The following is a 230,686-nucleotide window of genomic DNA, read 5'->3' on the forward strand; positions in this document are numbered from 1 at the left end:
GTTAGTGAGAGTAATCATTTCTCTCACTATGCACATCAGAAAAATATTCAATAAATTCAAACTGCATGCCGTGATCTTCCATATAGTAGACGTTCTTTCTGAACGGGTGCTCATCACCTCTATGATCCAGTTCGTACCCTGCGAGCCTCAAGCGTTCGATGAGCGCCTCTACATCTGGAACCACAATCCCAACATGTTTGACGCCAGTAAATTGCGATGTCCAATGGTTCGCTTCTCCTTTCCCTCCTGAAGAGATCGCAATATAAGAATGGTCGTCGCCAACGTGAAACCATTCAATCGTTCGACCAAACCAGTTATCAATTTTTCCGCCGCCACGTACTGTCCACTCAGGAACCGCTGCAATTAAAAATTGAATGGTCTTCTGCGCATCGACTACGGAGATATTGGCGTGTTCAACGTAACTTTTCATTGGTGTTTTCCTTTTTTCTTCTCGCTTTCATGTCCTTACTACTCACTCTAGAACCTCAAGTTAAGTTGAGGTAAAGGGCGATTTTGAATGTGGATACAAAAATGAGATGGCGATCAAATACGGAATTAGTTGAAGCTCGCGCATAAAAGCCTCAGAATGTCGCACTTTTCGCGGCGAAACTAATTTCGACGTGTTGTTATCTAACTCGACAATTGAGAATCATACATATGGGTTTTACCTCGTTAGGTCTATCTGCTCCAATCCTTAAAGCTATTCAGGAAAAAGGCTACGATACCCCTTCTCCAATTCAAGCTCAGGCAATTCCGGCAATATTGGAAGGGAAAGACGTCATGGCAGCAGCACAGACTGGTACAGGTAAAACAGCAGGCTTTACGCTGCCAATCCTGGAGCGTTTGTCCAATGGACCTCGCGTTCGTAGTAACCATATTCGTGCTTTAATCCTGACCCCTACCCGTGAGCTTGCGGCTCAGGTACAGGAAAACGTCTTCATGTACAGCCGTCACTTGCCGCTTACGAGCGCCGTGGTATTTGGTGGTGTAAAAATCAATCCGCAAATGCTGCGCCTGCGTAAAGGTGCGGATGTACTGGTCGCGACTCCAGGTCGTCTAATGGACCTTTACAGCCAGAACGCAATTAAGTTCGACCAACTGGAAGTACTGGTGCTGGACGAAGCGGACCGTATGTTAGATATGGGCTTCATTCGCGATATTCGTAAGATTCTCGATTTACTACCTAAGCAGCGTCAGAACCTACTGTTCTCTGCGACGTTCTCAAATGAGATACGCGACCTTGCGAAAGGTTTGGTGAACAACCCTGTCGAGATCTCAGTTAACCCAGCAAACTCTACAGCACGAACTGTTGAACAAAGTATTTACCCATCAGACGTGAAGAAAAAAGCGCCGATGCTGGTGAAGCTGATTAATGATGGTGACTGGCGACAGGTACTGGTATTCATGCGTACAAAACATGGCGCAAACCGCTTGGCTAAGTTCCTGGTAGAGCAAAATCTACCAGCGGCAGCGATTCACGGTAATAAAAGCCAAGGTGCACGTACCAAAGCACTGGCTGATTTTAAATCGGGTGAAATTCGTGTGCTGGTTGCGACTGACATCGCCGCTCGCGGTATTGATATTCCTCAATTGCCACAAGTTGTGAACTTTGAATTGCCAAAAGTTGCAGAAGATTACGTTCACCGCATTGGTCGTACTGGTCGTGCGGGCGAAGTGGGCAAAGCGATCTCTCTGGTTTGTGCGATTGAAGCGCCAGAATTATTTGCGATCGAGCGTTTGATCCAAGAAGTGTTGCCACGTAAAGAGCTTGATGGCTTCGCACCAACGAATGTCGTGCCAGAGTCAAAACTGGATACGCGTCCGATTAAGCCGAAAAAACCAAAGAAACCTAAAAAACCAAAAGCACCTCAAGCGGAAGGCAGCAACACGCAACCTGCCGATAAAAAAGCCTCTAACGGTGCAGGTAAACCTAAACGCCGTTTCAATGGTAACGGCAAGGGTAATAACAGCGGCAACAAAAATGGCACTAACCAAGCCGGAGCGGGTAAACCAAAAGGTAACCGTGAAGGCCAAGGGCGCTCAAACACCCAACCAAATGGCAACAAGCCAAATGGAAATAAAAGTGGTAATGGCGGGAAGCCAGCAGGTAATCGCAAGCCACAAGGCGCTAAACCAGTCAGCAATAAGCCATCGGGTCAGCGTCGCAAGGCTCGTCCACAACCAGCAAACTAACTCTGCCTCTGGCACGTTAACCTGATTGAAAACCACAAAGCCGCTCATCACATGAGCGGCTTTGTTTTTATGCCAAACGAGTCAATTATTTCAAAGGAGTAATACGAATATCCGCAATTTGAGCTTCATTCAGCTCACCTTCAATACCGCCCGCGTAAATGTACGTTTCGTTCGACTTGAGATAGCTCATATTGAAATGATCCTTCAGGGCAATCTGATAAGTCATACCTTGTTCAAGCGCGATTTCAACGGGTGTTGAGTAACGCATGCCCTGGTTTTCACCAATATGCCCCATCTGCAAGTAACCTTGGCCAACGACGGTGCCTGACTCATTGGTCACTTCTAGCAGCTTAATGGCGTTAGTGATCCCCGTATTAAGCTGGCCCAAATTATTGTTGTACCAAGCATCAAACTGGTAAGTACCACTTGATGGTACTGAGAACGACTCCAGCCCATTCACTGTGCCACTATCTTTGTTTACGGTGACAACGGAGACATCCTCTTTCAGAGGCTGATAATCCCCTTCCAGTTTGATACGAATCTCCTCGCCGATACAAACAGGCTGACTTGGGTTTGAGCGGAAACCCTGATCATTGATGCTTTCCGCTATGTAGCAGGCAAAACCTTCTGGCACATCTGTGTATGTCTGTGCAGCCACGTTAGACTGAATTAAATCGCCATTGCGGTATAAGTTCACGTTGTATTTGCTCTCTACAGCAATGCTGACTGAATTGTCTTCTGATGTCGCGACCAAGCTAGGTTCTTTCGGCGAGTAAACACGGCTATCTTCGCTGGCGTATGGTGCAACGCCCGAGACCAGTTTTACTTCACTCTCAACATTGACCAATCCACCTAATGTCACGCGGTAGCTTCCATCTGCATCCAGAGTGACATTTTCTACCTGATAGTAGCCGGTTTCATCTTCGCTGACTTCAGGCAACTCAATCGTCACCGAGTAAGTTTTCCCTTTGAATGCAAAATTTTCCAGCGTGATTTCATCAGACTGAGCGAGTAAGTGATTGCGTACCCAACTGGTAATAAACGGTTTTATCTCAAGCTGACCCGTTTCGGTATGGATGCCAAAAATAGTTTCCACCACCATATTCAGGTAACCACCCACAGACCACAGCTGACGCTGAGAGTTAATGACTGGACCATCAAGACTTGGGTCTTCACCATGATCACTGTGAATAATGAAAGATTTACCCGATAACCACTCTAGGTTTTCCATGTTCGACAAGTTGGTTGCCGTTCCACGAACCAGAGATTGAATTGCATTGTTCGCCGCAGCAACATTTTGTGTTTGGTGTGCAGCGCGCAAGCTATACGCTGTCACAAATGGCCAGATTGCCCGGTTGTGATAGACAGGAACATCCGGTTGTTGAGGGAAATAAACAGGTACACCAAACTCACTGTGTGGGTAATTCGACATGATTTGCTTAGCTTGTGTGTCTGTCGCGATGCCACTGATGATCGCAAGCGCCTCACCCAGCATGTCGTATTTATCGACGGCGATGTCTTTGCCGTTGTCGAACAGGTAACTCACATACATGCCGCGCTCTGCATTCCAGAACTGGGCATTAATGTCAGACTTCAATTGCTCTGCCCATTCACTGTATTTCACGGCATTAGTCGAGTCGTATTGCTCGGCCAATTTCGCGGCAAGTTTTAACGCGCGGTAGTGGACCACGTTAGTCGACAGCGCTTTGCTACTGCCTATGGCATTCACGTCATCAGGCGTCCATGTGGAATAAGTTTGTTCACGCCAGTCAAGGAAGGACTGTTCACCGGTATAAAGTCCTGATTTAACGTCAAAAGCAGCAAGTCGATCGGCCTCTAACGTGTTGCTGATCGCTTTATAAGCGCGTTCAGCAAACTGGCTGTATTCTTCTCCATCCAGCGCCGAAAGTAATCGTTCAGCACCGAGTGCCCAAGTGGTTCTGTCCGTACTGATCGGCCAACTTCCGCCTGTACCAGTATCCTGTACAATTTGCTCACCATCGTACTGTTGCTCTGTCGTTTCGCGGAAAGCAGACAATTTAAAGTTCAAGCCATTTTGAACGCGAGTTGGGTTCATAAGAGCAAGAGAAAGATCCGCAGCATAGGCGAGATCTCGCGTCCAGACATAGTGCCATTTTGCGCCCGTCTCAAAAACTTCGGCTTCAATTGGGTTGTTGTAGTTGTAATTACCATCTTGGATTTGTGAAACCGCAAGTTGATCCAGCTCTTTCATCGTCAATGCAAACAGCGCATCGAACGCCACGTCACCCGACAAAACTCGTGGCCCCGCTTGCTCATTAACAACCACGCCCTGATCCAGAGCATCTCTTAGCTCGGTCGTGGTTGAAATACCAAACTCACGCATCTCTGCACCAGGGTCTTTCACTGAGAAAGTAACGGTGTCGCTGGAGTCATCATAATTGGCAAACAGTTTTACCTCTGTGCTCTGATGCCCCTCGTGAACCATTGCGGGATCTAAAATCGCATCAGAGTAGTATTTTTCTGCTTCTTCTTGGGTTGCTTTTGTCACTGTCATGGTCGCGCGACTTTCATCAGCAAAGCTTACAGAAAACTTGTAGTAGCCTTTATCTGCAAACGTGATCTCCGAGTTACAATCATCGTTCATACACGCTTCATTGCTATCGGGTTTTGGCAAGTAATCCTGAGCTTCATCAAACGCCGCGGGCTCCTCAAAATAGGTGTATTGAATCTGCCACCCCGGATCAGCAATCTTAAACTGATTACTACCTCGAGCGACGCGAAGTACGGTTTCGTACTCATTGTTACCCAAATAGTTTAGCTTGGCATGGTCAGCCGTGCCCCAATCCCCGTTTAATCCTCGCAAATATAAATCTGCTGAAATAATAGGTTTGTCGACAGGTTCAATCACCTCTGACGAATCAGAGCCACATCCAGCCAGACCAATACAAGACGCGACAGCAAGCGCAATAAAGCTCGGTTTCATGTTCATTCCTTAGATTGTTATTTTGGGCGTTAGTCTAAGGAACGCATTCTTACGAGAAAAATAGGTAAAAAACGCTTAGCTATAGATGACATCTATACCTCTACCCTCCAACGGTGATTTAGATCTATGAATCTCAGATTTTTCCTACAAATTTGAATGCCAAGTTTGTGATTCGTCCATGAAAGTGTGCAAAATACCCCGCGCTTAAAAAGGGGTAAGTAGAAATGGATAAATCTCTGCAGCAATTTTTACTAGTTGCTCGCTGTCAAAGCATCAGTGCCGCAGCAAAGTTGGCGGGGCTTAGTCAACCGACCGTGACCAGTAATTTGAAGAAACTTGAAGAGAATCTTGGCGTAACACTGTTCGAACGTCGTCCCAATGGCATGGTTTTAACTGAATATGGCCGAATCCTTTATCGACACAGCAATGCGATGCAACACGAATATAACCAAATGATGCAGAGCATTGAAGAAAGAAGGCAATATCAAGTCGGCAAGATAAAGATGGGAACGGGCGATGCGTGGTGGCCGTTGTTTGTAAAACAAGCGCTTAATGATCACCTTTCTAAATTGCCATCCGCATCTACGCATGTTGAGTTTGGTAATCACCTCGGGCTCATGGATTCTTTGATCAACGAACAAATTGAGTTTTTTATCGGTCATGAAATCGTCGGGTTGTCTTCTAAGTGTGATGTCACTTTTATTCCTTTATTTCAAACCGTGGATGCGTATTTCGTTTCTCCCGATCATCCTCTGTTAGGAAAAGTCGTCACAGACGAGATGCTGCATGAGTACCCTGCTCTCTCTGTCACTTATGATGCGAAAAAATTTAATCACGTTATCGATAATCCCATTCCAAAGCAGAATGAGCGCGAAAGACAACAATTGGACGACAGGCCAACCTACGAAGTGGATTCGTTACTTGCCAGTATTGATATGTTGAAAGAGAGTGTAGCGGTCATGTCATATACCCGTCATTTGCAACCCTATCTCGAATCCTTTGGATTGCAATGTCTAAGAATGGCAAACGAACCAAAACCGGGAACGGTAGGAATTTATCGTCATCGGCGCGAAACCTCCGAGCCACACCTTGATTTAATCTCAGGTATTACTCAGCGAGCTAAATTACTCAGTTAAAAAAGCCCCAACACAAGTGTATGTTGGGGCGTGAGTAAGGTAAAAACCCTTATGCAATCAACTTAAATTAAACGACTTGTAACTCGCCATTTCGCCAAGGTTCGATGACAACTTTAATGTGGTCGTTTGGTGTCATAAGTTGCTTAAATGCACCTTCAACGCCATCCATACCCACTTTAGCCGTCAGCATTTTCTGCCATGGCACTTTACCTTCCGCGATGGCTTGAAGACATTGCTCAAACTCATGTGGCTGATAGTAGTAAGAGAATCGTAGATCAAGCTCTTTTACTGTCGCGTAAGCATAGTTGATACTCGTAGGTGTGGTATGAATACCAGTCACCACAATGCGAGCGCCAGCTGGAGCACGGCGAATAAAGTCATCAATCAAGGTGTGTTTGCCCACACACTCAAAGATAACCAGACGCGAACCTGCTGCAACTTCGGCACCGACGACAACTTCGTCTTCTTTGGTCGGATTTACCGTGCGCGTTGCACCAAACTCTTTCGCCAGTTCCAGCTTCTCATCTTGAATATCGACCGCCAGAATATTGGTAACACCACGCAGTTTAAGCGCCGTGATAGCCGCAAGACCAATAGGACCACAACCCACAACCAATGCCACTTCATCGTTCTGGATGTCACTGCGGTTCACCGCATGCAAACCAACCGCCAGAGGTTCTGTTAGCGCGGCAGCTTCTGAAGGTACATTCTCAGGAACAGGCAGAAGCAGTGCTTCATCAAGCAAGAAATATTCAGAGTAAGCACCATGAATACCCGGAGTCACACCAACACCAGCGCCATTTTGGCTCATGAGGATCGGCACAGAAGTCACGCGACTACCAACCGGCAGAGCTTGTTGTGTATCATCACCGTATTCGACGATTTCCGCACAAAACTCGTGACCTAGCATGACTTGAGTATGGTCATCCATGCTTTCTGACATCACACCAAGCTTGCGGTAAACATCAAATACTTCGTCCGTATGACGTGCGATGTGTAAATCTGAACCACAAATACCACACGCTAAGCTACGAACAAGTACTTGGCCCGGTGCTGGTTTAGGCACATCCACCTGTTGCAGGTGAACGCCGCCATCCTGCATTACGATACTGTTCATTGTTGTCATGGAATTACTCTCCAAGCTCGTCGCTTAAAGCTGCAATCGCACCTGGCTTGATGTAACGCGGTGTGATGCCCTGAGCTTTAGCCGTTGCGATAACCACTTGCTCGATCCAACCCGCGTCCATGATGTTCATGAAGTTACCGTCTTGGTCAAAGTTGATGTTCGCACCTTGAATGACCATAAAGCCATCAGCACCGCCTGACTCTTCTGGACAGTGGAATGTATGGATAGAACCGCCTGGCTCGTACAGGTAGCTGCCAGCCGTTTGTTTTTGATCTGGGTATTCGGTGTAGTGCCACATACCGCTTAGCGTGTAGAAATGCACCACGCCTGTGTGGAAGTGCTTAGGTAGTGTAATTCCTGGCTTAAACTTCGCTCGAATTACCCAAGTGCCGTTTTCTGGGTCAAGAAACAGCGGGTAAACATCGACACCCGGTAGTGCATCTTTGATGATTGACTCTTCATTGGTGTTTAGAGTTAACAGAAAATCCTGATGCTGAATAACTTCTGGTAATGACATAATTTGCTTCCTCGCTTTTGTTGTAATTAGACTTCCACGTCTTAGCCCAGTAGTGGGTATTTAAAATTCTCGAAACCGTCTGATGCACTGACTGTGCAACCGTTAATGCAATTCGCTTTTTCGCTGACCAAAAATGCAACCACGTTTGCGATTTCTTCTGTCTGAGTAAAGGTATCGCGCATCTGCTCTTTGCGGATGTGGTCCCAAAGGCCAATCGCTTCATATTGGCGCAACATTGGTGTATCCACGCGACCCGGTGCGATGGCGCAAACACGAACACCCAACGGTGCCAGCTCCAAAGCTGCACATTTTGTCATCATGTCGACCGCGGCTTTGCTCACGTTGTAAGTGAACGTCATTTCCGCCGCCATTTGCGCGTAAACAGAAGAGGTATTAAGGATGACTCCAGGTGTGCCTTGTGCCTGGAACTGACGTCCTGCCGCCAAAATGCCGTAGTAAACCCCGTTTTGGTTGACCTTAGAAACGGGTTCAAAATCAGCAACCGGATCATGCTCTAGCAGCGGTTTCGCTAAACCAATGCCAGCGTTATTAATCATGATATCCAGCTTGCCAAACTCCGCGACAGCGTAGTTGACCATGGCTTCTACTTGCTGAAAATCCGTCACATCCGCCGAAAAGGTTTTTAATGATTTCGGGTCAGCGTCTTTATAAACGTCAAGCGACTGCTCTGAAATATCGACAGCCAGCACGTTCGCTCCCTGCTCACGTAGCTTGCCTACGATGGCCTGACCAATTCCACCAGCGGCACCAGTGACGATCGCAGTTTTGTTCATCAATTCCATTTAGCTTCCCTTCTACGATATGTTATGAAAATGTAACTTAGATCAACTCATTGACACTCACTTGACCTTTTGCGAATAAAATTTGATATATTGCGATTTACAAACCATTAACATTTCAAAATCGAGATATGTATATCGTTAGAAGCGGTGCAGCAGACAAATTTGATAGTTTAGTTTCTGAACACGGACAGAATCCGATAGAAATAATGAAACAGGCAGGGCTTTCTGCTGCCCAGTTCCGCGATCCCGATACTTACATCGCCAATTCGAGGCTGGCCGAACTGCTGGAAGTCGCAGCGTTACGTTGTCAGGAACCGATGTTTGGAGTCTTATTGGCTCAACGGCAAAGCTTTAATGCTTTAGGTGACTTACCTATGCTGGTCGCTCGCGCTGAAACGGTCAGAGAGGCATTATTACGTGCTAATGATTACCTCTATTTGCAATCTTCCGGTGTTAAATTCTCGATGACACCACAAGATGATTGGATGAAACTTGCTTTAACTATCGATACCTACAGTGAACAGGTGACAACGCAACTGATGCAAATGAGTGTCATGCAGATGGCTAGGTTTATGGCGAACTTACTCAATATTGATATGAATAGTTTCACCCTGTACCTGACTCAATTTGGCAGCTTGGAAAACCGAAATGGCAACTCAGCCCCGTTACCCAAGATCCGATTTGGTGAGAAATTTAACGGCATTATGCTCAAGGCGAGCCTGCTTGATACTCGAAACCATCAAGATGAAGACGCGTTAGATCGACACTTTCAGGAGCATCTTAAATACCTGCAAAATCGCTATCCGGATAATCTGAGCGATCAAGCCAGAGATATGATTGGGCGATTATTGCCTACAGGTGAATGCAGTGTCGAACAAGTTGCCAGAGCATTAGACATGCACCCGAGAATGTTACAAATAAGATTAAAAGAGCGCGGGAAAAATTATAGCCTGCTCTTGAGACAAGTGAGGCAGAGTCTGGCCGAACGTCGCCTTAATGAAAATATCCAAAGTATTACCGATATCGCCCTACAACTTGGCTATGCCGAAACGGCGGTCTTTAGCCGTCACTTTCGTCAATGGACGGGTAAGTCACCGAGTCAGTGGCGAAAAGATCATAAATTAGAAAAAGTAAAAGAGCGCTAATAGCAGCACTCTTTTACTTTCAGTTGGTTGATTTACTTATACGACTTAAGTAAACGTTAAAGCTCTGTACCATTTGAAGCGATAACTTTCTTGTACCAATCGAAAGAGGCTTTCTTTTTACGATCTAAGGTACCTTCACCCTTGTTGTCTTTATCGACATAAATAAAGCCGTAGCGTTTTTCCATCTCACCAGTGGATGCGCTCACCAAGTCGATACAACCCCAAGGTGTGTAACCCCACAATTCAACACCGTCTTTTACTGCCTCACCCATTTGCTCAATATGCGCTTTCAGGTAATCAATACGGTAGCTATCGTTGATTGAGCCATCTTCTTCGACTTTATCGAACGCACCCAAACCGTTTTCAACCACCATCAAAGGAATCTCATAACGAGCGTAGATTTCATTCAGTGTGTAACGCAGACCAATTGGGTCAATTTGCCATCCCCAGTCTGATGCTTGCAAGTAAGGGTTCTTCACGCCGCCCATTAGGTTACCTGACGTCGTGTCCTTACTTGAATCCGCGGAAACACAGTTCGACATGTAGTAGCTTAGTGTGTAGTAGTCGACGGTTCCTTCAGAAAGAATCTCTGCATCGCCCGCTTCCATTTTCACTTCGATGTTATTTTCTTCAAAGTAGCGTTTTGCGTAGTACGGATATTGACCGCGCACCTGAATATCACCGCAGAAGTAGTTGTGCATTTTCATGTGTTCTTGAGCAAGTACAATATCTTCAGGATTACACGTGAACGGGTAAGTGGTCAGGAAGCAGATCATACAACCAACCTTATTCTCAGGATTGATCTCATGAGCCAGTTTTACCGCTTTTGCACTGGCGACAAACTGGTGATGCAGAGCCTGAAAACGTAGCTGCGGGTAGTCAACCTGATTAATAAAGTCTTCGGTACCTTCGTTAAGGATTCCCAAGCCTAAGTAGTTACCGATAGGCATAGTACCGATGTTGATTTCGTTGAAAGTTAACCAGTATTTCACTTTGCCATTGAAGCGCTTAAACAGTGTTTCCGCGTAACGCGTATAGCAATCGACAACTTCTCTTCCGGCCCAGCCGTTATATTCTTGAGTTAGGCCAAATGGCAGTTCGTAATGTGAAATCGTAACTAATGGCTCAATATCGTATTTTTTAAGCTCGTCAATAACGTCTTCATAGAACTTCAAACCCGCTTCATTGGGTTCCAGCTCCATACCGGTAGGGAAAATTCGGGTCCAGTTAATTGAAAAACGGAAAGTTTTAAAGCCCATTTCAGCGAACAAGGCAATGTCTTCTCTGAAGCGATGATAAAAGTCGATGGCTTCATGTGAAGGATAGTGAACACCTTCTTCAATAGTGCGAGTGATCCGGCGAGCAACGGTATGAGTCCCACCACTAAACATATCACTTGTACTTGGTCCTTTACCGTCTACGTTCCATGCCCCTTCAAATTGGTTTGCTGCGGTTGCACCACCCCACATAAAATCTTCTGGAAAAACGTTATTTCTCATTTATTTCACCATTATTCAATAAGTTAAATTATTTAACGCTCAACTCAAACCTAAGTTCACTTCAGTTCCGAGATGTATTTCTATACAATACAACACAAAATGAAACCGGTTACAACGATACTTAAAAATATTTTTTAAGGCTGATTGATGACGAAAATAAACCCAACTCCAACGTTTGGCATCATCATTTTTGGTTATTTCTTACCCTAAATGCCGCGCTTGAATGTGTTCTTAACGCCAGAAAAAGAGATCCGTATAGCGTTTTTAAATCGTCTGGCGACTGTTTCTGTGATCCAATTCTTTATTGCTTTTTATCCCTATTGATGTAAAAAGCGCTTTAGAACTATTCTGAAACCGGTTCCAAAAGCTTAGCTGTAAGTGAATATAATAAAGGGAAAGGTGAATATTATGGCTGCGGTAAGAGATTATGCTCAGCTTGCGAAAGACATTCTTGCGCAAGTTGGCGGACAAGAAAATATCACGAGATTTTCACGCTGTGCGACCCGTCTGCGCTTGGTGTTAAAGGAAACGCCTGATGGTGCTGCTGACAAAATTAAAGAAATGCCAGGCGTTATTACGGTTGTCATGAGTGGCGGACAGTTTCAGGTTGTTATCGGTACTCACGTACAAGATGTTTATGCCGCAATGTCATCGTTAGTTGATACTTCATTGATGTCTGAAAGTACTGAAAAAGTGCGACTCATGGACGCTATTATTGCGTCGATGTCATCCATCTTCGCACCTTTTGTTTATATTCTTGCTGCTGCTGGCATCTTGCAGGGCGCTTTAATTTTCGTCCACTATCTGGCTCCAAGCGTTGCCGGAACTGGCGCATTTGAAGTTCTGAACTTCATGTCCTGGACACCGTTTGTCTTTCTTCCTGTTTTTATCGCCATCACCGCATCCAAACATTTTAACTGTAATCCTCTTATTGCGATTCTTTGCTCATGTGCACTCATCAATCCATCTTGGGCAGACATGGCGTCGCGAATCGCTGATGGTGAATTAATAACCTTTTTAGGTTTACCGCTGGCGAAAACCGTTTATACCGCATCGGTGCTGCCACCTATTTTCATGGTTTGGGCATTGAGCTATGTAGAAAGATACATTAAACGCGTCCTACCTGATGTCGTTCGTGAACTGTTCACGCCGCTACTTTGCATGTTAATCATGGTTCCTGCGACACTGGTATTAATTGGCCCTGCAACCAGCTTCGTGGCAAGCCTGATTGCAACTGGCTACAACACACTGTACGACGTTGCTCCCGTCGTCGCCGCAGCTGTTATTGGTGGTATTTGGCAAGTATTGGTTATCTTTGGCGTGCATTGGGGCACCACTCCAATCGTCTTGGCAAACTATGAAAACTTTGGTTATGACTCAATTCAAGCCTTCTGTGGTATCGCCGTTGTGGCTCAAATGGCCGCCGCTTTCGCTGTCGCATTAAAGTCTCGTAATACTCGCATGAAAACGACCGCCTATTCAGCAGGCATCACAGGCTTCTTCGGCATTACCGAACCTGCAATTTACGGTGTGACATTAAGACTGAAAAAACCATTTATCTGCGGCTGTATCGGCGGCGCAATTGGTGCAGCGGTCGCGAGCCTGTTCAACACGTACTACTATGCTTATGCAGGGCTGACAGGCATTCTGACCGTAGTTAACGCGATTAACCCAGATAACCCAAGTTCATTTACTGGTGCACTGCTGGGCACAGGCATCACCATCGTTGTTACCATCGCTCTGGTTTATTTTGTTGGCTTTGAAGATCCAGTAGAAGCAGAAGACAAGCAAAAAAATGATTTAAACGTAACGCCAGAATTATCGCCTGTAATGAAAAAGACAGCGACGTTAGTTAGCCCATTAAAAGGCGAGATTATTCCTCTTGAAAGCGTTAACGATGAAAGCTTTTCACAAAAGTTATTGGGTGATGGTGTCGCTATCCGACCAGCAGAAGGAATTGTGAGAGCCCCATGTGACGCTGTGATTTCATCGGTTATTGGGACTAAGCATGCCGTCGGAATGACATCCACCAATGGTGCTGAAGTACTGATTCATGTCGGACTCGATACCGTAGAACTAAAAGGTCAATTCTTTGAATGTTTGGTCGAACTTGACCAACAAGTTAAAGCGGGTGACCCACTGATCAAATTTGATCTGCAAAGCATTGCTAACGCGGGTTATGACACCACCACACCGTTTATCGTAATGAACAGTGATGAGTACGAACTTGAACTGATCGAGCAAGATCAAGAAGACAAACAAATTGAAATTGGACAGCCTGTTATTCAAATGGCTTAAGGGTAAGTAAAGATGAGTAGTATTTTTCCTGAAAACTTTTTATGGGGCGGCGCAGTTGCAGCTCACCAGGTTGAAGGCGGATGGGACCGAGATGGTAAAGGTCCGAGTATCGTAGATGTGTTGTCCGGTGGTGATGTAAGCACTCAACGTAAAATTACCGATGGTGTGTTAGAGGGTTACCACTACCCTAACCACGAGGCTACGGCATTTTACGATCACTACAAAGGTGACGTCGCACTGCTGGCCGAAATGGGCTTTAAATGTTTCCGTACGTCGATCTACTGGCCACGTATTTTCCCTAAAGGTGACGAGTTAGTACCAAACGAAGCGGGCTTACAGTACTACGATGATCTGTTTGATGAGCTATTAAAACACGGTATTGAACCAGTCATTACCCTATCCCACTTTGAAATGCCGCTGCATTTATCGAAGGAGTACGGGGGCTTTAAAGATCGTCGCGTGGTCGATTTCTTTGTTCGCTACGCAGAAACGGTTATGCGTCGTTTCAAGAACAAAGTGAAATACTGGATGACGTTCAACGAAATCAATAACCAACGCGATTTGCATTTACCTCTGTGGGGCTACTCGAACTCAGGCGTGGATTACACAGTTGAGGAAAACCCTGAAGAGTGCATGTACCAGGTGGTTCACCATGAAATGGTAGCCAGTGCAAAAGTGGTCAAGTTGGGTCATGAGATCAACCCAGACTTCCAAATTGGCTGTATGGTTGCATGGGTACCTATTTATCCATATTCGTGTAATCCGGATGACGTCATGCTAGCTCAAGAAGCGATGCGTAACCGCTTCTTCTTCAGTGATGTCCATATGCGCGGCGAATATCCGGCATACACGCTGAAAGATTGGGAACGCAAAGGCTACAACATCAAGATGGAACCCGGCGATCTGGAGATCTTAAAAGAAGGCGTTTGTGACTATATTGGCTTCAGTTACTACATGTCGGTCGCGGTAAAAGCCGACGCTGAAGAAACAACAGAAGGCTCAATGAGCGGCTTTACCGGCAGCGTTAAGAACCCTTACGTTCAAGCCTCTGAATGGGGTTGGCAGATTGACCCTGTCGGTTTGCGCTACTCGCTCTGCGAACTGTATGAGCGCTACAACAAGCCACTGTTCATTGTAGAAAATGGTTTTGGCGCAATAGATAAAGTTGAAGAAAACGGTGAAATCAACGACGACTACCGCATTGACTACCTGAAAGCGCATATTGAAGAAATGCAGAAAGCGGTTAACTACGACGGTGTTGATTTAATGGGCTACACCCCTTGGGGCTGCATCGACTGCGTGTCTTACGGTACGGGTGAATACCGTAAACGATATGGCTTTATTTATGTCGATCGTCACGACGATGGCACTGGAACCATGGGCCGTAGCCGTAAGAAGAGCTTCTACTGGTACAAAGACGTCATCAGCAGCAACGGTGAAAAACTGTAAAGCGCCAGCGAGAAACTATAGATAGAACAATGCACCCTAAGCCCCGGCGAAGGGTGCATTTTTTTGTCCTGAAGATCGCTCATAAACCACGACCGCAGATAACGGATTTAAGTCAAAGCAGATATTTTAGGAACAAAAAAAGGGCTTCTCCAGATCCTAGGGGAAGCCCTTTTATTTAACCTAAATTGCAGCGAATGCCGTCAGCCAATCTCTATTCCGTGCAAGATCAGGCTATTGATTTACCGAGAAGTTTCACCACCTCTTTGGACGTAGAAAAGTCTTCAAGAGAGGTCAGCTTGATATCTGCAATGCCAAAGCGTGGATTCATTTCCTGCCCCGGTTCAGGTACACAAATGGCGGTCATACCTGCGGCTTTCGCGGCAATCAAACCGTTAACTGAGTCTTCAATAGCCAAGCAGTTATGAGGCTCTGTGTTCAACTTCACTGCCGCATCCATGTACACCTGAGGGTGAGGTTTTCCATACGGCAGATGCTCTGCCGAAACATAGACCGAGAAATACTTACCGATTTCAAATGTTTCCAGAACCGCTTCGATTAGGCGTAAAGGTGAAGATGAAGCCAACCCAATTTTCAAACCCGTTTTGGCCAGTAAATCTAGAGATTCTTTCACGCCCGGAAGAAGTTGACCGTGCGTCTTAATTTGTCCGATCACTTCCGTCAAAATAGCATCTGCAAGATCAGGGGCACATTTCGGATCTAAATTACAGTAGCGTATCCAATAATTGGCGATTTCATCGATGCGAAGACCGGTACTCTGATAAGCAAGTTGCTCGGTGATTTGCCCACCAAAACGTGCAACCGCGTTGACTTTCGCCTTGCGCCAGAACGGCTCAGAATCAACCAGCACGCCGTCCATATCAAAAATAATTGTTTCTATCAAAATGGTTTCCTGTTCCTTAATTATGAAAAGTGTTATCAAAATGACTTTAAGATGCAGGATTCGAACTAGGTTGTTTTGACAGGGAAATCCTGTAGGAGTCATTACCGTCAGATCACGAATAGCAAAGCATAAATGTACTTATACTTATCAAGAGACTTCTGTTGCTCATAACTAGCATACACCAACAATTGAAACCGGTTACAGTTAGAGTAAGATAATTCTCAGAAAACTGTGAGGACAAGCAAAGCCAGACAATTTTTTGCTCTCAATCCTCGTGATAAATCTGTGCGTATTGGACTTACGTCTAAAATAAGACAACGGTTTACCTTCGCTCAGACAAATAGTGTAAACTGTCAAACCAAAGTATTTGGGAATAAAAAAATGGCGACAATCAAAGACGTATGTAAAGCTGCAGGTGTTTCAAAGGCAACCGTATCCAGAGTTATAAATGGAAGCGAATATGTGAAAGATCAGACTCGTGAGTCTGTGTTAGCGGCTATGAAATCTTTAGGCTATCAACCTAATGCTTTTGCGCGTGCTTTGGCAACAAACAGCTACAATACGTTCGGTTTAGTTCTCCCTCATTTTGAAAGTCACTATTTTGGTTCCATGCTGACAGAAGCTGCGATGGATATGCAAAAAGCTGACAAGAAATTGTTTGTGATGAACAGCAGCGACAATGTAGAGGGCGAAGAGGAAGCAGTGCGCTCCCTTAACGCTCATAACTGCGATGCTATTCTGATTTACAGCCGTCATTTGTCTGAGCAGCAACTTTCTACTCTGCAGCAGGAAATGAAAACCCAACTTATCGTCATCAATCGCGCTCTGGACGATGAAAAGTTATTCAGCTTTTATTTCGATCAAGAGCAAGTGGCGCGTGTCGCAACTCAATACCTTTTAGATCTTGGCCATAAACAGATTGCTTGTATCACAACTCCAATGTCTAGCAGTACAGGACAAAAGCGTCTTTCGGCTTATAAAGAAACCTTGATCAAACATGACATTGAAGTAAATGACGGACTGGTTTATGAAGGCCAGAGCAATCCTGAAAGTGGATACGATGCAACAATCAAACTGATTGATAGCGGCATACCTTTTAGCGCTATTTTTTCGTGTACTGACTCCATGGCCATCGGTGCAATTCGTGCACTGCATGACAAAGGACTAAAAGTTCCTGAAGATGTTTCAGTCATTGGTATCGATGGTGACCCAACAGCGAGTTTTATGGTACCGCGAATTTCAACCGTGGAACTACCTATTTTAGAACTCACGCGCGATGCTATCACTACCGCACTGACGCTGAATAAAGAACAGCAGACCGTTCAAAAACACTTCCAATATCAGGGCTCGCTGCAAGTAAGAGAATCTACTCAAAAATTGAATTGATCGCTCTCTGACACCTAAAAATTGACTAACCCGCGCGTTGCTTTCCTTTATCGGCGCGGGCTAGATAAGGCAAAAATACGTCCTACTTGTCCCTAATCCTATCTCCAACTCGCTCAATATCTCCCGTTTACTCAGAGGTGATTAGTTCACAGTCTTCCCTCGAAAATTGCCGATAATACAGAATCTTATTAGTTCCAATTCTGATAACACTCCTTTGTCTCAAAACCTTTGACAGCGTTTTTTACATTAAAAAATGCAGCACTGAGTACAAATCTCAACCACAATTGTCTTTATTGATAAGTATTAAGAATAACGAGGAGTTTATAAATGCACCGATATTTTTAACCATCGATTCCAAGCCATGGTTAAAGATTGCGACAGATCCAAGCGATCTGAATAGGAGAACAGAGACCTCATTTCCGAGGGCCAAGAGCATCGGATTTTCAACAAGGAGAGTGTATGAGAGGCATTACTATGCATTTTACGTTGGAGGAATTCCAAGAACGTTTATCCAAAGTTCGACAATCGATGCTCGAACGAGAATTGGATGTACTCATTATCCATGACCCATCCAATATGTCTTGGCTAACTGGCTATGATGGTTGGTCTTTCTATGTACCACAATGTGTGATTGTTGGACCTGAAGGTGAACCAATATGGTTCGGGCGTTGCCAAGACGCGAATGGTGCTTACAGAACCGCGTATATGTCGGCAGAAAACATTGCCTCCTACCCCGACCATTACGTCATGAATCCACCTCTGCACCCGATGGATTATCTGGTTGAAGCTGTATTGACGCCACGTTGCTGGGATCGCGGTCGTATCGGCGTAGAAAAAGACAACTATTACTTTAGTGCAACCGCCTATGAGTCATTGATTGATCACTTGCCGAACGCACAGTTGCTCGATGCAACGGGTCTGGTTAACTGGTGCCGTGCCGTAAAGTCGGACCAAGAGTTATCCTACATGTACCGCGCTGCGCGTATTGTCGAAAACATGCATCGTGTCGCGTTTGATATGATCGAACCAGGCTTGCCTAAACATCATCTGGTTGCAGAGATTAACCGTCAGGCGGTCCTTGGTCATGAGGATCATTTTGGTGATTACACCGCGATTGTTCCGCTATTGCCCTCGGGTGCTGATGCTTCCGCGCCTCACTTAACCTGGGACGACAGGCCGTTCAAAAAAGGGGAAGGGACCTTCTTTGAAATCGCTGGTGCACATCGGCGTTACCACTGCCCTCTATCCCGCACTATTTTCTTAGGCGAACCTGATGACAAGTTTAAACGTGCCGACGAAGCGCTCACAAGAGGTCTTGAAGCAGGTTTAGAAGTCGCTAAACCCGGAAACACGTGTGCTGATATCGCCAACGCTTTGAATAAAGTCCTCGATAAAGCGGGCTTTTCCCGTGAAGGCGCTCGTTGCGGTTATCCCATTGGCCTGAGTTATCCACCCGATTGGGGCGAACGGACCATGAGCCTTCGCGACACCGACAAAACCGTTTTGAAAGAGGGCATGACGTTCCATTTTATGCCCGGCCTATGGTTTAAAGACTGGGGCCTAGAGACCACGGAAAGTATTGTTATTACCCGACTTGGCGCAAAAACATTGTGTGATTTCCCCCGCCACTTGTTTGTTAAACACTGATTAAAAAGGGTTGAAACGAAGAACTTAGCAAAGAAAAAGGAGTTTGCATGCAAAACAGCTCGATCACAGCCACCGTAGACTTTGACCGAGAAGGTATCCAACATGGTTTTCTGACCCTGCCTTACTCCCATGACGATTCCGCATGGGGAAGCATAATGATCCCGATAACCTTGATAAAAAATGGCCCGGGTCCAACATCACTTTTAACCGGGGGAAATCATGGCGACGAATATGAAGGGATCACCAGCCTGTTAAAGCTGGCGAGTTCATTACAGCCTGAGCAGATACAAGGGCGCGTGATTATTGTCCCAATGATGAATTTGCCCGCGGTCCAGAATGCTTCCCGCACTTCCCCTATCGATAAAGGTAACTTAAACCGCAGCTTTCCCGGCACCCCGTCCGGAACAGTCACAGAGAAAATCGCCGACTACTTCACCCGCTATCTGGTGCCATTGTGCGATTTCGCTCTGGATATTCACTCAGGGGGAAAAACGTTAGACATCGTCCCTTTTGCCGCCGCACATCGCTTAGATAATCCAGAACAGGAAGAAGCCTGCATATTGGGAGCGAAAATGTTTGGTGCACCTTACACCATGATTATGCTCGAAATGGACGCCACCAGCTTGTATGACACCGCGGTTGAATCTCAGGGCAAAGTATTCGTGACAACAGAGCTTCGAGGAGGCGGCACCAGCACGCCACAAACCATTCAATATACCGATCGTGGTATCCGTAATTTCCTGCGTTTTGCTGGCAACCTTTCTGGTGATTATGAAAAGCCAAATCAACCCACCCAGTTACTCGATATGCCAGATGCAGACTGTTACGTCCAAAGCCAGCACAGAGGCATAGCGGAATACAGGTTTGAACTTGGTGATGCCATCAAACAAGGTGATGTCATTGTAAGAATCTATTCAACAGAACGAACTGGCGAAGTGCCAGTAGAATATCGTGCCGAGAGAGATGGCATTTTCGCTGCACGCCGTTTTCCTGCTATGGTGAATATTGGTGACACGCTCGCCGTCATCGCGAAGGATTGCGGAGTATTAACTTAAACGGCTAGCTAAAGAGCATCAGCATTTCGTCCCAACCAAGAGGAGACCAACCATGCGCCTCGATCGCTACGACGTCAAAATTCTACAGATTCTGCATGACAATGGCCGCATCACCAAATCTCATCTTGCAGAAGAAATTAACCTGTCCGTCAGCCCGTGCTGGGAACGTGTGAAAAAACTTGAAGAAGCCGGCATCATCGAAGGTTATGGTGCCAGAGTGAATACCGATGTGCTGTTTAAACGAACGTCCGTCATGGTGGAAGTCTCACTCAAAGAGCACAACGCACAGGCGTTCAGACGTTTTGAGCAATTGGTAAAGCATACTCCTGAAGTGACCGATTGCTACGCCACAGGCGGCGGCGTTGATTATATCCTCAAGGTTCAATCCGAAGATATCGACCAATACCAGAGGCTGATCGACAACTGGCTGGATTCAGAAGTCGGCATTGAACGCTACTTCACCTACATCGTCACTAAAACCATCAAACGCGATTCTGGTAACTTAGAGATCAAGCAAAACGTTCTGTTCTGAAAGGAAAAGTGAAATCTGATCTCAGCAGAAAAAAACGCTACTTTCTGTATTTATAAAGAAAAACCTCGCGGTTCTGCCTTTCGCATCAGAAATAATTTATCCCCCTCCTCGATTACAGTTTAGCTATGGATAACGATGTTCGAGAGGGACTTATGACAGCACTTCATAACTTTCATGGCGACGAAGTCAAAGCGTCGCATGACATGATGGCAATCATGGAAGACGTACGCTTGGTGAGAGGACTCGCCTACATTAATGGCAAGTGGACAAGTGGCGATAATTTCCATCCCGTTCATAATCCTGCCGACGGCAGCATCATCGGATATACCACCCGACTTTCCCAGCAGCAACTCTACCAAACGATTGATGATGCTGATCGTGCCTTTCGTCAGTGGCGAAAAATGCAGGCAGAGCAACGTGCTGAAGTCTTGATGCGTTGGCACGATCTGATACTGCAATCCAAACAAGATCTCGCCCGTTTAATGGTGATGGAGCAAGGCAAAACCATAGGCGACGCACTTGGTGAAATTGACTACGGCGCGTCTTTTATTCGCTGGTTTGCAGAAGAAGCACGCCGAAGCTACGGTGAAACCATTCCCAGCCATATACCTAATGCCCAGCTTTCGACAATTCGCGAGCCTATTGGGGTTGCAGCATTAATCACGCCATGGAATTTCCCTAATGCGATGGTGACGAGAAAAGCCGCGGCCGCATTAGCTATTGGTTGCCCTGTGATAATCAAGCCTGCGAGCGAAACGCCATTCTCATCCTTAGCACTGGCAGAGCTCGCCGATCGAGCCGGGTTTCCGGCGGGTGTTTTTAATGTGGTCACCGGTGACGCTGCCATGGTCTCTAAGACGCTGTGTCACTCCGATAAAGTAAAAGCCCTGTCGTTCACCGGCTCAACCCGAGTAGGAAAATTGCTCCTGCGTGACGCGGCACAAACGGTAAAGAAATGCAGTATGGAATTAGGTGGTAACGCGCCTTTTATTGTCCTGCCCGATATGGGAGTCGAAGCCGCAGCCAAAGCAGCCGTAGAGGCAAAATTCCAAACTGCCGGACAAGACTGTTTGGCCGCAAACCGAATTTTCGTTCCGCAGGATAAATACGAGCCGTTCTTAGAAGCCTTTGCCAAACACATGAGCAAGATTGTGTTGGGTAACGGCTTAGACGACAAGACCACTATGGGACCTCTGATCAATCGTGCCGCGGTGGACAAAGCTCACGATTTAGTTCGTGACGCACTTGAAAAAGGGGCGAGATTGGTTGCGGGTTACCACGACTCCGTTCCGGGTGAAAACTTCTTTGCGCCAACCCTGCTTGCCGGTGTGACACCCGAAATGGCCGTCTACCGGGAAGAAAACTTTTGTCCCGTCGCTGGCGTGCTGCCCTATCAAGATTTAGATACCGTGATAGACATGAGTAACGACACAGAATACGGCCTCGCCGCCTACGTTTATGGACATGACATCCACCAGATATGGCGATGTATGCGTGGTTTGGAATTTGGCATGGTGAGCGTCAATTCCGTCAAGATGACTGGCCACCCTATCCCATTTGGCGGCGTAAAACAGTCAGGATTGGGACGCGAGGGGAGTCATCATGGCTTTGAAGAATTCAGCGAAATTAAATATTGCTGCTTAGGCAATCTGCCTAGCGTGAGTGGCTGTTGAAACAAGAAAGTTGGAGATAAACAGGAGAAGGACTATGAACAATAAAACGCAACAACTACTGGAGATCGATCGTCAACGTGTTTTTCATGCCTCAACCCACCTCAAGCAGTACGCGGCTGGTGAGCTTCCGGGCAGGATCATATCAAGCGGACAAGGCATTCGAATCACCGACTCAGAAGGGACTGAGCTTATCGACGGATTTGCCGGCTTGTATTGCGTAAACATTGGTTATGGCAGACCAGAGATGGCGGAAGCGATATACGAGCAAGCGAAAGAGTTGGCTTATTACCACACCTATGTAGGACACACCAATGAAGCCTTGGTTAAACTCTCAGACCGCATTATCAAAATGGCACCGGACGGAATGAGCAAAGTTTACTATGGCATGTCCGGTAGTGATGCGAATGAAACCCAGCTCAAATTAGTCTGGTACTACAATAATGTCCGTGGCCTCCCTGAGAAGAAAAAAATCATCTCCCGAGATCGCGCTTACCATGGTTCAAGTATCGCTTCAGGCTCGATGACTGGTTTACCACTGTTCCACGCCCACTTTGATCTGCCACTGGAACGCATCAAGCACACCATGGCCCCCTACTATTACCGCCGTGAAGATGATTCACTATCAGAGTTAGAATTTTCGCAATACTGTGCGGATCAGCTTGAGTCGATGATCCTCGCCGAAGGGCCAGAAACGGTAGCAGCAATGATAGCAGAACCCGTACTCGGGACAGGTGGTATTGTTCCGCCGCCACAAGGCTATTGGCAGGCGGTCCGTAAAGTTCTCGATAAATACGATGTTCTGTTGATCGCCGATGAAGTAGTGTGTGGCTTTGGTCGTTTGGGCTCTGATTTTGGCTCACTCCACTATGACATGAAGCCAGACCTTATCACGGTCGCAAAAGGTTTAACATCGGCATATCAGCCTCTTTCAGGCGTGATTGTCGGCGAACGAGTTTGGAATGTTCTGGAAAACGGTACCGACCTATGGGGCGCAATCGGCCATGGATATACCTATTCAGGGCATCCAATGGGGGCAGCGGCGGCGAACTGCAACTTAGATATCATTGAGCGAGAAGGCTTAGTTCAAAACGCAGCAGATGTGGGCGCTTATTTGCAACAACGTATGACGGAAACCTTCCAAGATCATCCTCTCGTCGGCGATTCTCGAGGTATCGGTTTACTGCATGCACTGGAGTTCTCGCCAGACAAACTGCGTCGCGCGCACTTTGATCCCAATTTAAAAGTGGGTCCGCAAGTCTCGGCCGCCTGCCTGGAAGTCGGCCTGATCGCAAGGGCTATGCCTCATGGTGATATTCTGGGCTTTGCCCCAGCGCTTATCACCAGTCGTAACGATGTCGACACTATCGTGGCTAAAGCGCACCGAGCGGTTAACAAAGTGATGGATAACCTCGTCACCTCTAAGCAGTGGAACGCGAAGTAAACACCTTAAACGTGACACATACTGAGCATGACACGCCGGCTTTTACCTCAAAAGCCGGCATTTTATTAGGATATTCGCCCCACTTCCCTTCCTCACTCTTTTATTGCTGATCAGGACTGGTTAAAATAGCCAAAATTGCGTATTAACTGGATTAAACATGGCAAAACTAACCCTTCAAGAACAAATGCTAAAAGCTGGCTTGGTTAACGAGAAAAAACTCAAGAAAGCGAAAAAAGGCTCTAAAAAATCCCGCGTTCAGGCACGCGAAGTCAAAGCGGCCGTTGAAGAGAGCAAACGCCAGCAGTTAGAACGAGATAAAGCGTTGAGCGAACAACAGAATGCTGAACGTTTGAGTAAAGAGATCAAAGCGCAAATCAATCAACTGATCGAAATGAACAAAGTTGATTTGAAAGATGGCGACATCAAATACAACTTTACCGACGGCACTTTGGTTAAATCACTCTACGTTGATTCTCTGATTCGTGAACAGTTGATCAAAGGTATTCTGGCTATTGCGATTGTAGGCGAGAGCTATGTGGTCATCCCTCGTGGCGTGGCAAACAAAATTGCGCAGCGTGACGAGTCTGTGATTATCGATCAAAAAGAACCTGAAGCCGACATTCCTGCAGAAGATGACCCATATGCAGAGTTCGTCGTTCCTGATGATTTGATGTGGTAATTCACCAACACCTAAAAACGAAAGGCAGCGAAATTCGCTGCCTTTTTTGTTTCTTTCTATTGTTATCTTGCTTTCAAGTTACTTAGAAAGACAAGTTTTCGATAATGTCGTCATCAACTTGGTTCGCTAACGTCACCTTAAGCTTCGGTGTTCTTTCCATTTCACGTTGAATCGCAAAATTAGCTTCTTTGTTACGTGCCCAGCTACGACGTGCGATACCGTTGTTAACATCGAACAAAAGCATAGACTTCAATCGGCGCTCAGCGCTGTCACTGCCGTCAAGCAACATTCCAAAGCCGCCGTTGATCACTTCACCCCAGCCTACACCGCCGCCGTTGTGGATAGAAACCCAAGTCGCGCCACGGAAACCATCCCCGATTACGTTGTGAATCGCCATGTCAGCAGTAAAGCGGCTGCCATCGTAGATGTTCGACGTTTCACGGAACGGTGAGTCAGTACCACTTACATCGTGGTGGTCACGACCAAGAACCACAGGACCGATTTCGCCGCGATTGATGGCATCGTTAAACGCTTTCGCGATTTCCATACGACCTTGCGCATCCGCGTAAAGAATACGGGCTTGTGAGCCTACAACCAGTTTGTTCTGTTTCGCATCTTTGATCCAAGTAATGTTGTCTTGCATCTGTTGCTGAATTTCTTCTGGTGACTCTTGCATGATCTTGCTTAGCACTTCCGCAGCAATTTCATCGGTTCTGTCCAGATCTTCTGGTTTACCTGAAGTACAAACCCAACGGAATGGACCAAAACCGTAGTCAAAACACATAGGACCAAGAATGTCCTGCACGTATGATGGGTATTTAAAGTCGATGCCGTTTTCAGCCATCACATCGCCACCAGCGCGAGAAGCTTCAAGCAAGAAGGCATTACCGTAGTCAAAGAAGTAAGTACCACGAGCTGTGTGTTTGTTTACCGCATCAGCATGACGCTTGAGAGTCTCTTGTACTTTTACCTTGAACACTTCAGGCTCTTCACGGATTAGACGGTTAGACTCTTCGTAGCTGATATCAACCGGGTAGTAACCGCCTGACCAAGGGTTGTGTAGTGACGTCTGGTCTGAACCCAGGTGTACGAAGATTTCCTTCTCGTAGAAAGCTTCCCATACATCAACCACGTTACCGATAAAGGCAATCGACACCACTTCTTCATTAGCCTGAGCTTTGCGAACACGATCAACCAGTGCGTCCATGTTATCAACTAGCTCATCGACCCAACCTTGTTCGTGACGCTTAATCGCCGCTTTCGGGTTCACTTCTGCACACACAGTAATACAGTTTGCGATGTTACCTGCTTTAGGCTGCGCACCGCTCATACCGCCAAGACCTGCAGTCAGGAAGATCTTACCTTGTGGGCTTTGACCTTTTTCCAAAACCTTACGGAACGCGTTCATTACCGTGATTGTGGTGCCATGTACGATACCTTGTGGACCGATGTACATGAACGAGCCAGCCGTCATCTGACCGTATTGAGTCACGCCTAATGCGTTGAATTTTTCCCAGTCATCTGGCTTGGAGTAGTTCGGGATCATCATGCCGTTAGTCACAACAACACGTGGGGCCTCTTCAGACGACGGGAATAACCCCATAGGGTGACCAGAGTACAAATGTAGCGTCTGGTCGTTTTCCATCTCACTTAGGTATTTCATGGTCAGCAGGTATTGCGCCCAGTTCTGGAATACTGCACCGTTACCACCGTAAGTAATGAGTTCTTCTGGGTGCTGCGCGACAGCAGGATCTAAGTTGTTGTCGATCATCAGCATGATGGCCGCTGCCTGCTCACACTTGGCTGGATAATCTGAAATAGAGCGCGCTTTCATGTTGTAGCTTGGCTTGAATCGGTACATGTAAATACGACCGAAATCTTTCAGCTCTTGAGCAAACTCCGCTGCTAATTCCTGATGCCACTCTTTCGGGAAGTAACGCAATGCATTACGAATAGCGAGCTGCTTTTCTTCTGGGCTCAGAATGTCTTTACGCTTTGGCGCGCGGTTTACGCCTTCCGGATAAGGCTTTGCTTCCGGCAGTGTACTAGGGATACCTTGCTTAATCTGGTCTTGAAAATTTAATACTGTTTCCATTTTGTGAGTCTCCCTTAGTTCACGTTAAATGCTTGTGTTTTAACCAGTGTGATCATCGCATCGATATCAGGCTTAAGCAGGCGGTCTTCTTCTAGCTTGGCAACTTTCTCACGAATAATCTGGAAGTTTTCTTCAATCAGATCTGAACATTTGTGCGGACGTCTGAACTCTATCGCCTGTGCAGCGTACATCAGCTCAATGCCAAAAATCTTTTCCAAATTACCTAAGATTTGGTTCAGTTTTCGACCTGAAATACTACCCATAGAAACGTGATCTTCCTGACCCATTGAGGTCGGCACACTGTCAGCAGACGGTGGGAAACAGAGTGATTTGTTTTCAGTAACCAGTGCAGCTGTCGCGTATTGCGGAATCATCATGCCCGAGTTAAGGCCACCAGATGAGGTCAACAGACGCGGCAGACCGTGCAAGCCCTCAAGAAGCAGGTAACAACGACGGTCTGCAATGTTGCCCAGCTCCGCTGCTGCGATTGAAGCGTAATCCAATACCATCGCCAGAGGTTGGCCATGGAAGCTACCACCTGAAATTGCTTCTTCAGAACTGATAACGATCGGGTTATCAGTCACAGAGTTCATTTCGATTTCAGCCAGCTCTTTTAAGTGGTTAAAGGCGTTGCGAGAAGCACCGTGTACCTGTGGAATACAGCGCAATGAATATGGGTCTTGCACACGAACACAATCAGCATGAGAAGCCATGTTCTCAGAACCTTCGAAGAAACGGCGCATACGCGCTGCAACTTCAATGTTACCTGCGAACGCACGCGTCAGGTGAAGCTCTTCTCTGAATGGTGAGCCACTGCCTTGCATGCCCTCGATACTCATCGCGCCAGCCAAATCAGCCAGATCCAGAAGGTAACGCATTTTTGTAAGCGCGGTAATCGCATGTGACAAGATGAACTGTGTGCCGTTGATCAGTGCCAAACCTTCTTTAGCATGCAGCTCAAGAGGCTCTAGGTCGTTTTCACGAAGTGCTTCCGCTGCAGGAACAATGCGGTCTCCCTGCCAGAATTCGCCTTCACCAATCAATGGTAAAAACAGGTGAGAAAGAGGCGCTAAGTCGCCTGATGCGCCAACTGAGCCTTGCTCCGGTACAACTGGGATTAGGTCTAGTTCGATAAACGCCAACATACGCTGAACCACTTCTAAGCGAATGCCCGAGTAGCCCTGACTTAACGCATGCACCTTAGTAATCAGCATCAGTTTTGAGATTGGTTTAGCAATTGGCTCACCAACACCAACCGCATGAGTAATCAGGAGGTTTTTTTGTAGTAGATGCGTTTCTTCAGGTGAGATTTGCGTATCACATAGAGGACCGAAACCAGTATTGATGCCGTACACCGCCTTATCAGATGCAGCGATGATGTCTACATTACGACGACTTGCATTGATCTTATCCAGCGCTTCTTCACACAGTTCCGCTTTGATGCTGCCGTCAGCAATTCCATTTATGATATCTAAGTTTAGTCGGTCTACACCATATCTAAACGTCATTTTGTTCTCCTAACATACGATATTTTGCTATCACGTTACTTATGGACCTATGCTAGCTTGCTCTGGATGTTTTATAAAAGCATAATGTTCGTAGTTCATTCCGATTTTATCGAACTAACAAGCCAACATAGAAAGAGGTCACTCCATGCAGGTTCAAGATGTCGATTTACGTATGCTGAGGATATTCGTCGCTATCGTCGAATGCGGTGGTTTATCAGCTGCAGAATCCCGCCTAAACATTGGGCGTTCAACCATTAGCTCACATTTGTCTGATTTGGAGTTACGTCTTGGACTTAAGCTGTGTAAACGTGGCCGAAGCGGTTTTGAGGTGACAGAGGCGGGGCATGTGACTTACCAGGCATCGCTGGAGTTACTTCAGCAGTGTGAAGCTTTTGCTGCGACCGTCGCAAGTTCGAAAAACGAACTCTCGGGTCGAGCAACGATTGCCATGATTGACACCTTAGTCAACGATCCGCGCTGCCGCGTGTCAGAGGTAGTGTCGTCATTAAAAAGCCGAAGCAACAACTTACAGTTCGACATTAACGTCTGTGAAGCTCGCGAAGTTGAAACGTCCGTAGCCAATGGTCGCTCGCTGGTCGGGATCGGCGTCAGTCGCCACCAATTAAGGGGGCTGGATTACTATCCGCTGCACAATGAAACCAACTATTTGTATTGCGGTAAAGGCCACCCGCTGTTCGACTGTAAGCCTTCTGAAATCAAGACACTTTTACAACAAGCAGAAGTGATCACCAGTAACTATATGCGAGATAAGGAAACTCGCAACGATGCACTGAATTACCAAAATAGCGCTACCGCCTATCACGATGAGGGAATTGCTCATCTCATTTTATCCGGCGCGTTTATCGGTTACCTGCCCGAGCACTATGCCAGCAATTGGGTCGACAAGGGGTTGTTCAAGCCTATCCTGCCGGAAAAGTACACCTATCAAATTCCGGTCATGCTGATCACGTTAAAAAACAACTCGGCTTCACCTTTGGCTAAAGCGCTGATTTCAGAAATAAAGCGCTGTCACGGCGCTAACTGATAATCAGGCATAGATAGGCTAAAAAGCGATTAGGGGTTACGAATATGTCCATCCCCGCGAACCATATGCTCTAAATCACATATTTATTACTATAATTGAAGCAATTTGGTTAGCGAGCTCTTAGTTATCATGTCAGATAAAATTACGGTTTGGATTGGCGTATGCTCGTCAATCATCACCATTATTCTTAGCGTCATGAATTTCAATCTAAATGCTGAAATGCAAGAAATTGACGCCTATGTAAAAAAGGTGGAAGCGGACTTAAAACAAAAGACCTTTGAGTTAGAGAAATCCAAAGAGAATACATCGCGGTATGAGTTTATTAATAAACTCATGCCTGATTTACTGGTTGATGATGAAAAGCATGTTGTTCTTACCACTAATCTGATTGCTTTAGTTCTCGATGAATCCGAAACCGAGCAGCTGTTTAACGGCCTCGCGAGTTCAACAGAAGAGAATGTAAGTAGTGTAGGTAAAATTGGCATCGCAACCATCACAAGCGTCCAGGAAAACAAATCGAAATATCAATCTGCAATTGAATACGAGGCAAAAGCTTTCGACGCTTTAGTGAGTGAAGACTTTGCAAATGCAATAAACTACCTCGATTTGGCCGAAGAGGTGTATCCCTCTTTTCATCAAGTCTATGAAATCAAAAAGCTCCTACAGGAAAACATAGCAAATTTACATGACGAAAATACAAAAGCAGCGGTTTTGAAAAAAATCGTGTTCGAACTCAGCTGGAAAGCCCCTCAGCCACAGCTCAGTCAACTAAAAGAAATGGTAGAGTGAATAGTGGAATAAATCAGTATATTCGACTCACAAGCGACTCTGTCTCACGCCCCTTTAAAACCAATTCAACCAAGAACGCCTAAGCGTTTTCAAAATCTTCTATTGATGAAAACCCACCTTAGTCATCAAGCTTTCGGTATCAAAGTCGGTTTAAAACTGAAGGCTCTACAAATCCAAAAATGACAGGTGCAGTCATTCAATGAGAGAAAGCAACCCAAGAGCTATCATGGTTTGATGATGACGATCTTATTTACTTGTAAACAAAACGTTAAAAAGTAATTGTGACTTCAAGGTGTTTTTCTTATATAAACGGTTAACACAAACTAAGTGTCATTACGCTGAATCAAAAAATTCTTTCGTTTTGGGCAAGGAGACCACGAATGCTTTGGATTGTCATAAAGTACCTTACCACCGCGGCTGTCGTTGTTTTGATTTCTGAAGTCGCAAAACGAAGCGATAAATTAGGTGCTTTAGTTGCGGCTTTACCGACAGTCACAATCTTAGCTTTGATCTGGATGTACATTGAGGGACAGGGAAGCCACAAACTCTCTAATCATGCGTTTTATACTTTCTGGTATGTACTACCAACGTTACCCATGTTTCTGCTCTTTCCTTACTTGTTGGCTAAATACTCTTTTTGGGTCACATTGCTAATAAGCTGCTTAGTATCCATTGTTTGCTTTGGCCTTACTCATATGTTGGTAAAGCAGTTTGGAATCAACTTGTTGTGAATATTGAGTAAAACAGCGTGACTCATACCATCCGAAACACTAGCCTGTAAAAAGCCCACCGAAGTGGGCTAAATATCTAATGTCAAACTGTTTACTAAGATAAAAGATCCTCAATCAGCTGACATGTATATTGCAAGTTTCCTTGCTCAACGACATTAGCGAGCCCTTTTCGCGGCTCATCGAGAGTGCCTGGACCATGACCATCACCCGAAGGATCCGCTGAGTGACCTCCCTGATCAAAGTCTTTCTCTTTGATCATTTCCATGGTCAAGGTTCCCCAGTTGCACTCTATGGTCATAGATTGGATCGGTGGGCCCGCATAAGCAAACGATGCAAATAGGGTTGCGAGCCCAGCAAAAAGCACAGGTATACATACTTTAGATATTTTCATAATCTCCTCCGTTATTTTTACCTGTCTAGATGGCACGTGTACCGCCTTTCACCATCGCTTTATACTGTAGCCCACAATCTCTGATACGTTCCTGAATAGCCCTTTGTTGAACCAAAGACTGACAAATAAAAGATGCTCACCATGCGTTTGAACTACACTTTTCATGGAACAAAACTAGTCGATAGATTGCGACAAAAGCACATGGTTTAACGTTGGGCATAAGGTTCGAAGAAGGAGATAAATAACATGGCACAATACAAAGTTGGCTACTTCGTCGGTAGTTTGTCTTCAAACTCAATTAACAGGATGTTAGCCAAAGCACTGGCGCGTTTGGCACCGCCGGAACTTGAATTAGTAGAGATCCCAATCAAAGATTTGCCCCTTTATAGTCCCGATTATGATGCCGACTTTCCTCAAGTAGCACGAGACTTCAAACAAGCTATCGCCGATGTAGATGGTGTTTTGTTTGTCACGCCAGAGTATAACCGTTCAATACCAGGGGCGTTGAAAAACGCTATAGACTGGGCGAGTCGTCCATGGGGACACAACTCATTTACTGCCAAGCCTTCAGGGGTAATCGGTACGTCTCCCGGTTCGATCGGGACTGCATTAGCGCAACAAAGTCTGCGCAGCGTATTGTGTTTTTGTAACTCCCCGCTGATGAATACCGTCGAAGCTTACGTGCAATTTAAGCCGGGACTCATTACTGAAGATGGCGTGGTGACCGATGAGAGTACAGCCGAATTCCTGAGTAACTACATGGTTGAGTTGCATGCCTTCATCGTCCGTGTACTCACGGTACTTCCAAGAAAATCGTAGAACTCAGAGCAGAATAAAAATGGCAGCGCTGATACTATTTATGAAATAACTCAGTACGCTGCCATTTTTACGCGAATGCGACCACGACTACCCTGTCACTCTGAGGCCTCTTAAAACCATATCAACGACAAACTCCTGCGCTTTTTCAAATTCTTCTGTCGACAGGGGGCCACCTTTAATCAGCCTGATTTCGGTATCAAAGTCGGCGTAAAATTGGGTCGCTCCCCAGATCAAAAACAACAAGTGCAAAGGCTCGACCGGACGAATCAATCCCTGATCAATCCAGGATTGAATAATCGTTGCTTTGCCTGCTGCCCAGTTCACCATTGGGAATTGAATGGAATCCGCAATAATAGGCGCACCTTGAATGATCTCTTGCGCGAAGATTTTCGATTCTTTTGGGTGTGTGCGGCTGTATTGCATCTTACCGACGATGTAATTTCTTAGCACTACCTCTGGCGGTAGCATGGCGGCTTGTTCCGAAAAACCGTCATTCCATAGCGTGAGAATGTCTTTCAATAACGCCTTATAGATGCCAGTTTTTGACTTGAAGTAGTACAGCAGGTTCGCTTTTGGTAGGTTCACTCTGTCTGCAATTGCCTGAACAGAGGTGCCTTTATAGCCATGCTTAACGAACTCATCTGCCGCAGCTTGTAAGATTAGCTCTTCATTACGCCGTCTGATCTCACCGACATTCGCTCGTTTCGTTTGCCCTGCTTCTACCGTCAAGTTGACTCCTTATCTTTCGACTTTTTGCCTTCACCAATCGAAGTAAATCGCTGTTCAGCATCGCTGGCTAAAATACTCATTGGCCTCTTTACACTCATAAACCTATCTACAAAGTACTTTACAAAATACGCGCCAACCCAGAGAGCGCTCAGCGAACCGCTGATATCGGGGTTCCGAATTACTCAGCAAACAAGACCTGCATCAAATGAGTGCAATGTATACAAGAGTTAGCACCAAAATTGTACACAATCCAGTCGTCTCATCAGTTCCCCCCAAATTATTGGGGTTTTCTGGCACGCATATTATGCTTGATATATAAGCCTTCAAGCTAAAAGTGGAAAGTTATTTTTAAAAATACGACCAATTGGTCAGGTTTTTGCTTTAGTACTCATACCAACTGGCTAATACCAACAAGTCGGCCAGTTATGCAAAGACGAAACAAATAGCAGATTCATCCTTAGCTTGTGCTTTCGCCAAGACTGCGCGAGCTATTTGGGGCTCTTGAGTTGACCATATGGACAGGTTTTTAACAATAATGAATAGAGGAAGTTATGTTAGAGCTCATGATTAATAATGATGTCGTCAAAGTGGCATCAGCAAAAGCAGACACCATGCTTTTGAACTACTTGCGTGAACAAAAACACATGACAGGCTCTAAAGAAGGGTGTGCCAGTGGTGATTGTGGCGCTTGTACGGTAGTCGTCGTTGATACTGATGACGCAGATAAACTGAGTTATCGACAAATCAACGCCTGCATCACCCCAATTCATGCTCTGCACGGTAAACAGATCATTACCGTCGAGCACCTAAAACAAAACAACCAGCTTCATCCTGTGCAGCAAGCGGTTGTCGATCATCACGGTTCTCAATGTGGCTTTTGTACGCCGGGAATTGTGATGTCTCTCTATGCGCTGTCAAAGCAAGAAGTCGCGCCTCACAACCCAACCCATTATCTCTCTGGCAACCTGTGCCGATGCACGGGCTACGGCCCATTGATTGAAGCCGCAAACTCGATTGCGGCATGCCATATAGATGATCCGCTTAGCGTTCATGAAGCTAACGTAAAAACATGGATGGCCTCAGTTGCAGACACAAATGAGCCGAACTATGCGCGCCCAAAGAACCGTCAGCAACTCGCTCAGGCAATCAAAGAGATGCCAGAGGCAAAAATGATCGCAGGAGGGACGGATTTATCATTAGAGGTGACTCAGCAACACAAACCTCTGGCGCAACTGATCGACTTATCCCACGTCGATGACTTACTTACAATCACAGAAACTTCGGCAGGTTGGCGCATTGGTGCGGCAGTTCCGATGACGCAGGTTCATGAATTCATTAAACAACATTTCCCAACCGCTGATGAAGTGATTGAACGCTTGGGTAGTTTGACTATTCGCCACAGAGCAACGCTTGGAGGCAGTCTTGGCCACGCTTCACCAATTGGCGACATTGCCCCACTACTTATCAGCCTGCATGGTCTGATTGAATTAGATGATGGCGAAGACAAAGTGTTACTGGCGCCGGAAGAGTACATTACTGGTTACCGCCAGACCGCCCTCCAGCCCAATCAGTGGATCAGCGCGATTCACTTACCACAGCTGGCTAAAAACGAACGCCACGCTATCTACAAAGTGAGTAAACGCTACGAAGATGACATCGCGACAGTCACATTGGGACTGAACATGGCGTTTGCCACTAACCAATGCGTCACCAACTGTATCATCTCGGCTGGCGGAGTAGCCGCAAAATCGGTACGCCTTAGCCAGTTAGAAGCGCTATTTATTGGTAAGCCATTGTCGATTTCTGTCGTTCAGCAAGCTCAGGAAATGGTACCTCAGGTGATTCAGCCACTGAGTGATGTGCGAGGCAGTAATACTTATCGAGTCAAGTTGGTTCAGAACCTGCTTAAACGTTTTTATTTGGAGTCTCAGAGCATTGAGACAAGGTTGGTGCAAGATGCGTAAGTTAACTCAGGTTGAATCGGGGCAAACCATACTCCCTGAATCCCAACAAGTCGTAGGGAAATCTTACAAGCACGAAAGTGCCGATAAGCAGGTCAGCGGTGAAGCGCTCTATGTTGATGATTACGCTGCTCCCGCTGGATGCGTACATGCGGCTGTTGTCACCAGCACCATCGCCAAAGGTCATATTGCACAGCTCGACTTATCGGAGGTTGAGTGCGCTGAAGGTGTCGTTAAAGTACTGACAGAGACCTCGATTCCCGGAGAAAAGGACATTGGTACCATTTTCAAAGGCGATCCCTTACTGGCGATAAATAACGAGATTAAGTACTTCGGACAGCCTATTGCCCTCATTCTGGCGACCACACATGAGCTAGCATGGAAAGCCGCAAGCCTGGCGAAAGTGGAGTACACCGAAACGGGCGATCTGGCGCTGACGTATCCAAAAGCCGCATCACAAGATCCCCTCTTGCCTACTCACCAGATGGGTAAAAAAGTCGAACAACAAGTTTTTGACCAAGCGCCGGTTTATATTCACGGCGATATCCATGTCGGTGGTCAGGAACACTTCTATTTGGAAGGTCAGGTAAGTCTTGCAGAATTAACCGAAGATGGTGGCATATTCTTGCGTTCTTCAACCCAAAACCCGTCTGAAGTTCAGAAGTTGGTCGCTGAAGTATTAGACATTGATTTTAACCGAGTCACGGTTGATATGCGACGTATGGGCGGTGGCTTTGGTGGTAAAGAAAGTCAGGCGGCTCAATGGGCGTGTCTGGCAGCGCTTGGGGCACACCATACAAAACGAGCAGTAAAAATGCGTCTTCCTCGCTCACTCGATATGACGGTCACTGGTAAGCGTCATCCTTTCTACAACCGTTACCAGCTTGCGGCAGACGCTCAAGGCCAAATCATCGCCGCAAACATCGAAGTAAACGGTTTATGTGGTCACTCGCCTGACCTATCCGACGCAATTGTCGATCGCGCCATGTTCCATGCCGATAACGCTTACTCACTCGGCCAGGCATGTGTGGTTGGCAACAGGCTCAAAACCGATATGGTTTCCCATACTGCATTCCGTGGATTCGGTGGCCCCCAAGGGATGATCGCGATTGAAAAAGCGATGCAGGACTTAGCGCTTCAGGTTGGACAAGACGCTCTCGATGTTCGTTACAAAAACCTGTATCGCGATGAAGCAAAAACCACACCTTATGGTATGGAAGTCGAACAGCATGACGCAATGCTGGATATCATGCGACAGCTTGAGCAGCAAAGTCACTACCGCGCTCGCCGCGAAGAAATCAATCAGTGGAACCAGAGTAATCCAGTGCTTAAAAAAGGCCTGGCATTAACACCGCTCAAATTCGGGATTGCCTTTACCGCAACTCACCTGAACCAGGCGGGTGCGCTTATCCATGTATACACCGATGGGACACTTCAGGTATCCCACGGCGGGACAGAAATGGGCCAAGGTCTGCATACAAAAATTCAGCAGATCGTCGCTCAGTCTTTCGGTATCGATATTAACAAGGTGCTTGTCACCTCAACCCGCACGGATAAAGTACCAAACACCTCGCCAACAGCAGCGTCTTCAGGTGCTGATCTGAACGGTATGGCGGCGCACAATGCGGCAATGGAAATTAAACAACGCTTGCTTGATTTCGCTTGCGAGCATTATCAAATCGAAGAGGCAGACATCCTCAACGGTGAGCTGGTCGGTATCGAATCCTCACCGAAATACCAACAACCCGTCAGTTGGGCAGAGTTAGTTCAGTTAGCATATATGAACCGTATTTCGCTCTCTGCAAGCGGATTCTATCAAACACCAAAAATTGGTTATGACCGAAGCACGGCCACTGGTCGTCCGTTCTTCTATTTCGCTCTGGGTGCCTCTTGTTCAGAAGTCACGATCGACACCCTAACTGGCGAAATGCGCGTTGAAAAAGTCGACATTCTTCATGATGTGGGTAATAGCCTGAATCCGGCAATCGATAAAGGCCAAATTGAAGGAGCGTTCATTCAGGGCATGGGCTGGTTAACCACCGAGGAGTTAGTCTGGGGTGAAAATGGTCATTTGCTAAGTAACAGTCCGATGAACTACAAAATCCCGACCATCGGTGACTACCCGAAACAAATGCATGTTGATCTGTACGATCAGGCCAATCCGGAATACAGCATTTACCGTTCCAAAGCCGTTGGTGAGCCGCCATTCATGCACGCGAACAGTGTCTGGTGCGCAATTTACGATGCAGTAGCCTCAATCAGTCAACATCAATGCACTCCAGCACTACACGCGCCAGCAACAGGTGAAGAAATCCTTAACGCTTGCGAGCATCAGCAACAGTGGCTTGAAGAGCAATCAATGCAGGAGGAATCCTATGTCGTCGAACAATGATGCCTACCTGTCGAACCCGGGCATGAACTGGTTAGCCGCCTGCCAGCAACTTGAGCAACAAGGTCAGGCTTACTGTATTGCAACGGTTCTGGCTTATGTTGGATCAGTGCCGCGATCCAGTGGCGCGAAGATGGTTATCTCTGCTCAAGGCCAGTTCGACACGCTCGGCGGCGGCAACCTCGAATACCAGGTGATCGCCAAAGCGCGTGACAACCTGGCGCTTCAACACGCTGAACCAATTATAGAACGCTTTGCCCTGTCTGCGGATCTTGGACAATGCTGTGGCGGAGCGGTGCAAGTGATGTTCGAATTTTTCCAGACACAAACGCCACAGGTTGCAATATTTGGTGCCGGACATGTTTGTCAGGCACTCACTAGTATCCTCAGTGGATTGCCTTGCCATGTAAAAGTCATCGACAGTCGTCCTGAATGGCTGTCTCCTTTGTCACAAAAAGGAATAGAGACATCGCTACATGCCAATCCGGTCGATGCAATCGAAACACTAAAAGACAACACATTTGTGTTGATCATGACGCAAGACCACGCGCTTGATTTTGAGCTGACTCAGAAAGCGCTAGAAAGCAAGCGCTTTGCTTATGTGGGCTTAATTGGCTCACAAGGTAAAAGCCAACGTTTCAGGTTCCGCCTTAAAGAACAGCTGAGCAACGTCAACTTGCTCGATCAGCTCACCTGCCCGATTGGGAATCCAGACATCACGGGCAAATTACCAATGGAAGTGGCGGTCTCAGTATCAGCCCAATTGATGGAACGGTTTAAGCAACATCAAGCTAACAAACAACATAATGAAATGCAGCCCGATGTAAAACAACAGAACGAAGAACAATGGCAACAAGCCAATCTCGCACGCAAAAATATCAGGGAAAATCATCAATGAGTACAGTAAACCTTGCCTTGAGCCTAAGTGATGAACAGCTGGAAAGAATTTGCACCAGCCAACGTTGGCAGCAAGAAATGAAAATCCGCATGCCGTTTGACTCAATAGATTCTTTACTTCGTAGCGCAGAGATTGCCTTTACCAAGTTAAAAGAAAACGACTGGCTGGAAGCATTTGCAGGTCACCCGATGATTGGTGATCTCAATAGCCTGAAAAAGAAGTACTCACAAGGCAAAGACCTCAGCGAAAAAGAGCAAAAGAACGTTAAACAGGCTTCTACCGATGTGTTGCAAGAACTGCTTACGCTCAACCGAAAATACCACGACAAATTTGGATTCATTTTTATCGTGTGTGCCACCAACAAGACTGCAGAAGAAATGCTCAACCTGCTCAAAGGCCGGATCAATCGTTCGAGGGATGAAGAGCTACATCAAGCAGCACTAGAACAACAGAAAATCAGCAAAATCAGAATGGAAGCCTTGTTATGAAACAACTCAGTTGCCACGTGTTAGATACCGCAAACGGAAAGCCCGCAGCTGGTATTCAAGTTCAGTTATTTAGCCTCAACGACCAAATGTGTCTCGCGGAGGCCACCACCGATCAAGATGGTCGCGCCAAGTTCCCAGAACTAATCCTGGAAAAACAGGGTTATACGCTGCGCTTTCTTGTCGCACCTTATTGTGATGCGCAGTTTGGTAGCGCTTTCTTTCCTCTTATAGACGTAAATTTCAACGTCTATGACGAGGGTAACTACCACATTCCTCTTCTTCTATCCCCATTCTCTTATTCGAGCTACCGAGGAAGTTAGAGGGCAACGCCCCAAAGAGAAGAGATGATTGTTCTTCAGTGAGGCAGTTGGGCAAATCCCCCTCTCAAAGAACAATCTTTAACGAACGCATGTTCAAGGAATCAAAATTTAAAAAGGAATATTACGATGTGGCCGCAACTGTATGAATGGCTGGCGCTGTTTATCAAATGGTTTCATGTGATCTGTGGCGTCGCATGGATTGGAGCAAGCTTTTACTTCACATGGCTGGATAATAACTTAGAGACACCGCCAAAATGGAAAAAAGATAAAGGCATCAAAGGCGACCTATGGGCAGTACATGGTGGTGGATTTTACGAAGTCGCCAAGTATCAGGTAGGTCCGGAAAAAATCCCGGAAAAGCTGCACTGGTTTAAATGGGAAGCCTACGCCACATGGTTAACTGGCTCTGCGTTGATGATTTGGATGTACTACTTCAACGCCCAAGCATATCTGATTGACCCTCGTGTCATGGAGCTAACGTCTCTGCAAGCAGTCGGAGTTGGCGTTGGTGGCATTCTACTGGGCGTGGTGGTTTATGAAGCATTAATGCGTTCACCTTTGAGCCGTAATACAGCCCTGTTCAGTGCAGCACTACTCGCGTTTGGTGCGCTGTTTTTCTACGGCTTTACCCAACTGTTCAGCGGAAGAGGTGCGTTTATTCATATGGGTGCGCTCATTGGCTCGATTATGGTCAATAACGTCTTCCACAAAATCATTCCTGGCCAACGTAAAATGGTGGCGCAAGTTACCGCAGGGGAAACCGTGGACCCCGCTCCAGGCTTAGAAGGAAAGCGCCGCTCTATTCATAACAACTACTTCACTCTGCCAGTAATCTTCTTGATGATCAGCAATCACTATCCAATGATCTATCAACATCCACTGAACTGGCTGATTGGATTTTTCGTTATGATCATCAGCGCGTATATTCGCCATTACTTTAACCTCAAACACATTGGGCAAAATAGACCAAGCGTTCTGTTAAGCGGAGCATGTGCAATGATGGTTCTGGCAGTGTTAGTGAGCTGGCAGTCGACTTCTCGCAACGCGACACAACCTACCGTCGCCAATGCAGACAGCCCGCATGCAGCAATAGCGACTGAAGTTTCATTGACTGAAGAACAGAAGATCGCAAAACAGATCATCAGTGAGCGCTGTAGCCAGTGTCATAGCTCTACACCAACGGATGATGTATTCAAGGTCGCGCCAAGCGGTGCCGTTTTTGATAGCTGGCAAGATATCGAACGCTGGAAAGCAAGAATTCTGGTTCGCTCGGTTGAAAGTGCTGATATGCCATTTTTGAATAAAACCAAGATGACTGATGAAGAGCGACAACGCCTGAAAGAAGTTTTGAATTAACCTCTCTGCTCACTCGCTATTTGAAGCCACCTGAAATCTAGGTGGCTTTTTTTATGGTAAATTTTTTATGGTAATTTCAATCGATTAAGTGTGTGTAAAACAAAAAAGTGACGGGTTGTACATGCACTAAATTGAGCATTATTGCACCAATACGAAACAATATTTTCCGTCAACTCAACACGGTTTTCTCCTAACCCACTGGAATAACTTGACTAACCAGTCAGGAAGTTTGTGGCACAAAGATTGCTCAGATGTATTCATAAAATAGTACACAATAATGAATACAAGGAAGTCAGTATGTCTCAACAGGAAACCCACGACCTCATATATGGGTTAGAAGACAAGCCCAAAGCCGGCGCAGCACTTTACGCAGGGCTACAACATGTACTTGCGAGTTTTGTCGGAATCATTACTCCAACCCTCATCATCGGCGGCGTGCTTGGACTCGGCGAGCACGTTCCTTATCTCATCAGTATGGCGTTAATCGTGTCAGGGATTGGCACCTTTATACAGGCGCGCCGTATCGGCCCAATAGGCGCGGGGTTAGTCTGCGTTCAGGGCACCAGTTTTGCGTTTCTGAGTTCTGTCTTGGCGGCAGGCTTCATCGTTAAATCACAAGGTGGTGGTCCAGAAGATATTCTGGCAATGATCTTCGGGGTGTGTTTTGTCGGTGCCTTCGTCGAAATCATCCTTTCTCAGTTTATCAGCAAACTTAAACGTATTATCACACCTGTCGTGGCGGGTATCGTGGTAACAACGATAGGTATATCTTTGATTAAAGTCGGAATGACCGACCTTGCGGGCGGGTTCAACGCGCCAGACTTCGGCTCATGGAACAACCTTGTTTTGGGGACGGTTGTTTTAACCACCATCATCGTTTTAAATCGCTCTAAAAACCTAATGGTAAGATTGTCGTCAATCTTGATCGGTATGGTTATTGGCTATGTTCTGGCAGCCTTTATGGGCATGGTCAACTTAGAAGGGGCGTTTAATCAGCCTTTAGTCAGCGTCCCTGTTCCATTCAAATTCGGGTTTGATTTTGATTGGTTTGCATTTGTCCCAATCGCTGTTATTTACGCCATCACTGCCATCGAGTCAGCAGGCGATATTACGGCGAACTGCATTATCACCAAACAACCCGTGTCGGGCCCACAATATCTCAAACGAATTAAAGCTGGGATACTTGGCGATGGCGTGAACTCGCTGATTGCTGCGGTATTTAATACTTTTCCGAACACCACATTCAGCCAGAACAACAGCGTCATTCATCTGACTGGCATTGCAAGCCGCTATGTGGGCTACTTTGTCGCACTTATTTTGGTGGCTCTCGGATTGTTTCCTCTCATCGGTGCCATTCTGACTACCATCCCTAAACCGGTTATCGGCGGCGCAACCTTAGTCATGTTTGGTACCGTTGCAGCAGCAGGTATTAAGATCATTGCGAATGAAGAGTTAGATCGCCGAAACCTAATGATACTCGCCGTTTCATTTGGTATTGGTTTTGGCGTAATGCTCGTTCCTGAAATTCTGGAAGGTATGCCAAAAATCATGCAGAGCGTTTTCGGCTCTCCGGTAACTACCAGCGGTATTGCAGCGATTGTAATGACGTTAGTGTTACCAGAAACATCAAGCGAAAGTGCGCAGCAAGCAAACCAAAAAGAAACGCAAAAGACGCTTTCTAAACCAGCATTAGAAAAGTAACTAGGTTGAAGCTAACCAAAGACTAAACCACAACGGCCACTCCGATGATAACTCACGGGGTGGCTTTTTATGATCTTACTGAGCTGTTTGGCTGTTTGGCTGTTTGACTGTTTGACTGTTTCAAACATAAACCATTACAACATTTCCGCATCAAAACGCGCCGTGCGAGCTTGAGCGATTGTACAATTGGTTTCTGCCATTAATTCAGCCAGGGTGACGTTAGGGTTCTCCACCACTAAACGAATCAACTTGGCTTCCAGCGGCTCTAATTTATCCTGATGAGCCACGAGTCCGATTTCCATCTTGTTGATCACAAAACATAGCGCCTCTGACTCTTCTGCTTTGAGATGATCAAGAAAGGTTTTCAAATCCAATGCCTCACCAGAAACCTGCCAGTTTCTGGAACGTCGGACACGCTTCAACTCACACCCCTTCTCCATCGCAATCATTTTGGCCAGCTTAGCGTGCTCGCCACCAATACGGTGAATCAGCGAAGGCAATGGAATGGTGAGCTTGTTTGAATGCATAGAAGGCGTCATATCATCAGAAATAGACACACATTTTAAACTTAGCTTGCTGATTTTTCATCTTTTCGCCACACAGAGAATGAAATGTCGTTAACGTATTGAGTTAATAAAAAGGCCTACCTTGCTAAACAAAGTAGGCCTTGGTGATTTGATGGAACGAATCTATCGGTAATTAAAGCTCTTCGCCGTAGATGTCGAAGGAGAAGTATTTCGCAGCAATCTTGTCGTAAGTACCATTTGCACGAATGGTTTTGATCGCTTGGTTAAACTTCTCAGCCAATTCTTTATCATTCTTACGCAGTGCTAGTGCCGTACCTTCACCAATGTAGGCTTTATCCGTTACAGCTTCGCCAACAAACTCATGACCTTTACCAATGTCTTTGTCTAAAAACGCCAGCGCAAGTTGGTCTGAGTTACCAAAAGTCGCATCCAAACGGCCATTTGCCATATCCAGATACACTTCGTCCTGACCTGAATAACGTTTGATGGTCGCAACCGAGCCAAATTTATCCGTCACGTACATATCGTGAATCGTACCGCTTTGAACGCCAATTACTTTATCTTTTAAACCAGCTTCACTGATCTCAATGTTGTTGTCTGCTTTAGCAACAAAGCGAGCTGGCGTTTGGTAATACTTGTCGGTAAACAGTACGCGTTTTTTACGATCGTCAGTAATACGCATTGAAGCCATGATCACGTCTGATTTTCGCGCAAGCAGGCTCGGGATCAGAGAATCCCATCCTTGTGACACCCAGGTACACTCAAGCTTCGCTTCTGCACACAAGGCGTCTGCGATTTCGATATCAAAACCAACCGGCGTACCACTAGCATCCTTGTAATTGAATGGTGGGTACGTAAAGTCAGAAGCCAGACGAACTTCCTTTGCCATCAAAGGAGTCGATAGTAGTGCGGCGGTGCAAGCTAACGCGCTCAGCATTTTTTTCATGTGTAATGTCCTTATTATATTTCGATTGATGGTGTCACTAGATTGGTGTAGTTACAAATAGTTTCCGCTACTTCCTGCATGCTCTTTTCCGAACCGATCGTGATTCGAACACAGTTTTGCAGACTAGGCTCATGAGTCTGGTTACGCGTTACGATGCCTTGCTCTCGTAAGTATTCAAAAAGATTCACATCCGGCTTAGTGCGAATCAATACAAAGTTAGTCGCCGACGGGTAAATTGTTTCAATCCAGTCAAGACCTTCAATACGTGCAATAAAACGTTGACGAGATTCAATCAGGGTATGGGTATGAGCCGCTACTTTCTCTAGCCCTTCAGCACTTAACGCTTGGAGAACGATTTCTGCTGAGCTGTCTGGCATCGGGTACGGGGGAATCAGCTTGTAGACAAAATCCATAACCGACTGCTGAGCGATAATAAACCCGCATCTTACCGCGGCCAAACCGAAAGCTTTAGACAAAGTGCGAATCACAACCAGGTTTGGATAACGGTCAATTAGCTCAACGACACTTTGGTCAAGTTCAAATTCGATATAAGCCTCATCAACAACCACAATGGCGCTTTGCTGTGTCTGCTCTAACACGTCAACAATCTTTTGTGAGCTCAACAACTGACCCGTAGGGTTGTTTGGGGAGCATAAGAATACCAGATTCGCCTTCTCTGCAGCTTGAACCACACTCTCAACGTCGAGATCAAAGTTCGGCAAAAGCAGTGGAGAGTCGATAACATCAATCGCCAATGATTCAGCACAAAACTCGTACATCGCATAAGTCGGACTGCATATCGCGATGCTGTCTTTACCTGGCTGACAGAAGGTACGAATGAGCAAATCAATTGCTTCGTCCGCACCACGCACTGCCAGTGTTGGCTGTGACGTTGAGCAGTAAGCCTGGTATGCAGATGCAATATCATGAGGCAAAAAATCCGGATAGCGATGCAGTGGAGACTGGTGCTCTTTGTACAGCAGCGGCTCTTCCAACTCGTTCGCATTAAGCCACAATCTCCCAGCGCCGCCAATGCGTCTTGCAGACTGATATGGTATTAACTTTTTTATGCTCTCAGGAGCTAACTTCTCAGCTAATGACATTATATTTATCACCCCAATGTGAATACTTAATCAATATTTGGTATTCATTCTGTATTTAATTTCTTTATTGATAATAAATTAGTCAAGAATCGCTTTCGGTTAAATCGAATTAAAGGCATACTAGCCATGCAAAAAAATCATGGATAGATGACATGCAAACTAGACTCCCTTCGACAAAAAACCTGCAAGCGTTTTTAGCCACAGCGCAACATCTGAATTTCACTCACGCTGCAGAAGCGCTTAACATGACTCAAGGCGCGATCAGCCGCCAAATCCAGTCAATCGAGAGTCTGATGGGTGTTGCATTGTTTTATCGTCAGGCACGAGGACTGGCTCTGACTCCAGAAGGCGCGAAGTTTATCCCTCTCGCAGAAGAAATCATTCATCGCTTACAAATGTCGATTCGTGAAGTGGTGGATAGTGCAAACCGAATCAAGTTGAACGCACCAAGCTGTATTACCACATGGCTGTTAGGTCACATCGCCAATTTTCAGCAAGCTTATCCTGATGTGAATGTCGAACTGACCTCAACCACCAAGCATCAGGCGATACCCAACTTCGATAGTTTTGACTTAGTCATCTCGTACGGAAAACCCATCCGCAATAAAACCATTGAACAAGTACTATTGTTCGACGAGCTTCTGGCTCCAGTATGTGCGCCACAGTTGTGGGAAAAGATGGCCTTGTCTGTTTCAGAAGAAACAATAGATGAGCTAAACCTGCTCAAACGTTGTACTTGGCTTCATGCGAATACGGAGCAATCAGACTGGTCGATGTGGCTGGCGTCGCGAGGATATCGCAATGTTCAGGGCAAAGGGAACCAGACTTTTGCCACGCTTGATCAGGCGGTAAATGCGGCCCAACAAGGCTTTGGCATGGCGATTGGTGACATTACTCTGGCAGAGCAAGACTTAAAATCAAAGCGCTTAATACAGCCGTTCGACAGCTATGTCGCTTCTGGAAATGGTTATCACCTGCTCAATCCAAAACACGAACGCAATTCGATGGTAGGCAAACTGGTCAGTTGGTTGGCGGAGCAAAGCGAAAGTAATAGTGCCCAAAACTGGCTAGTGGCAAATTAAGACAGCCATTTTTTAGGGGAGTTTGGTTGGTAATAAACATGAATATATAAGGGATGTGATAATGATGCGGAAGCCGGTGATACTTACGCACCACAATCACCATAAGAACTCGATTTAGTTCTTTATAATATTACTGATTCTGTTTAAAGAAACGTTCAGCACTGGCAAAAAGAGATTCGCAGAGGTTTTTCTGCTTGTTGTATTCATCAGAACCTGCGTCCATTGATTCTAGGACTTCCTTGGCACTATGGTATTCTTTAACCATTTGCTCAAACTTCGCTTCATAGCCGCTTTTCTTATATTTTCTTGGCGATTTATCTTGTCTTTTTCGCATTCTTTTTCCTGTTTGAACATATTTATCAAAAGTATATTAAACATGCAGTCTATATTTTATATATCCGCTTGTATTGGCTTAAATAAGCCTGGTTCAACATACTACTTTAGTACTCATTAACGATGATAAATAAGCATTTCAAGCAATGAAAAGTTATCTAAACGATCATAACATTTGGGGCTGAAAGACCTTTCAGGTCATGTTCAGTTCTGAATGCTAGTTTGTGATCTTCTGATAGATACTTAAACATGCTGACGCTATTTTTTAACCCTCGTTAATAGTTGAAAGCAAAACTGAGACTATTTAATGGAAGATAAAGAATAAGTTGCTATGGGAGTTGTATAACGATATGACTCGAAAGAAAACTGAGAAGAGACTCGAACTATATGTTTCATTAATAGCTCACGTTTCGGAGCTGTACTCACTATACACTCATTACAATAAATAGATAGATATTTTCCATTTTCCTCAGTAGAACAGGGGCTGTCTCTATGCCTCTTGTGGTTTTACAAGAAGAACGCAACACTTAAATATCATTACAAATCACAAGATTAGAACAACCATTGCACACCTAATTTAAAATCACAGCCTATGACTACTTTACTGTTGCTCCTGCAATGAAGCCTGCACAAACTATAGCTTGACCACTGTATTGCATTTTCTATTGCAAAAAACGAATGCTTGAAGAACAAGGAAAAATTAAAAAATTAAAAAGCTAGCCTTTATCAATTTTATCGGTATACTGCACGTCAGCTCTTAAGAAAAGAGCTATTTAATTATTTTAAGATCAAATTTCTCTCAGTTCCTCATCGATTTCCTCGTTTACGTTCCTGCGACAAAGTATTTATCTCTAAATCATCTAATAGCACTTATTAGCTAATAAACTTAATATTAAAACTATACAAATATAGAGGTATCTATGTCTAATAAATCAACTGGTTCAGTAAAGTGGTTCAACGAAACTAAAGGCTTTGGTTTTATTTCTCCTGAAAATGGTGGTGAAGACTTGTTTGTTCATTTTCAATCAATTGTCTCAACTGGTTTCAAAACACTATCTGAAGGCCAAAAAGTCTCGTATGTTGTCGAGCAAGGCAAAAAAGGCCTACAAGCTGGCGAAGTTACTGTAATGTAATTCGTTATATGGCATCGATATTCATCGGTGCCTCTTCTCTCCTCTTTATATCATCGCAAGTCTTTCACCCAAGTCTATATACCCAAATAACTTGAACTTAAACGTTAAAATTCAGTTTGCAACGCAAACCAACCTTTCTAATAAGTCATTTCAGTATATATCTTTGGCAAAAGGCCAAAAACAATCCCCTATAATAACTAATGTGATTCATATCTGAATCATTTCGCCTAGTGCTTTACTCATATAAATAGGTTTATATAAAAAGCGATTGGCGAATAAAAGAGAATTAAATGAAAATAAATATATCCGCTCAATCAATAAACCACACTAAATATGACGACATTATTCCTAGCCGAGATTTTATTCTTAGCTTGTTCGACAAAGTCAAAAGCTATTTAAGCCATGAACAGATCTCTCACTCTGCGGGCTTGGATGAAAAACCACAAAAAGACGCCTTGAAAAAGCGCTTACGTGCAATGGAGCGAGACGGGCAGTTGATTTTTACTCATCGTAGAGGTTACAAAAAAGTCGATCAGGCTTTTTTAGTTACAGGGAAAATAAGTACTCACGCTGACGGCTTTGGCTTTGTTACATACGACAGCAATGAAAAAGACCTTTTCTTACCTAAACATCAACTGACTCATGTTTTCGATGGCGATATCGTGCTGGTTCTGAAAGGCAATGCTCAACAGCAAGGTCGTTCAAACCACCGCTTGATCAAGATCGTTGAACGTAAAACGACTCATATTGTTGGCTTGTTAAAGAAAAAAGGCTCTAACTTCTATTTAGTGCCAGAAAGCACAAAACTGACTCAAACCATCCATGTCACCCCAAATGAACTCATCGCCAAAAATGTCGGTAAACTCGTTCATTGTAAAGTCACAGCATACCCGGATCACAGACAATCAACCACGGTTGAAGTCGCAGAAGTCTTGGGTCGTGCGGGAGAGGCTGGAATCGAAGTAAAATTGGCATTGCGTCGCCATGGCATCAATGACAAATGGGATAAGGAAGTACTCCATGCAGCTTCCGTATTTGGCTCTCAAGTCGACGAAAAAGACAAAACATCTCGCGTGGATTACCGAGATTTACCTTTCGTCACTATCGACGGTGATGATGCCAAAGACTTTGATGATGCGGTTTATGGGTATCAAATGGACAATGGTCAATGGAAGCTGTTCGTCGCAATCGCTGACGTATCTCATTATGTCCAGCCAAACGACCACTTAGACCTTGAAGCACAGTCGCGTGCAACATCCGTTTACTTCCCTGGGTGTGTCGTGCCAATGTTACCAGAGTCATTATCTAACGGTTTGTGTTCACTAAATCCTAATGAAGATAGATTAGTGATGGTATGTGAGATGACCTTTGATAACGAAGGGAACATGCTAGATTCGGAGTTTTCTGAAGGGATTATTCACTCACATGCCAGGCTGACGTACAACGAAGCTAACCGGATTGTTATGCAGTCTCCTGCGAGAACAAAATACCAAAGCAACAATCCTAAAAATAATATCTCTCAGCATTTGGTGAATCTTCATCGCTTGTATCTGAACTTATCTGGTCAGCGTAAAATCCGTGGAGCCATTGATTTTGACACTCAAGAGCTCGCTTTTACGTTAAATAACAAAAAGAAGATTGCTTCTATCGTTCCAGTTGTTCGAAATGACGCCCACCGAATGATCGAAGAGTTTATGCTCTGCGCTAACGTTGCTACAGCACAGTTTTTAGAGCGACATAAAATATCGAGCCTATATCGCGTGCACTCCGGCCCTCAAATGAAAAAGCTATCTTCATTGAGAATGTTACTTGCAGACAGAGGGCTAACGTTAGCAGGCGGTGATAAGCCAACCTCTCACGATTACAACTCGTTATTGGAACAAGTTCGAGAATTGGATGAGTGCGACATAATACGCACCTTACTCTTGCGCTCTCAAAGCCAAGCTGAGTATTCGCCTAAAAACATGGGCCACTTTGGTTTAGCTTATGACGCTTACGCGCACTTTACCTCGCCAATTCGTCGTTACCCTGACTTACTCGTTCACCGCGCTATTCGAGCCAAACTAAGAGAACAAAGTAATGGCAAGCTACGTAGTCTGTTATTGAAGTTCAACCCTATACGCAAACTAGCCGGCATAGAGAATAACTACCCTTACGATACAAAAACGATTGAGCAGCTCAGCGTGCATTGTTCACATCAATCTCGCCAAGCTGATGAAGTAAGTCGTGAGGTTGAGTCGGCGCTAAAATGTCATTATATGAAACCATTCATTGGACAAAGCTTCATGGGGACCGTTTCTGGTGTTACACACTTCGGTGTTTTTGTGGAGTTAGAGGAAAACCGAATTGAAGGCCTCATACCATTATCAAGTTTCCAGAACGGGGAGTTTGAATTTGATGCGATCAAACAAAAAATTGCCAGCCCAACCACTACCTTCACGTTAGGTACTCAAGTCAAAGTGACCGTGAAAGAAATCGATTCTAAACAAAGAAAAATTATATTTAACTTCGCGGACTCTAGTGAATCGTCACTAAAACAGTAGACTCTTTGCCGCACAATAACCACCGTTTTCATAACTGACGACATCGCGCAAATGCGACGTTATGACCGAGAATAATGATACCAATCATCTATTTTTAGCCATAAAAAATGCCCCGATCTCGCAGGGCATTTTTGGTTACTAGTGATTATTTCATTTCCACCCAGTACTCTTTATTCGCTTCAAGTAAATCTTCTAAGATATCTTTCGCGACTTTTGCACTTGGAATAGTCGCGGACAGTGTCAACGCTTGCCACAATTTTTGTTTAGAGCCTTCTACGTGTGCTTGTACCACCAATTTTTCTACCGACACTTGTTGGTTCATCATGCCTTTTTGGAACTCTGGGATTTCACCAATTTGTAAAGGCTTCGCCCCTGTATTATCGACAATACAAGGGATCTCAACCATCGCAGTTGGATCAAAGTTACTAATCGCGCCATTGTTCGGCACAATAAGCAACATACGCTCTTTGGTGTTAAACGCGATGGCTGTCGCTAGGTCAACAATGTATGAAGCGTGCTCTTCCACTTCGATGGTCGTATCTGTCGCTGTGCCATTAGCGATAATGCGGTGACACTCGGTAAACACTTCCTTCTCACGACCTTCCATAACTTCGTTCGCACGGGTGTGCTCTTTGTTCGAGTGTTCTACGACGTAATCAGGGTACATATAGTATTTCAGGTACGTGTTTGGAATGGTTTCTGGATCAAGCGCATACACATCGCGAACTTTAATAAAAGTCTCCTTCCAGGATTCATCGGTATGCTGAGTGCCATTCATCGCACTTGGTGGCAAATAACCATACTCTGTGATGTATTCTTTGATACGCGGCATAAGATCTTCACCTGTTGCTGCGTCTTTGAATTCTTTCCACCAACCAAAATGGTTAAGACCATAGTACATAATGTCGAACTGTTTACGATCGTCATAACCAAGGATCTCTGCAATACGAGTCTCGATACCGATAGGCATATCACAGATATTCAGTACTTTTGAGTTAGGACGCATTACACGGCACGCTTCGGCAACAATTGCAGCTGGGTTTGAGTAGTTCAACATCCAAGCATTTGGCGAGTATTTCTCCATGTAATCAATCAATTCGATGACAGCAGGAATAGATCGTAGACCATAAGCCATACCACCTGCGCCACATGTTTCTTGCCCTACACAACCGTGACGCAGTGGGATTTTCTCATCTTGCTCACGCATTGCGTATAGACCCGCTCTAATGTGAGCCATACAGAAATCAATATCGGTAAACGCTTCTTCTGGATCCGTTGTGTAAGAAAATTCAATATGCGGTGCACGCTCTTTCAGCAAAATTTTACACGCTTCCGCCACGGTTTCCTGACGCGATGCAAAGTTATCGTAGAACTTCAGTTGACGGATAGGAAAACGCTCCTGATTTTCTAGCAGCATCATGACGATGCCAGGAGTAAATGTTGAACCGCCGCCTGCAATAACAACTGAGAATTCTTTTTTCATAATATGCCTCTCTTTTTTCGGGCGACGCCTCAGCCGCCCATACAATACTGGTTTAAAATTCTTTGATTAATCGTCTGGTCTTAGCGAGCCGGGCTAAGAGTTAGTTCCGATGCTTGTAGTTCTGGCTCATATTCATTAACAATCTTTTCGCACTCCTCACGTAACTGGGGCACATTCAAACCGATGATTACTTGCACGGCATTGCCACTTTTTACTAAGTTCACCGCGCCAGTACTCATGAAATATTCAGCGGATTCGACTTGATCTGCATCTTTCACCGTCACGCGTAAGCGAGTCGCACAGTTACTTAAGTCGGCTATATTTTTAACACCGCCTAAGCCATGAATGGTCTCAAATGCTTGGATTTGCAGTGGGCTGGCACCTTGATTGTCTTTGCCCGTATTTCCGTATTTTTTATTAAAGTCCTCTTTGGAATGCAGTTTCATCTCGGCTTCACCTCGACCTGCAATTAGCACATCGAACTTAACGATCAGGTACTTAAATACGAAGTAGTAAAGAACTGTAAAACACAAGCCAATCGCGATTTGCGTCACCACCATACTGGTATGGTTACCTAGCAGTGGAATCCAGGTACCCGTTGCAAATTCAATTAAGCCGCCACCCATATTGCCGACCACACCAAAGCTGTACATCACCATTGCCATAGTGCCTGCAAGCAACGCGTGAATGGCAAATAGCCAAGGAGCAATAAAGAGGAAAGTGAATTCAAGTGGCTCTGTAATTCCAACCATCACGGCGGTTAATGTGGCAGGGATTAGCAAGGCAGCAACCTTTTTGCGGTTTTCTGGTTTAGCCGTGTGGTACATCGCGAGTGCGATACCTGTGCAACCAAAAATCTTGGAGTTACCGTGTAATGCAAATCCACCAGCAGGGAAAAGGTCTTGCATAGATTGGCTAGATTGAGTGAACACTTCTAGATTGGTAAACCAGTCCACAGCAATTCCATTTGGCGTTGCCACATTACCGAACACGAATGGGGCATACACGAAGTGATGTAAACCTGTTGGGATTAAGATTCGCTCCAGAAAGGTATATAACCAAACACCAAAGGAACCCGAATCAACCATAAAGTTCTGTAAATTTAAAATCCCATGTTGAATTGAAGGCCACACATACAACGTTAACCAAGCAGAAGGAAGCATAGCGAAGAACGAAAGCATCGCTACAAAAGAGGCACCTTGGAAAATGCCTAAATATGCGGGTAGCTGTTTTTCAAAGGTACGGTTATGAATCCAGGTAACCAAAGCGGAGATTATAATGGCGCCAAAAATACCAGTATCGATGGTTTTAATGCCCGCAATTTCGGTCAATCCTGAAGTTCCACCGATAGGTTGAGAAAAGTCGACACCAAAAAACTCTCCCCAGAAACCTCCCATCGCGCCAATAAAGTAGTTGAAGGATAAGTACGAAACCATCACAACCATGGCAGCTCTGGCATGAGCGGTTTTAGCTAAACCAATTGGTAATCCAACGGCAAACAATAGCGCCATATTTCGGAAGATGGTCCAGCCACCTTCTTCAATAACTTGTAACACTTGATAATAAAGACCGCTTTTATCAGCTAAATCACCAACAAAAACCGGGTTTTTAAGAACAATGGTTAGCCCTACTAATATCCCGACAAAAGGAAATAGTAAAACTGGCGTAAACATCGCTCCGCCTAAACGTTGTATCGCACTCAACATGGCAGGATCCTTAATTTGTTATTTATTCATCTTCACAGTGTTCCGTCTTTCGACACATTCAAATTACTCCCAGACACAAAAAGAGACAAATTAAATACAAGTGAAACGTGATCGAATACAAATAAAAGATATGCTTTGAGAAAAAGCTCACAAAACATGACCTATAGATAATCTTTATACGTATATTGTGTGCTTTAAAACCGAATAATTGCGATACAACTCAATAAAGGTTATTGATTTGTATTATTTGCGATGTGATAATTTCATCAGAAATTAGAGAGGTAACTTATGCTGTATAAACAAGTCATGCAGGAGCTAAAAAACCGAATTGATTCCGATGAATTCGCGATTGGTGACACGCTTCCAACTGAAAAGGCATTGGTTGATCAATACTCTGTCAGTCGCATTACCATCCGAAAAGCAATTCAAGAGTTAGTACAGCTTGGTTTAGTGGAAAAGCGTCAAGGGGCCGGAACGACCATAATTGGAAAAACCATGGTCGGCTCTATGCTGGAATTGAAAAGTACAAGTGAATACTTTACGGATGCCAGCAGCAGTCTTGAGTACAAAATTGTTGAGTTTGCTTTTATTGATGCCGACGAAGATCTGGCAAAGATCTTACACATTGAAAGTGGTGAAAAGGTCTACTTTATCCGTCGTTTCAAGCTAATTAACGGCGTGCCTTCTGTTTACGAAGACTCATACATGCCAATGGCGATGTATCCCAAAATGAAGGTGATGTCGCTAGAAGGCTCTAAATACGCCTACCTAGAAAACGAACTCGGTTTTGAAATTGATGGCGCATTTCAAGACTTTGAGGCCATAATGCCCACTCAACACATGTGTGAGATATTAGGCGTAAATGAGAACAAGCCCCTATTGTGTATCTCATCCGTTGGTATTCTTAAAGATGGACGTGTATTTGAATATACACGCATTGTTTCCAAGCCAGAAACGATGTCTTACAAACATTACCTCAAACGCGGTAAATAACCGACCAGCCTCTTCAGTGAAATGCAACGATCCCAACATTTTCGTTAAAAACGGCTCTAATATTGGGGTTACCCTCCCTATTTCAGACAACATCAAAGACTAAAGACGCCATACAAGAGAGGCGTCTTTGGTCAAGATGAAGTAGAAGAATGAAACCAATTAAAACAAAGCATAGATTGCTGTTACATCCCGTAGCGAAATGCCTTTCCCAGAGCGACCATATCACGATGAACTGGAGCCAATGCCCGCGCATAACTAGCGAGTAACGTCATTGTATACTGATTACGCTGATGCATAGCTTGGTCGGTACATTGGTGGTCAGTCGTGATCAATTCCTCTACATTGCGAAAGATTAAATGATCCGGTAAAAAGCACGCGTGGTTGTTCTTGTTTCCCGTCATGCGCAGCTCACTGATCGGATACACGCCATTTACACTAGCTGACACGCTGACTAAAAGTACTGGCTTGTGTGCCAATTCTTCATCGGTAGACAACTGCAAAAAGTTCTTGAGCGCTGGCGTCGCCATTCCATGCCACTCTGGGGTAATAAGAATCACGGCATCCGAGTGTTTAAGTGTCTCGGAAATGGGTATCCATTGCTGCCACTCTTCAGTTTGTTGCCAAACACCTTCGTTCCAAAATGGAAGGTTAAGTTGATGCAAATCCAAAATGTCCGCGGTATCGAAATGCTCTAAAGAAAGTGACTTTAAATAGCCTGCAACTTGCAGACTTTGCGAGTTTGCACGTTGGCTACCAGATACGATGGTAATCTTCATATTAATTCCTTTTTAAAGCTTGGAGAAAGTAAGTCATTAGATTTATTAGATGACGCAGCCACGCGAGGAGCCGCCAGAACGATAGCAATTAGGACAAACATCGCCCCTAAAAGCTGAAGCCAAGTAAGGGTTTGATCGAGCACGAGATAGCCCAATACACATGCAGATACGCTGCTGAGAAAACCGAGAAAAGAAACCGTAATCGGTGGCAGCTTCTCGATTCCTCGAAACCATAATGCGTAGCCTAAAATCGCGCCAATCACACTCAGATACAGATACCCAATGTAGTTTGGCAAGCTTAAGGATTCAGGTAGCCCTTCAACCCATAAAGCCACTGGCAGCAACATGAATCCACCAAAAAGCAGTTGCCAGCCCGTAAAGCCCAATAAGGTCATGCCTTGGGGTCTTTGCCACTTTTTCGTTAATACAACACCTGTCGCCATACTTAATGTGCCGACAGAAGCCACCGCCACCCCCGTCAAATTGATCTTTACAGCACTGTTGATGACTAATAAGACAATGCCCAATATTCCGACCGCACTCGCCAACATTTGACGCGATGATAGCTCTGATTCAAGCCACTTCCAGCTAAGTAGGATCACAACCATAGGCTGGATAGACATCACTATCGCCGCCATCCCCCCTGGTAAATAAGTAGCTGCGAAGAATAGACAGTAGAAAAACAAACCGATATTTAAAAAACCAAGTACCGCAAGACGCAGCAGCCATTTGCTATCAGGTAACGTCTTGCTAATTAAGACTAAAAACAGACCTGCCGGCAAAGCTCGAATCGTCGATGCAAGCAATGGGCTTTCCGGTGGCAATAACTCCGTTGTCACAATATAAGTACTTCCCCACACGATCGGTGCTATTGCAGTCAAACCGATTGTCTTAATCTGATGTAATCCTTGCATACTGACGCCTCCAACATTCTTTATAAAAAGTATCTTTTGTAAAAGATACTTTTTATAAAGTAATAGATGTTTACTTTACGATCAAGTATCTTTTTGAAAAGATATTTACACAGGAGATAAAAATGTCATTGGATAGTGTCGATTCCATTCTGGCTCAATGGAAAAGCGTCAGACCAGATCTGGACTGCTCTTCTATGGGGGTTATTGGACGTTTGCGCCGAACCAGTAATGCTTGGAAAACTAAAATGGATAAGGTGTTCAAAGAACATGGCTTAAGCAGCATCGAGTTCGACATCTTAGCAACGATGCGTCGCAGCGATCCTTCTGGTATCACACCCACAGAGTTATATAAGACACTCATGCTTTCTTCAGGTGCTGTCAGTACACGATTGGAGCAGTTGGTAAAAGAAGGGTTGGTAGAGCGTATTTCTAGCGAACAAGACCGACGAAGCTGCAAAGTCACCTTGACCTCAAAAGGTGTTGAGCTGGTTGATACTGCATTAAACGCGCATGTTGAAAACATGGATAACATGCTGAATGCATTAACAAAAAAAGAACAAGATCAGCTAGCCGGCTTACTACGTAAAGTATTGATTTGTGAAGAAAACGAAAAATGATCGCGAAGTAAAAAACGCTTCGATTGAGAATTAACAAATCATTTTATAGTGACAATTTGGGCTGAATAAAGTCTATAAATGCCGAGATTCGCTTAGAAACAGAAGACGACTTGTAATAAACAGCATTAACTTGCTCTCGTCCAATATCAGGAAATCGTTCAGACTCTAAAAGTGACACGAGTCGTCCTTCTTCAATATCTTTTTTCACCATAAAACCCGATAAACACGCGATACCATTACCCGCTAAGACCAGTTGCCGAACCGTTTCACCATTGCTTGAGGTAAAAGTTGGTTTTAACAGGTCAAACCCTTTTAGTGGCCAGTTGTTTAGCGTCTTTGGGATGGAAAAGCCAATAGTATCGTGTTGGGCTAAGTCAGCAGTGAGCTTTGGGATCCCGCGACGAGAAATATAGTCTGGAGAAGCAACAATATAGAGCGAACTCTTTCCCAACGGACGGGCATGTAATGTCGAATCAGTTAGTTTGCCGATACGAATAGCAAGATCAGTTCTTTTCTCGATCAGATCAACAAAACCTTCGTTTGATGTGAGCTCCAGATGGATATCGGGATAGGATTCCTTAAATGCCTGTGCAAGCGGGACCAGCTGGTGAAACACGAATGGGCTAGCTGCATCGACGCGTAAATTACCACTAGGCAATTCTCCACGTGATATGATCTCTTCCTCAGCCTTTTGGAGTTGAGCCAATCCGCCTCGAACTAAATCCACAAACTGCCGACCTTCATCGGTGAGTTCTACACGACGAGTGGTACGATTTAATATCGATACTCCGAGTTGCCTTTCTACCTTGCTTACTGCACGAGATACTCTGGCTAATTGAATATCTAAAACTTCTGCCGCTGCCGAAAAGCCACCACTATCAACAACCGCTAATAAAATTTCCAAGTCATCAGAACGTGTCAGCATCACCTTCCCCACACTAGTAAAACACCAAGTAAATTATTGCATATATAACAAATATAATTTGCCTTAAACAATGTTTTTAACAACAAACCATTTACGCATAATCCTGCTCTCTAAACAACAAGATATGACTCAACGAGTAGGGAGATAAATATGCCTTTAGCACTTCTTGCATTGACGCTCAGCGCCTTTGCTATTGGAACGACCGAATTTGTCATTGTTGGGCTTATCCCAACGATGGCCTCAGACTTACAAGTGTCACTGCCCTCTGCAGGACTCTTAGTGAGTTTATATGCCCTTGGTGTTGCCGTTGGCGCACCAGTGTTAACCGCTTTAACAGGTAAGTGGAATAGAAAACATGTTTTGCTCGCCGTCATGTCATTATTTGTCGCAGGCAATGTAATGGCATGGCAAGCGCCGGGTTATAACACTCTGATTTTAGCTCGCATCCTTACAGGGCTCGCTCATGGCGTATTCTTCTCAATCGGTTCTACGATTGCTACAGGACTGGTTTCAAAAGAAAAAGCAGCGAGTGCTATCGCGATCATGTTTACAGGCTTAACAGTCGCGCTGGTAACAGGGGTGCCGCTAGGTACTTACATCGGACAATCTTTTGGTTGGCAGGCGACCTTCTTGATCGTCGCTGTACTAGGTTTGGTTGCTTTAATTGGAAGCGCTCTTTTAGTACCAAGTAACCTCAAACAACCACCTGTAACTAAGCTAACTTCACAACTAAAAGTATTGACTCAGCCTCGCTTGCTACTGGTCTATGCAATTACTGCTTTAGGCTATGGTGGCACATTTACCGCCTTTACGTTTTTAGCCCCGATTCTTGAACAAGTATCCGGCTTTGGTTCTAGTGCGATTGGCTTGATTATGCTGGTGTACGGTGTTTCTGTCGCGGTGGGTAACATCTGGGGTGGAAAAATGGCGGATAAAATGGGGCCAATTAAAGCACTCAAAGTCATTTTTTTCGGGCTTGCAACTGTTCTAATCGTGTTTAATTTCAGTGCGGTCAACCCTATTGCGGCCGTTGCCACAATTTTAGTTTGGGGAGCATTTGCGTTCGGTAATGTCCCTGGATTGCAGGTCTATGTGGTGCAGCTGGCAGAAAAATACACACCTGACGCTGTCGATGTCGCTTCAGGTCTGAACATTGCGGCGTTTAACGTCGGTATCGCACTAGGCTCTTGGGGTGGCGGTTTGATCGTTTCGAACGCTGGCCTAATGCACACGCCATGGATAGGTGCAGTTATCGTGGCCATCGCTTTGGCTCTCACTTGCCTGAGCGGGAGAATCGACAATCAGGAAAAAGAGAAGCCTGATTTCGCGAGTTTAACGTCGAATGTGTAGTGACAACGCAGATACTCTGAAATAGTTTTACGTTACACGAGCAACTGAGCCACACCGACTTTTAGGATTTATTTTCTTAGAGTACTTAGCCTCATGGTCATACCATGAGGCTAAAAATGCATGCGATAAAAATAACGACATCACATCGCCAGTCATTTTTTATTTGCACGTAAGTCGAGAGGATCAACCACTCCCGCCACAATCGCCATACCGACTAATTCGGGTAAGTTGTTGGCTTCAAGACGTTTCATAATTCGAGAACGGTATAAATCGACCGTTTTGATGCTAATTTCCAGCTGTTCGGCTATCTCTCGGCTTGTATAACCTTGAATTAAAGGCAAAAAAACATCCTGCTCACGAGGGGTGAGCGAATTAAGTTTTTCCTCTATCAATTGCTGAGCATTACTTCTGATCACACTCGGCTCGCTTTGAAGTGAGTCCTGAACGCTGTCTAGTAATAACTGATCGTTGTAAGGTTTTTCGATGAAATCGACCGCACCGGATTTAAATGCACGCACAACAATGGGTACATCAGCGTGACCACTAACAAAAATGACGGGCAGTTTAATGCCTCGACGACGCATTTCTTCCTGTATGTGAAGCCCCCCCATCCCGGGCATGCGGATATCCAGTAAAACGCACGCATTGGCCTCGGGATCACATGATGACAAGAAATCTTGTCCGGAAGAAAACGGCACCGCTTTTAGCCCTACCGATTCAAACAACCAAACCGTTGAATCGAGCATTCCCTGATCATCATCAACCACATATACAATCTGTTCACTCTGCATGTCATACTCCTAACAAGCGTTGCTGCGGGGACCACTGTTCTCCCCTGATCTATCTTTATTGCTACGCAGTGGCAATGAGCAACAAAACGTTAATCCTCTGCGATCAGAAGGCTCAACATCAAGACTGCCGCCAAAACCTTCCACGATTGTTCGACTCATCGATAACCCAAGCCCAAGTCCATCCGGTTTGCTGGTATAAAACGGTGTAAAAAGCTTGTCACTTTCGTCCGGCTTTAGCCCTGGTCCCTGATCCTTAACACGAATAAGCAACCATTGCGCATTAGTGCTCACGTTAATATCTACCATTGAGTCTTGATTAGGATGCACACTCCAGTTGGCATCAATGGCATTTCGCAGCAGATTAATCAGTACCTGCTCCAACAAAACAGCATCGCCATATACAAGCGGTCGTTTCTCATGTTCTGCATTGCAATAATTGATGGTGACTTTATATCGACTAGCTTCACTCGCACAAAGCCCCACTGCTTCCCACACCACCATATCGATGTCTAACGGTTGAATATTTCGCGGGCTCTTGCGCAAAAAATTTCGTAGACGATTAATGACGGCTGATGCATGGCTAGCCTGACCACAAATCAATTGCAGCCCTTCTGCAACGCGCGCCGCATTTTGAGGAGTTTGAGGAAGGGTTTCTAAATAACGCTGGCTGGCGCTCGCATAGTTGATCACGGCAGCCAGAGGCTGATTCAGCTCATGAGCAATACCGGATGCCAATTCACCCATCGTAACCAAGCGAGCAGTATGCGCTAACTCATCCTGATGACGCCTTTGTTCTGCCTCTCGTAACTCTCGCTCAGTCATGTCCCGTGCAACCAGCGAGGCGTAATACTGCCCTCCTGCACCTTTGTGAGCGAGTAATACTAACGATGCGACAAAACCTGTTTTGTGCTTCAGCGGAGTTAATTTCACTTCGCTGGTCCACGCTCCTTGTCGGACGGCCTCCTTCCAACCTTCCTCTCGAAGCCTGTCAAAATCCTGAGGGCTCAGGAAATCAGCCAGATTCGGCAGTTCACCTTCTTCGCATATCCCCAATGCGGTGCGAGCAGAAGGGTTCATCTTGGTTAATTGCCAGTGCGAATCCGTAAACAGTACCAAGTCCGTGTTGGCTCTGACGACTTCCGCCAGTCGTCTATTTTCCTCTTCTGCCCTTACTCTCGCCGTGATATCCCTCGATATGCCGACAATTTCCACCACATCGCCAGTATACGTTTCCCGAATGCCACGAAACGCAGTTTCAAACCACAAATAGTGTCCATCACGATGGCGAATACGATAAGTTAAAGTCAGGTAGCCATCTCGCTCCAAGGGTTCAACCATTTGCAAAATGAGCAAATCTCGGTCGCTAGGGTGGACCATCTCTCTAACTTGCATGCCACGTAACTCTTCAGGCCAATATCCCAGTAAAGTCCAAGAGGCAGCTGAAGCATCCAAAAAACCACCATCGGGTCGATGACGAGAGATCAAGTCAGTCGTATTTTCCGTGATCAGGCGATAAAGCCTTGAGGCGGTTTCTGCTTCTCTTTTATTCAGGATTTCTTGTGTTGCATCTCGACAGCGAACGATGACAGACCCTATTGAAGGCTCAGGGAAAAACTGCCACAGAAAGTAGCGTTCATCTAATTTAGATTCCACTTCTGCTATGACTCTTTCCTGCTTCAGACAAGAGGCAATTAATTGAACGTAGTTAACTGGCAACAGATCTTGTAGAGACAAATTATCTCGACAAGACAGGAGGTTCTGCATGGAAATATTGATCGCCTTGGGCCTGGCTTGCTTATCAAAACGTACCGTGGGTAATGGATCACTCTGCAGTAAGCCTTCAGATGGTTGCGCCGAGATATTTGCCAGCAGTGTTTTTAGTAAGGTTCCCATGGCGGCCACAGATGCGACATGACTAGGCTGCTCGGTTGAGACAACCAGTATCCCTTCCCCTTCAGACGCTTCCCCTTCAGATGTTTGCCCCTTTGGCATCAGAGAAATCACCCCGCCATGAGCTAACCCCGCACGACGTAAACGTCCTGCCAGCCAAGAGTCTCCAGGGCGAATATTCTGCAAGGGAACACAAATCTGGCTTTGCAGTTGTTCGCGTATTCCATCATCACTGGCATTCAGCGGATTACCGTGTCCAGACGGAAGTGCAGGACCATCTTCATCATTGGTATAAACCTGCTCAGACGGTTGCCAAGGGAGCCAAAAGACCTGTTGAACACCCGGCCAAGTCGAGACATAACGACGCAAAGCGGAAGCCTGCTCCGGGGCTGAACCCTGACGCAATAAACTTAGCCATAAATTGAGGTATAGCTGTGCACGTTCGCTTTCCATGCCGTCTTCCAAAGATGTGGTTATCAAAACATTCTTCCCTTACGCCTTCCACTCTGACACCCAGCATAGAGAAATATAGGATAAATACTATAAGACTATAGGCTATTACTATAACTCATACGGGTATGCTATAAACTAGCACATGTTAATAAAACATTAAATTTAAAGAACACGCTTGTTAACAAAAAGTATCTGATAACGGAATCACCAATAGCTAAAAAAAGGATCTTAAATGTCAATCTATGATAACGATCTTACGCCTTGCGCAGTGAATCACATTGCTCTCACTCCACTGAGTTTTTTGGAGCGCACTGCAACCGTCTACCCTGAGTACCCTGCTGTCATTCATGGCAGTATTCGTCGCAACTGGTCAGAAACCTATCAACGCTGTCGTCAGCTCGCCTCGGCTTTATCCGGCCGTGGTATTGGTAAAGGTGATACCGTATCAGTGATGCTGCCGAATATACCAGCAATGCTAGAAGCGCATTTCGGTGTCCCTATGATCGGGGCGGTTCTCAACACTCTGAACGTCAGACTTGATGCGGAAACCATCGCTTTCATGCTGAAACATAGCGAAGCCAAAGTACTCGTCTGTGACCGCGAATTTCATGCTGTGATTACAGAAGCACTGACTTTAATTGATAATCCGCCACTGATTATTGACGTCAACGATCCAGAATACGGCGGAGAAGAAGCGACCAGCGATCTCGATTATGAAGCCTTTCTGGCTGAAGGCGATCCTAACTATGAATGGCAATGGTCAGAAGACGAATGGCAAGCGATTTCTCTCAACTACACATCAGGCACGACCGGCAACCCGAAAGGCGTGGTTTACCATCATCGTGGGGCTTACCTGAATTCACTCGGCAACCAAATGACCTGGTCAATGGGCCATCACCCTGTCTACCTCTGGACCCTGCCAATGTTCCACTGCAACGGCTGGTGTTACCCATGGACCATTACGGCTTTGGCTGGGGTACATGTGTTCCTTCGCCGAGTTGACCCGCAAAAAGTCCTCACTCTGATCCGTGAGCATAAAGTTAGCCACTTATGTGGGGCGCCAATTGTTCTAAACGCTCTGGTTAACATGCCCGAAGAAGCCAAAGCAGCAATCGATCACCCGGTTAACGCGATGGTTGCTGGCGCAGCGCCACCAGCAAAAGTGATTGGCGATGTGGAAAAAATGGGCATCAACATTACCCATGTCTATGGATTAACCGAAGTCTACGGGCCAGTCACTGTCTGCGCGTGGCACGAAAGCTGGGATGAGTTCAGCCTTGAAGAACGTGCGACGCTAAAATCACGTCAGGGTGTCCGTTATCCAACGCTTGAAGGAGTGATGGTGGCCGATACGCAAACGCTCAAACCAGTCGCCAAAGACGGTAAAACGATCGGTGAGGTTTTCATGCGAGGTAACACCGTAATGAAAGGCTACCTGAAAAATCCAAGCGCTACGGCAGAAGCCTTTGAGGGTGGTTGGTTCCACACCGGCGACTTAGGTGTATGCCACCCTAACGGCTACATAGAGATCAAAGACCGCCTTAAAGACATTATCATCTCAGGTGGAGAAAACATTTCTACCATTGAGCTGGAAGACGTTCTCTACAAACATCCCGATATTCTTGAAGTTTCCGTCGTCGCCAAACCAGATGAGCGCTGGGGCGAGTCGCCATGCGCATTTATCACTCTTAAGCAAAACAGATTCACGAGTGAAAATGAAATTCTCGACTACTGCCGTGAGCACTTAGCTGGCTTTAAAATTCCAAAGACCATTGTCTTCACCAACTTACCCAAAACGTCCACAGGGAAAGTGCAAAAGTACATTCTTCGCGACTGGGCAAAAGAAATCTAAGTAAATAATAAATCTAAATAAATAAGTAAAAGATCGGGAGGCATTGCTTCCCCATCTTTTACTGCAACACAGCAAAGTAATACTCCCCCGATAACGTCAACAAGGAAGACGCCATGCAAGTTTATAAACGACAGCAGGGAACCGAACAACCATACTGGCCACTGGGGCCTTTTAAAATTCGACTGCCTTTCATTCACTACCGCTGGGAATTTGCGGAAATGCTGCAAGCGTTAATTATGTTTGTAGTGAGCTTAGCGATGATCCCCCTTTTAGAGAAATATCTCGGACTACCTTATGACATCGCTCTGGCCTACGTAGTGGTATGCGGAATTGGCTTTATGATTCCAGCAATGTTAGGTGTACCGTTTGTGCCAGGTTGGATCACTCCGGGTATTCCGGTGGTTTTACTCTTTCTTGGCGACTTCAAGCCAGGACCAGAAGCGATACAAGCGCTGTTCGCTCTTCAACTACTGGTATTTATCATCTTCTTAGTCCTGGGCGTGACTCGTTTGGGCTCCGCGATGGTTAAACTGGTGCCGAACTCGCTCAAGGCAGGGATCATCATCGGCGCCGGGATCGCAGCCATAATGGGCGAAATCTCCAGCGGCGGACGCCTGGCTGCCACTCCAATCTCTCTGAGCATTGGTAGTTTGGTCTGCTTGTATTTGATGTTCTCAGTTTCTTTCAAAGGATTGATTGATAGAGTGCCACTGGCGAAAAAAATCGTTAATTACGGCATGGTACCGGGCATGCTTATCGCCATTTCGGTGGGCATTTTGGTCGGTGAATACCCAATGCCTGATATCCAATGGGGAATTACTCAACCAGACTTTGTCGGAATGTGGCAGTACTTACCATTCAATATTGGTTTCCCGGATTTAGATGTATTCCTGATGGCCATTCCAACCGCAGTCATTGCTTACATTATTGCCTTCGGGGACATCATTGTGGGTCAATCATTGATGCAACGAGCGGATGAACTGCGTACCGATGAAGTCATTGAAAACAATATCGACCGTGTTCATTTAGTCACCGCGATTCGTAACGCCTTACACGCTTTCTTCGCACCATACCCAGGCCTAGCCGGACCATTATGGACCGCAGTTGCTGCAACAATGGCAGAGCGTTACAAGCATGGGCGCGAAGCAATGGACTCTATCTACAGCGGCGCGGGTACGTTTTGGATCACCGGTTTTATTGCTCTGTTCGCGCTTCCACTGGTTAGTTTCTTCCAACCTGTGCTGCCGATAGCGCTGTCGTTAACTCTGCTATTAACGGGTTACATCTGCCTGATGGTAGGACTAGAGCAGCTAAACAATAACACTGAGCGTGGTATTGCCGGGATGATGGGCGTGGTTCTTGCTGTCTATGGCGCAAGCTGGGGGCTAGTAACTGGGGTTGTCCTTTATGTTCTGATTGAGCGTACTCACATACTGCGTTTTCAGGTCAATAAGAAAGACAGCGAAACCGTTAGCGACAGCTGATAACTGATAGCTGATAGCTGATAGCTGATAGCTGATAGCTGAATTAACTCAATAAACGCAACAGGCTGTTTTCACCTGTTGCGTTATAACATCTGCGTTTCTAACATCACCTTCACAGTCATGTTTAACGTCCCCTTCCAACCCAGTTCAACTTACCACTGACACATTCTCTCCAACCCAGGTCAGCAATTGCTTGGCCGCTTTGGATAACACCTGATTCTGGCGAACGATGTAGCCAAAGTCTGTGTTGGGGAAGCTTGGCAATGGTATCACCTCTCTGGTTAACTTCAGCCTTGGGTCAATTGAAAAGTCCGGAACAATCGCGGTGCCAAAACCGGCTTCCGCCCAATCGATTTGCGCTTCCACACTGCCTACTTCCATCACTCGATGCTTTGGCAGCTCCAGTTCCGGCAAAGAAGCATCGATCAGTTCTCGCGTACGAGTATCGTGCCCAAGCAGAATAAGCGTCTGGCTTTCCTTTTTGTTTTCCTGCCACTCAAAGATATTGTCGCCAAAAGCACACCAGTGAATCTGGGTCAGAGGGGTAAAGTGAAGCGGTTGACTCTCTTTCTGAGCGATAACAAAACCGATGTCTGCTCGGGCACGTTTCACTAAGTCCACCGCTTGAGATGACGTGGTGTTGAATAGCGCTAAATCGATGCCCGGATACTCGTTTTTGAATTTTTGAAATGGTTTGATAAGTAACAAGCGCGAGACAATATCGCTGGCAGCAATCGAAAGCGTTCCCTGCGTGAGATCATTAATTGCATTAAGATCCGACTGACAGATCTGCAGCTCGTTCAGCATGTGTTGCGCAGTATTCAACAAGCGCTTTCCAGCCTGAGTCAGTTGCACAGGATTTCGTTCAATCAATTTCGTCCGTGTTGCTTGCTCAAGCTGCTTAATGTGCAAGCTGACATTCGGCTGAGTCATATGCAGCTCTGTAGCCGTTTTGCCGAAATGTTTCACTTCAGCCAACGTGACAAATGTCCTCAGCCAATTCAAATCCAACATTGCCCACTCCGATATGAATTTCTTATCAAGCCTATGAGTATAATTAATTTCTCTTATTAAAGCGAGCGACATAAGATTTTTCGGTCTGTTATTGGAGTACAAATTATGTCGTCTATCGTTGTTGTGGGTGCAAACTGGGGTGATGAAGGCAAAGGCCGCATCGTTGACTTTTTGGCAGAGCAAGCTTCTGCGAGTATTCGTTTCCAAGGTGGTAACAACGCGGGTCACACCGTGGTTAACGACCTGGGCACGTTTAAGCTACACCAGCTTCCAAGTGGCGTATTCAACCCAGACTGTTTGGCAGTTTTAGGTCCGGGTATGGTTATCAGCCCTGCGTTGCTGTCTCAGGAGATTGCGGAAGTTGAAGAAGCGGGCGTTAAAGTGAACATGCGCATTTCTGATCGCGCAACACTGTGTCTACCTCTACATGCACTTGAAGATACGCTAGAAGAACAGCGTTTAGGCGACAAAGCATATGGTTCTACTCGTCAAGGTATTGCACCTGCGTACGGTGACCGTGTGATGAAAAAAGGCATTCTTGTTGGTTGGTTAAAGCAACCTGAAGTGCTAGTTGAACGTCTTCAATTTATGATGGATTGGAAACTACCTCAACTACGTGCGCTTTACCCTACATTTGAGTTTGAACAGACGGCAGAAGAGTTAGCGAACTGGTTACTAGAAGTATCTGCACCTTGGCGTGATGCTATCTGTAACGTAACGCTTCCTCTTAAAGAGTTGCAAGCAGAAGACAAGACCCTGCTATTCGAAGCGCAACTTGGTGCTGGCCGTGACCTGGTTTACGGTGAATACCCATGGACAACATCTTCAAATGTTGTCTCTATGTATGCAGGTATCGGTAGTGGCCTACCAGCTCTTCGTCCAGAGCGCGTAATTGCTGTAGCGAAAGCATTCAGTTCATCAGTAGGTACAGGCACGCTGATCACTGCAATGGAAGAGCAAGATGCATTCCGTGAACTTGCAGGTGAGTTCGGCGCAACAACAGGCCGTCCACGCGACATGGGTTACTTTGACGCCGTAGCAACCAAAAACGGGGTTGAGCTACAAGCAGCGACAGAAATCGCGCTAACCAAAGTAGACTGTCTGACGGGTCTTAACGATCTTAAAATCTGTGTTGGCTACGAAGGCGATCACAGCGAAAACCCAATCTGGCCTCAAACAGCAGCACTAGCACCAATCTACGAGAAAATGGAAAGCTGGAGCGAAGACATCACAGGATGCCGTCAGTTTGAAGAGCTACCAGTAGCGGCACAGAAATACGTACTGCGTATTGAAGAACTCATGGGCGTACCGGTAAAAATGGTGTCTGTGGGTCCTGGTCGTGAGCAAATGATTATGCGTTAAGGTGTGAGGGATACCAACCAACGTTGGTAATCCACATCTTTTGGCAGCGGCTTCCATCTGTTCCGGGGTGAAGCCGCTTTTTTTATTTTTGAAACCTGACTGAACGCCGTTTCGGTCTAGAACGGTTTCCCGTTAAAACAATCTACGCTTCATTCCCGCCTTTTCCAAAATTCGAGTCGAAATTTCCTCAACAGAAAGCGACGAAGTATTGATGTAGGGAATCGCTTCTCTTCGGAACAGAGCTTCAACCGTATTCAACTCCAATTTACATTGTTCTTCACTGGCGTAATCACTGCCCGATAAACGATTCTCGCGAATTTCATTCAATCGTTCAGGGGTAATGGTCAATCCAAACAACTTATGACGATGTATCTCAAACTCAGGCAACAAGCGCAGCATCTTTACGTCTTCCGCAATAAACGGGTAGTTCACCACGCGCAGACCAAACTGCATTGCCATATATAAGCTGGTTGGGGTTTTGCCACTGCGCGATACACCCAGAAGAATGATATCTGCCTGCTCCAAGCCTTTTAGCGTAATGCCATCATCATGGGCGAGCGTATATTCGATTGCAGCAATGCGGTCAAAGTAAGTATCGGAGTCTTTACCCACACTTCGGGAGCGCTGCAACTTTGGCGTAGGTGCCATCTGAATGTCGTCCTGAACTTTTTGCACAATGCTTTCAAGCACATCGTAGCTGAAAGCAGGAGCCGCAAGCAGCATTTCCCGCACTTCTGGCACAACTATAGAGAAAAACACCAGAGGCTTAACACCATTTCGGCGGTAGGAAGCTTCTATTTCTTTGACGACATCCAATCCTTTGTCTGGAGTTTCCACAAAAGGAAAGGTTTTTTCATTAGGAATGAATGAAAATTGACCTAGAACAACATGGGCTAATGTCTCACATGTTATCGCCGTACCGTCAGAAACATAGAATACATCACGACTTTGGGTATTTGTTTGCATTTTTGTTTAATATTTCAAAATCTTTTGAGTAGGATGGTCAACATAATATTAATAAATCAGTTTGGCTTTCAGTTAGGTTCCCCACAGCTTTGAAAATTCGTTGAGTTTTTTTAGCTAGAACGTAATCGATTGCCTTTGATATCAACCTGAACAAGTGAATGGTCGAAAATTGTTCAGAAAAAGTCGCTCATAGTGAATTATAAATTTCAGTAGCTTATTACTCTGGTTACACAATTTATAAAAACACCCTCTGTGATTTTAACTGACAATAACGAGTAAGCATTTGTTTAGATTGACTTAAGTCCCCCTACAAAAGCTGCAATGTTTCTGGAGAAAGACATGCAAAAGAACACCCTCTGGTTCAATGGCCTATCCATGAATGATGTCGACAAAGTCGGCGGTAAGAACGCTTCGCTTGGTGAAATGGTTTCTAACCTAGCTAACGTTGGCGTTTCTGTTCCAAATGGTTTTGCGACAACCTCATATGCGTTCAATAAATTCCTTGACCATGAAGGTTTGGATGATCGTATTCACCAACTACTCGATGAACTGGATGTTGAGGATGTAGACGCTCTGCGTAAGACAGGCGCGACCATCCGTCAATGGGTTTTAGACGCCCCTTTCCCAGCAGATCTTGAACAAGATATCCGTGAAAACTATCAAGAACTGGTTGAAGGTAACCCTGAACTTTCAGTTGCAGTTCGCTCTTCTGCAACAGCGGAAGACTTACCTGATGCATCTTTTGCTGGTCAGCAAGAGACCTTCCTAAACGTCAAAGGTATTGACGCTGTAATGGAAGCGACGAAGCACGTTTACGCTTCTCTATTTAACGACCGCGCTATCTCTTACCGTGTACACCAGGGTTTTGACCACCGTGGTATCTCACTGTCAGCAGGTATCCAGCGCATGGTGCGTTCTGACAAAGCTTCTTCAGGCGTAATGTTTACTCTGGACACAGAATCAGGCTTCGACCAAGTGGTATTTATCACTTCGTCTTGGGGTCTGGGTGAAATGGTGGTTCAGGGCGCAGTAAACCCGGATGAGTTTTACGTTCACAAGCCAATGTTGGAAGCGGGTGCTCACCCAATCGTGAAGAAAACATTCGGTTCTAAACAGATCAAAATGATCTACTCAAACAGCCAAGAAATCGGCAAACAAGTAGACATCATTGATACGTCGGATGAAGAGCGCAACACTTTCTCTCTAAACGACGAAGAAATTAAAGAGCTTGCAAAACAAGCGATGATCATCGAGAAGCACTACCAGCGTCCAATGGACATTGAGTGGGCGAAAGACGGCATCGACGGTAAGCTTTACATCGTTCAGGCTCGTCCAGAGACCGTATGTTCTCAAAGCGAAAAGAACGTTATCGAGCGTTACGAGCTAAACAACAAAGCAGACGTTTTAGTTGAAGGTCGTGCAATCGGTCAACGTATCGGTAAAGGTGCGGTACGTTTAGTCGATTCACTAGACCAAATGTCACTGGTTCAAGACGGCGACGTACTGGTAACTGACATGACTGACCCAGATTGGGAACCAGTAATGAAGAAAGCTTCTGCTATCGTAACCAACCGTGGCGGCCGTACTTGTCACGCAGCGATCATCGCTCGTGAGCTTGGTATCCCAGCTATCGTTGGTTGTGGTGATGCAACCAGCAAACTGTCTGACGGTATCGAAGTGACGGTATCTTGTGCAGAAGGCGAAACAGGTTACGTTTACCAAGGCGATCTTGATTTTGAAGTGAAGCGTTCGTCTGTCGATGAGCTACCTCTTCTACCGACTAAAGTCATGATGAACGTGGGTAACCCGGATCGTGCATTCGACTTCGCTCAAATTCCAAACGAAGGTGTTGGTCTTGCGCGTCTTGAATTCATCATCAACAAGATGATCGGTATTCACCCGAAAGCGCTACTGAACTTTGATGCTCAAAGCGATGAGCTAAAAGCAGAAATCACGCAGCGTATCCGTGGTTACAAAGATCCTATCGACTTCTACGTAAGTAAGCTGACAGAAGGCATCGCGACTATCGCTTCTGCATTCTGGCCAAAACGCGTTATCGTTCGTATGTCTGACTTTAAGTCTAACGAATACAGCAACCTGGTTGGTGGTAAATCTTACGAGCCGCATGAAGAAAACCCAATGCTGGGCTTCCGTGGTGCATCTCGTTACATTTCACCAGTGTTTGAAGACTGTTTCGAGCTAGAAACTCAAGCAATCAAACGCGTTCGCAACGAAATGGGCTTGAAGAACATCGAGATCATGATCCCGTTCGTTCGTACTCCAAGCGAAGCAGCGTCGGTTATCGACCTGTTGGCTAAGTTCGACCTACGCCGTGGTGACCAGGGTCTGAAAGTTATCATGATGTGTGAACTGCCTTCAAACGCAGTACTGGCAGATGAGTTCTTGAAGTACTTCGACGGCTTCTCTATCGGTTCAAACGACATGACTCAGCTAACACTTGGTCTGGACCGTGACTCTGGCGACGTGGCTCACTTGTTTGATGAGCGTAACGCTGCGGTTAAAGTCATGCTGAAAATGGCAATCGACGCAGCAACGAAAGCTGGTAAATACGTAGGTATTTGTGGCCAAGGCCCTTCTGACCATGAAGATTTAGCGGAATGGTTGATGGAGCAAGGCATCAGCTCTGTATCACTTAACCCAGATACGGTTATCGATACTTGGTTGCAGCTAGGTAAAGTTAGCAAGTAATTCGCGTTAGAATTCTCTAATCTAAAGCCCTCAAACTTCGGTTTGGGGGCTTTTTGCATTCTGTAGCAAGACCTTATGTCAATATTGCGTGAGTTCGTGACAATATTCGCAGCCTAGCGTCATGCGTAATTTTCCCTCTGCAGATTTTCACCTAGAATGAAAGAAACCCATTTCGCAAGAGATTGAAGTCGATGAAAAAACCGATCGTTATCTTAACAACGCTAATGTTACTTGCCTCTCCGGCCCATGCAGACTGGGATAAAATTTCCGAAAAGATGTCTGAGCTGGGTGATGCGGTTGCGGAAGGTGCACAAGAGGCATGGGACAGTACGAAAACGTATTCCAAACAAGCTTGGCAAGATTTTATGAACTGGTCAGAAGAAGCGATGAACACGGCTGGTGAATGGACAGATGCGAGCATTGAAAAAAGCAAAGAGTGGATTGATATCGCGGATAAAAAGATTGATGAGCTGATGGAAGGCGATACGCCAGAAGAAGCACGACAAGCGGTCGATTTGATGGCTGACAGCACCATGTTCAAACTCTTCAATGAAAAACCGGAAGCGAAGGCACTCTACGACCAAGCATATGGCTACGCGGTATTTGACTCTCGCAAGTTATCTTTACTGTTCCACACCAACTCTGGCTCTGGCGTTGCGGTAAATAAAGAGACAGAAAAACGCACTTACATGAACATGTTCGGAATGGGCTTGGCACTCGGCGCTGGCGGCAAGTTTTATCAACAAGTGGTGCTGTTTGAAAACCAAAAAGATTTCGACACTTTCGTTAATGAAGGCTGGGAAGCGTCCAGCGAGGCAACGGCTCTTGCAGGCGATGAAGGAGAGGAACTCAGCACACACTTTAACAGTGGTGTCGCGGTGTACCAGTTGAACTCAAAAGGTCTGTTAGTCGATGTCAATGTGTCTGGTTCTAAGTACTGGGTCAACGAGGAGCTAACCAACTCTCAGTAAGTGAAAGACTCAAGAACAAATAGAAGCCAAGGGGAGAACCGCCGAAGCAAAAGGTGACGCTCCCCTTTCTCGTTGAGTCGGTTTTGGTTATGCTTACATGAAACCACTTCAATTCAACTTCGCATGTCTGACACTCACTTTAATACGCTCCTTGCAGAGGCCATCTCTGCCTTAAATACGCCTAATTTCACGCCGAAATTGATGCGGGTGATCAGCGCTTTATTCGATTTTGATTGCGCGGTGATACTGGGATATCGTGAAAACAAACACCCTATTTATCTTTATGATTCGATTCAAAATGAGCGTGATTTGCTCTTTCAACGCTATCTCACCAATTCGTTTCAAAATGATCCCTTTTTCCAGAAGTTAAACGACAGCAAACAACAAGGAATTTTTACGCTAAAAGATGTGGTTCGTAAGGGAGTGGATTACCAAGCCTATTGCGACCAATTTTATCGTCAGACTGGCTGGAAAGATGAACTCAGTATGCTGATCCAAGTAGAAGCTCATTCCTGGGTAATATTCTATTTCGGCTACCTGAAAGAAGGCAAACACTTCTCAAAACAGCAAATAAACCGATTACAACCTTACTTTTCGATACTTCAATCGCTGTGCCAGCAACACTGGAAACAAACTGAGTTTTCAATGTCTGAGCCCGTTTTTAATCCCGAGACATATTCTGGCAATCTGAGAGAAGTTATCGAACACGCTTTGACAACATTTGGCACCGATACGTTAACCCGACGAGAGCAGGAAGTCGCTCAGCTGCTCGTACAGGGGTTTGATACTAAAGAAATTGCAACTCGACTGGAACTGGTGCAAGGCACGGTCAAAAATCATCGCAAACGGATATACTCACAGTTGAAAGTCTCTTCACTTGGCGAGCTATTTCAGCTGTTTTTAAATCATCTGATTACCCGCGTGAGATAACAAACTGTCCCCTTAGGGATATGTCGATCAGCACTGTCGCGCTTTAGTCTGAATGAAACAATAACTCAGGCAGATAAGACAATGACATTGATTGAAGATTTACAAGCGAGAGGACTCATCGCGCAAGCCAGTGATTTAGAGCTGATTCAAACGCTTTTATCAGAGCCACAAACCGTCTACTGCGGTTTCGATCCAACCGCTGGAAGCCTGCATATCGGACACCTCGTGCCTTTAATTATGCTTAAGCGCTTTCAGGATGCAGGTCATCAAGCCATCGCTCTGATTGGCGGAGCAACAGGTATGATTGGCGACCCAAGTTTTAAAGCTACCGAGCGCAACCTTAACTCGCAAGAAACGGTGACTGGCTGGGTGAATGATCTGTCCAAACAAATCCAGCAACTGATGAACCCTCAACTGGCGACGCCAATGCAGCTGGTTAACAATGCCGACTGGATGCAGAAAATCAATGTGATCGATTTTTTCCGCGATGTCGGTAAGCACTTTTCGATCAACACTATGATCAACCGAGAGTCGGTGAAACAACGCTTGCAGCGACCTGATCAAGGGATCTCCTTTACCGAATTTAGCTACGCGCTTTTACAGTCCTACGATTTTGCCGAACTCAACCGACAACATGGTTGCAGCTTACAGATCGGCGGAAATGACCAATGGGGTAACATTGTCAGTGGGATAGACTTAACACGCCGTCAAAATAGTGAGCAAGTGTTTGGCTTAACATTGCCGCTTATCACCAAATCCGATGGCACCAAATTTGGTAAAACGGAAGGCGGTGCAATTTGGCTAGATCCAACCAAAACCTCACCTTACGCGTTTTACCAGTTTTGGCTGGCAGCAGAAGACGCCGATGTATACCACTTCTTGCGGTACTACACGTTCTTGAGTTGTGAAGAGATTGCCGCAATCGAAACACAAGATATTTCAAGCAAAGGAAAGCCACAGGCGCAGCGTATTCTTGCTGAAGAAATGACACGCTTCGTTCACGGTGAAGCGGGCTTAGCGAGTGCCGAGCGCATCACTCAGGCTCTGTTCAGTGGTGATGTTCAACAATTGAGTTTGAGTGAATTAAAGCAGCTAGAACTGGACGGTCTGCCTTGCATTACCAGTACTCAACAAGACTTAGTAACGCTGCTTATTGAATCTGGATTAGCAAGTTCAAAACGCATTGCCAGAGAACTGATAGATAACAATGCCATTAGTGTTAATGGCGAGAAAGTCTCCAGCGAAAAGCCGAGTCTGAGCTTCCCACTTTTCGACCAATACTGGCTACTTCAGCGCGGCAAGAAGCATTTCTGTTTGGTGACGCGAGCAGTTTAGCCGATAAAAAAAGACCCCTCATCACATCAATGATGAGGGGGGTTCAGAGTATTGAACTAAGTTATTTCAAGATAGCGCTATCGCGCCTGTTATCGTTATTGAGTTCTTAAGTTCTGCCAATATTTCTCATAAATCGCTAAAGTTTCAGCGCCAACATCGTTAATGAACTCGCCTTTTTCCAAGTCGTCTTCCGCTGGGAAAATGGTCGCATTATTTTTCAGTTCATCCGGCAACAGATTACGTCCAGCATTCGTTGCAGAGGCGTAGCCTAAGCTATTAACGATTTCTGCTTGGTTTTGCGGCTGGTACATAAAATTAATGAATTTATGAGCCAACACTTTATTTTCGCTACCTGATGGAATGGTGAAATTATCCATCCACAACACCGCGCCTTCTGCTGGCATCACGAACTTCAGCTCTGGCATTTCTACCTGCCCCTGGTAAGCGTTACCATTCCATTGCATACCAACCGAGGTTTCTCCCGACACATACGGAACCTGTGGCGCATCTGAGTTATAAAGCAGAACATTGTTTTTCAACGCCACCAGCGACTCGTAAGCTTGTTTGATTTCCGCTTCATTTTTGCTGTTCACGCTGTGGCCATTCATTTTTAAAGCCATACCGAACACGTCGCGAATGTCATCAATCAGCATAACTTGTTGCTCATAATGCACATCCCATAAGTCTGCCCATTTTGTCACAGGTTGCTCTACCATCGATTCGTTGTAACTGATCCCAGTGACGCCCCAAATATACGGCAGCGAGTAATCATTGTTAGGATCGTGCGCTTGTCCTAGCAAACCTTGCATTGTGTCTTGCATGTTTGGCACCTGCTCATGGTCGATCTTGGCTAACAGCCCTTCTCTTCCCATTTTTTCAATGAAGTACGCAGAAGCAAACACAACGTCATAACCTGTGCCTTTGAGTAATTTCAGCTTGGTATACATTGACTCATTATTCTCAAAGGTCGAATAGTTAACCGTCACACCTTCTTGTTTTTCAAATGCTTTTAGTGACGCTTCTGGCAAATAGCCGCCCCACGCATAAACGTTCAGTGTTTTCGTTTCTGCATGAGCAAACATACTGAGAACAAGTGCGCTCAGCCCCAATCCTTTGATAATAAGTTTCATGGTATGCAATCCAACCAGTCCAGCGACGCGCTGGGATTCGGGTGCATAATTAGTTAATAATTAACCAATTAAAAGAAAAATAAATTAATCTTTAAAAGCAAAAATATTTATTGATTATCCTCACTTTGGAAACGCCCAAACGACGGGCATCTTGAAGTCGTTTGGATATAAATGTTTAAATTGACGTTTAAAAAACTGGAGTACTCTGATGAGAGTTGATGATTTAAAACTGTTCACGAAAGTGGTTGAACTCGGTAGCTTTACAGCTGCTGCACATGCTCTCGATCTTCCACGCGCCAATGTCAGTCGACGCATTGGCGAACTTGAACGCCATCTTGGTACTCAACTGTTTCACCGCACCACGCGAAGCTTGTCACTCACTAACAAAGGAGATGTGTATTATCAGGATCTGCAAAAAGCACTGACATTACTCGACTCCGCCAATGAACAAGCCACTAGTGAAAGCGTAGAAGTACGAGGTAAGGTGAAACTAGGTCTGTTGCCAGAAACCTACGAGTTGATTCAACCCATATTGTTTGATTTTCAGGATCAATATCCGCAAGTCGAGTTGGATGTGCGCAACATTACTAATGGCTTTATCGATATGTTCCAACAGGGGCTGGACATTGCTGTTCATGGTGGCGCATTGTTTGATTCTGATATCGTCGCGCGTAAAATTTTGACGTTAGATCGCTGTGTGGTTGCGTCGCCGAAATACCTCGAGAAACATGGCACGCCAACAACTCTGGAAGAGCTAAGTGAACACCAATCGATTTGTTTTCGTTGGCCAAGCGGCGCTGTAGATAATAATTGGCACTTCCAAGAACAGAATATTATGGTTAGTCCCAAGCTTATCTCCAACAATATTGGCTTCATTAAAAGCTCTACACTTCTTGATCGAGGCATCAGCTACATCGCCAAGGTATTGGTCGAAAAAGAGCTCGAATCAGGGGATTTAGTACAAGTATTGTCTCACTACTCTGTCACTAAAGAGACCGGCTGGCTTCTTTACCCTCAACCTAAGACATTGAATCAGGCGAGCCGATTACTTATCGAGCATTTGTGCAATAAAATACCAAAACATCTGTAGCACGTTTTTATTGTCACGATTTTCGTGACATTGATTCATGCTCACGCGTGATTATCTCACCACCTTTCACCGATAAGATGGCGCCGAACTTATGGAGCTATCTTATGAATCACGTAATCAAAACAGCAGCACTGAGTAGTGTTGCTCTTGCTTTGTTTGGTTGTAACCAAACTCAACAACCTCTTCAGGAATCCTTTTCATCACGACCAATCCAGGTGATTGAGGTATCTGGCAACAATGCAACGCTGGAAAAATCATTCAGTGGGATTGTTGAAGCCAAAGAAATAGCGGCGCTCTCTTTCCGTGTTCCGGGCACGCTATCCAGCGTATTGGTAAAAAAAGGCGATCATGTCGAGAAAGGACAAGTGATCGCTCGCCTTGACCCTCATGATTACCAAGTGTCGCTGGATGAACTTGAAGCTCGTATGTTAGAAGCAAAATCGGCTCATAAGTTAGCGAAAGCAGAGTTAAAGCGTGTTAGACAAGCTACATCAGAAGATGCCATTGCAAGCGTGAACCTTGACCGTGCGGTAAGCAGTTATGAACGCAGTGTGTCATCGGTGAAAGTGGTTGAGAAGAACATTCAACGTGCCAAAGACGCGCTAGGTTACACCGAATTGCGCGCTCCGTTCTCTGGCATCATTGGCGAAGTCAACGTGGAGCAATTTGAGCAAACCAGCCCGGGATTATCCGTTGTGACGCTACAACAAGATGGAAACTGGGAAGTCGATATCGATGTGCCAGAGAACATGATTCAGGATTTCTCCTTGGGTCAGGATGCAGAGTTAACCTGGTATGACACAGAGCAATCCTATCGCGCCGTTGTCAGTGAAATTGCCCCTAAGAAGCACATGCTGAAACAAACTTATACTGTGACGTTAGATGTCGACTCGGCATCTACCGACTTGTTTAACGGCAAAGCGGTGACGGTAAATACTCACTTCACCCAACAGGCATCCAGCCACTGCTTCCCTTACTCTGCCGTATTGGGAGAAAAAGCCAGCCTGCACGTTAATGTCGTGCGCGACCAAGTTGTACACGAAGAACCCGTAAACCTGGAATCAATCGATGCCTATCAGGCATGTGTCACTGGCAATTTTGCCCAAGGTGACTACGTCGTCATTAGCGGCAGTCACTACCTGAGCGAGGGTGACGTCACCCCAACCCTAACCATCAAGACTCTATAGGTACGAATCCATGATCAATTTAGCTGAATTCGCTATTCGTCAGCGCAAATTCGTACTCTTTTTCATCGTATTAAGTGTGATTGCGGGCATCTATTCCTATTTTGACTTAGGCAAGTTGGAAGATCCGAGCTTTACCGTAAAAACAGCCGTTGTTGTCACGCTCTACCCGGGCGCTTCAGCAGAAGAAGTTGAGCAACAAGTCACTGATACCATCGAAACCAAATTGCAGGAAATGGCTGAGCTCGATAAGTTACGTTCTCTCTCACGTCCTGGTCTTTCGATGGTATTTGTCGACCTCAACGAGAGTCTCAATTCCAAAGCACTCCCTCAGCAGTGGGATTTACTGAGACGAAAAGTCGAGGACGTGAAACTCCAACTGCCATCTTCAGCGCAAATTAGCATTGTGCAAGATGAGTTCTCGGAAGTGTATGGCATGCTTTTCTCTATCCACAGTAAAGATGCCGCTCCAGAAGAGCTACGCCGTTACGCGGAAGAGTTACAACGTCAAATCAAAGCCGTTGACGGGATCAAAAAAATCGAACTGCATGGCGTACAGCCGCGTGTGGTTAACATTGATATGCCTGACGAACGTCTGGCGCAGTACGGCCTGTCTATTGCTCAGGTTTGGAATCAACTTAACTCGCAAAACACCACCTTTGAAGCGGGCAAATTTGATGCGGGCACTGAACGTATTCGTATCGCGCAAACCAGCGAGTTTCAGTCTCTGGAAGACATTCGCAATCTGGTGATCAATGGCGGCACCGGTGACCTTGGCTCTGGCTTAATCCGATTAGGCGATATCGCCGATGTTACCATGGGCTACCAAACACCAGCCTTGTCAGAGAATCGCTACAACGGTGAACCAGCCGTGACACTGGCAGTTAGTCCCGTTGAGGGCATCAACGTGGTCTCTCTTGGCGATACGATTCAAAACATCATTGCGAATTACCAAGCGTCACTTCCACTGGGAGTCGATATTTCAACGGTCGCCTATCAGCCAGAAGAAGTGCAAAAATCGATTGATGACTTCGTGGGTAACTTACTTGAAAGCGTGCTGATTGTTTTTGTGGTACTGCTCGTCTTTATGGGCTTTAAAAGTGCAACCATTGTTGGCGCGAGCTTACTACTGACAATTTTGCTGACGTTGAGCTACATGAACATTGCAGGCATTGACTTGCACCGAGTTTCGCTGGGTACGTTTATTCTTGCTCTGGGTATGCTGGTTGATAACGCCATTGTTATCACCGATATGATGATCGTGAAACTCAACAAAGGCATTGAACGCACTCGCGCAGCCATTGACTCAGTCAAAGAAACCGCAATACCACTATTAGGCGCAACGGTAATTGCGATAATGGGCGCCAGTCCGGTTCTATTCTCAAAGACAGATTCTGCGGAATTCGCCAGCTCGGTATTTTACATTATGGCGTCTTCACTGCTGCTTTCATGGATTGTGGCGATGACCTTCACCGTGCTGATGGTTTGGATGTTCGTGAAACCAAAAGCGGTAAAAGAAGAATCCAAACCAAGCCGTTATAAGCAACTGGTCTTTTGGACAGTCGACAACCCAGTTAAAGCGTTATCAGCGTTAGTTCCACTGATCATTGCGACGGCATTAGCGGTCCCTTATGTAGCAGTAAACTTCATTCCGCAATCCGATCGCTCAATTGTGTTCTTAGATTACTGGTTGCCAAATGGTGCGAAGATCGAACAAACCTCAGCAGATATGCGCAAGGTCGAGAAGTGGCTGGTCGAACAGCCAGAAGTCGAAAGTATCTCAAGCTATATCGGAACAAGTGCTCCACGTTTCTCTGTAACGGTAGAGCCAGAGCCACTTGATCCTGCATACGGTCAGGTACTGATTAACACCAAAGACTACCCAAGCATCAGCCGCTTAGTTGCTCGCGGTGATGAATGGCTTAAAAATGAGTTTCCGGATGCAGAACCTCGTTTCCGCGCCCTTAAACTCGCAACAAAAGACAAGTTTGCTGTAGAAGCCCGCTTTTCTGGACCTGATGAGAACGTGTTGCATCAATTAGCCGCAAAAGCGAAGACCATTTTTGCCTCTCACCCAGACGCAAAATACATCCGCGACGATTGGCGCCAAGAGAGCAAAGTGCTCAAGCCAATCCTGAATCAGGACAAGATGCGTCATGCTGGCATCAATCGCACAGACGTAGCATTCGCGTTGAAACGCGCTTCGGACGGTATGCCGTTGGGTCAGATGAACCTTAACGACGAGCTTATCCCAATCCAATTGCGTGGTACTTCGCAGACGATGGCTTCGCTAGAAACGTTGCCAGTACGTTCTCTGATTGGGTTCAACAGCGTTCCACTTGGTCAGATCGTCGATGGTTTTGAGCTCGTTACCGAAGAGAGCATGATTTGGCGTCGTGATCGCGTGAAAACCATAACGGTTCAGGCCGGTGTTAGCCGAGAGTCAACACCAGCCAACGTTAGAAACGCGATTAAAGATCAAATTGAAGCGATTGAACTGCCTTCTGGCTACAGCATGGAATGGGGCGGCGAATATTATGATGAAAACAAATCCGTCACGGACATCATGAAACAGCAACCGAAAGCCATGCTGATCATGGTGATCATTCTGGTGGCAATGTTTAACGGCTTCAAACAGCCAATCATCATCTTGGCGACTCTGCCATTAGCAGCGTCCGGGGCGGCTTTTGCTCTGCTCGGGTTTGATAAACCATTTGGTTTTATGGCGATCATCGGCGCGATTACGCTGACGGGGATGATCATTAAAAACGGCATTGTATTAATGGATCAAATTGAACTGGAACGAGCAAACGGTATGAACCTGTCAGACGCGATTAAAGAAGCGACCGTGAACCGAACCATGGCGATCTCGATGGGCGCACTAACAACGGCGCTAGGCATGATTCCGCTACTTTCAGATCTGCTGTTTGACCAAATGGCGGCAACCATCATCGGTGGTTTAGCAGCGGCAACGGTCTTGTCTTTGTTCGTAATGCCTGCACTTTATCGCCTTGCGTACAAGGACAAAGAGCCAATAACCCAAACCAACACTAAGCCACAGGAGGCGTCATCATGAAAAAATTCATCCTTGCGCCAATTGTTCTGGCACTGAGTTTGACCGGTTGTGCGGTGGGTCCCGATTATCAGGGGCCAACCACCAGCATTGCAGAGACTTACCTTAACAGCCAAGACTCGGGGCTAAGCACCGAGTCACAAACTAATGAGTTTTGGTGGACGGAGTTTAATGACCCAATCTTAAATCAACTGGTTCAAGATATGCAGAGTCAAAGTATTCCGCTTAAAGTCGCCGCAGAGCGTGTGAAAATGGCCAACAGCTATAAGACGATGGTGGAGTCGTTTAAGGTACCGACCATCAGTCTCAGCGCGGGCTATATGAATTATCAGTTCAGTAAGAATGACTCGTCACTGGGCCCGATTTTAAACCCGTTAAGTGATTCGGTATCCGGCTTACCGCCACAAGTTGGCAATGTCACCTTGATGGATAATCAACACGATGGTGTCTTTGCCGGAGCGAATATCTCGTGGGAGATGGATTTATTTGGACGAATTGACCGCCAAGCGAATGCAGCGCAAATTCGTCTGGAGCAAGCTGAAATTTATCAAAGTGGCTTAACCACAGTGATTACGGCGGATTTAATTCATAACTACCTTCAGTACCAAGGTGCGAGCGAACGCCTTGACCTGGCGAAGTCAAACCTGGACGATCAGAAACGCACCATGAACCTGGTCGAGAAAGTGGTGCAAAGCGGCTATGGCTCTGACCTTGATTTAGCACAAGCGAAAGCAACGCTCGCGGCTATGGAAGCGATCGTTCCTCAGCTGGAAATTGCTCAACAAACGCATAAACATCGGATTGCGGTGCTCCTTGGAGAACCTCTAACAAAGGTTGAAACCCGTTTGGCACAAAGCCACGGTGTGCCGAGCATGCAGAATATGGTGCCCGTCGGTTTACCCTCGGATTTATTGAAGCGCCGTACCGATATTCGTCTGGCTGAGCGTGAAATGGCAGCATTGAATGAAGAACTCGCGGCGAGTATTGCCGATCAATACCCTAAATTTTTCTTAACGGGAGCTCCAGGCTTGTCCGCATCGAGCTTTGATGATCTGTTCAGTAGTGACTCTTTCGGCTGGATGGGTGCTGCAGGCGTAAGTTGGAACTTGTTTGACGGCGGGCGCGGGGAGGCAATTGAAGCCATGAACAAAGCACGATTTGATTCGGCGACGTTGTCTTATCAGCATACGGTGGATGCAGCATTGGCAGAAACGGAATCGACTCTATTTGCTTATGGCAGAAGTCAGGAGAACCAGCGCCGAGTCAATGATGCCCTAAAAGCGACGGATAACGCAGTGAGCAAAGCGAAGTCACTTTACCGTGCTGGTCTGATTGACCATTTATCGGTGTTAGATGCTCAGCGTCAGCAACGAATGATGCAAGACCAACGTGTCGCGGCAAAACTGCAAACGGCACAAGCGACGATTGCGCTTTACAAATCACTTGGCGGGGACTGGACACTCAATCCGCCAAACAACTCAGGAAGTTGATTATCTACCAACCTTGATTCTTGGTATTAACTGAAATCATACTCCATTCGTTCATAAAGAGGCTGCTTCGGTGGCCTTTCTATCTATCTCTACAAATTTATGTTCTCTCAGATAACTAGCCAAATAACCACGCATCTTGAGGTCATTTGGGTATATAATACTTTCCCTGAAATATTTTGTTACGTTACTTAGGTAACACTTGAGAATAAACATGAACAACAGCAGATGGTTCGGCTTATTGGGCGGCGTGCTCTTTTTAATCAGCACAATGCTGCTTTTTGGGTCCTCGGTCCATGGTGCTTGGTATAACTTTCCTGCGGAAGCGGTCAACGGCATAGCGTTTACCTTTGCTTTTGGCATCGGACTTAACCGAGCTCTCGCCTATAGCGCAGCGTTAATTACACTCGCGGCCCTGTTCTACATCGGTTATGTGGTAGGCTATCGCGTTCATCAAAAGCTAAGAGAATCCTGTTAACTTCAGCGTCTTCCCATCCCAAAAATCAGTGCCTTGGCTGATGCTCCAACAATGAACTTAAATCTACGGTTAAATTCATAATCTCGACGTGCTAGTATTTGCGGCTTTTTGAAGTCCCTCACACTTTTCATCGACTGGATGTGAGGGGAAATACACGGCTTCCAAGCCCAAAAAAGCGAAGTACTTATGTCAAATATGACGAATACCGCCTCCCACGCTCCTGTTCAGGAAGCAGACTATGCCGCGATCCACCCTCCTTCCCTAGTTAAGCGACTCGAACTCTCTAACCCTGTATTTTGGTTAAGTGGTAGCTTTCTTACTCTGTTCGTTCTGCTCGCTCTGACGAATACTGACTCTCTAACCGCAATGGTTAACAGTGGCTTTGGCTTTGCCACAAAATATTTCGGAGCTTACTGGCAAGTATTGCTTCTTCTCAATTTCTTAATTGGTTTGGCTCTCGCTTTTGGACGTACTGGTGATGTACGTTTAGGAAGTTTAGCGGAACCAGAAATCGATAATTTCAAATGGCTATCGATTGTACTCTGCACCCTACTCGCAGGCGGCGGTGTTTTTTGGGCAGCGGCTGAGCCTATCGCCCATTTCGTTACTGCTCCACCACTCTATGGTGATGCCTCTCCCAAAAGTGCCGCAATCAATGCGTTATCTCAGTCCTTTATGCATTGGGGTTTCTTAGCCTGGGCAATCCTTGGTGGCCTTTCCTCTATTGTTTTGATGCATCTCCACTACGACAAGGGTCTACCACTAAAACCTCGTACTCTGCTGTACCCTGTTTTAGGTGATAAAGCCATCAACGGCTGGATTGGTAACCTCGCGGATGCGTGCAGTATTATCGCGGTAGCCGCTGGCACGATTGGTCCTATTGGTTTTCTTGGCCTGCAAATCAGTTACGCACTGAATTCTCTGTTTGGATTGCCAGATACTTTCTTTACGCAAAGCATGGTGATCATTGCTGCCATTCTAATGTACACCCTTTCCGCGCTAAGTGGCGTCAGTAAAGGCATTCAAATTGTTAGTCGTTACAACATCATCTTATCCGTTGTTTTGATTGGGTATATTTTGTTCGTTGGTCCAACGACGTTTATTGTCGACGGCTATGTTCAAGGTATGGGCCGTTTGGTAGATAACTTCTTTCCAATGGCACTCTACCGTGGTGACGCTGACTGGTTAAGCTGGTGGACCGTTTTCTTCTGGGGCTGGTTTATTGGTTATGGCCCAATGATGGCGATCTTTATTGCGCGTATCTCTCGCGGTCGCACAATCCGTCAGTTGATCATGGCAATTAGCATTGCTGCACCGCTCATTACCTGCTTCTGGTTCAGTATTGTTGGTGGTAGTGGTCTGGCATTTGAGCTAGAGAATCCAGGTGTAATTTCATCTGCTTTCGAAGGCTTCAATCTTCCTGCTGTATTGCTGGCAATTACATCAGAACTGCCATTCCCGATGCTCATTTCGGTGCTGTTCCTAATTTTAACCACGACCTTCATTGTCACCACTGGTGACTCGATGACGTACACCATCAGCGTTGTAATGACAGGCTCCACTGAACCTAACGCGGTCATTCGTGCGTTCTGGGGCTTGATCATGGGCTTAGTCGCCATTGCTCTGATCTCGATGGGCTCCGGTGGCATCTCGGCGTTGCAGTCCTTCATCGTGATTACCGCAGTGCCAGTGTCTTTGATCATATTGCCAAGCATTTGGAAAGCACCAGGTATTGCGAAGCAGATGGCGAAAGAGCAAGGTTTAACTTAATCGCTTAAGTGATGATTCCCGGTAACGCTTTACACATTATCGGGAATCTATTACTCACTCCACACTGTCAATGCGGATTCTCACCGCATCCGGTCGCCAGTACTCCAGTTCGCAGTCCATCAACTCCCCATTCTGGTTGTAGTTCACCCGACAAATCTTAAGAACAGGCTGCCCTTCCGCCAGATTCAGTGGTTTTGCAACATGAGCAGGCGCTGACGTCGGAATCACATCAAATCGGGAGCGTTTCGTTTCGAATCCATACTTTTCTCGATAGATGCCCGTCAGTGACATGGTCAGGTTTTCCGATAAGATTCCCTCAAACAATTCCGCTTTCAGGACATTTTCTACAAACAGCACCGCGCGGCCATCAATATGGCGTAATCGCTCGATAATATAAGTTGGCGTGATCTGCTCAACTTCTAATACCTTGGCATATTCACCAGACGCCATCTCACTGCGGACGTTGATTAATTTAGTTTCAGCAATCCGATGTTGTTCGCGAATCATTTGATGAAAGTGAGAACGAGATAAGGGGTTGTAACAGACTCTCGGTGGAGAAACATACCAGCCTCTTCGCTCCTCCCGATAGATGATGCCCTCCGTTTCTAACGAAACTAAAGCGTCCTTAATGGTGATTCTGGTCGTCGAAAAAAGCTCACTCAACTCACGTTCCGACGGTAACTTTTGCCCTTGTACGATAACGCCTGAATGAATTTGTTCACGAAGCGTCGCTTTGATTTTTCCCAGTTGCGTACCTGACTGTTTCCCCGAGTAAGCGGAGCCCAAAATGTTCATTCTCTGATCTAGTCCATAGATTGTTTGATGAACAAGATAGGTCAGTTGGATAACAGAAATATGACAACTAACAACTGGTTAACTTTTGTTCAGATGAAATATAACTGCCACAGAAATTCAGCATAACTGTCAAATTATCTGCGCGAAATCGTCACATTCCACCCATAGGATAACAATCGAACTTACTGACCTAGTCCAGAAGGATGGAGACAATGAAAACTTTGCTTAGCCGTTCCGCTGTAGCATCAGCCACTCTGATTGCAGCAACACTATCTACCTCTGCGTTTTCCGCAACACAAGAAAAAGACGCCAACCTAGACACATTGGTAAAAGCTGCTCAAAAAGAAGGCGCAGTTTACAGTGTGGGTATGCCTGGTAGTTGGGCAAACTGGAAAGACACATGGACGGACTTGCAATCAAACTACGGTTTGAAGCACCAGGATACGGACATGAGCTCAGCTCAGGAGATCGCTAAATTCGAAGCTGAGAAGAAAAATGCGACCGCAGACATTGGTGATGTGGGTTTTGCCTTCGCGCGAGTAGCAGTGAAAAAAGGGGTAACGCAGCCATATAAGCCAACCACTTGGAACGACATCCCTGATTGGGCAAAAGATAAAGATGGTCACTGGGCACTGGCTTACACAGGCACAATCTCTTTCATCTCAAACAATAATCTGGTGAAAAACGCGCCAAAAACTTGGGATGATCTGCTAAAAGGCGACTACAAAGTAACGGTTGGCGATGTCGGTGTGGCAGCGCAAGCTAACAATGCGATACTTGCGGCAGCCTTTGCGCATGGTGGTGACGAGTCAAACTTAACACCAGCTATCGAGTATTTTGCAAAATTAGCTAAACAAGGCCGTTTGTCGTTTACGGATCCAAGCATCGCAAACCTTGAAAAAGGTGAAGTCGAAGTGGCTATCCTGTGGGATTTCAACGCACTGAACTACCGTGATCAGATTGACCGCGACCAGTTTAGTGTCAACATTCCTCAAGACGGCTCTGTGATTTCGGGCTACACAACCATCATCAACAAATACGCGAAAAACCCAAATGCAGCGAAGCTAGCACGTGAATACATCTTCAGTGACCAAGGCCAGATCAACCTTGCAGAAGGTTATGCACGTCCGATTCGCAGCAACATCACTCTACCAAAGTCCATTCAGGACAAGTTGATCTCGAACGACCAGTACTCGAATGCTAAACCGGTTACGGACTTCTCTGCTTGGGAAAAATCGGCACGTAAGCTGCCACGTCAATGGCAAGAGAACGTACTGATTCATCAGCAATAGTACTAAGCAACACCCTCTCCTAAGAAGTAACGAGAAAATATCATGAGCAATAAGGTTATCCTTGTTGTTCTAGATGGACTGAACTATCAGGTAGCCCGTGATTGTATGGGCTACCTAAACGGTCTGTTAGAGCAACAACGTGCAACACTATACCCGATTCAATGTGAACTGCCTTCGATGTCCCGCCCACTTTATGAGTGCATCCTAACCGGTGTCCGTCCGGTTGATAGCGGCATCGTTAACAATAATATCGTTCGCTTGTCGAATCAGGATTCAATCTTTAGTTTGGCAAAGTCTCAGGGAAAAGTGACCGCAGCAGCGGCATATCACTGGGTGAGCGAGCTTTATAATCGCGCCCCGTATAACGCTGTGCGTGACCGCTTCACCAATGATGAAACACTGAATATCCAACATGGCTGTTTTTATCACTGGGACCAGTACCCTGATGAAGCACTGTTTCTGGATGCCGAGCATTTACGCCGTGCGCATCAGCCGGATTTCTTGCTGATTCACCCAATGAACATTGATGATTTAGGCCATAAATTCGGCTTAGATTCTCGTCAATACCGCAATTGTGCGCGTGGCGCAGACATCATTCTTTCCAACTACATCGATCAGTGGCTTGCTGATGGTTACCAGATCATTGTGACCAGCGATCATGGCATGAACAACGATTTATCTCATGGCGGCATCCTGCCAGAAGAAAGAGAAGTTCCACTGTTTGTGATTGGCGATATGTTCACCCACCAAGAATGCCACGTGAAACAAACTGAGATTTGTGGCTCGGTTTGCCAGCTTCTCAACCTTGATCACTCAAAACCTTACACTCAGGAATTGTTAGCACTATGAGCAGTTCTGCCATCGCATCAACATCAACATCAAACAACGTAAGCGCGAAACAGCGTCGAATAAGTTGTTGGTTAAAAAGGAGTAAGCCTGCATTGTGGCTTGCCCCTTTCGCTCTGTTTTTCTATCTTTTTCAGCTTGCACCAATTGTTTGGGTGCTGATTAACAGCTTTATTTACGACCAAGAGTTCGCGTTCGACAATTATCTGGAAGTGTTTGATTCAACCTTCATGATGCAAGCCTTCGGCAACAGCCTGTGGCTCTCATTTTGGTCGAGTATTGCTGGTTTACTAGTGGCAACCGTACTGGTTTCTTCGTTACGTCGTGTCGATTCAAAAATACGCGACGGTGTGATTGCCTTCACCAACATGAGCAGCAACTTTGCAGGCGTCCCTCTGGCGTTCGCGTTCATCATCATTTTGGGCACTAATGGTGCGGTCACTTTATTGCTTAAGCAATACGGCCTGCTCGGCGATTTCGACCTTTATGGTAAATGGGGATTGATGGCGATTTACATCTACTTCCAGATCCCGTTGGCAGTACTGCTGCTCTACCCTGCATTCGATGCCTTAAGTGACGATTGGCAAGCGGCCGCCGCACTACTTGGGGCAAAGACATCACAATACTGGATACGCATCGCATTACCCGTACTTTCTCCTGCTCTGTTGGGCACGTTTATCATCCTGATCGCAAATGCCATTGGTGCTTATGCCAGTGTGTATGCGTTAACTTCCGGTAACTACAACCTCATCACCATTCGCATTGCGAGCTTAGTCTCGGGCGATCTGTTCCTTGAGCCCAATCTCGCCGCCGCAATCTCGGTTATTTTGATGGCGATGCTGGCCTTTATCACTGTGATTAACCAATGGCTGATTACTAAGAGCTACGCAGGTAGAAGCTAATGCAAAACATTAATACTCGCTTCCACAAAACGGTGGTGTACTCCATTGTTGGTATTATGTTGGTCCCAATCATTGCGACCTTCGTTTATTCGCTCTCGTCCCGCTGGGGAGCGACCATTCTACCGGATGGATTTACGCTGGATTGGTACATCAAACTGTTGACTGACCCACGCTTCCTGCAAGCATTTGGTCGTTCTCTGTTTATTTGTATTTCTGCTCTGGCATTGAGCGTTGTTCTGATTCTGCCTGCGATTTTTGTGGTGTTTTACTACTTCCCAAAACTCGACAAGCTGATGAACATTCTAATCTTGCTTCCGTTTGCTGTACCGCCGGTGGTGTCGTCGGTTGGCCTTCTGCAACTTTATGCCAACAGCGATATTTCCTTAATTGGCACTCCGTGGATTCTGATTGGCACTTATTTCACGATCGCTTTACCTTTCATGTATCGAGCGATTTCAAACAGCTTTGAGGCCATCAATTTGCATGACTTGATGGACGCAGCGCATTTACTTGGCGCAAGCACAACCAAAGCGTTTTTGCTGATCATTTTGCCAAACTTGAAGAAAGGCTTAATGGCGTCGCTGTTTCTCTCTTTCTCCTTTCTGCTCGGTGAGTTTGTATTTGCCAATATTCTTGTTGGCACACGCTATGAAACCCTACAAATCTATTTGTACAACATGCGTCAGACAAGCGGACACTTTACATCTGCACTGGTCATGACCTATTTCCTGTTTATTTTCTTACTGACTTGGCTGGCAAGTCGTTTCAGTCGAGGCACTAAATCATGAGCTACGTAACCGCAAAAAACCTGACCAAACGTTTTGGTGACAATACGGTCTTTGAAGACATCCAATTCAGCATTGAACAGGGCGAGTTTATTACTCTGCTTGGCCCTAGTGGTTGTGGCAAATCCACTCTTCTTCGCAGCCTGGCAGGGCTTAACCCTGTTGATGGTGGCACCATTTCGGTTAACGGAGAGGACATCACCCACCAAGTACCGCAGGAGCGTGGCATTGGCATGGTGTTTCAGTCTTATGCTCTGTTTCCCAATATGACGGTTGAAGGCAACATTGCGTTTGGCCTGAAAATGAAAAGACTAGACGCTGACATCATTCAGTGTGAAGTGGCGAAAGTGATTGAGCTGGTTGACCTGAAAGGCAAAGAAAAACAGTACCCGCATCAACTTTCCGGCGGGCAACGTCAACGTGTCGCACTAGCACGCGCCTTGGTGGTGAAGCCGCGAATTTTACTCCTCGACGAACCTTTGTCAGCTCTGGATGCCAAAATCCGTAAGCACCTTCGTCAGCAAATTCGCGACATCCAGAAAGAAATGAACCTGACCACGATCTTCGTTACTCATGATCAGGAAGAAGCCATGATCATGTCTGATCGTATCTTCCTGATGAATAGAGGGGAAATCGTTCAGGCTGGTACACCTGAAGAGATTTACACGCAACCAGCCAACGAGTTTGTTGCCGGCTTTATGGGACACTACAACTTGGTGGAAGCCGACCACGCCAAACAGCTTTTTAATATCGATACGCAAAGCAAAGTGGCTATTCGCCCTGAATCTATATATGTCAGAGAGCAAGGCCGTCAGTATGGTAACCACATTTCCGCACCACAAAGCGGTATCATCAAAAATCACCAGTTGCTGGGTAATGTAATTCGCTATCAGGTGGAGGTTAACGAGTGCGAACTCACCGTTGATTTACTCAACCGTTCATCTGAGCGACTATTAGCAAATGGCAGCCAGTTAGAACTACTCTTTAATCTAAACGAAATTCAACCAGTGAGAGCTTAAGATGTCCAAACCTTTGTATGTTTTTGATATGGACGAAACCTTAATCAACGCAGACTGTGCAATGATTTGGAACGCATTTTTGGTCGAGAAGGGCATCGCGACTGAGCCCAACTTTATCGAAGAAGATCAACGCCTCATGAAGCTCTACGCAGAGGGAAAAATGGACATGGAAGACTACCTTGAGTTTTGCATGGCACCACTTTCCGACATGCCTATTGAGCAAGTAAAAATGTTAGTTGCAGAGTGCGTAGACAAACAGATTCTGCCCAAGCAGTTTAAGCAGTCCAAAACCTTGATCGAACAACTCTCCCGAGATGGCATTGATATGGTGATCATTTCCGCGAGCGTGACTTTCTTAGTCGAAGCGGTAGGCCAACGTCTTGGAATCCCAACATCATTGGGAATCGACTTGATTGAACAAAAAGGCACTTACAGCGCTGAAATTTCGGGCATACCTAGCTATCGAGAAGGCAAAGTCACCAGATTGCAACAATGGCTAGAAGCACAGCCAGAATTGTACTCAGAAATTCATTTTTATACGGATTCAATCAACGATTTACCGCTTTGTCAGCACGCTGACTACGCCTATTTAGTCAACCCATGCCCTCGCCTGCGAGAGCATGCGAATCAGCCAAACTGGACGGTATTAAGTTGGGATTAGATAAGCATATTTGGACGATCTATCACTTCTACCCAATCAAAAAGAGCAGCAGGAAAAGCTGCTCTTTTTGTTCACGCAAAATAGCCTAAGCATCCACTGGATGAATGCGTCATGAATTAAAACATGTCGTTAACAAAAGCAAGCGATTTATGCGGCTTTGCGCAGGAGAATTACCACCCATCATCATACACAACTGCGCTCACATAGATGAAAAACACAAACAACATACCGTTTATAAATCGAAATGTTATCAGAAACTTAGTTTTGGCACACACCAAACACATAACAACAACATATTCGTAATTATAAGTAACGATAATGAAATCATTGATTGAGGAATTAACATTTTAACAATCATTACAACAATGTTAACTTTAGCGCAGTTGGTCGCACTGGTGGTAAGCCTCTCACCAAGCTATTGTCAGTTTGATAAGGATGTTCGACCATCTCCATAATGAATAGACACCGAATTTGGTGCCCTTTTTCGCCCGCAAAGACGGTTCTTTGCGGGCTTTTTTCTGTCTGCGATTTATCAATAGACATAAAAAAGCCAGCTTTTATAAGCTGGCAAGATAGCAACAAGATCAGCGCCTACTGCTATCTAGCGCTGAACGTGTATCAGGAGTCATTCTTTATTTTGACAAGGGCCATTCAGAAACTATGACTTACTCGCTTCTGATTTTTGGCACGCAACCTTTACCAATTGTGCTTGCTCTTCTTTAATACGTTTAACGATTCGTGCATCTCGAGCATCGATATCGTCCATATTCATTTGCTGAACCTCTGCTATCGCTTCGTGCTTCATTGCAGAGAAGTCTTGACGCAAATCAGAGCTCCACTCCTCCTTGTCTAAAGTGTTAGCAGCAGCGATTGGTGATGACATTACAGCAATAAGACCAAGAGTAGAAAAAAATACGCTTTTCATAGCGAGCTCCTTGAGGATTAGCAGTTTATTTTAGGTACGCTCTATACATTGCACGTACGATGCCAACTTTTAAATCCTTAAATTTCAGCAACTTATTTTAAATCATATTTCATCACCGAAACCCTCATGGTAAATTTCGCACACTGCGTGTTAAATTAACCATGACTATATTTTCTTTTTATTCTATTCATTAAAGCTATAGCACAAATGGCGGTATCTCGTACTTTCATCACGATTGCATTTGAGACAAATAAAAAGAGCAGCCCGAAAGCTGCCCTTGAATTATGAAGAGATAAGTACTTTAGTTAGAAGCTTTAACGTGAGCTTCTGACGTATCATCCTGCTTTTTGAAACGAGCGAACAGACGCGAGAAAAAACGCTTAATCGCTCTGAATATATTCTTGATGTCCTCAAGCATCAGATACAAACAAGGCACCAATACTAACGTCAATATCGTCGCATAAAGGACTGCAAAGCCTAGCGCGACCGCCATCGGAATGACGAAGCGCGCCTGTAAACTCGTCTCGAACATAATAGGCAGAACACCAGCAAACGTCGTGATTGAAGTTAGAGTAATCGCGCGAAAACGTGCACACCCAGCCTCAACAACCGCTTGTTTAATATTCATCCCTTTTTCTCGAACCTGGTTTACGTAGTCCGTCATAACGAGAGAGTCATTGATGACCACACCCGCTGCGGCAATAAGACCAAAGGTGGACATCATACTGATGTCTAACCCGAGCCAGAAATGTCCCCAAATCGCGCCCGTCAAACTGAAAGGGATCACCGACATCACAATCAGCGGTTGCGTGTAACTCTTCAGTGGCACCGCAAGTAGGATGTAGACGATGATCATCCCGGCAATAAAGAAGAGAATCTGCTCATTACGCTGTGCAGCTTGCTCCTCGATGTCCCCACCTAGCTCAGTTTTAACGCTTGGGTGCTGGTTTTTCATATCGGGCATGATGCTTTCATCGATGATTTTCACCACTTCTTCTGGCTCAATCAACTCTTCATCAATGGAGCCATAGACGTAAACCGTCTGATAACCACCCTCACGACGAATAGTACTCACGCCCGGTTGCTCATTGATCTGCACCACATCACCCAGCATGACCTTTTTGCCTGCAGGCGTTGTTATCACGGCGTAGCGTAGCGATGAGAAAGCTTCACGCGTTAATTGCGGATAACGAACCATCACTTTGATTTCTTCGCCGTCACGGATCAATCGCTGTGCTTCACCACCATAGAAACTGCCACCCACTTGCTGAGCAATCATGGTGAGATCCAAACCGAGATCGTAGGCAACAGGCGCTAGCGAAAGAAGCACTTCTTTACTGCCTGAATCAATCGAAGATGAAATATCGTACAGACCTTCTTGTTGCTGCAAGCGGTCAATTAAGTAACGCCCCGCTTCATTTAGCTCATTGATATTCGAGCCAAACAACAGATACCCGAATTCGTCTCGATCACCACCACCCGCACTCTGTTCACGAATCTTGATACTCTTCATTCCCGGAATGGTTGGCATCGCTTCACGCCAACGACGCGCAAGTTCGAACGTATTGAAAGGACGTAAATCCTCGTCAACAAGCGGAACCAAAACTCGGCCTTCGGTACGGCTTCTGTTATAAGAAAGTACATCTCGAATCATTCCCTGACCGTGCTCTTCAATGGTCTGAGTTTCGACCTCCTGCATAACACGCTCAATGGTTTTAAGTGCATCAATGGTTTGCTCACTTGATACGGTATCATTCATTTCAATCGTGATCGCCGGATAATCGGTCGGTACTTTAGGGTTAGGAATGACGCGTACGTAATTTGAGTTTACTAGCGCTGCACTGATTGCCAGTAAGCCACAAAATATGGCGAAAACACTCCAACGCCAGTGGGTACACAGGGTGACAAAACGGCGATAAGTGCCATTAACAAAACCAAAGAAGCGCGTATTAAAGCGATCTCGCCATCCGCCAACCTTTATAGGTTTAAAATTGGTGTGTGCAAGGTGGGCAGGTAAGATCAACTTGGATTCAATCAGACTGAAGACTAAACATAAGATAACCACACCCGCGATGCCGTAGAAAAATGCACTATCGATTCCGCTAGAAAGCAAGAAAGGAGCAAATACAGCGATGGTCGTCAGAACGCCAAATGTCGCTGGCGTCGCAACGCGTTTAACACCACGGACTACGTTTTCGACACCTCCGCCCTTTTCCTCAATTTCACTGTAGGCGCTTTCCCCCATCACAATCGCATCATCGACGACGATCCCCAAAACCATGATGAAGGCAAACAGAGAGACAATATTCACTGTAATACCCAAGGCAGGCATTAACATCACCGCGCCCAGGAAACAGACAGGTAAACCGATCATCACCCACATAGCTAAGCGGAAGCGCAAGAAAATACTCAGCATAATGGCGACCAAAGCGGCACCCTGCAGCAAGTTTTTCAGCATCATGTCGAGACGCCCATTGAGGTAATAAGTCATGTCGACCAGTACCTTAAGCTGAACGTCACTTGGCAGTGTTTTGTTTTTTGCCTCGATGTATTTATGAACCGACTCAGCGACGGGAATAATATTCTGGTCGCGCGTCGCTTCTACGGACATGTAAATCGCGTTTTGTCCCGAATATTCAAAGTAACGCTCTTCTTCAGTAAAGCCATCTTTGATTGTCGCAATATCCTGCAGCAGAACTTTCGCCCCGTTAGCGCCTAACTTTACCGGAATATTTCTGAATTCATCACCGTGGTAATACTGGTTTTCAATACGTACTGCGATCATCCCAGAGTTGGTTTTAACTTCACCCGCTGAAAAGTTGGCAGAGTAACGTCGAATCGCGTCACTCACATCACTCAACGTGAGGTCGTACTTACGAAGCACAAGCGGATCGACTTCAATCGCGATCTCTTCTTCAGGCGCACTCACATACACCAACATGACGTTCTTCAGTTGCAGAAGCTCATCTTCAATTTGCTTGGCGATGGGCTTTAACTCTTCGAGGGGCCTGTCACCAACGAGCCCCATCTCAATCACGTCCTGACGCCACTCAACTTGATATACATTAATTGGCTCCATACCCGCAGGTAAATTGGACAAGGTATCAATCCGTTGATTCACATCATCAAGCACACGTTTGATGTCAGCATTTACATCCACTTCAATAGAGACATAAGCACTGCCTCGACTCGCTCGGGATACGACTTTCTTAATGCCCGTAACGTCTTTTATCGACTCTTCTACTTTGACGAGAATGCTCTCCTCTATTTCCTGAGGAGAGGCGCCAGGATAGGTTGCGCGCACATCAATGTAGTTAACTTCGATGTTAGGGAACATCTGTCTCTGAATGAATAGATAGCTCACGATGCCCATGACAATGATAAACACCATCAGCAGGTTCGCGGCCACAGGGTTATTGGCAAAATAGGCAATTATGCCCTTTTGATTGGTCTCTTCCATGACAAACTCCTACTTATTGTACGACGGTTTCGGAGTCGTCATTCTTTTTTGCGATTTGCACCGCCATGCCTTTTTGCGGGTACTCAGGCAGAGTTAACACCAGCTTATCGCTCTGTTCCAGACCGTCACCGACCAACATAAACTCGCCTTCCGCTCTCAGTACGGTAACAGTTCGAGGCTGGAGTTGGCTGTCATCATTGACAACCCAGACGGTGCGGTTTTTAACCAATTCTTGAGGTAAGCGATAAATGTGTTTGAGTTCTTTACCGGTAAAGCTGACTTCAACATAAGAACCAAATTTGATTGGTGGTTGCTTATTATCAATCCCGTATGGGTCCTCAACCTGAATCACCATATTGATCATTCGGGTTGCGCTGTCGATCATACCTAAGTCACGAACCACTTTGCCTTCACGCGTCGTCGACAAAATACCTTGCTGAGTGACAGTGGCACGGAGTTCATTGATGGACTCTGGCAAGAATGCACTGTCAAATCCAGCAATCGGCACATGTATTTCTGCTACCTCAATATTGTTGAGCGTAGCAATACGAGAGCCGGATGTAACGAACTGGCCGACGCCGATATCTCGCTCAACCACTAGCGCATCGTAGGGTGCAATGACTTTGCAGTTTTCCAGATCACGCTTAGCACGTTTCAAAGACGCTTGTGCCGATTTCACCTGCGCCTCTGCGCTTAGTACATGCGGTTTACGTAAATATAAGTCCGTTACTTGTTTATCACTCAGTTGCTTAGCCTGACGCTTGGCGACTTCTGCTTTCGCCTTCTCCTCGATCAATGTTGCACGAGCACTGGCCAGAGCAGCCTCAGCTTGAAGCACTGCCGCCTCGTAGTTATCGCTTTCAATCGTGAACAAGATTTCACCGCGCTTTACGATACCGCCAGTGACAAAGTTAGGGTGCCAACTGATGACTTCACCGCTCACTTGAGCAGAGAGGTGAGTTTTCTCAAACGGCACCAATTCGCCATGGCTGGTAATCACCACTTTGTGGTCGGTAGGAAAAAGTGAAGATGCCTGAACCGTCGGCTCAGCAATGGTTTCTTTCGTCGACTCTTTTTCTGGAGCCGTTGCGGCTATTGCGGCATAACCTGCGTACGAGCCACCAGCAACAACGAAGGGTAAAAGCCAACGCAACATGGGTTTTGATAACATCCAAAAAATCCTTTTTTATTGTTTTTGTCACCGTTTAGCGCTTGATACGACCTACAGGTGTCACGTACTGTCAGCCAACTCAAGTTCCTATGAGTAAACGGTGAGGTAGTTATACCAATCTAAATAACGATTTGATCATCTCGTTATCCGGATTAGTTTTGCATCTGAAATAGACTATTCTGTTCATCTCCAAGTAAAGGTAAGCACTGAAGAACCACCGAAACCTGGACTTCATAAGAGAACAACACTCACAAAGGCTTGAGACCGTAATCCACGGCAAATTATCCTTTAAAAGCTCATAAAATTAACAAAATTTTAACTCACTTCGCAAGTTGTGTACCCTTACTCACACATCCCATACGCAAGCTGCATGCCAGATATATAACTATTAAAAATCAATTAGTTATTCATGCTCGTGCAATTACCCTAGTCATGTATAGGTGAGAAATACCAGATATTAGTGAATCCAACCAATTAGAGTAAAAACATTAATTAAATAAATGATTTTGTGCGTCTAAAAAAGCGAGCCAACACAAACTTCTGAGAGAAAAAATCAACTCAAATCACAACCTAAGCAAGACATTAAGCGCCAGCAGCTAAAATTCTCCTGTCTAATGTGCGTGATTGTGTATTCAGCCCTGCACGTTGAAACTATTTGTGTATATACTCAGCGTAAGTAACGTTTTGTATTACAAGGATATGTTCATTGTCTCATATATTTACTAAGCTCATTTTCACCTGCATGTTTACTTTTCTGTCGGCCTGTTCTGCAATTGAGTACAGAGACCCTAGTGAAAAGTCCACTACGTTTCAGTACGGTTACCAATCGGATTCAGCGTTGGCGCACTACTTTGAGGCTTACGAAAAGGATCCGAAAACGGAGACTGGTTTTTATCCTCTTAACCAAGGTCACGATGCGCTTCTTGCACGTATCTCGCTGATTGAATCGGCTCAGAAAAGCCTGGATCTTCAGTACTATATCTATCGAGGAGATGAGACCAGTAATTTCATTACATGGCGACTGTACGAAGCAGCAAAACGAGGGGTTCGAATTCGCTTGTTGCTTGATGACATGCAAAAGCGGAACGATAAAATGATGGCCGCAATGAACGCCCATCCAAACATCGAAATCCGATTGTTTAATCCTCACCAATATCGCTCGGCAAGGCTATTCGGGTTTGCGACAGACTTCGATCGCCTGAACCGCCGAATGCACAATAAATCGCTTGTCGCTGACAGTGTTGCGGCGGTAGTAGGTGGTCGAAATATCGGCAATGAATATTTCTCATTCGAATCTGAAGTCTCATTCGGTGACTTCGACTTGCTGCTTTACGGAGAAGCAGTTCAACAAACGGCAGACCAATTTGATCTCTACTGGAACAGTGTATATTCCATGCCGATGGAGTGGGTTTTCCCTGGGTCTGAACAAATCACCGAGGCTGCAATCCAAACACAAGTCGAAAAGCTGCAACTGACTGATAAATTTACTAAAGGTCGTTATAACTTCAATATGCTCGACATGTATCAAGAGTTGAAGAAAGGCCAACTGACGCTTTATTGGGGTGAAGGAGACATCTGGTTTGACTTACCAGATAAAGTGGCGACGCATGAAAGCCAGCTGGTTGGTAACTTGTCCGAGCTACTCAAAAGTGTGGACCACTCGTTCGTGCTCATCTCCCCATATTTTGTGCCAACCGAAACAGGAACAAAAGCGCTGACCAACGCCGCGAAACGAGGTGTGGATATTACGATCGTCACCAACAGCCTCGCTTCTAACGATGTCTTTGCAGTGCATGGCTGGTATTCAAAGTACCGCGAAGATCTGCTCGCTTCAGGTATCAAACTGTGGGAAGTCAAATCCAGTGCCAAACTTAAGAGCAAATGGAGCTTAACGGGTAGTAGCCGCGCGAGTTTGCATGCCAAAGCGATGCTAATCGATAAAGAGACGCTTTTTGTCGGCTCAATGAACTGGGATCCACGCTCGGCAAAACTCAACACCGAAATGGCCGCTGTGATTAAACAACCAGAATATGTTCAAGACTTTCTGGCAACCTTGCCTGAAATACTCAATAACAACGCTTACCGAGTGACGCTCCGCGACGGTGATATTGTCTGGACTGATAATAAAACAGGGCAGGAATATAACTCAGAACCTGAAGCAAGTATGTGGCGAAGAATGGGCTCTTGGTTCTCAGGTATTTTACCTATCGAAGATCAACTTTAATTTGCTTCGATCTTAAAACAGCGCCCTTAGTCGGCGCTGTTTTATTATTTAATCCAAAGGATAGACGACTTTAAACCGCTCTAAAACCAACAGCCGTTGCTCATGCCATTCAATGCTTAACTCATCACATTCGGCTTGGAAGAAGCGGGCATGAGCCTCGCGCCACCATTGTAGTGTTCTATCCCCTTCACCTTCAGCTCTCGCAAAGTCCTCTCCTACCTCGCTGTATGGGCTGGTAGAAACTTCGGTAATTTCAATCACACAAACGGGTTCACCATCCCAATTCGTCACAACCTGAAGGTGCCCAACTTGAGGCATGGCTTCTCCGTGTTCGCTATACCAAACTTCCATGCTGCAAGACGCTGTTTTTTGCCCTGTTCGAACCAGCTCCGCGCATAGGTTCGCGTTGTATTCATCAGCACAGTAATAATCTGCACTCATTGACGGAATGGCTTCTCGTTGCCGAGAATTAAGTAATACTAAGTACTGATCGAGGTAACTTTTAGCTTTGACGTCCATAACAAATGCCCTAACAATCAATGAGGTGGAAGAAGCTTAATGGCTCATCGAGCAAAGAACAATATTCTAGAATCTAAAAGATGAGCTGTGCTCTGCTGTCAAAGAGTACAGTTGAACTGCAAAGGCAACGGAAAGTAAGGTAAATATTTCTTTTGTGAGAATTTTGCTAAACGTTTGTGCTATTTGCTATTGTTGCATGGTCTATCTGTATCCCTAAAGCAAAAGGACGTTTTATGCGCTTATTCATCGGTATTTTTTTCACACTGATTCTGTCACTGCCAACCTTGGCATCTGAAGAAAAATATTCAGAATCTGACTTGTTAGATAGACCGCTTATGGAGCGCTATATTTTAGACGAGCTTAAATCGCTACGTCAGGACTTCCAAAACTTGGAAAAACGCACGATTACTGAAATCACCGACCGTGAACTTAGCGTCGCTGATAAATCGTTAAACTACGCCAATGTCACCGTGACGTACTTCTTTTACATCATCGCAGGTGTTGCATCGCTGATCGCTTTCGTCGGTTGGCAGTCGCTGCGTGAATTTAAACACAACACCAAAGAGATGGCCGATAAGCGATTGGATAAGATCGCAAGCGAATATGAGAAAAAGTTTGTCGCACTGGAAAGAGACTTAAAACGCAAGACTCGCATCATCAGTGAGAACAACAAAGAAATCGAGAAAATCAACGAAATCCATAACTTATGGCTGCGCGCACAAAGCTCTCAAACACCTGAGCAGCGAATTGAAATTTATGATGAAATTCTGGTTATTCGCCCTGGTGATTTGGAAGCACTCACTTACAAAGCAGACGCCGCTATGGAAATTAATGAATACCATTGGGCACTGAGTATTTGTAATCGCGTTTTAGAAGTGGACTACACGAATGGCCCGGCACTTTATCAACGCGCTTGTGCCTATTCACGATTAGGTGTTGAAGAACAAGCGATTGAAGATTTAGAGCGTGCCATTGAGTACAGCCCTTCGATTCGTGACCTGTTAGCTGAAGAGCGCGATCTTGAATTGCTACACGGCAACGAACGATTTGAGAAGCTGTTGCAGCTCCATCACGAGTAACGGAATAAACGACATGAGCCGTCACTTTAATCTAGAAGATGCCAGCCAGGTATTGGTTGGCGCTTTTGCTCTTGCAGTACCAATTTCTTTTTCCGAAGAAGCATGGCGCTTGGGTGAAAGCTTGCCGATGGCAAACCTGCTCATGTTGTTAAGCCTCTCAGTTATTTTTCTGAGTTTTTTCGCCTATCAGAGTGTATTCCAAAGCCGAATCCGCCATCGCGTATCCATCTTTATTTTCCGCGTTATCATCGCTTACACCATTGCGGCAGTTGTGGTTGCACTGGTATTACTTTGTCTCGATAAACTTCCGCTCCTGACAGAGCCTTTGGTGGCGATAAAACGTATTATCGTCATCACGATGCCAGCATCTATGGGCGCGATTGTCGTCGACAGCTTCGATAAAGAGTAAGCCTAACTTCACTCATCCAACGTTAGGTTAGAGCCTGAATGATCTTTTCCTAACACATCTTCTGGGTTACGTAAGGCGCACGTTTCAAGCGATAGACAACCACATCCAATACAACCACCCAAATCATTCTGTAGTGCTTTCAACTGCTGAATTTTTTGCTCTAACTGCTCATGCCATTGGCTCGCCATTCTCTCCCATTGCGCTTTGTTCGGCGCTTGATGTTTTGGCAGGTTATCCAGCGCTTGTTTGATTTCTTCTAAAGACAAGCCTACCTGCTGCGCAGCCTTAATCACGGCAACACGGCGTAACACACTTCGATGATAGCGACGTTGATTTCCCTGATTTCGCCAGCTCGAAATTAATCCTTTTTGTTCATAAAAATGCAGTGCCGACACTTTCACTCCAGAACGTTTCGCTACTTCACCTACGCTGATTTCCATCCCTGACTCCCATTCCAATGATTTTTCAAAAAACACTTTACCTCAAGTTTACTTGAGGTTTTAGAGTGAGACCAAATCAATTATCGAGGCACAAATATGAAAAACAAAACTCAGCCTTATTTAATCGGAAGGTTCTTCGACAGCATATCGTCAGGCTTATTTATGATGGCACTTCCTTGGGTAATGCTGGCTTCGCCAGGTATGGGAACATTTGTCGCGTTAGTATCGCTTAGCTGTACCGCAGTCTCTTTCTTGGTCACACCGTTCTTTTCCACTTTGACTGACCGCCATTCACGTAAAACACTGCTGATTGTGAATCAATGGGTACAAGCGGGAATGGCTCTGGTGGTATTCGCCGCGTACTGGCTTGAGCTAGAGTCCCACTGGCTATTAGCTTTTGCGCAGTTGGTGTACTGGGTTTCCAGTAATGTTGCCTGGGCAACCAACAACGCATTTACTCAAGAAAACTACCAGCAACATGAATACGCCAAGATTTCTGGTCAGCAGGAAATCGTTATGCAATCCACAACTCTCGGTGCAGGTGCACTTGGCGTGGTGTTATTAGAAAAGTGGGGAATGATGGAGTTCGCACTGTTTGCGGCAACGGCGTCATCGTTGGCTGCCATCTTCTATATACTAACGCCTTACACTCGCCGATTACGTGAGTCACACTCAGTTTCTTTCATGAACCAACTAAAAGAGAGTAAGCACATCTTTAGCCGTGAGCCTTACTTTTTCGGGTTCATTTTACTTTCTTGCCTCTCTTACCCGGTGTTGACGTACTTAAGCAAATTAGTCCCGATTTGGTTCTCAGAGCAGGACATTACTGGTGATTGGTTTGCAGGCTTTAACATCAGCTTTGGCTTGGGATCCCTGTTTACCGGATTGATTGTTACGAAGGTACTTAAACGCCTTCCACACGCCCATATTATCTTCGCATCAATGACGATTCTTTCTCTTACCCTGATTGGCATGAGTTTCTCATTACATCCAATGGGTATATTGATGCTGATAGCTTTATTTGGTGTATTTAACGCATTAAACCGAATTGCGAGAATTAACTGGATGCATCACACGGTATCCATTCATCAGCGTGGCCGAGTGGATGGAGGAATCAGCATGTTCAGTACTACGGTGCAATCACTCAGCTATGTCGTCATTGCCATGCTGAGTCACTATGACATGACACGCTACGGCTTTATCTTCGCTGCCGTTGTTATGATGGTGGCAGTGGGAGCGATGTGGGCACTGCAAAAGAATATTGATGACAACAACGAGTTAGCCCTCCAAACGGTAATGAAATGAGCCGCACTAAGGTTGGAAAATAAAAAAGGATGACAGCCAACACTGTCATCCTTTTTGTTGTTAACGCTTAAACTAGCAAAACCTTAGAACCAAGTTTCCATCTGCAAAGCAAATACGGTTTCACCACCACGTCCCATAGTGCTTGCACTGTCATCCACGCTCACAGAGTAATTATTAAGATCATCACTCCAGTCAACATAGCTCACCGCAAAGCGTAACTCTGGACGGTCGAAGAAACCGGCTGCTGTTGCCAGCTTCAACGTTGGTGCTACTGTCGCTTTGTAGAATCCGCCACTCGCTTGTTCAACACTGTTGTCTAGGTCCATGTACTGGTAGGTTCCCTCGTAAACCATTTCAAAGTTTTCTGTTAACTCTTGAGCCAAACGAACGTTCAATGAAGCCCACATAAACTCATCATTGGTTTTCACACGATCCTGGCTGTACTCCGCCATCAGCGCTGGCGCAATTCTCCAGTTATCTGCAAAGCGAGTCACGCCATATGAAAACGCTCGAACCGCCTGAGCATCGTCATTCAAGTCACCATTTGAACCAATACCTTTTAGCTCAGCACCTAACCCCTGACCAATCGAAAAGCCTGTTTTAGAAAAGCCATCATTCACACCGTAAAAACTGTCGGCATGGTAAGCAAACAGAGCATGAACACCACTTTCTGCACGCTTAGTTGGTGACGTGTTGCTAGATGTTCTATCTTCGTTGTCAGACGACACCATACCACTCAACATCACCTGGATATTGCCAATGCGGTTATTGGTAGTCGCAATGTAGTTCTCGATATCAGTACTTGAGCTGTCGATTTCACCGAAGTCACGACCATAAATAGAGAAGTTCGATTTCCACTCATCCGTGATCTGAACATCGTAAACACCTGCACCAGTACCGGCTAGGAATACAATATCTGAATCGAAAAAGTGAATATCAAAGTTATCACGGTCGAATCGCTTACCCGCCCAAACTGTCGCATTATCAAATGCGCCGCTGAAAGAAGGTAAGTTTTTCAGCTCTGCATACACCTGACGAACATTCAACTTACTGTCGTCAGCCGTCCAATCATTGCTGCTTTCAACACTGTCCGCCAACATGATATGGAATCGAGCGCTCGAACCATCATCCATATAACGGTTGTGGATCAAGTTTGCTTCTAAGTAGTTATCATCCTCCAAGCCCAATCGACCAACCGGAGCACCTATCGCACCAGCCGCAGTCATGTAAGGTCCTGTTCCCGTTGCACCGTTAAGATCATCATTGATCAAAAGACCTGCACGCGCATATCCATGGAACTCAAATTGCGATGCTGTGTCGTCGGCTTTGTTCGCAACTTGCTCCGTTTGCTCTAATCTGGATTCCAACTCGCTAATTCGAGCTTCTAAGGCATCCATACCTTCATTTGCATAGGCAGATGTTGTAGGTAGCAGAGCGGTTGCGATACTTAGTGCCAATACATTCGCTTTCATTATTTATTTCTCCAACATTAAATTGATTATTTCGAGATCAGGCAAACGTTCCCGACAAAATCGATTAAATGTGGAATTAAACCCAATAATAAAGACTAATATCCTGTTATCCGTTAGCCTAATTATCAGTCAACGCCATAAATAATTCGTAAATCACTATATAAAACAAATCGGGAACGATCCCGATAATTAATAAAAAATATTAACGCCATCACGAATTATTGAGTAAGCACTTGGTACTGATCACAGATTTGGGCCACTGCGAGGATCTGTTTATCTATGTCTGTCCAGCTCTGTTCGAACCAGCATGTTTACAACAACTTTCAAGTTTATGATCTCGATTAGAAAACAATCAGCACCAGCATGAAATAAGTCACATAAAAAACAAGGCTTTTGAGTCATGCTATATAAAGCCAAGTGAATTGTTTTTGTATGAATGGGCTGACTTCTGCCAACAAGATACTTTAAAAATGGTCAGCAACTTCTAATATCGTAATAACCTCTTAATCTGCTTCCCTCAGTAAGGCGGTTGTATGCATAAAGTCATCCGGAAAATGACATGGAAGACGAATAGGCGGTAAACCCGCCCTACTCCAATGCAGTTCGTGACCTAATAACAGGTTTATCTGGAAACTGTGGTTTCCGCACGTCAGCAAGGAGGCTTTATGCCTATCAATAACATCCGCAACATCGCTTTTGTTGGTCAGACTGGAACCGGCAAAACGACCCTCGTCGAAAAGCTGCTCTTCACCTGTGACGCGACGCATCACTTAGGAAGCGTAGAAAAAGGCGATACCGTTACCGACTTCGACCCCCAATCTATTCAATATCAACATAGTATCGAAGCAACCCCTGTCGCGTTACGCTGGAATGATCATCGCCTGAATATTATCGACACTCCGGGACAGAGTGAATTACTCGGCAGAACGCTCAGTGTTTTTCCGGCCGTTGAAACCTCTGCACTTATTGTCGACCCACAAACACCACTCAACCAAACCTCTGATCGCTTATTTACCTTCGCTCAAGAACAACAGAAGTGTCAGATGATCATCATTAACAAGCTCGACAACCAAGGTAACCAGCTACAAATATTGATGGATAATATCGTTGAGCACTTTGGCGATAAATGTTTACCGATAAACCTGCCTTCGGCAGATGGCCAGTCCGTTATCGATTGTTATTTTGAGCCTGAACTGGAGCGAGAAACCCAGTTGGCCAAAGTGACAGAAGCACATGAAACCTTAATTGACCAGGTTATCGAAGTTGATGAAGAGTTAATGGAACTCTACTTGGAACAAGGCTCAGAACTCACTGCAGAACAACTGCATGACCCATTTGAAGAGGCGCTGAGAACTGGTCACGTGATCCCTATCTGCTTTGTTTCTGCACAGACGGGAGCGGGTGTCGAGCTACTACTTCGCACCCTGGCTGAAATTATGCCGATGCCAAACGAAGGTAATCCGCCACTGCTTGAAAAAAACGGCAAGAAAATCAAAGTTAATTGTGAGTCTCTGGAACATACCGTGGCGCATGTTTATAAGGTGAGTGTCGACCCATATATGGGCAAACTGGCTTACCTTCGCGTTTACCAAGGTGAAATTAACGCTGGCAGTCAGCTTTACATCGGTGAGAGTAATAAAGCGTTCAAGGTTGGGCACTTGTACCAACTGCAAGGCAAAGAGCGGACAGAGATTCCACGTGCGATTGCGGGTGACTTCTGTGTATTAGCTAAAGTCGATGATCTTGAATTTGACTCTATCGTTCATGACTCCCATGACGAAGACGGCGTTGAGCTAAAAACACTCAATTTTCCAGACTCCATGTACTCTCTGTGCTTAAAACCACTAAAACGCGGAGACGAACAAAAACTGGGCGACGTACTTAACAAAATCGCCAGTGAAGACCCTTCGTTACGCATCGAACATCGAGCAAGAACCAACGAGACTATCATCAGTGGACAGGGCGAATTCCATCTCAAAGTTGCGCTGGAGAAAATGGCTAACGTATACAAGCTAGATGTCGAAACATGCCAACCAAGTGTCGAGTACTTCGAGACCATTACCAAACCAGCTGAAGGCCACTATAGACATAAGAAACAAAGTGGAGGCGCAGGTCAGTTTGGCGAAGTGCAGTTGAGAGTTCGTCCTCTGGAGCGTGGAGCTGGGTTCAAGTTCATCAATAAAGTGGTTGGCGGCGCGATTCCTACTGCCCTTATTCCTGCCGTAGAAAAAGGAATACTGCAAGCGCTCGAGGAAGGTGCTATCTCCGGAAACCCGATCAAAGATCTTGAAGTGACCGTCTATGATGGCAAATACCATTCTGTTGACTCTAAAGAGATAGCCTTTGTCATTGCGGGTAAAAAGGCGTTTTTGGATGCAGTTAATAATGCCGACCCGATTGTTCTTGAGCCAATCATTCAGATGGAATTACACATTCCAACCATTAACGTTGGGGATGTATCAGGTGATTTGTCTGGTAACCGAGGATTAATTGAAGGCACTGAGCCTGTGGATAATAACTTCACTCTGATCAGAGCGAAATCTCCAGTGAATGAGCTGCAAGACTACGCCCGAAGATTACGTGCGATTACCGGAGGTGAAGGCAGTTTCAGCATGACGTTGAGTCACTACGAACCCGCGCCACCAGCGGTGCAGAAACAAGTCTGTCAAAGCAGTACCCAGCAGAACTAATTGCTGAGTAAAAAGCCGTAAATAAAAGCGCCCTCATGTCGAGGGCGCATTTTTTATTTGTATTCGGAGCTATTTATCGAGCGACAATCCAATTTGACTGATTTTACTTTCGAACTCTTCGACACTTTCCGCTTTGTAAGTCGGTGAACCGTTAAAGTAACGTGGTTTCTCTGGCAGCATCGCATTTTTCAGCTCTATTTCTTGATCAAGATTGTCATGATAAACCGTCACGCGATGTGGAATATCCTGCTTCATTACAGCCATATTGGTTCTCCTTTATTAACACGAATTTTAAGCGTAGACCGAAATCCACAGACCAACAAAACCCTAGAGCAAAATTTAGACAACCACGACAACTTTTATGCAATTAAGCGCACTAGATATAACTCAGCATTAGAAGAGGAACAGACAAGTTTAAACTCGCTTTATCCGATTGGATTTTTGTTTTAATGCTCCGATGACGAGTGTGGCTCTGAAATTTGATACAAGCGACGCTGAGATTCAGAACACGAGGTTTCACAGTTACACACTTTATCGACACCAACATTATTCAGGCCACCACAGCTGCCTTGAATGCGCTTGTTGTGGAAAATCACACCAAGCGACATCAATAAAATAATTAGGAGAAAACCAACAAAGGTAAATACCCAGACCATGCTAACCAACCTTGTTATCTGAAGCCTTTAAACTAAGTATAGCGGGGCTGGATTTCAGTGCTAACAACTCGCGAGGCGGTTTCGGGCGGCTCAAGATTGACGGTTTGGATTGTTTACCACCACAACCACATGATCCACAACCATCTTTTTTGTTGTGATTGGCCGAAGGTCGACCTTGAGACGCGTCGGTCAGCGGTGTTCTGGCAACGCCCAAAACGTCTTCTATAGAGCTACGGGTAGACAACCGAAATACCTGCTTTCCATTACGCAGTAATTTTTCCAGCGCTCGTTCACCAATATTACGAACCAGCACTGCATCGACGTTGTACTGATCCAATGACTGGATCATCTGAGATTTTGCTTTACAGCCAGACTGTGGCATCGCAGCAATATTAGCTAAATTTTGCAGCATTCCGTCTTCATCGGAATAAATAGCGATATAGGGCGCTTTGACAAAGTGGTTGGCTACGCGCTCACCATCATTAGGAACAGCATAAATCATAAGTTCGACTCCTCATTGGGAAAAACCAGTGCATGACCTTCAACTAAACTTTTTGCGACTTTAAATCGTGCTCTTTTTACCGTGTTGCCAAAAGTTTGTCTCGAAATACCCATTTGATCGGCGGCTTGCTGTTGACTTAACCCTTCTAAATCAGCGAGACGCAGTGCTTCGAGTTCTTCGGGCAGTATGTTGACTTGTTCCAATTGCTGAAACGGCACACCATTTGGCTTGAAACAGTGATGGGCAGCTCGCCCGCATATTTTCCGTTCTATTTTTGGCCTAGCCATCGCCATTCCTCTTAATTCTCAACAAACCCAATAACTCCAAGAAACAGGTTATTGGCATACACGTTACGCCCGTTTATGGCATACGCCAACAATATTATTGGCATATGCCATAAAGCTAAGTTTGCAAAAATCGTAGTTAAAGAAAAAACAGGAAGCGTCTTATAAGGAGAAACAGTCTAAATTAGTGACACTTTTGATACTTGTGCAAAATAAATACGCAATAAACCCGTAAGGCGCAATAGCTTTACACTGCTCTGATTGTTCTGACATTTTCATGCCAGTAACTGATTCTTATTGACACAACGATATCATTCCCTTGCTTTGTTATGACGTAAATTTCATAAGTGGGGCTAACATTAACGGCATACATAATCTTTATTGAAAGAGGGATAAAATGAAAAAGACAATGTTGGCAGTAACGAGTGCGGTTATTATTCTTGCGGGCTGTCAAGACGAAAAACCAGCAGAAATGACTGCGGTAGAAACGCCTCAAGTAGAAGAAGTGCAAGTCGCTGAAGCAACTGACGCAATGCCAGCGCCAGAAGAGCAAGCAGTAGAAGAACAAGGCATTTCAGCAGAAACATTTGTCGACACTCAACACAATGCAAGCAACGCTCTTGATTGGAATGGCACTTACCAAGGTACACTTCCATGTGCAGACTGCTCTGGTATTGATATCACTATCACTCTAAATCAAGACGGTACTTACCTGCTTGAGCAAAGCTACCAAGGCAAAGAAGATGGCCAATTCAAGTCAGAAGGTCAATTCAGCTGGGATGAAAGTGGCAGCACGGTAACGTTAACCAACGAAGACGCACCGAACCAGTACTTTGTCGGCGAGAACGTATTAATGAAGCTAGACATGAACGGTGAAAAAGTAACAGGCGAACTTGCTAATAATTACAACCTAATCAAACAGCAATAAGCGCTATTATGTTGTGAAAAAGTACTCAAACCGAGCAGACTCCTGCTCGGTTTTTTCATATCAGCTCAAGCAAAATGCCCCGCGATCCGCTTAAATTGTAGGTTGGAATAAAAGGCCTCTCTGTATCTACATGCACTGCTGCTTCAACCAGTTGGTTAACTTGATGATCTCGGCTTGCTTAGCGCGGCCTTTCTTATGAACAAAGTAAAAGCTATCGCCAGTATCTAAACCGTGAGATGGGATATAAACCAAGTCATGTGCGATATCTCGTTCGTTAAGCATAAAGTCGTTTGCAAATGCGATACCTTGGTCATAACGCGCAGCCTCTATCGCTAATAGCATATGGCTAAAATGCTGCATATCGACATTACCTGGCAAAGTAAATCCGCCCGCCTTACACCACTCAGACCAATCCTTTCCACGCTCGCGATAGACAGAGTCGGTGGAGAGAAGTGGATACTGCCAAAACGCTTCCGGCATCGGCATTTCTTGCATCTCTTTCCATAATTTATGGCTACAAACCGGATATAAAATGTCCTTATATAAGTGAACAGAGACATAATTTCGCTTTGGCTTTTGCACCGTGATGAAACAATCTCCAACACTCTCGGTTTGCTCTGGGTCTCCCGCCATCATATTAAGCGTAAGTTCAATCTCGGGATGTAAGCGTTTAAAATCAGACAAACGTGGAATCAGCCATTTTACCGCTAGCGAGCTATAAATCGCCAAACGAATGCTGCCCTTCTCACCTTCACGAACCTTCTGGCTCGCCATCGCGATGGCAGTAATTGCAGGGCTGATGTCTTCCAGATATTGCGTGCCAGTATCAGACAAAGAGAGCTTCCTGCCTTGGCGAATGAACAACGACTCACCGAGGTAATCCTCGAGTAAACGGATCTGGTGACTCACAGCACTTTGCGTCACATTGAGCTCTTCAGCAGCAAGCGAAAAGCTTAAATTTCGCGCCACAGATTCGAAGCAGTGAACCGCTCTAAGCGGGGGTAATTTCATTATCTAAAAATCTCATACTTAAACTAATAAATATCACTTCACTTCATCCTATGACATCACCTACTCTTGCGCAAAGAATGAGGAGATAAAAAAGTGAAAGTTACATCTGTCGGAGCAGCAATGCTGCTATTAATTGTTGGAAACCTTATTGCGGTAATTTCAGACGCTTTGATTAAAAGTGTCGGTAATGATGTGCCCGTTTTTCAGTTTGTGCTATTCCGACAAGTTTCCGCTGTACTGTTTCTGCTGCCTTTTTGTTTACTGAGTCGACCAACTCATTTTATGGAAGGGTTTAAATGGCATGCCATTCGTGCACATGTATGGTTACTGGGCGCGATATTCATGGTCTTTGCAATTTCATCTTTGCCGCTGGCGACTGCAAACGCGATTTTCTATGCCGCTCCATTAATGATGTTGCCTATTGCCGCACTGTTTTTCAAAGAGCAGCTTTCGAAACAATCTGTCGCTGCTGCCATCATGGGCTTTTTAGGCGTGTTAGTCATCATTCGCCCGGATCAAATCGATTGGGCGGCGATTTCAGCATTTGTTGTGGCGATGAGTATTGCGGTCAATAACTTATTGATTCGAAAAATACCTAGAGAACAGTCCGTGATGCACACTTTGCTTATGACGAATTTAGCGGGTATTCCTGTTGCACTGTTACTTGTTTTTATTGAAGGGAAACCTTGGGATTGGAGTGCTTTCCCCGTCGCCGCAGGTTCCAGCTTATTTATCATGATATATGCAGCGACATGTGTACTCGCGTACCGTTCAATAGAAAGCAATAAGATTGCCAGTGCGGAATACAGTGGCTTGATTGGCGCAGCCGTTATTGGCTTTATTTGGTTTGATGAATTGCCGGACATATTCATGGCTATTGGCACGGTCATGATAATAGTACCGTTGATTTGGCTGTCGAAGCGCGAACGTCGTATTCGAAAACAACAAGCTCAAATTCAAGTCAATCAGGAGCAACAGGCGCAGGTTACCTGATACCAGATAGACAAAAACCCCGTTGTCCAAAAGACAAAGGGGTTTTTATTTATGTGTAGCCTAACGCCCAATTACTGTGGCAGAACGACATTACCGTCTTGGATTGGGAAGCTTTTCGTCGCTGGCTTACTTGCTAGACGAACTGTTGTTGGTGCACCTGCGACTTCATAGGTGACATCATAACCAACCACTTTTTCTGACGTGGTATATTCGGTGTGACATTGCTGCTTCGTCGTCGTTACCACATCGCCCTTTTGCACATTTTCTTGGATCTTACGACCTGTTAATGCACCAGCAATTGTCCCTGCTGCCGTAGCAATGATCTTACCAGAACCACCACCAATCTGGTTGCCAAGCGCAGCACCAGCCGCAGCGCCACCAACAGTACCAAGAATTTTATTGTCATCTGTCGGTGCAACTTGCTGTGTTACCACCACATCTTTACACACTTGATGAGGGTTCTTGACTGTTTCTGTCACTGCTTCAATCAAAGTGATGTTAGCTTGAGTCGGAGCTGGCGGCGTTTTCTCCTTACAGCCTGCTAATACAGCAACAACCACGGCCGCAATTGCAATAGATTTAGTATTCATGGTTTACATCCCAGCATAGTTTATTCTATGTCCGGTATAGTAAGTCGGAAGCACAAATACACATCAAGCGAACATGAGCGCCCTGTCATTAGAACGTTAAAAACAGCGTTTTTTAAAAATGGCGTTAAGAAATAACTAACGGCATGTCAATTGAGCCGACATTGCATCAACGACACCTATCACTGATGCAATCTTATTAAGCGAAACTGATTGATACTGAGGTTCAGGCTAAACTGAGGAACAGTTCATCGTCTGATAAGTATTTATGTCGGTGACTCATACTACGCACGTGCATAAACATAAAATCGGGAAATCCCGGGGCAATAATGTTGTTTGGTTCCCAACACAAACCACCAACAAAAATGTAGCGGCCTTGTTTTTCATCATCATGGAGCGGGTTATTGATAGGCGAAGACAGCTCTGCACGGCAACCTTCAACTACGCACACGATTTGCCCTTTGAACAAGCCGATTACCCGTCTCACCAAGTTGGCTTTGATCCCACATTTCCAAGCCTGACGAGTTGCCATTTCATAGCCGTATTTTCTTATTGCTTTCTTCTGCAAATGTACAACTAAATTCATTTTTTACTCCTGATTCAAGCTATTACGTTGAAGCCCAAAGTCATCAAGAAGCAGTTAGACACACAGTTAAGCGAACTCGCTGTGGGTAACGTTGGGTAAAGATACTATAACGAAATCACCCTCCACGTTAGCCTAACTAATTTTTGTCGACACGATAGAGGGTAATTATCAAGGGAGATATAGAATGGCGATCAGGCATCAATCAAATAGTTTTGCCCTTCATTCTCTAGGCGATCAATGAGATCACGGCACTCATCTAAATCTAAAGGCTGTTCAAAGCGGCGCTTTAGATTCATCAAAAAGAAAATGTCTTCACACATCGCTTTCTCTGGTTCGTCACTAATTTTCGCGACAGGCGAATCGTTGCAGGAGACCATTTTAATTACCATGGATAAAGGCTTATAAGCCGTGCCTTTATCATTAATATATTCGCCCATGTCGTTTGCGAGGAAAGTACCAATACCGAAGCTAACCTGAACTCGACCCTGAAAGTGCTCACAAATGTCTAACGCTTGTTCAAAATTCAATCCATCGGTAAACACCAAGGTCTTGGTCATCGGGTCGATATTCAACGATTCATAATGCTGAATCATTTTTTCGCCCCAAGCGAATGGGCAACCACTGTCATGACGCACACCAAAGTAGGCATTACTGAGCTCTTCATCAAAGTCTTTAAGGAAAGCATCAATACCGATCGTATCCGTCAGTGCAATGCCTAACGCACCGTTAAACATCTCCTGCCAGCGTTGCAATGCTATTTTCTGCGAGTCACGGACATTCACTAACGCCTGATGCCCCATGAACCACTCATGAGCCACAGTGCCAATCGGGGTGAGATCCATTTCACGCGCTAAATGGTAGTTGCTGGTCCCTGTCAGGCAATCTGGTAACTCCTGACACAAATACTCAAGCATGATTCGCTGTGCCTGGAAGGAGAAACGACGTCGAGTCGACATATCGGAAAATTTGAAACTCGAGATATTACGACGCTTCAGCTCCGACTTAAGATAACTAACTTTATCTTGCAATACCGTCTGGAACTGCTGTAACGGAATATCAGACCAACGCAAACGACTGCGAACTTCAGAAACGATACTCATGATGATGGTTTCGTACAAAATGGTCTCTTTCCACAACCCAGTGATCGTGATGCGTAATTGGCTGGAACCATCTGGCATCGTTTTATTGTGCAGCGACACATCATTTTGTGGATTAAAGCGGAAGTGGCGTAATGCATCGACAAACTCGGGCTTGAGATACGGAGCGACACTTTTCATGTACTTGATTTCATCGTCTGTAAAACGAAGGTCTTGAAGCTTAAGGATTTCAGCTTCTACCTCGGGCAATAAATCAGACAGATCTTCTTCACTACGAACGATAAATTTGTATGACACCATCGCATCAGGATACAGAGCGGCAACAGCGCTCATCATGTTCACTTTGTAGACATCAAAGTCCAAAGCACTTTGGATGATGCGAGAAGAAAATAGATTGGTTGTCATTCGGAGCCCTTCCACATACCCTTCCCTGAGTATATAACTTTTTGTTACTAACTAATTTGCGTAAACAATAAACACCCATCATTAGTTTGTCAACTTTTGTTACTAACCACTCTTTTTAATAAGGTTTTTATTTTTAAAAAACGGATACCAGTTGTGAATAACTCAAAAATATCGTTAATCTCATACCCAAACTGAGCCCTCAACAAAGCAAAAATGGTTACGAACAAATCGTTACTTACCCATTGAATGAACACTTATTATGCGCTAGATTACTTACAACTTATTATTAGGACCCAACCATGATCGTAACTGTCGACATCATTCCATTCAGACTTTCTGGCTGTGCCAATAAAGGATTGGAAGTGTTGCTGATTAAACGTTCAAATCCGAACCGACCATACCATGGCGTATGGGCATTGCCGGGTGGATTTGTCTTTGATAAAGATTTGACCCATGAAGGCGGGCGTCCAGCGGATGAAAATTTCGAAGCGGCACGTCGCCGTATTTGCCGAGAAAAAATCCATACTTACCCTCGTCATTTCAGTGAAGCGTTTATTGATGGTGATCCGAAGCGAGATCCAGACGACTGGAGTTTAAACATCACCCACTATGCCTTAGTGGATCGAAACAATGTTGAGCAAATAAACAACGCTGGCGTTCCAGAATGTCACCTAAAGTGGTTCCCGCTGCAGGCCATCCTAGATGGTGAGGAAACTCTGGCTTTTGACCATCAAAATACCATCGAAAAAGCCTGGCAAAAGTTGCGCGCTTCTATCGAATACACGTCCGTACTTCTGTTCGCGTTAGACAAAGAGTTTTTGGTTGCCGACATCATTTCTGCTTATCAGGAGTTTGGGATCGACATCAGCCGCATGACCATCAAGCGCCGTTTGATCGACTCAGGCGTACTGAAACCAACCAACAAAGTCGCTTCCACAAACAAAGGTAAAGGTGGTAAACCAGCCATGGTGTACACACTCACTAGCGACGAAGTCACTTTTTTCCAAAACTGTTTGCGTGGATAAGCGCAGGCAACCAGACAGACAAGGAGTCTGCTATGACTGTTCGAGTAAACTATCAAACCACTGCGGTATTCGATGTGGATCCTGAGAAAGGGTTCAGTGAGCTTTGCCCTGACGAACTACCCGTAGCAGGAGCCCTTGAAATAGTACCGGAACTACTTAAAAACCACGCAAAAGGTCGCTTAAAATTGGTAAGTCGCGACTTACACCCGCCTAAAGCCGCTTGGGACGCAGAAACGCCAGCCAATATGTTAGAGCCTGTTGGTCTGCCAAACGTCGACGTAAAATGGAATCGCCACTGCGTACTCGGCACGACCGGTGTTGAACTGTTAGACGGATTGCCGCCCGTTCTGGAGTATGATTTCCAAGTCAATAAAGGCATGGATCCAAACGCGCATCCATACGGCGTATTCTTCCATGACGTCGCTGATACCAAAACGACTGGTGCGAATGAGTTCCTGAAATGTAACGACATCGATACGCTTGTGGTCGGTGGCTTAGCGCTCGATTTCTGCGTAAAAAAATCGGTGATGCAGGCATTAGATCTCGGGTTTAAAGTCGTTGTGAATCTTGCTTCGACACGCGCAGTATTGCCAGATACCCTTGATGATGTGATTGCTGAAATGAAACAAAACGGCGCGTTATTTGTTGACTGTGCTGATGACATCATTGTCGAGCAGTTTGCATAACATCATCACGATAAGGAAGTCACCATGCACCAACACGAAAAATTAAACTACGTAGAATTTGGCAGTACAGATTTGAGTGCGACAAAGCAGTTCTTTGAGCAAGTTTTTGGCTGGTCATTTGTCGATTACGGTCCGGATTACAGCGCATTTTCTGGACAAGGACTAGACGGCGGATTCTTCAAGTCTGAGCTTGTCAGTCACACCTCAAATGGCGCAGCACTGTTGGTCTTTTATAGTTCGGACATTCAGGCGACCTTGTCCAAGGTGGAACAACATGGTGGGCATATTTTGCGCCCAATCTTTGAGTTTCCCGGCGGTTGTCGATTCCACTTTACTGAACCAAGTGGCAATGAGTTTGCGGTTTGGTCAGAAAGTCACTAATTCGACCGCCAGAAACATGCTCTTGTGGTCTGATTAGCAAGTCGCGCCTTGCACTTGACTGTGACGCCACGACATAATGCGCCAAACTTTTAAGTGAACAGATTTATGCAAGAGATTTATTTTGCGGGCGGCTGCCTGTGGGGCGTACAAGAGTTTATGCGCCACCTTCCCGGCGTGATTGCAACCGAAGCGGGTCGCGCGAACGGCACGACAAATTCCACTGCCACGGATTACGACGGTTATGCGGAATGTGTACGCACTCAATTCGACCCTTCGCAAGTATCTATCGAAGATTTGATGGGTTACTTCTTCGAAATCATCGACCCTTACAGCGTCAATAAACAAGGTGAGGACGTCGGTGAAAAATACCGAACGGGTGTGTATAGCCAAAGCCCGCAACACCTCGACAGAGTAAGAAGCTACATCGCAAATAGAGAAGATGCCGCTAAGATCGTGGTCGAAGTACGTGAGTTAACCAACTACGTGCCAAGTGATGACGAACACCAAGACAGGCTAACTCGCTTCCCGGATGATTACTGCCATATCCCTCTGGACTTATTACACAAGTATAAGAACCGCTAACAGCCAGTATTCGCTGAATAATTTTCAGACGGATTTCAAAACAATAAAGGGAGCACAAGGCTCCCTTTTAGTTATTTACAATCGTATCTTCTAAGAAGAACTTAACGAGCGCCTTCTGCTTCCAATTCCTGTTCCGCCACTGACAACATTGCAAACTCTTCTTCTGCTGAAGTCGCAACCAGTTTGTTGCGGCTGTAGAGTCCATAATACGCTCCACCGATAACGAACAGTCCCATAGTCATAAAGAACGCTGAAGGATCAAATGCATAAACGCCAGTCATCGCGATTAAAGAAAGCACCAACGAGATACTTGAAGTAACAATACCACCTGGTGTTTTGTATGGGCGATGTAGCTCAGGTTGCTTGATGCGTAGCAAGATGTGGCTTAGTGACATCAAAGCGTACGATACGGTTGCGCCAACAACAGCCATTGCCAGAATCAAATCACCTTCACCTGTCAGCGAGACTAAGAAGCCAAATACACCCGGAACAAATAGTGCACGAGTCGGCACTTTCTTATCACTTGTTAGTGACAAGCTTTGTGGCAGGTAGCCAGCACGAGAAAGCGCGAATACCAAACGGCTGTAGCCGTAAATGATTGAGAAGAACGACGCAATCAAACCAGCCAGACCAAGTACGTTAACGGCAGTAGCAATAGTCGGATTACCTGTCAGCTTCAGTGCATCAACCAATGGTACCGCACTATCACCGATAACTTGTGAACCTACTGCGCCAGCTAATAGCACAACCACAAGAGTCGCAGTTAGTAGAAGGAATAACATTGCACCGATAATGCCTTTTGGCACGTCTTTCGCCGGGTTTTTCGCTTCTTCTGCCGCTAAAGGAACCCCTTCAACCGCGAGGAATAACCACATCGCAAACGGCAGTGCAGCCCATACGCCATACCAGCCAAATGGTAACGCTTCTGTTGCCTGAGCAGTTGCTGGAGCAATATCAAACAGGTTATTGATGTCGAAGTCACCTATCAGTACACCTGCGGTCGCCAAAATGGCCAACACCGCTAATCCACTAATAACCATCATGACCTTTAGCGCTTCACCCACACCAGCCATGTGAATTCCGATAAAGACGGCATAAAAAAGTGCGTAGACAACAGGGCCATCAATACCAATCAATTCATTCACCGCTGAACCAATGAATATCACAATCGCAGCAGGCGCGAGCGCATATTCAATAAGTACAGATAAACCCGTAAAAAAGCCGCCCGTCGGTCCCATTGCCTGACGCGCAAAGCTATAACCGCCACCAGCAGCCGGAATCGCCGCCGACATTTCCGCCAATGATAAAACCAACGTTAGGTACATCACCGCCATCGCAATCGCTGCGATAAGGAATCCACCCCAGCCTGCCTGAGCGATACCAAAGTTCCATCCGGCAAAGTCCCCGGAGATAACATACGATACGCCCAGCCCCGCAAGCAGAATCCAGCCTGCGGTCCCTCTTTTTAACTGTCTTTTAGCCAGATATTCCTGATGATTAGACATAGTAAATCCCTCTACATTTTAGAAATTAAGAAATTGTTGTTGTGCTTATCTTCGAGATCGCCACCACTCTCTTCGTCAATGGCAGAACGGTCCTTTAAGTTCACGCCTGAGAGTTGGAGTCTTCGAGCCTCTTTAAGCAAATAGAATGCGCGCTGACAGGCATCGTCATAATTGAGCCCTTGCGGTCGCACGTTAGAAATACAGTTTCGGTCGGAATCCTTCGAGCCGCGTTTCGCTCCCCAAGTCAGGTACATGCCCATACTGTCTGGCGATGTCAGTCCTGGCCTTTCGCCGATAAGAACCAACACGGCTTTGGCATTAAAGCACTGGCCGACATCATCACCGACCGCGACTCGCCCCTGCTTCACAATAGCGATAGGCGCTAAATTCCATTGGTGTTCTTCATCACCACTCATTAGTGAAACTAAGCGGCTGATAACAGGTAAGGCATGGTTCTGGATCGCGACAGAAGAAAGGCCATCGGCGATAACGATCGCTAAATCGAGCTCGGTATTGTGTTCCTTGCCAATGGCTTCAAGCGTGTTCCAGGACGCTTCATCAAGCTGGCGGCCTAGATCTGGTCGCTGCAAATACATGAATCGATCGGTGACTTTGCTTGTCACCACGACAGGTGGCTCAAGTGTTTGTTTGAGAATCGAGTAAGAGTCGGACAGCTGGGCGACCAGAGAGTCTACATTCAGAGTACAATGCACTGCGTCCATCGCCTGGGCGTGATCGAGCTGAAAAGAGAGCAATTCATCCGTCGGAACACTATTTCCACTGCGACCCAGAGCGATACGTGCAGAAGTAAACTCACGTAATTTATCCCAAGGATTACGTGTCACGACTTTTGCTGTCGCGCCGTCTGAGATTGAAACCACTTTACCCATGAGCACGCCCCTTATTCAGCTGTGAAATTGCGCCGGCAAACGAATTAGAAATGCGGTCGTTTAAACGCACCTCGTGTACGTCTTCGAAAATTTGCATGTCGGTAAGCCACTGTTCGAACTCAGGCGCAGGCTTTAATCCCAGCACTTTTCTCGCGTATAACGCGTCGTGGAATGAAGTGGTTTGATAGTTGAGCATGATGTCATCAGAACCCGGAATGCCCATGATGAAAGAACACTCAGCAACACCCAATAGTGTCAGCAGGTTGTCCATGTCATTTTGATCAGCGTAAGCATGATTGGTGTAGCAGATATCGCAGCCCATCGGCAGCCCAAGAAGCTTGCCACAGAAGTGATCTTCCAGACCGGCACGAATGATCTGTTTGCCATCAAACAAGTATTCAGGCCCGATAAAACCAACCACAGTGTTTACCAACAACGGATCAAACTGCCTTGCTACGGCATACGCACGAGTTTCACAGGTTTGCTGATCGACACCGTGAAAAGCATTTGCAGACAAAGCCGTGCCCTGTCCGGTCTCGAAATACATCACGTTGTTACCAACCGTTCCTCGGTTAAGTGAAAGCGCTGCTTCGTGCGCTTCTTTTAATACAGCTAGGTTGATACCAAACGTGTCGTTGGTGCCTTGTGTGCCACCGATTGACTGGAAAACCAGATCGACAGGTGCACCCATCTCGATCGCCTCGATGGTGTTGGTCACATGGGTCAAAACACAAGATTGGGTAGGAATTTGATAGTGCTGAATAACTTCGTCCATCAACTTCATCAACTTGACGGCTTGAGGTACGTTGTCAGTTGCCGGGTTGATGCCAATTACCGCATCACCGTTGCCGTACATCAGGCCATCAAAGATCGTCGCGGCTATGCCATTAAGAGAGTCGGTCGGATGATTAGGCTGCAAACGGGTGGATAAGCGGCTTGGTAACCCAATGGTATTACGGAAAGCCGTCACTACCTGGCACTTTTTCGCGACCAAAATCAGGTCTTGATTGCGCATGATCTTGCTGACCGCCGCCACCATTTCAGGCGTTAGACCGGGACGAATTTTGGCTAACGTGACACTGTCCGCTTGTTCGCTCAACAACCAGTTGCGAAAGTCACCTACCGTCAGGTGTTCGATCGGTTGAAAGGCTTCACGGTCATGAGTATCAATAATTAAGCGCGTGATTTCATCGCTTTCATACGGGATCACGACTTCGTTTAGAAAGGTTTTTAGAGGCAGCTCGGATAACGTCATTTGCGCCACGACGCGCTCTGCGGCTGACTCGGCACATACTCCGGCCAGCGCATCGCCAGATCGCTCCGGCGTAGCTTTCGCCATCAAGTCTGCCAATGACTCAAAGGTATACACCTTACTTCCTTGTTGCCGACGATAAGTTGCGGTCATGATTCTTCCCCTTCAACTACATGGTTCAGTTTTTGCAATTTTTCTGCTGATAGTTCTATAAGTTTCTATAGGGATTAAAGCGAAATGCATTCCCGATGATTATCAAAAATCGGCAATGTTAAAAAAGGGTTTTTAAACAGTACGTTAACTATGTTTTGCCCTACTTTGATTCACTACACAGGCATCGGAAGTAAATATGATGAATGATGAACAGATCTCTGCCGCACCAACTTTGTGCACCAATCCCACAAAAGATGCAAACCAACAAGCAGCAAGCCTTGTCAATTGGCAACAGGAATATGACCAAATCAGTAATGGCCGCTTCCTAGGGCAAATCAGAGAGCGACGATTCAACAGTGTGCACGTATTTCGTGAAGACAGTAACCGTGCACTCAGACAGCAATGCCGTGTCGAGGAAGGTGGGGTTTGGCTGGGGATAAGCGTTGAAGATAAAGCGTTGCATATCAACCATTCACAACTTGATGCTGACAAGCTTTTACTTCGCCAAGGGGGAGTAGACTTTGAGTTAATTACGCCAGAAGCCTTTTCGATTTATGGCATGGTGCTAAAGCAAGGTTTTGTTCAGCAGCTTAAAGAGCAACTCGAGCTTGACGATGTTAAAGGGCAAGAGCTCTACTTGTCTGGCTTAAGCGAGCGTCACATTCAACAACTCAAATATTACTTGGGCATATTACTTGATCCCAACCAGGCGAGATGGTCGTGCGAAACGCATCAAACGGTCGTTAAAGATGTCCTGATGGAACTGTTTTCGTTAAGTTCGCAGCAAGAAGCCGCGCCAAAAGCATCCTCTCAGCGACAAGTTGTGATGAACCGCATTCGACAATATTTGGAAAATCAGGATTACAGAACCCCAATTACCGTAAGTGAACTATGTGAGGCTGTACATGTTAGCCGTCGAACGTTGCAATATACATTTGAAGCGTGCTGCGATACTTCTCCGAAACAATTTATTCATCGAATGCGACTGAATCAGATACGCCGTATTCTGCAAAATCCTCAAGAAACTCGTAACATCGCAGAGATAGCCTTTGACTTTGGCTTTTTCCATCTCGGACAGTTCGGCCAAAGTTACAAACAACTGTTTGGTGAAATGCCCTCGGAAACAAGGCAATACCTCTGATGAAATGAGATTTTTCAGAAGTAAGTAATCACTTCCTCTCAAGTGATTTCGAACTATACACGCTTGTAAGGCTTAGATATTCTGAGCAATACGCCACAACGCACCACTTGGGTCAAACAGACAGCATTCACGCATCCCCCAGGGCTGATCGACCAAATCAGTAAGACGGGAACCAAACTTATCATGATTCAATTGTGACAGATGCTGGTGCCAGCTTTGGACGTCTTCCACCAGCAAATGCATCATAAAGTTATGGCAATGTTCCGGCTCATAAAAGTTTTGTAAAAGGAAAGCATGCTTCCCTCGGAAGAAGTACGCCACGTCGCCAAAATCGGATGCCATCTCAAAACCAGCTTCCTGATAAAACTGCTTTGAAAGCTCATAATCCTTGGCTGGTACAAACGACTTTATTTCTACAATATTCAGGTTTTCCATTTCCTAGTTCCAAATTCAGTAACACGGCTTATCAATCAACTTTAATCAACGCGAGAGCATCTCACCAGCTAGCTCCTTGATTTCTTATTACGATGGTACGCATTCTGCTATTTGTTCCTGCAACCAATCCACAAACTTCCGTTCTAATTGAGTTAGAGCCTTATCTTGATGAAGTAAAACATAATCGTAGCCTGATAACGTGAAGCCAAAAGGTGCAATGAGATTACCACGCTCAAGATCATCCATCACCAAAGGGTAAGATCCTAACGCAGCACCTAAACCATCTATCGCGGCTTGGATACAAAAGTAGAAATGGTTAAAAGTCTGCTGCGTATTCTCACGCATTTCTGGATGCTCAGCGCTTGCCATCCATTCTCTCCAAGCGTCCGGTCTGGTTTTGCTGTGTAATAACTTAACTTTGCACACGTCTTGTTTAACTTGCTGCCAATAATTTGGAGAGAAAACAGGACCCACCCACTCTTCAACCAATACCGTTTTTGGGTATTCGTGCAGTGGCTCAAAATCGTCTCGACGAATCGCCATAGAGAGCCCCGTTGAACCTAGTGCTACTGGCCCCCCAGCCGTGGACAAACGAACGTCAGCTCCGCATCCCTCATTAAAATCAGACAGCCGCGGCATCAACCAACGCATGGTCAAGGTTGGTTCACACGACACCTCTAAGCATTGATGCTTTTGTTGCTGTAATTTGCTCACGCCGTTTTCCAAAGCCTGAAAAGCTTGCTGCGTATAACCTTTCAATATTTCCCCTTCTTTCGTGAGAAAGACATTTCGACCTTGCTTGTAAAACAGAGGCTGTTCGAGATAGCTCTCTAGCACTTTTATCTGCTTACTCACTGCACCATGAGTAATGCTCAGCTTATCTGCCGCTTCTGTAAAACTGGATGAAGACGCCGCAAAGTGAAAAACTTGAAAGGATTTTAGGTGCCTCATGTGTGAATTATTCTCACAGGTTTTGGAATTTGTTTCGATTATAGTCTTCGAGTTGTCAGCCTACAATTCGTGTGTCCATAACAACAAATAAGCAGGAGTCATCATGGAGTTGTTCAGCCTTGCGTTACTAGGCATACTTATCGTTATTAGCCCTGGAGCCGATTTTGTGTTGGTATTAAAAAATAGCATTAACCAAGGCAGACGCGCGGGCATTTGGAGCGCAGTCGGAATTAGCCTCGCTATCTCAATACATATCTCCTACTCTTTATTCGGGATCAGTTACTTAATTTCACAAAATGAATGGCTGTTTAGTATGATTCGTTACTTAGGTGCGGCCTATTTGGTTTACCTCGGATTAAAAGGCCTTTTTGCTTCACCATCACAGCAAGCTGAAGGGCAAGCCGCACACGAGTGTGCTCCTGATTGGCAGTTCTTTTTTCAGGGCTTTCTGTGTAACGTCCTCAACCCAAAAACGATGTTGTTTTTCTTAAGTATCTTTAGTCAAGTAATCAACCCTGAAGCGGACAACCAAAACAGCGCTCTGATCTATGGGGCGTACATGATTGCGTTGCATGGCATTTGGTTCTCGATGGTAGCGGTACTGTTTACCTCGCCATATCTACAAACACTACTGCTCAAGGTGAAGCATCGACTCAATCAAGCTTGCGGAGCGGGCTTGATCCTGTTCGGCGCTATGCTTGGATTGAAATAATTAGAAAAAAGCGGACTCATCTGAGCCCGCTTTAACTTTGCAATGTTATGGCTGTATAACAATGACTTAATCACTAACGATTCACTTCGTTAGATATCAAGCTCTTTGTCATCTACGTGGTTAGTGATCATCGCTTCTGTGGTGATCATCAAACCAGCAACAGACGCTGCGAATTGAAGCGCAGAACGTGTTACTTTCGCTGGGTCGAGGATGCCCATTTCGATCATGTTGCCGTATTCACCCGTAGCTGCGTTGTAACCGTAATCTGCATCACCCGCTTTTACGGCGTTCGCAACTACGGATGCTTCATCACCTGCGTTGGCTGCGATTTGGCGAAGAGGTTCTTCCATTGCACGGAGTGCAACACGGATACCAACGTTTTGATCATCGTTTTCACCTTTTAGATCCGCCAATTCTTTCGCGATCTTAGTTAGAGCCACACCACCACCAGCGACAATACCTTCTTCAACCGCGGCACGAGTTGCATGTAGCGCATCGTCCACGCGATCTTTCTTCTCTTTCATCTCAACTTCGGTTGCCGCACCGATCTTGATCACCGCTACGCCACCAGAAAGCTTCGCAATACGTTGCTGTAGCTTGTCTTTGTCATATTGAGATGTCGTGGTTTCCATTTGTTTTTCAATCGACGCCACGCGATCAGCAATCGCTTCGGCTTTGGCAATGCCACCTACGATTGTGGTTGTATCTTTGTTGATAGTAACTTTCTTCGCACTACCCAGTTGCTCTAACGTTACCTTTTCTAGCTCTAGACCGATTTGTTCAGAAATAACGGTACCCGCGGTTAGTACCGCAATGTCTTCCATCATCGCTTTGCGGTTGTCACCAAACCCAGGTGCTTTCACGGCCGCTGCGCGTACGATACCACGCATGTTGTTCACGACCAGTGTCGCCAGCGCTTCGCCTTCGATGTCTTCAGCAATGATCAATAGTGAGCGAGAAGATTTTGCCACCGCTTCCAGCACTGGCAATAGCTCACGGATACTGCTGACTTTTTTGTCCACCAAAAGAATGTATGGATTATCTAGCTCTACGCTGCCATTTTCTTGGTTAGTGATGAAGTATGGCGACAAGTAACCGCGGTCGAATTGCATACCTTCAACCACAGACAATTCGTTGTCCAGGCCTTGACCTTCTTCAACGGTAATCACACCATTGCGACCTACTTTTTCCATCGCTTCTGCAATGATTTCACCGATCGCACGATCGCTGTTTGCAGAAATGCTACCAACTTGAGTGATGGATTCTTTGTCACTGCATGGTTTGGACATTTCACGTAGTTTCTCAACCGCCGCTTCGGTGGCTTTGTCGATACCGCGTTTTAGGTCCATTGGGTTCATGCCCGAAGCCACCGCTTTAAGACCTTCGTTGATGAAAGATTGTGCCAACACCGTTGCGGTTGTTGTACCGTCACCCGCTTCATCGTTCGCTTTGGACGCAACTTGTTTCACCATTTGTGCGCCCATATTTTCGAATTTGTCTTTCAGCTCGATTTCTTTCGCAACAGACACCCCATCTTTCGTGATGGTTGGCGCACCGTAAGATTTATCTAAAACAACATTGCGACCTTTTGGACCGAGTGTCACTTTTACTGCATCCGCAAGTAAGTTCACACCTTTCAGCATTTTTTGACGCGCGTCATTAGCAAATAACACATCTTTTGCAGCCATGGTTATCTCCTTAAAAACTACTACAAAAACAATTACTCAACGATTGCTAACACATCAGACTCGGACAGAATCAAATATTCTGCGCCATCAATTTTTTCAGTTTTCACACCGTAGCCGTCATTGAAAATGATCTGGTCGCCCACTTTGACTTCCATCGCTGCGCGATCGCCATTTTCCAGACGCTTACCTAAACCAACTGCAATGACCTTACCTCGGTTGGACTTTTTAACCGATTGAGAAGTTAGAACGATTCCCCCTTCTGATGTATTTTCCACTTCTTGTCTTTCAACAAGCAGCTTGTCATTTAAAGGACGAATTTTCATTTGGAGTGCCTCCTACTCAATACAAAAAATAAAAGACAAAAATTGAACATAAAGATGAAGTTGCGAGTCGTATGCTCGCTTACGCTGAAAATAATAAGGTCGAAAAATTGGAGTTCAAGGGGCAAATTCATAAAAATTTTTTATTGGTTTGAACAACGCCCCTTATTGGAAATTCTCATTCACCATCACTCTTATTGGATCTATGATGGTGGGCATAGTACGCAGTGGCACACTTAGTTTGATAAGGATAACGAAAGTATGAAAAAGGTAATTTCTCTGGTTCTTGCAACGCTGAGCTTAGGTTTGCTTGCTCCGAACGTCGCGGCTTCTGAGCGCGCAGAGCAAGGTTGGCAGCTGATAGAGCAAGGCGCAATGATCGTCGATGTGCGTACTCCGCAAGAATTCTCTCAAGGGCATTTAGACAATGCGGTGAACTTCCCTTTGTCTGAACTGGATAAGCATTTTAAAGACGTTAAGAAAGATCAATTGATCGTTCTGTACTGCCGCAGCGGAAACCGTTCAGCGCAAGCCTATCAGTATCTCCAATCTCAAGGTTTCACTAATCTGCATAACGCAGGTGGGTTTGAAGAGTTACAAAGCGCTAAATAGCGCCTTGATTTGCTCTTGTCGATAAAAAAGCAGAACGCGTTGCCGATTTATCACAACGCGCTCTGTTGGTTCCCCTAGTTTAAAAAAACGCTTAAGTCCTTTTAAGCGAGCGCCCCCTATTCTTCGTAAAATCACACTAAAAATCAAGGTGATAGTTGTTATTGGTGTTGTTTAGCGCAATAGACCAATTTTGCTCAGACTCCTTGGCACTCATCGGTACCCATTGAGCGTAAAGGTGCGTCCAGTTTCCGTTCACTTCTAGCTCTACGTCTTCCGTCTCCGTTGGATAAACAGTCGTCACACGCGATGTTGGATCGGCAATCACTGTGCCATTTTCTGTGGTATACGCCGCTTTTGAGTACAGGTGCAAAGCTCCCTCAGTCGAGCCAGTATAGTTAACAGAGAGAGTAATTTTCTCACCTATATCGAATGAGAAATCTCGTTCCGCCACGATATCCGCCGTATTGTCGCTCACCTCTGCTACTGCTGGGGTAGGAGGAGTGCTTGAACCACCACCTCCACCGCCGCCTCCACAAGCCACGGTTAGCGCCGAAATCAACGAAGTGATAAGTAATTTTGTTGAATGTTTCATGTCAGGCTCCTTACTGCTGAGTCGCAGGAATTACTTTGTTAGCAGTTGAGGCTTGATACCACTTAGTGTCTGACTCGCCACTGCTGGTTACCCAAGTTGGAAAAGCTTTATACGCTTTACTGATGTCGACGTTTTCGACCGGATGATCCCACTCATCACGAATGTTGATTGCCCACGGCATGTTGTTGTCCGTCAAAAATGATTCAGAGCCACCGGAATTATCGTCGTGCTGATTGAAGAAGGTATTATTCATCTCACTCGTTCCCGCGAAGGATTTGAAGTGTGTTTGCCAACTCATACCTGGAGGGGTTGCAGTAAAGTCGCCATGGTACAAATCTTTAGAAGCAAAGATGAAAGAATCATACGGCGGATACCCTACCTGCTCACGTGACACGGGGTTCGATAGCTGAACCGTGAGTTGATAATTAAGAACATCAGATGTTTGTTGGCCAACACACGCGTTTTGAGTGCGATAGAAAGTGCAGCTGCTGTCTAACTCACCCAATATTTCTAAGTCTTTGCGCAAATTTTCCGAGACCACAAGCACCGCCTCACCACCGGATTGCACCACTTGATGAGTAACGAGTTCACCATTTCGTGTCAGTTCTGTCGACGCAAGGTTGGTTGGGTCTACATTTGGCAGATGAATAGCAAAACCGTTAGAGAACCCTGCTCCCATCGCCTGCAGCGTGAAATCAAAAGTGATGTTTTTGATTTCACGCTGACCATTTAGCAACTCGGTGACACGATAACGCCACACCACATCATTGAAATCGTAATCGCCCATCAGTGGCCAGCGATCTTCAAACGCCATCGTCGCGTAGGTATCTGAGCTTGGATACACCGAGGTCACCGTGACTTCTGGGTTGTTTTCCTGCACTAGTGGCTCGTACTTCGAATCTGTGGAGCCATCGGTGTTGACGCCATCAATGGCAGTGAATGGGCTGACTTCGACAGTAAACAGCAAATCGTTGAAATCGTTGTCGCCATCTGGACGAAAAATATCTTCAAAACCCAGCACGAGAAACTCATTTTGCGTGTCGATAAATGCCACATTGTGACGACGATTTTCTGAAGTCGACTCTGGGTTCAGACTCGAGAAGCTATAAAACGGCGTGCCCCAACTGCCAAGGCTGGCGATGTTGTTATACGAACCAGACCACCCCCAGCCATTCGGAATAATAAAGAATGCGAGAGTTTGACCTGCGGTGAGCTGCACATTTAAATCGATCGTGTCGCCTTCTTGCATCTCCCCATCTGGTGCTTTAGATGTGTTAGGAAAAATGATCACGTGCGCTTCGATTTCATCTTTATTGACGGGTGGATTGTTCGTATCAAAAACGAAATAACCGAGCGTATTTCGATACCCCGCTCCCTCATTCAAAAAGGTGACTTTTGCTGTTGCGAACTCCGCACCATTCAGTTCGTCATCAATATCAATGCTGGAATAACGTTCTGGCGCAATAAAGGCACTGTTGACGAGCGTGCCTTCTGGCAGCATAGAGTAAACGTTGCTAAGCACATCTTGTGGTAAAGATTCTGCAACCGAATAGGTATTAACGGGTTTACCTTTTGCTGAATAATTTGAACTGTCACTACCAGATTCAAAAGTAAAATCACTGGTCGTGAGCGCATTCGCTGAAAGTGATAAGCAGCAGCCAGAAAGCGCAAGTAGTTTCCCTGTTCTCATAATGTTCCCCTTCTTAAACCGGACGTTGGTCATATGCAAGAAAGAGCAATTATGGTGCCTAAATAAAATCAACTACTTCACAACTAGTTATGTTGATAATTCTATTTTTTCTCATTTTGAGAATGAACATGACAAGCGAAATAGAAGCCTTGGGAGCCTAGAAAGCGTGCTCGTGCACACTTAGGTTTAATGCGCGAGGCGTTGGTATTCGCCTCACGATAGTGAAGGATTTGGCCTAAAACGTTGGTCCCGCCTCAAACTGAGTCAGGTTGTCGGTTATCTCTAACCACGGCGCTTTTGAGCCAACAAAAATGTGAAAGCTTGGCTTGTGTGAAGGAGCATCATCCAAAACGCCCAGACGAATGTTTACGATCCCGTTATTCTTTTTCGAATACAAACTCGAACCGCAATGACGGCAAAAGCACAGCTCGGTATTTTCACTCTTTTTATAGGCTTGAATGTTGTCTTGACCTTCCGTTATCAGCAGTTTATCCAGCGCAACGCCACCAGCCGAAGAATAGTCAGAGCCCGTAAACTTCCGGCATTCAGAGCAATGGCAATTTCCCATGTATTTGAATTCATCCGCCACTTCTAATTTTACTTTGCCACACAAGCATGAGCCTTTAAGTAGTTTCATGAACGCCTCTTCCTTAGTCGTGAGTACATAAGCTTGATTTAGAGATAAACATGCCATTGGTATAAGACAAATAAAAGAAGGGAAATACAGGTTTTCAAAAATGAAATGAAAAGGTAATAAAAGCTTGCTGATATAAGAAAGCCAAGCAGTGAGCTTGGCTTTGGGAGATAAACATTGAGCGTTTCAGCTCAATTAGAAAATACAGTGTTTAGTGTAGCTAGACGCTTCATTCGCAGTCCAGTCGCCTTTTGGCTTCTCTTTCAGGTCCTTACACCACTGTTCACTGCCCACGCCATCTTGAAGGACGCAATGCTTAGCAAAATCCATGGCACTTTCTGTTGTCCACTCAGTTTTTGGTTTGTCTCGCATGTCGTTACACCAACTCTCGGTGCCAACTTCGTCGCTACAAGCAGTTAAAGCCGCAGACGCCAACAGTAACATTACCAATTTATTCATAAGATTTAGGTTCCAGTGTCAAAGAATGTTCTAGACAAGTAACGCCCAGATGAGGCAATCAAACATGACTGTCGAACACAACATCTTGAAGCGACTTTTGTATAAACTATAACTAAATTATCAGTCTACGTGTTAAGACATCGACAATTTATCTAAAATCATTGGACTAGCGCACACATCGTCCTGCGACTATAAACGCTTCGCTGTAGGCAAAGAAAATAGATTCGCCGATCCGGTACCGAAACACGCCAAACGTAATTCCAGTGCCATTTGTTCGAAATGTTCGACTACGTTTTGAGTACTTATTGTCGCGGCTTTCAGTACAGCACCCGCCTGGCCAACCAAATTAGCGCCCAAGTGGATCGCTTTGGCAGCTTCTAACCCGTTGTGAACACCGCCAGATGCGATTAAAGGTAACGCAGGGTACTGAGCGCGAATTTGTTCAAGACAGGTAGCCGTTGGTATTCCCCAGTCACGAAACAGCTCCGCTGCACGCTTCATACGGGCATTCTCCTGGCAAAAACCTTCGACCGCACTCCAGCTAGTGCCGCCAGCACCCGCCACGTCAATGGCTTTAACACCTGCGTCGACCAGTTTTTCAGCCATAGAGCCGCTAATACCAAACCCGACTTCCTTGACGATGATCGGAACATCCACTCGTGATTCCAGTTTTTCAATCGCATGAATCACACCAATCCAGTTGTGGTCGCCATTTGCCTGAAAAGCTTCTTGCATCGGGTTCACATGTACGATGAGAGCATCGGCTTGAATAGCGTCTACGGCTCGTTGAGCATTGTCCAAATTTTCTTTATCACGCAGTTGAGCTGCACCTAAATTGGAATACAACGGCACACCTTTAGCCAGATCCCGAATCGTTCGGCCTAAACCTGAGTTCAGACTCTGTTCCAGACTAATGCGTTGAGAGCCGACTCCCATCGCAATACCTAATTCACTTGCCGCTTCAGCCAAACGGCAATTGATTGCTTCCGCGTCTTTGGCTCCACCTGTCATCGAACTGATTAAAAATGGCAGAGCCAGTCTTCGACCTAAGAACTCGGTAGACAGGTCGATGGCGTTAAAGTCACATTCTGGCAGCGCACAGTGCTCAAATTCGACAGACTCGAAGCCCGCCGTTTTATGCTTCATGCTCATGTCATGATGTAAAACAGCGTCTAGGTGTAAATCTTTTCGATTAGTTTGCGGAGCCATAATGTCACCCTAAAGTAAAACAGTCGCGCAGTATTGCGATCCTTGTCAGTAACGTCAATGCGAAATTTCTGAAATATCCGCCGTACTTCCTTTAAACCTGCCAAGACCATTGATTTACTTTGCTTTTTACCTCACAAGTTTAACGCATGTGAGGCCAGCAGCTTTTATAAGCTTGGATAAAAAACCGGCAAGATGCCAACTCAATAGATTCTATAACGGCTGTTGATTGCTTTCAGGCATAATCAAAGACACCACCGTACTGGTCGTATTTGGAGCAAACTGTTCGGGATCATCACAGAAATGAATTTTGCCCTTTTCTTCCACATAAAACAGTGGAGTGAGCAAATTGCTATTGTGATGCGCCAAATAATCCTGATAGGTGAAACTGTCACTGAGCTTAGTATGTTTTATTTCCGCTCCACGGCTCAATAAACTCGCCAGTTGGCTGTAACTGACATTCCCGCCCATCAGCAGCCTGCCATGATATTCCTGTGCGACGGTGTGCTTTTCACTACCATTACCGTTTGTTTTGTTTTTTTGCAGACAATGCACTTTATCTTCGCCGAACTCATCGACAAACTGCATGCAAGCCATAATGTTGAAATGTTGATCCGGCGTCAGGGCGACAACCTGGCCAATACCAATTAAGTTGAGGTTATCGTCTGCGTGGCTGGATATCGGGTTCCCATAGTAATAATCCAGGCCGAGCATACGAACTTGACTGATGTATTCCCAGTTTGAGTCCGTCATGAGAACACGCCTGTCATAACGCGCTAATGCCTGACCTATTTCTCTGGCAACTCGGTTCGCACCAATCAACAAGAAACCTCTCGGTGCAGGCTCTGCGACCCCTAAGGCAACCGCGACAGGGCGAGCCGTCGCACTTTGTAGCACAACGGTTCCAATAATTACCATGAAGGTCATTGGTACAAGCAGGCTAGCACCACTGACGCCGTATTCGATTAGCTTAATAGCAAAAAGAGACGAAATAGAGGCCGCAACAATACCACGCGGTGCAACCCATGACAGAAACAGTTTTTCCTTGAGACCTAAATTACTGCGTATCGTAGCGAGGAATATTGATAACGGACGCGAGACCAACTGCATGAAGACAAATAGCATCAAGGCGCCAGAACCCAGAGCAGTAAAGTCATCCAAGCTTATGCGAGCGGCTAAAAAGATAAACAAGCCGGTAATAAGCAAAATGGTCAAGTGCTCTTTGAAGTGCAATATCTGCTGAATGTTGATCTCTTTTGCATTGGCGAGCCACATCCCCATAACGGTAACAGTAAGCAGCCCTGCTTCAGATTCTAAATGATTGGAAACCGAGAAGACGCCAAGTACCACCATCAACACGGCAAACGGCTGTAAATATTCTGGTAACCATGCCCGACGCAACGCTGCGGACACCGCCGCGCCAGATGCAACGCCAAGAATGACACCAACGGCGATGATCTTGGCAAAGACTTCGGCGCTATTGACCGCGCTGTGTGACACGATGAACTCGTAAACCATGACCACAAATAGCGCACCAAGCGGATCAATCAGAATCCCTTCCCAACGCAGAATATTAGCCAGAGTGCTGTTTGGTCTTACAGTTCTTAGCAGTGGGACAATCACGGTAGGCCCCGTTACGACGGTCAAGCTGCCAAACAACATTGCCAGCTCCCATGAAAAACCCAAGAAATAATGTGTCGCCACACTCGTCACGGCCCAAGAGATAATCGCGCCAAAAGAGACAATACTCCACACTGAGCCACTCACTCCGCGAATCTCTTTAAAATTTAGCGTTAGGCTTCCTTCAAACAGAATAACGGCCACTGCCAGCGAGACCAACGGAAAGAGTAAGTTTCCTAATATTTCATCCGGTTTCAGCCACTGCATTAATGGCCCGACAACAAGGCCAGCCAACAGCAAAAACAGTATCGCTGGCAAACGAAGTCGCCAAGCTAACCACTGACACCCTAAACCAATCACCCCAACCGCTGATAGCACCAGCGCTTCATTACCAACTTGCATCTATGTCACCTATTCTTATCGTTGTTTTAGCGTAAACACGCAAGAGACAATCTTATTGCTTGAAATTACTAATATAGTTGAGTTCACGTTTACTCCACCGTTCAACGCACGAAAAATTACCAAAAAGAGAAACATAAGCCCCAAATCATCGCGCAAGTCTAAGAATTTACTGCATTTCCCGTTAGGGAGACTTACCTACTCACATTCGACATGTAGAATGTTCTTTCAGCGTTTCTAAAAATTTTAGGCGGAACCTAGCATCCCAACGCTCACAGGTATAGACCGTGAACTAAGCTTTAACTTGGGTGCTCAAAGTTAAGAATCCTCATGAGGCCGTTGAAAAGACCAGGATAGGGAGAAAAGCACTTGTTGACTTTATTCGCGGTGACTATGGCGTTTTTCGCCTTGCTAATTACATTGAAAGCAGTAAAACGAATTTCAAATCTGGAAGACGAGATAACGCAGCTCCGCAAAGAGCTGTCGGATTTCCGCTCACGATGGTTAGATCAACAAAGCCAACCAGAAACAAGTGAATCGTCTTCCGCTCCTGCTTCTGAACCCACTACTGCGACTTCAAGCCAAACGAATGTTCACGACGCAGGTCCTTCGCAACCTAAAGCAGAGCCTGATGATGCTCTAGAGTCACCAACCGTGCCGCTCTTCGCGCAGCAGACTGCTCAGGAAGATATTCAGATTGCGAGCTTCGCCGAGAACGACAACAGTCATTGGGAAAACAAAACCGAAAAGTTACTCTCTAGCCTCCAAGAAAACTGGCTCGTCTGGGTGGGAGCGTTGGCGATGCTTATTGGTGGCGGCTACTTGGTGCAAGTGATTGGCAGCCATATTGAGTTTTCACCCTTCGTACGTATCGCTTTTGCATTCACCTTATCTTTTGCCATGATCGCGGCAGGCGAGTGGTTTCACCGAAAAGAACAGCGCGATCCAGAACGAGCACAACGAGCCCAAGGGTTCACTTATGTTCCAGCCGCCATTACTGGAACTGGCCTGACCGGCGTTTACTGTACGGTTATTTTTGCGTTTGTTGTCTACCAGATGCTGACACCAAGCATCTCATTGCTGATCTTAGCTGTCGCCGCATTTTCCAGCCTTGCTTTGTCATTAAGGCAGGGGCCATTAATGGCCGTGTTGGGATTAATCGGCGGCTACACTGCGCCCTTATGGATAAGCGGCGCTGAACCTGATTATTTCCTGTTGGCGGGTTACATCAGCGCAATATCCATTGCGGCCACTTTGCTTATGCAGAAGGTACGCAGGGCTTGGATCTCACCGAGTAGTAGCATACCGCATGCGCTTTGGATGCTCATTCTGATAGAAAGTATTCCGACAGAGAGTTTATTCTCCTGGTCTTATATTTACTTGTCGCTCACGTTGTATCTGGTTTATGCCTTGCCAAGATTAGGGTGGACACTCAACCCTCGTTATCGCCATTGCCAGAATAAATGGACAAACCCTCCAGTCATCACGTCTCTTGCAATCGTATTGCTGACCTTTTCTGCAATAACAAGAATGCCCGAGCTTAACGTCTTTCAAATGGCGTATTGCTATATTTTACTTGTTGCAGCTATCTGGCTACCCGCGTTACGTAAGGGTTGGTCAACGCGAGTTTTCCTGCCTTCGGTTCTGGTATCAGCAACCGCTATATTGGTTGTTTCCGTCGCATTTGACACACTCTACATGTCACAGAGTGAGAGCAGTATTCTGCTCGCATTAGCATTGAGTATCATGTTTATTGCGCTAAGGAACTATATACAAGGGCTCAATGATCGCTCTTCCATAACCAGTGTCTTGTTGCTCGCCCTTGCACCTTCAATGACGCTAATCGTTCTGTTTTATGCACACGAGTTTATGTACAGCTATGCCTGGTATTGGACGTTCTTTACGGCTTTAGTTGCAGTCTGCTACGTTTATTTGGGCATGCGTTTAACACGACTCGCCTACGAATGTTCCGCAGTCGTTCATGCTATCGTTGCAGGCTGTTCCTTTGTTTGGCTTAGCGATACGTGGCTAACTACTGCGATTTCGGCACAAGTGGCTGTGATGGCATTACAAATACAAGCAGGTTATTTTCGCCCTGCCAGTTGGGCAGTCAAAATAATGATGGGTGCTTTGGTTGTTCGCCTGACGCTTCTGCCATTTATTCCTCAGTGGCAGCCAGTTGAAACAGGGCACTGGGCGTGGGTACTACTCAGTTATCTACCTGCACTCGTTATTCTTGCGTATGCTCGATCCGTGCTAACCAAAGCAGACGTTGATCTCGCCAATTGGTTTGAAGGTGCATTTCTGCACGTCTTTTTAATCGCATTGTTCACACAAACAAACTACTGGTTAACGGGACAATATGGCTACCTTGGACACATCGACTTTACCAGTGCCATTGTCTTCGCGAACCAGGCTTTAGTCATGGGCTTCGTATACAGTTACCGCAGCCAGTTCGCACAGCAACTCACTTACGTCTACCAAGCATACAGTTACTTGCTTTGGAGCATATTTGCTTTAATGACTTTGTTACTCAATACGATTGAATCGCCATTAAACGTTGATAACGTATCCGCTCAAGCCATTCCTCTTTTCAATATGTTGAGTTTAGGCTGGCTGCTACCGGCATGTATTCTAACTGCTGCGGTATTTAGGAAGTGGAACACATTACGAATTCACCGTCATGTTATCTCAGGAATCGGGTTTACACTTGCAGCTATCTGGTTGGGTATGTCTATCCGACAGTTCTGGCAAACAAATTCTATGACTTTATATCAATCGACCAGCATGGCCGAGCTATTCAGTTATTCGGTCGCAGGGTTGCTTGTTGGAGGATTACTAACATGGGCTGGTGTGATTCGAAAATCAATGAATATGCAACGTATTGGTCTCATCATCCTGGCGTGCGTGGCGTTAAAAGTGTTCCTGTGGGATGTACGTTCTCTGGATGGCTTCTGGCGTGCTATTAGCTTCCTGGGCTTGGGCGCATCTTTAATTGCGCTTGGGTGGTTGTTCCAGAAATTTCACCGTTCCGTCTCGGAACCTTCCAAAACTTGATTCAAATCCGAGATTCCCAACGTGCTAAAAACAAGCCGTCCGGAATCTCTTTTTGTCTTTTCCCAAGAGACATATCAACGTTCTCAGCGATTGAACGACTTAAGCCGACTTACTTCATGGGTTAACCAGAACCAAAAATTACGCACTGAGAAATGTCAGAGAAAAGTTAAAATTATAAAACCTAGACAGGCTAAATTAATAACTCGTGATCTTGATGCAAGCGTGTTTACCAAAGTTAAGGTATTGTATCTCAAAGATAAGAAAGAGCAGTGGTTTACTGATAGTTACCCAAATTACAACTGTAATTGGATGGATATACTTCTCATCAGTGATTAAAAAAAGCCGTTAGACTAAATAACCATTTACACATCAAATATAAAACGGCTATTGTTCTATTACCGCGATAACAAGTTCTAACGCGATAACAGATTCGAACATCGAGATGACGCTTCGCTTGCGCGTCTGGAATAGGTCCGAGTTCCGGGGGGGAGCTCGGACTTTTTTATTGGGCTAACGTTATAAAGTCGCACCGACATTGCGCTGCGCAAGCGTATGGATCGTTAAACCAGCTCTTTGGCGATCAGTTGCAGTAAAAAGGTTTCCCTCTCAATACTCATGCCCTTTTTCGGGCTCTCAGCCATCGTTTGCTCGTTGTGTGCAATCGCCTCATGGATGTTCATCCACACAGGACGCATACCGTTCTTAACCTCGTAATCCTCATAAGCCGTCTCGCCTAACTCACGATCAATTTTGCAGGTATAGCAGTAAGAGATCATATGCATCACATCGGCGTCATCTTTGTACCAAGGCCGAAACTCTTCAAAAAGACCAAATGGCTTAATGCTGTGTATGTTATTTGCCCCAGTTTCTTCCTCTAACTCTCGAACCAATCCGGCAATGATATCTTCACCATCATCAATTCCACCACCAGGTAAAGTGTAATCATGGTAGCGCTCCGTGTAGAGCAGTAATACATTCTCACCATCAAGCACGATGGCCCGTGCAGCATTACGCTTAAAAATGATTTTATCGTCGAGATGATCAATATCTGGATGAACCGTTGATTTTAAGTGTCTCATTGAGGATTCCGTAGTGAATGCTTTTGCGCGCATACTACCTAAATTGTCTTACTTTCCCAAGTTACAATTCCGAGCGTCTACCTGACTCTAATTTAAAGTTCCTCATAACCTGGGGAAGTAGATCGAGATCTTATTTGAATCTCTCAACCTGCCTCGCCTTCATACTTTTAACATCGTTAGGACATGAACCGACGAAAGTTGCCTATAATCAATACAATACTCGTCCATCCCATGCGGAGATCAATAATGAATAAGACAAGTTTACTAATAACTATGGCAGTAGCTGCTGGGCTCGCTGGTTGTTCCACTTACGATAACGCAACACGCTCGACTGAATACACATCCGTAGCAAATCCGGCATCTGTATATTGTGTTCAACAAGGTGGAGAACTGGACACCGTTACAGAGAACGGTGAACGTGTAACCTATTGTGTCTTTTCAGATGATGAACGCGCTGAACAATGGGAATATTATCGGGAAAATCATCAAGAGGGTGAGGACTACTAACCTTCAACGAGTTTATCGTAAACGAAATTCAGTAATAAGGAGCCACATGGCTCCTTTTTTATTTGTGCTACTGAAACTAGTTTGTCCATTTTGTACGGACCCTCTGACATTCCTGACAATTTCATGACATAACTTTCCAACCGGACAATAAAATTCGAGGCAAATATCACATAAATTCACGGTTTTTCCACATTTCTGGAGTGGGTGGTCAAAATGAAAGCACAAATAGTTAAAGAGACCGAAGCAGCACAAACCAACGTCATCACTGATGAATCAAAGCGCACCATTTATCGCGCATGCTTGAGTGCATTGATGATTGTTGCAATCAGCATTGTTGTTAATCTAAGTATTCGCCTCGATTACGTTGTATTAGATTCAAGTCTGGGTGAGTTATCGATTACGGAATCACTTCAGTTAGTCATGCTGGCAATTGCATCATGGTCATTTTTCAGCTTATCGAAACATACTCCTGAGTTGAAACACGCTGCAATCCTGATTTCTGGCTTTTTTGCTGTACTCATGATTCGTGAAATGGATTACTGGATGGATATGATTCATCACGGTTCTTGGGTATTTCCTGCGCTAACTGTTACTGCTTTAGCCTGTGCGAAAGCCTATCAAGGCGGCAAAGGCAGCGTGAATGAGATGGCGAGAATCCTAAAAAACCCACACATGAAGCTATTAATCGGCTCAGTTGTACTATTGCTTGTTTTTTCACGTCTTTACGGAATGGGCAGCTTTTGGCGCCATGTGATGGATGAAAGCTACGTTCGCGACGTGAAAAATATCTCTGAAGAAGGGATTGAGCTACTGTGCTACAGCTTGATTGCCCTGAGCGCATTCCGCACCCGTGGTGAAATTAAAGCGCAGACTCAGGATCGATAGTTCGGTTCATCACGGTTAAGAGCGGGTGTATGATATCTAAAGCTTGCTGAACCACGTCTAAATTATCATCAAAGGCTGTCATTGCGACGGCCTTTTTTATTTCCTGAATATTCTGCAAGGATTCATGATCTAGAGGGAGAATCTCTAGTTTTTCTATCGCGGTTTGAGCAATATGCAACGGCTTCGCTCTTACAGCAGCTAAGCCTTGGCTAAACACCCCGCGAATCGCGCCTTCTAAATAAACTCGGTAGGTTGTCAGCTCATCAAGCAGTAAAAACGCTTGAGCTGATGCTCCATGATGCGGGTATGGCACGCTAATATGCTGATCAATATCTAAAGCAATACTAAGCTCTAGCCCCATTGAAGCGCTCTGTGTTTTAAGCACCCTCAATAATCCTTGTTCATCCATTAAGGTTTGAATTTCTATAATTCGTTCCAGATGATAGTCGTTAGAAACAAGGGTCACTTTAATCGGGAATTGATGATACTCAGCAGCCTGAAATAAGCCGCTATGACACAACTCTTCCGCCGCGTACCTCATGTTCTGAAAGGTATTTAAAGAACGATTTTCAATTAGAATCTGACTTTTCGGGAATGGCTGTGAGAGTGAATGATTGAGTGTCTGGAAATAGCTGAACATCGCATCCGCCTCTGCGATATCTTGCCCTTGAGTTTTGCCGCCACAAAATAAGATTGCCGTATTTTCTAAAGACAATGAGCCAAGGGAACTGACGAGCGCTTGCACTCTTGAAATCCCTTCCGGGCTTAGTTTGTTCTTGACGAGACGCTTACCGAGAACAATAACCACATTGTCTAATTTCATACTACGATCTCTATTAATTTCTCGGCTGCTTAGCGCCTGAGTTGGCAATAATATAAAAATCTTCTTTGCCAACTGCCTCCTAGGGATTAACATCCGATTAACAGTCATACTCTAGAGACCTATGAAAGGTCCACTGCTAAAGGAAGTCAATAATGCTGTCGATTTTCGATATTTTTAAAGTTGGTGTCGGACCTTCAAGTTCCCACACTAACGGTCCAATGCTCGCCGGGTTCAACTTTACTCAGTTACTTCAAGACTCTATGGCGAAAGTGCATAGGGTTCAAGTAGACTTGTATGGTTCGTTATCACTAACCGGCAGAGGTCACCATACTGACAGAGCCACTGTACTGGGCTTAATGGGTAATAAACCCGATAACATCAAGATGACCAGTGCGAAAAGCGCACTTCAACATACCATCGAAACCAATACTTTATTGCTAGCCGGAACTCGCGAAATTACCTTTAGCTACGATCATGACATCGTTTTTCATAGCGAAAACCTCCCTTTACATGAAAACGGCATGACAATCACTGCATTAGATGAATCTGGCGAACAACTTGCGTTCGAGATTTATTACTCCATTGGTGGTGGATTTATTGCAACCGCAGACGAGCTGGAAAATGGTGCGCAGCAAGCTGAGGTTGAAGTCCCATTCCCATTTAAATCAGCCGATGAGATGCTCGAGAAAGCGGAAGCAAACGGCTTTAGTTTAGGTGGAATGATTCTTCAGAATGAATTGGCGTTTCGTGACGAAGAAGAGGTCAACCAAAGAGCGGAACAGATCTGGAAAGTGATGTCTCTGTGTATGCAGCGTGGTTTTGATACTGAAGGTATTCTGGAAGGCGGACTCAATGTCACACGTCGAGCTCCGAACCTATTGAAGAAACTGGAAGCAAACGCAGCGGTTGAAAATGATCCAATGGAGATCATGGACTGGATTAACTTGTTTGCTTTCGCTGTGAGTGAAGAAAATGCCGCAGGTGGACAAGTCGTCACTTCTCCTACCAACGGCGCAGCGGGCGTTATTCCTGCCGTGTTAATGTATTACCACCGCTTTATCAAAGAGCTAGACATCAAACAGCTCAAGGACTTCCTCGCCGTCGCAGGTGCAATTGGCATTTTGTACAAAACCAATGCTTCTATTTCCGGTGCCGAAGTAGGTTGTCAGGGTGAAGTAGGTGTCTCTTCATCTATGGCAGCGGCAGGCTTAACGGCTCTGCGAGGCGGTAGCAACGAACAAATTTGTATTGCTGCAGAGATTGCAATGGAACACTCTCTCGGCATGACTTGCGACCCTATTGGTGGGCTGGTTCAGGTACCTTGTATTGAACGAAACGCAATGGGTGCAATGAAAGCGATTAACGCATCCCGAATGGCATTAAAAAGAACAAGCAAGTGCCTAATTTCTCTGGATAAAGTTATCGAAACCATGTACCAAACGGGCAAGGACATGAACAAAAAATATCGCGAGACTTCTTTGGGTGGTTTAGCGGTAATCCATATGGCACCACCATGTGAATAAGCGCAGCGTCGCAGCTTAAACAGAAACAAAAAATACCGCGTTAATCGCGGTATTTTTCTATTTAGATATCTAGTAAAAACCTGGGATAGGACAATTAATCCGTTCCCGTTTCCCGAATACTGGTTAGATACTCTGACGTAACCACTGGGTAAAGGCTTGTACATGTGGTTTGTCTGCCCCTCTGACAATCATCCGATGAGCACCTTCGCTAGGCATGCTCCAGGAGCCTATCTGTATTAATGTCCCTTGAGCGAGCTCATCCTCGACCAGAAAGTCTCTGACCAAAAGCACACCGAAGTGATTAATCGCCGCCTGAATCGCAAGCAGTGAGTGCTCAAACTCTGCAACGGGCTTAGTGAACTTTGCTTGGTGACCTTGATATTTCATCCAAACTTGCCACGACTCGTGATAACCACTGGTGGAAATTTTAGGTGCCTTCGCAAGATCAGCTAACTCGACAATTGGGTTCAGGTGCAAGAAACCCGGGCTCGCAACAACAATCCAATGTTCTTCTGTCAGTTGAATCGAGTCCTGAGACAGCCAATCTCCATAACCATTAATGATTTCAACATCAGAAACAGCACTGGCGTTAGGCACAATATTGGCTGTTGTCGATATTTTTAGAGACACTTCGGGGTGCTGACGATGAAAGTCAGCCAACCTTGGAATTAACCATTGTGAACAAAAGCTATGAGCCACATGTAAGTTAAGCTGCGCGGTGTTCTGACGAGAAAACAAATGCTGAGTCGTCACAGAAAGCGTTTGAAAAACATGACTTACCACAGGGAGATACTCTTTTGCGGCTTGTGTAAGTACCAATTGAGAGCCTTTACGCTCGAATAACGTCGCATTAAGCAGAAGCTCCAGAGATTTTACCTGTTGGCTGACCGCAGCTCGGGTAACGCTCAGCTCTTGTGCAGCTTTAGTAAAACTCAGTTGCCTCGCCGTTGCTTCGAATGCTTTAAGGGAATTGAGCGGCGGCAGGTTTTGCATAGCATTCTCCAATTACGCTGAGTGAAAGATGCTATGAAACAACGATGACAATTTGATGAAAGGGTTGCTATTTTATCCAGTTGCTACTTCCAGAATCAAAAAAGCCAGCGACATGCGCTGGCTTTGAAGATACGTTAACTAAAACAGCAAATTATTCTGCTTGTTCAGTCGTTTCGTATTTGAATTCTGGAACAACGACTTCTACACGACGGTTCATTTCACGACCAGGACGTGTATCATTGCTAGCAACTGGGTTTGCTTCACCCATGCCTTTCACAGTCATACGTTCTGCAGTAATGCCCTGAGCTTGGAACTCGTTAGCAACCGCTTGAGCACGTTTTTCTGTAAGCTGTTGGTTGTACTCAGCAGTACCTGTTGTATCACTGTAACCCGTAATCTCTACTTGAGCTTGTGGGTAAGTGTTCATTACATTAATTGTCTCAGATAATGCTGAAGTATCTTTCACTTCTGCACTTTCAAGACCAAATTGTACTGTTGTAGTTTGTGCTGGGTATACGTGCTCAACAATGTTTGTTGCCGGACGAGTTTCTACCACTTCTTCCTGAACCACTGGCTCAGAACCGAATTTGTAGTTAAAACCAATACCGTAGTAGTCTGCATCCATGTCATCAATGATGTCGTCAGACATATCTTGGTAACGTTGGTATTCAGCACGTAGGCTCCAGTTGTAGTTGATTTGGTATTCAGCACCTAGAGAGCCTGTAGGAACGAAGTCTTTTTCGTCACCAGCCATCATGTATGCAGCACCTACTTTCGCAAACAGGTTCCAAGAATCCGTCAGCGGAAGGTTGAATTTAGGCGCTAGAGTCAATGCCCAAAGCTCGCCATCAACGGTGTTTTTGCCTGCTTTGTTGAAGTTTGCTTTGAAATCACCTAAGTAATCAACACCGTACTCTGCATCAATGTAGTCATTGAAGCTGTAGCCAAGATGCATTGACGCTGCAAAGCTATCATCATCACATGAGGTATCCAGGTAACACGCGTCGTTAAGAGCGTTGTAACCTAGCTTACCGCCGATGTAAGTGTCTGCAAGCGCAACGTTAGAGATAACACCACCAGCAAGTACAGTAGCCACTGCAAAAGCAATTTTTTTCATTCTTTTTTCCTATTTGTTGTATACCGAGCCACACATCAAACGCGAAGGAGTGCGTTATCAATATGAGGCAGCAACTTTCTCTTTATTATTTGAGACAACCTAGCTAAATAACACCGGAATAAAGTAAATGTGGTGTTCATCACCAATGCCAAAAAACATGTCATCATTCATATTCACGCATGTGTTCTAACCACTTGCATGAGAAAAAATAATGCATCTGCATTGATATAGCCATAATCAACTCAGTGCGCAGAATATCATATCTTTTCCTTAAATGTGTGACAAAATTCACATTAATTTGTAAATTTCTTATTATTAAGATTCTATTTATAAGGCATTGATCGAATGGAAATATTTACCAATTGACAAGTAGATCCAAACAAAAAAGCAGCTCATCTAGGATGAACTGCTTATGTGTTCGATTGATTTTAGGGAACTAAACCAATTAAATATTGTCCACAACCGCTAACGTTGCTGCCAACACATCTTGGCCAAATAGCACACTACGTTCAGGTGACCAACCATACAGCGGATCAGGGTGGTTATTGTTGTCTTTAAATGGCATCTCTATGGTGTAAGACAAACATTTAAATTGCTCTGCAACCCAATTTGATCCAACAGTTAAGTTTGCTTTACCAGGTTCGTCTTTATCGTAACCCACTTCATCTTGAAACTCTGGCGTGATGGTGAGCAGCGCTTGCTTAAACGAATGCTCCAGAGCCGCCAAACTTTCATCATAAGATGGAATGCCTTCAGAACCCGCGACAAAGTTGTATGGCAGAGCTTCGTCTCCATGAATATCCAGGAACATATCGACACCAGTTTCCAGCATTCGCTGGCGGACTAAAAAGACTTCTGGGCTCTTTTCCATTGATGGAGTTTGCCACTCACGGTTTAGGTTTACACCGACCGCATTCGTACGCAGATGGCCACGAATACCGCCATCAGGGTTCATGTTTGGTACAACGTAAAGAACCGCCTTCTCGAGAAGAGCTCGCGCGACTGTATCGTTGTCATCCAGCAAACGCTGAATCATGCCTTCCATGAACCACTCTGCCATCGTTTCGCCAGGATGCTGACGTGCGATCATCCAAATTTTCTTTTTGCCCTCGTCTGGCTCGCCAAAAGTCAGCAGGCTCATGTCATTGCCATCTACTGTGTGACCTAGAGTCTCCAGCTGACAATGATGTGCGCTTTGTGCCATGTGTAATAAATCAAGATGACGGTCGTAAGTGTAAGGCGCGAAATAAGCAAAGTAGATTGAGCCACGTTCTGGAATAACCGTAAATGTGAGCGTATCGCCATCAAAGTCCGCAGGTACACGGAACCACTCTTCACGATCATAAGATGCCACGACATCGTAGCCTTGCCATCCTTCTGGGTAAGCAGATTTCGCCAAGTCTAACAACTTAATGGTGTGTGACTGTTCAGCCTCAGTCTCTAAACGGAAGTGGAACCATTGGTAGAATTCCGACATGTTATCGTTGGGGATTTTAAGTTGGATGTCGTTTTTATCATCCGCTTTCACTACGTGAATGCTACCGCTATCGAAGTTGCTGAATATTTTCATTCTATTACTCACCTTTTGAATCTGAGCTTGAAAGACAGAGGCTAACACAGGGCTAAAGTGTCCCCTATTATTTTCACTTCAAAGTTTATTGTTTGTGGCTGAAGTCATCAGTTTAGTCGAGCTTATCGGCTTTGCCTGCTGGTCCCGCGAGTTTTGCCAGCCATTTATCCCAAACTCTAACTTTCTCTTCGTTATCTTCTGCTGCCTCTTTTCGGCGAACGGCATTACGCACAGTCATGGCTCCAATCCAGCGAAGTGGCTCTGGAGGGAAGTGGCTCAACGGACCTTTAGCCAAACCACTGCGAGCCCAGTCGTTATCTAACCCAAGCACCAAAGACGAGAGAATTTTGCCTCCCATCCGGGTTTGCGCCACACCATTGCCAGAGTAACCAAATCCATAAAAAATATTACTCTGGTTATCCAGTTGGCCAAAAAACGGAAAACCCGTTGTGGAACGGTCTGAGCCCCCCGTCCAGGAATAGTCAAACTCGCTCGCTTTCAAATCAGGAAAGAGCTTATCAAACGACTTTCTAAGCAGGTTTTGATACTGAGTTGGCTTACCAAACATGGTGTCGACTCGGTTGTTAAAGGAGAACTGGTTACCCCCTTTTCCAAGCATCAGACGGCCATCCGGTGTATCTCGATAATAATGAACAAAAATACGAGAATCCAAAACGCTGGAACCAGCTCTCCATCCGCTCTTAGATAACTCATCGCCCAACGGTTTCGTGATGACCATATCAGAGGAGACCACAACGATGCTGTTCCTGAACTGTTTAAACTGTTCAACCATCCAAGCATTAAGCGCTAACACTACCTGCTTAGCTTTGATGGTTGCTTGTGGCGTGCGAATGGGCGCTGGCTGACCATATTCCAGTTGAACCATCGGTGTGTTTTCGTAAATTTCTATCCCCATGTCTATCGCCACCCGACGCAGCCCTCTGGCAAGCAATGCAGGCTGTACGCTCGCAGCAACGGGTGAGTGATACCCTTCGAGATGAGCCGAGGAGCCAGTGTTCGCTTGCAGTTCATCCACATTGCATTTTCGCCAGCTATTTACTCCAAGACGCGTTAATTCATCCACTACTGGCTTCATTCCACCAGCTTGTGCTGAGTTAGTCGCGGTGTAATACACACCTTTTAACGACAACTGAGCATCAATCGCATAACGTCGGCAAAACTCGTCAATTTCAAGCACGACTCGCTCTGACTCTTGTACCAACCAGGTGGCGTGTCGTTCACCAAAAAGACGCTTTAGCGTTGGGTATTTGGTTGACCAGGTCAGCATGCACCCGCCATTCGCTCCAGAAGCCCCACTCCCGCAGAGACTTTTATCGATAATAGTAATGCGTTTTTCCGGAGCTTGCTCCTTAAGCATTATCGCTGTCCACATCCCAGTGAAGCCTCCACCAACGATGAGTACATCAGTTTCAAGATCGTCAGCTAGTGCAACAGCAGGTTGAGGGTTTTCGATTTCGAGCGCTTGCTTAAACCAGTAAGAAGGGTGAGTCATACGTATCCTCATTTAAAATTCAAAGTTGATAAGTGAAAGTCATCAGTCATGTTTAGATATGACTTCACTTTACAAAAGATGCGTATTTTCAACGAGCTAGAAAATCTATCGCTCGGCGATAGAAAAAGTTGCGCGGTGTGACAAGTAAAAATAGTGAACGCGTCATTTATGACCAAGGCATATAAGCCATCATTTCAATAGAACGTCAAAACCAGACCACAAAGTATCAGCAACACACCAACCCCTCGGGAGAGATACCACCGCTCAGCAAGCAGCCAAACGCCCATCAGCAAACCAAAGACGATACTGATTTGGCGCAGAGCCACAACTAAGCTCACGTTGTCTGTCATCGTCATCGCAAACAGTACTAATCCGTAAGTCGATGCCATCATAATGCCAGCCATGCTCGCACTTTTTCGAATTTGCCAGGCCTTGTGCAACTCTGACAAATTCCCAGTGATCAGGCACCAAAGCACAACAGGTAAGCCCATAGCCCAGAACTGCGCGCCAAGATAGAAAATCGCACTATATTGATCATGAATAACAGCCGAAACTTGCTGAGTGAGTAGGTTCAAGGCTTCCTTATCCATCAAAGAGTAACCCGTCGTGCCAATTGCAGCGATCAGCGCCCAGAACACACCAACATTAAGATAAGAAGCCAAAGTGACCTGGCGAATATGCGTCAACGGTACCAAGATGCAGCCACAGGTGATCAACACAAACCCAAGCCATTGTTGAGACGAAAGCGCATGGCCGAGTGCAACACTGAATGCACCAACCATCATGACTGGCAAAGCGCGGGCAATCGGATAAATCACACCAACATCGGCATGTTTGTAAGCAATGATCAAACCGACCAAGTAAACAATTTGCGCCAGCCCGCTAAAGGTCAACATTCCCCAGAATTCTGCGGGCAGTGAAGTCCAACCGATCGTCGTCAAATACCAAATCAAATAAGGAGTAAGAACGCCACACGCAGACAGGCTTGCAGCCATCGTAAATGCCAAGCCTGACCCAGAACTGCTTTTGCCCAGAATATTCCAGCCCGCATGCAAAACTGCTGAAAACACAACGAGCACGATTGCCAAGAAATCCATTTAAGTTTCCTGTTGAGATAAAACAAAGGCTCCGAGATGGAGCCTTTGAAAATGAGATAAGCGGACGTTAGTGATTGAGCTCTGCAATGGACTCAATACTGATGGCGTCATGGCGCCAATACTCAATATCGCAGTCGATCAACTCGCCGTGCTGGTTGTAGTTAGTACGCTCAACAACCATAGCTGGAGTACCTGATGTCGCTCTTAACGCTTGCGCGACTTCACCAAGAAGTGTGCTGGTAGAAATTCGATAACGCGTTTTTTGATACACCACACCAAAGTGCTCACGATAAATATCGGTAAGTGAGTTGGTAAGGTCGAAACTCAATAAATTAGGAAAAATCTCTGGGCGAATATAGTTGGTCACATACACTACTGGCCTGTCTTCCAAATATCGAACGCGGTCGACTCGATAGACATCAGAAAACGGCTGCAACTGTAACAAACGTGCAGATTGCTTATTGGCCAGAGTACCTTTTGCCGCAATCAGCTCGGTTTTAGGCACGCGATTTTGCGCTTTCGCCATGTTTGGGAAATTAAGTGTTTGGGTTGGATCGTAGCGTAGTGGCTCAGGTGAAATAAACCAACCTCTACGATCTTCGCGATAAATTCGCCCTTCGGCTTCCAATAACGACAACGCTTCTCGTAACGTAACTCGTGTTGTGTCGAACGACTCCGCCAGCTTGCGTTCCGCAGGCAGTTTCTGACGAGGCGAAAGCATGCCCGCTTCAATCTGTTCAACAATCGAATCTTTAATTTTTACGTACTGCACGAGGTGTCCTTATCTTTTACGCCAAGCCTGTGTGCGATTTTCTAACAACTTACCCAACGTCATCTGCACGATCTTCGCGATTGCGGCTGACATCATGATCATCACCGCCATCGCGGCGGCAGCGCCTGTTTGGCCCGCGTCATCCATATTCAGAATCGATACCGAAGCAGGGATCGTATCCGTTGAGTATAGGAATACTACCGCAGAAGTGGTGGTCAATGCATTAACAAACAAGTACGTAGCAATGTCCAGCACGGCAGGCATACAAACCGGCAACGTCACTTTGAAAAACAACTTGTACTGAGGCAGTTTTACCGACGCAGCCGTCGCTTCTATTTCTGAAGGCAGTTGCTTGAGAGCGGTTAAGGCCGTCATGTGGCCGACCGTGTAATAATGCACCACAGTATTAATTACCAGGAATGCCATCGTGCCATAAAGCACATTCAACGGGTTGTTCACATCGTTAAAGTAAAAGATGTAACCCAAACCCAGTACCATTCCCGGCACCGCCATCGGCACGACGCTCAGCATCTGCATCGCCTGACGAACGGGACCAAAAGCACGTCCTTTCTCAATGCTGTAAGCACCGACAAAAATGACTGCTGTACCAATCACCGCTGTCCAACCCGCTAAAGTGAGAGAGTTAAAGAACGGGCTCCAGCCATAAGTGCTCATCTCGGCAAAGTTGTAGTTATTCAGCGTTAGCGCTTTGTTCCACGGCCAAAACGTTACTAAGGAACCGTAAACCGCCATACCAAGCACGGCGAGTACTGCAACAGAAATCAGAGAGCAATATAAAAAACACAGACCATCGCGCGTTTTGTTTGGCTCCGGTTGATAGGGCACAGAACGTGTATCAAACAAGCTTTTTTGCTTTTTCTGCACCCAGCGATCCGCGCCAAATGCCAATACCGCAGGGAACAACAGCATAATGCTGGTTACTGCCCCCATGGCGAAATTCTGCTGGCCCACCACTTGTTTGAAGATATCCGTCGCCAGAACGTTGTAACTTCCCCCTATCACTTTCGGCACACCAAAATCGGTAATAACTAACGTAAATACAACAATCAGGGTACTGATCAAACCGTATTTCGCCGCAGGTAGCGTCACCATAAAAAAGGTTTTCATTGGTGAGGTTTTCAGAGCGCGTGCCGCTTCATACAGACGTGCATCTGAAGTGCGCAGAGACGTGGTCAGAATCATCAAAGCATGAGGGAACGTCCAGAAGATCAAGCCCATTGAGATACCAATAAAACCATATACTGAGTGACCGCCAAGTAGCTCTTTCGCAATACCTTGATTACCAAAAAGAAAGATCAAGCTGATCGCTGGTAAAAGCGACGGCGCAAGAATCGGCGCGGTACCTAATATTTGAAACAAACCTTTTAACGGCATGCATGAGCGAGTCAGTGCGTAAGCATAACCAAACGCCAGTAAGCCAACCACCGCTGTCACAACTAGACCTAACGTAAAAGTGTTACCAACGGAAACCCACAGGCTTGAGGAAGAAAAGTAACTCGCAAAGTTAGCTAACCCAACGAATTCCCCATCGCTGTTTTGCACACTTTTAGTCAACATCGCCCACAGCGGCATCAAGATGAACAAGATCATCATCGTCGAGGTAGCCGCTAACAATCCGAACAACACGAGGTTGTCGCGGCTAATACGTCCCACCAATGATTTCGCTTTGTCTTGAGTAGTCAGGCTATTCATTGTCATTGTCTTTGCATCCATGTTGCACCTACGCCGCCAACGCTTTTTTGAAGGCTTTACCCTTAGAAGGAATGGCATAGGCGTGTAAGCCAGTTTCCGAGAACTGGATATAGCGAACATCACCGATACGAATATTGAGGTTTTGCACGGTTTCCACTGGGACATCAACAACGATGGGCTTCGCCTGGCCGTCGTTCTGCAGTTCGCAATCTACTCGGAAAAACGCCCCCAAAAACTCGCTTGCTGTAATGCGAACCGGAAGCGAATTGCGGTAGTTTTCAACAAACTTGATATTCTCAGGACGCACAGCCAGATCAAAACGGTCACCGCGTTTAATCTCATAATTCGTTAAATTTGGTAGTGGTAACAACGTCTCTGCAATACGTACCTGAGACTCAGTAACGACGGATGTCTCAATGAAGTTCATGCTGCCGACAAACTCGGCCACAAAACGCGTCGCTGGCATTTGATAAATCTCTTGCGGCGTCCCTACCTGCTCAATCACACCATGATTCATCACGACAATTCGGTCTGCCATTGACAACGCTTCGTCCTGATCATGGGTCACCATAATGGTGGTAATACCCAGTTTGCGTTGCAGCTTACAAATTTCATCACGTAAGTGAACACGCACTTTCGCATCCAACGCAGATAAAGGCTCATCAAGAAGTAGCAGACCGGGAGATAAAGCAAGTGCACGCGCTAAAGCAACACGCTGCTGCTGACCGCCCGACAATTGGTTAGGGAATTTCTGGCCCGAAGTGGGTAATCCTATTGTCTCAAGCCACTGATCAACTTTCTCCAGGGCGTCTTTGGTCGACATGCCTTGGTTCTTCAAACCCATCGCAATGTTTTCTTGAACAGTCAGATTAGGGAACAGCGCGTAAGACTGGAATACGATGCCAAAGTCACGCTTTTCTGGTGGTAGAAATGTCGTCTCTTGACCGTTTTGAAAGATTGCCCCAGACGTTGGCAAATCTAAACCCGCAATTGCGCGTAACAAGGTTGTTTTACCGCAGCCAGACGGGCCTAAGAAACAGACGAACTCGCCCTTTTTGATCGCCAGCGAGATTTGCTTTAATGCAGTGAACTGTCCAAATTGTTTCACTACATTTTCAATGTTCAGATAAGGTTGGTTAGTTGACATAACACACACTCCAAATGGTATATACCAATTTTAGATTTGGAGTGTTACGTTCCAATGACAAATTTATAGCCAGAAGATGACAAACTGATGAAAGCCCTCAATTTACACGCTTAAATCCAGACTCATCTTAAAATATGGGATGTCGGATTTATAAAAGCGTTCACCCTCTTTCTGTAATCCAAACTTCTGATAAATCCCTAGCGCGGACTCACGAGCGTCGCACCAAAATATTTCTGCGTTTAGCACTTTGGCATCCGCGATCATGGTCTCCAACATCAATGAGCCTAATCCCCTCCCTTGCAGACTTGGGGATACAGCAAATTTCCTTAACCTTGCCGAACCTTCACTAAAAAATACGGAAGCGACACCCACCAAATCCCCATCAACATATCCTCCGTAATGATAGCCAGTTTCATCTTCTGCCACCTTGCAAAACTCGATGCTTTGGTTGGGCCATAAAACCTGTTGCCGAAGTTGTAGTGTCTGCTCTGCATTAATTCGTTGGACTTTCATTCGCTCCCTCTTTTCTATGCGTGTATCCGGCCATTAATGTGCCTTTACTTTGCACAAGATGCAAAAAAGGAGAGCAATCGCTCTCCTCAGTAAAATCCTGTATGCGCAGAATGTTACGATTTTGGCTCTGATTTCGCGTCAAATTTCTCAGACCATGTCGCTAGAATTTCTGCACGCTTACTGCCCATTTGTGCAAAGTCCATCTTCGCCATGTTTTCTTGAACATTCGGGAAATTAGACACCGTCGCTTTCACGTCTTTGTGAGCGACAACAGGGTACATTTCTACGTATAGCTCATTCGCTGCTTTCGAAATGGACCAGTCAACCACGCGCTTCGCCGCATCTGACTCTTTAACCAGACCTACCGCTTCTGATTCCCAGCCGATGCCTTTCGGAGTGATCACTGACAAAGGTGCGCCCTGAGTTTTCAGCTTCGCACCACGGCTTGCCATAGAGATACCGATAGCCACTTCACCCATACCCGCCTGAACACATGGCTTAGAACCAGAGTGTGTGTAGTGAGCAATGTTTTTATCTAAGTCACGCATGTAGTTCCATGCCTGATCTTCACCCATATTTTGCAGCCAAGCAGAAACCTGCATGTAACCCGTGCCAGAAGATGCAGGGTTTGGCATGGCAATGTGACCTTTATAAACTGGCTTAATGAGGTCTTCCCAAGACGTTGGCTTAGGCAGGTTAAGTTGTTTGGCAACCGCTTCGTTGAAACAAACTGCGTTAAAGAACGCATCGTTACCGAACCACGCTTGATTGGATTGTGGGTCATTAAGGTTCGCATGAAGATCCGCCAAGCCTGCAGGCTGGTAAGCCTTTAACAGGCCTTCTTCTTTCAGTAGTGCCATTGACGATCCAGCAAGACCCCACACGACTTCTGCCTGAGGATTATTCTTTTCTGCCAGCAATTTCGCCGTCATGATACCTGTTGAGTCGCGAACCCACTTAATCTTGATATCTGGGTTGTCTTTCTCAAACGCAGACTTGTATTTAGCAAGAATGTCAGTTTCGAAAGCGGTGTAAACCGTCACTTCCTGTGCAGCCAGTGCATTAGTAGCTAGCAGAGATACAAGCGCAGCCAGCGGTCCTTTCATCAAACGGTTTTTCATCATTTTCTCCAGTTAATTTGGCTAAGTATTCATTTTGGTCTGTACCAGTTGACGATAATTACCCTACTGACCCAATGTGACGAATTCATGATCGTTAAATGGCAGTTTTGCGAAAACTTTCTTCAAATCGCCCTTCTTTTAACCATTAAATTTGCCATATTAAAGTTTTATGAAATTCATCGATCGACTATTTACGTGCCTTTTTCTCACCTGCTAAAGTTAATTTCATATTTTGGTGTAGACCAATAAGTTAATTCTGACGGAAAGAGAAATGAAAAACGAATACCTGCTACTGACCCCTGGCCCTTTATCTACCTCTGAAGGCGTGCGTGAAGCAATGTTGAAAGACTGGTGCACATGGGACGATGACTACAATAAAGATATCGTAGAAGTGATCCGCACGAAGCTCGTCAAGCTGGCAACAAAAAAAGACGGCTACACCAGCGTATTAATGCAAGGTAGTGGTACTGCATCGGTAGAAGCAACCATTGGTAGCGCGATTGGTAAAGATGGCAAACTGCTTGTCGTCGACAATGGTGCCTATGGTGCTCGCATCGCTCAAATCGCCGAATATCTGAATATTCCATGCCATGTGGTTTCCCCTGGCGAAACATCACAGCCACACTTGAACGAAGTGGAAACTGCATTGGCATCGGATCCTACTATCACGCACGTGGCGATTGTTCACTGCGAGACAACCACTGGCATGCTCAACCCTATCGCCGATTTTGCATCGGTCGCGAAAGCGCACGGTAAAGTCGTCATTCTCGATGCCATGTCGAGCTTTGGTGGCATTCCAATGGATATCGCCGATCTTGGTATCGACTTTATGATCAGCTCAGCGAACAAGTGTATTCAAGGCGTTCCGGGCTTCGGTTTTGTGATTGCAAAGCAGAGCGAGCTTGAAAAATGCAAAGGCCAGGCACGTTCACTCAGCCTCGACCTATATGACCAATGGCACTGCATGGAAGTCAACCACGGTAAATGGCGTTTTACTTCTCCGACTCACACGGTGCGAGCTTTCTATCAAGCATTGCTAGAACTGGAACAAGAAGGCGGCGTAGAAGCCCGTCATCAGCGATACCAAACCAACCAGAAAACGCTGGTAGCGGGTATGCGTTCACTTGGTTTCGAACCACTACTCAATGACGATCTACATTCACCTGTCATCACTTCTTTCTACTCGCCAACACACAGCGATTACCAGTTCAAAACGTTCTACATGCGTTTGAAAGAGCAAGGCTTCGTAATTTATCCAGGCAAAGTATCAAACGCAGATTGCTTCCGCATTGGCAACATTGGTGAAGTGTATCCTGTAGATATTGAGCGTCTGATCGGGGCGGTAAAAAACGCGATGTACTGGCAAAACCAACCAGATCAAAAGTTGGCGAGCTGAGATAAATCACGATGAGTCAGAATGTAAAGCCAACGCATTTCCGTAGCGAAGGCGACGTCAATACAACGCCCGCTCGCCAAGTGTGGAATGAATCAATGGACGACGAACGCACGCAAACTCTATTGAAGCGTGACTCCGACGTATTTCTGCATCAAGCCATGTCGACGCCGTGTCTCGATACATTAGAGGCAGCAGAAGGCATCTACATCCAAGATGCTAACGGCAAAAAGTATATGGACTTTCATGGTAACAACGTTCACCAGCTTGGTTATGGACACCCGCATGTTATTGAACGGGTGCAGGAACAAATCGCTAAGTTGCCGTTTTCACCTCGCCGTTTTACCAACGAAACCGCAATTGAGTGCGCAGAAAAACTGACGCAAATCTGTGGTGGAGAGTTAAACCGCGTTTTGTTTGCTCCGGGTGGAACATCAACAATAGGTATGGCACTTAAACTGGCTCGTCACATCACGGGTAACTATAAAGTGGTATCACTGTGGGATTCTTTCCATGGTGCATCTTTAGATGCGATTTCAGTTGGTGGTGAAGCCTGTTTTCGTCACGGTATGGGGCCATTAATGGCTGGCGTGGAGCGAATTCCACCAGCGGTTTCTTACCGAGGAGCCCTTCCCTCACCAGATGGTCATGATGTGCACTACGCCGACTACCTTGAGTACGTGATCGAGAAAGAAGGTGGCGTAGGCGCGTTCATTGCTGAAGCGGTGAGAAATACCGATGTTCAAGTGCCAAGTAAAGCCTACTGGAAACGCATTCGGGAAATTTGTGACAAACACAATGTCATGCTGATCATTGATGACATTCCCAACGGCATGGGTCGCAGTGGCGAATGGTTTACTTATCAGGCTTACGATATAGAGCCAGATATTCTGTGTATCGGTAAAGGATTAGGCGGTGGTTTAGTGCCAATCGCAGCCATGGTCACCAAAGATAAATACAACACGGCTGAGCAAATCTCGATGGGTCACTACACCCATGAGAAAAGCCCTATTGGTTGTGCCGCAGCACTGGCAACCATGGAAGTCATTGAACAAGAAAGCCTGCTTGATAAAGCAAAATCCGACGGCCAATTCATGCGCGAAAAGTTACTCGAGATGAAAGCTAAGTACCCGGTAATTGGCGACGTTCGCGGCATCGGCATGCTTTGGGGGGTAGAACTGGTTACGGACCATGAGACTAAACAGCGCGCGTTTGATGAAGCAGAAGCTGTGTTGTACCAATGCCTGAACAATGGCGTGAGCTTTAAGGTCTCACAAGGCAATGTGATTCAACTTAGCCCACCACTGGTCATCACTCGAGAACAATTAACGCAGGCGATGGCAATATTTGAAGAAGCCATCGCCAAAGTATGTAAAGACTTTAACTACCTGTAAGGTCTGCTGACCTTTTACGAAACCTACGTTATCCAAAGCGCCAGAGCGCACTTTGACAAGCAATAAAAGGATTGACCATGAGCAACTCACCAATTCAAGCAGTCATCTTTGACTGGGCAGGCACTATCGTCGACTTCGGTTCCTTTGCACCTACCAGCATCTTCGTCGAAGCGTTTAAGCAAGGCTTTGATTTTGATATTAACCTTGAAGAAGCGCGCGAACCAATGGGGCTGGGAAAATGGGACCACATCCAGGCGGTTGGCCGTATTCCTGCGGTTGATAAGCGCTGGAACGAGAAGTTCGGTCGCTCGATGACCAGAGAAGACATCGACGCAATTTACGCGGCATTTATGCCTCTTCAAAAAGCGAAAGTTGCGGACCACGCTGCGCCTATCCTCAACGCAATTGACGTGGTCAACAACCTAAAAGCCAAGGGCATTAAAATCGGCTCTTGCTCTGGTTACCCGCGTGAAGTGATGGACGTGCTTATTCCTGTTGCCGCAGATTACGGTTACCAGCCTGACTACGTAGTCGCAACCGATGACCTGCCACAGGGAGGACGCCCTGCACCATTTATGGCACTGAAAAACGTTATAGAACTTGGCGTGACAGATGTAAATGCGAGTATCAAAGTGGACGACTCTGCACCGGGTATCTTCGAGGGTCATAACGCTGGCATGTGGACAGTGGGCCTTCTACTTTCGGGGAACGAGGCAGGTCTTACATTTGAAGAGTATCAAGCGGCAGACAAAGCAACGCTAGATGCTGCCCGTGAGAAAGCACGCGCAAAACTTATCAAAAGTTCACCTCATTACTTGGTTGACACTATCGCAGATCTACCAGAAGTGATTGCAGATATCGAGCGTCGTTTGGAAGCTGGTGAGCGTCCTTAATTCGTCTAATAAGCAGAAAAAACGCCCCTCTTTTTAGCGGGGCGTTTCTCTTATTGAGGCTATATTATTGAGACAATAGCTTTCGCGTTGGTTCTTGCTCAGTGTATTCAACCGATTCGTTACCAGATAGCTTATCGACGTCCGCTTGTTCGCCGCTCACTACTAGTACCTGTTGCTTCACCAAAGCATCGACCACTTCAAGGTTATGCTGACGAAGAAGTGCTCTCACTTCGCTTTCTTTCCCCTTGTGATACTTTACAAAGTAACGCGCAGGTTGTTGCTCAGCTTGTTCAGAACGTTCATCCACGAGCGGAAATCCTTGATTGTTCGCCAAGCTGGCCGAACTCAGTCCGATTGCCAATAGTGCGGTAGCACCCACCGCAGACAGAGAAAGTAAGGTCGACTTCTTCATGGCCACTCCTTATTGAAAAGTCAGATTCCAGCTGTTGATTGTGCCTGTGTCTCTTCTGGCACTGTCTACGGCTTTTAGTTCCCACGAGCCTTGTGATTCAAAACCAGAGAAATCCGCTTGGAAAGTGGTTTTGATATCGTTAGCACTTCCGCCTGTATTGTCATGCAGCACAACTTGTCCACCCGTTGGTGAAGTCAGCGTCACTCGCAGGTCGCCGATGTAAGTATGGCTAATATCAACGTCAATACTCACCGTACCTGAATCACCAGAACGATCGACATCGAGCGCGCTGATTGCCCCTGATGCTTTGTTATCAGGAATCGCCACGGGATCCGTGTTTGAGTAGCTTGAATCCGAAGCGCTACCTCCGCCATCAGGGCCGTTACAGCCTGCATCCAGGAACAGCTTCGCCGCTTCTGCATTGACTAAGCCGTGGCCAGTACGGTTGTCTCGACCTGCCACATCGATATCTGTCGCGGTTTGAACGAGAGCATTACGCACTTGTGCCGCAGTACACGTTGGGTGGTAGCTCCATACCAAGCCCGCCACGCCAGTCACGTGAGGTGTCGCCATCGATGTACCATTGTAGTACTCGTAGTCTTCACCTGTCGTTGTGGACACAGTGATCTCCTGCCCTACGTAGCCAAGCAGCTCTTGACCAAATGATCGATCAACAGTCACTGATACCATGCGATATGCATTATTCTGGTCAACTAAAAACGGATTTTGTAAACCAGGTAATTCCGTATTACTGTACACAATTGCAGCACTAGCACCTGCATTGTAACAAGCTTGCACAGCGTCCACTTCTGGGTAATTACCTGAAGATTGGTTACCAATACGCTCAGCCAGACAGATTTTTCCTGACATATCACCGCAATTAAAATTACCACCAGAGACATCACAACTTTCTAAGGTAGCCGTCACGGAGCCCGCCACAGGATCCGGTACATAAGACGTGCCGTTATTAATCAAACGATTGTGAGGAACGATACCGCGATCAAACTGGCTTACACCATTAAGAGTGATGTCCGACAGTTTACCCTCACCGACGGTAACGGTAGAAAGGATAGCAACACCCGGTCCGGCGACTTCAACCTGATCCGTCGCTTGAGAAAACGCAGCATGATCATTTTGATTATCAACGGCCGCAATCGACATGACCGAATCGTAAGATGCCGGGTAACTGTGTGCCGTATTGCCATCATTGCCCGCTGCTGCAATAAGAAGAACACCTTGGTCATAAATATCTTGTAGTGCATTTTGCTCGGTCCGGCTAGATTGGCTACCACCGAGGCTCATATTCACTACATTTGCGCCGTTATCTGCACACGTTTGAATCGCTTTAACTAAACCGGAAGAGTAACCCCAGCCAGATTCGTTAAACACTTTCACAATGTGTAGATTGACGTTTTGATTTGGCATGACTCCCTTAACGCCCTCGGTATTTGCAATTGCCGCGATCGTACCTGCAACGTGAGTTCCGTGAGCGTTATTATTCCCTGGTTCACTCCATGAACCCGTACCGCTGTCGTTTGTGCCTGCTACGCGGTTGCCGCTAAGATCGTTATGTGAAAGATCGTATCCAGAGTCAATGATACACACGGTACGATTGCCTGCGTTAAAGTCATCCAGCTGCTGAGCATTGACTGCGTTATAGCCCCATGGTGTCGTTTCACTGAGCAAGTAACGCGGTGGATCGACTTCCACATATTCTACATCGCTGCGGTTGCGAAGTTGCGTGAGTTCATCAGCATCGATTTCCACGCTGTAGATAGCACGGTTACCCAGCTTCTCAACTTTTCGTGCTTTTACCTGTTTTAAAACAGACTCTTGTGCTATTCGCGGCCCCCAAAATGCGTTGCCTTGCATGGAAGAACCACCAGCCTCGTCCTCAGTAAACTTGACGATATATTTCTTCGGTAACTTGGATTCATCAAATCCCATCGGTGGTGCCGAATACGCCGACAAAGAAGTCGTTAGCGCAACGGCCAAGGCAGACAATGATAATAAGCCCTGTTTTTTAGTTGTTGTGTAATGCATTTGCTCTATTCCTTATATGAGCTGATTTTTTATTCACTATATCCTCATGAAAAATCACCAACTCGGTGTTCACATGAGAGACTCAGCTATAGCCCATCACCTGAAAATGCCAAATAATTCGGTTCATGAATGTAATTTTTTGTACAAAAGATCATTCAATAAACATTTTCAGTTAGCATTACAAACACAAACAAACACTTATAAAGCAAAGACTTATATAAACAAAAAGTGAATGTTAAATTAATGTTATTGAGTAATTATTCTATATTTTGGTTGCCTTTATCATTTCCATACTGAATGCGTTTTTTGACCATGGTGCCAAAAGGAAAATATTGAATATTCAGATGTTGACTATGTAGAGTTTTTACTCAAGGTTATACATTGTAGTGAGAGAAATTCTCATTTGATTGCTTTTATAACCCGGTATTTTTCCAATTGCTTGGAACAATAACCAAAACGAGAAGAGTGAAAGATGAAACGAACAATCACACTGTTAACCGCGTTGCTCCCGTTTGCTTCTGCAATCGCTGAACAGCCAGCATTATCTCCAGAAAAAGTTTCGGCGTCCGAAGTGATCAGTGCGCAAGAAAACCAAACTTACACTTACGTCCGCTGTTGGTATCGCACTAGTTATTCTAAAGATGACGTTGCCACTGATTGGGAATGGGCAAAAAATGAAGATGGGAGTTATTTCACTATTGACGGCTATTGGTGGAGTGCAGTTTCGTTTAAAAACATGTTTTATACCAACACGACTCAAAATGTCATCCGCCAACGATGTGAGTCTACGCTGGATTTAGCTAACGAAAACGCTGATATCACATTCTTTGCCGCTGATAATCGCTTCTCATACAACCATACCATTTGGAGCAACGATGCGGCGATGCAAACGGACCAAATCAATAAGGTGGTTGCTCTGGGGGACAGTTTATCTGACACCGGTAACATCTTTAATGCTTCACAATGGCGCTTTCCTAATCCAAACAGCTGGTTTCTGGGCCACTTTTCAAATGGCTTTGTATGGACGGAATACATCGCGAAAGCCAAAAATCTACCCCTTTACAACTGGGCTGTCGGTGGCGCTGCGGGTGAAAATCAGTACATCGCACTCACAGGTGTTGGCGAGCAAGTCTCTTCTTATTTAACTTATGCAAAGCTGGCTAAAAACTACAATCCAGCCAATACCTTATTCACATTAGAGTTTGGGTTGAATGATTTCATGAATTACGACCGTAGCGTAGCAGAAGTGAAATCGGACTACGCTGAAGCATTGATTCGCCTGACGGATGCAGGAGCGAACAACTTTTTGTTAATGACGCTGCCAGATGCCACGAAAGCGCCTCAGTTCAAATACTCTACGCCGGAAGAAATCGAAAAGATTCGCGCAAAAGTGTTAGCGATGAATGAGTTCATCAAAGAGCAGGAGAAATATTACAAAGCGCAGGGTTACAACATCACACTGTTTGATACATATGCGCTGTTTGAGGCCCTGACTTCAGCGCCCAAAGATCATGGCTTTGTAAATGCAACAGAGCCTTGTTTGGACATCAACCGCTCCTCTTCAATGGATTACCTCTACTCACATGCGTTACGCTCCGAGTGTGCAAGCTCTGGCGCTGAGAAGTTCGTTTTTTGGGACGTCACTCACCCAACAACCGCAACACACCGCTATGTAGCGGAGAAAATGCTCGAGAGTAGCAATAACTTAGAACAACACCATTTCTAAGCTTTGATAAAAATGGCCACGCTAAAACGTGGCCATTTTATGTTTCTACTTTTACGCGGGGAGTTACAACGGCGCTATGTCCGTACCACCTAATGATTGATATAGCGTTACCTGAGTAATGAATTGATTGTATCGATTCTCAAGCAAAGACGCTTCTGCGTTTCTGGTGTTTTCCTGAGCATCTAAATAGTCCATGATCGAAGTAGAGCCATACTGGTATCGCGCAGCATAAATCTTCTCAGCGGCACTGGCCGCATCATATTGCTCTCGCAAACGATCAGATTGATACATCAACTTTTCGCGTGCTGACAGTGCGTTCTCCACATCCTGGAATGCGGTGTACAACACTTGGCGGTAATTGACGATAGCCGTTTTGTACTCGACGTCCGCAATCGCTTTATTGTTCTCCATTTCGTTCCATTGCAGAAATGGCAATGTGATGTCTGCGCCTAACGTGCCTACGGGGTTAGAAAGCAAGTCTTTTAATGCCTCTGAAGAACCACCTAGCGCTCCCGTTAACGTCAGCTCAGGTAGGTAATCCAGATCAGCGGCGTCTTTGTTTGCCAGAGCAGATTTCACGTCATAAATCGCAGCTTTGACATCAGGCCGACGAATCAACAGATCGGCAGGAACACCTACATTGAGCGACGGAACGCTTTCATCCGGTAACATGCGAATAGTGTCACTCATACTCTGAGGAGGCTGATTGAACAAGATGGCAAAGGCGTTATTCGCCTCTAACAAGCTCTGTTCGAACTCACTCTGCTGCGCTTGCAAACTTGCCAGTGAACTTTTCGCTTCCAGCACATCAAGCTGATCAACCGCACCCAGCTCATACTGCCTTTGAATCAGATTCAGGGTTTGCTGTGCATCATCAATGTTATTTTGGCCAAGTTGCAATCGCTGCTTAAGATAACCAATTTGCCAGTAAAGTGAAGCGGTGGTCGCCACCAAACTTTGAGCTGTGGCTTCGCGATCTTCTTTGCTCGCCATTGCCGCCCATTTTGCTGCATCGATATCAGCAGAGACCTTACCCCACAAATCCAACTCGTAACCGACAGTTAAATTCGTGCTGTAACTGTCACCCGATTCACCACTGTCTAGCCACTTTTCGACCTGAGCAGAAGTCGATGAGCTGAATGTCGGAAACAGGTCATCTTTCGCTAACCCTAATTGCAAACGTGCTTTTTTCAGTGTCAGCGTCGCGACTTCCAGATCGTTATTTTCCTGAAGTACTTTATTGATGTAACTATTCAGGTTTGGGTCATTAAACGCCAGCCACCATGGGTCGATACTGACACCACCAGCGACATGCACCTGCTGCCAGTTTGTCGGCACCTGAACTTCAGGTGCCTGATAATCAGAACGCATCATTGAGCCACACCCAGCAAGCAAGGCTGCGCCTAATGCAACGGCAAGAAAGCGAGTTTTAAATTTTGTTGTATTCGTCATGCTAGTCTCTCGCTAGTGCTTCAATTGGATCGAGTTTTGCGGCGTTACGCGCAGGTAAGAAACCAAACGCAATACCAATCAGAGTCGAACAGATAAATGCAGAAATGATAGAGTTCATCGAATAGATCATTTGGAAACTGCTGCCTGATGAGCTAAACGCGAAGCCAATCAAAAACGCTAAACCAATCCCCGTTATACCGCCGCACAAACAGACCAGTACGGCTTCAATCAAGAATTGCCTGAGAATATCTGCCTGCCTTGCGCCAACCGCCATTCGTACACCAATCTCTTTGGTCCGTTCGGTGACTGATACCAACATGATATTCATCACTCCAATTCCCCCAACGATAAGAGAAATCACCGCAATCGCAGAAATGAGCAGCGTCATCGTGGCCGTCGTCTTCTCGATATTTTGACGAATTGTGTCTGTGTTGATGGTAAAGAAATCTTCCGTGCCATGGCGCATTTTCAGCAAGCTGATGATGCTTTGCTCGGCGGCGCTGCTGGAGGCATTTTCATCAATTCTGACAGTAATGCCATTAAGGTAGCGTTGTCCCATCATACGACCAGACATCGTGGTGTATGGCACCCAGATTTTCAGTGCTTCACTATTACCAAATGCATCATCTTTCTTTTGCGTAACGCCAACAATTCGCACTGGCAGTGAGCCAAGGAATATCACTTCACCAATAGGGCTTCGATCAGCGAACATCTCTTTTCTGGTGTTGTCATCAATTACCGCTTCTTGTGCGAGTGAACTGACACTATCTTCATCCCAAAACTGACCCTGAGCAATCTCATAGCCACGAACGCGGAAATAATCTTCACCCACACCCTCGATGGTTGCCGACGCATCTTGGTTGGCGTATCGAACGGTTAAGCTGTTCGAAATTGAAGGCGTTACACTATCCACAAATGGCAGGCTCTTTAGTGATTCAGCATCATCCGCGGTCAGAGTCCGAATTCTTCCTGAGCGTCTGTCACCAAAACCGGTTCCGGGCCTGATATCAATGGTGTTGGTGCCCATAGAAGCAATATTCGACAAAATCTGTTGCTGAGTACCGTTACCGAGAGCGACCACCGATACGACAGATGCAATGCCAATGATGATCCCTAGCATGGTCAAAAACGTGCGCATTCGATGGCTGGACATAGCAAGCAGCGCCATTTTCAATGCATCAACGAAGCTATCCCACTTCCACCATTTACTGGCATCCTGCTGCGATTGTTTCTTCACTTCTGCCTGAGCATTTTTGGCTTCACTGACGTTTTGTTTATCGGAGATGATCTCCCCATCTTTGATTTCGATAATTCGGTCAGCAAAATTCGCCACATTCATATCATGAGTGACGAGAATGATAGTGTGCCCAAGCTGGTGTAGCTCTTTGAGCAAAGCCATCATCTCTTCACCACTGTGGCTGTCCAGCGCTCCCGTCGGTTCATCCGCCAGAATAACTTCACCGCCATTCATCAGCGCACGCGCGACACTCACGCGCTGCTGTTGGCCACCACTCAATTGGCTCGGTTTGTGAGTCAGGCGTTCTCCAAGCCCCAGCCGTGTCAGCAATGATTTGGCACGCTCTTCTCGTTGACGATGAGGAACACCCGCATACACCGCAGGAACTTCCACGTTACCCACAGCCGTTAAATCGCCAAGCAAATGATATCTTTGAAAGATAAAGCCAAAATATTCACGTCTTAGCTCAGCCAGCTCATCAGACTCCAGCGTCGAAACGTCTTGACCGTTAATGAAATAGCGGCCGCTTGTGGGTTGATCCAGACAGCCCAGTACGTTCATCAGCGTGGACTTACCCGAACCAGAGGCACCAACGATAGCCACCATCTCACCGCGCTTAATCTCTAAATTAATGTGATTAAGTACGGTAAGTGACTCATCACCGGACACAAAATTCCGGCTTAAGTCCTCTACTTTTAATAGAACTTGGCTCATCTTATAACCCCATTGGAGGTCCAGGGCGTCTGCTACTTGACGAACCACCTGCCGTTGCTGTGCCCAATACCACTTGATCGCCTTCCTGCAGGCCAGAAAGAATTTCAACATTCACTTTATTATTGATACCCACTTTAACCGGCTTTTGCACCACTTGACCGTTTTCCAGAACCGGAACCGTATAAGCGTTTTTGCCACCCGATTTTTGCAGTACTTGTGCCGGGATAACGAGTGTATCTTGAGATTCTTCCAGAACAATCGAGACTTGAGCCGTCATACCGATGCGCAGAACACCTTGCGGGTTATCAACATCAAAAACGGCGTTGTAATAGATAGCATCACTATCAGAGATCGTTAAATCGCTGTCATCGCCATCCATAATCGTTGGCCCGGGTTCGATGGCACGTAAGACTCCCTGATATTGCTGATTAGGTTGACCAAGAATTGTGAACACCGCCGTTTGACCGGGATGAACGAAGATAACATCAGCTTCCGAGATTTCAGCTTTTACCGTCATCGTATCCAGCTTGGCAAGTTCGATAATGGTTGGAGTGGTCTGATTGGCGTTGACGGTTTGTCCTTCTTCAACAGAGGTGTAAACCACGGTGCCATCCATCGGCGCATTAATGGTCGTATAACCTAAATCGACTTTAGCACTGTCGACATTGATCTTGGCTTTTTCAATTTCGGCATCGAGCTGTGCAAGTTCTGCTTTGTAGATCGCTAATGAGGCTTCTGCATTTTCAAAATCAGCTCTTGAGCTCGCTTTTGCCGCTAGCATACCTTTTTGACGCACATACTCGTAGTTTGCCTGCTTGATTTCAGCCTGCTTTGCCTTGTATTGCGCGTTGAGACTGTTCAGAGATGCTTGCGCCTCTTTGAGGCTATTTTGTTGAGTCAGGCTGTCAATTTGGGCAATAAGATCGCCTTGTTTTATCTCGTCACCGAGACTGACCGCCAAACTTTGAATCTGTCCTGAGACCTGAGCACCAACATTAACCAGCTTCGATGCCTGCAACATTCCATTCGCCAAAACAGCTTTTTCAATGTTCCCTTTGCGTACCGTTTCTGTGGCATAAGAAGAGAGTTCTTCCGGAGGTTGTAAAAAGTACACTCCAGCCGCACCAGCGAGAAGAACACCACACAATGCGAGCCATTTTTTCTTGAGTTTCATAAAAGATGTGAAGTAAGTAATCGTTATTATTTTATACTGCGATTTAATCAAGACGTATAGGCAGGTAGTCGTAAAGATAAGTAAAGTATCGTCAAGATTCTTCTCCCCGAAATCTAGATAACCTAGCTAAATTAAGTCGTGAGATGTCCATTCCTGAACTACACTAAGCGATGGATTTACAATAAGAAAATCGGCTTAAGCTGCCCAAGTAAAAACTAGTCTTGTCTTTAAGACAACACCAGTTTTTGACGGAAAAAGAGCACAGTGCCCATCGAATTGAATTAAAAAACGTCTAAGTTTATTGCGAGGAAAAGATATGAAACTACTGAAAACCATCTCACTCTGCCTTTTAGCGGCCTGTGCGTCATTTCAATCGGTCGCGAGTGATAGTGATTGGGACAAAATTGCGGAGAAAACCGTAAGCTTTAAATCAGAGACAGACACTGTAAACCCTCTATCTCCGTTTGCGAATGCTCGTTTTAGTCACATAAAGATCAAATGTACGCAAGGTACCGTGAATCTAAAGAGCATTAAAGTCATAATGAAGGACGGCAAAGAAAAAACATTCGACAGTTTGGGTGTTCTCACCAGTGGCATGTCATCACGCAGCCTGAGCCTTCCAACAAAAGATGAGGCTAAACTAGATAAGATCGAATTGAATTACGAATCTGTTGGCAATACTGCGCTACAAGTCACTGGTGTGACTAAAAAAGCACATGTGGAAATATTAGGTAAGAAAGTCGACGAATAAACGACATATCATGTCTGATACAGCGGCACCATGCCGCTGTAAAAATTCAAAACCAACCAATAATCGTTTGGAATTAAATGAATTTCTTGAGTTTCGCTAAACCATAAGCGGCAATCGTCACACTGTCTTTGATTGACCCTTCTATCATCATCTGCTCGAATTCTTCTACAGAGAATGCCCGGGAAATAAGATCTTCTTCTTCGCTATCAAGCTTATTGCCCACTTCAGTAAGATCGCTTGCAAAGTAAACGTGGCAAGTCTGATTCAGAAAACCGTAAGCAATAAACTGAGGACCCACGTACTCCATTGTTCCCGCTAACATACCAGTTTCTTCTCGCAGTTCGCCTTTTGCGAGTTCCAGCGGATCAACATCCGGGCTGGATTCCCAGGCACCTTGCGGGATCTCCCAGCAACGCTGTCCTACGGTATAACGAAACTGTTGAACCAAGTGAATCATTCCATTATCGATAGCAAGTATCGCCGCACAGTCTGGTTTGTCGACAACACCGTAGATGCCTTTCGCGCCACTTGGACGCAAAATTTTGTCTTCACGAACCGTCATCCACTTATTTTGATAGACAATTTTACTGTCGAGCTGCTTGATATCTGACATGGTTATTCCTTGTTTATTAAAGCCTATTTATTGACTCTCTACGCAATCAAAATGTTCTTTAGTTCACTCAATGATTCTACGGTATAGCTAGGTGCGATACGTTCGTCAACACTTGCGCCGGTGGTGTTCAGCCAACAGGTTTCAATGCCAAAATTATTACCGCCCAAAATATCTGAGTGCAGATTATCACCTACCATCAATACACGCGTTTTACATGGGTGACCCATTTGCTGCATGGCGTATTCAAAAATGCCTAAGTCCGGTTTTGCGACACCAACTTGCTCGGAGATCACGATTTGCTCAAAGTAGTCGGTCATACCGGTACGTTCAAGACGGATAGCCTGCAACTCAGTAAAGCCATTGGTGATGATGCCCATTTTAGCTTTACCTTGTAGCGCTTCCATCAGTTCTTTCGCCCCTGGCAGCAGGCTACAAATGTCAGCCATGGCTTCTAAAAACGCGCTGTTTAATTCTGCGGTAGTCGTATTGAGCTTTTCTGCCCATTCGGTAAACCGTTTGTGTTTAAGCTCATCTGCTGACACTTTTCCATCTTGATAGTCAACCCATAGTGGCTTGTTTACCGTTTGGTAGTGAGCAAAATCTTGCTCTGTAAAATCTACGCCTTTGCGAGAAAACATCAGTTGCAAACCTTTGAAAGCGTCAAAGTGAAACAAGGTCTCGTCAGCGTCAAACAGAATCCAATCGTACTTCATTTTTTCATCCCAAAATTCAAGGTCGTCGATAATCTTATGGGTACATAGTCTAGATTGTTTTCCTCTGGAAGATAATCACTATAATTGGAAATTAATTGTATCCTTTGAATCAACAATGTAAGGAGATTGATGTGAATGCGATAGCCTCCCTGCCGGTATTTGTGGCGGTGGTAGAGTGCGGCAGCTTTTCGCTTGCAGCCAAACAACTTAACCTGACGAAATCTGCCGTCAGTAAGCGCATCAATCAACTGGAAGACGATCTCGGCATTCGTTTACTTAACCGCACCACAAGAAAATTAAGCCTGACCGAAGCGGGCAGACGCTACTTTGAATATGCGTCTCAAGCGGTCAATCTTGCTCAACAAGGTGTTGATGCGGTTTCCGAGTTACAAGGCTCTCCGCAAGGGCGGCTTAAAATCACTGTGCCGATGTCATTTGGCGTGCTGCATATCGCGCCTCTAATCAGTGAGTTTCTCTCTCGTTACCCTAAGATCGAAGTGGACTTGAACCTCGAAGATAAGATGGTCGACTTGATCAAAGACGGTTTTGATTTGGGTATCCGCATTGGAGAGTTAGCCTCCTCTAACTTAGTTGCCAAGCGTCTCGCACCTTGTAAAAGTGTACTTTGCGCATCACCCGATTACCTTGCTGAGTTCGGTACTCCGCAAAAGCCAAGTGATCTGGTTGCCCATAACTGTCTGCTGTATTCGTACTTTCGAGGTGGCGTAGAGTGGATGTTCATTAACAACGGCAGTGAATACCGCGTTTTGCCAAAAGGTAACTTTGTTGTGAATAACAGCGAAGCCATTCGGCAACTTCTGCTGAGAGGTTCTGGTGTTGCGCAGCTACCCACTTTTATCGCATCAAGAGACATCGCTGCTGGTAACCTCAAAGTAGTCATGGAAGATTACGCGCTACCAGAGCACGCCATTTATGCCGTTTTTCCAGAACGTAAACACATGCCGTTAAAAGTGAGGGTATTTATCGACTATATCAGCGAAAAGCTGGGGACTGATTTACCCTACTGGGATCGCTAACTAAGGTTTACGCTAACCTATTCATCAGCACTGAAGTTTCAAATCTGGTGCGCTGTTCTGATATAGTAGGAGCAAAGCTCAGAAGTTAGAAAAAGCGTTAAGAATTAAAGATAAGGCAGAGACTAAAAACAGCTGAAGTTGAGTTTAGTATTTGAAAAATGGGGTGATAAAAATATGGTTACGTCGCGCTCTAAAGCTTCGACTCATAAACAACAAGAAGTACAACGCATTATGGGTTCCTTGTCCAAAGCTATTGCCCAACACAAGCTTAAGCCCGGCCAACGTCTTGTTGAAGCTCAAATCGTTGCAGCATTGGATGCAAACCGAAACCATGTTCAGACTGCGCTACAACGTCTGGCGCTACAGCACATCGTGACCATAGAGCCAAATCGAGGGGCTTGGGTTTCACAGCCAAGTGAAGAAGAAGCCAGGGAAGTATTCGCAGCAAGGCGAGTGATTGAAAGAGGTATTGTTGAGGGCATTTCACCTCAAATCATTGAAGATCGCTGGTCTGAGATTGAAGCGCATATGGTCGCAGAACGAGAAGCGATTAATACCAATGACCGCCGCGCCATTATCAGTGCATTAACCAAGTTCCACAGAATGCTCGCAGATATGTGTGGAAACCAAATATTGATCGAGATGTTCGACAACTTAATGGTGCGCAGTTCACTGATCGTCGCCCTGTATCAGCGTAACGATGTACCATCTTGCCAGCATGACGAACACCAATCCCTTATTGACGCACTAAAGTGCGGTGATGCGCAGCAAGCAACGTCGGTAATGATCGCTCATTTAGATCACTTAGAAGCGGAGCTGGTACTGAGTAGCAGCAAAGATCAAGAACTGGAGCTAAACGAAGCACTTCGCGGATAATCTAAACAGAAAAAGGGAAGTGAACCCTTCCCTTTTTCTGTTTAGCTCGAGATCAAGCCATTACTCGTTCACTACCGTACCTGCAACGGTAGACTGAGGGGGCTTTAACATCGTCTTCTGCCGAGTAAAAGTAACCGCTCCGCGCTTAAGCCCCATACTTGGAGGTTGAATAGTCGCCACCACTTCCGCTTGAGAATTGGCGTCAAAAAACACCACATCCGCAACCTTTCCCACACCAATGCCGTAGTCAGCTAAACGCATGATCTTTGCCGACTCACCGGAAATCCATTCAAAGCACTGACGAAGCTCATTCGGGGTGCCCAACTGCGCTATATTTGCGTACAAATTTGCTTGCCTAACCTGAGACGCATCGCCGTAAGGGGTAAATGGGTTCTCAATATTATTACTTGAAACAGAACAACAGACACCATGAGCACTCAATGGCAAAAGCGGTGCAACCCCTCTTGGCACTAAATGATCATACTCTCTTCCATTTAAAAACAAGTCGGTGCTCGGCAGAGCCGTTAACCGCACACCCGCACTAACCATTTGCTTTGCTATTTCCGCCAGATAATCCGGTTTAAGAGCAGAGAGTTTGGTTACATGCCCAACCGTTACACGGTCTTGATATTCGAACTCTCGAGTCATTTCCAATACATGGGGTAAAGACATGCTGGAACTGTCCAAATCAAAGTCAAGGTGAAAATCCAAATCCACATCGTGCTCGACAGCCAGAGCAAATAACGTTCGTATCTGCTGCTCGGGATCGCTATCGGTATACGGACATCCTCCCAGTACATCTGCACCCTGCTCTAACGCAGACACTAACAGGTCGTAGGTACCAGGGTTATTGTGTAGCCCTTCCTGAGGGAAAACACATAGCTCTAGCGTGATCGCCCAGGCATAGTCTTGTTTTAACTGCTTAATCGCATCAAAACTGGTCAATCCGATCACCGGATCAATTTCTACATGCGTTCGCATGTAGCTAGTGCCTTGAGTGATCGCTTTTTCCAGTACTCGCTTTCCTCTCTGATAAACATCATCGTAAGTGAATGCATGCTTCAGAGCCGCTGTCTGTTCAATCGCTTCCTGGAGTGTTCCTTGCTGTAGCTGACAACGTGAGACGGTACACGCTTTATCAAGATGAACATGAGTTTCTATTAAGCCCGGAAGCATCAGTTGTCCTTTCGCATCAATCACGTTATCCACTTCCAAACCAGAAACGTCGACTTCATTTTGAGACAGAAACTGAACAAAATATCCCTGCTTTATCAGTGCAACCTGGAAAGCATCTTGTCCTTCTAAACGGAAGTTAATCACTGCGGTATCGGCTTTCATTAACTTGCTCCCATGTACGCTTTTTCTAACTCAGAATCGGACAATAGCTGTTCTGCAGTGCCAGATTGCACCACTTTTCCTGTTTCGAGAACGTAGGCACGATCGGCAATCTGTAACGCCAAGTTAGCCATTTGATCAACTAATAAAATGGTTACCCCGTCGTCACGAAGCTGCGCCAGTGCATCATACAGTTCACCGATCATCGAAGGGGCCAGACCAAGTGACGGTTCATCCAACAGCAGTACTCTCGGCTTGGCCATCAAGGCACGACCGACAGCAACCATCTGTTGTTCCCCACCAGAAAGCAATCCGGCAGGACTGTCGATTCTGTCCCGTAAGCGAGGAAAGCGTTGTAAAATGGCTTCGATTTCAGACTCTGGCTCGACAGTGTCCTGTCTTGAGTAAGACCCCATCAGTAAGTTGTCTTTCACGGACAATTCACCGAATAATTGACGCCCTTCGGGTACTAATGCTAAGCCGCGTTTGGCGATTTGATTAGCATTAAGCTCATGGATATAGCTATCGTCCAAACCGATTGTTCCAGCCCCTGCTTTTTTCAGCCCAGCCATCGCTTGTAAGATACTGCTTTTACCTGCGCCATTCGCCCCTAGAATCGCAACACACTCCCCCGGATTGACTTCAACATCAACATCTTCAACCACAGGTGATGCGCCATAATCTATGGTCAGGCCTTTGGTAAACAGCACTGACTCTCTGGTGGCTCGCCATTTTTCAGCTCGCTGTGGCGCTTCATAATTGGTCGCGCCAAGATAGGCAGCAATGACCTTCTCATTGTTCTGAATCTGTTTTGGTTCTCCCAACGCGATCGGTTTACCGACATCTAACACCAGAATTTGGTCACTGACTCCCATCACTAACTTCATGTCATGTTCAACCAGAATGACGGCGATACCAAATCCGGCAATGGACTTGATAAGCCCAGCCAGCTGATCCGTATCTTCACGGCTTAACCCTGCGGCAGGTTCATCCAACAACAGAACCCAAGGACATGTGGCTAATGAACGAGCAATTTCAACCAAACGTCGGTCGACATGAGGTAAATCTTGAGCTGGAGTATTAATCGAACCTCGATAACCCACCAGCGCGAGCAGGTTTAAAGCAAGATCACGTTGCCCTGCTTGTTCCGCATAGAATGGGTGTCCGATGCTGCCTTGCTGCATTGCCGCGAGGAGGTTTTCTAACACCGACATACTGTCAAACAGCTGGCTGGTTTGGTAAGTACGAGAAATGCCACAACGAGCGATTCGATGAGCACTCATGCCAGCCAACTCTTCATTGAGCTTGACGCTGCCGTTATCCGGATTGTAAAAGCCGCTGATCATGTTGAGTACCGTCGTCTTACCGGCACCATTTGGACCGATAATACTGGTTACTTTGCCCAGAGGAGCTTCAAAGCTGACGCCTTGAGCGGCCGCAACACCACCAAAGCTGATACTAATGTCATCAACACGCAATCCATTGAGTCCATTGTCAGCTCGGTCATAAAACGTACCAATCAGGTGACGATTGACCGATTTGGGTGGTAGTTGTATTGAAGTACGACGAAACTTAACGCTGATTTCGCCAAGAAGTCCCCGAGGCGCCCCCCAAAGAACGGCAAGTAAAAGTGCTGCGAAAATAAGCAGACGGTACTCTGCCAACGGAGCAAGAAGTTCTGGCAACAAAACGACAATCGCCGCACCAATGACGGGCCCCCACAATGTGCCAACCCCACCAAGAATCACCACTAATACAAACAAGATCGATTGAGTAAAAGGGAAGGTACTAGGACTGATATACATCATCAATGGGGGGATCATAGCGCCAGCCAAACCCGCGAACAGCGCTGAGATGGCAAACGCCAGTGTTTGTGTCTGCAGCGGATTAAAGCCTAGCGAACGTGCTGCGATCGGGCTAGATTTTACCGCTCGCATCGCTTTTCCCCATCCACTCGAATAGAGATGTTGGTAGACCAGTAATGACGATCCTAAAATCATCACGCCGATCAACGCCAGTAATCGCTCTGCTTCCAAATCACCGAGCTCAGGCATAGGAATGCCCATTAAGCCGTTTGCGCCCCCGGTGACATCACGCCATTCCATCAAGCCATGATGAACAACAAAAGCAAAAGCGATAGTGACCATGGCCAAATAAGGCCCGCTCACGCGCATAGCCGGTATCGCTAACAAAGCGCCGATACCACCACAAACCAAAGCGGCAGACAGCACGGCTAATCCAAACGGTACATCATTTAACAGTAGAAGCGCACTGATGTAAGCACCTATTGCGTAAAAGGCAATATGTCCAAAGCTTATCTGTCCACTCATACCCATTAAAATGTTCAGTCCAACCCCCACTAAAGCAGTGATAACACATAAGGTAAACACCAATAGCGAGTAACTATCGAGTAGGAAACACAAAAGCGAACCTACCAACGTGGCGACTGCGACTAGTAACCACGATTTTGTTCCTGTCAAACTCATACTTTGATCTCCTGACCTCTGACAAACAGTCCATTAGGTTTCACTGCTAGGGCAAAAATGACGAGTGTAAAGGTGATGATCTGTGTAAATGCAGAGCCCAGATAAACGGTTACGATTGCTTCTACCAAGCCAAAAATGATGCCAGCGGTAAACACACCAGATGCACTGGTAATGCCTCCCAAAATAGCAACCGCAAATGCTTTCAGACCGAACAAGGTGCCCATATCCGAATGAACGGCAAATAATGGGGCAATCAAAATCCCGGCAATCGCGGCCAGCACGGTAGACACCGCAAAGCTCGCTGCGACCACGCGTCCAACGTTAATCCCCATCAGTTGCGCTGAATTCGGGTTTTGTACACAAGCCTGAAGTACTTTTCCAAGACGGGTATGACGCACAGCATAGGCAAGCAGCAAAGCGATAATGACGCCAACGATAGGAATGATGATTTGCAAGGCGTAAACACCACTCCCAAACAAATCAATACTGGTCGTCGCAAATGCGTTACTGAACTGGCGGGGTTCTTTGCCAAATGTAAACAAGACGGCGTTATCAATCAGAATGCCTCCCGCGACCGTCGCCATAAGCCAGGCGTCGGATCCTTTCATAGCAAACGGACGGACGAGAAACCTCTCAATAACCAAACCGTATAGTGCACTCAGCATTAAGGTGATACAAAACGCCATCCAGTAAGGCATTCCCCAAGTAATACACAAGGTATAAGCCAGTACCGCTCCGAGCATCATAGCGCTGCCCTGAGAAAAGTTTACGGTCTTACTAACGATGTAAGTGATATGAAACCCGAGAGCAAGGAGAGCATACATGCTCCCCAGACCTAGCCCGGTAATGATTGCAGCAGTTAACATTGCTTCACGCTCTCCTAACGTTGACCTAGTGACTAACTATTCTTATTGCACAGGAACAATTTGATCGTTTACGAAGTGAGTGAATACATAATCTTTCGCGCCAATCGCATCATGTTGTGTTTCACTGAATGGGCGTTTGAAATCCTTGATTAGCCCCTTGTAGTCATCGATACGATAGTAACCAGAACGAATGTCACTGCCTTTTGTCGAACCGGCATTTTCAATCGCCAGCGCCGTTAGGTGCATCGCATCATAGGCGTTGGCGATCCCCACAGCTGGCGTCACGTCAGCAACTGTTTTTATTTCCGGGAATTTAGCCTGCAACTTGGCAAACACGTCACCACCTTTTCCAGACTGAGTATCGGTAAACGTAAAGGTTTGAATAAAGTGCACGCGATCAGCAGTTGGTCCGGCAAGTTCACCAAAGCGACCACCAGCAGGCCCCCAGTGTGAAACCACAGGAACATCCCAGCCCATACGCTCAAGTGACTTCACTACCTGAGCCGACGGTGCTACGTTAGCGACCATCAACAAAGTGTCGGTGCCTTTCTCTTTCAGTCGAGTGAGTTGCGGAACCAGATCTACGTCACCTGACTCAATTCGTTCGATGCCAGTGTATTCCATACCACGAGCTTCAAGCGCGAGTCGAAACCCTTTCTCATTGGATTCGCCCCATGGGTTATTAATCAGTAGCATACCTGGCTTTTTCATTTCGTATTTATCGATGGCGTACTGCACTAAAGCTTCGTCAACGACTTCATCAACAGCAGAAACACGGAAAACATAGTTCTCTTTCGCACCATTTTTCGTAATCGGTGTCCCAGCAGCCCATACGCCCATGAAAGGCATTTTCATTTTGTTTGCCACAGGAACAATGGCCAATGAGACTGGCGTATCCAGCCCGCCAAACAGTACAGAAACATCTTCCTTCTGAATCAGTTCACGGGCGGCCAGTAAACCTTTAGACGGATTACTTTCATCATCACGACGCACTAGCTCTAGCGGACGTCCAAGTACGCCACCAGCCGCGTTAATTTCATCAATGGCAACTTCTAAACCTCTTGTTATCGCCTCGCCTGATTTTGCAGACTGCCCAGAAAGTGCCGCTACTAGCCCCACTTTGATCGGTTCAACGGCATAAGCAGAAATAGCGCTTAACGAAAGCGCCGTACCAACCCCAACCTTCAATCCTTTATTCACCAATTTCTTCATTGTTAAACGCTTCATAAAATCCCTCTCTTATTGATTGCTAGCTATTGCACAATTATTGCTAGCAATTAAGATGCCAGACGAAAAGCCCTGATTTTCGGTGAATTAACGTAAAAATGTGCACAAAAATGATCCGATTTGGATAAATTTGCACCAAATGTATACAACAAGGAAGAAGATATGACAGAAGTAGATAAAGCAGTAGAAATCGTGAGTAAGTTTTTAGAGGCGTCAATGATTCCAGATCCAGATACTGCCGCTACCTACATGAATAACGGAGTAAAGATCACGTTTACTGGACGCCGAGAGATGGAAAATGCCCAAGCTATCACAGCATTTAACCAGCAGCGCTATCAGTGGGTAAAAAAGAATATCGTCCAGTATGATGCGATGCAGAAAGAAGATCATTGTGTGGTTTACTCCATCGGATACTTGTATGGACAATGGAAAGATGGTCGTCACTTTGATGGTAACCGCTACACCGACCGTTTTGAGGTGCGTAATGGGAAAATCACCAAAATGGATGTACTTAATGACAGTGCTGAATGGATCCTAACGCCAGAAATAAATCGCGAAAAGGCATAACTCCCCCCTTTCTCAACTACTTAACTAACCTGCGTTCAGGTTAACTACAATAAAAAAGCCTGCAAATGAAGTAATTGCAGGCTTTTAGCTATAGTTCAAATCATATTGTAGAATTAGCGCCAGGTTAAATCTTAAGCAGCGCTAAACCGAGATTAAGAACAAATCCAGTGATCGGAAAACGCCAAGATTTATTCAAAGAAAGTTATACCGAATTGCATAGTTCAGCAAAAATGACTTGGCAAAAGCTCTCTATTCCGCTGGTTATTTTCCTTGAACTCGAGCCAGTGACAACACTTTTAATTCAATACCTTAAAGTCATTTGGTTATGTTAAGCAAAGGCTTCACCTGCCTCTTTCGGATCTGAGCCGTACTCATTCCTGCCTCTGTTACCTTCAGTCGCAGCAAAAATAATCAGTACAATCAAACCAAGCAAAGGAATCAAGCCAATCAATACCCACCAGCCTGTTCGTCCTATGTCGTGTAATCGACGTACGGTAACAGCAATACTAGGAATCAACACAGCGAGCCCGTAAACAGCGCCAATCAAAGCCGTACCTAATAGGCCATCAATAATTTCTAAAACAATCGTAATCAGAAGGTTGAATAAAAAGAACATCCAATACTCTTTTCTTCTTGCTCTTCCGTTAAACACTGCATATTTCTTTAATACTGCTAAGTACCAATCCATCTCTTTTCTCCCGACTTGGTAAGTTTGCTAACACTAACTATATAGTGCATAACTCATACTTACCTCGACAAATGCAACTTTTTGCACTTAGTCGCAATTTTCAACCATATCTTACTCGGTTGATGGAAGATCGCTTTGAAACTAGTCCTTTTCGTCCAGACGACGAATCAATTTCGCTGGCGTCCCGCCATAAAGGCAATCGGGCGGAACATCACTGTTTACGACTGAGTTTGCGGCAATGACGGATCGAGCACCAATCGTCACCCCTTGATTGATGACGGAGTTACCACCAATCCATACATCGTCTTCGACAACGATCGGTTTACAAAAGGTTTCCCAACGTCGGCGACTGCGGTAATCCAATGAATGCGACGCAGTGTAGAACTGTGCACTCGGGCCAATCAGGACGTTATTTCCAATGGTAATTTTTGCACCGTCAAGCATAACCACATTCATGTTGATAAAGGTCTCTTCACCAATTTCAATGGTTTTACCAAACTCGCAGTGAAACGGAGCTTGAACAATACACAACCCTGCTTTACCAAACAGTTGCTTTTGCAACACGTCACGCTGACTTTCATCGGTATTGTTGTTAAACGCGCGCAATGCATGAGTGGCGTGCGTCCTAATGGAATCGATTGATTCATCCATACCATTAAACACTTGGCCAGACATCATTTTCTCTAATTCTGTCATTGGAAAACCCTACTACTTAAAACACCACTCACCGTACGTGATTTCAGAAATAAAAAAAGAGAAAAGACGACGCTTTTCTCCTTCCTGTTTTCTGATTTTTGGCGTTATGCGGGGTTAAACAATTTCCCAGCTATGGGTCATCTCAACGCCTTCTCCAAGCATCAAACAAACTGAGCAATATTTTTCGAGGGAATCTGCCGCAACTTGCGCAACAATTTCTGGATTCAGATCATTACCAGACACTTCAAAGTGGATATTCACTTTGGTAAAAATACGCGGTGCCGTTTCGCGACGCTCTGTGGTTAACTTCGCGTTGACCGACTCAACCTTTTGCTCTGCAGATTTTAAACCATCTACAACGTCGACAGAGCTACAACCGCCCGCCGCCATTAGTACCATTTCCATTGGGCTTGGAGCCGTCGCGCCACCATTCCCGTCCATCACGACAGAATGGCCAGACTGAGACTGACCTAGGAATTTAAAATCTTCGACCCATTTAACTTCTGCTTGCATGGTTTACCTCATATTGCATCGTTCGTTAATACCCTCGTATCAAAGAGCAGGTATGTTTCGTGCCGATACTCTATCTTTGTTAGAAAAAAGGACAACGTAATTTTCAAGATTCGTGCAATTTTTTCGCTCTGTTACCTTTCTATTTACGTAACAGTTGAGAAATTAATTATAGAGGATGCTATGAAGACGTTATCTAAGTTAATAATCGGATTCTCTTTCGGGCTGCCAGTCTTGTTCCTACTACTCAGTACGGTAAGCAGCGCGGATACGATGAGCAAAACGAACACATCAGAAAAAGTAGAGGTTGCTACACTTGCGGGCGGCTGCTTTTGGTGTACAGAGTCAGATTTAGAGCAACTAACCGGTGTGTTGGACGTGGTTTCTGGCTATTCGGGTGGTCACGTTAAAAACCCAACCTACAAACAAGTGTCTTCGGGTAAGAGCGGGCACATTGAAGTGGTCGAGGTGAAATACGATCCAAGCGTGGTGAGCTACGAGCAAGTTCTGGACTACTTTTTCAGACACATCGATCCGACCGACGATAAAGGTTCGTTTGTTGATCGCGGTCCTCAATATCGCCCAGCGATTTTTTATCACAATGCGCAGCAAAAGCAGATAGCTGAAGACTTCATGATGGAAATCGACAAAGCGATGATTTACCCAAAACCGCTGAAAACTGAGTTAATCAAATTTGAGAAGTTTTATCCTGCCGAGACATACCATCAGGACTATTACAAAAAGAGCAGTTTGAAATACAAGTACTACCGTTACGCTTCGGGACGAGATCAGTACCTGGATGAAGTGTTCGGCGATGATCGTAAAGAACGTCCGAAAACCCTTCGCCAACTTATCGAAGAAAAAAATCTATTGTCGAAGGTCAAAGCTTACAACAAACCTACCCAAGCTAAAATCAAGTCTACCCTGACGGAATTGCAATATTACGTCACACAAGAAGAAGGGACAGAAAAGCCGTTTGATAACGAGTATTGGGATAACAAAAAAGCGGGTATTTACGTGGATATTGTCACAGGTGAACCGCTATTTTCTTCAACCGACAAATACAAGTCCGGCACCGGTTGGCCAAGCTTTACTAAACCAATCAATCCCGGATACATCGTGGAAAAAACCGATTACAAGCTGTTGTATCCGAGAACAGAGGTGCGCAGTAAATTCGGAGACTCACACCTTGGTCATGTGTTTGAAGACGGGCCAAAGCCAACCGGCCTGCGTTACTGCATGAACTCTGCTGCGATGAAATTTGTTCCTGTAAATAAAATGGCGCAGCAAGGTTACGGCGATTACTTGTATCTTTTCAAATAGTGGGAAAAGTATGAAGGGGTTTAAAGCGCATTTACCTACGAAAACCTGTCCTATCTGTAAACGGCCGTTTTCCTGGCGCAAAAAATGGCAACGAAGTTGGGCAGAAGTGGTTTATTGCTCCGAGCGCTGTCGCCGTAGTAAGTCCTCACTAACGGCGTCGTAGTAAAAAGAAGTTACCAAGGTAAACTCTCCCCATCATACGCCCAAAATGCCCCGCTCTCTTGCGGGGCTGCTTTTTCTATCAACCGAATCAAATCAGACGCAACTCTCTGTGGCGTAAAAAGCTTATTTGAAGGCACATTCGCCTGAAAAGGTGCAGATAGAGGCGTATCCGTCGTACCGGGGTGAAGCGCTAAAACCACGCCATGCTTTACCGTGCGACGCCACTCAATCGACATGGTTTTAAGAAACATATTGAGCGCGGCCTTGGAAGCTCGGTAGCTGTACCAGCCGCCAAGTTGATTGTCACTGATGCTGCCAACCTTTGCCGATATTGAAGCAAATTTTGGCGAGTGGCTGCGTTTCAAGGCAGGTGTGAAATATTTCGCCAACAGCAGAGTTGGTAAGGCATTAACCGTGACCGATTGAAGAAAAAACTCGGCGTCCAGAGAACTCAAATTCTTTTCTGGCCCTTTGTCCTTGGTATGCAGCATGCCAATGCAGTTAATCACCCAATCGACCTCGCAGACAGACTCACTCAAGCTTCTTATTTGAGATTCATCGCTGACATCTACTTGATGCCAAATCACTCCACTTTGATGAACGTCTGGCTTTTGTCGACGATAGGTAGCATGAACCTCCGCAGCCGGAAATCGTCTTCCTATTTCTTGCACTATCGCCAACCCGATTCCACCATTTCCACCAGCAACCAGAATTTTCATTACAAGTTCTCCAAGTCTGAGATGTATTGCTCAGCAGTATCCAGAATGGCTTGACGTTGCGACTCTTCCATATTGTCCCACGAACGGAAAATCATCCCGATTCGCGGATTGCTGGCTAAGCGCTTCTCGTGTTTGTGCATAAAGCGCCAGTACAAGCTGTTAAATGGGCATGAGCCTTCTCCGCTGCGAGCTTTGTTGTTGTAATGGCAGTTTTTGCAATAGTCACTCATTTTATTAATGTAGGAGCAACTGGCGGCGTAGGGCTTAGTGCCAACAATGCCACCATCGGCGAACAAGGCCATCCCTCGGGTGTTGGGCATTTCCACCCATTCAATCGCATCGACGTATATACCAAGGTACCATTCATCCACTTGGTCTGGATCTATCTCTGTCAGCAAACAAAAATTACCCGTGATCATCAAACGCTGGATGTGGTGTGCGTAGGCGTAATCAAGTGACTGTCCAATCGCATTACGCATACAAGCCATTTTCGTTTCACCACTCCAAAAGTAGCCGGGCAGTTGGCGTGACGCCCCAAGCTCATTTTTCTGCGGATACTGTGGCATATTCGCCCAATAAATGGCTCTTATGTACTCTCGCCAGCCTAAAACTTGACGAATAAAGCCCTCGACCTGAGAAATATCGATATTGGGGTTCGCCTCAAAGGCACGAAGCGCAGCATCAATCACTTCCTTCGGATGCAGTAATTTACTGTTCACCGAGAAAGATAGTCGGCTGTGGTAAAGGCTCCACTTCGCATCATGCTCGCCCGTCATGGCGTCCTGAAACCGTCCAAACAAAGGGAGGCAGACCTGACAGAAGTGCGCCAGAAGAGATAAGCTCTGAGTACGGTTAACTGGCCACAGCAGAGTTGCGTCGAGTTTGCCTATCGTCTGGATATCGTGTCGTTTTAAGCGCGCAATAATCTCATGCACGTTTAAGCTAAACATCAGCGGATTAGGCAGTTGTTCGATGTCTTTTACTTTGAGTTTATTGCGATTGTTCGCGTCGTAATTCCACTTTCCACCCAAAGGTTTGCCGTCTTGCATCAAAATATTGAAACGCTTACGCATGCGGCGATAAAAATGCTCCATCGTGACGTGCTTCCCTTTCGGAAACTGCGGCTCTATTTCCTCAAATGGCAGTAAAAAGTGCTCAGTATCGACACAACGCGTAACCACGCCTTCTAGTTTTACATTCGCTAACTGTTCCAATAGCCGGTATTCATCCGGTCTTTGATACTCAAACTTAACCGCTCCCACTTCTTTAACGTAGTGCTTTAACAATTGCTCTAGGTTCTCAAAAGGCTGGGTGTCATCTAAAGTCAAATACAATACATGATGGCCTTCACTCTGTTTTTCTTTCGCAAACTGCGCCATGGCAGAAAAAAATGCACATACTTTTTGTATATGATGCGTCACATAAGTATTTTCCTGCTTCAGTTCAGCTATCAGAAAAAGTACGTTGTCATCCACTTGCTGAAACCATGAATGCTCACTATCGAGCTGATCACCCAGTATCAGTCTAACTGTCTCATATCGCATCTATCATTCCTTATGCGAATAATTATTGCTTCTAGTCATTGGTTTGGGTTTTCTGCCTTTTAAATTATCAATAATTACCCTAATCACTCATTTTTGTATAAAGCATTCAAATATTTAAAGCGATACTTTCCATTTTCCGCTACTCTAAGACTAATTCCATTTTGTTACTTTCATCTCAGAAATGACTGACGAGTTTAAGAAATCAACCGCTAACTTAAAAAAAGCGGTGCCACTAATGATCAAAAACTACGTAGCAGCAACTCCAGCTAACTACGCGCTTTGGTATACCTACGTGGATAACGCCATTCCAGATCTCAATCTAGAGATGGATACGGTGTTAAAAAGCTACGATGTTTGTCCGCCAGCTGCCACGAAGAATCTCTATAAGCGTTATGTGGCAAATAAAGCGGAAACCAGTCTTGACGATCTAAGAAACAATATAGAAGTGTTGTTGAACGAAATATCAAGTTCAATGGATGATACGATTTCAGATACCTCCACATTTTCAGACATGGTAGACAAGAGCGTCAACAAGCTAGAAAAAGTTCAAGATAACAATGTGAGCATTGAGGAAGTCATGAACGCCGTCCATCAGTTCGTAGAGGATGCGCATGAGATTCGTCATTCAACTAAGTTTTTAAATAGTCAGCTCACCAACGCCAGTGAAGAGATTTCTCGCCTCAAAACCCAACTGGCAGAAGTACAAAAAGACGCCCTATTTGATGGGCTATCCAACCTCTACAACCGTCGCGCTTTTGATTCAGATCTCGTCGCGTTAGTCGATGCAAATCAGTCGATGAGTCTGATAATGCTTGATATCGACCATTTCAAAGAATTTAACGATTGTTATGGCCACCTTTTCGGTGACAGCGTTCTTAAATCGATTGCTCGACGACTGCAACAGAGCTGTCGTGATGGAAGTTGTGCTTATCGTTTTGGCGGTGAAGAGTTTGCGTTAATTGTACCGAACAAATCGCTGCGTATTGCACGTCAATATGCTGATACGCTGCGCCGTATGATTGAAAAACTACGAGTAAAAGATAAACGCACGGGCACTCAGGTTCACAGCATAACAGCGTCGTTTGGTGTGGCAGAATTTGAACCTGGAGAGACAGCGGAATCTCTGGTTTCCAAAGCAGATAAACAACTTTATGATGCCAAGATGTTAGGTCGAAATCGAGTCATGCCTATCTAGCATCAAAGCGTGCAAAGGTGTGCGACGGCTTTACCTTGCTCGCTTTAAAAACAACAAACCCTGCATATTGTGCAGGGTTTTGTTTATCTGGCTTATTCAGAAGATTAGTCTACGTTGTAGCAGTAGCTCAGAACGTAATCTTCACCATTTTTAGCCGTGTATTCTTTGTCTTCACTGCAAGCCATCGGCTTACCTTTCTTGTCACCTTTTACCAGGCTAATCCAGTGACGCATTGCCGTTGGCGCATTACCAGTCAGTTCAGGGTTAAACGTGATGCGGGTTTCTAACTGAATGTCATCAATGTCCATCAGTTCAACACATCCCGTGCCTTTGTGACAACCGAACATTACTTCAACATGGTTACCTGACTCATCTTTAAGCAAAATCGATTTAGGATCTTCTTTCTCACCAGTGTACGCCACAAAATGTTTCGGACTTGCCAGACCGCTGTGAGAACCGTCTTTGAAGTAAGCTAATACATGACGGTAATCAATTACGTAGCTTGATACGTCTTGGTGTGACCCGTTCTCCAAAGGGAACATACGGTCTAGTAGTTGCTTAGCTTTTACTTGTTTTTCGCTCTGTTGCTCAGCACTTACCGCTTCGACGGCAAATACAGCTTCAGCGATAAATGGGCGTTGTTGTTGTTGCATTTCTTTATTATCGAAGTTCAGCATATTCATCGTCATATCCTCGCACTAAAAACTCGTCCTAGAGTACTTACTTAATTCTGTTGTTTAAGTTTCAGACAATTCTGTGAAGTTGATGGTTAATTTCCTTGTCTGCTTAGTATGTAGACTAGCGAATAATTTACTACAATTTCACAACAAAAATTTTACAGTGTGAATTTTACAAAAATGTCTGTGTCAAAAAGCTTAATTCGTCAGTCTCATTTTCTCGGTACGAAAATACGTAACCTGAGAAAAAACAACCATTTAACAATGGAAGATTTGTCTGCTCGCTGTGTAAGGATCAATCCAGAGTACGCGCCTTCGGTTTCTTATCTTTCTATGATTGAACGTGGAAAACGTGTCCCGAGCATCGATATGCTGGAAGTGATCGCGGAAGTTTTCCAAAAAGATCCCGCTTGGTTTTTAGATGATGAACCGGAACTCGAAGCCATTACCCCGAATAAAGGTAACCGTGGTGGTATTAGTGGCATGGCGCTGGAGCCAAGTTTCCTGTTTTCTAATGATATTCTTCAGATTGCGATTCCTGAAATGCTCTCCCAAACAGGAATTACAGGACGCCAGTTTGCTCACTTACTGATTCGAGCTCACCAAGAGAATCATCAGAACCACTTTCCTGATCTAGAGCGAGCGGCTGAAGAAGTCGGTCTTAAACGCTTGAACCTTTCGGTCGAAGACTTGATCGATATTGCCAAGAGCATGGGGCTCGACATCCGATGGGTAGACCGAGCACCTCAAGATGTGATCGATGAGCTTGGCGTGAGTGCTAAACAGTTGATCACCTCGTTTATGGAAGCGCCAGGAACGATTTACCTCAACAAGCGAATGCGCGATTACCCGACCAGACTGAAATATGATCTGGCGGTCTACATTGGTCACCGAGTTCTACACAGCAGTGATGCGATGAACAACGTACTCACCATTGGGCATCAGAACAACTGGGAGCAAATGGACAGCCCAATGTCCAACTCGGAGCTGAATTCACAAGATATTCTGCAGGCTTGGCGTGATTTTGAATCGAGCTTCTTTGCGGGTGCGCTGCTGTGCCCTAAAGTACCGTTTCGTCAATTGCTCGACCGCTCTGGATACGAAATCGACGTACACAAAAAAGCCGGGGTTTCTCCTTCTGTGGCCATGCGCCGAATGACGGTGGTTTCACCTTACCCGCATTGGCATTATTTTGATGCCTACGGCCCAGGAAAGCTCAAAGCGGTATATCGAGGGAATGGTATTCCTTTACCGTGGGGCAACATGCGCAAAGTAAACGATCCTTGCCAACATTGGGCGGTGTTCCGCCGTTTAGCGCAGCCACTGGATACCAGCTCGGCTCAAATCTCGATTCTTAATGTCGGTGATGAACCACGCATTTACTGCTGTGAGTCAGTCAATGTATTTGATCCGGCAGGGAACAACCGCGTGTTGTGTGCTGGTATCGATTTAAATCCAGCGATCACTGCGCAAGGTGGTGATGCCGTTTCTATCGCAGAAGAGTTGAAGTCCCTGTGTGTGGCGTCAGGTGGCAGTAGTGTTATTCCGACACACATCAAAAAGGATTTAACGACCATAGCCAAAATTTTAAATATTAACTGGATAGAGCGTGGAATACAGACTCAGGCAAGACTGATCTGCTCGAGAGGTGCGGTTTGTCCAAGACAGCCAAGTTGTTACAGCAAGTGTGGTGAAGCAGATCAAACAGGAGATGAGGTGAACATTCTCAACCTCTAGAAAGAAAAAACGCCAATCACAATAATCGTGATTGGCGGTATATACTTGTGAACAAATTGCATTCACTAACAACGTCAGTTGGCTAGGTGACCCTCGGCTTAATAAGGGTCACTCATATATAAGCACGATGCGTGCCAACTTTTAAATCCCGTATTTTAAACGATCCAGATGCATATCGTTGTTTTATTAACCAGGATTTTTGCAAATTGCAATTGCAAAACGCAACGTAATGCAAATATGCTACCAACCGCATTGCTACTAATTACTTTCTCAAAAAGAACACCGCCCAACCAAGCAGCGAAATCACAGTGATCGCCAGGTCTTAAAACGAGAGCGGCTTCCGATTAGCCTAATTTAGCTTTAGCCGCTTGATGCTTACCATGCTTGTGTTGATACATTCTTTCGTCGGCAATTTTCAACATTTGTTCTGGCGAGGTCATTCCAGGTTCAAACATCGCGTAACCCATACTCACATGCAGTTTAATGAATTCCTGCCCGTAAATGACCGGAGCCGTGCAAATCGCTGATTCGATTTTCTGTAGTAAAGCCAACAAGCTCTGTTCTGATTTTGGGTTATAAACAACAACTAAAAATTCATCTCCCCCCATACGAGCAACCATATCAGAACGACGTAAACTGCCTTTAATGCGTTCCGCTGTCTCTCGTAAAACGGTATCGCCAGCATCATGACCATGCGTATCATTGATGTGCTTGAAGTGGTCGAGGTCGATGTTCACCAAAGCAAAGTGGTATCGTTTTTTATAGCGCTGAGCGAGCTCAAACTGCTGCTTATAGGACTGCATGAAATAACGACGATTTGGCAATTTTGTCAGCTCATCATGTAAGGCACGAGTGTCGGCGATGATATACAGACGATAAATAACAATAAACGTAACGCTCAAAGCCAACAAAGCCGAATAGCCAAGAATTCTAACCACATGGAATTCGTACCACGGCAGTTGCTGTTCCAATGTATCACTTGAGAATACGGATAAACTCCAGCTTCCAAAAGGGAAGTAAACCGTCTCTGTCGCGTACCTTGTCTTTGATAAATTCGGCACCCCAAAAAAGATATCGCCAGATACACCACTACTGTCATAGCCTCTTATCGTCAAAGGATAACGATGAGAAAACTCGAGAATGCCTGTTTCTTTAAGCAAACTATCAAAATCGATAACCGCGCTGATAACGCCCCAATAATCACTATTTGTTGGCGGATCTCGAAATACAGGAACTCGAACAATCAACCCTCGCCCACCCTGCACCAGCGTAACGGGCCCCGCGATGAATATCTCTTGAATCTCTCTGGCTTTTTTCACTTGCGCCCATTGCTCCGGAACTGTTCTATAATCCAGCCCGAGCGCACTCTCATTACCTTTGAGTGGAAACATATGATTGATAACGTCATTTTTTGCGATACCGATGGCATCAATATTCTTACTTTTATTCAGAATACGTTCTGCGGCGATACCTAACTCGCGCGCACCACTTTCAGGTAGCAATGTCACTAACGTACCTAAAGTGCTGGCTTGGTAAATGTCGGCCATAAGGCCTGCCTCCAGGTTGGATCGGAGGATAGAAAGTTGATCTTTGGCTTCAGCGAGTAATTGCTCTCGGTTATGTTCTTTTTGGTTTTGATGTAATAGTTCAACAACTCCGACAAACAAAACGAAAAAAATCAGGAAGAATAAGGCAAAGTAATACTGTTTCTTGGGAAAGTGGCGCATTGGCTCCCCACTATCTCGCATACCGCTGCGAGACGCTTTCATTTATTGTTAAAATTCTTATTTAATCAAATAATACTCATTAGCTATCATAAAGGTAACAATAATCTAAAAAATTTATACGTAGAGCGGTAAAAAATGCAACAAGATGACTTATTTAGCAGCTCATTCTGGCAAGAAGTGCAGCAAGGTAAACTCTATTATCATCCAAATTTTCTTGAAGCAGCCGAGGCCGACAACTTTTTTGCTATCCTCAGGAAAACATTACCATGGCAGCAAGAACGAATTAACATCTTTGGCAAGTCAGTCCTGCAACCTCGGCTGCAAGCTTGGCATGGCGACGCCGCTTACACCTATTCAGGGCTGACAATGACCCCTTATCCGTGGACACCCGAACTGCTTACTCTCAAAGCGCGTTGTGAAGCCATCGCTGAAGTAACTTTCAACTCGGTATTGGCCAATTTATACCGCGATGGTCAGGATTCTATGGGTTGGCATCAAGATAACGAGCCCGAGCTAGGCCGAAATCCGGTGATCGCTTCGCTAAATTTAGGTGACAGTCGACGATTTTTGCTAAGGAATTTACATTGTAAAACCCAGATTGAATACGATCTTTCTCATGGTGCTTTATTGATCATGACCGGAGAGCTTCAACACCACTGGCGCCACTGCGTTCCCAAAACCTCAAAGCCCAAAGGTGAGCGCATCAACCTGACTTTTCGACATATTTTGTAGTATTGACCAACCTTTTACACTTCATGTAAGTATTGGTGATAACTTTAGAAAAGATTTTCATGGAATGAAATTATGCGTATCAAGCCTATTAGTTTAGCGTTTTTACTATCATGCTCTCTCATCTTTCAAACTCAAGCCAACGAGGTTGAATCTCCTCCCTTAAGCTACGCTCAATCAGCGCAAGTAATTCGGGATACTTATGAACGGGAACTTTTCACTCTTCCTCCGTTTAAAGAGGGGCATTTTGGTCTGCGTATGTACAGACAGACGCAGGACCCAAAATACCTACCCGCTGTTTGGACAGATATGGCGCAAGTCGCGAGCCGGTTAAATAAACTGTCCTCCGAAGTCGTCCAGCCCGAAGAGATCATTTTGTATGCGTCACAACGATTGACAAGCTATCAAAATAAAGACGATGAGCGAGGCCAGCTGCGGTATACGGTGACAAAGCACCACCCAGAGTATTTATACCTTGGCATTGATTTGCTCGGCGCAATGGCAAGAGCAGACGAATACGGTTTGAAACACAAAAACGATACCACTCTCAGAGAAGTGTTGCGCAGGTATGATTTTACTCGATACGCCACTGACCAAGAGATGATCGAAGCTTGGGCGGCGCAGTTAGCCAATCAAGTGTATTGGCTAAAACAGCTCGGAGAGCAAGATGTGGTTGAAGCGTTTACACAAGCGTTTCAAGCAACCTATCCCGACGACAAGGATAAGAAGCTATCGACTCAACAGTATGGGAACAAAATATACGGCATGACGCACATTATTTTTGCCGATTCTCAGTACTACCAAAAACAGGTAAGTGAACAACAGCATCAGTGGATTTTCGACTACTTGCGCAAAAACATCGATACCATACTGCTTCGATGCAAAGAAGATGTCATTGCGGAAGTTGGCATTTCTTTCCTTCTAGCAGGGCTAACGCATGACCCTGTGGTAGAAAAGACACGAAATGCGATACGAGCAGCTCTGGATAAAGAGCAAGGCTTGATCCCGTCAGTCGAAGGGAGTTTTGATCTTAAATTTGGTGAACATCGAAACGTGTTAGCTATCATGCTGCTGGACTGGAAAGGCGTCAACCAAGGGCCGAGTTACCAATCATTTCCCAAATCGTTTCAATCGATACCCTATGGTTTGGTACCGAAAGAGCAAAAATAACAAAACCCGCCATAACGGCGGGTTTTCGTATTAAATGAAGCGAGTGTTTTTACAGAGAGATAAAGATGCCCGCTAAACACGCGCTCATCAGGTTAGCTAACGTACCCGCCGCAACCGCTCTTAGTCCCATATTCGCAACATCTTTACGACGTTCAGGAGCCATAACTCCGATGGAACCTAACTGAATCGCTATCGAGCCAATATTTGCAAAGCCACACAAAGCGAAGGTAATGATAACTTGAGTATGCTCAGACAACGCCGCTTTGTGCTGTACAAAATCAATAAATGCAACGAACTCGTTCATCACAACTTTTTGGCCAATATACGAACCAGCCGCAAGAATTTCATGAGTTGGGACGCCAATTAACCAAGCCAAAGGCGAGAACATATAGCCAAAAATAGCTTGCAACGTCACGCCCGAGAAGCCAAACGCGCTACCTAAGTTTTCAAGGCCGGTATTCACCATAGCAATGACACTGACGAATGCAATCAGCATGGTGCCTACTGCAACCGCAACTTTCATACCGCCCATTGCGCCACTTGCTAGCGCATCAATGACATTGCTTTCGTCCGCTTTATCCAATTCGATATTGCTGTAATCGCTCGGCTGTTCGCGCTCAGGTACGATGATTTTAGCCATCATCAAGCTGCCTGGTGCAGCCATGAAGCTCGCTGCGATCAGATACTTCAGCTCGACCCCTAATCCTGCGTAACCACCTAAGACGCTGCCCGCGACAGATGCCATGCCACCGGCCATAACCGCAAACAGCTCAGATCGTGTCATTCTGGATAAGAATGGACGAATCAAAAGCGGTGATTCACCTTGAGACAAAAAGATATTACCCGTTGCAACCAAAGACTCAGCTTTGCTAGTACCAAGAAACTTTTGGATAGCACCGCCAATAAACTGAATAACTTTTTGCATAATGCCCAAATAGTAAAGGGCGGAGATAAGCGCACTGAAGAAGATGATGATAGGCAGGACACGGATAGCGAAGATAAAGCCAGTAGAAGCTAAGTCACCAAACAGGAACTTAATGCCCTCGTCTGCAAAGCTCAACAGACCGGCAACACCGCTACTCAAACTCGCAAGTGCCGCCTGCCCCATCGGGAAGTAAAGCACTAACGCCGCAAAAGCCATTTGTAACAGTAATGCACGGCGTACCGTTTTCCAGTTAATAGATGAACGACTCTCGGAAAGAAGAACAGCACAACCAATGAGTGCAGCGATACCAAATAAACTAAATAGGATACTCATGACTCGGCCTACACTACGTGAACGAAAAGAGAAGCACCAAAGAGCTTGGTGAAAGAATGACTCAACGTATTAAGTGATGGCACACTCAGCGAATGTGAATATAGACAGAGCGAATAGTTCGACATCTTATTTTTACCTTATACAAGCAATTAAAGGGAGCTGGTCCGGTCCGTGGGGTCATTCACTGCTGGCGAGTTGTTTACTCTGCCTGCTCCATGTGACGGCTTGTATGGGTAAGGGCCTTGAACAACGAAACCCTAAATCCCGTTTAAACGGGACGACAGTATAGTCAATAAAAAGAGATATTCATCACATTTATAAAAGCAAACGTTCAAGCGTTCATATTTCATGCAATCCAGACATTTTTCGTTAATGTCCATATCTAAATCAGGGCTATAAGTAAAATTCCTTTGGCTAAAAAAGCGGAAAACGGCCAATAAATGCGCAATCAAACTAGAATGGCCAAAAATGCTTAACTTTACACTCGCCAAGAGATGGAATTTGGTTATACAATTTGAATCGCTTCTTTCCGAAGCCTCTGTAACTACAGAGCATCATGATGCCGAGATGGTGAAATTGGTAGACACGCTAGCATGAGGTGCTAGTGCCTTTGGTGTGAGGGTTCGAGTCCCTCTCTCGGCACCATTATCCTTCTTCTTTTGATTTCGTTTGAGAGTAATGCAAAGTTCTAAGCAGGCAAGACCATCCGCAGATGCAAACCAACTTCTGAGCGAACTTGCTGTGCATGCTTTACTGCATCTACACTTTAAAATTCATGCTTCTTCTCGCCCTATCGCTTTAAAAGAACGTAATGATCTGCTGCAAAAATGGCTTAAACCAAAGCTGAAAAGCAATCGCTACAAGCTGATTAAAAAGCCATTAAAGTCGCTGACTCAGCAAGCTAAAGGGGAAAACGGTAATCTAGAAGTATTGCTGGAACGCTGTGTGGGAGCAGACAAGCCAAGTAACCCTCAGCCACATTTAGATAGCTACCTGCTACTTATTAATGAAATCGAAAAGAAATTAGGCACTACCGTATTACTCTCTCGTCCGGAGGATGTCGATCTGTCGCATGATCAACATGGCTGTCTGCTGTGCGTCCTCTCTGAGAACTTAAACCAGCATTTCGACGACAATAATGCCCTGATCGCACCTATTTCGATGCTTTTCCGTGGCCCTATGAGTCAGCGTTCACTATTCCTTGGTAGTATTTACGCCAACAACACGTTTAATTACGCTGTTCAATATCAAGATGAGCAGTTCGTACGTATTGCTCTCGAGCTTGCATAACCCGAGAGCCTCTCACAAACATCTCATCAATAGCGCTCTTCGCCTATATCGACTTTCGCTTTTATCTTCGCATCGATTTTATCGCAAATGTATTCTCCGATAGGTATTGCTGACGTTGCGGCTGGTGACGGCGCATTACACACATGCAGGCTACGAGCAGTCTCTGCAAACAGGAAGTCATGCACTAATGTGCCATCGGATAACACAGCCTGAGCCCGAATACCTGCTGGGTGAGGTTTAAGATCTTCAACTTGGATAATGGGGCAGTATTTGTTGACCAGCTGTAAGTAGCCAGACTTCCACCAAGAGTTCTTCAGCTCTTCTAAACCCGTTTTAAAATGTTTTTTCGACACTTTCCAAAAGCCGGCAAAGCGTAGCATTCTCCATGTATCTCGAAAACTGAAGTTCAATTTAGCGTATCCTTCTCGCTTCCAGCCTTGAACCGCATTCGGCCCCACAGTAACAGAGCCATCGATCATGCGAGTCAGATGAACGCCTAAGAACGGTAAGTCAGGATCGGGAATGGGGTAAATAAGATGATTCACAACATGATTGTGTTTGCTGTCCAGACGATAATATTCACCACGATACGGGATGATTTGAAAATCGGTCTTAATCTTCATCATTTTAGTCATGCGATCAGCCATCAGCCCGCTGCAAGTCATCAACATCTTGCAGTTCAGTTGCATCGACTGGCCGTCAGAAACACAAGTAAGCTGTACCTCTTGATCTTTTTCTTCAATCGCAACCACTTGAGTACGCAAGCTAACTTGCCCACCGAGCTTTTGGAACGCTTTCGCCATGTGTTTCGTCACTAATCGATAGTCAACAATACTTGTGTCTTTGACATAAATCGCGCCTAACCCCGTGATGTTTGGCTCCGCCAGCTTTAACTGCGCTTGATCAAGTAGCTCAACTTCGATGCCATTGATGTGGCAACGTTCATAGAGCGCATTCATTCGCTCGACTTCCTGCTCACTGGTCGCCACTAAAAGTTTGCCACAGTTCTCAACCGGAATGCCGTGCTCGGTGCAGAATGCGATGGTAGCCTCAACGCCTCGTTTACAAAATTCGGCTTTCAGGCTGCCCGGAGCATAGTAAACACCAGCGTGAATCACGCCACTATTGTGTCCGGTCTGATGCATTGCGAAACCAGACTCTTTCTCCACCAGCAAAATGGAACGATCAGGATGACGCTGTTGTAATTGCCAAGCGGTAGACACGCCAACGATACCACCGCCGACGACAATATAGTCATAAACTGATTTCATACGACCTCAAATAAAAACCCAGAGTTAAGACTGCTGCAACTTAAATTACCGCCACTGTAAACAAAATTGACAGAGAATACCGCGTAGCCTGCCACACGAAACAACATTGGTTTATCCGACATAAGAAATTGTCACGGCTCTCCAGGGTCACTATGAAAAATACACCCCGAACTACGCTTTCATTAAAATTGTGCTGAAAAAATGTCTTCATCGTAAAGCACAGATTAGGACAATGGGAATCTGCTTACCTTTTGAACAATTTGTTGTAGCGAAAAAATCCAAATGGAGAGCAGAAAGCCATAACCTAAAATGCCAAGCCAAAACCTAGTAGTTATATATTCCAGTTTAACTCTAAAAAACCAGTTTATAATCCCAACCTAAAAACAAACCTTAACCGTATCAACTTATTTTCCTCTGCAGGGTTGTGCCAAGGTCGTAATGTTCGTTAGTGTAGCGATAAGCCAAGGCAAACGTGTCCCTTGGCATTTTTCACTATATAAGGATCTCTCATGTCAGCGACCATGCAATCAACATTTGCATTAAAACGCCCTTCAGGTGTTGCTGCTGCGATCCTCCTGCTCTCTCTGAAACTGATTCAGGGCTGACAGGCAATACCACACTTTCTGTCAGCTTGATAAGAAGCTGACGGGTCACTACACACTCCCCATTCCTTTCAGTTTCTTTCAAGCGAAACACAAGAGGAATAACAATGTTAAGCGCACGCAATATCGCTGCTTTAGGCTTTATGACTTTCGCCATGTATTTAGGCGCGGGTAATCTTATCTTCCCTCCATTCTTGGGGTATCTGGCTGGCGAAAACTTTCTCAGCGGTATGGCAGGCTTTCTTTTGACCGGAGTGGGATTACCTGCAATGGCATTGGTGATCGTCGCGATTGTTAATGGCTCAGATAAATTAACCGCTGCTTTACCCAAACCATTAGCCACCAGCTTTTGGGTAATGGTCTTCATCGTCATTGGTCCGGCATTCGTAATTCCACGCGCTATTACCGTGGCTTATCAATTTAGCTTTGCGCCGATGCTTGGTGATGCAGCATTAATCCCCTTCACCGCCGTGTTCTGCGTAGTTACCATTTTGTTTGCCCTATATCCCGGTAAGTTGATAGACAATCTCGGAAAAGTTCTGACACCCGCTTTAATGGCAATCTTAATTGTCTTGTCAGTGACGGCTCTGGTCTACCCTGTGGGTGATTCCACTCACGCAACGGGACCATACGTAGGAGGTGCTTTTGCAGAAGGCCTGACTCAGGGATACATGACGATGGATGCACTGGGATCAATTGGCTTTGGTTGGATCATCTTCCGCGCAATTAGAAGCATGGGAATAAACTGCCGAAAAGCAACGGCAAAATACACTTTAATCGCCGCTCTTATGTATGCCGTTGCCATGGCGTTTGTGTATATTTCTTTGGCTTACATTGGCTCGACGAGTACTTACCTGGGCAATGAATTCAGTAACGGTGGTGAGATTCTAACAGCGTTTACTTTCAGTCATTTTGGCGCTTTTGGCTCGCTTTTATTAGGCGCAGTCATGGTCTTAGCCTGTTTGACAACGGCTATTGGTGTCACCACGGCAGGAAGCGAGTTCTATGACAAGACCTTTAATAAAGTAAGCTACAAAGGCAGTGTCATCACAACAATGGTATTGGCAGGATTGATTGCCAACGTTGGACTAGAACAACTTCTGGCAATTACCTTACCGGTAGTGGTTGCCCTTCATCCAGTCGCGATTGCCTTAATGATGATGGCTCCACTGCGTAATAAAATGTCCCAACTAATGGTGGTGTTCACAGCGTTCATCGCACTACTATTTGGTTGTGTCGATGCAATGCATATTCTGGGTAATATGCCTGAATCCATTGATCAATGGATGAGCGCTCACCTGCCTCTCTACAATGATTTTGCCAGTTGGATTGTACCGAGCGTCGTCATTGCTGGGCTCGGCCTGTTGTTTAAACCAAACGAAAACAAAGGGGAGACTCTGGCGTTGGTCAAAGAATAGCGGTTACACATAAGACAACTATATATAATTAAGTTAATATATTAGGGGCTTATTTGTTAAACTCAGGTAAAGGAGTTACCTGAGTGATAACTCATTACGGAGCGCCTATGGACAATCACTATTTAGATGTAAGAACACTTAACTTTATTGTTATTTTGTTTTCTTGCATCTGTTCTATTAGCCTCCTATGTTACCAATACACACAGAATAAAATAAAAGGATTGAGCACTTTTTCTGTCTCTTTGTTGTTTATTGGTCTCGGACCATTTTTGCTTGGACTCAGAGATTCCGCTCCCGACTGGGTCACCATTATCGTGGCCAATACGCTTATTTTAATAGGCTTCTTACTCACGCTTTATAGTGTGAGTATTTTCCGTTCTTTTCCTCTTAAACTCGCCCACATTATGGCGTGTTTTATCCCCTTGATTAGCGCCTCATTTTATTACTTCACTTTTTACGAACCTTCGGTCAAAAGTCGCGTTATCTACCTAAGTGTTTATCTGTGTTTGGTGACATTATGCAGTGGCATTGCGATGCTCAAAGGTAAAGAAAATGATCTAAACCTTCCTGTAAAAACCATGGCCTATTCTTTCTTTTGTTATAGCGCTTTTATGGGAACAAGAGCACTTTGGAGTATATTTGCACCAGAGATGGCTAGCTTTATGAATGCAGGCGTTATCCACCAACTTACTTTCTTATTTAGTATCTGTCTGATCGTTGCTTTAAGTTTTAACATTTTGTGGTTAATTAATGCTCGCCTTGTTGCATCGATTAATGACTTATCTCTACGCGATGCGTTAACCGGTCTCTACAATCGCAGAGCATTGGAAGATATCGTTCCGTGTCTGCTCAAAGACGCGAGTAAACATAACCTTCCTGTTAGTGTCGTGATGGCCGATATTGATCGATTTAAAGCAATTAACGACCAATTTGGACATACTGCTGGCGATCAGGTGATGGAAAAGATAGCCAACATACTTAAAAAACAGTTGCCTGAATCCGCATGTGTCGTTCGTGTGGGCGGTGATGAGTTCTTGATGATTATTTTAGACAAATTAGATCAGGCAAAAATTTTTTCAGAGCAAATTAGAACGGCGATAGAAAATGAAACATCCCTTCAGTCATTTGAGTTCAAAATTACGATGAGTTTTGGGGTCAGTGAACTCGTACAAAGCAGTACGATGGACAGGGCACTGACTCAAGCTGATGTCGCGCTATACCACTCTAAGCATTCTGGCCGTAATCAAGTTACGCTTTTTGGTCAATATCATGACCTCCCAGGGGCTCCTATGCACACGCTCACCAGCACACTTTCTCTTTCTAAGTAGATTTCTGCATTGATTACAAAACAAAAAGCCCTGCACAAGCAGGGCTTTTTAAAACCGTTTACAGGCGGCAGTTATACTGCGATTTCACCACCGTCTTCACGGCGAATCACAACTGTCGATGCACGAGGACGAACCGTTGTACCAGCAGGTGTTTCTTCTGCTGCATCATCGCTGTATGGCCAGTTACCCGGGTGCTGGATATTTACAAACAATGATTTGTAATCTGGGCTAATGGTAAAGCCAGTCACTTCACAACCGTTTGGACCAACAAAGAAGCGTTTCAGTTCGGCTTGGTTATCCACACCAATCGTCGCTTGGTCGCCATTTTCATCCGTCAGTTTCGATGGTACGACTGCCAACATTTGGTCGTTGGTGTAAGAGGTCACTTCGTCTGCACCGTTATCCGTTTGAATCCAAAGGATGCCACGGCCATCGAAAGACAAACCATCCGGGCTTGCGAACTGGTTTAACTCCGTTAGGCTTGAGCGGTTAGTGTCAGCATCACCATTTGCTGGTGAACCAAACACAAAGATATCCCAGCTAAACTCGGTAGCAGAATCGCCTTCATCCCAGCGAATCACGTGACCAAATTTATTGTTTAAGCGTGGGTTTGCCGCATTGGTATCTTCTGTACGACGAGTATTGTTAGTCAGTGTCAGATAAACCGTGCCAGTAAATGGGTCTACAGTACACCACTCCGGGCGGTCCATCGGCGTTGCACCCACTAAGTCAGCAGCGCCTGCAGTGTTGAGAATGATTTCTGCTAAAGAGTCAAAATTATCCGCCAGTGTGCCACCAGAGGTTGTGACGCTATCTAGCGTTAGTGGCAGCCATGTACCTGTACTGTCTTCATTGAAGCGCGCAACATAAAGCGTGCCTTCATCCATGTACTTATCACCTGTTGCCAGGCGATTCGCTGGGTTTGCATCAGCAGGGTCCCAGGCAGCAGCTGATTCAAATTTGTAAAGATATTCAAAGCGAGAGTCGTGACCAGAGTAGAATACAACCGGCTTACCTTCTTCCAGCTTACCGAATGCACAGCCTTCGTGACGGAAACGACCTAGCGCAGTACGTTTTTTCGCACGAGAGTTTTGCGTGTATGGGTCAATTTCAACAATATAGCCATGGCCATTAGCTTCGTTGCGGTAATCGTCACTTGAGCTTGCGCCTGTCGGTGCTAAGTTAAAACGAGTGAACTCATCCAATCGCTCTTCAGCGTTACCAGCTAGAGTTTCCCATAAGTAGCGAGTGCTTCCTGACTCAATGCCAATACGATCTTGCTCTTCTGTACGAGTACCCGCGTTAACGAAATAGCCTGGCCAGTTCTCTTCACAAGTTAGGTAAGTTCCCCAAGGTGTGTATCCGTTACCACAGTTATTCAGCGTACCTCGAGCTTGGCTGCCGTCTGGAGAAAAGCGTGTTACCGTCAATTCAGTGTGCGCAACTGGACCAGATAGATCCATCACTGTCGCACCCGTGTAACGGCGGTTAAGTGGATCAGCATCAACCAGTTTCCACATGTTGTCTTCTAGTTGGATACGAACCACAGATACACCGTGAGCATTGATTTCTTTACGAACTTCGTCAACGATGGTGCGAACATTGTTCTCAACCGTTGGACCATTCGGATGCAGCGCTGTTGTATCAATGTATTCATGGTTGATACATAGCAAGCCATCAGTCGTGCTGTCATTCAATGGGAAGAAATGCATACCGTCGTGATGCATGCCTAATGCGTTAAGCTGGTCAGAACTGGTGTTTGAACCGTCATTTTTCCATGCGTTACCCTGAGCATTTAGAGGTGTCCCCCACGGAACCAATACCTGCGCGGTGTAACCTGATGGAATAGAAACTGCGTCCGTTAACGAACCAGGAATCGATTCAAAGTTGAGTACTGCTTTTGATACTCCAGACGCAGCACTTGTCGAAGTACCTGAGCTAGATGAATTACACCCAGCCAAGCCAAAAGCACCAAACGCAGTCATCGCACTGATGCCCAAGCCGCCTTTCAAAATGCTACGACGAGATAGACTCGCTTCTAATACTTCTTCAAAAGGTTTGTTATTGCTGTGGTTAAAGCGCGTTGCGTTGAACGTTTCCTTACTCATGATCTCACTTTCCCAATATTTGATTTAATTTTAAATTAGATTTTATAAGTAGTTGAACGAGGGGAAGTTTGGAGAAACATTGTGACAATAATAATTAAGATAAATGAAGGTTATGTTGCTGAATTATTTCTTCACCAAATCGACTCTAGCGCGGTTAAACACTCTATCAATACGGAAGAATACGAGACTTCGCTTGCACAAAGAACAACCAAACATGTCGTATTAATAGAATTTTACTTGGGATATGGTTCTATAGAAGGTATAACGTGTGCGTAATAAGATCATCTACGAGAGATAGTTATGAAATTAGAAAAAATCGATAACAAAAGCCGTCGTATCCGTAAAAAACTGTTCTTAGGCGAATTCGCAATCCTAGGGTTCGAAATCAGCTGTGAAACAGACATCAATGACTTCGACCGCTACGATGTATTCGTTGATGACTTTGTTGACTACATTGACGGTTTGGGTCTGTGCTTTGGCGGTGGTGGTCTGGAACTGTTTGAAGGCTTCCTGTGCTCAACTGAGCGCTACGGCAATGCAACTGAAGAGCAAAAAGCGCAAGTTCTGGCTTGGCTGGAAGCACGCCCTGAAGTAAAAACTGCAAAAGCTGGCGAACTGGTAGATGCCAACTACTTGTAATTCCAGACAGGGAAACTGAGCTAGGAAATTATACAAAGGCTGATCTTCGGATCGGCTTTTTTATTTTTTGTATGAAGGAAAGTAACGCTAGGAGGGTATTTTAGAGCTGGCAATTGCTGGGAATATTGTATTCCACTGCCAGCCCATTGACGTCGAAAGTAGTTAACTATGATTTTTTAGCTGTCTCATCTTTCGCATCTTTCCAATACTGAATACGAACACGATGTAACTGAGCTCTTCTCATCTTTTTCATAGTAATCTCCCTTATTTATATAAGTAACGCTCACGTTGAGCTTATTGTCTAAGGTTTGCAATTCCGTTAAATCTATATAGGAATCAACCAATTAACCGTGACCAAATTCACAACATAATGACAATAATGGTCTTTTTACTATCGATAATATTTGAGCAAATAAAATATTATCTTCCTTACACGGTCAACCTACTCACCTGATATGACAGAAAAATGGCAATCAAGTTCCTTCTTTTTACTGTCACCAAATCTTAATAAGAATTTCCGAGGTGGAATATAATCAATTACCACACTCTTAACGCAAAAGTCTAGCACTCAGAGATAAAAACCTGCGATACAACAAAGTCTTCCATTGAACTCACTTATTACTTCTCTTAGAACAATGAAAACTTTGCTCAGCAGAGAATATTGATCTCCCAGGATATATAGACCGGTTTGTGATCGAGAGCAAATCAGCCAGTTCATCCAAAACCCTCATACTTACGATATTAGCCCAATAACTTGTGCGAGATCTCTTACATAGCGTGTAAGCAAATGGATTAAAGCACACTAAGATTAAAGCCAGAAAACAACATTAAATTATTGTTTATAAATAAAAATAATTTCATTCATGCAATCGATTTCAAAAATAATTGCAAATAGAGGATTGAGTCAAAACCACAAACCATGAATACTGAGTGTGTCGACAGGATGTTGGCAGGAACAGGAAAAAGCCTAAAGGATTAGGTATCTTCAGGATGAAGATTTGATAGCTTAGGATGAGTTGTCAGCAAGGATGTAGTTAAGCTCTAGGATAGAGTTCGCCCGTCAGGATGACAGGCTAGAATGGACACCGCTAGGAAGGCGATGAACAGGGAACTCGGTTAAAGGACTTAGCCATTATCAAGGATAGATGCAGGGAGCACCTATTTAGTAGCCGGATTGCTGCGAAAAAGAATAAGCCCCGTCTGGGAAACCAGGCGGGGTTTTATCATTTTTACCACCCATCATCGTTGCTCTTTGCTAGAGATTACCCATCGTAATTCGCTCCAGTTCGATAAAAAATATTTGTCGTCACGACGAGTTTTTTTCGTTTTCATCTGCCAGCGAAAAAATCTAATGTGCACACCCTCAACGACGTGGTTGTCCAACCACCATTCTAACTCGTTGAAGTATGTAGGTTATGTCATATCAATATCATCAGCCTGCTGCATTCTATACTCTATACTTATATTTTTAACCTGGTACTGACTTACAAAGGAACAGCCATGCGTATTGCTATTCTCTCTCGTAATGAGAATTTATATTCAACCATGCGCCTAAAGCAAGCAGGCGAAGAGCGTGGACATCAAATTGATGTTATCGACACTCTGCACTGCTACATGGACATTACGAGTAACAACCCTAAGATTCGTTATATGGGTGAAGAATTGCCACAATACGACGCGGTTATTCCACGTATCGGCGCTTCAATCACTTTCTACGGCACAGCTGTGGTACGCCAATTCGAAATGATGGGTACATTTTGTGTCAATGAATCGGTAGCGATCAGCCGTTCACGTGACAAGCTACGTTCTTTGCAGCTTTTATCTCGCAAAGGCATCGGCTTACCACGTACTGGTTTTGCTCACCACCCTGACAACATTCAGGACGTGATCAAAAACGTTGGCGGTGCTCCTCTGGTCATTAAACTACTTGAAGGTACTCAAGGTATTGGTGTTGTTCTTGCTGAAACCAATAAAGCAGCAGAAAGTGTGATTGAAGCCTTTATGGGCTTAAAAGCGAACATCATGGTTCAAGAGTTCATTGAAGAAGCTAAAGGCGCTGACATTCGCTGTTTCGTTGTGGGCAACAAGGTGATTGCAGCAATGAAGCGTCAGGCAAAAGAAGGTGAGTTCCGCTCGAACCTTCACCGCGGTGGTTCTGCTCAACTTGTCAGATTGAGTAAAGAAGAACGTGCAACGGCGGTTAATGCAGCAAGAGTAATGGGCTTAAACCTATGTGGCGTAGACATCCTGCAATCGAAAAACGGTCCTGTAGTGATGGAAGTGAACTCCTCACCAGGTCTTGAAGGCATCGAGTTAGCAACAAATAAAGACATTGCAGGGATGATTTTCGACTTTATCGAAAAAAACGCAAAACCAAATTCAAACCGTACTCGCGGTAAAGGTTGATCACTATCCAAACAGTATAAAGAGGTGACTTCGCCTCTTTATGCGACCCGTCGCTAGGATGACACTATGAATCAGAAAATTGTCATTGGGAATGCCGAAGCAATCTGCTTACCAGAGTTAGGAATTCCCCATCTTGAAGCTCGTATTGATACTGGGGCGCAAACATCTTCTCTTCACGTCGATAATATCGAGTGCTTTGAGAAAAACGGCCGTTCGTACGTAGAGTTCGATCTTCACCCGGATGTTTATCACTTAGAACAGGTCGTTCGTTGTACAGCGCCATTAAAAGCGAACCGTAAAGTGAAATCCTCAAACGGGACGTTCGAGCACCGCTGTGTGATCACTACAATGCTACGCATGAACGATCAACAGTGGCCAATAGACATTACGTTGACTAACCGCGAAAACATGACGTACATGATGCTGCTAGGTCGTCAGGCAATGGCAGATAAAGTGTTAGTTGATCCAAGCCAGTCACACTTGTTAGCGCCATAACGCTATCGTATAGATGAGTGACCCTTTTACAAAATGTCACTCATCTCTTGTTTCTCCGCAACAACACACTCAACAACCCTTTCGCTTTTATTTTCGTTGCTCGCCAATGGGTATGCGGCTTGGTCGGCGCTGTATCCAGAATATGCCGATAGGCTTTTTCATCCAAAACCACTTCCCCTCCATGCGCAAGCAACAAACAGCTTGGTTGCAGTTCAAAAACCCGTTTAACGGAAAGACGATATTGATTGGGGTGAAAGATAGGAAACGGTGCAATTAAGTGCTTCTTCACTTTTACTATCAGATCCGCGACGTACAACACGCTCTGCTCCGCATGATAGACCGATAAATCTCTGTCGGTATGACCCAGCGTTTCTAATACCTGCCAATCTTCAAAACCAGGAATAGTTTCACCGTCCACCAGCTCAATATCTGGATTCAGTTTCCTTGAATACCACAGGTTGCGTTTGGGTTTGTGCATTCGATTTGCCATCCACCTAGCCAACGCCAAATCCGTCAAATGCATCAACCAACCATCAATACCGCTATACCACTGAACGTCACGTTTGGCCGCCAACACTTTGCACCCTGTCAGAGCTCTAAGCTTATGCGCCGCTCCCGCATGATCCGGGTGCATGTGGGTTACGACCACCAGCTTGAGATCGGTAAATGGTCGCTTAAGTTGATACTCAATAAAATCTTTAAGATGAGGGATATCAGCTCGGCTTGCACCATCAAGCAACATGAGTTTATCGGCGTACTCGGCCAGGTACATGGTCTGTATGTACCCCTGAATTCTATGTAGCTGCAAAATCTATCCTTATACTGTTTTAAGACCGCATCCTTGCTGGTCAGACCAACTATAACAGTAGAAACATTAAATTGTTAAATATATGTTGTCCAAGTTAATTTGACACCAGTAACAGCACTCCGAATCCCCCCTCAAGAAGTAAACTGGGTATAAATATTTACACCAATCTTCGACAACAAAGCCTAATCGATAAGATAGATTTTAATCATTAGACTCTAAACAAATTTTGTCCGTTAATGCGCGCACACGGAGTTCGTGTCAGGGTATGAGGTGATACCAATCGTAGCAAATAACTGGTCATTCTAGCTGGTTAAAATGTTCGATAACTGCGTTACAATTTTTGACTGTAGAGTAACTACTTATGAAAAAGTTGTGCCTTGTTATCATGCATTTTTCCTGCGCTATTTCTGATCACTTACTCACTGTGATTGGTATTAATGCCTCATGAATTGCTTTTTGGTACTTTTCCTTCTAATAAATTAAAGGGTTAAGTACATTTTTGTGAGAATTGAGTTGGAAAAAGCAACGAAATTAGACCGCATTCGCGCGGACTACAACGTTCACTACTGGAGCCAAGGCTTCTACGGTATCGATAACCAAGGCGAGGTATACGTCTCTCCTCGAAGTGACCGTGCACATCAAATCCCTTTCAGTGCCATTGTAAAAGAGCTAGAAGCGAAGCAGCTGAACTTGCCTGTTCTCGTTCGCTTCCCACAGATCGTGCATCAACGTGTGCATGGTCTTTGTGATGCTTTCAACCAAGCGATTGAAGATTATCAGTATCCGAATAAATACTTGTTGGTATACCCAATTAAGGTAAACCAGCAACGTGAAGTGGTTGATGAAATACTCGCCAGCCAGGCAGAGCTCGAGACGAAACAACTCGGCCTCGAAGCTGGCAGTAAACCGGAACTATTAGCCGTACTGGCCCTGGCTCAACAAGCTAGCTCCGTGATTGTCTGTAATGGCTATAAAGATCGTGAATACGTGCGCCTTGCGCTGATTGGCGAAAAGCTCGGACATAAAGTGTTTATCGTCTTAGAGAAGCTATCAGAGCTTGATCTGGTACTGCAAGAAGCAGAAAGCTTGGGCGTACAGCCTCGATTGGGTCTGCGTATTCGCCTTGCTTCTCAGGGAGCCGGTAAGTGGCAATCAAGTGGTGGCGAAAAGTCCAAGTTTGGTCTGTCTGCATCACAGGTGCTGAGTGTGATTAACCGCCTGAAGAACAGTGGTAACCTCGATGCTTTGCAATTGGTGCACTTCCATCTTGGGTCACAAATGGCGAACATTCGTGATGTACGCAACGGTGTGAATGAGTCTGCACGTTTTTACTGCGAGCTGCGCGCAATGGGTGCCGGCATTGATTACTTCGATGTGGGTGGCGGCTTAGCTGTAGATTATGACGGAACACGTAGCCAATCATCCAACTCGATGAACTATGGCCTTGCTGAATACGCACGAAATATCGTCAATACGGTTGGCGATGTATGTCAGCAATATGAGCAGCCGATGCCGGTGATTATTTCTGAGTCCGGTCGCTCTTTGACGGCGCATCATGCCGTGTTGGTATCCAATGTAATTGGCACAGAAGCTTACCAACCTGAAGACGTGTTTGCTCCAGCCGATGATGCCCCTTTGTTGCTGCAAAACATGTGGCGTAATTGGGAAAACTTGCAAAACGGCACTGACGCTCGAGCACTGATTGAGATTTACAACGACACGCAAAGTGACTTGGCAGAAGCACATTCTAATTTTGCAACTGGCGTAATTAACCTAGAGCAACGCGCTTGGGCAGAACAGCTGTCGCTACGCATTTACTTCGAATTGAGTCGTAAGATGAGCACGAAGAACCGCTTCCACCGTCCTATTCTGGATGAGTTGAGCGAACGTCTCGCAGACAAGTTCTTTGTCAACTTCTCGCTCTTTCAGTCTCTACCAGACGCATGGGGGATCGATCAGGTATTCCCTGTATTGCCGCTTTCTGGTTTAGGCGACGCCGAAGAACGTCGAGCAGTTATGTTGGACATCACTTGTGACTCTGATGGTGCGATTGATCTTTATGTTGATGGTCAAGGTATAGAAAGTACGTTACCAGTTCCAGCGTGGACCAAAGATAAGCCATACCTGCTGGGCTTCTTCCTAGTCGGCGCATACCAGGAAATTCTTGGTGATATGCACAACTTATTTGGCGACACCCACAGTGTGGTTGTTAACGTAGAAGAGAACGGTGAGTTTGAAATTAGCTACATCAACGAAGGTGATAGCGTAGAAGACATGATGCGTTATGTTCATATCGACGTTGAAGCGATTCGAGATAATTACAAACAACTGGTTTCAGAACGAGTTGAAGCCGGTGAACAAACACAAATCCTTGCTGAACTGGAACAAGGTTTGGTGGGATACACCTATTTAGAGGATTTCTGATATGAATGATTTGTTTACTAAAACTGATTATTCGCTTTACTCCAACTCAATGTCGTTTCTGCGTCTTCCGTACATTAAAAATCCGGTGACTGCAGAGGCAGACGTTGTGGTACTCGGCGTTCCTCTCGACATGGCAACATCTGGTCGTTCAGGGGCTCGCATGGGTCCGGATGCTATCCGTCGCGCTTCGGTGAATTTAGCCTGGGAAGGTAAAAAATTCCCTTGGGATTTCAACGTATTTGATAAGTTAACCGTCATTGATTCCGGAGACTTGGTCTTCGATTGCGGTGACGCAGAAGACTTCACTTACCGTTTGGAAGCGGCGACAAGCGAGATCTTAAAAAGCGAGAAAACAATGCTTGCACTGGGGGGGGATCATTTCATCACCCTTCCGATTCTGCGTGCTTATGCGAAACATTATGGCGAAATGGCGCTAGTTCATTTCGATGCTCATACAGACACATACGCGAACGGCAGCTCATACGACCACGGTACGATGTTCTACCATGCACCGAAAGAAGGGCTAATTTCTGCAAAGAACTCAGTACAAATTGGTATTCGTACTGAATACAAACAGCAAGATCACGGCTTCAACGTTATTAATGCGATGCAAGCCAATGACATGTCTGTGAATGAGATTCTAGACGAGATTCGTCGTACCGTTGCTGATAAGCCAGTATACGTTACCTTTGATATAGACTGCTTAGATCCAGCATTTGCTCCGGGAACGGGAACGCCGGTTTGCGGCGGTTTAAATACTGACAAGGTGCTTAAAATCATTCGTGGTTTGGCTGGCATGAATATCGTAGGCATGGACGTGGTAGAAGTATCACCACCTTATGACCAAAGTGATGTCACCGCATTAGCAGGCGCGACCATTGCTCTAGAACTGCTGTACGCTTACGCATCAGGTCGAGAACAAGCATAAATTTTTCAAAGGGAGCATTCGCTCCCTTTTTTGTCTTTTCGCACACCAAACTTTCGGATTATTTTTTCTAATCCAAATCATAGATTTTAATCTTGCTTGACGACAAAAGTTTAGATTGCCAAGCACAGATTCAAGCACTAATATCTCGCACGAATCATCCCCTAATATAACAAATTACATTAGCACTCTTTATGGAGAGCTAAGGCTTCTTACACCTTAAATTTATTGGAGATACACGTAAATGCCGGCTTCGTTTCCATTAGTGAAACTTACGTTTTTAATCGCAATATTGACTGCCGTAGGTCAGATGACCCAAACGATGTACGTGCCTTCAATCGGTCATATGGCGAGTGAATTTTTGGTTTCTGCGTCTTCACTTCAAGCCGTTATGGCCTGTTACTTGATCCCATATGGCTTGTCACAGTTTGTGTATGGTCCGTTGTCCGATCGCCTTGGACGTAAACCAATTATTATTGCTGGCTTGCTCATTTACATCGTGGGGACGTTAGTCGCTCTATTTACCCACCAGTTTGAATGGTTCTTAGTCGGTAGCTTTATCCAGGGCTTGGGCATTGGCTGTGGTGGCGCGATGGCACGTATCTTAACTCGTGACTGTTTTGAAGGTGCAGAATTACACCGTGCGAACAGCTTGATCAGCATGTGTATCCTCTTCTCACCTTTGATGGCCCCATTACTGGGTGGCTATTTAACAGAAGCGTTCAGTTGGCGTTCTAGCTACCTATTTCTCGCGCTATTTGGTATTGCTGTGGTCATTACCATGATGACGAGCATGATGGAGACTCTCCCTGTCGAAAAGCGCAAAAATGAGCCAGTGACTAAGAGTTATCAATATGTTTTATCCGATAAACGCTTCCAAGGTTTTTTGATCTGCCTTGTGGCCACATTCGCGGGTGTGGGCGTCATTGAAGCAGCTGCAGGTGTGCTACTAGGCGGCGTGTTGGGATTACCAGCGACAACCGTCAGCTTGCTGTTTATTATTCCGATCCCGGGATACCTGATCGGTTCAGGCTTATCGAGCTACATCGCTCAGCGCCGTTCAATGCGTCGAGCCCTCAATGTTGGTCTGGTTGCCATTTTTATCGGTTCAGCCGTCGTGTTGATCCCAGGCCTGTTTGGCTTAACGACCGCGTTAACCTTGATTGGCGGCGCTACTATTTACTTTTTGGGTGCCGGTATACTCTTTCCGGCAGCCACAACTGGGGCGATTTCTCCGTTCCCATACCATGCAGGTACTGCGGGTGCGACGTTGGGCGGTATGCAAAACTTGGGCGCGGGTATCGCAACCTTACTTGCGTCACTATTCCCTGCTCAGAACCAAATGCCTCTGGGTATTTTGATGATGGCGATGTCAGTTATAGCAATGCTCGGGCTACGCTGGGTTAATCGCACGCCGGATCATTCCAACCAAGTACCACAGGTTATATAACCAAACTCAATATGCATTTTCTTAGGGACATACTATGCAGTATGTCCCTTTTTTGTACTCACATTCCAAAAGACTGTTTGCTTTGTATAACAACTGCTTACACAATGAAGTTTCATATCGATCACTGGAAGATCAAAAACATCGGTAACAAACCTAAAAGCACGCTCAAGCCATATACAATTAGATTCCATTAAAAACGATGACTTGGGTATAAAATACAAGGATAAACAGATGCGTTTTACTCTTACGACGTTGGCCGTATCAGTCGCAATTTTGGCCGGATGCAGTAATCAAGGAACTTCAACTATGAACCATTATTCTCAGTCACAGCTCATTGCCCAGCAAACACAAGCGCCTGTCGCAAAGAAAGTGCCGCATGCCATGACGATTCATGGCGACACCCGTATCGATAACTACTACTGGATGCGAGACGACGAGCGCAAAGATTCGGAGGTATTGCAGCATCTTGAAGCAGAGAATAAATATGCCGAAACTGTTTTAAAGCATACCGAAACGCTTCAGCAAACACTGTTTGAAGAAATCAAAGGCAGAATAGCCAAAGACGATAACTCCGTTCCAGTTCGTAAGGGCAGTTACTTTTATTCCAGTGAAGTCTCTGGAGATAACGAATATGAAGTTCATCTGCGCGCCAAAGACTTTTCCGGCACCGATAAATCAGTGATTTTAGATGTCAACGAACTGGCCAAAGGCCATGAATTCTTTAATGTTAGCGGATTACATGTCAGCCCTGATGAAACGCTTTTGGCTTATGGCGAAGACACGTTAAGTCGCCGTATTTACACCATCAAAATCAAGAATCTGGAGACGGGTAAATACCTTGAGGACGAAATCGAAGGCGCTTCTAGTGCCATTGCCTGGCAAAACGATAACCAAGCGTTCTATTACATAAAGAAGGACCCACAAACACTGTTAGGCTACCAAGTCTATCGCCATGTACTGGGAACCCCGCAAAGTACAGACAAGCTGATTTACGAAGAAACAGATAGTGAGTACTACACCTACATCAGCAAAAGTAAGGATGGAGAAGAGGTCTACATTTGGCACTCCAGTACAGAAACCAGTGGTGTTTCGGTCCTTGATGCCAACAACCCAAATGCGAAAGCTAAGCCATTTTTTCCGCGCGAAACCGGTATCGAGTACAGCATCGCAAAACTTGGCGACTGGTACTACATCTACACTAACTATGAGGCAATTAACTTCCGTTTGATGAAAGTGCATAAAGACAACATGCACGACCGTTCTCAATGGCAAGATGTTATTCCAGCAGACGATGATACTCAGCTGGTCGACTTCGAGTTGTTCGATGACCATCTGGTTTATGAGCAACGCGCAAATGGCTTATCGACGGTCACTGTGCGTGAACTATCCAGCGGTAACGAATTCCCCCTCCAATTTCACGATAGCGCATTTGCGGCGTACCTAACTGGAAACTACGAGTTAGATAACAATAAAGTACGCATTTACTACAGTAGCTTAACCACACCGGGTACTTACTATGATTTCGATCTGAAAACGGGTGAATCTGAGGTCATGAAACAAACCCCAGTCCTGGGTGACTTTAACGCTGATAATTACCAGTCTGAACGAATCATGATCAAAGCTCGTGATGGCAAGTCAGTGCCTGTTTCGCTGGTTTATCGCAAAGATCGCTTTAACAAAGATGGTACCAATCCTATTTATCAATACGGTTACGGTTCTTATGGCGCGACAATAGAGCCAACCTTCAGCTCAACACGTTTAAGTTTGCTGGATCGTGGTTTCGTTTTCGCCATCGCCCATATTCGCGGTTCTGAAATGCTCGGCCGCCCTTGGTATGAGGATGGTAAAAAGCTGACAAAGCAAAACACCTTTAACGATTTTGTCGATGTAACGAAAGGCTTAGTCGAGAAGAACTACGGTGCAAAAGATAAAGTGTTCGCGGTGGGCGGTTCGGCAGGAGGCCTGTTAATGGGCGCTGTTATTAACCAAGCGCCAGAGTTATACCGCGGCATTGGTGCGCATGTACCTTTTGTCGATGTTGTGACGACGATGTTGGATGAATCGATTCCATTAACCACGAATGAATACGATGAGTGGGGCAACCCGAACAACAAAACCTATTACGACTACATGTTGAGTTATTCGCCTTACGACAATATTAAAGCGCAGGATTACCCAAACATGCTCGTCACCACGGGTTTGCATGACTCTCAGGTTCAGTACTTTGAGCCAATGAAGTGGATAGCTAAGTTGCGCGAAATGAAGACTGATAATAACGTGCTGGTGTTTAAGACCGATATGGAGGCAGGACATGGTGGCGCTTCCGGTCGATTTAAACGCCTAAAAGAAGATGCACTGGAATATGCTTTCTTCCTAGACCTACTAGAAACAAAGTAACAGAAAAACAATGCCCGCACTTGCGGGCATTGTTACGATCAGCGTCAACACAATAATCGGCCGAAATAAAAACGCCTACTCCCTTAATCCTTTTTACAAAGCAAGAAGTAGGCGCTAACACAATAACTGTGTTTAGGCAGTAGATACTGTCCTATTGATTAGAAGTAGTAACGAGCACCGATAGTCCAGTAGTCGTTTTCATCTTCATCAATGTCGTTGCCTAGGTCAATTTGGTAACCTGCGAATGTGTAGAATGAAGGAGTAACAGCGTACTCTGCTTGTAGTGCCATTTCGCTGTAAAGAGTGTCTAGATCATCGTCTTCCACGCCTTCGTAGTTCACGCTGAAAGTCCAATCGTTAACACCGTACGCTAAAAGTGCTTCTAACTGAGTAGTGTCTTCTAGACCTTCAAAGAAGTATTCGTTCATACCGTATACAACTGCCGCATAAAGGCCTGAACCGTAAGAGCCGTAGTATGCTGACAAAATATGTGAACTTGCGTTTTCTTTACCAGTTTGACCACCAAATTCAACATCACCACCGCTGTATGCGTAGCCAAGACCGAAGCCTGCTAACTCAGTGCTGATAGAAACTTGGCCACGGTCATCGTAATCACCGTTTTGACCTTGCCAACCTAGACCTAGATTGAACGCAAAGCCTTCACCGAATTGGAAACCTTTACGGTAGCTAACCATTTTTTCACCACGAGCAGAACCAAGCTCGTAGTAGTTTGAATATAGGAAGTCGTTCGCAAACGCGATTGGCAAATCAGCAACACCACCTACATCGTAGTATGGAGTCCACTGCGTACCTACAACCAGACGACCTAGTTGCTCATGCGTTGCGCCAATGTAGCCAAGACGAGTTGAAAAAGACTGATCGCCACCGTTTAGGTAGTTAAGTGCCCACTCACCTTTAGCATCAACAGTCACACCATTGCCGATGTCTTTTTTGCCAGCCACGTTGATACGAGGAGATACTTGGTGAACCTTTACGTCCTCGTCATAATACTCACCCACGCCCACAGATACATGACCGCCGATTGATAGAGATGTACCATCGCTGTTGTAAACTTCTGCTGCGAATGCCTGTGTACCACATGCTAGTGCCGCCACTGCTACGGCTAGAGCTTTCATTTTCATTGTTAACATCCATATAGTTGTTTGTGCCGATTCGTTCAAAAACAGAATAACCCTGCATCATTTGCAACGAACAGATAACAAGGTAGTAATGAAATTTAAATAAAACAAACAACTTATTATGCAACCAATCCACTCATTGATTAATATATGAACAATGTCACATAAAAATAGTGAACTTTTCATTCATATGCATAAAATTTGTGCTTTTTGCGTGCTACTTCTCTCAATGTACCGATATCTATTAATTTTAATTCTATCAATATAAAAATATTGGCTGATACCTTTGCAGTATGATGTGTTATTAAGTAAAAACCAGTGAGTTTGGATTAATGATCTTTGCCTAACCAATGCAGAGCTTTGTATCGAAATCAGCCTAGTTTGTTAGATAAATTCGCTGATTTTTACTGATCGGGTACAGACTACTCAGTCTAACTCTCTTGCATAAATGCTATAGATTATTGGAAATATGGAGGGTTAAAATGCAAAAAAGCCCGAGTGTTACCTCGAGCTTTTTGAGTGTTCTTGACAGCTATCTAAGAATTTAAACTGGATTCTGCTTTACGAAGTTGAGACAAATAAGTCACCCAACTTTTTGCCTGATCGGATGGCTTCATTTCATAAGATCGTTTCGCGTTTGCGAGCGCATCATCAATTCGCTTCAACTTGTAATAAACCCGAGCTTTGATAAGCGCGACGTCAGATGGTCTGCCAGAAACGTCATCCAAAACGGCCAATGCCTGTTGGTACTGCCCTTCCTGTACGAGTAGCTGAGAGTAGTTCCAGTTGTACTGTGAGTCGAGTTTCGCGGCTATACGCCAGCTATCTATCGACTTATCCCACTCTTTGGCCATTTGCCAGTACGTCGCTTGCTGAGCTTTCAATTTACTGTCTGAATTAATCTCATTGAGCTCATCCAAGACCAACGCAGCACGTTCTGGAATTCCTCGATTTGCATACAGCTGCGCTAACAGCTTCAAATCATCCTGGCTGAGTTCGACACCTTGAAGCTTAGCAAGAGCCAAAGAATCTAAAGCACGCTTATTATCATTAATGCGGAGATGTAAAGCGACCAGTTGACGCCACCATTCCACACGTACAGGTTCAATCGCAATCAAACGCTTTATTGTGCCAATCGCAGGCTTCCACTTTTTGAGTTCCAGCTCCGCAGAAAGCTTAATCGAAAGCGGGCCTGTCTTGTCTGGCTGCCCAAACTGCTCATAACGCCCCATGGCTGAAATCACTTTATTCCACTCTCTTAGTTGGTAATGCGACTGTGCTATACGCAACCAAACATCATGGGCTTTGTGATTTTTAGGCACGTTCTTACTTAACGCATAATAGTGCGGTAACGCTTTGGAAAATTGTTGTTCGTTAAGCAGCATATCTGCCAGCATCTTACGGGTTTGCCACGCCTGTTCATCCTGCAACAAACCACTGTTCACTGCATACTCAAGTTGTTTAATTGCAGGCTTAATTTGCTGGTTTTGCCAATAGAAAATACCCAACATACGAGCGACGAAAGCCTGATCATAACCACGAGAAAGATCTAATCCTTCAAGTGTAGAAATGGCCTCTTTGAGGTTATCTTCCTGCGCCATAGCATGTGCCCGCTGGACACGCGAAGCCGTGTACTGACTTAACTCGTTAGCGGTAGTCGTAAAAGCGCTTAAGCATAAGACGGCACCAATTAGGAATTTCTTCATCATTTCGGTAACTTGAACTCCAGTCTTACGGTCTGCCCAAACTGCTCGATTGACACACCATTCTCAACTTTTGGCTGATATTTCCAGTTTCTAAGCGCACGTATCGACTCACGCTCAAACATGCGGCTTGGCTCAGCTTCAACCACTTCAATATCTTTTGGACGGCCAGTCGCGTCAATAGTAAAGCGCAACACCACGTAACCTTCTACCTTACGTTTCTGAGCTTTGCTCGGATAGCGAGGTTCCAAGCGATAAAGAGGTAGCGCTTGTTGATTACCCATCGTGCCTTTTAGATTTGGCGCACTAATCGCAATACCATCCAACGCCGTATTTAGGCCCAAAGCGCTGGTCGGTGTGACTTGGCTCATCGGCTCAACTTGCGTGTTCGCTTGAGACAAATCCATCGGCTCTGGTGCTTTCGGCGGCTCAGGCTGCTCTGGAACCGAGCGTTGACGACGCTGTATGTCTGCATCGTTTTCCACCATGACCATGTCAAAGCGAACCGCTTCAGAAGCTTTGGGCGCACGCTGGTTGCCATTATCTACCATCCACGCCATAAAGCTAAACAAGCTGACCGAAATCAACAAAGACACAGGTAATGCAAGTAACAGCCTACCCATTAAGGTGTCTCCGCTGCCAATGCAATGTTCTTAACACCTGCGCCTTTTGCTGCATCCATTACTTTTACAACCGTACCATTATAAGCATGCTCATCCGCTTGGATGACAAGCGATGCATCAGGCTGATCAAGCAGCAAATGCTCGATAGAGGCTTCTACACGCTCGATATCGACCAAACGCTTGTCAATATACACATCGTTTGCTGCCGTTACCGCTATGAAAATACCGGCGTCCTTCTGGCTTACCACGTTTGAAGCCTGCGGGCGATTGACTTCTACCCCTGACTCACGAACAAATGAGCTAGTAACAATAAAGAAAATCAACATGATGAACACGATATCAAGCATGGATGTTAAATCGACTTGAGCTTCGTCTTGTTGATTAGGTCTGCGTCCGAGTCTCACTTCTGACTCCTTAAAGATTGTTCTAATTGGATGGCTCTGCGTTCACACACTTTGCTTAATCGTGCATGAATAAACATCCCCGCCAACGCCGCTACCATTCCAGCCATAGTAGGTAAGGTGGCAAGCGAGATACCTGAAGCCATCAATTTTGGATTGCTGCTGCCCTGTGAAGCCATCACATCAAACACGGTAATCATGCCCGTCACCGTGCCTAACAAGCCAAGCATTGGGCAAATAGCCACAAGCAATTTGATCGTTGATAAGTTCTGACGCAATTCAATCTGCGCCTTTGCAATCCATCCTTCGCGGATTTGATGCGCGTACCAAGAGTGATGTTCTGACCTTGCCAGCCACTGGTCACGAAGCTCTGCTTTTACTTTAGGAAAAACCGTAGTCAGGTAAATCACCCGCTCCATGACCAATAACCAGCACACCGCAACCACGGCAGCCAGCCACCATAAGATCTGGCCACCTTGCTGCATAAAGCTCATCAAGGTTGTGGCCCAATCTTCGCTGATCAAACCCAATGTGTTGAGTAAGATCTGCTCCATTACGCTGCATTCTCCGCGACAGTGTTCACTTTATTCATTCCTTTCGGCATATCGCGCTCAGCCTGTTCTGCGACTAAGCCGATGCCTTGCTTCTCAAGAATATTGCGAATATTTTCTGCTTGTGAGCTCAACACATTGTGAGCCAGAAGCAGAGGCATTGCAGCAACCAGACCAAGTACTGTCGTTACCAGCGCCATTGAAATACCACCAGCCATGACTTTTGGATCGCCGTTACCAAACTGAGTGATCACCTGGAAGGTTTCGATCATGCCTGTTACGGTTCCAAGCAGACCAAGCATAGGAGCCAGTGCCGCCAGTAGTTTCAGCATCGACAAGCCTTTTTCCAGATGCGTCTGTTCATCAACCACCGCTTCAAGAAGACGCAATTCTAATGCTTCCACACTGCGATGTTTGTCTTTCTGATACACCGCAAGGACACGGCCTAACGGATTATCTTGTGGCTGAGCAGGGCTCTTCAGTTGCTGTGCGATCTTCTGACGTGCAATCATTAACGATACGCCACGAACAAGCGCAATAATTAAACCGATAGCTAGTAAGCCAAGAATGATCTTACCCACGACACCACCAGCGCTGATGCGATCTTGCAGGGTTGGCGAGTTCGCAAGTTGCTCCAAAAGGATTCCGCGTGATGGATCAATAACGATGCTCTCTAGGTCACCCGAGGTGAGTGTGCTTGCTGTCGGACCATTTTCAGGCTGGCGAAGGTAGTTAACCGCATCACCACGCTGACCATTCCAATTCACATAACCGTTGTCATCCAGTAACGCCATCGCGCCTAGGCGTGCGCCCGAAATCGTCTGCTCACGACCTTCACCATCAAGCAATGTGAATGATACATTCGCGAGCTCACCACTTGCCTTCACCTGCTCTTCCATACTGCGCCACATGGCCTGAAGCTGTGACAAAGTAGGCAGCGAGGTCGCAGCAACAATCGCCTCGATGTCTTTCTGGTAAGTGTTGCGGTCAACACCCGTTACGGAATGTTTAAGCTCAGATTCAAGTTCTTTTGCATTCTGACGTACAACACCGAATAGCTCGCCAAGGCTGCCTGTCTCTAAACGAAGTTTCTCTTCAAGTTGTGCCAATTCAGCTTCATTATCACTGAACGTCGCGCTTAAAGCGTCAGCTTCAGCTTGCAAAGCTGCACGCTCTGCAGCCAGTTGATTTTTAAGCGACTGTAACTCATGTTCTGATTGTTTAAAGCCGGCTTCACGCGTTACGTTGTGTGATTGCTGTTGACGATTTACCTGCTGCGCTTTTTGCAACAAAGTGTCGCTGGCAAATGTGGTGTGAGGCATCAACGCAGCGCCTGAGATTAATGCAACCGATAACCATTTTTTGATCATTTATTTGCCCTCCGCAACGGTCAGCGACACTGGCAACGTTAACATGCTCGGTGCGATTTGCTTATTTGCCATGGCAAACGCTTTGTCCAATTCTGTTTTTTGGTCAGATCCAAGTGGCTGCCAGGCTTTTTGCTGTTGCGACCAACTCCAGAACGTTTCTCCGGATAAGCTACGTGCGATCAACGATACTCGACCTAAATAAAGGACGTCGGCCTCGACTATTTCGTTCACAGATAAATCAATCTTGCCTTGGTAAACGCCAAGTCGAGTGCCGTAATCCATTTCGATTTGGTACGCTTCCAGGATTCGGCGAAACTTTTCTGCATCGGCAACATCCGCACGAGTCATCATCGAATCAAGCTTCGCAATACGCTCTTCACGTTGTGCTTTACGAATCGGCTTATCGTTCGCCACGATCTCTTTTAATCCGTCAAGCATGTGATACATCAACGGCACAACACCTTGGCGAGTGTGCGCAATCTGCTCAATTTGGTCATTCAAGTTGTCTACTTCTTGATTCTGACTATTCACAAGACTGGTAAGGTGATCGCGATAAATCTTTAAATTGCTGACTTCTTCTTGCAACTGTTCGATTTCTGCCTCCAAGGTCAACGCCTTTTCCGCACTGGTATCAATGCGTTTTTGACTAGCCGCGGATGCTTGATTGGTTTTACTTTGCACTGCTTGTGCACCGCTGAGATTTTCCGCGTGAACGGGAATCAAAACCGATGAAATCAACAGAGCGATACTTGATTTAATTAGATTCATACGAGTTTAAATGCTATTTCCTAAAACGACTAAAGGGGAATTCGACCCTTCCCCTTTATTAATCAGATTGTTATCAGTACTTAAACTGGATTGTCGCCATGTAGTTTCGGCCTTCACCAACCACTACACCGCTCGCTCCTTCATACTCTAGAGGGTCGGTACTACCACCACCTGCTAAGTACTCAGTATCAAATAGGTTTTCTACATTGAATCGAGCAATAATATCCAAGTTTTCGTCGTACTTATGCTTGTATGACACACCCATATCAATGCGTGCATACCCATCTTTTTCGAAGGTATTCGCTGCATCTCCGTAGCGATCACCTTCATAAATCAAACCTAGGTTTAGGTTAGTGTTGTCTTGTACTTTATAGCTAGACCAAACACTCGCCGAAAACTCAGGTACATCTGCCGGACGATTACCTTTGTAACTTTTACTTTGTGTAATCTCTGCATCTAAATACATTGCAGAAGCCGTAAGCGACAACTTATCAGTCACAAAGCCCTGCGCTAGGATTTCTGCTCCACGGTGAACTTGCTCACCATCTTGCGTAATCGTCTCTTTGCCCGGATTATTTGGCGCATCAACCGTTAGCTTTACGTTCTCTAAGGTGATATCAAATAAAGCGCCTGTTAAGTAAAGACGTTGATCAAACAACTCCCACTTAGTACCAACTTCGTAAGAAATGCCGCGTTCTGCGTCTAGTTCTTCTCCATCGTTAGTATAATCCTCACCATTTACCTGCCCTTGTGGCATAAAACTTTCAGAGTATTGCACATAAATAGAGCCATTCGATGTTGGGTGGAAAGTCACACCAAACTTCGGAGATATTTGACTCTCTGTTAACTCATCACTGCGTTTTTCATCATAACGAACACCCGCAAGTACCTGCCAGTAATCGTTAATGGTCATCATATTTTGCGCGTAGATTCCCCAAGTATCGTATTCATTCGTTGGCCATTTTCTAGAACTGCGATAGTCAGGCTTGGGCACCGTTTCTCCCGGAGCAATCTGAGCTTCATTATGAAACGCCATAAAGCGATCGTAACTGTAATCTAAGTAGTTAGCGCCGACTAACAGTGTGTTTTCCGTACCAAACAGAGCAAAGCCCGTCGTGACGTCCAAATAGGCGGTATCGAACACCCAGTTATCTGAACGATCGTTGCCACGGTGAACAATGACGTTACCTGCATCGTATTCATTGAACTTCGGGTACGACTCTACGTCAAAACGCTCAAAGTCCTGGCGGTTGTATCCCGCTTTGACATTAACGTTCTCAACTACTTGAGCGTTAATGTCGATGCCATAGTTTTCGACGTCGTTATCGATCTTCGACCACTGCGCATCCCAAATGTATTTGTCACCACGCGCAGGCTTACCATTCACAATGTAAGCACCTGAATCTACGCTACCTTCATCTTTTGTACGGTCATAATGCGCTGACACCATAATGTTTTCAGTAATGTCATACTCAGCAACTAAACCACCAACAAAACGGTCAGTTTGAGGCTTTGTACCATCACCGTATGTTCGCCAAGAACTGTAGTTCTCCTTCGCCAAAATCGCACGAGCACGCAGCGTCTCGGCTTCGTTTAAAGAGCCACTTACATCAAGCACTGTACGTGAATGCTCGTTTGAACCGATGTCCTGGCTCAGGCTTACTTGTGTTTTGGCCGTTGGCTTCTTGGAAACCATGTTTACTAAACCACCCGGCTCAGACTTACCGTAAAGCAGACCAGACGGACCTTTTAAAACTTCAACGCGCTCTAAAAGCTCAATTGGCTGACGGTAATGTGACCAGTGTTGGCGACCATCTTTTAGAAAACCATCAGAACTACTTAGTTCAAATCCACGAAGCGAGAAACGTTCACGGTTACGACTAGTGCCGCCAGCGCTTACACTCGCGTCATTACGCAGTACTTCACCCAGCGTACTCGCTCGTTGCTCATCAATCACGGTTTCGTCAATTACGGCAACTTGTCCCGGAGTTTCTAGCTGCGTCATTTCCATACGCATCGCTGTACTGTTGGTATCCGCTTTGTAGCCGAACTCGCGTCCTTCAACAACTAGATGCTCATCCGTTTGAATTTCTGCCACTGCTGGTGCTGCTAACACCGCACCGATCACTAATGCCAAATGGCTCTTAGTAAACATATACTTTCACTCCGATTGTGTTTCGGGTCGCACATACAATGAATGTGATTCCCTCTTATTTATATCGCGAGTGAATATAAGTGATAAGTATTACCATTTGCATTAAATTTACATTCTTTGCATTTGCAGGATTTTGTAAAGAACTATTGGATGACGAATTATTCATACGAGATCTAGATCACAAAAAATCTTGGCCGCATCATGTCGTATTATTGTCTGAACATCAAACTTACGTTTAAGCCACCTTGCGGACGGCTTTCTGCTTTAACGCTTCCTCCCATTATTCGCATCGATTCTTTGACAATCGCCAGCCCGAGACCATACCCACCGACGTTTTTATCTCTCGATGCATCCAGGCGTGTAAAAGGATTAAAGATTTCGGACAACTTGTTCTCTGCAATTCTGGGCCCATCATCAGATACCGACATAACGAGATAACGCTGGCCATTGACTTCTTTGTGGCTCAGAGCCACTTCTATCTGGGCACGTTCACCTGCGTATTTGATGGCATTGCCAACAAGATTATTAAGACAACGCACCACCAATGTTTCTTCACAATATGCGCTCGGCTCAGTCGCAAGAGAAACAAATGACAAGCTTTGTTCTTGTTTAAGATCGATCTTGCAGCGCTCTACTTGTGGTGCCAAAAGCACTTCTAAATCATTACGTTTAGTCGCTTTATCGTAACGGGCATTCTCAAGACGACTAAATTCTAAAATGCCGCTGATCAGGTGGTTTAGCTCTTTAGTCTCCTCTTCGAGCCGGGTAACCAGATCCTGTTCATCTTCTCCCACGCGCTTGCGCAAGAGATGTAGCACGAGATTTTGCCTGGCTAGTGGCGTTCTGAGCTCATGAGAAACATCACGAATCAAAAGACGTTGTTTTTCCGCTAGTGAGTGGATCTCTCTGGTCATGTGATCAAAGTCCTCCGCGAGCTCATTAAACTCTCGGGTGGTCGACTTTAATTCCTGCACAACACTGACGTCGAAATCCCCGTTAGAAAGCTTCTTACTCGCCTCTCTGAGACGAGCGAGTGGCTGCTGTAATTTTCGCGCCATTAAAAGTGAGAATAAAGACAAAATTACCGCGGCAATCACGACCTTGATGATAGAAAAATAAAGGATAAAGTCATTCGCAGGGTGCAAACGATGCGGGAGTTCAATCACTAAATTGTGTTCATTAACCAGAGGAATATTGATAAGGGGTTGATTAACTTTGTCTTCCAATTGAGAGTCAAGACTGCGTTTGAACTGCAGCTTAAATTCAAAGTGTGGATGCATTAAACGATGTGTGATGGGTTGAAGCTGCTCATCCAAGACAAACAGGTAAAATTGCTGTGCGTTGGCCCAATCTGCCAATTCATCCATATCACCGTATTCAATCAGTTCATTTGCTTGGTGGGCAAGTTCTAGCATCTCTGATTTGACACTATCAGGAACTTTTAGCATGGCTTTGACCAAAGCTCGTTCGGTTAAGTCCTGAACAAGCAATATGCTGATGACTATTGCCATCATGTAACTAAAAAGCTTAAACGCAAGGCTGTCTTTACGTTTTAGTATGTAAGATGGGCAGACAATCTTCATTACATGCTCACAGCTTCTAAATAGCTATAGCCTTTACCACGAAACGTTTTGATGTGCTGCTTTGAAAGACCCGCCTCAACCAGTTTGCGGCGGATGTTACTGATATGCATATCAAGATTACGATCAAACGGACTGAGTTCTTTTTGCAGAACTTCTGTTTGCAGCTCCGCTTTAGAGATCACTACTCCCTGATTTTTAACCAGATGGCTTAAAAGTTCAGCCTCAGTGCTGGTCAGCGGCAAGCTATTTAGTTGATCACTCATATTCTGAACGGTATTACAAATGGTTTGTCGTTGGCGCTCCAAACCTACTCGACGAAGGATAGCTTTAATGCGCATCAGTAATTCTGCGACATTGAATGGCTTACCGATATATTGGTCAGCTCCGGCTTGATAGCCATCAAGCATCGAGTTCTCATCATTCAAAGCCGTGAGCATAAGAATGGGAGTAGCGAATCTCTGACAAACACGACGCGCAACTTGCATTCCATTTAAGTTCGGCAACATAACATCGAGCAAAACCAAATCGATTGGTGTTTTTTCCATGTATTGCAGAGCACTCTCACCACAATGCACAGAAGATACTGTATACCCTTCGTCTTGTAACACTGCCGCTAAGAGTTCACACAGAGGAACGTCGTCATCAACGATTAAAACTCGAGACATGCCTAACCTATCATTCAAATAAAAATACTTCTCATTATATTCTTCACCTGTAAGTTAAACAACTGAGCAATAGGGGCTTATCTGTACCAAAAATACGAAAGCCTGCTTTAAAGCAGGCTCTGTGAAATTAAGCGAGGGTTTCCGTTTTAAACTCGTTAACACTCTAAACTGGTCGACGATGCAACGTTCTTTACGATTGAACGTAAGTTCTCACTGATGGCTCTTAACGTTTTTAGCTCTTCACCACTAAATGGATGAGTAAGAACCGAGTCTGCGCCATTTTTACCCACAACCGTTGGCAAACTGAGTACGACATTATTCACGCCATATTGCCCTTTTATCATGGTTCCGACAGGCAACACCGAGCGCTCGTTAATGATAACTGCCTGCACGATTCGAAAAACGCTCGCTGCAATGCCGTGTACGGTATTGTTCTTGCGGCGAAATATTTCATAGCCGGCTTGTTTCACCGCCTCCAACAGCTCATCCGCATCAATTCGTTTGATATTGTGCGTATCACAGTAATAATCCGCCGGTTGGCCTGCGATAGAAATTAAACTCTTCGGCGTAAAACAATGACTACCATGCTCGCCTAATACGTAACCAAAGATATTCTTAGGATCGAGATCGACACGGTTGGCGACAATACTCATCAATCGGGCAGTATCTATAACACAGCCACTGCTGATCACCTTATTCGCTTCAAACCCAGTATTAGCAACAATAAACTGGGTAACAATATCACATGGGTTAGTGACAACAATAAGAATGGCATTTGGTGCCACACGCTCTATATTACGTGCGATATCCACCCCAATCTTGGCGTTGATTTCTGCGATATCCAGACGAGTCTGCCCATGTTTGATTTGTGCGCCAGCAGTGATGATGACAATGTCAGCTTCTAATAAATCCAGATAGTCATTCGAAGGGATAATACGAGTGTTTTTAGAAAACGTTAACGCCGTTGTGTGACGGAAATCGAACACTTCTCCTTCGGCTCTTTCCAGGTTTTGATCTAATAAAACTAGCTCGCTGAAACTACCCATTGTGAGTAAGTAGTTACAAACACCAACACCAACCGCTCCAGCGCCAATGACACCGATCTTCATTTTTCTCTCCCTGATAATTATAAAAAATAACTGCAAAATACAGGATTCAAGTCCATCCAATCATCAAATTTTTCGACATGCATAAAGGCTTATGCTCAGCTCAACTCCGTGCGTTTCTGGGTATTGTTCTGCGCTTGCAAGATTAGTCGTTACTTTAAAAATGAGCTGCGATAGAGTAAAAGTCCAACATATTTGTATTCCTGTGAATACCACTGTAAATGAAGGTGTTGCATCGACCTCGCTTGATGCCCACTAAACCAAACCACTTAAAATCGATTACTATCGGGTTCAACCCAAACGAGAAGAACGACAACATGGATACATTGTTAATTGGTCACCGAGGTGTGGCGGGGTCTTACCCAGAAAACACAAAGATAAGCGTTCTGGCTGCAATAAACCTTGATTTGAAATGGGTAGAAGTCGATGTTCAGCCGACGAAAGACAACATTTTGGTGGTATGCCATGACCACACGGTCAACCGCTGTAGTAACGGACAAGGGCGAATAGATGAACTGACTTTGGATGAACTCAAAAGCTTAGACTTTGGTAGCTGGTTTAGTGATGAGTTTAAGGGTGAAACCATCATGACGTTGGAAGAGCTTCTTGAACTGGCCGCAGAGCACAACCTCAATTTAAACATCGAAGTTAAAGTTGATCGTCATCCCGCAGAGCCAGTTGCAAAGTTATTAGCGAAAGTGCTTTCTGGTAGCCATCTGCCCTCAGAGAGTATTTTACTTTCTAGTTTTAGTCATGATGTGATTAGAGCGCTCTTTGAGCACTGCAGAGGCTACCGTTTAGGTGTATTGAGTGAGTTTCTCACCAGAAAAGACCAATTGCTGCTTGAAGAAGTCAACGCTTACAGCTGTAACTTAAACATCAATTGGGTGCGCTCACGTCAGATTAAAAAACTCCAACAACATGGCTATAAAGTGATGTGCTATACCGTCAACAACCCACATAAACTCAAACATCTGCCACCTCTAGATGGCATCTTCAGTGATTACCCTACACGGTTTCTTCCGTAAAAGACTGTTTTAGATCATGAGGGGGATATACTGCTACCACTCAATGGTAATAGGTGTGCCCCTTCTAACCAATTGAATAAACTCATCCATCTCTTCGTTAGTAATCGCGATACACCCATTGGTCCAATCAAAACTTTGTATAAAGCTTGGATCTTGGGTTTCTCCATTTTTTAAGCCATGGATTTTAATGTTGCCACCAGGGTAGACACCGCGACGATGGGCCTCAAGCGTATCAATAGGATCGGGGTAGCTGATATGTACGGAACGGTAAAAAGCAGAGTCATAGATCACGTAATCCAGAGTATAATCACCTTCTGGTGTACGATTGTCTCCTTCTTCTTGTTTATGACCTTTGGGATTAGCACCCAGCGCAATTCGATACTCCTTTACCACTGCGCCTTCTTCCATCAAGTACATTCGACGCTTCGACTTATCGACTTTAACAAGATCGACAGCACCCTGCGCTTCGAACACGAACGCACAACATACAAGTAAAGAACACCATTTTACTGACATCGCCAGAACGCCTAATAAATAAAGAAGCCAACAAGGAAAGAAGAGAAGGGATATGCTAGTCAGTTGATGATGACAAAGCAATCTGATTATAACGTGAGGACGTAAAAAACCTATGTTAATGGCATTTTGGTATGACAGAGCCCGTATTGCAGATTTATCTATTCATTGTACCTAAGTTGCATTACGGTATTAGAGAACACAATGATTTCGAGAGAGAACCATGATTAACATTGCTTTTTTTAGCGCCAAATCCTATGACGAAGCTTCTTTTAACAAAGTAAAAAATCAACGGGATTTAGAGTTTCATTATCACGATTTTCGGTTGACCACGAAGACGGCGAAAATGGCTCACGGCTGCGAAGTCGTCTGTGCATTTGTTAACGATGATCTGTCAGAACCCGTTTTAAAACAGCTATCTCAGGGCGGGACTAAGCTTATAGCGATGCGTTGTGCGGGATTTGATAAGGTCGACCAACAAGCGGCTAAGAAGCTAGGCTTGCAAGTAGTACATGTGCCCGCCTATTCACCTGAAGCGGTTGCCGAACATACGGTTGGTATGATGATGTGTCTAAACCGTCGACTACACAAAGCCTATCAGCGAACCCGGGATGCGAATTTCTCTCTGGAAGGTTTAGTTGGCTTCAACTTTTTTGGTAAGACTGTAGGGGTAATAGGTACGGGAAAAATCGGCATTGCTGCGATGAGAATTTTTAAGGGATTAGGCATGGAAATTCTTTGCCATGATCCTTACGAAAACCCACTGGCAATAGAGATGGGCGCACGTTACTGCTCTCTTGAAGATATATACGCCAATGCGGATATTATTACTTTGCATTGCCCGATGAGTAAAGAAAACTACCACCTCCTCAATGCCGACTCATTTTCGAAAATGAAAGATGGGGTGATGATCATTAATACGAGTCGTGGAGAGCTATTGGATTCTGTAGCAGCAATCGAAGCGCTAAAACAAGGCAGAATCGGCTCACTAGGCTTGGATGTGTACGACAATGAAAAAGAGTTGTTCTTCCAGGATAAATCAAACGACATTATCGTAGACGATGTTTTCCGCCGACTGTCGGCATGTCATAACGTGCTGTTCACGGGTCATCAAGCTTTCTTAACTCACGAAGCGCTCAACAACATCGCGTCAGTGACACTAAATAACGTAGAAGTATTCTTCTCTGGGCAAGTTTCAGGCAATGAACTGATCAACTAAATAAGGAATCGAGGAGGATAGTAGAGCTTAGAATTTTAGCTATGCTATACTCCTCGGCCATTGAAAATTAGAGTCTAACTACCATGAGCATTAAAACTGATATTCAAAAGCTGCATAACCGCGTAGATAACTGCCAACGTAAGCTCGATGCAGCGCGTTCTCGTGGTGATCACGAAATGATTTCTAAGTTTACCGACGAAGTTGAGCAATTAACCAAAAAGCTAAATCAGCTTAAACACAAACAGAGTTATGAGCTTAACAAAGAGCGTAAGAGCTTGCTAGATATGCCATTTTCTCGTGAAATCACCAAAGCTGAGCAAGCGGACATTGGCAAACTAAAAAAACGCGTGCGCGGACTTGTGATCGTTCACCCTATGACCAAAATCGGTAAAGAGCTACGTTTGGATGTAATGACTGGCTTTGCACCAAAAGAGTTTTAATTCGCGTTAGTGCAACGTTTATATTGAGCCTGAGTCCAAAAACTCGGGCTTTTTATTTTCTACCAATCGAATAGGTTAGTGGCCTAGTTCTTACTTAGGGAAAATGCTCGCTAATAAGAATGTAATTAGCCCATGAAAGGAAAACCTCGCTATTTCTAACGAGGCTTTGCAATAGAGATTAAGTCAATTGCTGAAGCTTATGTTCAACTAATGGATCACCAGGAACCAATTGTTGAGCAACTTCTAAAAGCTGGACCGTATCTTGTGGATTGTCATGCTCATGCTTAAGCGCAATGTCTACCAGTGGCTGAATATCGATCTGCGCCTGATGCTCTTTCACATGCTCTTTCTTCTCATCAATTAACACATTATGAGCAGTACTCAGTAAGTTCAAACGATGTTGTGAGCTTGCGTTCGCCTTGTTTAGGCAATGGTAGTAATCCTCTTTTAAGCGCAGTGTTTTGGTTTGATGGCGAAACTGGGCAATGTCTATCTGTTGATGACGGATAAAGTCAGCGGCCACTTGTTTGTAAAAACCAAATTTATTCATATACGTAGCATGAGTTCCATGTCCCATGCCGTAAACACGAAGATGCGTCAGCTCTGGATAGCGCTTAGCATGAAGTCGGTCAATATCATTCGTCGGGTCATAAATGATATAGCCTCTTGCATCTCCTAGATCCAGATCGTGGTAATCACCATCCCAATCAAACTGCTGCGCTATTTCAGTACTGGATCTGTTATCCCAAGGCACCAGTGCTTGGTTTTTGGTACTAACCGGATGAAACAGCAGAACTTGGTCGAGCTTAAGCAAATTGGCGAATGCCCCTATCGCGAAACCTCCCCGACTCAGTCCATAACCTAAACGGCACTCGAAAGGCGCTAGCAGCGTTGACAGTTGCTCAAGGAAGAAAATCAAGTTACGGCTGCGAAACCAATTACTTTTACCCAGATGCTGGAAAGAAATAATATTTACTTTTTGTTTTTGGGCTAGACGATAGCCCCAAGGCGCGAAATCGGGATGTAAGTCCTGTACTTGCAAGTTAGTACCTGCAGGAGAAAAGGTGAACAATAGTGGTTTGTTAAGATCAACAAACTCATACTTAACAAAGACATCATCAAGCAAGTCCTCCCCGGATATTGGTAGTCTGGTTTCCTGCTCTTTACGAGAAAGAGTCAGCCATTCGTCCAACCAGTACAGTAACTTCATTCATCCTCCATCTAAATTGCGCCTAGCAATTGTATTAAAAATTTAATTTTTAGTGCGTGATCATTCCCCCTATCGCAGGGGGCTCTGATATCAGTCCTCTTTTAAAAACAAAGTCTTGGTTTGCTCATTAAATTGGGCAATATCTATCTGTTGATGGCGGATAAATTCCTCCGCCACTGAATTAAAAAATTCTAATTTATCCAATTGGTTGGATTGGGTTCCGTGCCCCATTCCAACAACTTTTAAGTGCGTGAGTTCCGGGTAACGTTCTGCATGCAGACGATCGATGCAATTGGTAGGGTCATAAATAACGTAACCTTTGGCATCACCCAAATCTCGATCATGGTAGCCACTCTCCCAGTCAAACTGCTGAGCTAAATCAGTGCTAGGTCTGTCATCCCATGGAACAATAGTCTTATTCTTCGTACTAACAGGATAAAACAGCAGGACATGGTCCAACTTTAGCAACTCTGAAAATGCACCAACAGCAAAGCCACCTCGGCTCTGACCATAACCCAAACGACACATAAAGGGCGCTAATAGATCGGATAACTGCTCAAGAAAGAAAATCAAATTACGACTTCGGAACCAATTACTTTTACCCAAATGCTGGAAAGCAATAATGTTCACTTCTTGCTGTTCTGCGAGCTGATAACCCCAAGGTTTAAAATTCGGGTTTAAATCCTGAACCTGAACATCAGTACCAGAAGGAGAAAAGGTAAACAGTAAAGGCTTATTCGGGTCGACTAACTCATACCTAACATACACATCGTCAAGTAAATCAAACCCGGAAATCGGTAGTTTAGACCGCTGTTCAATACGGGTATACGTTCGACATTCATCTAACCAGTACAGTAATTTCATTCATCCTCCAAATAAGTAACACACTTTATCTCTCTGTTAAGTTTACCAAAATGCTGTTAAGCACCCTACAAAGCACCGCTTCACAGAAATCTTACTAGCCAATGAAGAAACTATTGCACGGAAAAGAATCGACGCGAACTTAAGAACTTAACTCGAAAGCAAATGTACAGAAAGAGGTTCGAGAAAGGTAAATTTTAGAAGAAGTACTTACTTGATAAGCAAGACGTTACAGAACTTTTATTTGCAAGGCTGTTTAAAAACAACAGATACAAAAAAACCGCTGTAAGAACAGCGGTTTTTCTTAAAAGTGGCGGAGAGATAGGGATTTGAACCCTAGATACGCTATTAACGTATGCCGGTTTTCAAGACCGGTGCTTTCAACCACTCAGCCATCTCTCCACAAATTGTTACTAAAACTTAGTCTTATTTAATGATGCCAAATTTTAGTTTTGCTTTCAGATATACCTTGTATCAAAGGTTATGCCTGAAAACGATATTTAAAGCCTGGCGATGTCCTACTCTCACATGGGGAAACCCCACACTACCATCGGCGCTATTTCGTTTCACTTCTGAGTTCGGAATGGAATCAGGTGGGTCCAAAACGCTATGGTCGCCAAGCAAATTCTTACTCTCTATTTCTAGAGAAAACTTGGAAAGCTGTTTTTAATTCTCGTTTTTACACATTCAACGTTCTTACATTGAGTCCATCAAAACCCCTTGGGTGTTGTATGGTTAAGCCTCACGGGCAATTAGTACAGGTTAGCTCAACGCCTCACAACGCTTACACACCCTGCCTATCAACGTCGTAGTCTACGACAACCCTTTAGGATACTTAAAGTATCAGGGAGAACTCATCTCAAGGCTCGCTTCCCGCTTAGATGCTTTCAGCGGTTATCGATCCCGAACTTAGCTACCGGGCAATGCGTCTGGCGACACAACCCGAACACCAGAGGTTCGTCCACTCCGGTCCTCTCGTACTAGGAGCAGCCCCTTTCAATTCTCCAACGCCCACGGCAGATAGGGACCGAACTGTCTCACGACGTTCTAAACCCAGCTCGCGTACCACTTTAAATGGCGAACAGCCATACCCTTGGGACCGACTTCAGCCCCAGGATGTGATGAGCCGACATCGAGGTGCCAAACACCGCCGTCGATATGAACTCTTGGGCGGTATCAGCCTGTTATCCCCGGAGTACCTTTTATCCGTTGAGCGATGGCCCTTCCATTCAGAACCACCGGATCACTATGACCTGCTTTCGCACCTGCTCGAATTGTCATTCTCGCAGTCAAGCGGGCTTATGCCATTGCACTAACCTCACGATGTCCAACCGTGATTAGCCCACCTTCGTGCTCCTCCGTTACGCTTTGGGAGGAGACCGCCCCAGTCAAACTACCCACCAGGCACTGTCCGCAACCCCGATAAGGGGTCGACGTTAGAACATCAACACTACAAGGGTGGTATTTCAAGGACGGCTCCACGAATACTGGCGTACTCGTTTCAAAGCCTCCCACCTATCCTACACATGTAGGGTCAATGTTCAGTGCCAAGCTGTAGTAAAGGTTCACGGGGTCTTTCCGTCTAGCCGCGGGTACACTGCATCTTCACAGCGATTTCAATTTCACTGAGTCTCGGGTGGAGACAGCGTGGCCATCATTACGCCATTCGTGCAGGTCGGAACTTACCCGACAAGGAATTTCGCTACCTTAGGACCGTTATAGTTACGGCCGCCGTTTACCGGGGCTTCGATCAAGAGCTTCGACCGAAGTCTAACCCCATCAATTAACCTTCCGGCACCGGGCAGGCGTCACACCGTATACGTCATCTTACGATTTTGCACAGTGCTGTGTTTTTAATAAACAGTTGCAGCCACCTGGTATCTGCGACTCTCAATAGCTCCATCCGCAAGGGACTTCACCGTCGAGAGCGTACCTTCTCCCGAAGTTACGGTACCATTTTGCCTAGTTCCTTCACCCGAGTTCTCTCAAGCGCCTTGGTATTCTCTACCCGACCACCTGTGTCGGTTTGGGGTACGATTCCTTACAATCTGAAGCTTAGAGGCTTTTCCTGGAAGCATGGCATCAATGACTTCACAACCGTAGTTGCTCGACGTCGTGTCTCAGCCTTAAAGAGAGCCGGATTTACCTAACTCTCAAGCCTACGCACTTGAACCTGGACAACCGTCGCCAGGCCCACCTAGCCTTCTCCGTCCCCCCATCGCAATTGTAAGAAGTACGGGAATATTAACCCGTTTCCCATCGACTACGCCTTTCGGCCTCGCCTTAGGGGTCGACTTACCCTGCCCCGATTAACGTTGGACAGGAACCCTTGGTCTTCCGGCGAGGAGGTTTTTCACCCCCTTTATCGTTACTCATGTCAGCATTCGCACTTCTGATACGTCCAGCATGCGTTACCACACACCTTCAACCGCTTACAGAACGCTCCCCTACCCAATACACAAAAGTGTATTGCCGCAGCTTCGGTTTACTACTTAGCCCCGTTACATCTTCCGCGCAGGCCGACTCGACCAGTGAGCTATTACGCTTTCTTTAAATGATGGCTGCTTCTAAGCCAACATCCTGGCTGTCTGAGCCTTCCCACATCGTTTCCCACTTAGTAGTAATTTGGGACCTTAGCTGGCGGTCTGGGTTGTTTCCCTCTCCACGACGGACGTTAGCACCCGCCGTGTGTCTCCCGGATAGTACTTACTGGTATTCGGAGTTTGCAAAGGGTTGGTAAGTCGGGATGACCCCCTAGCCTTAACAGTGCTCTACCCCCAGTAGTATTCGTCCGAGGCGCTACCTAAATAGCTTTCGGGGAGAACCAGCTATCTCCAGGTTTGATTGGCCTTTCACCCCTAGCCACAAGTCATCCGCTAATTTTTCAACATTAGTCGGTTCGGTCCTCCAGTTGATGTTACTCAACCTTCAACCTGCCCATGGCTAGATCACCTGGTTTCGGGTCTATATCCAGAGACTGAACGCCCAGTTAAGACTCGGTTTCCCTACGGCTCCCCTAGATGGTTAACCTTGCCACTGAATATAAGTCGCTGACCCATTATACAAAAGGTACGCAGTCACAGGACAAAGCCTGCTCCTACTGCTTGTACGTACACGGTTTCAGGTTCTATTTCACTCCCCTCACAGGGGTTCTTTTCGCCTTTCCCTCACGGTACTGGTTCACTATCGGTCAGTCAGTAGTATTTAGCCTTGGAGGATGGTCCCCCCATATTCAGACAGGATATCACGTGTCCCGCCCTACTCGATTTCACTGAACACACATCGTCAACTACGGGACTATCACCCTGTATCGTCGGCCTTTCCAGACCGTTCGTCTAACGTGTGTAAAGCTTAAGGGCTAGTCCAATTTCGCTCGCCGCTACTTTCGGAATCTCGGTTGATTTCTTTTCCTCGGGGTACTTAGATGTTTCAGTTCCCCCGGTTCGCCTCCTGTTGCTATGTATTCACAACAGGATACTTACTTATGTAAGTGGGTTTCCCCATTCGGAAATCCCAGACTCAAGTGGCTTTTACTGCCTAATCTGGGCTTATCGCAAGTTAATACGTCCTTCATCGCCTCTGACTGCCAAGGCATCCACCGTGTACGCTTAGTCACTTAACCATACAACCCGAAGGAGTTTCGAATTGATGTTAAACAACCAAAGTTGCTGTCTCATTATTTGAATGAGCGAGACAGCTTTCGATTTTGCCGGACTCAAATTCCAAGAACACTTGAATGTGTTTTTAGTTGTATTCAAATACATGAATACTTTGAGAACTTTACAATCAAACTTAAAAAGTTTGATTTGTCAGCTTTCCAAATTGTTAAAGAGCTAGATTCATTTAAGAACCATTTTTAAGAACACTTAAGACTTTCTGTTTCAAAAGAAATGTGCTTAAAGATGGTGGGCGATACCGGGCTCGAACCAGTGACCCCCTGCTTGTAAGGCAGGTGCTCTCCCAACTGAGCTAATCGCCCATCGAATCAAGAATGGTGGAGCTAAGCAGGATCGAACTGCTGACCTCCTGCGTGCAAGGCAGGCGCTCTCCCAGCTGAGCTATAGCCCCATATCTTGAGATAATGGTGGGTCGTGCAGGATTCGAACCTGCGACCAATTGATTAAAAGTCAACTGCTCTACCAACTGAGCTAACGACCCAATGGTATCCCGTAGGGGAGTCGAACCCCTGTTACCGCCGTGAAAGGGCGGTGTCCTAGGCCTCTAGACGAACGGGACACTAAGTTGAACATCTTGGGGGATGTTCTATCTCTTAAACTTCATAAACCGTATCAATCTGTGTGGACACTCATCGTGAGTAATCATCGTATAAGGAGGTGATCCAGCGCCAGGTTCCCCTAGCGCTACCTTGTTACGACTTCACCCCAGTCATGAACCACAAAGTGGTAAGCGTCCCCCCGAAGGTTAAACTACCTACTTCTTTTGCAGCCCACTCCCATGGTGTGACGGGCGGTGTGTACAAGGCCCGGGAACGTATTCACCGTGGCATTCTGATCCACGATTACTAGCGATTCCGACTTCATGGAGTCGAGTTGCAGACTCCAATCCGGACTACGACGCACTTTTTGGGATTCGCTCACTTTCGCAAGTTGGCCGCCCTCTGTATGCGCCATTGTAGCACGTGTGTAGCCCTACTCGTAAGGGCCATGATGACTTGACGTCGTCCCCACCTTCCTCCGGTTTATCACCGGCAGTCTCCCTGGAGTTCCCGACATTACTCGCTGGCAAACAAGGATAAGGGTTGCGCTCGTTGCGGGACTTAACCCAACATTTCACAACACGAGCTGACGACAGCCATGCAGCACCTGTCTCAGAGTTCCCGAAGGCACCAATTCATCTCTGAAAAGTTCTCTGGATGTCAAGAGTAGGTAAGGTTCTTCGCGTTGCATCGAATTAAACCACATGCTCCACCGCTTGTGCGGGCCCCCGTCAATTCATTTGAGTTTTAATCTTGCGACCGTACTCCCCAGGCGGTCTACTTAACGCGTTAGCTCCGAAAGCCACGGCTCAAGGCCACAACCTCCAAGTAGACATCGTTTACGGCGTGGACTACCAGGGTATCTAATCCTGTTTGCTCCCCACGCTTTCGCATCTGAGTGTCAGTATCTGTCCAGGGGGCCGCCTTCGCCACCGGTATTCCTTCAGATCTCTACGCATTTCACCGCTACACCTGAAATTCTACCCCCCTCTACAGTACTCTAGTCTGCCAGTTTCAAATGCTATTCCGAGGTTGAGCCCCGGGCTTTCACATCTGACT

Annotated in this window: 194 protein-coding genes, 6 tRNA genes, 3 rRNA genes and 1 pseudogene (1 of these 204 only partly in view); 94 read left to right on the forward strand and 110 right to left on the reverse strand. The window is 45.5% G+C overall.

Annotated elements, in window-relative coordinates:
* Position 1: 1 nt before the first annotated feature.
* Positions 2-430 (reverse strand): VOC family protein, encoded by a 429-nt coding sequence (locus DBX26_RS19610; protein ID WP_118120659.1) that lies wholly within the window; start codon positions 428-430, stop codon positions 2-4.
* A 227-nt stretch (positions 431-657) separates the two neighbouring features.
* On the opposite strand from DBX26_RS19610, the gene DBX26_RS19615 reads away from it, so the two are divergent.
* A complete protein-coding gene (locus DBX26_RS19615; protein WP_118120660.1) occupies positions 658-2,193 on the forward strand; it encodes a DEAD/DEAH box helicase in 1,536 nt (511 codons plus the stop codon).
* A gap of 85 nt (positions 2,194-2,278) precedes the next feature.
* On the opposite strand, the gene DBX26_RS19620 is transcribed toward DBX26_RS19615, so the two are convergent.
* Positions 2,279-5,158: an amylo-alpha-1,6-glucosidase gene (locus tag DBX26_RS19620; protein WP_118120661.1), complete on the reverse strand. Its 2,880-nt coding sequence runs from the start codon at positions 5,156-5,158 to the stop codon at positions 2,279-2,281.
* A 224-nt stretch (positions 5,159-5,382) separates the two neighbouring features.
* Between DBX26_RS19620 and DBX26_RS19625 the strand changes: the two genes are divergently transcribed.
* Positions 5,383-6,294 (forward strand): LysR family transcriptional regulator, encoded by a 912-nt coding sequence (locus DBX26_RS19625; protein WP_118120662.1) that lies wholly within the window; start codon positions 5,383-5,385, stop codon positions 6,292-6,294.
* A gap of 67 nt (positions 6,295-6,361) precedes the next feature.
* Here DBX26_RS19625 and DBX26_RS19630 read toward each other — a convergent pair whose 3' ends face one another.
* The 3 genes from DBX26_RS19630 to DBX26_RS19640 are packed head-to-tail and all read right to left on the reverse strand — an operon-like array spanning position 6,362 to position 8,740.
* Positions 6,362-7,420 carry a zinc-binding dehydrogenase gene (locus tag DBX26_RS19630; RefSeq protein WP_014233719.1) on the reverse strand — a complete coding sequence of 353 codons (1,059 nt, stop codon included), beginning with the start codon at positions 7,418-7,420 and terminating at the stop codon, positions 6,362-6,364.
* A 4-nt stretch (positions 7,421-7,424) separates the two neighbouring features.
* Positions 7,425-7,937, reverse strand: a complete 513-nt coding sequence (locus DBX26_RS19635) for a 2,4'-dihydroxyacetophenone dioxygenase family protein (RefSeq protein WP_014233718.1) — start codon at positions 7,935-7,937, stop codon at positions 7,425-7,427.
* Positions 7,938-7,978: 41 nt separating this feature from the next.
* On the reverse strand, positions 7,979-8,740 hold the full coding sequence (locus DBX26_RS19640; RefSeq protein WP_014233717.1) for an SDR family NAD(P)-dependent oxidoreductase: 762 nt from the start codon (positions 8,738-8,740) through the stop codon (positions 7,979-7,981).
* A 128-nt stretch (positions 8,741-8,868) separates the two neighbouring features.
* Between DBX26_RS19640 and DBX26_RS19645 the strand changes: the two genes are divergently transcribed.
* On the forward strand, positions 8,869-9,885 hold the full coding sequence (locus DBX26_RS19645; RefSeq protein ID WP_065300780.1) for an AraC family transcriptional regulator: 1,017 nt from the start codon (positions 8,869-8,871) through the stop codon (positions 9,883-9,885).
* A gap of 56 nt (positions 9,886-9,941) precedes the next feature.
* Here the strand turns inward: DBX26_RS19645 and DBX26_RS19650 are convergent, their stop codons facing one another.
* On the reverse strand, positions 9,942-11,384 hold the full coding sequence (locus tag DBX26_RS19650) for a glycoside hydrolase family 1 protein (RefSeq protein WP_118120663.1): 1,443 nt from the start codon (positions 11,382-11,384) through the stop codon (positions 9,942-9,944).
* A gap of 408 nt (positions 11,385-11,792) precedes the next feature.
* Here DBX26_RS19650 and DBX26_RS19655 point away from each other — a divergent pair, with 408 nt between their 5' ends.
* Positions 11,793-13,682, forward strand: a complete 1,890-nt coding sequence (locus tag DBX26_RS19655) for a beta-glucoside-specific PTS transporter subunit IIABC (protein ID WP_118120664.1) — start codon at positions 11,793-11,795, stop codon at positions 13,680-13,682.
* 12 nt (positions 13,683-13,694) lie between these two features.
* Entirely contained in the window at positions 13,695-15,131 is a 1,437-nt protein-coding gene (locus DBX26_RS19660) for a 6-phospho-beta-glucosidase (protein WP_118120665.1), read from the forward strand.
* 226 nt (positions 15,132-15,357) lie between these two features.
* Here the strand turns inward: DBX26_RS19660 and hxpB are convergent, their stop codons facing one another.
* The gene (gene hxpB / locus DBX26_RS19665; protein ID WP_081281046.1) at positions 15,358-16,032 is read right to left on the reverse strand and encodes a hexitol phosphatase HxpB; all 675 of its coding nucleotides are present in this window, start codon (positions 16,030-16,032) and stop codon (positions 15,358-15,360) included.
* Between the two features lie 381 nt (positions 16,033-16,413).
* Between hxpB and DBX26_RS19670 the strand changes: the two genes are divergently transcribed.
* From DBX26_RS19670 to DBX26_RS19700, 7 genes are all read left to right on the forward strand, one after another.
* The gene (locus DBX26_RS19670; protein ID WP_014233711.1) at positions 16,414-17,418 is read left to right on the forward strand and encodes a LacI family DNA-binding transcriptional regulator; all 1,005 of its coding nucleotides are present in this window, start codon (positions 16,414-16,416) and stop codon (positions 17,416-17,418) included.
* A 459-nt stretch (positions 17,419-17,877) separates the two neighbouring features.
* Positions 17,878-19,065, forward strand: coding sequence for an ectoine hydrolase DoeA (gene doeA, locus DBX26_RS19675; RefSeq protein ID WP_014233710.1), 1,188 nt, complete (start codon positions 17,878-17,880; stop codon positions 19,063-19,065).
* 47 nt (positions 19,066-19,112) lie between these two features.
* The gene (gene doeB / locus DBX26_RS19680) at positions 19,113-20,120 is read left to right on the forward strand and encodes a N(2)-acetyl-L-2,4-diaminobutanoate deacetylase DoeB (protein ID WP_118120666.1); all 1,008 of its coding nucleotides are present in this window, start codon (positions 19,113-19,115) and stop codon (positions 20,118-20,120) included.
* A gap of 52 nt (positions 20,121-20,172) precedes the next feature.
* A complete protein-coding gene (locus DBX26_RS19685; RefSeq protein ID WP_014233708.1) occupies positions 20,173-20,652 on the forward strand; it encodes an Lrp/AsnC family transcriptional regulator in 480 nt (159 codons plus the stop codon).
* A gap of 152 nt (positions 20,653-20,804) precedes the next feature.
* On the forward strand, positions 20,805-22,325 hold the full coding sequence (locus DBX26_RS19690) for an NAD-dependent succinate-semialdehyde dehydrogenase (RefSeq protein ID WP_118120667.1): 1,521 nt from the start codon (positions 20,805-20,807) through the stop codon (positions 22,323-22,325).
* 34 nt (positions 22,326-22,359) lie between these two features.
* Complete coding sequence (locus DBX26_RS19695) at positions 22,360-23,766, forward strand: aspartate aminotransferase family protein (protein ID WP_118120668.1); 1,407 nt, start codon at positions 22,360-22,362, stop codon at positions 23,764-23,766.
* Between the two features lie 157 nt (positions 23,767-23,923).
* On the forward strand, positions 23,924-24,445 hold the full coding sequence (locus DBX26_RS19700) for a DUF2058 domain-containing protein (RefSeq protein ID WP_014233705.1): 522 nt from the start codon (positions 23,924-23,926) through the stop codon (positions 24,443-24,445).
* A gap of 82 nt (positions 24,446-24,527) precedes the next feature.
* Here the strand turns inward: DBX26_RS19700 and DBX26_RS19705 are convergent, their stop codons facing one another.
* Complete coding sequence (locus DBX26_RS19705; RefSeq protein WP_118120669.1) at positions 24,528-26,540, reverse strand: urocanate hydratase; 2,013 nt, start codon at positions 26,538-26,540, stop codon at positions 24,528-24,530.
* A gap of 14 nt (positions 26,541-26,554) precedes the next feature.
* The gene (gene hutH, locus DBX26_RS19710) at positions 26,555-28,048 is read right to left on the reverse strand and encodes a histidine ammonia-lyase (protein ID WP_118120670.1); all 1,494 of its coding nucleotides are present in this window, start codon (positions 28,046-28,048) and stop codon (positions 26,555-26,557) included.
* A 145-nt stretch (positions 28,049-28,193) separates the two neighbouring features.
* On the opposite strand from hutH, the gene DBX26_RS19715 reads away from it, so the two are divergent.
* From DBX26_RS19715 to DBX26_RS19725, 3 genes are all read left to right on the forward strand, one after another.
* Complete coding sequence (locus DBX26_RS19715) at positions 28,194-29,093, forward strand: LysR family transcriptional regulator (RefSeq protein ID WP_065297836.1); 900 nt, start codon at positions 28,194-28,196, stop codon at positions 29,091-29,093.
* Between the two features lie 129 nt (positions 29,094-29,222).
* Positions 29,223-29,882, forward strand: a complete 660-nt coding sequence (locus DBX26_RS19720) for a hypothetical protein (RefSeq protein WP_118120671.1) — start codon at positions 29,223-29,225, stop codon at positions 29,880-29,882.
* A 380-nt stretch (positions 29,883-30,262) separates the two neighbouring features.
* Complete coding sequence (locus DBX26_RS19725; protein ID WP_014233686.1) at positions 30,263-30,613, forward strand: DUF3147 family protein; 351 nt, start codon at positions 30,263-30,265, stop codon at positions 30,611-30,613.
* A 94-nt stretch (positions 30,614-30,707) separates the two neighbouring features.
* Here the strand turns inward: DBX26_RS19725 and DBX26_RS19730 are convergent, their stop codons facing one another.
* A complete protein-coding gene (locus tag DBX26_RS19730; RefSeq protein WP_118120672.1) occupies positions 30,708-31,004 on the reverse strand; it encodes a hypothetical protein in 297 nt (98 codons plus the stop codon).
* Between the two features lie 246 nt (positions 31,005-31,250).
* Here DBX26_RS19730 and DBX26_RS19735 point away from each other — a divergent pair, with 246 nt between their 5' ends.
* Positions 31,251-31,823 (forward strand): NADPH-dependent FMN reductase, encoded by a 573-nt coding sequence (locus DBX26_RS19735; RefSeq protein ID WP_014233684.1) that lies wholly within the window; start codon positions 31,251-31,253, stop codon positions 31,821-31,823.
* Between the two features lie 87 nt (positions 31,824-31,910).
* On the opposite strand, the gene DBX26_RS19740 is transcribed toward DBX26_RS19735, so the two are convergent.
* A complete protein-coding gene (locus DBX26_RS19740) occupies positions 31,911-32,552 on the reverse strand; it encodes a TetR/AcrR family transcriptional regulator (RefSeq protein WP_065297841.1) in 642 nt (213 codons plus the stop codon).
* A gap of 551 nt (positions 32,553-33,103) precedes the next feature.
* On the opposite strand from DBX26_RS19740, the gene xdhA reads away from it, so the two are divergent.
* From xdhA to DBX26_RS19775, 7 genes are all read left to right on the forward strand, one after another.
* Positions 33,104-34,516 (forward strand): xanthine dehydrogenase small subunit, encoded by a 1,413-nt coding sequence (xdhA, locus tag DBX26_RS19745; RefSeq protein WP_118120673.1) that lies wholly within the window; start codon positions 33,104-33,106, stop codon positions 34,514-34,516.
* On the forward strand, positions 34,509-36,905 hold the full coding sequence (gene xdhB, locus DBX26_RS19750; RefSeq protein ID WP_118120674.1) for a xanthine dehydrogenase molybdopterin binding subunit: 2,397 nt from the start codon (positions 34,509-34,511) through the stop codon (positions 36,903-36,905). The genes xdhA and xdhB overlap by 8 nt, the downstream gene beginning before the upstream one ends.
* Complete coding sequence (xdhC, locus tag DBX26_RS19755; protein WP_118120675.1) at positions 36,889-37,800, forward strand: xanthine dehydrogenase accessory protein XdhC; 912 nt, start codon at positions 36,889-36,891, stop codon at positions 37,798-37,800. Before xdhB ends, xdhC begins: the two co-directional genes overlap by 17 nt.
* A complete protein-coding gene (locus DBX26_RS19760; RefSeq protein WP_065297844.1) occupies positions 37,797-38,288 on the forward strand; it encodes a 2-oxo-4-hydroxy-4-carboxy-5-ureidoimidazoline decarboxylase in 492 nt (163 codons plus the stop codon). Before xdhC ends, DBX26_RS19760 begins: the two co-directional genes overlap by 4 nt.
* Complete coding sequence (uraH, locus tag DBX26_RS19765; RefSeq protein ID WP_020334079.1) at positions 38,285-38,608, forward strand: hydroxyisourate hydrolase; 324 nt, start codon at positions 38,285-38,287, stop codon at positions 38,606-38,608. Before DBX26_RS19760 ends, uraH begins: the two co-directional genes overlap by 4 nt.
* A gap of 126 nt (positions 38,609-38,734) precedes the next feature.
* Entirely contained in the window at positions 38,735-39,964 is a 1,230-nt protein-coding gene (locus tag DBX26_RS19770; RefSeq protein WP_118120676.1) for a urate hydroxylase PuuD, read from the forward strand.
* A 297-nt stretch (positions 39,965-40,261) separates the two neighbouring features.
* A complete protein-coding gene (locus tag DBX26_RS19775) occupies positions 40,262-41,665 on the forward strand; it encodes a uracil-xanthine permease family protein (protein WP_065303302.1) in 1,404 nt (467 codons plus the stop codon).
* A 134-nt stretch (positions 41,666-41,799) separates the two neighbouring features.
* Here DBX26_RS19775 and DBX26_RS19780 read toward each other — a convergent pair whose 3' ends face one another.
* From DBX26_RS19780 to hisC, 3 genes are all read right to left on the reverse strand, one after another.
* Positions 41,800-42,192 (reverse strand): ribosome recycling factor family protein, encoded by a 393-nt coding sequence (locus DBX26_RS19780; protein ID WP_118120677.1) that lies wholly within the window; start codon positions 42,190-42,192, stop codon positions 41,800-41,802.
* 172 nt (positions 42,193-42,364) lie between these two features.
* On the reverse strand, positions 42,365-43,138 hold the full coding sequence (locus tag DBX26_RS19785; protein WP_065297847.1) for an ABC transporter substrate-binding protein: 774 nt from the start codon (positions 43,136-43,138) through the stop codon (positions 42,365-42,367).
* 14 nt (positions 43,139-43,152) lie between these two features.
* Positions 43,153-44,244 carry a histidinol-phosphate transaminase gene (gene hisC / locus DBX26_RS19790; protein WP_065298862.1) on the reverse strand — a complete coding sequence of 364 codons (1,092 nt, stop codon included), beginning with the start codon at positions 44,242-44,244 and terminating at the stop codon, positions 43,153-43,155.
* A gap of 149 nt (positions 44,245-44,393) precedes the next feature.
* Between hisC and DBX26_RS19795 the strand changes: the two genes are divergently transcribed.
* Positions 44,394-45,323 carry a LysR family transcriptional regulator gene (locus DBX26_RS19795; RefSeq protein ID WP_118120678.1) on the forward strand — a complete coding sequence of 310 codons (930 nt, stop codon included), beginning with the start codon at positions 44,394-44,396 and terminating at the stop codon, positions 45,321-45,323.
* 130 nt (positions 45,324-45,453) lie between these two features.
* On the opposite strand, the gene DBX26_RS19800 is transcribed toward DBX26_RS19795, so the two are convergent.
* Positions 45,454-45,657 (reverse strand): hypothetical protein, encoded by a 204-nt coding sequence (locus DBX26_RS19800; protein WP_014233671.1) that lies wholly within the window; start codon positions 45,655-45,657, stop codon positions 45,454-45,456.
* A gap of 919 nt (positions 45,658-46,576) precedes the next feature.
* Between DBX26_RS19800 and DBX26_RS19805 the strand changes: the two genes are divergently transcribed.
* Both DBX26_RS19805 and rnr read left to right on the forward strand, forming a co-directional pair.
* Positions 46,577-46,789 (forward strand): cold-shock protein, encoded by a 213-nt coding sequence (locus DBX26_RS19805; protein WP_005483265.1) that lies wholly within the window; start codon positions 46,577-46,579, stop codon positions 46,787-46,789.
* A gap of 290 nt (positions 46,790-47,079) precedes the next feature.
* Positions 47,080-49,332, forward strand: a complete 2,253-nt coding sequence (gene rnr / locus DBX26_RS19810) for a ribonuclease R (RefSeq protein ID WP_118120679.1) — start codon at positions 47,080-47,082, stop codon at positions 49,330-49,332.
* A 145-nt stretch (positions 49,333-49,477) separates the two neighbouring features.
* On the opposite strand, the gene DBX26_RS19815 is transcribed toward rnr, so the two are convergent.
* Both DBX26_RS19815 and DBX26_RS19820 read right to left on the reverse strand, forming a co-directional pair.
* On the reverse strand, positions 49,478-50,815 hold the full coding sequence (locus tag DBX26_RS19815; RefSeq protein ID WP_014233669.1) for a 6-phospho-alpha-glucosidase: 1,338 nt from the start codon (positions 50,813-50,815) through the stop codon (positions 49,478-49,480).
* Between the two features lie 80 nt (positions 50,816-50,895).
* Positions 50,896-52,521: an alpha-glucoside-specific PTS transporter subunit IIBC gene (locus tag DBX26_RS19820; RefSeq protein ID WP_118120680.1), complete on the reverse strand. Its 1,626-nt coding sequence runs from the start codon at positions 52,519-52,521 to the stop codon at positions 50,896-50,898.
* Between the two features lie 288 nt (positions 52,522-52,809).
* Here DBX26_RS19820 and DBX26_RS19825 point away from each other — a divergent pair, with 288 nt between their 5' ends.
* Positions 52,810-53,514 carry a GntR family transcriptional regulator gene (locus DBX26_RS19825; protein ID WP_065297853.1) on the forward strand — a complete coding sequence of 235 codons (705 nt, stop codon included), beginning with the start codon at positions 52,810-52,812 and terminating at the stop codon, positions 53,512-53,514.
* A 182-nt stretch (positions 53,515-53,696) separates the two neighbouring features.
* Here the strand turns inward: DBX26_RS19825 and DBX26_RS19830 are convergent, their stop codons facing one another.
* Both DBX26_RS19830 and DBX26_RS19835 read right to left on the reverse strand, forming a co-directional pair.
* A complete protein-coding gene (locus DBX26_RS19830) occupies positions 53,697-54,290 on the reverse strand; it encodes an NADPH-dependent FMN reductase (RefSeq protein WP_118120681.1) in 594 nt (197 codons plus the stop codon).
* Positions 54,287-55,204, reverse strand: coding sequence for a DMT family transporter (locus DBX26_RS19835; RefSeq protein ID WP_118120682.1), 918 nt, complete (start codon positions 55,202-55,204; stop codon positions 54,287-54,289). Before DBX26_RS19835 ends, DBX26_RS19830 begins: the two co-directional genes overlap by 4 nt.
* Positions 55,205-55,326: 122 nt before the next feature.
* On the opposite strand from DBX26_RS19835, the gene DBX26_RS19840 reads away from it, so the two are divergent.
* A complete protein-coding gene (locus DBX26_RS19840; RefSeq protein WP_118120683.1) occupies positions 55,327-55,821 on the forward strand; it encodes a MarR family winged helix-turn-helix transcriptional regulator in 495 nt (164 codons plus the stop codon).
* A gap of 43 nt (positions 55,822-55,864) precedes the next feature.
* Here DBX26_RS19840 and DBX26_RS19845 read toward each other — a convergent pair whose 3' ends face one another.
* Positions 55,865-56,746 (reverse strand): LysR family transcriptional regulator, encoded by an 882-nt coding sequence (locus DBX26_RS19845; RefSeq protein ID WP_118120684.1) that lies wholly within the window; start codon positions 56,744-56,746, stop codon positions 55,865-55,867.
* A gap of 150 nt (positions 56,747-56,896) precedes the next feature.
* Between DBX26_RS19845 and DBX26_RS19850 the strand changes: the two genes are divergently transcribed.
* Positions 56,897-58,096 (forward strand): MFS transporter, encoded by a 1,200-nt coding sequence (locus tag DBX26_RS19850; RefSeq protein WP_118120685.1) that lies wholly within the window; start codon positions 56,897-56,899, stop codon positions 58,094-58,096.
* A 152-nt stretch (positions 58,097-58,248) separates the two neighbouring features.
* Here DBX26_RS19850 and DBX26_RS19855 read toward each other — a convergent pair whose 3' ends face one another.
* Both DBX26_RS19855 and DBX26_RS19860 read right to left on the reverse strand, forming a co-directional pair.
* The gene (locus DBX26_RS19855; RefSeq protein WP_118120686.1) at positions 58,249-58,887 is read right to left on the reverse strand and encodes a response regulator transcription factor; all 639 of its coding nucleotides are present in this window, start codon (positions 58,885-58,887) and stop codon (positions 58,249-58,251) included.
* A gap of 9 nt (positions 58,888-58,896) precedes the next feature.
* Positions 58,897-61,257, reverse strand: a complete 2,361-nt coding sequence (locus DBX26_RS19860) for an ATP-binding protein (protein ID WP_254063624.1) — start codon at positions 61,255-61,257, stop codon at positions 58,897-58,899.
* Between the two features lie 205 nt (positions 61,258-61,462).
* On the opposite strand from DBX26_RS19860, the gene DBX26_RS19865 reads away from it, so the two are divergent.
* Both DBX26_RS19865 and DBX26_RS19870 read left to right on the forward strand, forming a co-directional pair.
* A complete protein-coding gene (locus DBX26_RS19865; RefSeq protein WP_118120688.1) occupies positions 61,463-63,082 on the forward strand; it encodes an acyl-CoA synthetase in 1,620 nt (539 codons plus the stop codon).
* A gap of 113 nt (positions 63,083-63,195) precedes the next feature.
* Positions 63,196-64,566 carry a hypothetical protein gene (locus DBX26_RS19870; RefSeq protein WP_014233658.1) on the forward strand — a complete coding sequence of 457 codons (1,371 nt, stop codon included), beginning with the start codon at positions 63,196-63,198 and terminating at the stop codon, positions 64,564-64,566.
* A gap of 147 nt (positions 64,567-64,713) precedes the next feature.
* On the opposite strand, the gene DBX26_RS19875 is transcribed toward DBX26_RS19870, so the two are convergent.
* Complete coding sequence (locus DBX26_RS19875; protein WP_014233657.1) at positions 64,714-65,580, reverse strand: LysR family transcriptional regulator; 867 nt, start codon at positions 65,578-65,580, stop codon at positions 64,714-64,716.
* 105 nt (positions 65,581-65,685) lie between these two features.
* Here DBX26_RS19875 and DBX26_RS19880 point away from each other — a divergent pair, with 105 nt between their 5' ends.
* Entirely contained in the window at positions 65,686-66,942 is a 1,257-nt protein-coding gene (locus tag DBX26_RS19880) for an adenylosuccinate synthase (protein ID WP_029825740.1), read from the forward strand.
* A 132-nt stretch (positions 66,943-67,074) separates the two neighbouring features.
* On the opposite strand, the gene DBX26_RS19885 is transcribed toward DBX26_RS19880, so the two are convergent.
* Positions 67,075-67,908, reverse strand: coding sequence for a pyruvate, water dikinase regulatory protein (locus DBX26_RS19885; RefSeq protein ID WP_014233655.1), 834 nt, complete (start codon positions 67,906-67,908; stop codon positions 67,075-67,077).
* A gap of 339 nt (positions 67,909-68,247) precedes the next feature.
* Between DBX26_RS19885 and ppsA the strand changes: the two genes are divergently transcribed.
* From ppsA to tyrS, 4 genes are all read left to right on the forward strand, one after another.
* Positions 68,248-70,617 (forward strand): phosphoenolpyruvate synthase, encoded by a 2,370-nt coding sequence (gene ppsA, locus DBX26_RS19890; RefSeq protein WP_020334436.1) that lies wholly within the window; start codon positions 68,248-68,250, stop codon positions 70,615-70,617.
* A gap of 191 nt (positions 70,618-70,808) precedes the next feature.
* Complete coding sequence (locus tag DBX26_RS19895; protein ID WP_014233653.1) at positions 70,809-71,588, forward strand: YSC84-related protein; 780 nt, start codon at positions 70,809-70,811, stop codon at positions 71,586-71,588.
* Between the two features lie 123 nt (positions 71,589-71,711).
* Positions 71,712-72,518: a helix-turn-helix transcriptional regulator gene (locus DBX26_RS19900; protein WP_118120690.1), complete on the forward strand. Its 807-nt coding sequence runs from the start codon at positions 71,712-71,714 to the stop codon at positions 72,516-72,518.
* A gap of 81 nt (positions 72,519-72,599) precedes the next feature.
* On the forward strand, positions 72,600-73,853 hold the full coding sequence (tyrS, locus tag DBX26_RS19905) for a tyrosine--tRNA ligase (RefSeq protein WP_118120691.1): 1,254 nt from the start codon (positions 72,600-72,602) through the stop codon (positions 73,851-73,853).
* A 95-nt stretch (positions 73,854-73,948) separates the two neighbouring features.
* On the opposite strand, the gene DBX26_RS19910 is transcribed toward tyrS, so the two are convergent.
* Complete coding sequence (locus DBX26_RS19910) at positions 73,949-74,983, reverse strand: PotD/PotF family extracellular solute-binding protein (RefSeq protein ID WP_118120692.1); 1,035 nt, start codon at positions 74,981-74,983, stop codon at positions 73,949-73,951.
* Between the two features lie 208 nt (positions 74,984-75,191).
* On the opposite strand from DBX26_RS19910, the gene DBX26_RS19915 reads away from it, so the two are divergent.
* The 6 genes from DBX26_RS19915 (at position 75,192) to DBX26_RS19940 (ending at position 84,065) form a co-directional block, all read left to right on the forward strand.
* Positions 75,192-76,073, forward strand: coding sequence for a LysR family transcriptional regulator (locus DBX26_RS19915; RefSeq protein WP_014233649.1), 882 nt, complete (start codon positions 75,192-75,194; stop codon positions 76,071-76,073).
* Between the two features lie 104 nt (positions 76,074-76,177).
* Positions 76,178-77,260 (forward strand): efflux RND transporter periplasmic adaptor subunit, encoded by a 1,083-nt coding sequence (locus DBX26_RS19920; RefSeq protein ID WP_162889753.1) that lies wholly within the window; start codon positions 76,178-76,180, stop codon positions 77,258-77,260.
* Positions 77,261-77,270: 10 nt separating this feature from the next.
* Positions 77,271-80,333, forward strand: a complete 3,063-nt coding sequence (locus DBX26_RS19925; protein ID WP_118120693.1) for an efflux RND transporter permease subunit — start codon at positions 77,271-77,273, stop codon at positions 80,331-80,333.
* Positions 80,330-81,820 carry an efflux transporter outer membrane subunit gene (locus DBX26_RS19930; RefSeq protein WP_118120694.1) on the forward strand — a complete coding sequence of 497 codons (1,491 nt, stop codon included), beginning with the start codon at positions 80,330-80,332 and terminating at the stop codon, positions 81,818-81,820. The genes DBX26_RS19925 and DBX26_RS19930 overlap by 4 nt, the downstream gene beginning before the upstream one ends.
* 211 nt (positions 81,821-82,031) lie before the next feature.
* A complete protein-coding gene (locus DBX26_RS19935) occupies positions 82,032-82,295 on the forward strand; it encodes a hypothetical protein (RefSeq protein ID WP_076633450.1) in 264 nt (87 codons plus the stop codon).
* Positions 82,296-82,481: 186 nt separating this feature from the next.
* On the forward strand, positions 82,482-84,065 hold the full coding sequence (locus DBX26_RS19940; RefSeq protein WP_162889754.1) for a BCCT family transporter: 1,584 nt from the start codon (positions 82,482-82,484) through the stop codon (positions 84,063-84,065).
* A gap of 54 nt (positions 84,066-84,119) precedes the next feature.
* On the opposite strand, the gene DBX26_RS19945 is transcribed toward DBX26_RS19940, so the two are convergent.
* Positions 84,120-84,860, reverse strand: coding sequence for a UTRA domain-containing protein (locus DBX26_RS19945; RefSeq protein WP_118120696.1), 741 nt, complete (start codon positions 84,858-84,860; stop codon positions 84,120-84,122).
* Between the two features lie 212 nt (positions 84,861-85,072).
* Between DBX26_RS19945 and DBX26_RS19950 the strand changes: the two genes are divergently transcribed.
* From DBX26_RS19950 to DBX26_RS19975, 6 genes are read left to right on the forward strand one after another with little or no spacing between them, the layout of a single operon-like run.
* Complete coding sequence (locus DBX26_RS19950; RefSeq protein WP_118120697.1) at positions 85,073-86,152, forward strand: ABC transporter substrate-binding protein; 1,080 nt, start codon at positions 85,073-85,075, stop codon at positions 86,150-86,152.
* 42 nt (positions 86,153-86,194) lie between these two features.
* Entirely contained in the window at positions 86,195-87,001 is an 807-nt protein-coding gene (locus DBX26_RS19955) for an alkaline phosphatase family protein (protein WP_014233640.1), read from the forward strand.
* The gene (locus DBX26_RS19960; protein WP_118120698.1) at positions 86,998-87,900 is read left to right on the forward strand and encodes an ABC transporter permease subunit; all 903 of its coding nucleotides are present in this window, start codon (positions 86,998-87,000) and stop codon (positions 87,898-87,900) included. Before DBX26_RS19955 ends, DBX26_RS19960 begins: the two co-directional genes overlap by 4 nt.
* Positions 87,900-88,688: an ABC transporter permease gene (locus DBX26_RS19965; protein WP_020334421.1), complete on the forward strand. Its 789-nt coding sequence runs from the start codon at positions 87,900-87,902 to the stop codon at positions 88,686-88,688. The genes DBX26_RS19960 and DBX26_RS19965 overlap by 1 nt, the downstream gene beginning before the upstream one ends.
* The gene (locus DBX26_RS19970; protein ID WP_118120699.1) at positions 88,685-89,704 is read left to right on the forward strand and encodes an ABC transporter ATP-binding protein; all 1,020 of its coding nucleotides are present in this window, start codon (positions 88,685-88,687) and stop codon (positions 89,702-89,704) included. The genes DBX26_RS19965 and DBX26_RS19970 overlap by 4 nt, the downstream gene beginning before the upstream one ends.
* 1 nt (position 89,705) lies before the next feature.
* Positions 89,706-90,365: an HAD family phosphatase gene (locus tag DBX26_RS19975; protein ID WP_014233636.1), complete on the forward strand. Its 660-nt coding sequence runs from the start codon at positions 89,706-89,708 to the stop codon at positions 90,363-90,365.
* 658 nt (positions 90,366-91,023) lie between these two features.
* Here DBX26_RS19975 and DBX26_RS19985 read toward each other — a convergent pair.
* From DBX26_RS19985 to DBX26_RS19995, 3 genes are all read right to left on the reverse strand, one after another.
* Positions 91,024-91,290, reverse strand: a complete 267-nt coding sequence (locus tag DBX26_RS19985; RefSeq protein ID WP_014233635.1) for a hypothetical protein — start codon at positions 91,288-91,290, stop codon at positions 91,024-91,026.
* A 301-nt stretch (positions 91,291-91,591) separates the two neighbouring features.
* Positions 91,592-94,750: an efflux RND transporter permease subunit gene (locus tag DBX26_RS19990; protein ID WP_118120700.1), complete on the reverse strand. Its 3,159-nt coding sequence runs from the start codon at positions 94,748-94,750 to the stop codon at positions 91,592-91,594.
* A 13-nt stretch (positions 94,751-94,763) separates the two neighbouring features.
* Positions 94,764-95,921, reverse strand: coding sequence for an efflux RND transporter periplasmic adaptor subunit (locus DBX26_RS19995; RefSeq protein ID WP_014233633.1), 1,158 nt, complete (start codon positions 95,919-95,921; stop codon positions 94,764-94,766).
* A gap of 742 nt (positions 95,922-96,663) precedes the next feature.
* Here DBX26_RS19995 and DBX26_RS20000 point away from each other — a divergent pair.
* Positions 96,664-98,145 (forward strand): phospholipase D family protein, encoded by a 1,482-nt coding sequence (locus tag DBX26_RS20000; protein ID WP_162889776.1) that lies wholly within the window; start codon positions 96,664-96,666, stop codon positions 98,143-98,145.
* Positions 98,146-98,193: 48 nt separating this feature from the next.
* Here the strand turns inward: DBX26_RS20000 and DBX26_RS20005 are convergent, their stop codons facing one another.
* On the reverse strand, positions 98,194-98,664 hold the full coding sequence (locus DBX26_RS20005) for an ASCH domain-containing protein (RefSeq protein ID WP_014233631.1): 471 nt from the start codon (positions 98,662-98,664) through the stop codon (positions 98,194-98,196).
* 233 nt (positions 98,665-98,897) lie between these two features.
* On the opposite strand from DBX26_RS20005, the gene DBX26_RS20010 reads away from it, so the two are divergent.
* Both DBX26_RS20010 and DBX26_RS20015 read left to right on the forward strand, forming a co-directional pair.
* A complete protein-coding gene (locus DBX26_RS20010) occupies positions 98,898-99,743 on the forward strand; it encodes a tetratricopeptide repeat protein (protein WP_014233630.1) in 846 nt (281 codons plus the stop codon).
* A 13-nt stretch (positions 99,744-99,756) separates the two neighbouring features.
* Positions 99,757-100,152, forward strand: coding sequence for a DUF2391 family protein (locus DBX26_RS20015; RefSeq protein WP_014233629.1), 396 nt, complete (start codon positions 99,757-99,759; stop codon positions 100,150-100,152).
* 8 nt (positions 100,153-100,160) lie between these two features.
* Here the strand turns inward: DBX26_RS20015 and soxR are convergent, their stop codons facing one another.
* Positions 100,161-100,592, reverse strand: a complete 432-nt coding sequence (gene soxR / locus DBX26_RS20020; protein WP_014233628.1) for a redox-sensitive transcriptional activator SoxR — start codon at positions 100,590-100,592, stop codon at positions 100,161-100,163.
* Between the two features lie 96 nt (positions 100,593-100,688).
* On the opposite strand from soxR, the gene DBX26_RS20025 reads away from it, so the two are divergent.
* Positions 100,689-101,897 carry an MFS transporter gene (locus tag DBX26_RS20025; protein ID WP_118120702.1) on the forward strand — a complete coding sequence of 403 codons (1,209 nt, stop codon included), beginning with the start codon at positions 100,689-100,691 and terminating at the stop codon, positions 101,895-101,897.
* 83 nt (positions 101,898-101,980) lie between these two features.
* Here the strand turns inward: DBX26_RS20025 and DBX26_RS20030 are convergent, their stop codons facing one another.
* Positions 101,981-103,369, reverse strand: coding sequence for a carbohydrate porin (locus DBX26_RS20030; RefSeq protein ID WP_118120703.1), 1,389 nt, complete (start codon positions 103,367-103,369; stop codon positions 101,981-101,983).
* Between the two features lie 665 nt (positions 103,370-104,034).
* On the opposite strand from DBX26_RS20030, the gene fusA reads away from it, so the two are divergent.
* Positions 104,035-106,059 (forward strand): elongation factor G, encoded by a 2,025-nt coding sequence (fusA, locus tag DBX26_RS20040; RefSeq protein WP_065300732.1) that lies wholly within the window; start codon positions 104,035-104,037, stop codon positions 106,057-106,059.
* Positions 106,060-106,128: 69 nt separating this feature from the next.
* On the opposite strand, the gene DBX26_RS20045 is transcribed toward fusA, so the two are convergent.
* The 4 genes from DBX26_RS20045 to DBX26_RS20060 all read right to left on the reverse strand — a co-directional run bounded on the left by DBX26_RS20045 (position 106,129) and on the right by DBX26_RS20060 (position 107,504).
* Complete coding sequence (locus tag DBX26_RS20045) at positions 106,129-106,323, reverse strand: hypothetical protein (protein ID WP_014233624.1); 195 nt, start codon at positions 106,321-106,323, stop codon at positions 106,129-106,131.
* 182 nt (positions 106,324-106,505) lie between these two features.
* Positions 106,506-106,715: a (Na+)-NQR maturation NqrM gene (gene nqrM, locus DBX26_RS20050; protein ID WP_020334408.1), complete on the reverse strand. Its 210-nt coding sequence runs from the start codon at positions 106,713-106,715 to the stop codon at positions 106,506-106,508.
* A 1-nt stretch (position 106,716) separates the two neighbouring features.
* Positions 106,717-107,217: a NifB/NifX family molybdenum-iron cluster-binding protein gene (locus DBX26_RS20055; RefSeq protein WP_118120704.1), complete on the reverse strand. Its 501-nt coding sequence runs from the start codon at positions 107,215-107,217 to the stop codon at positions 106,717-106,719.
* Positions 107,214-107,504 (reverse strand): DUF134 domain-containing protein, encoded by a 291-nt coding sequence (locus tag DBX26_RS20060; protein WP_014233621.1) that lies wholly within the window; start codon positions 107,502-107,504, stop codon positions 107,214-107,216. The genes DBX26_RS20055 and DBX26_RS20060 overlap by 4 nt, the downstream gene beginning before the upstream one ends.
* Positions 107,505-107,898: 394 nt before the next feature.
* Here DBX26_RS20060 and DBX26_RS20065 point away from each other — a divergent pair, with 394 nt between their 5' ends.
* Positions 107,899-108,429, forward strand: coding sequence for a copper resistance protein NlpE (locus DBX26_RS20065; protein WP_014233620.1), 531 nt, complete (start codon positions 107,899-107,901; stop codon positions 108,427-108,429).
* Positions 108,430-108,555: 126 nt separating this feature from the next.
* Here the strand turns inward: DBX26_RS20065 and DBX26_RS20070 are convergent, their stop codons facing one another.
* Positions 108,556-109,440 (reverse strand): LysR family transcriptional regulator, encoded by an 885-nt coding sequence (locus DBX26_RS20070; RefSeq protein WP_118120705.1) that lies wholly within the window; start codon positions 109,438-109,440, stop codon positions 108,556-108,558.
* Between the two features lie 93 nt (positions 109,441-109,533).
* Between DBX26_RS20070 and DBX26_RS20075 the strand changes: the two genes are divergently transcribed.
* Positions 109,534-110,433: a DMT family transporter gene (locus DBX26_RS20075; protein WP_024373013.1), complete on the forward strand. Its 900-nt coding sequence runs from the start codon at positions 109,534-109,536 to the stop codon at positions 110,431-110,433.
* A 71-nt stretch (positions 110,434-110,504) separates the two neighbouring features.
* On the opposite strand, the gene DBX26_RS20080 is transcribed toward DBX26_RS20075, so the two are convergent.
* The 3 genes from DBX26_RS20080 to pncB all read right to left on the reverse strand — a co-directional run bounded on the left by DBX26_RS20080 (position 110,505) and on the right by pncB (position 113,108).
* Positions 110,505-111,023: a glycine zipper 2TM domain-containing protein gene (locus DBX26_RS20080; protein WP_014233617.1), complete on the reverse strand. Its 519-nt coding sequence runs from the start codon at positions 111,021-111,023 to the stop codon at positions 110,505-110,507.
* Between the two features lie 223 nt (positions 111,024-111,246).
* Positions 111,247-111,606, reverse strand: coding sequence for a hypothetical protein (locus tag DBX26_RS20085; RefSeq protein ID WP_014233616.1), 360 nt, complete (start codon positions 111,604-111,606; stop codon positions 111,247-111,249).
* A gap of 191 nt (positions 111,607-111,797) precedes the next feature.
* A complete protein-coding gene (pncB, locus tag DBX26_RS20090) occupies positions 111,798-113,108 on the reverse strand; it encodes a nicotinate phosphoribosyltransferase (RefSeq protein ID WP_118120706.1) in 1,311 nt (436 codons plus the stop codon).
* A 299-nt stretch (positions 113,109-113,407) separates the two neighbouring features.
* Here pncB and DBX26_RS20095 point away from each other — a divergent pair, with 299 nt between their 5' ends.
* The 4 genes from DBX26_RS20095 to DBX26_RS20110 all read left to right on the forward strand — a co-directional run bounded on the left by DBX26_RS20095 (position 113,408) and on the right by DBX26_RS20110 (position 115,782).
* Complete coding sequence (locus DBX26_RS20095) at positions 113,408-114,133, forward strand: NUDIX domain-containing protein (protein ID WP_014233614.1); 726 nt, start codon at positions 113,408-113,410, stop codon at positions 114,131-114,133.
* Positions 114,134-114,165: 32 nt separating this feature from the next.
* A complete protein-coding gene (locus DBX26_RS20100) occupies positions 114,166-114,819 on the forward strand; it encodes a nicotinamidase (protein ID WP_118120707.1) in 654 nt (217 codons plus the stop codon).
* 24 nt (positions 114,820-114,843) lie between these two features.
* Positions 114,844-115,200: a VOC family protein gene (locus DBX26_RS20105; protein WP_014233612.1), complete on the forward strand. Its 357-nt coding sequence runs from the start codon at positions 114,844-114,846 to the stop codon at positions 115,198-115,200.
* A gap of 105 nt (positions 115,201-115,305) precedes the next feature.
* A complete protein-coding gene (locus DBX26_RS20110) occupies positions 115,306-115,782 on the forward strand; it encodes a peptide-methionine (S)-S-oxide reductase (protein WP_118120708.1) in 477 nt (158 codons plus the stop codon).
* A 101-nt stretch (positions 115,783-115,883) separates the two neighbouring features.
* Here the strand turns inward: DBX26_RS20110 and eat are convergent, their stop codons facing one another.
* The 3 genes from eat to DBX26_RS20125 are packed head-to-tail and all read right to left on the reverse strand — an operon-like array spanning position 115,884 to position 119,582.
* Positions 115,884-117,287, reverse strand: coding sequence for an ethanolamine permease (eat, locus tag DBX26_RS20115; RefSeq protein WP_014233610.1), 1,404 nt, complete (start codon positions 117,285-117,287; stop codon positions 115,884-115,886).
* An 11-nt stretch (positions 117,288-117,298) separates the two neighbouring features.
* On the reverse strand, positions 117,299-118,177 hold the full coding sequence (gene eutC, locus DBX26_RS20120) for an ethanolamine ammonia-lyase subunit EutC (RefSeq protein ID WP_118120709.1): 879 nt from the start codon (positions 118,175-118,177) through the stop codon (positions 117,299-117,301).
* Positions 118,170-119,582 (reverse strand): ethanolamine ammonia-lyase subunit EutB, encoded by a 1,413-nt coding sequence (locus tag DBX26_RS20125; protein WP_014233608.1) that lies wholly within the window; start codon positions 119,580-119,582, stop codon positions 118,170-118,172. The genes eutC and DBX26_RS20125 overlap by 8 nt, the downstream gene beginning before the upstream one ends.
* 196 nt (positions 119,583-119,778) lie before the next feature.
* On the opposite strand from DBX26_RS20125, the gene DBX26_RS20130 reads away from it, so the two are divergent.
* Positions 119,779-120,723 carry a helix-turn-helix domain-containing protein gene (locus DBX26_RS20130; protein ID WP_118120710.1) on the forward strand — a complete coding sequence of 315 codons (945 nt, stop codon included), beginning with the start codon at positions 119,779-119,781 and terminating at the stop codon, positions 120,721-120,723.
* Positions 120,724-120,795: 72 nt separating this feature from the next.
* Here the strand turns inward: DBX26_RS20130 and DBX26_RS20135 are convergent, their stop codons facing one another.
* Both DBX26_RS20135 and DBX26_RS20140 read right to left on the reverse strand, forming a co-directional pair.
* Positions 120,796-121,158 (reverse strand): VOC family protein, encoded by a 363-nt coding sequence (locus tag DBX26_RS20135; RefSeq protein WP_065300723.1) that lies wholly within the window; start codon positions 121,156-121,158, stop codon positions 120,796-120,798.
* Between the two features lie 87 nt (positions 121,159-121,245).
* Positions 121,246-122,109 carry a LysR substrate-binding domain-containing protein gene (locus tag DBX26_RS20140; RefSeq protein WP_118120711.1) on the reverse strand — a complete coding sequence of 288 codons (864 nt, stop codon included), beginning with the start codon at positions 122,107-122,109 and terminating at the stop codon, positions 121,246-121,248.
* Between the two features lie 103 nt (positions 122,110-122,212).
* Between DBX26_RS20140 and DBX26_RS20145 the strand changes: the two genes are divergently transcribed.
* The gene (locus DBX26_RS20145; RefSeq protein WP_118120712.1) at positions 122,213-122,821 is read left to right on the forward strand and encodes a LysE family translocator; all 609 of its coding nucleotides are present in this window, start codon (positions 122,213-122,215) and stop codon (positions 122,819-122,821) included.
* A gap of 89 nt (positions 122,822-122,910) precedes the next feature.
* On the opposite strand, the gene groL is transcribed toward DBX26_RS20145, so the two are convergent.
* Both groL and DBX26_RS20155 read right to left on the reverse strand, forming a co-directional pair.
* A complete protein-coding gene (groL, locus tag DBX26_RS20150) occupies positions 122,911-124,509 on the reverse strand; it encodes a chaperonin GroEL (RefSeq protein WP_065297891.1) in 1,599 nt (532 codons plus the stop codon).
* A 32-nt stretch (positions 124,510-124,541) separates the two neighbouring features.
* A complete protein-coding gene (locus DBX26_RS20155) occupies positions 124,542-124,832 on the reverse strand; it encodes a co-chaperone GroES (RefSeq protein WP_014233602.1) in 291 nt (96 codons plus the stop codon).
* 258 nt (positions 124,833-125,090) lie between these two features.
* On the opposite strand from DBX26_RS20155, the gene DBX26_RS20160 reads away from it, so the two are divergent.
* Entirely contained in the window at positions 125,091-125,441 is a 351-nt protein-coding gene (locus DBX26_RS20160) for a rhodanese-like domain-containing protein (protein ID WP_118120713.1), read from the forward strand.
* Between the two features lie 136 nt (positions 125,442-125,577).
* Here the strand turns inward: DBX26_RS20160 and DBX26_RS20165 are convergent, their stop codons facing one another.
* The 6 genes from DBX26_RS20165 to DBX26_RS20190 all read right to left on the reverse strand — a co-directional run bounded on the left by DBX26_RS20165 (position 125,578) and on the right by DBX26_RS20190 (position 132,044).
* Positions 125,578-126,033, reverse strand: a complete 456-nt coding sequence (locus DBX26_RS20165; protein WP_118120714.1) for a hypothetical protein — start codon at positions 126,031-126,033, stop codon at positions 125,578-125,580.
* Between the two features lie 10 nt (positions 126,034-126,043).
* Positions 126,044-127,723 (reverse strand): LruC domain-containing protein, encoded by a 1,680-nt coding sequence (locus DBX26_RS20170; RefSeq protein ID WP_118120715.1) that lies wholly within the window; start codon positions 127,721-127,723, stop codon positions 126,044-126,046.
* A 235-nt stretch (positions 127,724-127,958) separates the two neighbouring features.
* Positions 127,959-128,360, reverse strand: a complete 402-nt coding sequence (locus DBX26_RS20175) for a GFA family protein (protein ID WP_118120716.1) — start codon at positions 128,358-128,360, stop codon at positions 127,959-127,961.
* Positions 128,361-128,552: 192 nt separating this feature from the next.
* On the reverse strand, positions 128,553-128,816 hold the full coding sequence (locus tag DBX26_RS20180) for a DUF3012 domain-containing protein (protein ID WP_118120717.1): 264 nt from the start codon (positions 128,814-128,816) through the stop codon (positions 128,553-128,555).
* Between the two features lie 189 nt (positions 128,817-129,005).
* On the reverse strand, positions 129,006-130,025 hold the full coding sequence (gene fni, locus DBX26_RS20185) for a type 2 isopentenyl-diphosphate Delta-isomerase (protein WP_065297896.1): 1,020 nt from the start codon (positions 130,023-130,025) through the stop codon (positions 129,006-129,008).
* Between the two features lie 210 nt (positions 130,026-130,235).
* Positions 130,236-132,044: a sodium:proton antiporter gene (locus DBX26_RS20190; protein WP_118120718.1), complete on the reverse strand. Its 1,809-nt coding sequence runs from the start codon at positions 132,042-132,044 to the stop codon at positions 130,236-130,238.
* A 366-nt stretch (positions 132,045-132,410) separates the two neighbouring features.
* On the opposite strand from DBX26_RS20190, the gene DBX26_RS20195 reads away from it, so the two are divergent.
* The gene (locus tag DBX26_RS20195; protein WP_118120719.1) at positions 132,411-135,098 is read left to right on the forward strand and encodes a DUF2339 domain-containing protein; all 2,688 of its coding nucleotides are present in this window, start codon (positions 132,411-132,413) and stop codon (positions 135,096-135,098) included.
* 560 nt (positions 135,099-135,658) lie between these two features.
* Here DBX26_RS20195 and DBX26_RS20205 read toward each other — a convergent pair.
* Positions 135,659-136,177 carry an NUDIX domain-containing protein gene (locus DBX26_RS20205; protein WP_118120721.1) on the reverse strand — a complete coding sequence of 173 codons (519 nt, stop codon included), beginning with the start codon at positions 136,175-136,177 and terminating at the stop codon, positions 135,659-135,661.
* A gap of 246 nt (positions 136,178-136,423) precedes the next feature.
* Between DBX26_RS20205 and DBX26_RS20210 the strand changes: the two genes are divergently transcribed.
* Both DBX26_RS20210 and DBX26_RS20215 read left to right on the forward strand, forming a co-directional pair.
* On the forward strand, positions 136,424-136,684 hold the full coding sequence (locus tag DBX26_RS20210; RefSeq protein ID WP_014233592.1) for a DUF333 domain-containing protein: 261 nt from the start codon (positions 136,424-136,426) through the stop codon (positions 136,682-136,684).
* 213 nt (positions 136,685-136,897) lie between these two features.
* On the forward strand, positions 136,898-137,569 hold the full coding sequence (locus DBX26_RS20215; RefSeq protein ID WP_014233591.1) for a hypothetical protein: 672 nt from the start codon (positions 136,898-136,900) through the stop codon (positions 137,567-137,569).
* Here DBX26_RS20215 and DBX26_RS20220 read toward each other — a convergent pair.
* Positions 137,544-138,392 carry a YdcF family protein gene (locus tag DBX26_RS20220; protein WP_118120722.1) on the reverse strand — a complete coding sequence of 283 codons (849 nt, stop codon included), beginning with the start codon at positions 138,390-138,392 and terminating at the stop codon, positions 137,544-137,546. The genes DBX26_RS20215 and DBX26_RS20220 overlap by 26 nt on opposite strands.
* A 152-nt stretch (positions 138,393-138,544) precedes the next feature.
* Here DBX26_RS20220 and DBX26_RS20225 point away from each other — a divergent pair, with 152 nt between their 5' ends.
* The gene (locus DBX26_RS20225; protein WP_014233589.1) at positions 138,545-139,915 is read left to right on the forward strand and encodes an L-serine ammonia-lyase; all 1,371 of its coding nucleotides are present in this window, start codon (positions 138,545-138,547) and stop codon (positions 139,913-139,915) included.
* Positions 139,916-140,038: 123 nt separating this feature from the next.
* Here DBX26_RS20225 and DBX26_RS20230 read toward each other — a convergent pair whose 3' ends face one another.
* The 10 genes from DBX26_RS20230 to DBX26_RS20275 all read right to left on the reverse strand — a co-directional run bounded on the left by DBX26_RS20230 (position 140,039) and on the right by DBX26_RS20275 (position 151,474).
* Positions 140,039-140,908, reverse strand: coding sequence for a LysR substrate-binding domain-containing protein (locus tag DBX26_RS20230; RefSeq protein WP_118120723.1), 870 nt, complete (start codon positions 140,906-140,908; stop codon positions 140,039-140,041).
* 151 nt (positions 140,909-141,059) lie between these two features.
* A complete protein-coding gene (locus DBX26_RS20235; RefSeq protein ID WP_014233587.1) occupies positions 141,060-142,025 on the reverse strand; it encodes an OmpA family protein in 966 nt (321 codons plus the stop codon).
* Between the two features lie 445 nt (positions 142,026-142,470).
* Positions 142,471-143,595 (reverse strand): M14-type cytosolic carboxypeptidase, encoded by a 1,125-nt coding sequence (locus tag DBX26_RS20240; protein ID WP_020334376.1) that lies wholly within the window; start codon positions 143,593-143,595, stop codon positions 142,471-142,473.
* Between the two features lie 112 nt (positions 143,596-143,707).
* Positions 143,708-145,108: an FAD-dependent oxidoreductase gene (locus DBX26_RS20245; protein WP_118120725.1), complete on the reverse strand. Its 1,401-nt coding sequence runs from the start codon at positions 145,106-145,108 to the stop codon at positions 143,708-143,710.
* Between the two features lie 194 nt (positions 145,109-145,302).
* On the reverse strand, positions 145,303-146,205 hold the full coding sequence (locus tag DBX26_RS20250) for a multidrug transporter (RefSeq protein WP_118120726.1): 903 nt from the start codon (positions 146,203-146,205) through the stop codon (positions 145,303-145,305).
* A gap of 67 nt (positions 146,206-146,272) precedes the next feature.
* A complete protein-coding gene (gene phnR / locus DBX26_RS20255; RefSeq protein WP_014233583.1) occupies positions 146,273-146,977 on the reverse strand; it encodes a phosphonate utilization transcriptional regulator PhnR in 705 nt (234 codons plus the stop codon).
* Positions 146,978-146,986: 9 nt separating this feature from the next.
* Positions 146,987-148,711: a putative 2-aminoethylphosphonate ABC transporter permease subunit gene (locus DBX26_RS20260; RefSeq protein WP_118120727.1), complete on the reverse strand. Its 1,725-nt coding sequence runs from the start codon at positions 148,709-148,711 to the stop codon at positions 146,987-146,989.
* Between the two features lie 7 nt (positions 148,712-148,718).
* Complete coding sequence (locus tag DBX26_RS20265) at positions 148,719-149,837, reverse strand: putative 2-aminoethylphosphonate ABC transporter ATP-binding protein (protein WP_014233581.1); 1,119 nt, start codon at positions 149,835-149,837, stop codon at positions 148,719-148,721.
* Positions 149,838-149,939: 102 nt separating this feature from the next.
* Positions 149,940-150,350, reverse strand: coding sequence for a GNAT family N-acetyltransferase (locus tag DBX26_RS20270; protein ID WP_118120728.1), 411 nt, complete (start codon positions 150,348-150,350; stop codon positions 149,940-149,942).
* Between the two features lie 113 nt (positions 150,351-150,463).
* Entirely contained in the window at positions 150,464-151,474 is a 1,011-nt protein-coding gene (locus tag DBX26_RS20275; protein WP_118120729.1) for a putative 2-aminoethylphosphonate ABC transporter substrate-binding protein, read from the reverse strand.
* Positions 151,475-151,742: 268 nt separating this feature from the next.
* Here DBX26_RS20275 and phnW point away from each other — a divergent pair, with 268 nt between their 5' ends.
* The 3 genes from phnW (at position 151,743) to phnX (ending at position 155,151) form a co-directional block, all read left to right on the forward strand.
* Positions 151,743-152,867 carry a 2-aminoethylphosphonate--pyruvate transaminase gene (gene phnW, locus DBX26_RS20280; protein ID WP_118120730.1) on the forward strand — a complete coding sequence of 375 codons (1,125 nt, stop codon included), beginning with the start codon at positions 151,743-151,745 and terminating at the stop codon, positions 152,865-152,867.
* An 11-nt stretch (positions 152,868-152,878) separates the two neighbouring features.
* Entirely contained in the window at positions 152,879-154,258 is a 1,380-nt protein-coding gene (locus DBX26_RS20285; protein ID WP_118120731.1) for an aspartate aminotransferase family protein, read from the forward strand.
* 77 nt (positions 154,259-154,335) lie between these two features.
* On the forward strand, positions 154,336-155,151 hold the full coding sequence (gene phnX / locus DBX26_RS20290) for a phosphonoacetaldehyde hydrolase (protein WP_118120732.1): 816 nt from the start codon (positions 154,336-154,338) through the stop codon (positions 155,149-155,151).
* A 64-nt stretch (positions 155,152-155,215) separates the two neighbouring features.
* Here phnX and DBX26_RS20295 read toward each other — a convergent pair whose 3' ends face one another.
* Both DBX26_RS20295 and DBX26_RS20300 read right to left on the reverse strand, forming a co-directional pair.
* The gene (locus tag DBX26_RS20295; protein WP_014233575.1) at positions 155,216-155,563 is read right to left on the reverse strand and encodes a hypothetical protein; all 348 of its coding nucleotides are present in this window, start codon (positions 155,561-155,563) and stop codon (positions 155,216-155,218) included.
* 9 nt (positions 155,564-155,572) lie between these two features.
* On the reverse strand, positions 155,573-157,606 hold the full coding sequence (locus tag DBX26_RS20300) for a S8 family serine peptidase (protein WP_118120733.1): 2,034 nt from the start codon (positions 157,604-157,606) through the stop codon (positions 155,573-155,575).
* 472 nt (positions 157,607-158,078) lie between these two features.
* Here DBX26_RS20300 and DBX26_RS20305 point away from each other — a divergent pair, with 472 nt between their 5' ends.
* A complete protein-coding gene (locus DBX26_RS20305; protein ID WP_118120734.1) occupies positions 158,079-159,332 on the forward strand; it encodes an SGNH/GDSL hydrolase family protein in 1,254 nt (417 codons plus the stop codon).
* Positions 159,333-159,395: 63 nt separating this feature from the next.
* Here the strand turns inward: DBX26_RS20305 and DBX26_RS20310 are convergent, their stop codons facing one another.
* From DBX26_RS20310 to macA, 3 genes are read right to left on the reverse strand one after another with little or no spacing between them, the layout of a single operon-like run.
* Positions 159,396-160,784: an efflux transporter outer membrane subunit gene (locus DBX26_RS20310; protein ID WP_118120735.1), complete on the reverse strand. Its 1,389-nt coding sequence runs from the start codon at positions 160,782-160,784 to the stop codon at positions 159,396-159,398.
* A 1-nt stretch (position 160,785) separates the two neighbouring features.
* A complete protein-coding gene (locus tag DBX26_RS20315; RefSeq protein ID WP_118120736.1) occupies positions 160,786-162,735 on the reverse strand; it encodes a MacB family efflux pump subunit in 1,950 nt (649 codons plus the stop codon).
* Between the two features lies 1 nt (position 162,736).
* Positions 162,737-163,909, reverse strand: coding sequence for a macrolide transporter subunit MacA (gene macA, locus DBX26_RS20320; protein WP_014233570.1), 1,173 nt, complete (start codon positions 163,907-163,909; stop codon positions 162,737-162,739).
* A 316-nt stretch (positions 163,910-164,225) separates the two neighbouring features.
* On the opposite strand from macA, the gene DBX26_RS20325 reads away from it, so the two are divergent.
* A complete protein-coding gene (locus DBX26_RS20325; protein ID WP_118120737.1) occupies positions 164,226-164,660 on the forward strand; it encodes a hypothetical protein in 435 nt (144 codons plus the stop codon).
* A gap of 73 nt (positions 164,661-164,733) precedes the next feature.
* On the opposite strand, the gene DBX26_RS20330 is transcribed toward DBX26_RS20325, so the two are convergent.
* Together DBX26_RS20330 and yjjG are read right to left on the reverse strand one after the other, a co-directional pair.
* Positions 164,734-165,273 carry an NUDIX hydrolase gene (locus DBX26_RS20330; protein ID WP_118120738.1) on the reverse strand — a complete coding sequence of 180 codons (540 nt, stop codon included), beginning with the start codon at positions 165,271-165,273 and terminating at the stop codon, positions 164,734-164,736.
* Positions 165,274-165,311: 38 nt separating this feature from the next.
* Positions 165,312-165,986: a pyrimidine 5'-nucleotidase gene (gene yjjG, locus DBX26_RS20335; RefSeq protein ID WP_065297919.1), complete on the reverse strand. Its 675-nt coding sequence runs from the start codon at positions 165,984-165,986 to the stop codon at positions 165,312-165,314.
* Between the two features lie 131 nt (positions 165,987-166,117).
* Here yjjG and DBX26_RS20340 point away from each other — a divergent pair, with 131 nt between their 5' ends.
* Positions 166,118-167,023 carry a LysR family transcriptional regulator gene (locus DBX26_RS20340; RefSeq protein WP_065303246.1) on the forward strand — a complete coding sequence of 302 codons (906 nt, stop codon included), beginning with the start codon at positions 166,118-166,120 and terminating at the stop codon, positions 167,021-167,023.
* A gap of 174 nt (positions 167,024-167,197) precedes the next feature.
* Complete coding sequence (locus DBX26_RS20345; protein WP_014233565.1) at positions 167,198-167,899, forward strand: GntR family transcriptional regulator; 702 nt, start codon at positions 167,198-167,200, stop codon at positions 167,897-167,899.
* A 60-nt stretch (positions 167,900-167,959) separates the two neighbouring features.
* On the opposite strand, the gene DBX26_RS20350 is transcribed toward DBX26_RS20345, so the two are convergent.
* The 5 genes and pseudogenes from DBX26_RS20350 to DBX26_RS20365 form a co-directional block, all read right to left on the reverse strand.
* Positions 167,960-169,237, reverse strand: coding sequence for an amidohydrolase family protein (locus DBX26_RS20350; RefSeq protein WP_118120739.1), 1,278 nt, complete (start codon positions 169,235-169,237; stop codon positions 167,960-167,962).
* Positions 169,237-169,944: an ABC transporter ATP-binding protein gene (locus tag DBX26_RS25760; RefSeq protein WP_301951790.1), complete on the reverse strand. Its 708-nt coding sequence runs from the start codon at positions 169,942-169,944 to the stop codon at positions 169,237-169,239. The genes DBX26_RS20350 and DBX26_RS25760 overlap by 1 nt, the downstream gene beginning before the upstream one ends.
* Before the next feature lie 84 nt (positions 169,945-170,028).
* Positions 170,029-171,720: pseudogene (locus DBX26_RS25765) on the reverse strand (ATP-binding cassette domain-containing protein); the annotation flags it as partial.
* Complete coding sequence (locus tag DBX26_RS20360; RefSeq protein WP_020334353.1) at positions 171,717-172,586, reverse strand: branched-chain amino acid ABC transporter permease; 870 nt, start codon at positions 172,584-172,586, stop codon at positions 171,717-171,719. The gene DBX26_RS20360 and the pseudogene DBX26_RS25765, both read right to left, overlap by 4 nt.
* Before the next feature lie 42 nt (positions 172,587-172,628).
* Positions 172,629-173,813 carry an ABC transporter substrate-binding protein gene (locus DBX26_RS20365; RefSeq protein ID WP_174234201.1) on the reverse strand — a complete coding sequence of 395 codons (1,185 nt, stop codon included), beginning with the start codon at positions 173,811-173,813 and terminating at the stop codon, positions 172,629-172,631.
* Positions 173,814-173,975: 162 nt separating this feature from the next.
* On the opposite strand from DBX26_RS20365, the gene DBX26_RS20370 reads away from it, so the two are divergent.
* Positions 173,976-174,380, forward strand: a complete 405-nt coding sequence (locus DBX26_RS20370; RefSeq protein ID WP_118120741.1) for a nuclear transport factor 2 family protein — start codon at positions 173,976-173,978, stop codon at positions 174,378-174,380.
* A 328-nt stretch (positions 174,381-174,708) separates the two neighbouring features.
* On the opposite strand, the gene DBX26_RS20375 is transcribed toward DBX26_RS20370, so the two are convergent.
* The 3 genes from DBX26_RS20375 to DBX26_RS20385 all read right to left on the reverse strand — a co-directional run bounded on the left by DBX26_RS20375 (position 174,709) and on the right by DBX26_RS20385 (position 176,277).
* The gene (locus DBX26_RS20375; protein WP_014233559.1) at positions 174,709-175,068 is read right to left on the reverse strand and encodes a DUF805 domain-containing protein; all 360 of its coding nucleotides are present in this window, start codon (positions 175,066-175,068) and stop codon (positions 174,709-174,711) included.
* 141 nt (positions 175,069-175,209) lie between these two features.
* Positions 175,210-175,764: a sugar O-acetyltransferase gene (locus tag DBX26_RS20380; protein WP_118120742.1), complete on the reverse strand. Its 555-nt coding sequence runs from the start codon at positions 175,762-175,764 to the stop codon at positions 175,210-175,212.
* Between the two features lie 114 nt (positions 175,765-175,878).
* Positions 175,879-176,277 carry an OsmC family protein gene (locus DBX26_RS20385; RefSeq protein WP_014233557.1) on the reverse strand — a complete coding sequence of 133 codons (399 nt, stop codon included), beginning with the start codon at positions 176,275-176,277 and terminating at the stop codon, positions 175,879-175,881.
* A gap of 180 nt (positions 176,278-176,457) precedes the next feature.
* Between DBX26_RS20385 and msrB the strand changes: the two genes are divergently transcribed.
* A complete protein-coding gene (gene msrB, locus DBX26_RS20390) occupies positions 176,458-177,597 on the forward strand; it encodes a peptide-methionine (R)-S-oxide reductase MsrB (protein WP_118120743.1) in 1,140 nt (379 codons plus the stop codon).
* A gap of 10 nt (positions 177,598-177,607) precedes the next feature.
* Positions 177,608-177,760 (forward strand): DUF2256 domain-containing protein, encoded by a 153-nt coding sequence (locus tag DBX26_RS20395; protein WP_118120744.1) that lies wholly within the window; start codon positions 177,608-177,610, stop codon positions 177,758-177,760.
* Between the two features lie 10 nt (positions 177,761-177,770).
* Here DBX26_RS20395 and DBX26_RS20400 read toward each other — a convergent pair whose 3' ends face one another.
* Together DBX26_RS20400 and DBX26_RS20405 are read right to left on the reverse strand one after the other, a co-directional pair.
* Complete coding sequence (locus DBX26_RS20400) at positions 177,771-178,478, reverse strand: SDR family oxidoreductase (protein WP_118120745.1); 708 nt, start codon at positions 178,476-178,478, stop codon at positions 177,771-177,773.
* Positions 178,478-180,022, reverse strand: a complete 1,545-nt coding sequence (locus DBX26_RS20405; protein WP_118120746.1) for a cryptochrome/photolyase family protein — start codon at positions 180,020-180,022, stop codon at positions 178,478-178,480. Before DBX26_RS20405 ends, DBX26_RS20400 begins: the two co-directional genes overlap by 1 nt.
* Positions 180,023-180,203: 181 nt before the next feature.
* Between DBX26_RS20405 and DBX26_RS20410 the strand changes: the two genes are divergently transcribed.
* Positions 180,204-181,217, forward strand: coding sequence for a GGDEF domain-containing protein (locus tag DBX26_RS20410; protein ID WP_118120747.1), 1,014 nt, complete (start codon positions 180,204-180,206; stop codon positions 181,215-181,217).
* A gap of 104 nt (positions 181,218-181,321) precedes the next feature.
* Here DBX26_RS20410 and DBX26_RS20415 read toward each other — a convergent pair whose 3' ends face one another.
* The gene (locus DBX26_RS20415) at positions 181,322-181,900 is read right to left on the reverse strand and encodes a malate synthase (protein ID WP_014233551.1); all 579 of its coding nucleotides are present in this window, start codon (positions 181,898-181,900) and stop codon (positions 181,322-181,324) included.
* Positions 181,901-182,074: 174 nt separating this feature from the next.
* On the opposite strand from DBX26_RS20415, the gene DBX26_RS20420 reads away from it, so the two are divergent.
* Positions 182,075-183,631 carry a DUF3612 domain-containing protein gene (locus DBX26_RS20420; protein ID WP_014233550.1) on the forward strand — a complete coding sequence of 519 codons (1,557 nt, stop codon included), beginning with the start codon at positions 182,075-182,077 and terminating at the stop codon, positions 183,629-183,631.
* Positions 183,632-183,975: 344 nt separating this feature from the next.
* Here DBX26_RS20420 and DBX26_RS20425 read toward each other — a convergent pair whose 3' ends face one another.
* Positions 183,976-185,358, reverse strand: coding sequence for a diguanylate cyclase (locus DBX26_RS20425; RefSeq protein ID WP_162889778.1), 1,383 nt, complete (start codon positions 185,356-185,358; stop codon positions 183,976-183,978).
* Between the two features lie 135 nt (positions 185,359-185,493).
* Between DBX26_RS20425 and DBX26_RS20430 the strand changes: the two genes are divergently transcribed.
* Together DBX26_RS20430 and DBX26_RS20435 are read left to right on the forward strand one after the other, a co-directional pair.
* Positions 185,494-186,090 carry an alpha-ketoglutarate-dependent dioxygenase AlkB gene (locus DBX26_RS20430; protein WP_020334341.1) on the forward strand — a complete coding sequence of 199 codons (597 nt, stop codon included), beginning with the start codon at positions 185,494-185,496 and terminating at the stop codon, positions 186,088-186,090.
* A gap of 72 nt (positions 186,091-186,162) precedes the next feature.
* Entirely contained in the window at positions 186,163-187,257 is a 1,095-nt protein-coding gene (locus tag DBX26_RS20435; RefSeq protein WP_118120749.1) for a DUF3541 domain-containing protein, read from the forward strand.
* 49 nt (positions 187,258-187,306) lie between these two features.
* On the opposite strand, the gene DBX26_RS20440 is transcribed toward DBX26_RS20435, so the two are convergent.
* The gene (locus DBX26_RS20440; RefSeq protein WP_020334653.1) at positions 187,307-188,515 is read right to left on the reverse strand and encodes a NupC/NupG family nucleoside CNT transporter; all 1,209 of its coding nucleotides are present in this window, start codon (positions 188,513-188,515) and stop codon (positions 187,307-187,309) included.
* 561 nt (positions 188,516-189,076) lie between these two features.
* Between DBX26_RS20440 and DBX26_RS20445 the strand changes: the two genes are divergently transcribed.
* Both DBX26_RS20445 and DBX26_RS20450 read left to right on the forward strand, forming a co-directional pair.
* Positions 189,077-189,160 (forward strand) — tRNA-Leu (locus DBX26_RS20445).
* Positions 189,161-189,193: 33 nt separating this feature from the next.
* The gene (locus DBX26_RS20450; RefSeq protein ID WP_014233545.1) at positions 189,194-189,805 is read left to right on the forward strand and encodes a DUF2913 family protein; all 612 of its coding nucleotides are present in this window, start codon (positions 189,194-189,196) and stop codon (positions 189,803-189,805) included.
* Positions 189,806-189,831: 26 nt separating this feature from the next.
* On the opposite strand, the gene lhgO is transcribed toward DBX26_RS20450, so the two are convergent.
* Positions 189,832-191,076 carry an L-2-hydroxyglutarate oxidase gene (gene lhgO, locus DBX26_RS20455; RefSeq protein WP_065300681.1) on the reverse strand — a complete coding sequence of 415 codons (1,245 nt, stop codon included), beginning with the start codon at positions 191,074-191,076 and terminating at the stop codon, positions 189,832-189,834.
* 709 nt (positions 191,077-191,785) lie between these two features.
* On the opposite strand from lhgO, the gene brnQ reads away from it, so the two are divergent.
* Both brnQ and DBX26_RS20465 read left to right on the forward strand, forming a co-directional pair.
* Positions 191,786-193,096 carry a branched-chain amino acid transport system II carrier protein gene (gene brnQ / locus DBX26_RS20460; RefSeq protein ID WP_118120750.1) on the forward strand — a complete coding sequence of 437 codons (1,311 nt, stop codon included), beginning with the start codon at positions 191,786-191,788 and terminating at the stop codon, positions 193,094-193,096.
* 107 nt (positions 193,097-193,203) lie between these two features.
* Positions 193,204-194,424, forward strand: coding sequence for a GGDEF domain-containing protein (locus DBX26_RS20465; protein WP_118120751.1), 1,221 nt, complete (start codon positions 193,204-193,206; stop codon positions 194,422-194,424).
* A 71-nt stretch (positions 194,425-194,495) separates the two neighbouring features.
* Here DBX26_RS20465 and DBX26_RS20470 read toward each other — a convergent pair whose 3' ends face one another.
* On the reverse strand, positions 194,496-196,532 hold the full coding sequence (locus DBX26_RS20470; RefSeq protein WP_118120752.1) for a PhoX family phosphatase: 2,037 nt from the start codon (positions 196,530-196,532) through the stop codon (positions 194,496-194,498).
* 300 nt (positions 196,533-196,832) lie between these two features.
* Here DBX26_RS20470 and DBX26_RS20480 point away from each other — a divergent pair, with 300 nt between their 5' ends.
* From DBX26_RS20480 to DBX26_RS20495, 3 genes are all read left to right on the forward strand, one after another.
* Positions 196,833-197,171, forward strand: a complete 339-nt coding sequence (locus tag DBX26_RS20480) for a YggL family protein (protein WP_014233538.1) — start codon at positions 196,833-196,835, stop codon at positions 197,169-197,171.
* Between the two features lie 1,500 nt (positions 197,172-198,671).
* Positions 198,672-199,577 carry a 30S ribosomal protein S6--L-glutamate ligase gene (gene rimK / locus DBX26_RS20490; protein ID WP_014233536.1) on the forward strand — a complete coding sequence of 302 codons (906 nt, stop codon included), beginning with the start codon at positions 198,672-198,674 and terminating at the stop codon, positions 199,575-199,577.
* Positions 199,578-199,643: 66 nt separating this feature from the next.
* Positions 199,644-200,072, forward strand: a complete 429-nt coding sequence (locus DBX26_RS20495) for a RimK/LysX family protein (protein WP_014233535.1) — start codon at positions 199,644-199,646, stop codon at positions 200,070-200,072.
* A 40-nt stretch (positions 200,073-200,112) separates the two neighbouring features.
* Here the strand turns inward: DBX26_RS20495 and DBX26_RS20500 are convergent, their stop codons facing one another.
* Positions 200,113-200,844 carry an MBL fold metallo-hydrolase gene (locus DBX26_RS20500; protein ID WP_162889779.1) on the reverse strand — a complete coding sequence of 244 codons (732 nt, stop codon included), beginning with the start codon at positions 200,842-200,844 and terminating at the stop codon, positions 200,113-200,115.
* A gap of 549 nt (positions 200,845-201,393) precedes the next feature.
* Here DBX26_RS20500 and speA point away from each other — a divergent pair.
* From speA to DBX26_RS20520, 4 genes are all read left to right on the forward strand, one after another.
* Positions 201,394-203,304, forward strand: a complete 1,911-nt coding sequence (speA, locus tag DBX26_RS20505) for an arginine decarboxylase (RefSeq protein ID WP_024373026.1) — start codon at positions 201,394-201,396, stop codon at positions 203,302-203,304.
* A gap of 1 nt (position 203,305) precedes the next feature.
* Positions 203,306-204,232, forward strand: coding sequence for an agmatinase (gene speB, locus DBX26_RS20510; protein WP_014233532.1), 927 nt, complete (start codon positions 203,306-203,308; stop codon positions 204,230-204,232).
* 241 nt (positions 204,233-204,473) lie between these two features.
* Positions 204,474-205,679 carry a multidrug efflux MFS transporter EmrD gene (gene emrD / locus DBX26_RS20515; RefSeq protein WP_020334640.1) on the forward strand — a complete coding sequence of 402 codons (1,206 nt, stop codon included), beginning with the start codon at positions 204,474-204,476 and terminating at the stop codon, positions 205,677-205,679.
* Positions 205,680-205,910: 231 nt separating this feature from the next.
* A complete protein-coding gene (locus tag DBX26_RS20520) occupies positions 205,911-208,076 on the forward strand; it encodes a S9 family peptidase (protein ID WP_118120754.1) in 2,166 nt (721 codons plus the stop codon).
* 158 nt (positions 208,077-208,234) lie between these two features.
* Here the strand turns inward: DBX26_RS20520 and DBX26_RS20525 are convergent, their stop codons facing one another.
* The 11 genes from DBX26_RS20525 to DBX26_RS20575 form a co-directional block, all read right to left on the reverse strand.
* The gene (locus DBX26_RS20525) at positions 208,235-209,218 is read right to left on the reverse strand and encodes a porin (protein WP_014233529.1); all 984 of its coding nucleotides are present in this window, start codon (positions 209,216-209,218) and stop codon (positions 208,235-208,237) included.
* Positions 209,219-209,751: 533 nt separating this feature from the next.
* Complete coding sequence (locus tag DBX26_RS20530) at positions 209,752-210,924, reverse strand: tetratricopeptide repeat protein (protein WP_118120755.1); 1,173 nt, start codon at positions 210,922-210,924, stop codon at positions 209,752-209,754.
* Positions 210,921-211,541, reverse strand: coding sequence for an energy transducer TonB (locus DBX26_RS20535; RefSeq protein WP_118120756.1), 621 nt, complete (start codon positions 211,539-211,541; stop codon positions 210,921-210,923). The genes DBX26_RS20530 and DBX26_RS20535 overlap by 4 nt, the downstream gene beginning before the upstream one ends.
* On the reverse strand, positions 211,541-211,945 hold the full coding sequence (locus tag DBX26_RS20540; RefSeq protein WP_014233526.1) for a biopolymer transporter ExbD: 405 nt from the start codon (positions 211,943-211,945) through the stop codon (positions 211,541-211,543). Before DBX26_RS20540 ends, DBX26_RS20535 begins: the two co-directional genes overlap by 1 nt.
* On the reverse strand, positions 211,942-212,496 hold the full coding sequence (locus DBX26_RS20545; RefSeq protein WP_014233525.1) for a MotA/TolQ/ExbB proton channel family protein: 555 nt from the start codon (positions 212,494-212,496) through the stop codon (positions 211,942-211,944). Before DBX26_RS20545 ends, DBX26_RS20540 begins: the two co-directional genes overlap by 4 nt.
* On the reverse strand, positions 212,496-213,863 hold the full coding sequence (locus tag DBX26_RS20550) for a MotA/TolQ/ExbB proton channel family protein (protein WP_118120757.1): 1,368 nt from the start codon (positions 213,861-213,863) through the stop codon (positions 212,496-212,498). The genes DBX26_RS20545 and DBX26_RS20550 overlap by 1 nt, the downstream gene beginning before the upstream one ends.
* Positions 213,864-214,631 carry a DUF3450 domain-containing protein gene (locus DBX26_RS20555; RefSeq protein WP_162889755.1) on the reverse strand — a complete coding sequence of 256 codons (768 nt, stop codon included), beginning with the start codon at positions 214,629-214,631 and terminating at the stop codon, positions 213,864-213,866. It lies immediately after the preceding gene.
* 73 nt (positions 214,632-214,704) lie between these two features.
* Complete coding sequence (locus DBX26_RS20560; protein WP_118120758.1) at positions 214,705-216,786, reverse strand: TonB-dependent siderophore receptor; 2,082 nt, start codon at positions 216,784-216,786, stop codon at positions 214,705-214,707.
* Between the two features lie 209 nt (positions 216,787-216,995).
* A complete protein-coding gene (locus tag DBX26_RS20565; protein WP_118120759.1) occupies positions 216,996-218,369 on the reverse strand; it encodes a sensor histidine kinase in 1,374 nt (457 codons plus the stop codon).
* Positions 218,369-219,034 (reverse strand): response regulator transcription factor, encoded by a 666-nt coding sequence (locus DBX26_RS20570; RefSeq protein ID WP_118120760.1) that lies wholly within the window; start codon positions 219,032-219,034, stop codon positions 218,369-218,371. Before DBX26_RS20570 ends, DBX26_RS20565 begins: the two co-directional genes overlap by 1 nt.
* Before the next feature lie 155 nt (positions 219,035-219,189).
* Positions 219,190-220,143: an L-lactate dehydrogenase gene (locus DBX26_RS20575; protein WP_118120761.1), complete on the reverse strand. Its 954-nt coding sequence runs from the start codon at positions 220,141-220,143 to the stop codon at positions 219,190-219,192.
* A gap of 314 nt (positions 220,144-220,457) precedes the next feature.
* Here DBX26_RS20575 and DBX26_RS20580 point away from each other — a divergent pair, with 314 nt between their 5' ends.
* On the forward strand, positions 220,458-221,168 hold the full coding sequence (locus DBX26_RS20580) for a glycerophosphodiester phosphodiesterase family protein (RefSeq protein ID WP_118121241.1): 711 nt from the start codon (positions 220,458-220,460) through the stop codon (positions 221,166-221,168).
* A 33-nt stretch (positions 221,169-221,201) separates the two neighbouring features.
* On the opposite strand, the gene DBX26_RS20585 is transcribed toward DBX26_RS20580, so the two are convergent.
* Positions 221,202-221,684 carry a murein L,D-transpeptidase family protein gene (locus DBX26_RS20585; RefSeq protein WP_118120762.1) on the reverse strand — a complete coding sequence of 161 codons (483 nt, stop codon included), beginning with the start codon at positions 221,682-221,684 and terminating at the stop codon, positions 221,202-221,204.
* A gap of 220 nt (positions 221,685-221,904) precedes the next feature.
* On the opposite strand from DBX26_RS20585, the gene DBX26_RS20590 reads away from it, so the two are divergent.
* Together DBX26_RS20590 and DBX26_RS20595 are read left to right on the forward strand one after the other, a co-directional pair.
* Positions 221,905-222,900, forward strand: a complete 996-nt coding sequence (locus tag DBX26_RS20590) for a 2-hydroxyacid dehydrogenase (protein WP_118120763.1) — start codon at positions 221,905-221,907, stop codon at positions 222,898-222,900.
* Positions 222,901-222,983: 83 nt separating this feature from the next.
* Positions 222,984-223,340 carry a YibL family ribosome-associated protein gene (locus tag DBX26_RS20595; protein WP_014233515.1) on the forward strand — a complete coding sequence of 119 codons (357 nt, stop codon included), beginning with the start codon at positions 222,984-222,986 and terminating at the stop codon, positions 223,338-223,340.
* A 178-nt stretch (positions 223,341-223,518) separates the two neighbouring features.
* Here the strand turns inward: DBX26_RS20595 and DBX26_RS20600 are convergent, their stop codons facing one another.
* The 10 genes from DBX26_RS20600 to DBX26_RS20645 form a co-directional block, all read right to left on the reverse strand.
* Positions 223,519-224,550 carry a hypothetical protein gene (locus DBX26_RS20600; protein WP_014233514.1) on the reverse strand — a complete coding sequence of 344 codons (1,032 nt, stop codon included), beginning with the start codon at positions 224,548-224,550 and terminating at the stop codon, positions 223,519-223,521.
* A gap of 90 nt (positions 224,551-224,640) precedes the next feature.
* Positions 224,641-225,414, reverse strand: coding sequence for a cytosolic protein (locus tag DBX26_RS20605; protein ID WP_118120764.1), 774 nt, complete (start codon positions 225,412-225,414; stop codon positions 224,641-224,643).
* 308 nt (positions 225,415-225,722) lie between these two features.
* A tRNA-Ser gene (locus DBX26_RS20610) sits at positions 225,723-225,813 on the reverse strand.
* Between the two features lie 103 nt (positions 225,814-225,916).
* Positions 225,917-226,032: ribosomal RNA gene (gene rrf, locus DBX26_RS20615) — 5S ribosomal RNA — on the reverse strand.
* A gap of 110 nt (positions 226,033-226,142) precedes the next feature.
* Positions 226,143-229,033: ribosomal RNA gene (locus DBX26_RS20620) — 23S ribosomal RNA — on the reverse strand.
* Positions 229,034-229,314: 281 nt separating this feature from the next.
* Positions 229,315-229,390, reverse strand: a tRNA-Val gene (locus DBX26_RS20625).
* Between the two features lie 13 nt (positions 229,391-229,403).
* Positions 229,404-229,479 (reverse strand) — tRNA-Ala (locus DBX26_RS20630).
* 14 nt (positions 229,480-229,493) lie between these two features.
* Positions 229,494-229,569: transfer RNA gene (locus DBX26_RS20635), tRNA-Lys, on the reverse strand.
* Between the two features lie 2 nt (positions 229,570-229,571).
* Positions 229,572-229,647 (reverse strand) — tRNA-Glu (locus tag DBX26_RS20640).
* Between the two features lie 91 nt (positions 229,648-229,738).
* Positions 229,739-230,686 (reverse strand): 16S ribosomal RNA (locus tag DBX26_RS20645); it runs 605 nt beyond the window's last position.
* The 16S, 23S and 5S rRNA genes sit together here with 5 tRNA genes alongside, the layout of an rRNA operon.

This window comes from Vibrio sp. dhg, assembly GCF_003443775.1.
Classification (GTDB): domain Bacteria; phylum Pseudomonadota; class Gammaproteobacteria; order Enterobacterales; family Vibrionaceae; genus Vibrio; species Vibrio natriegens.

Excerpts from the sequence above, each read along its gene's own strand:
- DBX26_RS20095 (WP_014233614.1), top strand. The coding sequence starts at position 113,408 with ATGATCGTAACTGTCGACATCATTCCATTCAGACTTTCTGGCTGTGCC.
- DBX26_RS19825 (WP_065297853.1), top strand. The coding sequence starts at position 52,810 with ATGCTGTATAAACAAGTCATGCAGGAGCTAAAAAACCGAATTGATTCC.
- DBX26_RS19705 (WP_118120669.1), bottom strand. The coding sequence starts at position 26,540 with ATGGAAACAGTATTAAATTTTCAAGACCAGATTAAGCAAGGTATCCCT.
- DBX26_RS20545 (WP_014233525.1), bottom strand. The coding sequence starts at position 212,496 with ATGGAGCAGATCTTACTCAACACATTGGGTTTGATCAGCGAAGATTGG.
- soxR (WP_014233628.1), bottom strand. The coding sequence starts at position 100,592 with ATGGAAATCAGCGTAGGTGAAGTAGCGAAACGTTCTGGAGTGAAAGTG.
- DBX26_RS19920 (WP_162889753.1), top strand. The coding sequence starts at position 76,178 with ATGAATCACGTAATCAAAACAGCAGCACTGAGTAGTGTTGCTCTTGCT.
- DBX26_RS19685 (WP_014233708.1), top strand. The coding sequence starts at position 20,173 with ATGCGCCTCGATCGCTACGACGTCAAAATTCTACAGATTCTGCATGAC.
- DBX26_RS20275 (WP_118120729.1), bottom strand. The coding sequence starts at position 151,474 with ATGATGAAAAACCGTTTGATGAAAGGACCGCTGGCTGCGCTTGTATCT.
- rnr (WP_118120679.1), top strand. The coding sequence starts at position 47,080 with ATGAAAATAAATATATCCGCTCAATCAATAAACCACACTAAATATGAC.
- DBX26_RS19695 (WP_118120668.1), top strand. The coding sequence starts at position 22,360 with ATGAACAATAAAACGCAACAACTACTGGAGATCGATCGTCAACGTGTT.
- DBX26_RS19770 (WP_118120676.1), top strand. The coding sequence starts at position 38,735 with ATGTGGCCGCAACTGTATGAATGGCTGGCGCTGTTTATCAAATGGTTT.
- DBX26_RS19945 (WP_118120696.1), bottom strand. The coding sequence starts at position 84,860 with ATGAACATTTTGGGCTCCGCTTACTCGGGGAAACAGTCAGGTACGCAA.
- DBX26_RS20155 (WP_014233602.1), bottom strand. The coding sequence starts at position 124,832 with ATGAAAATTCGTCCTTTAAATGACAAGCTGCTTGTTGAAAGACAAGAA.
- DBX26_RS19885 (WP_014233655.1), bottom strand. The coding sequence starts at position 67,908 with ATGCAAACAAATACCCAAAGTCGTGATGTATTCTATGTTTCTGACGGT.
- DBX26_RS20250 (WP_118120726.1), bottom strand. The coding sequence starts at position 146,205 with ATGGATTTCTTGGCAATCGTGCTCGTTGTGTTTTCAGCAGTTTTGCAT.
- rimK (WP_014233536.1), top strand. The coding sequence starts at position 198,672 with ATGCGTATTGCTATTCTCTCTCGTAATGAGAATTTATATTCAACCATG.
- DBX26_RS20055 (WP_118120704.1), bottom strand. The coding sequence starts at position 107,217 with ATGATTTATGCTGTTCCTAATGATGGTGAGCGCGTAGCCAACCACTTT.
- DBX26_RS20025 (WP_118120702.1), top strand. The coding sequence starts at position 100,689 with ATGAAAAACAAAACTCAGCCTTATTTAATCGGAAGGTTCTTCGACAGC.
- DBX26_RS20575 (WP_118120761.1), bottom strand. The coding sequence starts at position 220,143 with ATGAAGATCGGTGTCATTGGCGCTGGAGCGGTTGGTGTTGGTGTTTGT.
- DBX26_RS20555 (WP_162889755.1), bottom strand. The coding sequence starts at position 214,631 with ATGAATCTAATTAAATCAAGTATCGCTCTGTTGATTTCATCGGTTTTG.
- DBX26_RS20140 (WP_118120711.1), bottom strand. The coding sequence starts at position 122,109 with ATGAGGCACCTAAAATCCTTTCAAGTTTTTCACTTTGCGGCGTCTTCA.
- DBX26_RS20010 (WP_014233630.1), top strand. The coding sequence starts at position 98,898 with ATGCGCTTATTCATCGGTATTTTTTTCACACTGATTCTGTCACTGCCA.
- DBX26_RS20325 (WP_118120737.1), top strand. The coding sequence starts at position 164,226 with ATGAAACTACTGAAAACCATCTCACTCTGCCTTTTAGCGGCCTGTGCG.
- DBX26_RS20560 (WP_118120758.1), bottom strand. The coding sequence starts at position 216,786 with ATGTTTACTAAGAGCCATTTGGCATTAGTGATCGGTGCGGTGTTAGCA.
- DBX26_RS20450 (WP_014233545.1), top strand. The coding sequence starts at position 189,194 with ATGCAAAGTTCTAAGCAGGCAAGACCATCCGCAGATGCAAACCAACTT.
- speB (WP_014233532.1), top strand. The coding sequence starts at position 203,306 with ATGAATGATTTGTTTACTAAAACTGATTATTCGCTTTACTCCAACTCA.
- DBX26_RS20170 (WP_118120715.1), bottom strand. The coding sequence starts at position 127,723 with ATGAGAACAGGGAAACTACTTGCGCTTTCTGGCTGCTGCTTATCACTT.
- DBX26_RS20605 (WP_118120764.1), bottom strand. The coding sequence starts at position 225,414 with ATGAAATTACTGTACTGGTTAGATGAATGTCGAACGTATACCCGTATT.
- DBX26_RS19970 (WP_118120699.1), top strand. The coding sequence starts at position 88,685 with ATGAGCTACGTAACCGCAAAAAACCTGACCAAACGTTTTGGTGACAAT.
- DBX26_RS20365 (WP_174234201.1), bottom strand. The coding sequence starts at position 173,813 with ATGAAGCGTTTAACAATGAAGAAATTGGTGAATAAAGGATTGAAGGTT.
- DBX26_RS20220 (WP_118120722.1), bottom strand. The coding sequence starts at position 138,392 with ATGAAATTAGACAATGTGGTTATTGTTCTCGGTAAGCGTCTCGTCAAG.
- DBX26_RS19690 (WP_118120667.1), top strand. The coding sequence starts at position 20,805 with ATGACAGCACTTCATAACTTTCATGGCGACGAAGTCAAAGCGTCGCAT.
- DBX26_RS19660 (WP_118120665.1), top strand. The coding sequence starts at position 13,695 with ATGAGTAGTATTTTTCCTGAAAACTTTTTATGGGGCGGCGCAGTTGCA.
- DBX26_RS20430 (WP_020334341.1), top strand. The coding sequence starts at position 185,494 with ATGCAACAAGATGACTTATTTAGCAGCTCATTCTGGCAAGAAGTGCAG.
- DBX26_RS19895 (WP_014233653.1), top strand. The coding sequence starts at position 70,809 with ATGAAAAAACCGATCGTTATCTTAACAACGCTAATGTTACTTGCCTCT.
- DBX26_RS19730 (WP_118120672.1), bottom strand. The coding sequence starts at position 31,004 with ATGAAAATATCTAAAGTATGTATACCTGTGCTTTTTGCTGGGCTCGCA.
- eat (WP_014233610.1), bottom strand. The coding sequence starts at position 117,287 with ATGTCTAATCATCAGGAATATCTGGCTAAAAGACAGTTAAAAAGAGGG.
- DBX26_RS20260 (WP_118120727.1), bottom strand. The coding sequence starts at position 148,711 with ATGGATGCAAAGACAATGACAATGAATAGCCTGACTACTCAAGACAAA.
- DBX26_RS20585 (WP_118120762.1), bottom strand. The coding sequence starts at position 221,684 with ATGTCAGTAAAATGGTGTTCTTTACTTGTATGTTGTGCGTTCGTGTTC.
- DBX26_RS19640 (WP_014233717.1), bottom strand. The coding sequence starts at position 8,740 with ATGGAATTGATGAACAAAACTGCGATCGTCACTGGTGCCGCTGGTGGA.
- DBX26_RS20310 (WP_118120735.1), bottom strand. The coding sequence starts at position 160,784 with ATGACGAATACAACAAAATTTAAAACTCGCTTTCTTGCCGTTGCATTA.
- DBX26_RS20410 (WP_118120747.1), top strand. The coding sequence starts at position 180,204 with ATGACTGACGAGTTTAAGAAATCAACCGCTAACTTAAAAAAAGCGGTG.
- DBX26_RS19635 (WP_014233718.1), bottom strand. The coding sequence starts at position 7,937 with ATGTCATTACCAGAAGTTATTCAGCATCAGGATTTTCTGTTAACTCTA.
- DBX26_RS20030 (WP_118120703.1), bottom strand. The coding sequence starts at position 103,369 with ATGAAAGCGAATGTATTGGCACTAAGTATCGCAACCGCTCTGCTACCT.
- DBX26_RS20385 (WP_014233557.1), bottom strand. The coding sequence starts at position 176,277 with ATGCAAGCAGAAGTTAAATGGGTCGAAGATTTTAAATTCCTAGGTCAG.
- DBX26_RS20000 (WP_162889776.1), top strand. The coding sequence starts at position 96,664 with ATGTTTACTTTTCTGTCGGCCTGTTCTGCAATTGAGTACAGAGACCCT.
- DBX26_RS19645 (WP_065300780.1), top strand. The coding sequence starts at position 8,869 with ATGTATATCGTTAGAAGCGGTGCAGCAGACAAATTTGATAGTTTAGTT.
- DBX26_RS19795 (WP_118120678.1), top strand. The coding sequence starts at position 44,394 with ATGCAAACTAGACTCCCTTCGACAAAAAACCTGCAAGCGTTTTTAGCC.
- DBX26_RS20060 (WP_014233621.1), bottom strand. The coding sequence starts at position 107,504 with ATGGCTAGGCCAAAAATAGAACGGAAAATATGCGGGCGAGCTGCCCAT.
- DBX26_RS20350 (WP_118120739.1), bottom strand. The coding sequence starts at position 169,237 with ATGAAAGCCGATACCGCAGTGATTAACTTCCGTTTAGAAGGACAAGAT.
- DBX26_RS19930 (WP_118120694.1), top strand. The coding sequence starts at position 80,330 with ATGAAAAAATTCATCCTTGCGCCAATTGTTCTGGCACTGAGTTTGACC.
- DBX26_RS19780 (WP_118120677.1), bottom strand. The coding sequence starts at position 42,192 with ATGCATTCAAACAAGCTCACCATTCCATTGCCTTCGCTGATTCACCGT.
- DBX26_RS19805 (WP_005483265.1), top strand. The coding sequence starts at position 46,577 with ATGTCTAATAAATCAACTGGTTCAGTAAAGTGGTTCAACGAAACTAAA.
- DBX26_RS20110 (WP_118120708.1), top strand. The coding sequence starts at position 115,306 with ATGCAAGAGATTTATTTTGCGGGCGGCTGCCTGTGGGGCGTACAAGAG.
- DBX26_RS20550 (WP_118120757.1), bottom strand. The coding sequence starts at position 213,863 with ATGATCAAAAAATGGTTATCGGTTGCATTAATCTCAGGCGCTGCGTTG.
- phnX (WP_118120732.1), top strand. The coding sequence starts at position 154,336 with ATGAGCAACTCACCAATTCAAGCAGTCATCTTTGACTGGGCAGGCACT.
- DBX26_RS20480 (WP_014233538.1), top strand. The coding sequence starts at position 196,833 with ATGAAATTAGAAAAAATCGATAACAAAAGCCGTCGTATCCGTAAAAAA.
- DBX26_RS20380 (WP_118120742.1), bottom strand. The coding sequence starts at position 175,764 with ATGACAGAATTAGAGAAAATGATGTCTGGCCAAGTGTTTAATGGTATG.
- DBX26_RS19995 (WP_014233633.1), bottom strand. The coding sequence starts at position 95,921 with ATGTTATCAAAACCCATGTTGCGTTGGCTTTTACCCTTCGTTGTTGCT.
- DBX26_RS20270 (WP_118120728.1), bottom strand. The coding sequence starts at position 150,350 with ATGAAAGTCCAACGAATTAATGCAGAGCAGACACTACAACTTCGGCAA.
- DBX26_RS19630 (WP_014233719.1), bottom strand. The coding sequence starts at position 7,420 with ATGACAACAATGAACAGTATCGTAATGCAGGATGGCGGCGTTCACCTG.
- DBX26_RS19915 (WP_014233649.1), top strand. The coding sequence starts at position 75,192 with ATGAGAGTTGATGATTTAAAACTGTTCACGAAAGTGGTTGAACTCGGT.
- DBX26_RS20165 (WP_118120714.1), bottom strand. The coding sequence starts at position 126,033 with ATGAAACATTCAACAAAATTACTTATCACTTCGTTGATTTCGGCGCTA.
- DBX26_RS20435 (WP_118120749.1), top strand. The coding sequence starts at position 186,163 with ATGCGTATCAAGCCTATTAGTTTAGCGTTTTTACTATCATGCTCTCTC.
- DBX26_RS19985 (WP_014233635.1), bottom strand. The coding sequence starts at position 91,290 with ATGAAAAGCGTATTTTTTTCTACTCTTGGTCTTATTGCTGTAATGTCA.
- DBX26_RS20415 (WP_014233551.1), bottom strand. The coding sequence starts at position 181,900 with ATGAATATGCTGAACTTCGATAATAAAGAAATGCAACAACAACAACGC.
- DBX26_RS20080 (WP_014233617.1), bottom strand. The coding sequence starts at position 111,023 with ATGAATACTAAATCTATTGCAATTGCGGCCGTGGTTGTTGCTGTATTA.
- DBX26_RS19775 (WP_065303302.1), top strand. The coding sequence starts at position 40,262 with ATGTCTCAACAGGAAACCCACGACCTCATATATGGGTTAGAAGACAAG.
- xdhC (WP_118120675.1), top strand. The coding sequence starts at position 36,889 with ATGTCGTCGAACAATGATGCCTACCTGTCGAACCCGGGCATGAACTGG.
- DBX26_RS20105 (WP_014233612.1), top strand. The coding sequence starts at position 114,844 with ATGCACCAACACGAAAAATTAAACTACGTAGAATTTGGCAGTACAGAT.
- yjjG (WP_065297919.1), bottom strand. The coding sequence starts at position 165,986 with ATGAAGTACGATTGGATTCTGTTTGACGCTGACGAGACCTTGTTTCAC.
- DBX26_RS19670 (WP_014233711.1), top strand. The coding sequence starts at position 16,414 with ATGGCGACAATCAAAGACGTATGTAAAGCTGCAGGTGTTTCAAAGGCA.
- DBX26_RS20190 (WP_118120718.1), bottom strand. The coding sequence starts at position 132,044 with ATGCAAGTTGGTAATGAAGCGCTGGTGCTATCAGCGGTTGGGGTGATT.
- DBX26_RS19940 (WP_162889754.1), top strand. The coding sequence starts at position 82,482 with ATGTCAAATATGACGAATACCGCCTCCCACGCTCCTGTTCAGGAAGCA.
- DBX26_RS20180 (WP_118120717.1), bottom strand. The coding sequence starts at position 128,816 with ATGAATAAATTGGTAATGTTACTGTTGGCGTCTGCGGCTTTAACTGCT.
- pncB (WP_118120706.1), bottom strand. The coding sequence starts at position 113,108 with ATGACAACCAATCTATTTTCTTCTCGCATCATCCAAAGTGCTTTGGAC.
- DBX26_RS19700 (WP_014233705.1), top strand. The coding sequence starts at position 23,924 with ATGGCAAAACTAACCCTTCAAGAACAAATGCTAAAAGCTGGCTTGGTT.
- DBX26_RS20500 (WP_162889779.1), bottom strand. The coding sequence starts at position 200,844 with ATGTACCTGGCCGAGTACGCCGATAAACTCATGTTGCTTGATGGTGCA.
- DBX26_RS20070 (WP_118120705.1), bottom strand. The coding sequence starts at position 109,440 with ATGAAATTACCCCCGCTTAGAGCGGTTCACTGCTTCGAATCTGTGGCG.
- DBX26_RS19870 (WP_014233658.1), top strand. The coding sequence starts at position 63,196 with ATGCAAGTTTATAAACGACAGCAGGGAACCGAACAACCATACTGGCCA.
- DBX26_RS19725 (WP_014233686.1), top strand. The coding sequence starts at position 30,263 with ATGCTTTGGATTGTCATAAAGTACCTTACCACCGCGGCTGTCGTTGTT.
- DBX26_RS20215 (WP_014233591.1), top strand. The coding sequence starts at position 136,898 with ATGAAAGCACAAATAGTTAAAGAGACCGAAGCAGCACAAACCAACGTC.
- DBX26_RS20225 (WP_014233589.1), top strand. The coding sequence starts at position 138,545 with ATGCTGTCGATTTTCGATATTTTTAAAGTTGGTGTCGGACCTTCAAGT.
- DBX26_RS20530 (WP_118120755.1), bottom strand. The coding sequence starts at position 210,924 with ATGATGAAGAAATTCCTAATTGGTGCCGTCTTATGCTTAAGCGCTTTT.
- DBX26_RS20305 (WP_118120734.1), top strand. The coding sequence starts at position 158,079 with ATGAAACGAACAATCACACTGTTAACCGCGTTGCTCCCGTTTGCTTCT.
- DBX26_RS20230 (WP_118120723.1), bottom strand. The coding sequence starts at position 140,908 with ATGCAAAACCTGCCGCCGCTCAATTCCCTTAAAGCATTCGAAGCAACG.
- DBX26_RS20470 (WP_118120752.1), bottom strand. The coding sequence starts at position 196,532 with ATGAGTAAGGAAACGTTCAACGCAACGCGCTTTAACCACAGCAATAAC.
- hutH (WP_118120670.1), bottom strand. The coding sequence starts at position 28,048 with ATGACGTTTAGATATGGTGTAGACCGACTAAACTTAGATATCATAAAT.
- DBX26_RS20245 (WP_118120725.1), bottom strand. The coding sequence starts at position 145,108 with ATGACTCACCCTTCTTACTGGTTTAAGCAAGCGCTCGAAATCGAAAAC.
- DBX26_RS20405 (WP_118120746.1), bottom strand. The coding sequence starts at position 180,022 with ATGCGATATGAGACAGTTAGACTGATACTGGGTGATCAGCTCGATAGT.
- macA (WP_014233570.1), bottom strand. The coding sequence starts at position 163,909 with ATGAAACTCAAGAAAAAATGGCTCGCATTGTGTGGTGTTCTTCTCGCT.
- DBX26_RS20330 (WP_118120738.1), bottom strand. The coding sequence starts at position 165,273 with ATGTCAGATATCAAGCAGCTCGACAGTAAAATTGTCTATCAAAATAAG.
- DBX26_RS19650 (WP_118120663.1), bottom strand. The coding sequence starts at position 11,384 with ATGAGAAATAACGTTTTTCCAGAAGATTTTATGTGGGGTGGTGCAACC.
- DBX26_RS20145 (WP_118120712.1), top strand. The coding sequence starts at position 122,213 with ATGGAGTTGTTCAGCCTTGCGTTACTAGGCATACTTATCGTTATTAGC.
- DBX26_RS20375 (WP_014233559.1), bottom strand. The coding sequence starts at position 175,068 with ATGGATTGGTACTTAGCAGTATTAAAGAAATATGCAGTGTTTAACGGA.
- DBX26_RS19880 (WP_029825740.1), top strand. The coding sequence starts at position 65,686 with ATGTCGTCTATCGTTGTTGTGGGTGCAAACTGGGGTGATGAAGGCAAA.
- DBX26_RS20425 (WP_162889778.1), bottom strand. The coding sequence starts at position 185,358 with ATGCGCCACTTTCCCAAGAAACAGTATTACTTTGCCTTATTCTTCCTG.
- DBX26_RS20570 (WP_118120760.1), bottom strand. The coding sequence starts at position 219,034 with ATGTCTCGAGTTTTAATCGTTGATGACGACGTTCCTCTGTGTGAACTC.
- nqrM (WP_020334408.1), bottom strand. The coding sequence starts at position 106,715 with ATGGTCTGGGTATTTACCTTTGTTGGTTTTCTCCTAATTATTTTATTG.
- xdhA (WP_118120673.1), top strand. The coding sequence starts at position 33,104 with ATGTTAGAGCTCATGATTAATAATGATGTCGTCAAAGTGGCATCAGCA.
- DBX26_RS19820 (WP_118120680.1), bottom strand. The coding sequence starts at position 52,521 with ATGTTGAGTGCGATACAACGTTTAGGCGGAGCGATGTTTACGCCAGTT.
- DBX26_RS20235 (WP_014233587.1), bottom strand. The coding sequence starts at position 142,025 with ATGAAAAAAATTGCTTTTGCAGTGGCTACTGTACTTGCTGGTGGTGTT.
- DBX26_RS19785 (WP_065297847.1), bottom strand. The coding sequence starts at position 43,138 with ATGAAAAAAATGCTGAGCGCGTTAGCTTGCACCGCCGCACTACTATCG.
- phnW (WP_118120730.1), top strand. The coding sequence starts at position 151,743 with ATGAAAAACGAATACCTGCTACTGACCCCTGGCCCTTTATCTACCTCT.
- doeA (WP_014233710.1), top strand. The coding sequence starts at position 17,878 with ATGAGAGGCATTACTATGCATTTTACGTTGGAGGAATTCCAAGAACGT.
- DBX26_RS19960 (WP_118120698.1), top strand. The coding sequence starts at position 86,998 with ATGAGCAGTTCTGCCATCGCATCAACATCAACATCAAACAACGTAAGC.
- DBX26_RS20015 (WP_014233629.1), top strand. The coding sequence starts at position 99,757 with ATGAGCCGTCACTTTAATCTAGAAGATGCCAGCCAGGTATTGGTTGGC.
- DBX26_RS19835 (WP_118120682.1), bottom strand. The coding sequence starts at position 55,204 with ATGCAAGGATTACATCAGATTAAGACAATCGGTTTGACTGCAATAGCA.
- DBX26_RS20600 (WP_014233514.1), bottom strand. The coding sequence starts at position 224,550 with ATGAAGTTACTGTACTGGTTGGACGAATGGCTGACTCTTTCTCGTAAA.
- DBX26_RS20045 (WP_014233624.1), bottom strand. The coding sequence starts at position 106,323 with ATGGCTGTAATGAAGCAGGATATTCCACATCGCGTGACGGTTTATCAT.
- DBX26_RS20400 (WP_118120745.1), bottom strand. The coding sequence starts at position 178,478 with ATGAAAATTCTGGTTGCTGGTGGAAATGGTGGAATCGGGTTGGCGATA.
- DBX26_RS19875 (WP_014233657.1), bottom strand. The coding sequence starts at position 65,580 with ATGTTGGATTTGAATTGGCTGAGGACATTTGTCACGTTGGCTGAAGTG.
- DBX26_RS20565 (WP_118120759.1), bottom strand. The coding sequence starts at position 218,369 with ATGAAGATTGTCTGCCCATCTTACATACTAAAACGTAAAGACAGCCTT.
- DBX26_RS20135 (WP_065300723.1), bottom strand. The coding sequence starts at position 121,158 with ATGGAAAACCTGAATATTGTAGAAATAAAGTCGTTTGTACCAGCCAAG.
- DBX26_RS20265 (WP_014233581.1), bottom strand. The coding sequence starts at position 149,837 with ATGTCAACTAACCAACCTTATCTGAACATTGAAAATGTAGTGAAACAA.
- DBX26_RS19840 (WP_118120683.1), top strand. The coding sequence starts at position 55,327 with ATGTCATTGGATAGTGTCGATTCCATTCTGGCTCAATGGAAAAGCGTC.
- DBX26_RS19830 (WP_118120681.1), bottom strand. The coding sequence starts at position 54,290 with ATGAAGATTACCATCGTATCTGGTAGCCAACGTGCAAACTCGCAAAGT.
- DBX26_RS19935 (WP_076633450.1), top strand. The coding sequence starts at position 82,032 with ATGAACAACAGCAGATGGTTCGGCTTATTGGGCGGCGTGCTCTTTTTA.
- DBX26_RS19735 (WP_014233684.1), top strand. The coding sequence starts at position 31,251 with ATGGCACAATACAAAGTTGGCTACTTCGTCGGTAGTTTGTCTTCAAAC.
- DBX26_RS19715 (WP_065297836.1), top strand. The coding sequence starts at position 28,194 with ATGCAGGTTCAAGATGTCGATTTACGTATGCTGAGGATATTCGTCGCT.
- DBX26_RS20345 (WP_014233565.1), top strand. The coding sequence starts at position 167,198 with ATGGTTACGTCGCGCTCTAAAGCTTCGACTCATAAACAACAAGAAGTA.
- DBX26_RS19855 (WP_118120686.1), bottom strand. The coding sequence starts at position 58,887 with ATGCAGAGTGAACAGATTGTATATGTGGTTGATGATGATCAGGGAATG.
- DBX26_RS20520 (WP_118120754.1), top strand. The coding sequence starts at position 205,911 with ATGCGTTTTACTCTTACGACGTTGGCCGTATCAGTCGCAATTTTGGCC.
- DBX26_RS20595 (WP_014233515.1), top strand. The coding sequence starts at position 222,984 with ATGAGCATTAAAACTGATATTCAAAAGCTGCATAACCGCGTAGATAAC.
- xdhB (WP_118120674.1), top strand. The coding sequence starts at position 34,509 with ATGCGTAAGTTAACTCAGGTTGAATCGGGGCAAACCATACTCCCTGAA.
- DBX26_RS20210 (WP_014233592.1), top strand. The coding sequence starts at position 136,424 with ATGAATAAGACAAGTTTACTAATAACTATGGCAGTAGCTGCTGGGCTC.
- uraH (WP_020334079.1), top strand. The coding sequence starts at position 38,285 with ATGAAACAACTCAGTTGCCACGTGTTAGATACCGCAAACGGAAAGCCC.
- DBX26_RS19625 (WP_118120662.1), top strand. The coding sequence starts at position 5,383 with ATGGATAAATCTCTGCAGCAATTTTTACTAGTTGCTCGCTGTCAAAGC.
- DBX26_RS20005 (WP_014233631.1), bottom strand. The coding sequence starts at position 98,664 with ATGGACGTCAAAGCTAAAAGTTACCTCGATCAGTACTTAGTATTACTT.
- DBX26_RS20285 (WP_118120731.1), top strand. The coding sequence starts at position 152,879 with ATGAGTCAGAATGTAAAGCCAACGCATTTCCGTAGCGAAGGCGACGTC.
- DBX26_RS20130 (WP_118120710.1), top strand. The coding sequence starts at position 119,779 with ATGATGAATGATGAACAGATCTCTGCCGCACCAACTTTGTGCACCAAT.
- DBX26_RS19815 (WP_014233669.1), bottom strand. The coding sequence starts at position 50,815 with ATGAAAAAAGAATTCTCAGTTGTTATTGCAGGCGGCGGTTCAACATTT.
- DBX26_RS19965 (WP_020334421.1), top strand. The coding sequence starts at position 87,900 with ATGCAAAACATTAATACTCGCTTCCACAAAACGGTGGTGTACTCCATT.
- DBX26_RS19955 (WP_014233640.1), top strand. The coding sequence starts at position 86,195 with ATGAGCAATAAGGTTATCCTTGTTGTTCTAGATGGACTGAACTATCAG.
- brnQ (WP_118120750.1), top strand. The coding sequence starts at position 191,786 with ATGTTAAGCGCACGCAATATCGCTGCTTTAGGCTTTATGACTTTCGCC.
- DBX26_RS20175 (WP_118120716.1), bottom strand. The coding sequence starts at position 128,360 with ATGAAACTACTTAAAGGCTCATGCTTGTGTGGCAAAGTAAAATTAGAA.
- DBX26_RS19620 (WP_118120661.1), bottom strand. The coding sequence starts at position 5,158 with ATGAAACCGAGCTTTATTGCGCTTGCTGTCGCGTCTTGTATTGGTCTG.
- DBX26_RS19800 (WP_014233671.1), bottom strand. The coding sequence starts at position 45,657 with ATGCGAAAAAGACAAGATAAATCGCCAAGAAAATATAAGAAAAGCGGC.
- DBX26_RS20160 (WP_118120713.1), top strand. The coding sequence starts at position 125,091 with ATGAAAAAGGTAATTTCTCTGGTTCTTGCAACGCTGAGCTTAGGTTTG.
- DBX26_RS20395 (WP_118120744.1), top strand. The coding sequence starts at position 177,608 with ATGAAGGGGTTTAAAGCGCATTTACCTACGAAAACCTGTCCTATCTGT.
- DBX26_RS20295 (WP_014233575.1), bottom strand. The coding sequence starts at position 155,563 with ATGAAGAAGTCGACCTTACTTTCTCTGTCTGCGGTGGGTGCTACCGCA.
- DBX26_RS20370 (WP_118120741.1), top strand. The coding sequence starts at position 173,976 with ATGACAGAAGTAGATAAAGCAGTAGAAATCGTGAGTAAGTTTTTAGAG.
- DBX26_RS19950 (WP_118120697.1), top strand. The coding sequence starts at position 85,073 with ATGAAAACTTTGCTTAGCCGTTCCGCTGTAGCATCAGCCACTCTGATT.
- DBX26_RS20315 (WP_118120736.1), bottom strand. The coding sequence starts at position 162,735 with ATGAGCCAAGTTCTATTAAAAGTAGAGGACTTAAGCCGGAATTTTGTG.
- DBX26_RS19975 (WP_014233636.1), top strand. The coding sequence starts at position 89,706 with ATGTCCAAACCTTTGTATGTTTTTGATATGGACGAAACCTTAATCAAC.
- DBX26_RS20300 (WP_118120733.1), bottom strand. The coding sequence starts at position 157,606 with ATGCATTACACAACAACTAAAAAACAGGGCTTATTATCATTGTCTGCC.
- tyrS (WP_118120691.1), top strand. The coding sequence starts at position 72,600 with ATGACATTGATTGAAGATTTACAAGCGAGAGGACTCATCGCGCAAGCC.
- DBX26_RS19760 (WP_065297844.1), top strand. The coding sequence starts at position 37,797 with ATGAGTACAGTAAACCTTGCCTTGAGCCTAAGTGATGAACAGCTGGAA.
- DBX26_RS20100 (WP_118120707.1), top strand. The coding sequence starts at position 114,166 with ATGACTGTTCGAGTAAACTATCAAACCACTGCGGTATTCGATGTGGAT.
- DBX26_RS19655 (WP_118120664.1), top strand. The coding sequence starts at position 11,793 with ATGGCTGCGGTAAGAGATTATGCTCAGCTTGCGAAAGACATTCTTGCG.
- DBX26_RS20240 (WP_020334376.1), bottom strand. The coding sequence starts at position 143,595 with ATGAAAATATTCAGCAACTTCGATAGCGGTAGCATTCACGTAGTGAAA.
- DBX26_RS19865 (WP_118120688.1), top strand. The coding sequence starts at position 61,463 with ATGTCAATCTATGATAACGATCTTACGCCTTGCGCAGTGAATCACATT.
- DBX26_RS19720 (WP_118120671.1), top strand. The coding sequence starts at position 29,223 with ATGTCAGATAAAATTACGGTTTGGATTGGCGTATGCTCGTCAATCATC.
- DBX26_RS19910 (WP_118120692.1), bottom strand. The coding sequence starts at position 74,983 with ATGAAACTTATTATCAAAGGATTGGGGCTGAGCGCACTTGTTCTCAGT.
- DBX26_RS20065 (WP_014233620.1), top strand. The coding sequence starts at position 107,899 with ATGAAAAAGACAATGTTGGCAGTAACGAGTGCGGTTATTATTCTTGCG.
- DBX26_RS20125 (WP_014233608.1), bottom strand. The coding sequence starts at position 119,582 with ATGACCGCAACTTATCGTCGGCAACAAGGAAGTAAGGTGTATACCTTT.
- DBX26_RS19615 (WP_118120660.1), top strand. The coding sequence starts at position 658 with ATGGGTTTTACCTCGTTAGGTCTATCTGCTCCAATCCTTAAAGCTATT.
- DBX26_RS19925 (WP_118120693.1), top strand. The coding sequence starts at position 77,271 with ATGATCAATTTAGCTGAATTCGCTATTCGTCAGCGCAAATTCGTACTC.
- DBX26_RS20580 (WP_118121241.1), top strand. The coding sequence starts at position 220,458 with ATGGATACATTGTTAATTGGTCACCGAGGTGTGGCGGGGTCTTACCCA.
- DBX26_RS20525 (WP_014233529.1), bottom strand. The coding sequence starts at position 209,218 with ATGAAAATGAAAGCTCTAGCCGTAGCAGTGGCGGCACTAGCATGTGGT.
- lhgO (WP_065300681.1), bottom strand. The coding sequence starts at position 191,076 with ATGAAATCAGTTTATGACTATATTGTCGTCGGCGGTGGTATCGTTGGC.
- DBX26_RS20360 (WP_020334353.1), bottom strand. The coding sequence starts at position 172,586 with ATGTTAACTGCTGCAATCATTACCGGGCTAGGTCTGGGGAGCATGTAT.
- msrB (WP_118120743.1), top strand. The coding sequence starts at position 176,458 with ATGAAGACGTTATCTAAGTTAATAATCGGATTCTCTTTCGGGCTGCCA.
- DBX26_RS20420 (WP_014233550.1), top strand. The coding sequence starts at position 182,075 with ATGTCTGTGTCAAAAAGCTTAATTCGTCAGTCTCATTTTCTCGGTACG.
- DBX26_RS19900 (WP_118120690.1), top strand. The coding sequence starts at position 71,712 with ATGTCTGACACTCACTTTAATACGCTCCTTGCAGAGGCCATCTCTGCC.
- DBX26_RS20465 (WP_118120751.1), top strand. The coding sequence starts at position 193,204 with ATGGACAATCACTATTTAGATGTAAGAACACTTAACTTTATTGTTATT.
- DBX26_RS19845 (WP_118120684.1), bottom strand. The coding sequence starts at position 56,746 with ATGCTGACACGTTCTGATGACTTGGAAATTTTATTAGCGGTTGTTGAT.
- DBX26_RS20535 (WP_118120756.1), bottom strand. The coding sequence starts at position 211,541 with ATGGGTAGGCTGTTACTTGCATTACCTGTGTCTTTGTTGATTTCGGTC.
- eutC (WP_118120709.1), bottom strand. The coding sequence starts at position 118,177 with ATGGGTAAAGTGGTTTCAATCTCAGACGGCGCGACAGCAAAAGTCGTG.
- DBX26_RS20085 (WP_014233616.1), bottom strand. The coding sequence starts at position 111,606 with ATGAATTTAGTTGTACATTTGCAGAAGAAAGCAATAAGAAAATACGGC.
- DBX26_RS19850 (WP_118120685.1), top strand. The coding sequence starts at position 56,897 with ATGCCTTTAGCACTTCTTGCATTGACGCTCAGCGCCTTTGCTATTGGA.
- doeB (WP_118120666.1), top strand. The coding sequence starts at position 19,113 with ATGCAAAACAGCTCGATCACAGCCACCGTAGACTTTGACCGAGAAGGT.
- fni (WP_065297896.1), bottom strand. The coding sequence starts at position 130,025 with ATGGCTCCGCAAACTAATCGAAAAGATTTACACCTAGACGCTGTTTTA.
- DBX26_RS19610 (WP_118120659.1), bottom strand. The coding sequence starts at position 430 with ATGAAAAGTTACGTTGAACACGCCAATATCTCCGTAGTCGATGCGCAG.
- ppsA (WP_020334436.1), top strand. The coding sequence starts at position 68,248 with ATGCAAAAGAACACCCTCTGGTTCAATGGCCTATCCATGAATGATGTC.
- groL (WP_065297891.1), bottom strand. The coding sequence starts at position 124,509 with ATGGCTGCAAAAGATGTGTTATTTGCTAATGACGCGCGTCAAAAAATG.
- emrD (WP_020334640.1), top strand. The coding sequence starts at position 204,474 with ATGCCGGCTTCGTTTCCATTAGTGAAACTTACGTTTTTAATCGCAATA.
- DBX26_RS19990 (WP_118120700.1), bottom strand. The coding sequence starts at position 94,750 with ATGGAAGAGACCAATCAAAAGGGCATAATTGCCTATTTTGCCAATAAC.
- fusA (WP_065300732.1), top strand. The coding sequence starts at position 104,035 with ATGCCTATCAATAACATCCGCAACATCGCTTTTGTTGGTCAGACTGGA.
- DBX26_RS20440 (WP_020334653.1), bottom strand. The coding sequence starts at position 188,515 with ATGAGTATCCTATTTAGTTTATTTGGTATCGCTGCACTCATTGGTTGT.
- DBX26_RS20590 (WP_118120763.1), top strand. The coding sequence starts at position 221,905 with ATGATTAACATTGCTTTTTTTAGCGCCAAATCCTATGACGAAGCTTCT.
- DBX26_RS20205 (WP_118120721.1), bottom strand. The coding sequence starts at position 136,177 with ATGAGACACTTAAAATCAACGGTTCATCCAGATATTGATCATCTCGAC.
- DBX26_RS20495 (WP_014233535.1), top strand. The coding sequence starts at position 199,644 with ATGAATCAGAAAATTGTCATTGGGAATGCCGAAGCAATCTGCTTACCA.